Source organism: Arthrobacter sp. BG3, assembly GCF_056680185.1.
The window spans coordinates 1-229,935 of record NZ_CM155270.1; the positions used below are offsets into that span (position 1 = coordinate 1).

Below are 229,935 nucleotides of genomic sequence, written 5' to 3' on the forward strand. Positions count from 1 at the left end.
CCATGCGCGAAGTCCTCAACACCCTCCTCCGCCGGGAAGACCTAATCATCTCAAATACGATCGTTCTTTAGAAAGACGACCGCCGCAGTGATCTTGCCTGGGTTCCGTCATAAACGAACGCCTTGGGCTCCTGGCTTCTTGAGATGGTCGGCATTAATCGAGCTTATGAACCCTCGGGCTTCTTCAGAAGCACGGTGGTGAGGTGCATGTTGCCGGACTGGTTGACGATGTCGAGAGCGAGGGCGCGGCCTTCTTCCAGGAGTTCGTTGTCGCTGGCGCCCGCTCTAACTCCCCTCAACGTCTTAGAACTGCGAAATGGCGTTTGCTGATCCAGGCTGTTGTACGCCCTGAGTGCCTTTCTCAAAGGTACGAATGAACACTTCTCTGTGGGGCTCCGTGGGGCGTCGGAACCAAGGCAAGGTGCTCGTCTTCTGAGCCCTCCGGTCATCTCCGGGGTATCAGGTGACGGTGAGCTGTGTGTACATGCCTGCGGCGTAGTGGCCGGGGAAGTTGCAGACCAGTTCGTAGCGTCCCGGCGGAAGGTCCACACTGACCCAGCCGGCACTCCGGGACAGGATCCCCTGGCCGGCGCCTTCGGCGCAAGTGGACGAGGCCTCGCCCAGGCTGCCGGCCTCATCGATTTTTCCGTCCCCCCCGACGGGCCGGGTTCCGGCGATCTGGTTTCCGGGAAGCGGCAGGATCACCAGCTCATGGGCGTAGTGCCCTGCGTTGGCGAGGACCAAGCCCACTGTTCCGACCGGGACGGTGGCCCTATCGGCTGTAAGGCGCATGGCTCCCTGGCGTCCGGGCCCGCCCATCATGGGCCCTCCCATGTCCGTTGCGGCGACATTGACCACCGTTCCGGCCAGGGCCGGTGCCGCGCAACCCGCGCGGTAAGCCAGGGCGCCGTCCCGTTGCGGTCCCAGAAACGCGACTGCGGCCAGAGAGAGTGCCGTCAGGGCCAGTGCGGCGAGGATGCCGACCAGCAACTCGACCCGGGAACGGGAGCTCATTGCTTCCGCCTGAGTGCTGCCCGGCGCGCGGTGAGCTCACTTTCGTCGATTTCCCCTCGGGCGAACCGTTCGTTGAGGATCCGTTCGGCCTCGTCGTGGGGTGGGTAAGGTCCGTAAGGGCCCGGTGCTGCCGGACCCTGGCCGCGGCGGAGCAACAGGATCACCACGGAGACGACACCCCCCCAGAAGAGCAGCATCACCAGCGCCATCAGTATCCATGCCCCGGTTCCCCAACTGCCGTCCCATCCGTACATCATGTGCGTATCTCCTCCGTGGTGCAGTGTTGCAGGGTGCCGGACTCCCAGGGGCCGTAGTGGCCGCCGGCCACGGGCAGGGACTTTCTTAGGCTGCGGCCGCTTCGACGGCCGGCTGCCGAGGCGCCATTCAAGAGATCCACGGCTTCATAGGCCAGGACACTGTAGGCGCCGCGGGGAGCGGCACTATATTCTCCGTCCGTACGCACGTCGAGGACCGCCACGGTTCCGGCCCGGCGCAGGCCAGGCGCTCCTCTCGGGTGATGTCCTCCCCGGCCTCCCGGCTGGGATCCAGCCCAAAGGTAGGCCACGCGCTTGGTTTCGACACCAGCAACGTGCTCCTGGGCCACGTAACCTCTGCCGGCGCGCTTACCAATGCCGGTGGTGCTCACATTGGTGATGCCCTCCCATCCAGCCTGGCCCACGGCCGCGCCATCCGGCGTATCCGCCGCCGGGCCCCCACCCCCGACCCATCATGCCCCCCGGGTCCAGCCGCGATCTGCAGTGCTTGCAGACAGTCGCTCCTGGTTTAATGCTCTCTTTGCAGAACGGGCAAAGTCCCTGATGTTCCGGTGACTCCGAGCCGAGAAAGGAGCCGCAGTGTTTGCAGATGATAGCCCCCGCTTTGATCGTCTCCTTGCAGTAGGGACATTCGGCGGTCCCGCCGGGGGCCGGTGATTCGTTTGGGCCCGCACCTTGCGCTGATTGTTCACTCATTCGTTTCCTCCTGTGGAATTTCGTAACGACCCGGAGATGTGCTGTGAAAGCAGGAGCGTCCCGGATGGTTCCCCCGCTTCCAGACCCCGGGCACAGCGCCAGTTAATCCCCTCATGCGGGCACGCAACAGGGAACAAAGTCACCCGACGAGATGACTCTCTGCGATCCGGCTGGCGCGGCCGATACTTGAGCCAAGAACGACAGGACTTTTTTTGGGGGCCGATCATCCGGTATCGCTCAGAGTTTGGACCCACGCGCGCGGTACGGACGGCTCCGCGGGGGCCTCGACGCCCGTGCCGAGTCGTGTGGCCCGGGACGGTGAACTGTCCCGGGCCACACGAGTGCTGTCTTCAGGGCCGATGCCTCAGGAGTCTCAGGCGCGGCCCTTGAGGATCAGGTTCCAGTACATAAACGGCAGGCCGTAGCGCTTGAGCAGCCACATGTCGGTGCGTTCCTTGGTGGTGTTGATGAAGGGGATGCTGGGGGCGGGCTGGAGGGTGTAGTCGAACTCAGCCAGCAACATCTTTCCCCGCGCCGTGGTCAGCGGACATGAAGCGTACCCGCTGTACTGGGCCGATGGCAGTGATCCGTTCATGGCTGCCAGCAGGTTCTTCACCAGCACCGGGGCCTGTTTGCGGATCGCGGCTCCGGTCTTCGAATTCGGCGTGGACCCGGCGTCGCCCAGGGCAAAAATTTCCGGGTAGCGCTTGTGCCGCATGGTGTGTTTGTCAACGTCCACGTAGCCGGCTGGGTTGGCCGGATCGGCCAGCGGCGTGAGCTTGAGCCAGTCCGGGGCCGACTGCGGCGGCACGACATGGAGCAGGTCGTAGTCCAGGGACTCCTTGGACCCTGCCGCGTTGTCCGTGATCACTGCCGTGCCGGCGGCTGAGTCCACCGCGGTCATTTCGCTGTTGAAGCGGACTTCGATGCCGTATTTTTCCACCACGCGTTCGAGCTCATCGGCGAACACCTTGACCCCGAACATGCCCGGCGTGGGCAGAACCATGACCACCCGGATGTCCTCCAGCACCCCCTGCTTACGCCAGTAGTCGGCGGCCAGGTAGGCGATTTTCTGCGGGGCGCCCGCACACTTGATTGGACCAGAGGGCTGGGTGAACACAGCCGTCCCGGACTTCAGGTTCCGGATCATGTCCCAGGTCTTGGGCGCCAGGTCGTATCGGTAATTGCTGGACGCCGCCGGGGTTTCCATGGCTTCGGCCATTCCGGGAATCTTGTCCCAGTCCAGCTGGATTCCGGGACAGACCACCAGATAGTCATACGTGATGGAACCGCCGGAGGAGAGTGCGACGCTGCGGCGCTCAGGGTCAATGTCCGTCGCAGCGTCCTTGATCCAGGCAACGCCCTGGGGCATGACGGATGCCTGCGGACGGACCGTTTCCTCCTGGCTAGCGACGCCTCCGCCGACCAGGGTCCACAGCGGCTGGTAATAGTGCTGCTCGCTCGGCTCGATCAGACCGATATCGGTCCGCCCTGCATTGCGGAGTCGGGCGGCAACACTCAGCCCCGCGTTGCCGCCGCCGATGATCAGAATCTCGTGGTGCATAGACATTGGTAAGGCGCCTCTCTGGGAATCGAGCGTCGCTTCAGCACCGACGCCGGACATATCGGGTTGTGACCGGCCCGCGAAACCTGCATAGCCTGCAGTGGGTGCGTCTTCGCCTCCGCTGCCGAGCCCACGCCGCCTCCGTGTGGTCCGAACCTTGTGATACCTACCACAATATACCCCCCGGGGTATCTTGGCGACCCCGCCGCGGCTTCCTACACAACATCGGACGTCGCGAGCCTTGTCGGCCCGCTGGCCACGCCAGCCTTCACTGCCGGCTTCGACGCATTCGCTCAGGAACGCAAAACGGGTCCCGCTCCCTTCGTGCGCCGGCGCCTGCTTCCAGCGGCGCTAGTGGCTGGCGCGCTTTGGCCTGCCCCACAGATCGGCATGGAACAGCGGGGCCAGCAGACAAAAGTTGAACGCTCCAGCCGCGATCATGACTGCGCCGAGGACAGCCAGCAGAATGCCCCATAGGCCGCCGGCTCCCACGATTCCTACTGCAGCCAGCACCAGACCAGCTGCTATCCGCAAAGCCCTGCCGGACGTGCCGCGCATAAAGGCTACAAATTCCATGATCCTTCTCCGTTTCTCGGGTACATCTACCGTGTTGGACGCTGCCGGGGGAACTGGACATGCGTGGTGTTGGCCCCTGGGACTCATCTACGACAACCCGGGTACCGCGGCCATTACCTCTCACGGATCCCAGGCAACCGCTCTGCCATTCCGGTTCCGGCCTTGCCCGCGGCACGGCAGGGCTTCTGGAGGCCGGGACAGTCGGGTGCTTCAGTTCCCGGGGATTTCTGCGCCGCTGAGTGTGTGCAGGGCTGCCCGGAGCCGGGTGTCGGCGTCGTTGGCAACCTCGCGGACGGCCGGGCTGTCGCTGAACGTCACCATGGTCTGCGGATCGATGGCCTGGACGGTCGTCTCGGCCGCACCCTTGCCCCGGCGGACGACGACATTGCAGGGCAGCAGCGCACCCATATCCGGTTCAGCGGAGAGTGCCCGGCTGGCCAGGGCCGGGTTGCAGGCGCCGAGGATCATGTAGTCGCCGAGGTCATCGGCGGCGCCGGCGCCGAGTTTGGACGCAAACGTGGCCCGGACGTCGATCTCCGAGAGGATGCCGAACCCCTGTCCGGCGAGGGCCTCGCGGGTGCGCTGCACAGCCTCCTCCCAGGCCAGCGGGACGGTAACAGTATGCGTATAGCTCATGGCTGCTCCTGCAAGGGTGGTGGCGGTGTGCCTCAGGCGAGGGACAGAAAGAGTTTTTCCAGGTCTTTGGTGTCCATGCTCGAGTCCCCGCGGACAAGGCACTGCTCGAGGCCGCTGGCGATGATCGCGAAACCTGCCCGGTCCAAAGCCTTCGAGACAGCGGCAAGCTGGGTGACGATGTCCTTGCAGTCCCTGCCCTCCTCCAGCATGCGCGTGACGCCGGCGAGCTGTCCCTGGGCACGCTTGAGCCGGTTGATGACGGGGGCGAGTTCTGTCGAATCAAGTTCCATGGCGGACTCCAGAGGTGGTGGGTACTTTGCTAATTCTATACCCCGGAGGGTATAACGGCTAGCAGTGGGTCTCCGACATCCAGCCGCGCACGGACCATTTGCAAGATACCCCCGGGGGTATTACCGTTGTAGTTAGAGGAACGGAGAATCTCTTACGGAAACTCCCCCACCCCCCAACGAAGGAGAGCACATGCTTATCGAGCGCATCTACGACGAAGACCTCGCCCAGGCCAGCTATTTCATCGGCTGCCAGGCCAAGGGCGAAGCACTCGTCGTTGACCCCCGCCGCGACATCGACGTCTACCGCAACCTCGCCGCAGCGAACGGGATGAAGATCGTGGCGGTCACCGAGACCCACATCCACGCCGATTTCCTCTCCGGGACCCGTGAACTGGCGGCCGCTACCGGCGCCACGGCCTATGTCTCGGGCGAGGGTGGGGCGGACTGGCAGTACGGCTTTGAGGCCGAGCGCCTCAACGACAACGATGTGATCAACCTGGGCAACATCACGGTCAAGGCCCTGCACACCCCCGGCCACACCCCGGAGCACCTGTCCTTCCTGATTACTGACGGCGCGTTCGCCGACGCCCCCGGCTACCTGCTCTCGGGCGACTTTGTGTTCTCCGGGGACCTGGGCCGGCCGGACCTGCTGGACGAGGCTGCCGGCGGGGTGGACACCCGCTTCGGCGGCGCCAAGCAGCTCTTCGCCAGCCTGCGCGATAAGTTCCTGACCCTTCCGGACCACGTTCAGGTCCACCCGGGCCATGGCGCGGGCAGTGCCTGCGGCAAGGCCCTTGGTGCGATCCCGTCCTCCACGGTCGGCTACGAGCGGCTCTACGCCTGGTGGGGCCCGTACCTGGCCGCCAACGACGAGGAGGGCTTCGTCGCCGAACTCCTCGACGGCCAGCCCGACGCCCACGCCTACTTCGGCCGGATGAAGCGCGAAAACCGGGAAGGCCCGGCCGTGATGGGCGAACGCGCCCCGCTGGCCGAACTCGACCCCGCCACCGTCGCGGAAGACCTCGCCGCGGACAAGGTGACGTTCATCGACACCCGCCCCAACGACCAGGTCCACCAGGGCACCGTGACCGGATCGCTCAACGTTCCCGCCGGCAAGTCCACCGCGAGCTTCGGCGCCTGGGTGGTCAACCCCGAAACCGACAAGAACCCGCTGGTGCTCCTGGCCCCGAACCAGGCAGCCGCGCAGGAGATGTGGGACCACCTGGTCCGCGTCGGCATCGACAACGTCGCCGGCTACCTCACCGATCTTCAGGGCCTGCCCGTCAGCACCCCGAAGCTCATCGCCCCCGAGGACCTCGCCGGCTTCGACGCCGCCATGGTCCTGGACGTCCGCAACCGCACCGAGCACGCCGCCGGACACATCCCCGGCTCCCACCAGCTCAGCGGCGGACGCGTGATGTGGAACCTGAACGAGCTCCCGGCGACCGGCACCATCGTCAGCTACTGCCAGAGCGGTGTGCGGAACTCCGTCGCGGCCAGCGCGCTGCGCCGCGCCGGCTACGACGTCGTCGAACTCGACGGCAGCTACGCCGCCTGGGAAGCCCGGCAGCCGCTGGGGTCCCTCGCCAGCAACTGATCCAGGCACCATCTGAAGTGATTGACTGACATGCGTTGGCGGCGGTCCGGGACACCGGGCCGCCGCCAACGTCTGTCCCAAAATAAGTGGAGTAAACAGATGACGCCCGGTAACGCCCCTTCACCGCAGGACCTCCGAGCCCGGCGGGAAAACCGACGCACGCCGGAGGCCATCTCGCTGGGCCTGCGGCAGAACCTGGCCCAGTTCATGCTCCTCGTCGCCGTCAACGCCCTGGTCGGCGGCACCCTCGGCCAGGAACGCACAGTGCTCCCGCTGCTGGCCGGGCAGGTCTTCCACCTGGACCTCTACACCTCCGCCCTGACCTACATCCTGGCCTTCGGCCTCGCGAAGGCCGCCACCAACTACTTCGCCGGCACCCTCTCGGACCGCTACGGCCGCAAACCCGTCCTGATCGCCGGCTGGCTCATCGCACTTCCCGTTCCACTGCTGCTGATCTTCGGACCGTCCTGGGGCTGGATCGTCGCCGCCAACGTCGTCCTGGGCATCAGCCAGGGCCTCACCTGGTCCACCACCGTGATGATGAAAATGGACCTCGTCGGCCCCTCCCGCCGCGGCCTGGCCATGGGCCTGAACGAGGCCGCCGGCTACCTCGGCGTCGCCGCCACCGCCCTCGCCACCGGCTACATCGCCGCCAACTACGGGCTCCGGCCCGGACCCTTCCTGCTCGGCGCCGCCTACATCGCCGCAGGCCTGGGCCTGTCGGTCTTCGCGGTGAAGGAGACCCGGGGCCACGCCCGGCTGGAGGCCGTCAGCCACGTCTCCGCCCACTCCGGCGCCCACGGACAACTGGGCAACCGGGAAATCTTCACCCTCACCAGCTTCCGGGACAAATCCCTTTCCTCGGTCAGCCAGGCCGGCATGGTCAACAACCTCAACGACGGCCTCGCCTGGGGCCTCTTCCCCGTGCTCTTCGCCGCCGCCGGACTGACCATCGAAAAAATCGGCATCCTCGCCGCCGTCTACCCCGCCGTCTGGGGCGCCGGCCAACTCGTCACCGGGGCCCTGTCGGACAAACACGGCCGCAAACCGCTGATCGTCGGCGGCATGCTCGTCCAGGCCGCCGCCCTGGCAATGATCGCCGTCGGCCACGACTTCGGGATCTGGCTGACCGCCGCCATCTTCCTGGGTCTCGGAACGGCCATGGTCTACCCCACCCTGCTCGCGGCCATCGGCGACGTCGCCCACCCGGCCTGGCGGGCCCGCTCGGTCGGCATCTACCGCCTCTGGCGCGACGGCGGCTTCGCCGTCGGCGCACTGCTGTCCGGAATCCTCGCGGATGCCTACGGCATACCGGCCGCCGTGGGAGTGGTCGCAGGACTGACAGCGCTCTCGGGCCTCCTTGTGGCCGTCCGGATGCGCGGCACCGACCACAAACCGGCACGCTAGAAACCACAGCTACGTCAAGGTCAGGATCGCCGTCAAGGACTTCGCCGGGCGCACCGTGGACCACTCCCACATCCTGGACGATGAGGACAACGGGATGAGGGGCGTGATCGAAGTCCGCTAGGCAGCCGCGCCACGGAAGGCCCCTCCAGGCTGCGCTGCCTGGACAACCGGTGCAGCTTGGGCTCGCGGCATTGCCTCAAGTGCTCAACCGGTGTGGAGCATCAGCTTTCGGAAGGCCGGCACCTTCAGGAGGTCAGCGATGAAGCCTCCCGCGGCGGTCGTGGCGAGGATCAGCAGCAGCAGGGCGGCGGGAACCGGTGCCATCAGCAGCCCCCACAGTGCCAGCGCCGACGCGGCCGCGGCGTCCAGGACGGAAGCAGCCACCAGCAGTCGGGAGGGCCGACCCTTCCACGCCGGTAAGGCGGTGCGGACGACATAGGTCGTGATCTGGCTACTGAAGACCAGCGTCAGGAAAATAACCGTGCGGAGCTGGTTCATGCCCCCTCCGGGCCAGAGCTGCCCTGAAGCCCACAGCAGGGCCAGGGAAGAGCCGAGCATTGGTGTGGCGACGACGAGGGCCCCGGCGATGGTCCTGCGCACGTTCCAGGTGTTGGGTTTCTGCGAATATGCCGCGTTGTCGGTGGTGATCATCATGCTCACCACATCGTTCGCCAGCAGCAGCAACGCCATCAGCAGGGGCGTGAAGACAAGCTGTCCGAAGGCAAGCACACCGACCGTCAGCAGAAGCGGCACTTCGAGCTTCTTGACGCTGACGTTGAGGGCATAGGTCAGGGAGCGCTGGTGGATTCTCCTGCTTTCCTCGATGAGGCCGACAATGTCTGTCAGGCCGCCGCGGACGAGGACGACCCCGGCCGCGGACTTGGCCACATCGGTGGCCCCTTCCATGGCGATGCCGACTTCAGCCTGGCGCAGCGCCGGGGCATCATTGACGCCGTCTCCGGTCATTCCTACGACGTGGCCCGCCTGCTGAAGTGTTTGCACGATCCGGTGCTTGTCCTGGGGAAGGACCTCAGCAACAACGGAGGGTGACCCGCTGCTACTGGCCAGGGCCGCGAGACCGTTGACCCGGATCACGCTTCCCTCCAGACCTACTTGGGCAGCTACTGCTGCGGCGGTCGCGGCGCTGTCGCCGGTGACCATGATGACGCGGATCCCAAGACTTGTGAGCCGACTCAGGAGTTCTGCGGCTTCGGGCCGGATCCGGTCGGCCAGGGCAACCAGTCCGAGCTGGCGCCAGGTCCCGTTCCCGTCGTCGGTGGCGACGGCGAGCACCCGCGCGCCGCCGGAGGCGAGGCCACCCAGCTCCGGCGGGGGCTGTTCCCCTGCCATGGCCGCAATGACATGCGGGGCACCCTTGGCGACACGAATGTTCCTGCCGCCGCTGACCACGGTGGCCTGGGACCGCTTCGTCGAGGGATCAAACGGTGTGAAGCTGGACCGGCCCTGGGGTGCCGCACCGTCAGCGGCGAGGATCGCCAGATCGATGGGGTCCTGTGTGGAGGCGTCGGAGGCCGCCGAGGCCCACCGCAGGACCTCTTCCCGGTTCGTGGCCCCGATCGGGTAGACGGCATTCACCGCGAGCAGGTTTTCGGTCAGGGTGCCTGTCTTGTCGATGCAGAGCACGCTCATGGACGCAGCGTCCTGCAGGGCCGTCAGCCGGGTGGTCAGGATCCCCATCGTGGCCAGATGCTTCGCACCCAGTGCGCCGGCCAATGCGAAGGCGGCCGGCATGGCCACCGGCACCGAGGCGAGAAGCAGTATCACCGCGTATGAGATGACGTCCACGGGAGGGGCCCCGACTGCGGCCAGGTGAGTGGTCCCCACCACTGCGAGCCCCAGGTCCACGGCAATGAACACCCGGACGATCCGCAGCACTACGTGTTCGAGATGGGCTGTTGGCGCGGAGCTGCCCACCAGTTCGGCGGTCTTGCCGAAGTACGTGGCGACACCGGTGGCGCTCACGGTGCCGGTGGCTTCTCCGCGGACGACGGTGGCGCCGGAGTAAAGGGTTGTCTCCGGTTCCCGGGAAACCGGCAGCGATTCCCCGGTGAGAGCGGACTGATCCGCCATTACCGTCCCGCTCTGCAGGAGGAGGTCGGCGGGGACGAAGTCTCCGACCCGGATGTGGATGACGTCGCCGGGAACCACCCGGGAGGCCGGCATCAGCGTCCACGTCCCGTCACGCAGCACCCGGGCATTGACTTCCAGCCGGGTGCGCAACAGCTCCACTGCCGCCTCGGCCCGCCGCTCCTGGATAATTCCCAACACGGTGTTCAGGGTCAGGACCGCCAGGATGATGGTCGCGTCGAGCCATTTGGCGAGGGCAAACTCCAGGATAATCGTGGCTTCCAGCATCCAGGGAACGGGGGCCCAGAGTTTCCTGAGGATGCGTTCCGGGAGCCCAGTATGTTTCAGGGGAACCGCGTTGGGGCCGATGGTTTCCAGCAGCTCGGTTGCCTGCTCGGATGTGAGCCCCTGAGGCTCGGGCACCTGCGCTCAGCCTTGAACTGTATCCGCGCCGGTACGGACGACCAGCACCGGGCAATGGGCATGGTGCACAGCGTGGCTGGATACCGAGCCCAGGAGCATTCCGGCGAAGCCGCCATGGCCACGCGATCCGACCACCAGCAGATCCGCGCCCGCAGCAGCCTTCAGAAGCACGTCCGCGGGATGGCCCTCCGTCACTTCACCGCTGACCGGAACCCCGGCTTCGGATCCCCGCCGCAGCGCATCAGCGTGCACACTCCGGGCGTTATCTCCGAATGCCTCATGGTCCTCAGCCCTGCCGGCAGCGTCACCAATGACGGGGTAGTGCCATGCGGTGACAACGTAAACCTCCCCTGACCGCAGCCGCGCCTCTTCAAGGGCCCATTCAAGAGCTGCCCGAGACGAGTCCGACCCGTCGACCCCGGCAACAATCCGGAAAACCATTCCTGCCGCCATCGTGCCTCCCGCCATGGAAACCGCGTCTTCGCGGCACTAAGTCGTTCCGCACGGCCAACAATCCTCCCGATGCGCAAGAGAATCAAGAGGACCTTCCTGCGGGAGGCGGGCGTGGTGACGACGCCCCGCACCCACTGGCATATCAGAGAGCGGAGAGGCTATGCCTGGCGCAGCCCGCGGACTTGTGGCGAGGCGAGACCATCCAGCCATTCAATTGCCTCCGCGCGCGAGGTGAAGTAGGCGTGCGGACAGAAGCCGTGCCGCCCCAGGGCGGCCGCCACAACCTTGTCGACGACGGTGGATCCCACCATAGCCACGGCGGAGACTGCCTTGGCGCTTTCAAAGGCGCCCCTCGCTGCGGCACTCACAGTCACATCAGAGATTTCGACCAGGAGGGGCAGTGCCAGGCTGGCGCTCAGGCCCTGCATCTTTTCGATAGACTTCATGGCGTCTTCCAGGTCGACCTGTGAACCGGGCGTCCAGAACAGGTTTAGAAACCCTGCCCCGCTGACACCGAGCCGCCCTTTGCCGCCTGCAATCAGGATTTCTTCCACGACATCCCCCTAGGCATGACACGCTACTCGTTCGAAGGCTGCAGCCGCGGCGGCACGCCGGACGGGCCGCAGCCAGCACGTTTACGGGGTGACGCGCTGGGTTCCGTCCTCCCAGCGTAGCCGCGGGCACGAGCAGGATGAATCGGCCGGCAGGGGCTTCTTCGCGAAGCTGTTCGGACGGTAAGTCGACTCGCCCGCACTGGCGTTGAGGAACAGGGAAGCGCCGGAGGATATATCCCCCGGCGCTTCCCTGTTCCCTTGCAGGCACTCTTAGGACAGGAGTGCCTGGACGGCGACGTAGGCGGCGATGACGAGGACGAGGATGCCGAAGCCGCGTTTGAGTGCCTTGTCCGGGATGCTGGTGCCGATCCGGCCGGCTGCGAGGGAGGCGACCATCGCGGCCCCGGCGAAGGCTGCGGTGACGGCCCAGTCGATCTGCAGGTCGCCCAGGTGGGCGGCGAAGCCGGCGGCGGAGTTGATGACGATGATCACCAGGGAAGTCCCGACCGTCACGGCCATCGGGAGCCCGAGGACCAGGGTCAGTGCGGGGACGATCAGGAAGCCGCCGCCGACGCCGAGCAGGCCGGTGAGGAACCCGACGACGGCGCCGGTGGCGATCGCCTTGGGCAGGCAGCTGCGCCAGTTGACCCCGCCTCCGGGCAGGGCGCAGGAGCCGCCCGCGGAGGTGGAGGGCAGCAGCATCCGGATGCCGGCGAAGACCATGATCGCGGCGAAGGCCAGGAGCAGGATCTTCGGGTCCAGGAGCCGGTTGACCATCGCGCCGAGGTAGGCGGTGGCGGTTCCTGCGGCGCCGATGATCAGCGCGAGCCGCCAGTTCACCCCGGTCCGGAGCCGGGGCAGTACCGCGACGGCGGAGGACGCGCCGACGACGACCAGCGACGTCGGGATGGCCGCGGCAAGCGGCAGCCCGACCCCGTAGACCAGGGCGGGGACGGCGAGGATGGATCCGCCGCCTCCGACCAGGCCCAGCAGGGCGCCGACGATCAGCCCGAACGCCGCCGCGGTGAGGATCATGCCCGGGCGTCCAGGTTCTGCAGGGCCTGGTGCGCGGTGGGCTCGTTGGCGGAGCGGTTCCACGGCATCTTCGAGAGCATCTGGCCCATGGCGCAGCTGTTGGTCGCGGCGGAGAACGTCAGCCCGGCGCCAATGCCGCCGGCGAGCAGTCCCAGCTTCGGTGAGACAAATTTCGCCGCGACGATGCTGGCGAGGACCAGGGATCCCGCGGTCATCCGGACCTGGCGTTCCAGGGCCCAGGGCCCGCGGCCGCGGACCACGGTGCCGCCGGCGGCGGCGTAGGCCGGGACTCCCCCGGTCAGGACGCTGGCGCTGGCCAGGCCCACGGAGTCCAGGTGTTTGCGGGCCTGCTCGGCGCGGTTGCCGGACTGGCAGACCAGGACCACGCGGGTGCCCATTTTTGCCGCGAATTCTTCGGTGTGCTCACTGAGCATCGGAAGCGGCACATGGTAGGAGCCCTTGATGTGCAGGGAATCGAATTCTGCGCCGCCGCGCACGTCGATGATCATCAGGTCGTCGTGGTTGTCTTCCCAGGCCTTCAGGGTCGAGGCATCGATGGACTGCGGGGCTGATTCAACGGGGGTGCTCTTCAAGGAAGTCATAATCTCTTTCGGAATATCTTGGAACAATTTCGGTACATCTTCGAGCATTTCTGCTGGCGGCCCCGCGTTTGCGGGTAGCCGCCGTCCACCGCCCGGTTCCCAGGGTTAAAGGGACCGGGTCCGGGCAGGTGGAAGCCCGGGCGGCAACTGGGGGGCATGCCGCCCGGGCGGTCTGGTGGGTCAGCTGACGGGGAAGCCCGCAGCCGTCCAATCGAGCATTCCGCCAGGCACGGTGTAGGCCGTGAAGCCCGCGGCCGTGAGCTGGTCAGCGGCCGCTGCGCTGCGGCGTCCGCTGCGGCAGATGGCGATGACGGGCCGGGCCTTGTCCAGGTCGTCCAGGCGGCCGGCCAGTTCGCCCAGGGCGATGTGCCTGGCGCCGGCGATCATGCCCCCGGCAACTTCAGCGGTTTCCCGGACATCGACAATCTGGGCGTCGCTGCCGCTCTTGAGCTGCTCCGCGAGCTGATCTGGGGTGATTTCCATGTACTGGACCTTTCGGTAGGACGGGGCTTTTGTTCTGAATATTTTGGCTGGGCGCCGTTGTCCTGGCACTGGCCGAAGGCGGCCTAGGTCAGGCGCAGGAAGAGCGTGCGGATTTCCTTCAGGGTGGGCCTCTGGGCCGACACTACAGGCTGCACCCCGCCTTCCGGGAGGACGTCCGCTGGCTCGTTGAGGCAGTCGCGCATCGCCGCCGAGATCAGTTCGAATCCAGCCTTGTCCAGGGCACCGCGGACCGCCGACAGCTGGGTGACGACGTTGCGGCAATCTGCCCCGGATTCGACAGCGGCAATCAGCGCAGTGAGCTGCCCCTGAGCGCGCTTGAGGCGGTTGATGGTGCGGCGGCTGCCGGCGTCCGGGTCCGGCTCGAGCTGCGGGAGGCTGACGGTGGAGGACATGCTCACTTGCCGCCCGCCCGGTAGGTGACCGGGTGCCCGTTGCGGTACCACTCGGTGATACCACCCATGACATTCACCGCGTCGTAGCCTTGCCCGGCGAGATGCGCCGTGGCCCTGGAACTGCGGCCGCCGGACGCGCACATCACATAGACAGTCCGCCCGACCGGAACGTCACCGAGGGATTGCTGAAAACCTGAGAGCGGAATGTTCCTCGTTCCCGGGACGCAGGCCTCCGAGTACTCCTCTTCTTCCCTGACGTCGATGATGGAAACATCAGACCCCAGTGCTGCCAGATCGTCCACTGAAATGCTCTTCATGCTGGTGCCCTTTCACGTTGTCCGGCAGCCCGGGCGGGTAGTTACCCTTCCATCATGATACCCCAGGGGGTATTAATGCAAACCGGCGAGGGGCTGGCCTTCCTGTTGCCAGAATACCCCGGGGGGTATAATATTTTCCTATGGCAACCATCGACATTTCTGAAGCGACCTTCAACGACACCATCACCGGCAACGACATCGTCCTGGTGGACTTCTGGGCAGCCTGGTGCGGGCCCTGCCGGATGTTCGCCCCCACGTTCAGCAAAGCATCCGAGAACCACACGGACGTCGTCTTCGCGAAGGTGGACACCGAGGCCGAACCCGGCCTCTCCGCTGCCGCCCGCATCAGCTCCATCCCCACCCTGATGGCCTTCCGCGACGGGATCCTCGTTTTCTCCCAGCCGGGGGCGATGAACGCGGCCGGGCTGGAACAGCTCATCACGGGCATCAAGGCCCTGGACATGGAAGAGGTCCGGGCGAAAGTGGCAGCCGCACCGGCCTCCTCGAAATAAAACGAACCCCCGCCCCGGCCCCCCGGCCGGGGCTTCCCGGGCATGCCCCACCGACGGATCGAGAAACACCTTGAGCAGCGAACCAGTCATCCCAGCCGCCGGCAGCGCAACGGCCACCGGAGGCCCCGCGCCCGGGGGAAGCCAGCCGGTCCGGGTCGCGCACCTGGGCGGCGACCGCTTCGATATCAACATCCGCGGCCACGTCATCCGGACCGACCAGCCGGTCAGCGACGGCGGGGAGGACACCGGCCCCACCCCGACGGAGCTGTTCATCGCGAGCCTCGCCGGCTGCGTCGCATTCTATGCCCGCCGCTACCTGGAACGGCACGCCCTGCCCACCGAGGGCCTGGCCGTGGAGGCCGATTTCCGCATGGGCTCACGCCCCGCACGCGTTGCCCGCATCGAGGTGCGCCTCACCATCCCCGACGGCGTGCCCGCCGAACGGCGCGAGGCCCTGCTCGCCGTCGCCTCCCACTGCACCGTGCACAACTCACTGACATCAGTCCCTGAGATCTCGGTCGCCTTCGCCGGCGACTCCTGACGGCCAAACGCAAACCCCTAAGGTTCAGCGAGCCACGGCTTGGGATGCGGGCGTCGTGCGCGGCGGCAGCGCCACAAGCAGCAGCCCGCGGGGCGCTGACGGAATATTCGTCAGGTTCAAAGTCGAGCGGACCTGCACTGGCCGCGCCGTCAGGCCAGGGTCATTGCGGGAAGGTCATTGCGGGAAAGGACTCAGCGGCGATCCTCGCCACGGCTTGCCCGTTGGTATCCGCGGCTTCTGCCCGGCTGACAGCGCCCTGCAATACGTCCCCGTGCTGCGGGGAACGTATTGCAGGGTCGTATGTCAGGGCAAACTGACCCGGCGGGTCAGGAGCAGGTGCAGCGCCGTTCCACCGGAACGTCGGCCATCACCGAGTCGACATGCTCGCCGCAACCGGCCCAGGTGATTTTTCCACAGTTGTTGCAACAGACTGGACTGCACATTGTGACTCCTCAGGTGGATTGGTTACACAACAAATAATACCCCTGGGGTATTATTTACCAAGTCCTCTGGAGCCCTCTTGCATACCCCAAGGGGTATCTCGGAGACTGTCAGGATGCCACCAATTCCCGGGTCCACAGGACCACGACCCGCCGCGTCCCTGGCCGGCCCCGCCGGCGGCGCCCCGCCTCAACGCAAAGTGCTCTCCGTCCTGGTCGGCGGGCAGATCCTCGGCGGCATCGGCATGGGCGCCACATTGTCCCTCGGTTCCCTGCTCGCGGCACAGCTTTCAGGATCGCCGGCATGGTCCGGCATGGCCGCCACGATGAGCACCCTCGGGGCTGCAATCGCTGCCGTGCCCCTCGCCCGGCTCGCGATCGCCCGGGGACGGCGGATCTCACTCTCCACCGGGGCGCTCATCGCCGGAACCGGGGCCGTCATTGCCATCACGGCGGCGTCGGTGTCGGCCTTTCCCCTGCTGCTGCTTGGACTGGTGCTGCTCGGGGCGGGTTCCGCGGTCAACCTGCAGGCCAGGTTCGCCGCCACCGACCTGGCCCGGCCCGGCACCAGGGCGCGGGATCTCTCCATCGTTGTCTGGTCCACCACCATCGGTGCAGTGCTTGGCCCCAACCCCTTCGGTCCGGGCGAGGCCGTTGGTGCGGTGCTCGGCCTGCCGCCATGACGGGCGCCTTCGCTTTCTCTGTGGCCGCCAAGCTGGCCGCCGCCCTCGTGTACCTGACCGGGCTGCGCCCGGACCCGCTGCTTACTGCGATGTCGCTGCGCGACTCAAGCGTCGAGGCACCCCGGCCGCGGAGTGGAACGCTGATACTGCGCAGCAATGCGGGTGCGCGCTACGCGGTGGCCGCCGTCGCACTCAGCCACGCCACCATGGTGGCGCTGATGTCCATGACACCGGTCCACCTGCGCGAACACGGCGCAAGCCTGCCCGGGGAATCATGTCAAGATGCCCGCCTGGGTTGCTTCGTGGAATCATTTGGTTTTGCCCGGATAGCCGGCTGGGGTTTCGGGCTTTGTTTTGCGACGGTGAGGGTCAGCAGTTCGGCGCAGAGGGCCTGGATCTGACGTTGGATTGCGGCCGGATTCAAGACTTTGTTCTCCCGTCTTAGCCGGGTCTTCACTTCCCGGGCGACGGTGCCAGTGTCGGCCAGGACGCGCTGGAACGGGGTGGCGGGCGTGTCGTATTTCTTGCTGATCTTCGCGCCGGCGCGTACTTTCGCGACGAGTTTCTGCTGCGGCCCGAAGTGGTTGGTCAGCAGCCGCTGAAGCGCCCAGATCCGGTTCAGCAGCTCCAGTTCCCCGGCGGTGTCGTAACGGTGGTAGCCGACGGTTTGGCGGATGATGTGCCAGTTCTTCTGCTCCACATGGGCGCCGTCGTTCTTGTTCCCGGAGCGGGACCTGGTGAACGTGAGTTTCTCCTGCTCGCACCACCAGAGAAGCTCCCAGTTGATGAACTCCGAGCCGTTGTCCGAATCGATGCCGAGGACCGGAAACGGGAACGCGGCGGTGGCGTCCTTGATGGCGGCGAACACCCATTTCTGGGCTTTGTTTTTCACTGACCGGGTTTCCGTCCAGCCGGTCGCGATGTCAGTGATATCAAGGGTGAAACAGAATTCTCCCCTGCTGTTCCCGCCCTCGTGGCCGACGAGATCGATCTCGACGAACCCGGGCACCGCCTCGTCCCACTCGGCCCAGGTCCGCATCGGAATGGAGTCCTTCAGCAGTGTGCCGGGCTTGGTATGGGACCGGCCCCGCGGATCCAGTTTCGCCCGGTCAGCCTTGAGCCTGCGGTCAATCGTGGCCGGTGCGATGCGCAGCAGCAGCGCGGCGGTTCCGGCGTCGATCTGGAGCTCCTGGAACCGGCGAAGGCGCGGCACCAGGTCCGGCAGGGCCGCCGCGAGCAGCCGCCCGCACGGGGTTCCCTGAACCGCCCAGCAGAACCGCAGAGCCTCGATCACCGGCTCTCCGTACAGCGGCGGCCGGGGCGCCCTGGGCCGGGCAACCTTCAACACCAGCGCCCTCCGCAGCGCCTTGCGGGCATGGTCGCGGTGCCAGCCCGTCGTCGCGCACAGTTCATCCAGAACCTGCTTCTTCGCAGCCCGGTCCGACCGCGCATAGCGGGTTGCGACGGTCTTCGTGACAGCCCTGCGTTCACTCATCGAAAGCTCCATAGCCCACAATGCCGAAGCGGCGGACACCGGCCCGGCAGACACACCGCTACGCGGGCATTCTCAAATGATTCTTCGAATACAGCTACGCGGGCATCTTTGATGAGTCAACGCGGCCTGGTTACCGTGGGCTTCACCATTAGTCTGCACATTGCGGGCATGTACGCCCTCTCCCCCGTGTTCGGGTGGTTGGCGGATAAAGTCGGGAGGCTGCGCGTCATAGTCCTGGGCCAGGGCATGCTGCTGGCCTCCCTGATAATCGCCGGGTTCGCGGCGGACTCCCGTACCGGGGTTACGGTCAGCCTCGTTCTGCTCGGGCTCGGATGGTCAGCTTCGGTCGTGGCCGGCTCGGCCATGGTCGCGGAATCCGTCCACATCCAGGACCGGCCCGCCATCCAGGGCATCTCGGACCTCAGCATGAATGCCGCCGGCGCCCTCGGCGGGGCATCGGCGGGCCCGGTTCTTGCCACAATGGGCTATTCCGGACTGGCTTTCCTGGCCATGGCCCTGGTGGCTGTCGTCCTCATCTGGACCGCACGGCACGCCCGCCGCGCAGTGGCGCCCCCACAACCCGTGCTCGGCTAGGACCAGGCATGGATACGGACAAGCGGATCGAGGAAGCAGTGGCGAGCGACAGTGGCCGGCCAAAGGCCGGAGTAAGGCAACAGCTGAGCGGTGACTTCGGTCTGCTGCGACGCTGGAGGCCGGTCCGCAGGGCCGGTGCAGGCGTCGCCGCGGCCGCCGCCGCCGCTGTTGTCGTGTCGTGTCGATGAATGGCATGATGGGCCCAACCGGTGCCGTGTGGTGGAATGCCGTCATTGTCGCGGCCGGCTCGGTTCTGGCCGGCCTGATAATCGGCAGCTACCTTGATGCACCCACCGGTGCCGAAGCCACGGTTTGCGACACCCGATGGCCCTTGATCGGCCTGACCGGACTGGTGATCGCAACATCCACCGGCCAAGGGACGCTGGCAGCCCATCTGTTCACCGGCGGGGATTCAGGCGATGTGTGCACGACCCGCCGGCCGCTCTTTCCCACCAAAACCGGCACCTCGAGTGGTCCTTCCACCTGATGTCAGCGGGCATCACAGCCGGACGTAGGCCCACCCTTCCCACTGCCGCGCCGCCAGGTGCGCGATGGCCGCAGGGACCGAGCCGACACCGGAGGACAGCTCCCCCGGCGCCAGACCCACAGAACGAAGGCTGTTCCCGCACGCAAGGATCCGGATCCCCGGGCGAGGGCGTCGATGACCGGCTTCTCCAGGGTTGAGCCGGCGGCCAACAGAGCCACACCGGGGCCCTGCACCACGACCTCGACCGAAACACCCGGAGGCAGTGCGGCCACCGCGTTGGCCGCGCTGCGGAGATTCCGGCACTGTCGGCCGGCCCCGCGGAATGGACCAGGAGACCGCGTGCAGCTCCCGCGTCCGGGGCATTGTCTGAAGACCCGGTGTTCGGCATGGGAGCTCCTTTATCGACGGCGGGGCGTCAGCCCGGCCACAACATGCAGCAGTTATTCTCTTGCATGCTATGTGAAGGGCGGGAAAGCCCTGTGAATAAAACGAACCGGGTGACTTTGACAGCGGCGCTGTCCCAATCGCGGGCGCGCCGGTGGTTTGCTGCGGCAGCCGCCTCGGCCCTGACATATCTGGTCGTGGCGGTGCCCACCGATCTGAGCGACACACCCTTTTTCAGCCGTGAAATCCCTCCCACGTGGTGGGCGTACCCCGTACTGGGGATCACAGCGGTCCTTACCGGGCTGCTGGCAGCCACGTATCTGGCGCGCGCCCCGGGCGATGAGCTTCAGGGGGAGGGCACCGGAGGCCCGTCACGGTTCGGCGCTGCGGGTGCTGTTGTCTCGTTTTTCGCGGTGGGGTGCCCCGCCTGCAACAAGCTGGCACTGCTGGCATTGGGCACCTCGGGCGCCCTGCAGTACCTCGCACCAATTCAGCCGTTCCTCGCGGCCGCCTCCGTCATCATGCTGGGATGGGCCTTCCTCAAGCGGGCGGTTTCCGAGGACCGGTGCCCGGCGGCCGTTGACCCGGTCTGTTCACTCCGCCCCGGGGGCTGATGCCGGCCGAGGCCGGCGCGCAGCATGTGTCGGCCCTGGCGGCTTGCCGCATGGTGCTGCGGGGCAAGATCCTGCAGATGTCGTTTGTTGATAGCAGGAGGCTGGTGGGGGTCCCTCATCACCTGAGCATGGAAGCTGGCGGCCGGGCAAAGCGTGCGGTGGAGAACTGCGGTGCCGCGGCGTTCATCAGGCGTCCCCATTGGCCGCCGGCAATGTCGGCGCCGTCAACGGCGGCATAGTACTTTCCGTTGATGGTGACGTTCTGGTTGACCCAGCGGGGCCCGATGCCCTGGTAACTGCCGAACCACGATGCCGTGGAGATGCCCGAGGTGGCCCCGACGGTCCAGGTCATGGTGTTTCCGTCGGTGGTGCCGGTCTTGGCGAAGATGTCATAGCTCTTGTTGACCGGAATGTTGTAGCCGGAGCCCCGGGTCAGCACGTTTTTCAGGGCGTAGGTGACTCCGGCGGCGACATCAGGGTCAACGGCCTGCCGGCAGTCCGCCCCGGGCACTGGGTAGGTCCGGCCGTGCGGGCCGGTGACCGAGTCCAGAACAACCGGGTCGCAATGCACTCCGTTTGCCGCGAAGGTGGCGTAGGCGTTGGCCATGGACAGCGGAGCGACGTCCTGGGTGCCGATCAGATTCGCGATGCTGGACAGGTCGTAGGGCAGGTTGGTGTGTCCGTTCGCGACTCCTGCCGCCGTCGCCATTTTCTGGATGTTGCAGAAATCCAGCCGGGCAGCGGACTGGAACGTGATGGTGTTGATCGACTGGTACAAGCCCTGCAAGACACTCATCCGGTAGTAATGGTTGGGGTCATCGTTCGGCAGCGGAATCTGGCCGAGTGCCGGGTCGTAGGATCCGGTGGTAACACCGCAGGAGTTTTTCCAGGGATATCCGGCTCTATAGACGCGGACCGATCCGTCCAGTGGGGTGGCCATTGATTTTCCGGAATTGAGCCATTCCGCAAAAATGAACGGCTTCATGGTGGAGCCGATCTGGAATCCGCCGGCGCCGTCGAGCGGCTGGCCGTTAGCGTCTTTCTCGGGCAGGGCGAAGTTGCCCATATAGTCTCCCGGCGCCGTGGCGGGGTTGTAGACGGTGTTCTGCGCCATGGTCAGAACCTTGCCGGTGCCGGGCTGGACGCTGACCAGCGAGGAGCCGCGCTGCAGGGGATCCGCGGCGGGCATGGAGGCGTTGACCTGCTCCTGGGCTACCTTTTGGAGCGTCGGGTCAAGTGTTGTGTGGATGGTGAGCCCACCCAGATACAGAAGTTTCTTGCGGGCTGTTTCGTCGGCCCCTAAGCCCGGGTCGTTGAGGATCAGCCGCTGGACGTAGTCGCAGAAATACGGTGCCGTGACCGCCCCGAAGCAGCCCTGGCTGCTCGGATGGACGTTCAGTCCGATGGGCGCTTTTACGGCGGCGTCATGCTCGGGAGCGGTTATATGTCCTTGTTGGAGCATCTTGTCCAGGACTTCGTTCCTGCGGGCCACTACATGATCCGGTTCGGTGAGGGGATCGTAGTAGACGGGGCTGTTCACGACCCCGGCGAGGGCTGCGGCGTCAGGCAGGGTCAATGCGCTGGCAGGGACGTTGAAGTATTCTTCGGCGGCTGCGTCGATGCCGTAGGCGCCGTTGCCGAAATAGACGATGTTCAGGTAACCCTGGAGGATCTGGTCCTTGGAGTACTTCGTCTCCAGGGCAATGGCTAGCTTCATTTCCCGCAGCTTGTCGCCGATGGTTTTTGAGTAGCCGAGTTTGACCTGGTCGCTTTTGCCCTGGGTGACGAGGGATTCGATGATCATGTTGTTCACGTACTGCTGGGTGATGGTGGAGGCGCCCTGGCGTCCGCCCTGGGCGGTCGCCACGAGTGCCCTTAGAATCCCTGTGGTGTCGATTCCGCCGTGCTGGTAGAAGCGTGCGTCCTCGATGGAGACGATCCCGTCCCGGATGAACGGGGACATCTTCTCCAGTGCGACGGGTACGCGGTTTTCCGCGTAAAAGGAAGCGATCACCGTCCCGTCGCTGGCCAGCACGGTCGAGGATTGCGGTGGTGCATTCACGTCAAGGTCGTCAGGCAGCCGGTCAAACATGCCGATGGAATTGCTGAGGGCCGTTCCCGCCATGGCGGTCGCCGGGAGGAACAGTCCGGCCACCAGCACGCCGCAGAGCGCGCCCGCAACAACGAAGTAAAGTATCTTCCCCCATCGCGAGTCCTTACGTAGCATCCGTGTGTTCCTTCGATGCGCGCCCGGATTCCGGCCGCGAGCCGGACGTCGGGGGTTGCCGGACGGCGTCGATGTCAGCGTCTGCGGTGAAGTCGGAGGCGACCGCATCCGGGATTGCGACCGAGCGTCCGCGGCGGAACAACAGCACAAATCCGGCTGCGCCTGCCAGGAAGATCAGCGCCGCCACCCAGGTGTTCACCCGAAGCCCCAGGATCAGGTTGGCGTAGTCCGAGCGCATCAGTTCAAAAGCGAACCGCCCGGCCGTGTAGCCGGTGACATAGAGAGCGAAAACGCTTCCGGCTCCGAGGCTGAAACGCCGGTCGAGGTAGAGGATCAGGAAGCCGACCGCTACGCACCAGAGGGACTCATAGAGGAACGTGGGCTGGAAATAGCCGAGCACGACCGGAGCGCCGGAGGAATCGGTGAGCGCAGACCCGGTGGCGTAGTCCATCTGGTGGATCTGAAGTTTCCACGGCAGTGCGGTCGGATCCCCGTAGAGCTCGTTATTAAACCAGTTTCCCCACCGGCCCAGAGCCTGGGCAAAGAGCACGCCCGGTGCCACCACATCCAGGAAAGCAACGAGCGACACGTTCGCCCTGCGGCAGCCGATCCATGCACCCAAACATCCCAAGGCGATCGCACCCCAGATACCCAGCCCGCCATCCCAGATGGCGAACGCATTCCAGGGATTCGCGCCGGGAACGAAGTACAGCTCGGGATCGGTCACCACATGGTAAATCCGGCCGCCGACAATCCCTGCAGGGATGGCCCACAGGCAGATATCCATGACCTGCCCGGCGTGGCCGCCGCGGGCCGCCCAGCGGCGGGACCCCAGCCAGACAGACAACGCGATGCCGGCCATGATGCAGAGGGCGTAGAAGTGGACGGACAGCGGGCCCACATGAATGGCACTGACGGTGGGTGATGGAATGAAGGAATCACTGGCAGTCATAGCGGAGAGGCATCCTGTCTGGAAGGTGTCGTGACGCGGCCGCGCACTTGCAGCCCCTGGTCCCGGCCGGACGTCCTACCGGGCCGTGTTGGGCCCCATGAAGGGCCTTGTACGGGAGAGATTAGTTCTGCCACAGAACTATTCTATAGGTGGGTGTATCGGGATAGGCTGAGATCATGAAAACGGCCGAGGGACCTGCGCTGGAATCCGGGCCGGCCCAGGCCCGTGCCGACGCGTGGTCTTTGACCGGCGCGATCACCCGTCTGCGCCGGGTTCTGCGTTCGAGCGTGCGGCAAGAATTTCCGTGGGAATCACTGCCCATGGCCCAGGTCGAGGTCCTGCAACGTCTGGCTGATGAACCGGGTCTGGGCGTCAGCGGACTCGCGTCGCGTCAGCGCCTGGCCACCAACACGGTAAGCAACCTCGTCCAGCAAATGGCGACGTCGGGACTGGTGGAACGCCTGACCCGCCCGGGCGACCGGCGGTCTGTAAGCCTCAGCCTGACGGATAAGGGAACCGAGGTGCTCAGCGCGTGGCAGGCGGCGAACGACCAACGTCTCGGACAGGCCCTGCAACGGCTGCCGGAGGCCTATCAGAGGGCCATCGAAAGCGCGGTCCCCGCCCTGGCCGCCCTTGCCGCCCTGCTGGAATCAGATGATCAGATCCGGGACGACGGTCCAGGAACAGAACCGGCAGCATGACAGTCCAGACCAGGGAGACCCGGCTCAGGTCGCCGATTCCCCTTACGCTCCTGCGCTGACATTCGGCGGGGCCGGCAGGTCTGCAGCCGTTCCTGTTGACATACGGCGGCTTCCGCATCGGCCGGGACTCCACTACGATTGCGATTCGTCTATCCGCGTCCAAAGCGCGCTGGAGGCCCCGGGGGCACTGGCGATCTCCGATGTTTCCGCCACTGCGGGAGAGTGAATTCGTGGAGGCCCAGCACCACTCCCGCCGACATATCGCCAAATTCACCCGGGCTCGCCATCCTGATAGTGCCTAGGCATAGTTTCAGGGAATGCGTGGGCGTAGGCCGCGCCGTAGCGCGGCGGTGTGCCGAATAAACAGAGGCCCCTGGCCCGTCCGGGCCGATTCCTGGCGGCTAGGGCGTGTCTCCCAATTGGGTCTCGTCTGCTTTGGCATGCTTGAATCATGTCGCGTACTGCCGTCCTGACCGATGCCCAATGGGAGCGGATTGAATCCTTGATGCCCAGCTCCGACGGGAGCCGTGGGAGACCGTTTCAAAACCACCGGCTGATCGTTGAAGGCATCATCTACCGTTTCCGGGCGGGAATTCCCTGGCGCGACCTGCCGGAGACCTTCGGCCCGTGGCAGACAGTCTGGAAACGCCACCGCCGCTTCAGTGGCGACGGAACCTGGGACAAAATCCACTCCCGGATCCTGGCGGAGGCCGACGCGGCCGGGATGATCGACTGGGAAGTCTCCGTGGACTCCACGGTCAACCGGGCCCACCAGCACGCCACGAACCTCACCCGCCACACAGGGGGACCTGTCGAATTACATGAATCTGTTAGAGGAACCGCCTGACCACGGGATCGGCAGGTCCCGCGGCGGGCTGACAACGAAGATCCATCACCTCTGCGACGGCAAGATGCGCCCGCTGGTCATGCTGCTCGGTCCCGGGCAGGGCGGGGACTCCCCAATGTTCCCGCACCTGCTGGACTCCCTCAGCGTTCCCCGGCTGGGTCCGGGCCGGGCCCGTTCCCGCCCGGCCCGGGCCCTGGCGGATAAGGCGTACTCCTCAAAGGCCAACCGGGATCTTCTGCGCCGGCGCGGCATCCAGGCGGTGATCCCGGAACGCTCCGATCAGGAAGCGAACCGCAAACGCCGCGGCAGCAAAGGCGGCAGACCAGTAGGGCTGGACACGGAAGCCTACAAGCGACGAAACGTCGTCGAACGGTCCTTCAACATCTTCAAGCAATGGCGCGGACTCGCCACCCGGTACGACAAGCTCGCCCTGACCTACCGCGGCGGAGTCGTCCTCCGCGCCATCACCATCTGGCTCAAGGAATTAGGAGACATGCCCTAGTACTACAGTTGCGTTTAATTTTGGCTGTATCGGCGGTTTAACCGGACTTTCCGCTCGCGGCCTGTTAATCGTTGGTGGTGAGTGATGATATTTGTGTGGCGGACGTAGAAGAGTGGGCCGAAGGTCTGGAAGAAATCGGCGATCTGATTGGGCACCGGTTTGCCCGGTCCGAACCGCGGCGAAACGCTGTGGGGTATGTGCGAGGGCTGCTGTCGGACGAGGAACGCAAGAACTCCTGGACCCTGTCCGAACGCGCCGGGCACGGCACCCCGGATGGCATGCAACGCCTGCTCTCGACCACCGACTGGGACCCGGACGCCGTGCGGGATGACCTGTATGCCTACGTCAACCGCCACCTGGGCGATCCGGACGGGATCCTGATCATTGACGAGACCGGATTCCTCAAGAAGGGTGCCGCCTCAGCCGGGGTCGCACGCCAGTATTCGGGCACCGCCGGGCGCGTGGAGAACTGCCAGATCGGGGTGTTCCTGACGTACTCCGCCCCGGCTGGGCGCACCCTGCTGGACCGGGAACTCTACCTGCCTAAAGCCTGGGCCGATGACCGGGAAAGATGCGCCCGGGCCGGGATCCCCAAAACCCGGGAATTCGCCACGAAACCGGTACTGGCAGCGGACATGATCGACCGCGCCCTGGATGCCGGGATCCCTGCCCGCTGGGCCACCGGGGACGCGGTCTACGGGCAGCACACGGGGCTGCGCCGCCGTCTGGAAGCCAAGGGGTTGCACTACGTGCTGGCGATTCCCATGAACCAGAACGTCATCGCCCCCACCACCGGGATCGGCGAGCAATGGCGCGCCGATAGGCTCATCGCCTCGCTGCGCGCCAATGCCTGGCGGACCCGGACGGCCGGGGCCGGGACCAAGGGCGACCGCCGGTATTCCTGGGCACGCACCCGCATCAACGGACCCGCCGAAACAGGGGAACACTGGCTATTGGCCCGCCGCTCCCTGAAAGACCCCTCCGATCTGGCTTACTACATCTGCCATGGCCCGAACCGGGTCTCGCTGGCCGAGCTGGTGAGGATCGCCGGCGCCCGCTGGGCCATCGAGGAAACCTTCCAAACCTCCAAAGGGGAAACCGGACTGGACCACTACCAAGTGCGCCAATACACCGGCTGGTACCGCCACATCACCCTCTCCATGTTCGCCCAGGCCTTCCTGACTGTGGTCCGCTCCAAAAAAGGGGCCCTGCCGCCGGAGACATGGAACTGATCCGGCTCTCGCTGCCCGAAATCAGGCGGCTGCTCGTCCGGCTCGTCTGGCACCGCACCACCAGTCCAAAGCGCGTCCTGGAACACTCAACCTGGCGACGAAAACACCAACACCGCGCACGACATAGTCATTACAAAGCCCGCGGACATACCCCATAAACGCGACTGTAGTACTAGGGCGTGTCTCCCAATTGGGTCTCGTCTGCTTTGGCATGCTTGAATCATGTCGCGTACTGCCGTCCTGACCGATGCCCAATGGGAGCGGATTGAATCCTTGATGCCCAGCTCCGACGGGAGCCGTGGGAGACCGTTTCAAAACCACCGGCTGATCGTTGAAGGCATCATCTACCGTTTCCGGGCGGGAATTCCCTGGCGCGACCTGCCGGAGACCTTCGGCCCGTGGCAGACAGTCTGGAAACGCCACCGCCGCTTCAGTGGCGACGGAACCTGGGACAAAATCCACTCCCGGATCCTGGCGGAGGCCGACGCGGCCGGGATGATCGACTGGGAAGTCTCCGTGGACTCCACGGTCAACCGGGCCCACCAGCACGCCACGAACCTCACCCGCCACACAGGGGGACCTGTCGAATTACATGAATCTGTTAGAGGAACCGCCTGACCACGGGATCGGCAGGTCCCGCGGCGGGCTGACAACGAAGATCCATCACCTCTGCGACGGCAAGATGCGCCCGCTGGTCATGCTGCTCGGTCCCGGGCAGGGCGGGGACTCCCCAATGTTCCCGCACCTGCTGGACTCCCTCAGCGTTCCCCGGCTGGGTCCGGGCCGGGCCCGTTCCCGCCCGGCCCGGGCCCTGGCGGATAAGGCGTACTCCTCAAAGGCCAACCGGGATCTTCTGCGCCGGCGCGGCATCCAGGCGGTGATCCCGGAACGCTCCGATCAGGAAGCGAACCGCAAACGCCGCGGCAGCAAAGGCGGCAGACCAGTAGGGCTGGACACGGAAGCCTACAAGCGACGAAACGTCGTCGAACGGTCCTTCAACATCTTCAAGCAATGGCGCGGACTCGCCACCCGGTACGACAAGCTCGCCCTGACCTACCGCGGCGGAGTCGTCCTCCGCGCCATCACCATCTGGCTCAAGGAATTAGGAGACATGCCCTAGGGGCCTTTGTTGATTCCGTGCTGGAAAATGGCCACCCCCAAAAAATAGTTACCCCGGGCCACTTCCTAGAAGACACGCTAGCCCTGCCCCATGGCCACGGCAACTACCCGCGCTGAATTTGAGAAACCTCTGCATAACTGCGTGGTTTGCGGCGGTCCCCCGTGAAGCCCGTCCTCGCGGAAGCAACGGTGGCCCAACGAGGAGGGCGGTCACGGCGAAGAAAGCCATCGCCTATCCGGGCGCATCGTGGCCCCCGCGCGCATTCCGCCGGCCGTCGTCGGATGCCCTCTCGTGATCGCCCGCTGCCAGAACCCAGGACTCGAGGCCGCACACCACGCTGCCGCCAGCGCCGTACCTGCTCCTTATCCCTCCCTGGCCCTGCCCGCAGAAAGCGGATATCGCGTGGGTCTCGGCTGACGCCCCCCAATGCCGTTCCGGTGAAGTGTCCGAAGGTGGAGGCGCGGCGGACGGGCTCCGGCGCCAAGCAGCCGAGGCACCCTAAACCCGGGGCGCCCTCGCCGGGCGAACGGAGGCCGCGCCTCCCAGCCAGCGGACTAGAGACGTCAGGCCTGCATGAACGACCCCGAACCCGTCATGCGACAGCTCGTCCGCGCCTTCATCGACCCGGAGAACGGCTGTCGCGGCTGTGTGCAGACGAGGTTCCGGGGCCGGCCCGGCGGGCACGGCTTCGGACAGGACGGAGAACGCCGTGTGCAGCATCCAGTGTCCGGCGGCGAGAATCCCGGCCGGCGCCGTGGCCGTCATTTTCCACCTGGTTACTAGGACGAGCCGAGCAGAACCAGGACCGTACCGTCAGCCATTATGGGCGTTGGCGGGAGCTTCCCGCCGGCCAGCGTGTGGGCCTCGGTGGCAAGGGCGAGAATGACCGCCGCGACCGCGGCGCTGCGCGGCAGCCGGAACGGCGCAGGGTCTCCAATCATCGTGCTCCGCTCCTTTCCTTTGCGGCGGGTGCTTATCGAGGTTAGTGGATCCGGGGATGTGGAGCTGTGGGGCGGCCGGCCGCCCCGGGCCGGTCCGCCACGGGCTGGTCCGCCACGGCTGGAGCTAGTGGTCGGAAGTCTTCAGGGCGTCTATTTGGCGGCGTCGGTGAGTTTCTGCCGAGAGTCCGCCTCGGTACTGAGTGCCAGCTTTTGGCCGTTGAGGCAGAAGGTCGGGGTGCCGGTCACTCCGAGCGCGTTCCCGTCGGCGACGTCTTCGCGGATCCTGTCGATGGTTTCTTCGCCCGCTACTGCGGGGTCGTACTTGGCCAGGTCAAGTCCCAGTTCCTGCGCGTAAGTTCTGAACAGAGGTGCCGGGGAGTCCTGCTTTTCGCCCCATTGCGGCTGGGTGGCGAACATTTTGGCCTAAATCTGCTCGTACTGGCCCTGCTGAGCGGCGGCTTCCACGGCCAGGGCCGCGGTGCCGGAGTTCCGCTGTCCGGGAAGGGGGAAGTAGCGGTTGACGAAGGTGATCCGGTCACCGAAGTCTTTTTTCAGTTCCTCCACGAGCGGCTGCACTGCCCGGCAGGACTCACATTTGACGTCCAGGAACGCGACCAGCTGGGCCTTCTCCGTGGCCGGCGTGACGACACGGTGACTGTCCTCCCGGACCAGCTGCGCATCGAGGGCCGGCTGCGGTGCCGCCGGCGCGGGTTTGTTCGCGGTAAATACCGCGTACCAGATCACCCCGGCTACGACGATAACTCCCGGGACGATCCAGAGGACCAGACGAACCTTTTACGCGGGGTCCGGTGGTGCGGGGGGCGGTCCTGGTTTGTGTAATCAGTGGCGGATGCTTTCCTGGTCACGGTGGGCTGGTTCGATCTGGAAGGTGGAGTGTTCGACGCTGACGTCGAAATGTTCGGCCACGCAGTGCTGCAGGTCCACCAGGTGGCAGCGGCGTGGCCGTCGGTCATGCAGATGTCTTCGACGGTGCCGTGTGGGCAGAAAGGACGGCTGTGCCCGAGCCGACCAATGAGGCGTGGAAGTCATGGACGTCGATGACATGCGGCACCCCAAGGATGTGCCCGCGGACATCGGCCATGATGATGGCGGCCGCGATGACGGCCACGGTGCCGAGGGCGTCGTTGAGCACCTCCAGGAAGGCGGCCTTCATTAATTCGATAGCTAAATTCTTCACCGCGCCGTGTTGGAGTGAGCTGCGGTCCGTTCACTACGCGCCAACGAGGCGAACCAGGTGGATGGTTCAACGCATGGCTCGTTGTTTCCACACTGGTCGGCGGCGGAGAAGCTTTTTCGCGCAGGGTATTATAATAATATGATGTCGGATCGTAAGCTTCCTCTTTATGTTCAGGTTGAGGATGCTTTGGCTGCCCGTGTGGAAGGTGGTCTGCATCCCGGCGAACGGATTGGGACCGAAGACGACTTGATCCGTGAGTTCAGCGTGAGTCGGATCACGGTGCGGCGGGCTGTGCAGAACCTGGCTGCCCGCGGGTTGGTGGTCACCAAACCCGGCCGCGGGACGTATGTTGCAGCGCCCCAAATCCGCCAGCCCCTAACAGAACTCAGCGGCTTCGTGGAGGATATGGAAGCCCATGGGCTCGAGGCCACCGCCCGTGTGGTCACGGTCCGGGATATCTCCGCCCCGCAGGAGGTCCGGGCGGCGCTGGACCTGCCCTTGGGATCAGTGGTGACGTTCATCGAACGCGTACGCCTGGCGAACGGGTATCCGGTCTCTTTCGACCGCACTTACCTGATCCCCGAACTGGGCCACCTGGTGGCTCAGGACGATCTGGAGCATGAACCGATCTTCACTCTGCTGGAACAGCGTCACAGCACACCGTTAATTGAAGCGTCATATGCCCTGCAGGCCGTGGCAGCCGACGCTGACGTGGCAGAGGCGCTGGAAATGTCCATCGGTAGCCCCATCTTCCGTATCGAACGCACAACTTACACCCAAGGGCAACGGCCCGTCGACTACGAAGTGCTGCACTACCGGGGTGAAGCAATCACGTTCACCACCCGCCTGCTTCGCAATCCCCAATCAGCGGAGGCCGGTCAGTGAGCCCGGATCAATTCCTTTTCCTGCTTGGGACAGCCTTGGCAGCCGGTGCATTGGGCAGCGCGCTCGGGATGGCCGGTGGCATCTTCGTTGTTCCGGTTTTGACGCTGTTCGCCGGGACACCCTTCTCTGTTGCGGTCGCAGTGAGCCTCATCTCGGTGATCGCCAGCTCTTGTGCCAGTGCACCACAATTCCTCGCTGCCGGACTCACAAATCTGAGGCTCGCTGTAATATTGGAGGTCGCTACGACACTCGGTGCACTGGCCGGAGTTCTCATGATCGGCATAGTGCATGACCAAATCCTTTACGGCATCTTCGCGGTAGTACTACTGGTCTCGGCCGTACAAATGATGACTGGCCGACGCGGCCGCGCCCCTCTTGCCGAAGATCGCATCGGCAAGAGACTGCGCCTCGACTCCTCCTACATTGAACGCGATGGGTCTACGGTTACCTACGCAGTCTCCCGACTGCCGATAGGACTCTCACTTATGTTTGGGGCGGGGTTGCTCTCGGCGCTGTTGGGCATCGGCAGCGGCGTGCTGAAAATCCCTGCCATGGACGCCGCGATGCGCCTGCCCATCAAGGTTTCCTCGGCCACGGCAAACCTCACGATCGGCGTGACGGCCTGCGGAACAGCGGCCGCCTACCTGATAGCCGGGAACGTGGACCTTATTCTCACCATCCCCATCGTCCTGGGCTCGGTCGCAGGCTCCATCGTCGGAGCCCGCATTCTGGTCAGAATTGCCGGCCCCGGCCTACGCATTGTTTTCACACTCGTGCTCCTTGCCTTGGCCGTCCCTATGACAATGAACGCTCTCGGGGCGCAGTTGGGTGGCATGCCGTGACGGACTCTGTATCCACCGGCGCCCAAGACCGGCTTCTTTCGCACCGTATCGAGGTCCTGATGCGCTGGGGAACTCTGATGGCCTCGGTCCTTTTTATCGGCGGAGCACTCCTGGCATGGGGTGGCGTGGCCTCAGCCTCATCCGCGGTGGTCATCGCAGGCTGTGCTGCCCTCATCCTCCTGCCGTTCCTCCGCCTCATCCTCATGCTCATGGACTTTGCCCGACGCACCGATATTCCCTACGTGGGCGTCGTCATCCTGGTCATCATCGTCATCCTCGCCGCCGCAACGACCGGAATATCCCTCCAATAAGGAGCATCTAGACCCTGAGCCAGAACGGTTCAAGAACGACGGTTTGTGCAGGCGACTATGAAGCGGAATGCAGTTTCGTGCAGGGGACTTCGCCGTCAACTTTCTCCAAGGCGGGGTCAGTGTCTCGAAAAGCTGTTGTTTTCTGGGGCATCCAAGAGATCGGACATCGTAAGCAATTTAGGTTGCTGTTAGCGCGCCCCTCACAGCGCATTTCACCGTGCGCTTCTTACCTCTGTTGCCCGCTTCAGGCTCAGACCGGGCCGCGGTGGATGCAGGAGCGTGCGGGACCGGTCTACGGGCGCATACTAGCCGGACGCAGGCCAAGACTTACCGCAACGAGTTCCGCAGACGTAAATGCATCCCTGTTCTCGGCCAGTAGGTCGGCTGGCGTGCGACCCGTCTCGCCTCAAGCGCTGCGATTAGCGCGGCCCCGCGCCTCCACGCTGCGGGAGTAACATGCCAAGGACGGCACCAAAGACGGCTGCCGTCCCAAGGTTCCTATCCGAAGAACGGTGGGTTTCCGGAACATTGAAGGGGATGCCCTCGGTAACATTGCCTCCGGGATGGCGCTGCGCGGCGGCGAGTTCGTCTTCGGAGCCAAGGGCCTGCGGCTGACGCGGGACAACTCGGTTGAGAACATCACCGTGCGCACCTCAGAGCATGAGCTCGCCATCTACAACGACCCCACTGTGGAGGATCTCGGCACACCGCGGCTCAAGAACGTGACCAGCTACGGGCAGGTCTACCTCAGTGCCGAGGGCAACACCCGGGCCGGCCGCGTCGGGGCCGACGGTGCACGTCGCCGATGCGGACACCAGAGGCCGGTCGGACCGGCCCACCGGTTTCGGGGTGGATGCGATGCAGGGGGCGTTCGCTCTCTGGAACCGGCAGCCCGACGCTGACGTGGTCCTCACCGCACTGCTGGAAAACATCTCCGCGGGCTGTGCAGAGACCCCGGTGTGTGGCTGCGGCGTGTTCGTCGGCGGTCATGGCGACCAGACGGGCAAGGCCGCCGGTGGTACGGTCGCCGTCGAACTGCTCTCCACCGGGGACGTCTTCTCCGACGGCGGCATCGCCCCGGGCACCCCCTGACCTGATCAGCGGCGGTGTCTTCATCATCAGCGGCGCCCACGCCGCGAACGTGGTGAATCTGGGCACCACCACCACGTTCGGCCAAAACGACATGGTGCTGGACAACTGGGGCGCCGTGGAGAACTGGACGGCCAAGGTCACCTCGCACGCGCCCAGCGGCTTAGGCTTCGTCGACTTCGGCGACATCGGCGTGCTCACCGTGGAGGCCCCCATTGAGACCACGGGACTGGGTGCCCGCGGATTCAATGTTTACGACGGCTAGCTGCGCGAGGCCGTGTTCGACTCGATCACCACGCACGGGGACGGGTCCGTGGATGTGCAGGTGAGCCGCGACCTGCCCAAATTGACCATCAAGGGCAGCCTGTCCACCTCCGGAGGCACCGGCGAAAGCCTGGTCAAAGGCGTCCTACTGCCCCTCTCGGCATCGCCCTCAGCGTGGAGCCCACCGGGCGCATTGGCTCCGTTGACGTAGGGGTGGACATAGCAAAGCGCGGCTTTGGATCGGCTGTAATCAAAGGCCCGCTCCAGCGCGGGGAAGTATTCGAGCAGTTGGGCCTGAGCCAGTTGATCGCCCGGACCCGGTCGGCGGATTTGTCAGCCCGTCGGGCGGTGAGAATCCGCAGCCCGGTGCTTGTCTCGTCCCCCGCCCGCAGCGGTTGCAGGTCCTTGCGCATTCTGGCTTGGTCGGCGATGACGGCAGCGTCTTTGGCATCTGTTTTGCCATCGCCGCGATAAAGCCTGGAGGCGTTGTGCACTATACGGCCGGGGATGCAGTGGATGTTCTGACCGTGGCCGACGAGCAGCGCGATCAAGCAACGCCGGTCCGCCGCGATTGAGGTCGGTCGCCCAGACGACCTGATCCTCGTCTGCTAGCTCCAGAACAAAGCGATAACCGGCACTAAGCGGTTTGTTCCGGTACTCCGCCTAGCCGGGGTAGGGGCTTGCGGTCCTGCGCGGGCAGTTCCGCGGCCGCGTCGAGGAGGTTTGACCGGGCCGTCGGACCGGCCGGAGGCAACCGGCGCGCTATCAGGGTAAAGGGGAAGCCCCATCAGCAATGCTGGAGGGGCTTCGACTTTTGATTCCGTTATGACGAACATCATCTCCCGAACTTGCGGGAAACCGGCGCTTCCTGTCTCGTCATCGACAAGCCACCCTGGATCAGGTCCATGGTGCGTTCCGGGTTTCCCCTTGTGTTCGTTCCCGTCCTTCTTTCGAAGAACGTATAACCATTAATACGCTCAGTCTTCCGGTGCTGCAAGAGCCAAATTTCACAATCATGGCGGCCCTTCCGGCGTGGTCATCGTGCCTCACGCGGCGGCCGGGAGTCCTCTCGGGAAGCCGGACTGACGGCACCGCTACCGGCGTTTGACTGGCGAAAAACACAGTAATATCCTTGCCTGGGCGCCCCGATGTATCCCCCAATAACATCGGGGCGCTTCTACGCCCTCATGCCTCCAACTATCCAGGCAACTCTCCTCGTCACTCATCGAAGTGGACCCGGATCTCGGTGCCGGCAGCCATCGGGGCGATGACGGAAGCCGCAACCTCTCTGAGCTTGATGTGCCGGGCGTTCGATGCCTCCCGGAGGATCCGAACGCATCATCCTGGGAGCACCGGTTGTGCGCCATGATCACTCCCGCAGCCAGACCCTCAGCGGGGGCAACGCGGCCCAGGAACTGAGACCGTTCCACCGGACTGGACCAGGGACAACGAATGCAATCCCCGATGGCCCGCCGCCACTCTTCTTGCGTGCCCAACGTGGATCGCGACAAGATCAGCCGCTGGCCAGCCCCTTCGTTTCCCAAGGGCAGATAATCCGGCACGGGTCCTCCTCCTCCGAGCTGCGGACCTTCACGCTGCGCCGGGGTCCGCTCTCGACCCTGTGGCTGCGGGAAAGCATCAGCGATTAGGCCACAGTGACATCAAACTGCCGGTCGATCGGGGATCAAATGTGGGACGCGATCCGCTTGGAATTCACGCGGCCGACCCTCTCGCAGGTGCCACGCAGACTCTCCGAACTGATGGAAGACCCCGAACCCGTCATGCAGCAGCTCGGCCGCGTCTTCTTATCCGGACTAAATAGGTTGTGCTGGTCCTGTTCGGGAAAATGCTCGCAAAGCAGTTTCGGTCATCCTTGTTGATGGCACAGTCTGCTGGTCAAATGGACCCACGTTCACCTTCGGGTAAATGCCCCTGTCAGTGGGGCTCGTTCAAGGGAATCAGCCCCACTGACAAGTTTTCTCGAACTGCTCTCACTCGTCCTTCTCAGGCTCCGCATGACTTTTAAGTGAGGGGGTTGGCCCGCCCGTCTGCTCCGGCACGTCGCTTCGGGCTTGACCGTCCTGAACGAAAGTAATCCTAATTTGGCTCCCCCGCTCAAGGGCTGACCCAGCGGAAGGACTTTGGGAGGTCACCCAGAACAGCCCCGGCCAGGTACGCGAACGGAGCCCCGGCCCGTCAGGGTCCCCGGCTGCGAGACCAAACCCAATGTTCGCCGCCATCTCCTCCGCAATATGCACAGGCTGCCCAACAAGATCGGGAACAGTCAGCGTCTGACGTTCAACCATCTCTGCATCTCCTTTGAGCCTGACCAGCTAGAACGGTAAAAGCAACCCTTCTTCCCACCAGAATACCGCCGGCAGCGTCGGCGTTATGAGCTCGGGCGGGGGTGTGCAAGTGTTCCTGGCCGTGCCGACGGTGGCAACTTTTGGGATGGTGTTGGCTTTCTTGGTTGGAAGGAAAAGCCGGGATTCTGTGGTCGTCAGGCTGCATCCGAGGGATCACCGAGCTGGTGGGTGAGGGTGATGACCGGCACCCACTGAGTTCCTCATTTGTGGAGTTCCCAGGTCGACGATTTTTCCGCTTCGTTGGCTCTGTAGTTTGAACATCTGGGCAAGCTTCATTTCGGCGCTGTTGAGCGTGACCCGCAGTCCTTCGGCATCGCCGAGCCAGCCGTGTTGTTCGGCTTCGGTGATGCGTTCTTCGAGGTTGTCGATGATGTCTTGAAGCCTGTTGATCTGGCTGGGATCCGGACGGAGAAGGGCACAGCGGAGGCATGCGTGTTCGTGATGGCAGCCTGTGCCGTAGGCGCGTCCGCAGCTGCCCAGGCTGAGTTTGCGCTGGACAAAGTGGGCTTCGAATTCGTCCCATTCGGCGGCGGTTGGTTCGCGGTATTCTTCGGTGGGCCGAATGACCCGTCGCTTTTCGATGAAGGTGCGGTGGTGCCGAATGACGTCCCTGGGATAAATCGCTGCGTATCCCTGAGTCGTCGCCAGACTGGCGTGCCCCATCAGCACCTGCACGATGTGTGGAGGCAAGCCGCTGGCAAGTGCCTCGGTCGCGAAGATGCGACGGAAATCGTGCGGGGTGAATCTCACCTCGGCACCGCTGACCTTGATCTGCGCGCGTCGCGCCAAGTCATTGAGCAGCGTGGAGACGGTGGCCGTCGTCATCACGTTCGGCGGTCCGGCGCCACGGCGGCGGACGAACAGGTGCGGAAGAGGTGAGCTCAGCACTTTCTCAGCTGAGTCCCATCGCTGTGTCAGCGGTGCACCACCCGTGTCCTTGGTGACACGCGAAAGCACTCTGTAGAGCACGTGCACGAGCTCGGGGCCTGCCACCATCAGACGCTCGGTATCGGTCTTGCTCGGGGCGAAGTGCAGCAGCGGTATGGTCTCCCCGGTCCCTGGAACCTTATAGGGCTGGATGCTCATGTGCACCAACTCGAGGACTTCTTCGATCCGTGCACCGGTGTGTCGAAGTGTCTCAACAAGCGCCCAAGTCCAGAAGGCGTTGTCCTCTTCAAAGGACAGGTCCCGGTCCTTTCCATTGCGCCGAATCCGCACATGCGCATGTTCACTGCTCTGGAAGACTTCCCAAGCCTCGCCGTCCATGTCGATAGTTTGGCCGGCGCCGGCCATCCTGGCATCCGCCAGGGTTGCTTCTGCTGCGCGGAGGGCCTGTTCGGCAGCCTCCACCAGACGGGGCAACACGGGAGCCAGTTCACGGGTGCGCTGCTGCATCGTTGCGATGGTCGCGCGCCGGTGCTTCACGTAACCACGGGTTTCCGCGAAGGTTATAGGGCTTGGGGCGGCCCATTGCGCCCAGAAGGCATCTTCGAGTGCCCATTGGCTGATGTCGAGATAGAACGCCCGGACGGAGAAGAAGACGCTGTAAACTTCCCGGCGCGGCGAGCCGTCGGCTTTGACTTTGACCCTGGCTTTCCAGCCAGCAGCCTGCTTCGGAGTCAGTGCGAAGTCGCGTTGATCAGGGTAGTGCTTGACGATGTCGGCGAAGAAGAGGCCGGCCAGATACCTGCCCAAAGCACAGAGCGAGGAGTAGTCGAGGCCAGCCGACCGGACCTGAAGATAGCGGATGAGTGGTTCCCGGCAGGGGCCGGTGATGCCGTAGTAGTCGACCATCTCATCCACCGTTTTCGGTCCGACGCGGAGCCGTGTGGGCATGGTCCCTGAATCGTGTCTGATCCATCCCAGCCCGTGCAGCACGGGCCATACGGCGGTCAGCCCGCTGCGGCTGACGTCGATCAGCTTCCCGGGAAGCTGGGTAGTCAGGTCGAGGATGTCTTCGGCTGTGAGCTGGCGGATCGATTTGCCTGTATGGGCCTGAATGCGACCTAAGGTGAGGATCCCGCTAGTGGCCTGGGCCGGTGAAGCCTTCGCATGGAGGAGGGCGTTTTCGAGTTCAGCTGTGTGGGCGGGATCCCGGAACCGGCTGAGTGCTTTCCAGAAGGCAAAGCGCTGACCCGCGAGCCACCGGTGGGACGGGCGCATGACGTCCAGAGCCAGCAGCGGTCCCATCGCCGCATTGAGTCCTTCGACCTCGTTGCGATTCTTCGTGTTCTTGCTTGAACCGCCGGCTATTCTGAGCCGCCACGTCAGAGCGTCATGCCCGACCTGGCCCTCGAACAGCGCCCAGCGGTCCTGCCAGGTCTCACCCGGCAACTGCCTCAAATGACCGAGTAAGCGCCTAATGCGCGCCCTGTGCTCATGCACCTGTGGCCAGTACGGGCTGCAGTCCTCGAGACGGTTGATGATGTCCTCAATGCTGGCGCTGGTCAGCGGTCCAGGCGGGATGGGCGGCAGTGCAGGCGGTTGTTGTTCGTGTGGTGGCGGCGTGTGGTCATTCCAGCTTCGTCGTGCGGTCTGGATCTTATTGATGGGCGGACTTGTCACTGGTTCCCCCAAAGCACGCGCAACTCATCGGGGTTATAGGGCTGACCGGCCGGGGAACTGTCAGCGGCAGGGGAAGTCCTGCTGCTCAGATGGGCCCGGTAATGCTCGATGACTTCCTCCATATGCGGAACCGCATAGACCGTGGTCGTAGTCAGCGACTGGTGCCCCAGTAACTGCTGGACTTCGTGAAGGCCCATCCCGCCCTCGAGCGCTCGGATCGCGAACGTGTGCCGCAGATCGTGCAGCGTCCAGTTCGAACCGAGCAGGTCGTTGCAGCGTCTCAGGACGGCGCGCATGGCTTCGTAGGTCAGAGGACGGGGCTCGCCCCGCAGCGTGAGCCAAACCGGCTCATCCGGGCCGGCAACGCCTCCTTCGAGCTGATAGAGCCGAAGCCATACGAAAGCATCAGGCGCAGCGGGTAACCATTGCAGCTGGCCGCCTTTGCGGTAAACGCCGATCAGCTGGTCACCCACGTTGACCCGGTCGCCCGTGAGCCCGAGCAGCTCGCTCGCCCGCGCACCGCTGCTGACATAAAACGCCACCAACGCCCGGTCCCTGTTGGACCGCAAACGCCGGAACAGATCGTTGAACTTACCATCCGGGATTGATCTGGGCACCCGGTGCGCCTCGCGCTGACGCAAGGGCTGGCGCCGCACCGGGGAAAACTCCCGCTGAGGATCATGATGCGCATGGGATCGCCCGCGGCGCAGCTCGAAAGGATTCACGATAGGCCCGTCACCCATCCGAAGCTGGAAAGCGTAAAACTCCTTACACACCGTCGTCGTGTGGTTGATCGTCGAGGGCGAGTAACGCATTCCAAGATGCTTCTTTCCCGTGACAAGGTTCCGGCTCCCCCGCCGCTGAGGGACGTTACGATTCCCGACGAACTTCTCGGCCTGGCGCGCCCACAACACGAAGTCACGCGCTTCAAGGGACGTTGCCTGCTCCCAGCTGACCCCGACAGCCCACAAAAATCGAAGGAACCGAAGCAACGACAAGGCATAGCTTCGTACCGTCTGAGGCGAACGGTCCGACGCTGCCAGCTCAAGCAGATACTCCGTGGCAGGAGCGAACTCCTCGCCCACCGCGTCGAGGATAACGAACCCCGGAACGCCGGAGCGAGGAATCACCCGCCCGACGTTCGCGACAGTCAGCCCCTCCGCTCGATGCCCATCCCAACTGCAATCCGAGAGATCCATGACCAAAGCATGACGCTGACAGGGCTCGTCCCAGGCCGGCGACACGCGCGTTAACCATCGACTTAGTCCGGTAAACAGATCATCGACGCCGGCACCTTCTGGCGACCCCACTCCCCCTGCTGCGCGCGCTGGAATCCGACCGCTGGCGCTAGAACAGGTTCTTGACCGCGCTGGCGGGTGCGTAGCTTAGGCCCATGGCAGGCGGACACGGCGTCCAGGAAAGGGAACACGTCACCGCTGACAAACACCACCAACCCACTGGTTCATCCTCGAAAGCGCCTCCGTCGGGGGCTTTCCTATATGATTCGAGCCCCGCGGCCTGGGCGGCGTTCGCAGGCCGCCGAACGATGGGTCCCGGCGCACCCCTGGCGACCCTCAGGGAGCCAGCTGCCGTCTGCTGGCAGCAACGGCTGTGGACGTTTGGGAACCCCGTGTCCTGCGTGCCCGGTGTATGCCTCCAGACTTGAGTCTCATTCCATTCGGACGAAGGGCACGACTGTGACTGTTTGGGCCCACCGCCGTTGGGATCAGGCTGTCGCGAGCCGCGCCTCGGGAATTGTCGGCTCGAATAGTTCGATCGGATTGCCCGATGGGTCTTCGATCAGTACCTGATTTCCGCCCACCCCCGTGACGATGTTATTTCGGAACGGTACGCCTGCATCGCGGAGGGTCCGCACGGTTGCCGCGAGGTCTGACACCTCCAGCGCGAATCGATTCCATCCGCCCGGCGCCGGCTTGGTGCCGTCGGGCATGCTCTGACCTCCTCCGCCCTGGCCGTTCGGAGCGCTGAGCAGCAGCCGCAAATCACCGCGCTCGAGCATGGCAAAAAGCGGGGCAGGATGCATGACGAGCGTGAATGCCAGATGTTCGCGGTAAAAATTGATGGCGGCATCGACATCATCGACGATGTAGCGCACGCTTACGGTGGCCATCAGGAGACCTCCTTGCTCTGCACTCAGGAATACGCGCCACCTCAACAGGTGCGGTTGTTCGCCTGAGAGGCATTCAATGGTTTCGGCAGGATTTGGCCGCCGACTAGTGTGGGCCCCCGGCGCCACCGGGCATGCCGGCCTTGATCAGCTCCATGACAGAGGAGTCCGCAAGGGTGGTGACATCCCCGACAGGCCTGTCCTGCGCCACGTCCTTGAGGAGACGGCGCATGATCTTACCGGACCGGGTTTTAGGCAGCTCGGCTACCACCATGATCTGCCGGGGCCGGGCGATTTTGCCGATTTCCTTAGCGACATGGTCCCGCAACTGCTGCACGACATGCGGCCCGCCATCGCCCGCCTCGATGCGCAGGATGACGAAGGCGACAATAGCCTGCCCGGTTGTTTCGTCGATGGCTCCGACGACGGCGGCTTCCGCGACCTTTGGATGGGCGACGAGCGCCGATTCGATCTCTGTCGTCGAAAGCCGATGTCCTGCCACGTTCATCACGTCGTCCACCCGGCCAAGAAGCCAAATATCACCATCCTCGTCCTTCTTCGCCCCGTCCCCCGCAAAATAGAGCCCCGGGAACCTTGACCAGTACGTCTCCACGTACCGGTCGTTGTCTCCCCAGATGGTCCGCAACATGGATGGCCAAGGTTCCCTGAGGACCAGATACCCGCCGTAGCCGTTAGCAACCGGTGCGCCCGCGTCATTGACGACGTCGGCCACGATCCCGGGAATCGCCCTCATGGCGGCCCCCGGTTTCCCTGCCGTGACCCCCGGGAGGGGACTGATCATGATGGCTCCGGTCTCGGTCTGCCACCACGTGTCCACAACCGGCGTTCGGTTGTGCCCGATGTTCTCGCGATACCAGAGGTATGCCGCCGGGTTGATCGGTTCGCCCACGCTGCCGATCACACGCAGACTCCTGAGGCTGTACCTGGCCGGTATCTGGGCGCCCCACTTCATGAACGTCCGGATGGCGGTCGGGGCACAGTAGAGAATCGAGACCTTGTACTTGTCGATGATCTCCCACCAGCGGCCCTGGTGCGGGGTGTCCGGCGTGCCTTCATAAAGCACGGAGGTTGCACCGTTGGCCAACGGACCGTAAACGATGTAGCTGTGCCCGGTGACCCAGCCAATGTCCGCGGCTGTCCAGAAAACATCGGATTCAGCCTTGAGGTCGAATACCGCCCAGTGGGTGTAAGCGCATGCCGTGAGGTAGCCGCCGGTGGTGTGCAGGATGCCCTTAGGCTTGCCCGTGGTGCCCGAGGTGTACATCACGTACAGGGGATGTTCGGCGTCAAAGGCCTCGGGGTCGTGCTCAGCGGACGCCAACTCAACCGATTCGTGCCACCAAATATCGCGGCCCGGCGTCCAGCCGACCTTCTGGCCCGTGCGTCGTACAACCAGGACACTGCGAACGTCCGGGCAGTCCAGCAGGGCCTCGTCCACGGCGGACTTCAAGCCGCTGGCCTTGCCGCGGCGGTAGGCGCCGTCGGAGGTGACGACGATTCGCGCATCGCAGTCGTGGATCCGCGTCCGGAGCGCGTCCGCAGAGAATCCGCCGAACACCACCGTGTGCGGTGCTCCAATTCGTGCACAGGCCAGCATTGCCACGACCGTTTCCGGAATCATCGGCATGTAAATGGCCACCCGGTCTCCGGACACGACGCCCAGATCGGTCAGCGTGTTCGCTGCCTGGCAGACCATGCCGGTGAGCTGGGCATAGGTGATCGTGCGGGTGTCCCCAGCTTCGCCTTCAAAGTGGAAGGCGACCCGGTCTCCATGGCCGGCAGCTACATGTCGGTCAAGGCAGTTGTAGGCGGCATTGAGCCTGCCCCCGACGAACCATTTGGCGAAGGGCGGATTCGACCAGTCGAGGACCTGGGTCCATTTTTGGGACCAGTGCAGCCGCTCCGCCTGCCGCGCCCAAAACGCCAGCCTGTCGCCGTCGGCGTCGTCATAGTCCGCCGATGTCACGTTGGCCCGGGCGGAAAAACCGGTTTCCGGAGGAAAGCGCCGTTGTTCGTGCAACAGGTTTGCGAGGGTCTCATCCGATGCTGTTGGGTCCTCGGCCATGGCCAGTCACCGTCGTCCCACCGGAAGCACAGTCCGTTTGAAGGTGGAGTTGGCGACTACAGCGAGGGAGCAGTACCAGGCGACAAGTGCCGTCACGATGCCCAGCCAGCCGCCCAGCACCGTCAGCCCGTTTGTTCCGGAAAACGCGCCAAGAAGCAGGGCAACGAAGGTCAGGGTCAACAGTACGAAAACGGCAAAGACGCCTGTGCTGACGCGCCACGCGGAAATGGTCATGTAGGCGCTAAAGATTGCCCAGGCCAGGAGGTAGAGGCCGACGCCCTTACCGGCGTCGGCTGGAGGAAGGCTGCCGGCGCTGAACTGGCTCAGGAACCAGAAAGACAGCCAGAAGGCTCCGTATGAGCAGAAAGCTGTCGCACCGAAGACGTTGCGGTTGGCGAATTCCCAGAGTCCGGCGCCGAACTGCGCAATGCCGCCGTAAAACAGTGCCAGTCCCAGGACTACCGGTTCGTCCGCTTTGGGGATCAGGCCGGCATTGATGACACTGAGGACAAAGGTGGTCATTGCGAACGCGCCCAGACCCAGAGCTGCCGGATCGGCAAAGGGTTGGGTCACACCCGCTTGTGGAGACACGACGGCGCCCTGGGCTACTACGGGATTTTCAGCCCTGCGGCCACTTCCCGCCGGGACGGCCCCTGCTACGGAGCTTGATTTGACACTCATGGCACGACTCCTTGGTCAGCACCAGCACCATTGCTGGTGACTATTTTCAGGCTACGCCTGACGAGGCAAGCTCCACATGGCAAGCGGATGTGATTCAAGTCGCAGTACTTTGTGGCGTAAATCACATGGCCTGGCTGTTGTCCGTGAAGCTACGACGACCCTTTTTCACTGAGCCGCAGACTTGCCTAGCCGGACTCTCTCGAAGTCTTTCCGGGCCATGGGGCGCTCGCGTCGCTGAGGTATGTGAGGCCCCACTCGATCAGCGCCCTCCGGCCCAACTCGGCAGGCCGGGAGCCGATCCTCAGGGCCTCCTTGAACGATTAACGGGCGGCGTCCGGGAATCCTTGCTCCCGGAAGGCGATGGCGCGCTGGATCAGCAGGAATGTCGCCGCTTTGTCTTCATCCGTCAATCCCTCAGTAAGGTCCACAACTTGATCCCAGCGCTCCTGATCCGTGAACAGCTCGCCAGAGACACGACGGTGACCGTGCTCGGTTCCAGCCGTTCAACGTCATCCACAGCGGCCGCGAGGTTTCCGGTTTTTCTTGGTGCAGTTCGGCTAGCATCCACCTGATCTAGTCGCGGTGCAGCGGAAGTGCCACTTCTATTCCGACGACGGGAGAATAAAGCCGCGATGCACACGGGCCCGCGTAGCGGATGCCCCATCGATGCGGCGCTCGAGGTCCTCGGCGCCGCCTGGGCGCTGCTTGTGCTGCGTGACGTGATCTGCGGCAACCGGCGCCACTTCAGGGTACTGCTGGCCACGTCAGAGGAAAGCATCGCTCCCACATCCTCGCCAGCGCCTTGAAGCACCTCGTGGATCCACCGGGCCCCTTCTTGCATTCACCGCCCGGGGCCTTCAGCCCGTGGACTCATTCGGCGGTGCCCGTCTTCACGGCGTAGGCGGTGGCTTGGGCCCGCACCTGGCGAATGTAGGGACCGGACTGGTTGTAGGAGTAGATGGCGTCGGTCCACCCTTGCGCGGTTGAGAGGTCACGGCCGTCAGCGCACAGATAGGTCGCCGCACTGAGGGCGGCGTCGTCGATATTGAACGGGTCCGCTGTTCCGTCCCCGTTCCCGTCCCGCCCTACTAGCTGCCAGGTGGAGGGAATGAACTGCATGGGTCCGACGGCGTGGTCCCAGCGTGCATCGCCGTCCAGGACACCCGCATCCGTGTCGGCGATGGCGGCGAATCCGGCACCATTGAGGCTCGGGCCCACAATCGGGCCGCTCGCCTGCCCTGCGGTGTTAAGACTGCCGCCGCCGTAAGTTCCGTGCGCGGATTCGACGGAGCCGACAGCTGCCACGGTGTTCCAGCCGATCCCGCACAGCGGAGCGGAATCGTTGGCCGTGGCTGCCGCAGCAACGTAGGCCCGGAGCGCGCGGGCAGGGATCCCGGTCTGCGCGGCAGCCCGGATAAGCCACTGGGCATCCGGGCTCGGGGTCACATCCACGGCGGTTGTGATGCCGGTGGGCAACATGTCAAGTTCCGCCCCCGCCCGCGGAGGTGGAGAAAGGGCCCCGCGGGCGTCTGCGCCGGGCTGCCGGGCAGCCCAGAACGAGAACGCGGTGATGACGCAAACCGCGGACAGGCTGAAAACCACAAGGCGTTTTAGACGGAGCATGGACCAATCAAACCATCCAAGCTCCGTGACCGGTCGACGAAACGGTTCCCAGCGGATCAAGAAGTCCGCCCGGTCGATCCCGGGTGCTTTCGCCGGCCACGCTGACCTGACACCGAACGCTCCCCAGACACCACGGCATCCCACCGTTCCGTCATGTCGTCCTAGACCACGCAGGCCATGAGCGGACGTGAAGTACCAGCCAGATAGCAGGTACCTCCCTACGGCACATCACCTCCAAGTCCACAGCGTCATGCTGAATTTCCGCCGCCCCCCCGAAAACCTCCGCAATCCTGCCTAGTACGACACCTGTACGACCCGATCCGAAGCCCAGGGCGTGCACATTGTGCACACCCTCGTTTTTGCCCATTTTGTTGCCGGCCCAGACGCCTGCCATGAGAGGTCCGGCCACGGCAGTTTCAAGTCCTGCGTGACACGGCTCCGCCCGGCCCAGTATGCTCCGAAGCGCCGGTGCCGACCGCTATCAGGCACCGACCGAGGTGGCATTGCACAGTCGGAGAGTTGACATGGGTCATGGCTGTTCGTTCCTCCGAGCGGCATGACCCGACACCCACTGGCCGCTCTTGCAGAAGTGGGGCACCAAGGCTCTGCGCTGCTCATGCTTTGGATGACCGATCCGGTTGTCTCGGCCCGCGCCACTTGGCACCCCCAGTTGCGGTCCTGAATGCGTCGCCGCCTGCCTGCAGATCCCGGCAGCCGGGTTCCAGGCAGGACGTCAATGGATAGTATCCGAATGCCATAAGGGCGGACTTCACGCTGGGCGAATAAGTAAGTCTGGCAAGGCGCAATTCGTCTTTAGTCCATTCTGGTGCTTTGGAAGTAGCGGACCTCGAACAATTTGGCTCCGGTCTCGGATACCCACGGCCCGTGTTCCATGCCAGATGGTCAAATAACCCAGTCTCCGGCCCTGAACGTACGGTGTAGACGCTTGTCTGTCAGCGTCCCTCAATAAGAATGACCTCCTCCCAGAAATCATGGGTGAGCGTTCCGATGGTCGAGGTGTCGGTGCCGGGCTCGAACTTGAGGATGCGCGTAGCGGTGCCGTTTTCGTCATCGCGGGCCAGTATTGATCCCGCCGCCGGCTCACACACCTTGCCGGGCGCTGGTTTCGGTCAGCCAGCCGATTCCTGCCGACGCTACTTCTCCCTGGTCACCTCCGAGGTGTACCTGGACGGCGAGCTCATCGGCTCCGTGACCGGAGCACTCAAGACCAACAGCACCGTCCGCGAATGGATCCCGGACCATCTCGGTGCCGGCATCAAACTGCACGGCCCGGCACGGTTCCGGGCCATCGACGCGCTCGTGCGCATCCACCTGACGGACCTGCAGCAACACCCGATTGCCCACCTGACCCACGCTGCCTGATGAGCGGGAGCCGCGGCCTATGAGTTAAACACAAAATGCCACCCGGCGGTTAACCGGGTGGCATTTTGTGTTGATGTAGCCCTGACGGTCAGGGCAGGAAGCTAGGGCTTTAATTCCCGGCGCCCTTGCCGTCCTGATTGTCGGAATTGTCGTCTTTGCCCTTGACGATGGAATCGACGGCGCCGGTTTGTTCGTTGAGCAGGACCTTGTCGGTGCGCAACTTATCGAAGTTGAACATCCCGTTCACTGAGCCGGCGGTGGCGTCTGCGGAGGCGTCCCCGATCTGGCCGGTGAGCCAGTTGTCCTCGATAAACCGCAGGATCGATGCCTGGTCCGTCTGTGCGTGGTCCACGAAATTCTTCTTCGCGTAGGGGGAGATAACCACCAGCGGCTGGCGCGGACCGGGTCCGCAGCGGTCAGCGTAACCGCCGGTCATCGGCACTCCGCTGGCTGCAGCGTCCTGGCACCACGCGGCGTCGTCGGTGGTGTTGGAGGAATTCTTCACCTTGGCGGCGGCGTGGTCGTACCAGCCGTCGGAGTCATCGTAGGCGAGGACCACGGCGGTGTTTTCCCAGTTCCTGGACTTCTGGATCTCATTCACGGTGTTCGTGATGAACTTTTGCTCATCGACCGGATCGGAGTAGCCCGCGTGCCCGTCCTGGGACATGCCCGCCTTCAGGAAGGACACCGCCGGCATGTTGTCCGTGTTGACGACCTTGCTGAAGTCGGTGAGGTCGTACTGGTGGTTGGCCTGGCCGTTGTGGCCGATTTCCGCGTCGGAGGCCGGAGCCGTGTGATGCGGGTTGGCGGTGGAGGCGTAGTACTGGAACGGCTGGTGGTGCGGGGAGTAGTCCACGACGCTCGCGCCGGCCGCATTCGTGTGGCTGGACAGGCACGAAGCCGGGGTGGTCTCAGTCGCGGCGCTCGTGGGGGTGAAGCCGCCCTGGAACCAGCCCCAGGAGGTGCCTTTGGCGTTGAGCAGGTCGCCGATGTTCTTCCCGGCCATGCCGGCCAGGTTGTTTGTCTTGGCGTGGCTGTTGTTCGAGCAGTCGTCGTGGACCGGGTCCGGGTCGTTGATGACGGTCCCGACTCCGTTGGCGTCGGGCCGGCGGACCGTGGGGCTTCCTGCTGCCGGGGTGGCCACGGGCTGCCCGGTCGCGGTGTATTCGGTGGCGCCGTGGGTCTGGCCGGAGACGAGATTGAGGGCACCGGGGGTGGAGGGGCCGAAGACGGTGCTGAAGTGGTTATCGCTCATCGAGTAGTTCTGGGCGTAGTTCCAGATCCCGGTGACGGTGTTGCCGTCGTAGTAGTCCATGGTCAGGCCGGCGCGGCCGTACTGGTTGGTGCCGCAGGAGTCTCGGCTGGTGAACTGGACGAACTTGTCCATCGCCCCGCCGTTGTAGGCCTTCTGCTCGGCGGTGTAGCCGTGGTCCTGGTCGCAGGTGACGGCCTGCATCGGTGAGAGGCGGGCCGGCTGAGCAGTGTTGGGGTTGTTCGGTGCCAGCAGTCCCGCGGTGGCCAGGGTGTTGATATCTTTGGGCGTGTTTTTCGCCGCGGTAAAGGCGGCAGCCGGGCTGCCGGTGCCCTGCTGGGTTTCACCCGGGGCGTTGGCAGCCTTGGGGTAGGTGGCGAAGTAGTGGTCGAAGGAGACGTTTTCCTGAAAGATCACGACCACGTGTTGGATCGGGGTCGCGGTGCCACCGTGGTTTTCGACGGCGCCGGCTGGGCCTGCACCCACGCCAACCAGGCCAGCGGTGAGCGCCGAGGCCCCCAATGCTACTGCGCCGGTCGCGGCGGCGATCCGCTTCCGGGTGAATCGTTGTGCTGAGTGAATCATGGAATATCCAATCGTTCCTATTCAGGTGTGGCTGTTGCGGGCGGCCGGCGTCCCTGGGCTGCGCTTATGGCTCGTCAGCCACCGCAGTCCGAGCGCCGGCGCGGGTTACTTGGCGGGCGTGACGGTGGCTTCGTAGGTAAGGATTTCTGTGCCGTTGCCTTCGTCGCCGTTGTCCGGGGCGACCTTCATGGTCAGGTGGTTCCCGTCGGCGGTCATTTTGAACGGGTTGCGGGTGGCGACGTGGCCGGCGGTGGACCACTGCTGGAACGGAACGTCGCGGATGACGCCGTGGGATTTGAGGTCGATCATCGCCATGCCGCCGAGTTCGTAGGTGGCAGCGGTGCCTCCGGCCGCGGGGGTCTGCGGGAGGTTGGTGATCCCGTCGCAGAGCATTTTGGAACTGGGGACGTATTGGCAGTCCTGGTAGTCGATGAAGTAGTTCGGGTTCTCCCAGGTTGATAGCTGTTTGCCTTGCCGGTCCCATTCGGCGAAGCGGCGCGAACCCCAGGTGTTGCCGACCAGGTGGCCGGTCTGCTTGTCCATCACGATGCCGCCGAAGTGGTCTTCGACCTCAAACTGCTTGTGCACGTCCAGGGAGTTCGCATCGAGGCGGTAAATGATGGCGCTGCTGTTGGGCCGGTACTGGGCCACTGGCACCCAGACGTTGGTGCCGTCGAAGTCAATCCCGCCCGGGTGATACATGTCGCCTTCGCCCAGAATGATGTCTTTTTGCAGGTTCCCGGCCTTGTCCATGACGAAGAGGTGACCGACGCCCTTGCCCGGGGTGCGGTCGAAGCCACCCTGCGGGGTCGGGAACTTCAGGGTCGGTTCGGTGATCTGGACGGCCGAGAGGAAGATGTGGTCCTCGCTGTAGGCGATGCCCTCGGTGTGGTAAGTCGGGAAGTTCAGCTTCAGCTTGGATGTCTGCTGCCACTGTGTATTCCGGTCAACACTGTTGAAAGCGTCGGCCAGGGAAGTGTCAGTCCCGGCGTGGCCGCCGGATCCGGCGCCGCCCTGCTGGTCGCTGTTTCCGGCGGCCTGGGCGGCCACCGTGCCACCAACAGCGGACGCGGCCAGAATGATGGCTGCGGCGGCTGTGAGGAGGCCGCGTGTGCGGGTGTTGCTCATGGTGGAGCCTCTCAAAAGGGTCGGTTCGCATCAACAGGTCGCCACGGTAGTTCCCGGTCATGAACCTCCGGGGCAGCCTGGTGAACAACAGATTGCCGAGGGGCGGCCTTGGATGGTTTGGCGCCCTGCCATGACTGGGATATTTCGTCTGGCCCCTATGTTCAGCCTGTTCAGCTGAGCCACCGTCTGTAGGCCGTGCAGTTGGCGGGGAGTTCTTCCGTGCCGTCCGCACACATGAGGTCCATAGACCCCGGCCCTTCCCGGAGGATCTCATGAGCACGAAAATCCCCAACGGCTTCCGCCTTGCCGAAGGCACCGACCTGGCATCCTTCACGAGCCACGCCCGCAGCCTCATCGATCCGCTCAGGGACCAGGAACACCTCAGGCTGCTGGCGGCCATCGAAACGGCCAAATATGTGGACGGCCGCTGGCTGGCCGGAGACACGGTCCTGCCCGGCGCCGCTGGCATCGCCTATGCCCGGTGGACCGAGGCGCAATCCAAGATGAGCGTCTACGACTGTGACCACGACGAGACCGGTTCGGGCTCAGCCTCGGCACCGGCACCGGCCGGACCATGATCATCCCGGGATGAACGACCGCAATCCGCCATTCATGTCCTCGCCGGAGGCCCGGGGAAACCCGGCACCAGGTCCGCACACATGGGTGCCCATGACTACCCCGTTGCGTGAAGAAGCCCAGAACCCGGCCACCTCCCCCGAGCGGCTGCACGAGCTCATCAACAGGCCCTAACGCCGTTGCCCACCGCGCTCCTGCTACGGCGTCATCCCTTTGGTGGTGCCCAGCGGAACGATTCTGAAGGGTAAAGTACCAGCCATGAAATCGCTCGCGTTTATGCCCATGAGAGCTACCCGACGATCAAACGTCGACGGCTATGTTGGCTATGCGCAAAAATCAGCGATCCGGGCGTTCCGTGCGCACGAACGCGAGGCTGGCTTTCCTGTAACGCTTATAGTCAGGAAGGCTCGTTGGTAACGGACGAGTCGTGAATTCTCCGGGCTCCAGGAAGAAATGGATTGCACTGTAATCGCCTTTGACCAAGTCCTGGAGCATAAAGAAGTCTACGTATCCCCGGAGGGCTCCAAACAAATCGAAGAAGTCCGTACACAGCGCCAAGGTGTCGGTCAACAGGCTAGTCCGGCGGAGATAGTGCCGCCGGATGCACTCTAGAGTCAGATCGAACCGGCCCTCAATTTCGCGGTTGGTGCCTCGGCGCTGATTGATTTTTTGCTTTTTGTTGATCCTGTTGCCGGGGAAGATTATTATCCCGCCGATCGTGTAGCCCTGACGGCTGAAGGATTCCTGCTCTGCCTCCGAATCTGCGCCATGATCGAGACGGCACGCAAATGCCGGCAGAATGTCCGAATGATCGAGTCGCTCGATAGGTAGAACTCACCCCAGTTCGGATTCGTGATGCAGGAATCTGCGTGGGTTGCTCGCATCGAGGTCGAACATCGCACCGTTCGGCAGAGGCCTACCCCAGAGCAGTCGATGGTAACGGCGGAGGGGTAGGGCTGGCTTCATCAGGCTCTTTGCCTTCTGGCGTGTCCGACCGAAAGTCGAAGGTAACGTCGATGTCGATCGCCTCCCCCACGGTGTCAGGTCGAGGCCGATCACGTAGCTGTCGCCGGTCAGTCTCAGGCCGTCCAGTGAAATGGCGAGGCCGGGATTCCGGGTCGGTATCGAGGGAGGCCAGGAGAGTCGGCGTGTATGCGGCAAGGTTCATGCACTTGTGTGCGGCGGCCCGCAGCGGCTCCCCAGGCACACGAAGAGGGTCCCCCAAGGACCCTCTGCCATGCGGCCGGCTTCAACCGGCCATCCGTTCTCCATCAACACTAAGCATGCTTGGGACTATTTAGCACTCCTTGACCATTGAATTCCCGATTCGGTCATCTCCAGTTCACGTAATCCGCTGTCCCCATATCAAACTTTCCTGAGGCAGGTGTTAATCCGGGGCCCTTACTGTTGGGGCCGTGACAGAGGAAAGGCACCACCACACTTCATGACCGTCGAACAGGCCGGCGAACTCAACGTCTCGGAGCACCAGATCCGGGCGCTGCTGCACAGCGGCGAGCTCCGCGGCATCCAGAACTGCGGCCACCGCTTGTGGCGGATCGGGGCGTCTGACCACGAGGCGTACATCGAGAGCGCCTACGCGCGCTCCGCCGACAGGATTGCCTCCGGCGAGCTCGAGGAACCAGGCCAGGACCAGCTTTGACGGGTGGCAGCGGGGACCCGTCCGAGTGGATCCGGCTCTACCGGAGCGGCTTCACCGGGGCCGGCGTCGCGGTGGCCTGCGAGGTCGAGAACATCCTTGATGTGCTCACAGCCCTGGCAGCTGTCAGGTGCGATGACCCCTCAGTGGCTGCTGACCACACGGCCAACCGCGGCCGGGCGCTGGACGCAGAGGAGTCCGCCGCCAGGCAACTCACGCTCACCCCGGGCTGGCGCCGGCGCATCGCCGAACTCACCGCCTATGTTGCAGCCCACGGGCGGATGCCCCGCCAGAAAGGCGGCGACGACGAGGAGACCTCGCTGGGACGCTGGCTGCACGCGCAGCGGGCCAAATCATCCAAAGGGATCCTCGGACCCAGACAACGCGCAGCGCTGGATGCCATCGGCGCGTGGGACTCGCACCGGCGCGATCGTCAGGAGGAAGTCCGTCTCCCGGCCCGGCTGCAGGCCTTGGTCGACTTCAGGCGAAGCCACCGCCGGCTGCCCTCGTATCGGAACCGGGCTTCGGATCACGAAAGCGCCCTGGGAATGTGGCTTCACACTCTGCGCCAGGCCGACGTCGGCGGCCGGCTCCCCACCAAGGTCAGGGATCTCCTGGATTCGGCGGTTCCCGGCTGGAACAGCTGAACGGCAGGTGCCGGCCGCGTGTTCCTGCACCTCGCCCGGGCGTCCTGCCCCTATCGTGCTGATATGTGTTTGGGTGCGGACGGTGAGCTGGAGGGCCAGATTTCGATCAACGAGTTGCTCATCGCGATGGGCGAACCGCCGATCGAACCGCACGTCCAGGCGCCGGTGCCCGGCGACCTTCCACTCCCCGACGGTCCGCCCGCACTGCCCGGCCTGCAATACCGCTGAAGCCGGAGGACCGGCTGTCCGCACACATGACCGAAGTATCTGTTCCTGACCGAAAGCAGTCCTGTGTTGAAGAACCGCCTCGCCCTCGCCGCCACCCTGGCCGGTATCGCTCTGGCCGCCTCGGCCTGTGCCGCGCCGGCGGCCACCCCTGCAGCCGCGCCGCCAGCCACCGGTCCGGCCGCGTCGACCGCCCCGAAGGAAGCCAGCGGCTGGGAACTGAACCTTGCAGGCGGCGGAGACCGGATCAAGGCCGCCGGCCTGAGCGTGCTGAAAGCCGAAGGCGCCGCCGAACACTTCCATGCCCACCTGGATGTCTTCACGGACGGCAAGGCGATGACCGTCCCGGCCGACACCGGGCTTGAGCACAACGCCGCCGGCCAGGCCACGGGCATCTCTGCACTGCACAGCCACGATGATTCCGGCATCATCCACATCGAGGCGCCCACCGTCGGCGAGACCTACACGCTCGGGCAGTTCCTCACCGAGTGGGGTGTCCTGGACGGTGCCGACAAAACCCCTGGGACGGCACACTCAAGCACCGACGGCTGGTCCGTGGCCGTCAACGGCACCAGGACGGAAGGCAAGATCACCGACGTCGTCCTGAAGGCCCACGACGAGATCGTGCTGTTCCACGGCACCGCCCCGGAACCGCTCCCGGCCACCTTCACGTTCGCCAAGGGGCTCTGAACCTCGCACCGGCGGCCCTGCTTCCTGCCGCTATTGAAGGGCCGAGCACCGGACGGGCGTGCTTACCGGATCTGTCGGTGAGTTCTAGCCCGTTCCCGCAGCATCGGGCACATCCACCATCCACGCGCGGACTCTGGAGGCATGTTTGAAGCTCTTGCTTACCTCGGGCGGTGTGACGAACCCGAGCATCCACTCGGCGCTCGTGAAGCTTCTCGACAGGCCGACCCAGCGCCGCGCCCTGGTCGTCCCGACAGCGCAGTGGAGTCACCCGATGTGCGGACCGGCATCCGTGCGGGGCCTCCTGGCCGCCGAGCACGACTTCCGTCATTTGTCCGGCCTGGGCTGGGCGTCGCTTGGCGTTCTCGAGCTCACCGCGCTGCCCACCATCGGCGCGGCTAGGTGGGTCCCTTGGCTCCGGGAGGCCGACGTGCTCTTGGTCGAGGGCGGCGACGCGACGTACCTGTCCCATTGGATGCGGGAGTCCGGGCTGGCCAAGCTGCTGCCGTCACTTCCCGACACGGTGTGGGTGGGAGTGAGTGCCGGAAGCATGGTGATGACGCCCCGGATCGGGAAATACTTCGTCGAGTGGCCGTCCGCTCCGGATGATCGGACTCTGGGGGTGGTGGATTTTTCGATCTTTCCGCACCTGGACACTTTCCCGAGCAACACCCTGGCCCACGCAGAGCGGTGGGCCGCCGACCTAGGCGTCCCTTCCTACGCCATCGACGAACAGACAGTATCAAGGTTGCCGACGGCTCCGTCGAGGTGGTTTCCGAAGGACGATGGAAGAAGTTCGGGTGATAGGCACCCAGCCTTTGTGACGTCGCATGGCTTTTGTGCACAGCAGGGACAGGACGAACAGGGATCGTCTGCAGCGAAAAAGGGCAGGTTGGGACTGTCCCCGAACTTGTTGACTCCTTCACCTAAGGCCGCAGCGCCCGGTAACGGATCCGCTTACGGGCACCAGATGTGACATTTAGCGCCGCGAAAACGCCGCCACTTATCACTGCGAATCACAGCCGTAAGCGTGTGGATCGCAGAGCTATTTGGCGCGAAAAACGCACGGATTAGTGGCCGATGAGGAGTGTTTCCCTTGCCGCGTCGACGACTTCGGGTGTGAGCGCGTTGAGCCGGTTGAGTGTTTGTATCCTCCGTACTTGCGTGAGCAGCCTGTCAACGAGTCGGAAGTTTCCGCCCGTGATTCTGGCGATTGTAGCGACGGCGGTTGAGTACCCGAGGTTGTCCTCAGGGTTGTGGGGCCCAGGGGGCAGGCGCTGGGCGAGCACGGCTGCCAGCTCTTCAGCGGTGAGTGGTCGGAATTCGTGGGCGAAGCCTATGCGGCTGTATAGCTGCGGGTAACGCGCCAGGCGTTTCTCGATACCGGGCATACCGATGAGAATCACCCCCATGTGGTGACGGTCGTAGTAGTCCCGTACCCGTTCCAGGCCTGTCGCTTAGAGCCGGTCCGCCTCGTCAATGATCAGCAGCTCCGTACGGCCGCTGGAACGGGACTCGGTGTGCACGAAGGGGTCGATGACTCCATGCTCGGCGTAGTCCACCGCGTAAGAAATTTGCTGACACGCGTTGGGAAGGCCTTGGTCGATTTGCCGTACGGTTGCGGCGACATTGGCCGAGCGTCGAAGTCCCCGACTTCTCGCTCGGTCCGTCACAGTCCTGACTGGGACGTAGGGTTGATGCGGGAGTTTCCAATGAAGGGGCCTTGATGCACGACCGTATCCGTAATGCCGACATGTTCAACCGGCTGATGTCCGCTGAGCAGGCTGCCGATCTGATCAAACCCGGCATGACGGTGGCCATGAGTGGCTTCACCGGAGCCGGCTACCCGAAGGCGGTACCCCAGGCCCTGGCGGCCCGGATGGAGGCCGCCGCCGCGGCGGGCGAGCCGTTCCGGATTAAGGTCCTCACCGGTGCGTCCACCGCCCCCGAGCTCGACGGCGCCCTGGCCAAAGTCAACGGCATGGAACTGCGCCTCCCGTACCAGTCCGATCCTGCACTCCGCGAACGCATCAACAACGGTGAGATCGACTACATCGACATGCACCTCAGTCACGTCGCCCAGCACACCTGGGCCGGGTTTTTCGGCAATATCGACGTCGCCGTGATCGAGGTAGCCGGTGTTCTTGAGGATGGCCGGCTCATACCGTCCTCCTCGGTCGGCAACAACAAGACGTGGCTTGAACAGGCGGATAAGATAATCCTCGAAGTCAACAGGTTCCAGCCTGCAGGGCTGGAAGGAATGCACGACATCTATTACGGTACGGCTCTGCCCCCTGACAGAAAACCTATACCGCTGATCAGACCTGATGATCGCATTGGTGAACCATATCTCCACGTGGATCCCGCCAAAATCGTCGCCGTCGTCGCCACCGACGCCCCGGACCGGAACTCCCCGTTCAGCGCCCCCGGTCAAGCCTCACAGCGAATCGCAGGGCACCTGCTGGACTTCTTCACGCAAGAAATCAAACAGGGCCGGCTGACCAACAAACTGCTCCCGCTGCAATCCGGTGTTGGCAACATCGCCAACGCCGTCCTTTCCGCCCTGTCTAAGAGCGGCTACGAAGGGCTGACCGCGTACACCGAGGTCATTCAGGACGGCATGCTCCAACTGATCCGCGACGGCGTGCTGGAGATGGCCTCCGCCACCTCGTTCTCGCTCAGCGCCGCCGGGTTGCAGGAATTTAACGACAACGTCGATTTCTACCGCACGCGGATCCTGCTGCGCCCCCAGGAAATCTCCAACCACCCCGAATTGATCCGCCGGCTGGGGTGTATCGCGATGAACGGGATGATCGAAGCCGACATCTACGGCAACGTCAACTCCACCCACATCGCCGGCAGCAAAGTAATGAACGGAATCGGCGGGTCCGGCGACTTCGCCCGAAACGGCTCCCTCTCAGTCTTCATGTCCCCCAGCACCGCCAAAGCCGGCAGCATCTCCGGCATCGTGCCCATGGCCAGCCACGTCGACCACACCGAACACGACACCATGGTCATCGTCACCGAACAGGGCCTGGCCGACCTTCGCGGGCTCGCTCCCAAACAGCGCGCACAACTGATCATTGACCGCTGCGCGCACCCGGACTACCGCCCCATGCTCCAGGACTACTACGACCGCGCCAAGCGCGAGAGCTACGGCAAACACACCCCCCACCTCCTCACCGAAGCCCTCTCCTGGCACGAGAGGTTCGTTGAATCCGGCACCATGCAACAGCAACCGGACCGCCTCCCAACTGACGCGACACGATAACCCGTGGCTGCAGATCACCTGCGGTGTCTCCGTGTGACGGTGGATCCGCGGTTGGTATTTAGTTGAATCGTCCTTCGAAAGTCATGGCGAAGGCATTCAATGCCGGCTTCCACCGGTTCCGGTGCCCTTGCGGCGAGGTAGAGACATGTCAGGGCCGCCTGATCGGTCGCGAATTGACCCCGGCCTGAGCGGATGGACTCGAAGGCGTTTGTCCTGCAGATGACCCGTGGGACTTGCCCTCCTGGTCCGGGAAGGCACGGACTCGCTCCCGGCGTACTCCCAAACCCGGATGATCGCCGCGTACTCCGGGCCCCACTTGCCGGAGAGGTCGACGGAGAAAGTCCCGGGCGCCGAAACCTTCGGATCCATTCCAAAAGATGGTTCGATAAGTCATGCCGCCGAATCCGTCACCCGCATCGGAGAATTGCTGAGGCCGTTGTCGAGGCCGAGCCGCTGGCCTGGAGTCCGAGCGGGGCCAGACATGACCCGGCAGGCCCCTGAACACCCGGGGTTCCGGGGCCCGGTGTCGGTGGCATGGGCCGATGGGACATCTCCTACTGGTTCAAGGTGCCCGATCCGGTGCCTGCAGAGGTTGCCTTGGGCGTTACGTAGCCGGATGCCGGGATCCAGCCCACGGTTCTTAGAATCGCCCGAGACGATACTCTCAGGGCGACTCCCGAAGAGCTCCGCTTCCCCCGCTAGCCACGTCTGGAAGATAGAAAGGCCGGAATCTCTCAACTGGCTGTCGGCCCCAGCCGCGCCACCCCGACGCAGGCGAAGAATCAGGCTGTCCGGCAGCATCCGACGTGGCGGGGGTCTTCCTGCCGATCTTGCGTACCCTGACCCGGTCCAGGTTCCGGCCGAAGATCGACAGCAGTGCCGGCAGCAAGGTGACGGAGGCCAGCATCGTGGCGCTGACGACAATTGCACTGGCCAGTCCCAGTGAGGAGACGAACGGGATGCCGATGGCGTAGAGGCTGAGAATGGCGATAATTACTGTGCCGCCGGCAACGAGGACTGAGCGGCCGGCGGTGGTCATGGCCGCTTCGACGGACTCGTTGGGAGCCAGCCCCCGGGAGATGCCCTCCCGGTGTCTGGTCACGATCAGCAGGGCGTAATCGATGCCCGCGCCCAGTCCGATCATGGCGGCAGCGATGGGACCGGACGTGCCAATGGTCCGAAGCGAGCATTGAGATTGACGCGAGCCCGACGCCGAGGGCCACGAGGGCGGTAGACAGCGTGACCAGCATGGCGAACAACGAACCGAATACGAGCAGCAGCACCAGGGCTGCCGCGAGCAGCCCGAAGGCCTCGCCGCCGGATGGTCCGGACTCGGTCTGCGCGGCCGGACCTCCGAATTCAACCTGGGCCCCGGCATCCTGCACGCCCTGGAAGGCCGCCTGCGCCCCGGTCACCGTCTCAACCGGAATGTCTTTGGCACGGTCGGTGAACTGGATCGTCACCATCGCCGTCATGCCATCCCCGGAAACCATCGGCAGGGGCGGCCCGCAGGGCGACCGGGCAGCAGCTACGCCGTCCAGCGAGGCAACCGTAGCGACGGCGCTCTCCACCGCGGCACGCATTGACGGCGCCGTGACAGGCTCCCCGGCTTCCGTGCTGTGAACGATGACCTGCATGCCGTCACCGGCAAGCTCAGGGAACTGCTCACGGAGGCTGTCGTATGCGGCCTGGGAGTCGGTGCCGGCGAGGGTCAGGTCATCTGATCCGGGACTAGATGAAATGAGACAGTGGTCTCTAGTTTTTGGGACCGCCTGCGCCGCCGCGTACCGCGATCCCGCCGGCGAGGGTGCGGAAGATGAGGTCGGACAGCTCCGCATCCGAGTGCTTTGATTTCGGCGATGCCCGCACCGCCGAAATCAGCAGGGAAGCCATGGCCGTGACGATCCATTCCGGCGACAGGTCGGGGCGTATGTCGCCCTCTCCCTGCCCCCGCCGGATGACCGCGACCAGAGGGGCGAGGACCTCGTCGCGCTGGGCGAGGAACCACGCGTTCTGGTCAGGCGCCCTCAGCAGAATTATGCGAAAACGCATCCCGTGCTTGCCCAGGGAGTCAATCACGCGCTCAAGGACCTCCAGAGCGCTCCCCTCGTCGAGGCGGCACGCAATCAGCGTTTCCGATGCGCGCGCGAGGGCCTCCGCCTGGATGGCCTTGAGCAGGGACTGCCGGCTGCTGAAGTGGCGGTACAGGGTGGCCCGGGTCAGATTTGCCGCCTGCGCCACATCCGCCATGGAGGAGTCGGGGTTGCGGGAGAGTTCGTCGGCCGCGGCCGCAAGGAGTGCCCGACGATGGCGTTCGACATCAATGCGCGGGACCGCTGGCTGTTTAGGGCTGGGCATGGTGCCTTTCCGGGGAGTGCTTTGATCTCGACCATACGCGACGAAGCCATCAGGAATTGGCCGTCGCCGCCAATCCCTGGCCCGGAGGGACAGCGCACCCCAATGGCCAAAACGAGACATGGATGTCTCGTTTTGTTGCTAGACTTATCGCATGAATCCTCAATCCCCCCAGGATCCGCCCACCCGACCCGCTTCCTTCGAATCGGCTGATGTCGATGTTCTTGTTGTGGGCGCCGGCCCGACCGGGCTGACTGCGGCTTGCGAAGCCCTTCGCCATGGCTTGAGCGTGCGCGTCATCGACCGCAAGCAGGAGCGCTCAACACATTCCAAAGCCCTGGTCACTCATGCACGCACACTCGAAGTTTTCCAGACCATGGGGGTGGCTGACGCGATGATCGCCCGGGGGGTCCCGTTCGCGGCCCTCACCGCGCAGTCCGGCTCCCGGCACCGGGCCACACGCATAGACCTCGTTGGGCTTCCCTGGGGGGACACGGCATATCCGTTCTGGCTGTCCATCCCCCAGGATGCGACGGAACTTGTGCTGGAGGAGCACCTCAACAGCCTCGGCGGTGTTGTGGAATGGGGAACGTCACTCGAGGAGATCCAGGACGGGGACGATCGCGTGCAGGCGCTGGTCACGCGGGACGGCGGAAGCGAAAGTGTCAGCGCGCGCTGGCTCGTCGGCTGCGACGGGGGCCGCAGCAGGGTGCGGGACCGGGTCGGACTGCGGCTCACCCGCCGTGAAGCCGGCGCCACTTTCATCCTGGCGGACATCAAGAGCCCCCTGCCGATCACCCAGAACGAGGGCTATGCCTACCTGGATCCGGACGGACTGCTGCTGGTCGTCCCCATGCCGGAACCGGACCGTTGGCGGATCATCGCACACGTTCCCACGCCGGCGAAGGAGTCCACGCTGACCGTCGATGCAGCCTTCCTCGAGGAGCTGATCCGGCAGCGGTCCGGGCTGGAGTTCGGCTGCCACGATTTGAAGTGGACATCCCAGTTCACCCTGAGCCATGGCTTGGCCAACCACTTCCGCGCGGGCAGGGTCTTCCTCGCCGGCGACGCCGCCCACATCCACAGCCCCGTTGGAGGGCAAGGCCTCAACACCGGGGTTCAGGACGCCCACAACCTCATCTGGAAACTGGCAGCGATCGACCGCCTGGATTCCCCCGAGGCTGCGGAGGGACTGCTCGACAGTTACGAGGCAGAGCGGCGGGACACGGCCCGAAGCATGGTCACCGGTGTGGCCCGGGTAACCGCCATACTCACCTCCCGCCGAAGCTCCATCCGTCGAGTGCTCGGACGACTCGCACCCTGGATCCTGGCCCGCCCCGGCGTGCAGGCGAAGCTTGCCCGCACCGCAGGAATGCTCGATCTCTCCTATTCCACCGGATCATTGACAACCGCACCCGGCGCCGGCCACCGCCTGCCGAACCCGGAGCTGCCCGACGGCGGACGACTCTACGACGAACTGAGCTCGGCCGGCTGGTCCTGGGTGGTGTGGGGGCGCCCCGGAGAAGCCCGACCTGACCCTGCATCTCCACGATGGCACGGAATACCAGTTGCTTTCCTTGCCGAAGAACTTCTCGCACCGGCCACGGCCCGCACGCCAGACGAGAAACGCGTCGCGCTCGTTCGCCCGGACCGATATATTGCGGCTCGCGGTACCTCCCCCGAATCCATCGGACAGCCCGAATATGCCGGGAAGGCCGCATTTGCGAACCCAAACGCTTAGGCATCAGCCCACCAGGCTCCGGGTGCGCCACGGCTATAGCTCGGCCTGACCCATAAGGCGGTCGTCCCGTCGAGCGGGAGCACGTGACCTGGCAGGAGGAGTCCCAACGCCGGCCGAAAAACGCTACGTAGAACCGGTCCGATAAACCGCACCGTGGCGGAACTTTCTCCGTCACTGTATTTGGCAGTCCTCGTGGGCGTGGTCATGCCGGCACTGGGCAATCGAGCGATATGGCTGCCTTCAAATCGAGCGTGTTGCGACGATCGTTGGAAACAGCCCCTTGAAAGAAGGTGTTGCTTCGATCAACAGAATCCGGCGGGGGCTAAACGGTACATTCAACACCACGACCGGAATCCTCATCTGATACGCCTTCGTATCCACGAACGACCGCCGCGATCGCCGCAGGCTCTCGGTCGTCGCCGCGCTGCGCTGCTCGCCCAGCATGCGTTGACGCCGGGGAGACAGAGATCGTCGGGATCTTTTTGAGGGCAACGTGGCCAACTCCCACCGCCAAAACAGCGAGGACAGCAACGCCGGAAACCCAGAAACCGGATGCGGCGATGACGGGGAAAGTGATGGCTGCGGCGCCGGGCTAGCTTAATTTCGTAATAGCTTTTCAGGGCCGCTGCCGCGTCCCTCCGGGGAGGGGGAAATAGGCGCGCTGCCGCGGCTGGTGGGAGGGCAGAGGCAGCAAGGCCCGCCGTTGCCTGCAACTCGCCCTCGAGGCCGACCCCGGCTACCACCTGGCCGGGCTCAGCGAACTCATTAAGCTGCCCCGGATCAGTGGCCACGTTATGCCGTTCCCCCGCATTCCTGCATGAACTGGTGTTAGAGCGGAATTTCGGACCGGCCGAAACCCTCGGTTGATCCAAAGAATAATCAACAAATCATGTTGTACGCGGCCCTGCCACCATGAAGTGGTGAACGCGAAAAACCGACGGAAGGACGAACGAGGATGAACACCCATAAGGGACCCTGCAGGGGCGGTACCCGGTCCGCCGTAGGGAGCCGCTCCCCACACAACCGAATAGGCCGCAGGCAAAGACCTCCCCTTACCAGCCGCACTCCGCATTACAGGGGCTTCTTTGTCGTGCTAGAGATGACCCGTCCGTAGAACGCCACGAGCACTCGCTCGCTAGGTCAAGGAGTCAATAAAACCGGGGGCAGTCCCGACCGCATCCATGCCAGGCATGGAGAAGGCGGTCTGATGGGCGCCGTCATTCCGCCCTGTGTCACCCAAATGCCCGAGCCGTGGCCGGGGCTCGGCCTCGACCGAGCACCAACATCCGGGCAGGCGGAAGACTGGGAATCAACGAGCGCCATGGTGTTGCACCTCCTTCGTACATCTCATGGCGGAAAGAATTGAACCCCGCATGCCCAGAACCCTCTGCCCGGGAGCACAGCCGAACCCATCGAGTCCCCAGAACGACGCAAGGGCCATTATCGGCATTTAAACTAAGGCAAGGAGGCGGCAACAGGCAGTAGCAAAAATGGGCCCGGCGGGCCCATAGTTGAACGGTTGGTGAATACTCAGAGGCTCTCAAGCCCCTGAATAGGGAAATCGTGAGCCCGAGGTGGGACTCGGACCGAGCTCGAGCCCATGCTTACCCGCCGCACCCCTGAAATATTCGCTATCCGGCCCGGTCCGAACCAGGACGCTCCGGCCCGAAGCCCAGGTTGGCACACTGGGCACACCCTTTTCAGCCAGCGGCAGGCAACGCTGGATCGGATCAGTACACCCGGGCCGCTCCAGCCATCCCTTGTGCCCAGCGCACGTCCGCTCACCAGGATGGCAGCACCGGCACCGGGCCGTCCACGTCAATATGTTCGGCGTCCCCGCGGGCCAGCCACTGGAGCAGGCCCTCGCGGTCCGACACAACGCGGAGACCGCCGCCGCCGATCACCCACTCGTCACGCTCCTCGGTCACTAACGTCATTCCCGGTGCCCCTTTGGCCCGGAGCGAACGCACCACGGCTTCGAGGGCGTTCAGCAGTGAATCCGGATCGGCCTCCTCGATGGTCCAGGCAGTGTCGAGGTCATGGTGATGCACCACCACCTCAGCAATCCGGAGCGCAACGATGGAGGTGGCAGGGAGCGCCTTGCCGTTAAGCTGCACCTCAGGGGCCGCGAGCTCCCCGCCCAGCCGCTGTGCCTGCTCGGCAAAGTTCCGGGCCGACTCTCGCAGTTCCCCGAGGAGCTCTTGCCGCGGCAGAGCGGCCAAAGCGGCGATCTCCTGGGAGCGGGCGTCCCGTGAGGCGTACAAGGGCCCTTCCTCGCCGGAGGTGGCCCAGTCGATAAGCTTGACCAAGGCGCGGCCGCTGGAGGCGACGTGGGCAATGACATCGGCGCGCGTCCACCCCTGGCACAGCGAGGCAGCGGTCATCTCGTCGTCGACTAGGGACTCAACGGTGGCCAGGAACATGTCCGACTCCCTGCCGAGGCGGGACAGGTCTGAGTGAAGGCGTGCGGGCTTGATCATTTTGCCAGCCTATCCATGCGTCCGTATTAGGACCAGCGTTCCTGCCCCGCTTTCCCATATCCAGATCGTATGGATTGAGACGGGCCGGACTGCATAGGGCCAACATACATAAAATGACTTTTTGATATTTGCAGCATATAAATATCCCCCGGGCGAAAAGCCGGGTATTTCCCTCATATGATGTGCATCACCGCTCTGTCAGGCTGAAAGCAATCGGAAGACGGCCCGGAGGATCCTTCGCTGCGCCGCTCCGCCTTCACTTCGCGCAGAGAGGTCTTGGCACCATGACACAACCGCATGCCGCTATAGCCGAAAATCCAAAAAAGGAGGCGCGCACGGCAAACTGGGTCGCCTTCATCATCTGCACGACCCTCTTGTTTGACGGATACGACCTCGTCATTTACGGCACCGTCCTTCCGGGGCTGCTTGCGGACCCGAGCCAGATCGGCGCATTTGATGCAGTCACCGCCGGCCTCCTGGGATCATGGGCGCTCATCGGAGTACTAGTGGGCTCACTAGTCTGCGGCGCCATCGGTGACTTTTTCGGCCGACGCCGGCTGATGCTCCTGGGCATCGCCTGGTTCTCCGTCGGCATGTTCGTCACGGCGTTTGCCACCACCGTTCCTGCCTTCGGCGCCTTGCGCTTTATTACCGGTCTCGGCCTGGGAGTGGTTATCGCAACCGCAGGCGCCACCATGGCTGAATTCGCACCCGCGGGGAGGCGGCAGTTCTACAACGCAATTGTGTACTCGGGGGTCCCGGCAGGCGGTGTCCTGGCATCAATCATGGGCATCCTCTTCCTCGACAGCATCGGCTGGCGCGGGCTGTTCATCATCGGTTCCCTGCCATTGGTCATCCTCCTGCCACTTGCCTGGCGCAAACTCCCGGAATCGCCGCGCTGGCTGTTGTCCCGGGGCCGTGAAGAGGAGGCCATGGCGGCCGCCGAACGCACCGGCGTCCCGCTCATCGAAGAGCGGGTGATCCTGGAGGCCGGTGCCGCGCCCCAGAAGTCCGGCTTTGCAGCTGTCTTTTCCCGCCAGTTCGCCGTAGCCTCCATTCTGCTTGGCCTGATGTCCTTCTCAGGCCTTCTGCTGACCTACGGACTTAACACGTGGTTGCCCAAAATCATGGAGGGCTATGGCTACGGTCGGACTTACTCCCTGTTTTTCCCGCTCGCACTGAACCTCGGCGCGGTGGCGGGCGGGCTGCTCGCGTCCCGTCTGGCGGATAGGAATGGACCCCAGCGTGTCATCGCCGCGACCTTCGTACTGGCGACCATTTCCTTGGGGCTCATGACCTTTAGCTTTCCGTTGCCGCTGCTTTTTGCCTTCATCGCCCTTGCGGGCGTGGGAACACTGGGCACCCAGGTACTGGTTTATGGGTTCCAGTCCAACTACTTCACCACCAATGCCCGGGCGGCGGGCGTGGCATGGTGCGCCAGCGTGGGCCGGCTGGGCGGGGTTCTGGGCCCGATCATTGGCGGCTGGCTGGCCGCCGCTGGCATCGGCGGGTCCACCGCATTTTACATTTACGGCGCCGTGGCACTGTTCGGCGCCGCCGTTACAGTCCTGGTCCCCCGCCAACGCAAGCTGGAGGAAGCCGAACACAAAGTCGAAGAGATGGCCGAAGGGCGGGCAAAGGACAGCGTTCCTACTGAGCAACTCACTTAGGCCGCCCGGCCACTGCCCTGACATTATTACGCCTGCTGAATATACTAGTAGGGCTCTTTATGGTTATTCTTTGAATCAATAGCGCGTCCAGGGCAGCACCGGCTGGGCCGGTCGGGCGGAAGGACGGCACCACGTTGGACATTCGGCAGTTGAACTATTTCATCGCGGTTGCCGAGGAGCGGCACTTCGGCCGCGCGGCCAAGCGCCTGCACATGGCTCAGCCACCTCTATCGCAGCAGATCCGCCAGTTGGAAGAGCAGCTGGGAGTCCGCTTGCTCAACCGCACTACGCGGAGGGTGGACCTCACAGCGGCGGGCCAGCTCCTGCTGGATCGCGGTCGGCAGATCGTCAACGAGTTAGCCACACTTCAGGCCGATGTCTCTCAAGTGGGCAAGGGCGCCACCGGCGTCCTGAGGGTGGGCTTCTCAGGGTCGGCAACCTACGGCGTCATGCCGCAGATCGCCCGCCTTGCCAAGCAGGACCTGCCCGGCTTGTCCCTTGCGCTGCACGGCGAAATGCTCACACCTTCCATGGAAGCAGGGCTGCGGGAGGGTACTTTGGACGCCGCGTTACTGCGCCCCCCCGTTGCTTCCCCCGACATCGACTACCGGATTGTGGCCAGGGAGCCGCTCGTCGTCGCGCTTCCCTCGTTCAGCGCCCTCGCGGTAGACCGGACCGTGGCGATGCACGAACTGCAGGACCAGGACTTCATCGCCTATGCACCCGAGTCTGTGCTCTACCGCACCACGTCAGACCTGTGCCGCCAGGCCGGTTTCCGGCCACGCATCGCCCAGGTGGTAGGAGAGACCTCCACGATGCTGGCTTTCGTGGCCGCAGGGGGCGGCGTGGCCGTAATGCCGTCCAGCGTGCGGGCCATCCAACTCGAAGGCGTCGTTTACCGGGAGATTGAAAACGTCCCCGCGGTAGAACTCGCAGTTGCCTGGATGCGCGGGCACCCCTCCGCCCTGCTGCAGAATTTCCTTGAAGTCGTTGATACCGCGACTGCAGAGCCCGGGCGATTGCCCCCGCACTCCGGCCCCGTGCCGTTTCCCACTGATGAAAGGCTGATCCACTGATGAAGATCGCAGCCATTGAGGCGATCCCCTACTCGATCCCTTATCTCCACCCCCTGCACTTCGCCTCCGGATCCGTGCACGAGGCAGACCATGTGCTCATCAGGCTTCGCTCAGACGACGGGGTGGTGGGCACCGCCGACACACCGCCGCGCCCCTACACCTATGGTGAGACGCAGAAATCCATCGTCGCGGTGGTAGAGGACATTTTTGCCCCGCAGCTGATCGGGGTCGACATCTTTGACCGAGAGAAAGTCCAGGAAATCCTGAACCGAACCGTCCACAACCAGACGGCCAAGGGGGCCGTGGATATCGCCCTGTGGGACGTCATTGGCAAGACTCTGGGGCAGCCGGTGACAAAGCTGCTGGGCGGGTACTCCGACTCGCTCCGGGTTTCCCATATGCTCGGCTTCAAACCTGCCCAGGAGTTGCTGGCACTGGCGCTGGAGTTCCGCGAGACCTACGGCATCAATACGTTCAAGCTCAAGACCGGGCGCCGTCCCCTTCACCTTGATATCGAGGCCGCCCGGGTTTTGCGGAATGGCCTTGGCGAGGACGCTGAGCTTTACATGGACGCCAACCGCGGGTGGTCCGCCAACGAGGCCGCCGACGTTTTGCGACGCACGGCGGAGTTGGGTCTGCAGTTCCTGGAGGAGCCCGACGACGCCCGCGAAGTCCTCGGGCGCCGTCGCCTCGTGGCGAACTCCCCCATCCCCATCGCCGCGGACGAGTCTGCCGCCAATCTAGGTGAGGCCGCACGGGAAATCCTCACCGGCGGCGCGAACCTCCTGGCTGTCAAGACGGCACGGTCCGGTTTCACCGAGGCGGCCAAAATCGTTGGCATGGCCGAGGGTATGGGCATCGACGTCTATATAGGCAACCAGATCGACACTCAGGTCGGCACGGCCGCCTCGGTGGTCTTCGGCGCTGCCTTCGCCCATACCGCCAAGCGTGCGGCGGAGCTCTCCAATTACCTGGACATGGCCGATGACCTCCTGGCCGAGCCCCTGGCCATCACCGGCGGTCGCATCCGTGTTCCCGAGGGACCGGGCGTCGGCACAGCTGTTGATGAAGACAAGCTATCCCTGTACCGCTCAGACCGATAACATCCCACCTTCCGAAAGTACATCCGTGAAATATCTTGTCCACATGGACGTCAAACTGCCCGCCGATCTCCCCGCCGCTGAAGCCGCGGAGATCAAGGCCAAGGAGAAGGCCTACTCGCAGGCGTTACAGCACTCGGGAAAGTGGCCGGAAATCTGGCGGGTGGTTGGGGAATACGCCAACTACTCAATCTTCGACGTCGATTCGAACGACGAACTCCATGAGATCCTGCAGAACCTTCCGCTGTTCCCTTTTATGGACATCTCGGTGGTGCCGCTAGCCAAGCACCCGTCCGACGTCAAGTAAACGCCGGGTCAAGTTACGCCGTCCTACATCAGGACAAGCTGTGTTCCGGGTCAGTCCGTGGCCCGGAACGCAGCCGCAAGTTCGCTGCGGGAGCGGACTCCCATCTTTCGGTAGACCCGCGTCAGGTGATACTGCACCGTCTTCTCCGCCAGGAAGAGAGCCCTGGCCGCTTCCTTGTTGGTCGCCCCGGCCGCCACCAGCTCGGCCACCGCCCGTTCCTGCGCTGTTAACTGAATGTGGTGGTCGCTGGCCGCCATGAGCACGGGGTCTGCCAGATCGGGCAGGTGACCGACGTCGAGACCTGTTGCTTTGAGCTCACGGTCGCACCGTTCCACGTAGGCGGCCGCCCCAAGGGAGTCGTACAGGTCGCGGGCCACGCGCAGGACCGAGGACGCCAAGCGCCGTTTGCCCGCCCGGCGCATGCTCTGGCCGAAGGCAAAGCTAACCCGGGCCCGCAAATACGGCCGGTTAAGCCCGCGGAGGTGGCCCAGGGACGCCTCGAAGTGTTCCCTGGCAGTGTCAGGATCCCCCTGCGCGGCCACGAGCCGGCCCCTCGCCCACGCCATCCGCGCCAGATCCGAGGCCACTTCCCGCTCTCGCGGGACACGTTCAAACGCGGTGAGGAATGAGTCAGCAGCGTCGAGCTGGTCAGTCATGACAAGGGCGTTGACGTAGGTGTCCTGCCAGGGCCAGAAGGACACCCGGTTCTCAGTCCAGGGGTCCAGCTCCGTCAGTGGCTGCAGCACAGCCAAAGCACTTTCGTAGTCGGCCCGCGCCTCGTGGAAACGGGCACGGGCAAGGCTTGCCGGCACTTGCATGGCCCGGTAGGTCCCCGGCTGCACCGCCGCCTGCGAAACGTAGTAGCGGGCCCGGTCCCAGTCCCCGCGCATGGACCAAAGCTCCGCGGCAGTCCAGTACAGCAGGGGCCGGATCAGCGGCATTCGCGAGGTTTCGAGGCGTACGGATGCGCGCGCCACGGTGTCGGCAGCCGCATCCCAGTTGCCCAGCACCAGGTGGGTACGCGCCAGCCACGCCTCGGCCCACAGGGAAATCCGCATCGAGCCGCCACGGTACTCAGTGGGAGCGGCCGCCTCGAAGTTCACCAACGCTGACTCAACGTTGTCAAGGCGTAATGCCAGCCAGCCGGCACCCATCTGGACCCGCTGCTTCTGGGCGTTCTCGGCAGCATGTTCGAAGGCCCGGTGATAGGAGGCCTCCGCCTCCGAAAGCCGGCCCTGTGCATACAGGCCCAAGCCGTAGATTGCCTCTGACTCAACGTGGGCGGGGGTTCCCGGCTGCGTAAGTTCCATGGCCCGTTCGGCCCAGCCGGTAATCAGCGGGCCGTCCCAGGACGCTACGCCGTGCAGGACGAAGCGCTGCGCCACCTGTGCGGCGGCCGCGGGATCACGCTCTGGGTTGCAGGTGCGCCAGGCCATCTCCAGCTGCGTCCGCGCGCTGTCATTTTGTCCCGACACAGTAGAGAGGTATCCCAGGACGGAGGAGCGGAGCGTTGAGGATGGCAGGGCGTCCACTGCCGCGCTCCACATCTGCGCCTGGGCTATGTTGCCGGAACCCACCAGGGCATCCACGGCCCTCAACAGCCTGTCGTTCCGGGATCGGATGTCCTGGGAAAGCCGGGACGCGGAGAACAGCGCCGTCGCGGCCTCCTGCCACACTCCCAGCAGGGCCTGGCCCCGGGCGTACTCCTCCAGCTCCTCGGCAAGGGCCTCGTCTGCGCCGGGGGTTGCTGAGACGCGGTGGCCCAGACGTTCACCCTCAGGCTGCACGGCCTCAGCTGCCAGCCGGTGCAGCGCGATGCGCCGGCTGGGGGCGATCTGTTCGTAGATGGCCTCGGCTGTGCCTGGTTCAAAGAACACAACGGAAGAACGGGCCTGATCAACAGTCAGCCCCAACAACCCTGCCCGGTGCCCCTCGTCGAGTACCTCCATGACCGATTCCAGCCCGCTGACCTGGGAAACCTCTGGCAGCCCTGCGCTGCGTCCGAGCACGGACGCAGCCTCTGCCACGGAGACCAGCCCGGGAGACGCGGCCGCCAGGACGCTGCGCACCCGGGCGCGCACCCGGGAGGTCGGCGGCAGGGAGGGAAACCACGCCTGCCACGTCTCTGCTGGTAACTCGTGGAGCAGCTCTACGACCGGTTGCGCGATTCCGCCGGTGTGCTGGACCAGCCCGTGGGCCGCCGTGGCACTAAGGTCGATGCCGAGCGTCGTCCGGGCAAGATGCTGGACCTGCTGCGGTGTGAGCGGATCCAGCGGGATACGGGTGACCTGATGACCTGAAAGGAAGTCCAGGGCACCTGCGGGGACACGTGTGGCGTCATCGGGGTTGATCGTGAGCAGGAACAGAATCCGTTTTCCGTGCAGCCGGCGCATGACGAAGGTGAGGATGCGCAGGCTCTCGGTGTCGAGTTTGTGAACGTCGTCGACGGCGACAACTGCGGTGCCGTGCGACTGCAGTCCTTCGAGGTGGGTGCTGAGAGTCAAAGCGTAATTGACCACCTGGCCCGGCGTAAGCGACGCTACGGGGACAGGGGGAACGGGCGGGCCGCCGTCGTAGTCCTTTGCCGAGCGGAGCGGCGTGGTGAGCATAAGCTGGGAGTAGCCGGCGAGCGCAAACTGAGCCTCCCAGTCGTCGCCCATGGCGGACAGCACGCGGACACCACGGACCCCGGTGCGGCAGTGTTCAAGGAATAAATCGAGCACTGCGGTCTTCCCGGAGCCCGCCGGCCCGGAGATCACGACCGCGCCCACATTTCCCTTGCGGACAGTGCGGAGAATCTCCAGCAGCTCCTCGAAGACCCCCCGCCGGCCAACGAGCGGAAGGTCCTCCGCCATTTCACTGCTGAGGGAGCCCGTCGTCATGACCGCAATCCTACTGGAGCGGGCCGCACGGCTTTGGCGGCGGGAATCCATCACCTGCGGCCTTAGCCCAGGTCCCCGCCAGCAACTGGAAGGATGGTTCCGGTGAGGTACGACGCTTCGTCTGATCCAAGGAATACGATCGGCGCGGCCTGTTCGTCCAGGGTCCCGTAGCGCTTGAAGAAGGAAGAATCCACGGTTTGGTCGACGATCACCTGGTACCAGGCCTTTTCCATGGAGGATTCGGCTTCCGGACCCCGCTTGACCTTGCGGGGCGGCGCCTCGGTACCCCCCGGGGCGGTTGCGACCACGCGGATGCCGCGTCCGCCCACCTCCATTGCCAACGACTGCGTTAAGGCGTTGACTCCGCCTTTCGCCGCTGCATAGGGCACCCGGTGCAGCCCGCGGGTAGCCACCGAGGAAACGTTGACGATGGTGCCGGAGCCCTGTTCCAGCATGGCCGGCAGCACAGCCCGGCAGGTCCAGAGGGTGGGAAAGAGTGAGCGGCGGATCTCTTTCTCGATCTTCTCCTCGTCGTACTCTTCGTACGGACGGGCCCAAATCGTGCCGCCGACGTTGTTGACCAGCACGTCCACCCGGCCGTGGGCGGCCAGCGCAGCCTCCACGGCCTGCTTCGCTCCTGCGAAGGTCTCAAGGTCTGCGGTCACCGAGGTAGCGGAACCTCCTGAACCTGAACCCTGGGCGGCTTCCTCGATCCCGTGCGCCACCTCGTGGACCAGGTCGGACTGGTCCACCAGGACAACGGCGCCGCCCTCGGCCCCGATCCGCTCCGCTACCTTCTGGCCAATGCCCTGGGCGGAGCCGGTCACAAGAGCTACCTTGCCGGCATAGCGGCCCGGCGTAATGAACTGTCCAGCGTATGGCTGCGTCATCAGTGGCCGACCTTGGCATCGATCGCCTGGGCCATAGTGTCCTTGGCGTCGTGTGCATGGGCCATGATGACCTCCCGCGCCCGTGCCTTGTCCTGACGCTCGAAGGCGTCAATGATATCAAGATGGTCCTGCGTGACCCGCATGAAGATGCTGGTTCCCGCTTCGAAGGCGGCCGCCATCTGCGCGTGGACGTCGAGACGGCGGTAGGACTCGAGCAGCATGGGGTTGTCGCAGACCATAAAGAGGTATTCATGGAACTCCTCGTTGGTCCGCGCGAACTCATCCGGGTCCTGGATGGTGCCCCCGGTTACAGAGCGCATGGTGGCCTCGGCAAGCCGGCGGAACTGGTGCAGCTGCTCCTGGCTGAGCCGGCCCAGCATCAGCTCGCTCACTGCGAGCTCCAGGCCCATGCGTGCGTCAAGCTGGGCGAAGCTGTCTTCCTTGCGGAAATCCAGCCGGCCGGTCTCGAGGGACGAGACGGCCTCGCTGCGGCTCATGGTGTCGCCTTCTGCCTCGATCTTCTCCACGGGTGCCGGTGCACCTGTCTCCGCGTCGCCGCCGGTGGACTCCTTCGGGGCAAAACGCTCGAAGTAGAAGTTGGCGGGCTTGATGCCCTCGGAGTCCAGCCACTTCGACACGGCATTGACCATGGGAGGCGGCCCGCAAAGATAGATGTCAACATCGCCGTCGAACAGGTGTGAGGGCGCAATGATCTGCGTGACATAGCCCGTGTTGGGAGCAGACGTGCCTGGTTCGGACGCAATGTAGTCCCACGTGAAGCCGGGCAACTTCGCCTCATATTCGCGGAGCCAGTCCAAGCCAACGATGTCCGCCTCGCGGGTCAAACCGTAGATCAGGTGGACGGGTACCGACGACGGACTCTCGGAAAGCTTCTCAAGGATGGACAAGAGCGGGGCCAGGCCGGTACCGCCTGCCAGGAGCAGCAGGGGGCGCTTGGGCTCACGAAGAAAGAACGAGCCGTAGGGACCCGTGAATTCTATGGTGTCGCCCACCGCCGCCCTGTCGCGCAGGTATTCGGACATCGCACCTTGGGGCGTCACCCGCACCATGAACGACGCATCGTGAACCTCGGGGCCGCTGCTGAACGAATAGGAACGCTCCGCGTCGGTTCCGGGGACCTTGAGGTTGACATACTGGCCCGGAAGGAAGGCCAGGCCGTCCCGGCTGTCCACGTCCAAGGTGAAGGAGACCGTTGTTTCAGTGTGCCTGCTCAACTCCTTCACGGTGGAAGTGAAAGTGGTGGCCCCGGTTTTCGCCGATGCCGACGTGGCAGGGATCTGAATGGCCATATCGGACTCAGGCACTGCCTGGCAGGTGAGCATGTAGCCCTTTTCGAGCTCCTCCTCCGTCATGGCGTCGTCAATGTAGTCGCCCGGATCGAAGGAACCGGAATCGCAAAAGGCCTTGCAGGTGCCGCAGGCACCGTCACGACAGTCCGACGGAATGTTGATGCGTGCCTTGTACGCGGCGTCCATCACGGTCTCGTAGTCGCCGACCTTGATGACTTTGGTGACGCCGTCCTCGAAGCTGAGGGCTACTTTGTGGCCCATGATTTCCTCCTGGCTGAGGATCGCGCCGTCGCGACCCGGGAAAGTGTGGATGTGCCCGACGGGCACGGTTTGTGGAACGGTCAAGGCCGGTGCCGGGAAATGCCCGCACCGGCACAGGGCCGTCAGATCATGTAGACGTCCACCACGTGGTGGATGTAGTCGTTCTTGAGGACGACCTTCTTTTTCATGATTACCGGCTCCCCGGCGGCAAAATCGATCGTGTAGAAGCTGGTGCCGAAGTACGTGTCCGTGGTGTTGTAGCGGAAGTACAGGGTGAACCAGTTGAAGCGCACCTTCACCTGATCGCCGTCCTGCTCCACGATCTCGATGTCGGTGATGTTGTGCCCGGTGCGGGGCTCCGGGAGGGAGGTGGCCGAGGACCGGTCCGTTTTGATCCGGAAGACCCGGTCCTCAATGCCGCCGCGGTTGTCGTAGTAAATGAGCGAGATCTCGTTTTGCGGGTCCTCGGTCAGCCGGTCGTCGACGTCCCATGCGGGCATCCAGAACTCGGAGTCCGGGTGGTAGCACCGGAGCCAGTCATCAAATTGGCGCTCATCCAGCAGCCGGGCTTCCCGATACAGGAAGGCGCGGACGGTTTCGAGGGTGGCGATCTCCTCGGCGGTCTTGAGCGCCGCGGCAGGTTTTGTCAGGTTGGTCATGGGTTATGCACTTTCTCTGGTTCGACGTGGACGCGGTCAGGCAGTGACGGGAACGGTATCCACGGCGGAGAGCTCCGCCTCCGTCAGGGCCCGGTCCATGACTTCCTTCCAGTACCCGTGCTGGATGGGGTAGAGCCCCTCGTCCTCGGTGCGCATCCCGGACGCGATCACCTTGGTCATGCCCAGGGCCCGGGCCTGTTCATCGGGGCCCGCGATCTCATGGGTGGACCCGCGCGTCATGTCGTTCCAAGGCGCCGAGGTGGCCCAGTATGTCTTGTTGCAGGATCGGAACTCTTCGAGGTCGTCGGGGGTGGCCATGCCCGTGGCGTTGAAGAAGTCCTCGTACTGGCGGATGCGCTTGGTGCGGTTCTCCTGGGATTCGCCCTTGGGTGCGATGCAGTAAATGGTGACTTCGGTCTGGTCCGCGGAGATGGGGCGGAAGTGGCGGATCTGGGAGGAGAACTGGTCCATGATGTAGACATTCGGGTACAGGCACAGGTTCCGCGAGATGTTGATCATGAAGTTGGCCATCTCCTCGCCGTATTTCGACACAAGCTCCTCGCGGCGGTCCCACAGCGGACGGTCCTCGGGGTTGGTCCACTCCTGCCACAGCAGCAGGTGGCCGTGGTCGTAGGAATAGAAGCCCCCCTTGACCTTGCCCCACTTGCCGGCGTCCATGGCCTTGGTTTTGTTGGCGGAGTCGCCTGCGCCGCGGCGGGCGGTGGTGGCGGCGTAGTTCCAGTGCACAGCGGTGACGTGGTAGCCGTCGGCGCCGTTCTCCGCCTGCACCTTCCAGTTGCCGTCGTAGGTGTAGGTGGATGAGCCGCGCAGCACTTCGAGTCCTTCCGGGGACTGGTCCACGATGGAGTCGATCACCTTGGTGGCGTCACCCAGGTGCTCTTCGAGCGGGAGCACGTCCGCCTTCAGGGAACCAAAGAGGAAACCGCGGTAGGAGGCGAAGCGGGCAACCTTGGTGAGGTCGTGGGAGCCCTCTTTGTTGAAAGTCTCCGGGTAGCCGGCGTTGCGGGAGTCCTTGACCTTCAGCAGCTCACCGGAGTTCTTGAAGGTCCAGCCATGGAACGGGCAGGTGAAAGTGGTGCGGTTGTCCGTCTTGCGGCGGCACAGCATCGCGCCGCGGTGGGAGCAGGCGTTGACGATGCAGTTCAGGTTCTCGTCCTTGTCGCGGGTGATCACTACAGGGGTGCGGCCGATGTTCGTGGTGAAGTAGTCCCCCACATTGGGGATCTGGGACTCATGAGCGAGATAGACCCAGTTGCCCTCGAAGATGTGCTTCATCTCCAGTTCGAAAATATCCTCATCGGTGAAAATTTCGCGCTTGGCCCGGATGACGCCGTTCTCACGGTCATCGATCACGGCGTCGGAAAGGACCTCACGGACATGGGTCAGGTTCTCGGTCATGGCTGCTCCTTCATTGGAGAGTGCTGTACAAATCTGGCGGGAGATCCGGGCTGGCCGGGGGCGCCGCTGGGGGACGTTGTCAGGCAATCTTGTCCCATCGTGACCGCACTCACATCAGGCAAATACCTAGGTTCTACCAAGGGTGTCATTATGTAGGTTTCCTGACAGAAAAGCCGCTATATCGATATTTGTGGCGTCCTTATCGCGAGGCCTACCATGAGACGGACATCACGCGCAGCCCCGTCACCTCGGTTCAACCCTGGCGCACGAAGGCTCGCAACGGGTGCAGGAACCTTTCCTCCCCAGTTCAATGAAGAGTATGGAGAAGACCATGACAGAGACCCAAACGGACGCCCGTAAAGAGGACCAGGGCACTGCCGTCGAAGCAGGTTCAAAGGCCACCGAGCGCTTCACCGCCTCAGGAAAGCTCGCTCAGCTGGATGTGCCGAAGGAAAGGGTGAGCCTGCTGGCGGGGGCACTCATCAAGGCCGCTAACGACATCGTCGTCGAACACGAGGTCACCTACGAGGAATACAACGCGTTCAAGGCCTGGCTGATCAAGGTGGGAACAGACGGGGAATGGCCGCTGTTCCTGGACGTGTGGCTGGAACACACTGTCGAGGACGTCAACTCCCAGGACCGTCCAGGCACCGTGGGTACCATCGAGGGACCCTACTACGTGCCCGGCTCCCCTGTGCTCCAGAGCCCTGGCACTGTAGAGATGCGCGAGGGCGAGGAGGGCACCCCGCTGCACTTCACGGGCCGCTTCACTGATACCGAAGGCAGTGCAATCCAGGGTGCTCAGGTGGAAATTTGGCATGCGGACAGCGCCGGATTTTACTCCCAGTACGCCCCGGGCCTCCCCGAATGGCTCTTCCGCGCCACGGTCAAGGCGAACGACGACGGCCGCTTCGAAATCAACACCATGCGCCCGGCGCCTTACCAGATTCCCACAGACGGGGCTTGCGGGCAGCTGATCAACGCGGCCGGGTGGCACGCCTGGCGTCCGGCGCACATCCACATCAAGGTCTCCGCGCCCGGCTTCCAGCCTGTAACCCAGCAGCTGTACTTCCCCGGCGATCCTCACAACGCCGATGACATTGCCTCGGCGGTCAAGCCCGAGCTGATGCTGGACCCGCGGCCGCGCACGGACGGCCAGGCCGGCGAAGAAGTGGTTTATAACTATGTGCTCGCCAAGGAAGGCCAGCACAAGTAAAAACCACCGCCACAACCGGTGCCGGCGCCTCGGCTCTTGCACGAACTGCGCCCCGGAGTGCCAACTCCGGGGCGCAGGTTTTTTTCCGCCGTCCCCAGGAGCCAGAATGCCGCGATCCCGCCAGATCCTGCCCGCCATGCCGCACGCGGAAGCCGCTGCGGCCCCGGACTCTCAACCGCTGCTGGGACGTCCGGGGGTTCGCCCCGCCGGGGCGCGCCAATTCCTCCGTGACCTGGGCATGCCCTATGCATCGAACGGGGTGATCGGCCTCATCTTCGCCGGCTCCGGCCCTATAGCGGTCACGCTGGCCGTTGGAACGGCGGGCGGACTTACTCAGGGCCAACTCGCTTCCTGGGTGTTTGCCATCCTTTTCTCGGGCGGGGCGGCGACGGTTTTCATGTCGCTCCTTTACCGCCAGCCACTGGGCTTCGCATGGTCCATTCCCGGCACGGTGCTCCTCGGACCGTCACTGCAGCACCTGTCCTTTCCGGAGGTGGTCGGCGCGTTCTTCACGTCCGCTATTCTCATCCTCGCCCTGGGTGCCAGCGGACTGGTTCGCCGCATCATGGCGGCGGTCCCGATGCCCCTTGTCATGGCCATGGTGGCGGCTGTGTTCCTGAAATTCGGCACAGACATCGTCGCCTCAACCCAAGCGAACCCTGTGGTGGCTGCCCCGATGGTGGCCGTGTTCCTGGTCCTCACAGCCGTCCCCGCCCTGGGCAGGTTCCTTCCTCCGGTACTCGGCACCCTTGTGATTGGTTGCCTTGCTGTGGCAGCAAGTGGCCAATTTTCCCTCCGGGAAGGCGGACCGATTCTGGCCACCCCGGTCTTCACCATTCCTGAGTTCACCTGGGCTGCCCAGCTCGAGCTGGTTGTTCCTCTGGCCCTTACCGTGCTGTTCGTTCAGAACGGCCAGGGCGTCGCCGTCCTCCGCGCCGCCGGCCACAATCCGCCGATCAACGTCTTCGCTATCGTTTCGGGGGCTTTTTCCTTGCTCAATGCCGGATGCGGCGCCGTTTCAGCCTGCGTGACCGGCCCCACGAACGCCCTCATGACCTCCTCTGGAAGCCGGCAGCGCCAGTACACAACTGCCGTGGTATATGGCGTCCTGGCCATGGCGTGTGCTCTCCTCGCGCCAGCCCTTACCCGGCTCATGCTCGCAACACCGAAGGAATTCATCCTGGCCTTGGGCGGCATTGCGATGCTGCGCGCTCTCCAGCAGGCCTTTGTGACCGCGTTCGCCACAGCCTTCACCCTGGGGTCCCTGGTGACACTCGTCGTGACAATGTCCGGCATGAGCCTCTTCAACATCCACCCGGCGTTCTGGGGTCTCGTCATCGGCTACATGGTGTCCCGACTGCTTGAACGCGCGGACCACGCCAAGTCCTGACGCCAAAATCACCCGCGGCACGCCTGCCGCCTGCAGCACCTGTTCCCCGCTCTTGGCTCCTCAATCCGGCTGGGCATCTTCATGCAATCACAGCTCAGCTGTTGAGCGCTTGCGGAGATCCAAAAACTTGCCAGCCAGCGCCAGGTCATGCAGTGAGCGGCCCTCCCCGCCATGAACAGGGAACGCGCGACACCGCCACCCAAACACGAAAGGAGGCAACCGCCCGCCAACAAAAATGGACCCCCGCAGGGCCCAAAAGTGACTGTCCACCCCCCAATTCTCCCAGCCAAAGGCCTCCCCCAAAGTGCCGCACCCCGCATCGAGATGGGTGCGGCGCTTCTTTGTCCTCAGAAAACTAATTTTGCCAGAGGAGTCCCTGCGCGGTGTGTGATGACTATCTGTAGGCCGTTTCAGCCAAGAAATCCGGCCGAGTTGGTTACTGGTCAAAGGGGCGCTAAGAATCAGGCCATGCATTTCCCCTCCAAATCCTGGATTCGGGGGAGAACATGGGCCCGGCCGCAGTTCATTGATGCCGACGAAGTTTGCCAGCCTCGGAGGCCTTTTTCTTGGCTCCGGCCGCAGCTCGCTGCAACTTCGTCTAGTTCGTAGGTCGAGAATCAGGAACGTTACTGATGTCCATCTCCACGCCCATGGCGGTGTCTTCGATCCAGGCGTCCGGGCCGCCATCAATGGCGTGTGCGCGGTGCTCTACGAACCCCCGCAAAGCCGAAGTTGCATGGAAAGACTGATGATTACGAAGCGCCTCACGCGGCCGAGCCCTAAACATGGATTAAACATCCCCAACTGACGCCATTTTATGGACAAAACCTACATGTTGTGACCGGCGTCTCTTCGTTACCGTTGACTCGGAGCTAATTCTGCTAGTAAGAGGTCGGACGGTAACGGAATTGCAGATGATCAGGACAGCAACAATTTCAAACGATTTGTCGAAGGATTTGGCTCTGCTGGTGCAAAAGGGAATGGTCCTCACAGACGACCATTCCCTTCAGACGTACAGCCATGACGACGCTGAATGGGCGCCGTTTGAGACTCCTCTCGCCGTAGTGCTGGCGAGCACGACATCGGAAGTTGCCAGCGTCGTCCGCTACGCCGATGACCGCGGAATCCACATAGTCCCCCGAGGAGCGGGAACTGGGCTTTCCGGTGGTGCGAATAGCGTCGAAAATTGCATCATCCTCTCCCTGGAGCTCATGAATGATGTCATTGAGATCAACGCCGATGAGCGCTTTGCCATCGCTCAGGCCGGGGTCATCAACGATGCCCTCCGGGAGGCTGCGGCCAGCGTCGGTCTCTGGTACCCCCCGGACCCGGCAAGCTCCGGCGTCTCGACGATCGGCGGCAACGCAGCCACGAACGCGGGCGGCATATGCTGCGTCAAGTACGGCGTCACACGCGACTACGTGCTCGGCATGACCGTGGTCCTCGCCGACGGACAGATTGTCCACCTCGGCCACCGCACCGCAAAGGGCGTCACGGGCTATGACCTGACCGGCCTAATGGTCGGCTCGGAGGGAACGCTGGGCATCATCACAGAGGTGATCGTCAAGCTCCTGCCGCTGGCAGGGCGTGAGGAACAGGGAATTGTCGGGTATTTCCCGTCCTTGCGGGCAGCGGGGGTCGCTGTAGCAGCGATCTCGTCTGAAGGAATTGTTCCTGCCGCCCTCGAGCTCATCGACCGTACGTGCCTGCGAGCTGTAGACGAGTGGCTGGATCTCGGTCTTCCGGAGGACGTTGAGGTTCTCCTGCTTGCCAAGATCGATGATCGAGGAACGGCTGGCCGCGAGCTCGCCGACCGCGTCGCAGCAATCTTCACGGACTCAGGCGGATCGAACGTTGAGCAAGCTGTCGATCCCGCAGACATTGGCAGGCTGTTTCTGGCCCGACGCATGGCCTACCCGGCGCTCGAACGCCTCGGTCCGGTCCTGACGGAGGACGTTTGTGTCCCGCGCTCAGCCGTTCCTGAGATGCTCTCCCGGATTCAGGCGACTGCCGCTAAGCACGACGTCGTCATTGCCAATATTGCCCACGCCGGCGATGGAAACCTGCACCCACTCATCATTGCCCCCGTGGGCGACCTGCCGGCGAAAGCCCGGGCCAAGGCCGCGTTCGACGAAATCGTTAATGATTGCCGCGCCCTGGGCGGAACCATCACCGGAGAACACGGCGTGGGTCTGCTAAAGCTGCCCGGCGCCGCTGACGAACTGGAACCGAGGGTCATCAGCATGCACCAGTCTGTCAAGAACGCCCTCGACCCCCGTGCCACGCTCAACCCCGGCAAGGCGTTTCCACACCAGGCGACGCCGTAGGCCAACGGGCCCATGCTGGATAACCCAGCGATGTCTGCAAACACAGCGGCCTTGGCAACGGTGCCAATGCGCCGCCTCGCACTCATTCAACTCAACGAGGAGCCCCATGAAGACGATCGACCAGCAACGCGCAGCGGACCCGGATATGCGCAAACGCGTGTTGCGCAAGGTGGCCTTGCGACTGTCCCCCTTTCTCGGCTTGCTGTACTTCATCAATTATCTGGACCGGACCAATCTTGCCTTCTCCGCCCCCCACGGCATGAACGCAGCACTGGGTCTGACGGCCACTACCTTCGGCCTGGCCTCGGGGCTGTTCTTCATCGGCTACCTCGTCCTTGAAGTTCCCAGCAACCTCGCTCTCCACAGGTTTGGCGCCCGCCGCTGGATGGCCCGGATCATGGTCAGCTGGGGAATCATTGCAACCATTATGGCTTTCGTCCCGAACGCGGAGACCCTATATGTCTTGCGATTTCTACTTGGTATCGCCGAGGCCGGATTCTTCCCGGGCATCATCTATTACCTCACTTTCTGGTTCCCCAAGCGTGAGCGTGCCAAGGCCCTAGCCCTGTTCATACTTGCGGTGCCCCTGTCCTCCGCGATCGGCTCCCCGTTGTCATCCTGGCTGATAACTGCCGGCAACCAGATCCTGTTTAATCTGGACGGCTGGCGGTTCATGTTCCTGATCGAAGGCCTGCCCGCCGTCGTTCTGGGCGTGGTCTGCTGGTTCTACCTGACTGAGCGGCCCGCCGACGCCAAGTGGCTCGCCGACGACGAACGTGACTGGCTGCAACGTGAAATGGACACAGATTCCGCACAAACCGCCGCTCAAGCCCACGTATCCATCAAGCAAGCCCTGACTCAAGGGCGTATTTGGGCGCTGGCCTTCGTCTATTTCGGCATCGTCTATGGCCTATATGCCATCAGCTTCTTCCTGCCAACGATTGTCGCGGAGTTTAAAAAGGAATTCAACACCGACTTTTCTGTCCTGCAGCAAGGCTTTATTGTCTCGATCCCGTTTGTTTTTGGCTGTTTCTCCATGTATTTCTGGGCCAGGCACGGAGACAAGACCGGTGAACGAATCTGGCATGTTGCAGTCCCGACCATCATCGGCGGCATTGCGATCCCGATCGCGCTCTACCTCGATTCACCGTTTGCGGCCATGTCCGCAATCACCGTTTGCACCATGGGTATCTGTGCAGCCCTGCCCACCTTCTGGCCGCTGCCTTCCCTTTACCTCTCCGGCGCGGCCGCAGCAGCCGGAATTGCACTGATCAACTCCGTTGGCAACCTCTCCGGCTTCATCGGCCCCTACATCACCGGCAAGCTGGCGGAGATTACAGGTTCGCAGCAGGCGGGCATGTGGGTGGTCGGCGTTGTCATGGTCCTGGCCGGCGTGGTGGTCATCGCAATGAAATCCACGCTGAAGCAGGACGCCGAGGCGTTGGAGCAGGGCCCGGGCGAGTAAACGCATCGTGCAATACTGAAACGTGCCTCCAATCGATGCGAACGACGCTTCCGCTGGACTGAGGAGGTCGAGCCAGCCCCCGAACCTGGGGGGCTGGCTCGACCTCCTTGCCAGTGACGGACAAATTTCCGAGGCAGAGAGCTACCGTAAGCGGCTCTTGGACGGAGCACCGGAGTCCACGCAGGAGGAGATTGAGCGCCAAACCGGGAAGGTATTGGCCATCATTAACCGGCTCTCGGAGCGCCGGCAGCACGCCGATGAACTCACTGTGCTCAATGACCTTGCCCGCAAGCTCGCCTCCCTGCGCGAACCACGCGAAGTGCTGCAGGAGGTCGCCATGCAAGCCCGGCGCTTCCTCGCCACCGACGTTGCCTACCTCATGCTTCGTCATGAAGGGGACAGCCTGCGCATCGAAGTCTCGGACGGCTCCATGGGTTCAGTGTTGGGGGGAATTAAAATCGGCCCCGGCCAAGGCCTTGGCGGCGAAGTTTTGCGCGCCGGGAAGCCGCTGTGGACCGAGAATTACTTGAAGGACAGCATGATCGAGCACCTTCGACATGTAGACGATGCCGCATCCAGTGAACATCTCGGCGGAATCCTTGGCGTGCCCCTAATTGTGGGCAACGAGACCCTCGGGGTTTTGTTAGCCGCCAGCCGCAGCCCCCGTAAGTTCACGGAACGTGAGATCGAACTCCTGGCTTCTCTCGCCGCGCACGCATCTGTGGCAATCCGCAATGCCACACTGTTCGAGCACCAACAACGCACCGCCGAAGCCCTGCGCAGCGCCATTGCAGCCCTGAAGAAGACAAATGACACGCGCCAGCGTGCATTCGATCTGCGGGAGAGACTCACCGGGATCGTGATCAGCGGCGGTCGTCTCACGGACATACTCCACGAGCTTGAACACGCCGTCGGGGTGCCAGTGAGGTTCGAAAATGCCGAAAATCCCGAGTTCTCATCTCTCTTCGCCAATTCAACATCCGCCGTTCCGCTCAGAGCCAGCTCACAATCAACCCCCGGTGTCGCCATCCCTGTCCTGCTGTCGGCCGGGTATGGCGGCTGCGTTGTCGCTGAAAGCCACGCACCGCTCGACGAGGTGTCCGTGCAGCTGCTCCTGATCGGCTCGACCTCCGTCGCCCTCATGGTCGCCTCCGAGCGTTCGCTTGCGGAAGTCGGGATTCGCACTCGCAGCGAGTTCATCAACACCTTGCTCTGGAGCCAGGCGGACGAAGAAAGCGTGGCCCGACACGCGGCATCCGTGGGCATCGATATCGACAAAGTGTCAGCGGTCGTTGTCTTGTCGTCGGACCCCAGAACCGATGACGCAGAGGAGGCACGCCGCCTGGCCTTCCGCTTGAGTCAGGAATTCCACGGCTGGTCTGGACAGCACGCCGAGCAGATCGTTGTACTCTTGCCCGGGACACCGGTGGAGGGGGTCAAGCAGTGCATTGAACGCCTCGCGGACGGCAACTATCCCGGGGCAATAGGCATCGCACCGAGCATGAGTGGCGTTAGGGCCGTGAGAACGGCCCACGAGGCAGCGCAGCAGACCACGACAATGCTCAACGCACTTGGACGTTCGCACGACATCGCGGTCGCGTCGGAGCTCGGCATCTATCGCTCGGTGTTCAGCCACGCAGGTCGCAATCAGCTTGCCGTCTTCGTCAGACAGTCAGTCGGTCCCCTGCTCAGCCACGACCACGAGTATGGGCGAAACCTTGCGGCGACGCTAACGACTTATCTGGACCTGTCGCAACACCACGCCCGTACGTGTGCCGCATTGCACATCCACACGAATACGCTTTACCAGCGACTGGAACGAATCACCGCGCTCATCGGCCCCGGGTGGAAGGAACCGGCCCGCAGCCTCGACGTTCAACTAGCGTTACGTTTGAACGGTTTAATGAGTTCGGTAACCCAGGTAGGCCCTGCAAGCAGGCTCAAGGCGGAAGAGAAGGGAAATCCCGGATGAGGCTTTCCCTGTTAGTGGCAGAGGCCTGAAGAGAAGGATCGAGCGGCCTTGCCGGTGGCGAAGGCTCAAGGAATTGCAGGCGGGAGCACCGGATACGGAAATGTAAGTCGCGGTACAGCAGAATCGCTTCGCTTTTGGCCGCCGCGCCGCAAAACGCGAGGGCCGGGCGGGCAGAGACCCTGGTTTCAGTTCGTGAGCCTCGTGAGGTGTGACGCGCAATTGGAGCGCCTGATTCTCCGAGAGGTGCCCCGTGCCGACGGCGGCGTCTTGTTTCAATAACTCATGCCGCCGAACGAATCGAGGGCCGTTTGCACTCGATCGCTTGTGAAGGGCGGTCCTCCAGCGGCCGACCCATTCAAACCGTCTTGACCAAAGGCCTTCGGTTTGAGAGCCTTTGGGCCTTTACCGCTCAATTTTGATTGTGTCAAGTATTTTTGGCCCCAGAGGGGCGATTGAAAGTGGCCCCAGGTTCACGGAACGTTGTTGTGGGTCTCGGGCTCGCGGGACGGTTTTCGCACCGGTTGGCTAAGGGTTCCTGTATCGCCCGGGGAACGGCAGATGCCGGTCGGGGGTATGGAGTCGGGGCGCCGTCGTTGCTAGCATGTCAGATCTCTTGAGTGGGAGAAATCCATTCTGGAATGGAAAAGGTCCGACCTGGCGTGCGCCGGGCCGGACCTTTTCAGTGAGACGCGCTAACAGTCCAGACCCACTACCCGACCTTGCCGGAGAGTGCGACCAGTACACCTGCCGTAGCGAAGTATTTATTGCTTCCCAGATCGCGGATGGTTTTGATTCCCATACCGGCAAGCAGTTCGTCGTGCTTTTCGGTCAGGCCGGCAAGAGCCGAGGGCGGGGCCGACAGGACCTCGTCCAGAGTCGAGTTCTCGTAGGCGTTGTCCAATGCCTTGCCCAATTCAATCGAAACAGCCACTTTTCATGTCCTTTCATCGATGACGGAAAACAAGCACAGCCAGCCTGCGGCTGCACGAACGCCGGGATTTATCCCTGCGCCGCTGGGAGACACGCTATCGGAGCATCGCTCTGCGGAACGTAAGCGTGCCGAAGCGATTGGGCGGCGGTTTAGCCCTGAAAGCGGATTTTGGTGGATTTGGGTCCGCCGACTTGATTAGGCCCTGCGGTCTTGCCGTAGGGAATCCCGGATTTCCGTGAGCAGGGCAATCTGGGGGTCTTCGGCCGCTTCTTCCTTGACGTCCGGGTTGATGCCGAGGCGCCGGTTGCGGCGCTCGATCATGTGGTTCATGGGCACGACGATGACGAAGTAAATGGCTGCCGCCACGAGCACGAAGTTAACAATTGCTGTGAGCAGGACACCGAATTTAATGTCGTTTCCGTTGAGGGTCACGACGGCGAAGCTATCGAAGTTCGGAGATCCGACCAAGGCCGCGATGAACGGCATGAGAACGCTTTGGACTAGGGCCGTGACTACGGCACCAAAGGCGGCACCAATCACGACGGCGACGGCAAGGTCTACGACGTTGCCCTTCATGATGAAATTCTTGAATCCGGTCAACATAGCGATCAAACTACCCCACGCGGACGCCGTATCGGATACTTTTGGGGAAAGTTTCGTGGTGAGTTATCCAGTGCCTGCAGGCGCCCGTGGCATGAGGTCGGATTCACCTCTGCGGGGACCTTGGGTTCCTGCAGCGGGGTTGTTCGCCTGTTCCGAACTTTTACGCGCGATGCCATGGGCCAGGCGATAGGAGTCGGTGCCGGTTTCGATGATGGTGCCCTTGAAGGTGAGGCGGTCCACGATGGCTGCACAGAGGCGCGGGTCGGTGAAGGTTTTGGTCCAGCCGGAGAATGACTCGTTCGAGGCGATCGCGATGGAATTCTTTTCCTCGCGTTCGGTGAGGACCTGGAACAGTAGTTCGGCGCCCCGCCGGTCCAGTTCCATGTAACCAAGCTCGTCGATGCAGAGCAGGTCCACCCGGCCGTACCGGGCGATGGTCTTGGCCAGGACCTTCTCGTCGGCGGCTTCGACAAGTTCGTTTACGAGCCGGGTGGCGAGGGTGTATTTTACTCGGTAGCCCTTCTCTGCGGCGGCGGTGCCGAGTCCGATGAGCAGGTGGGATTTGCCGGTCCCGGAGTCCCCAATCAGGCAGAGGGGTTGTCCTTTGCGGACCCAATCCCCGATGGCCAGGGTGTGGATGGTCGCGGGGTTGATGTTCGGGTTCGCATCGAAGTCAAAGTCCCCGAGCCACTTGTCCCGGGGAAAGCTCGCGGCTTTCACACGGCGGATCGAGGAGCGGCGGTCCCTGTCGTCGCACTCGGCCAGCAGCAGCTCGGCCAAGAAGCCCTGGTAGGAGAGTTGTTCCTTCCCCGCGACGGATAGGGCTTCATCGAGGACCCCGCGGATCGTGGGCAGGCGCAGCCGGCGGCAGGCCTGGTCCACAGCAGCGACCGCGGCCTGCTCAGTCAGGCCGCGCCGCCGGCGCAGGGTTGGGGTGATGGTGGTCGCCGGTGCGGTCGGGCTCATGACATATTCTCCTTTGACGCGGTTCCTTCGAGGTGTTGAGAGCGTTTGGCCAGCAGCTCGTCATAGGCGCGGACTGAGGGTAGGGGCCGGCCATCAGGGGGCAGCCCGGCAATGACGGCGGCGGGGTCCATAAAGCGGCGTTGGGTGAGACTGACAACCCGTTGCACTTTCTCTTCAGCATGAGCACCGGGATGACGATCGGAACTGGCTCCACCCCGGCAAGATGCCGTGGCATGTCTGCGGGCTTCGACCGCGACGACGTCTGCGCTGACCGCGCCCACTCCCAGCGCCGCACTGATTCCAGCGTGAATGTCTCGGGCATCCATGGACCGGTGGAGGAGCAGGACGTCGATGAGTTCGCGGGTCCCGTTGGCGTCGCCGTTAACCCGGCGGGAGGCGGCCCAGAAAGCCTCATGAGCGCTGGTGAACGTCCCGGACTCCCGTGCCCTGGCCAAGGCAGTGGAGCCGGGGAGAGCACCGGGTTTGGTTTTGAGGACCTCGAGATAGTGGTCCAGTTGGACTGACTGGCCGGAGCGGGCGGCGAGCCGCTGATGCCTCGCCACCACGGTGCGGCCGTCGAACACCACAACCTCGGATGCCCTCAACGAGACACGGACCCTCCGGCCGATGAGCCGGGCCGGGACGGAATACTTCACCATCCTGACCGTAACCATGGAGGACCTATCAACCCTCGGGCTCAGCGCCAGACCCGGATCGAATTCCTCAGGCGGCAAGGGGGCCAGGAACGGCCGTTCGATCTCGAAGTCCTGGCCTATCGTGCGGATCCTGTCATTGATCCGCCGGTCCTCGTCCTGGGCCTCCCACGCCCGTATCCGGTCGTTGAGCTCGTCCAGGGAGTCAGCAACCGGCATCGGTGAAAGCCGGTTGCGGCGGAACCAGCCCACCTCACCCTCAACCCCGCCCTTTTCGTGGGCCCCGGCGATACCAGGCTGGCAATAGAAGGGATCGAAGCCGTAGAACGAACGGAACAACACCCATCTGTCGTTCTCCCGGCGCTGCCGGCCCTGACCGAACACCACAGCGGTGACAGCACTGCTGAGATTGTCATAGCGGATGTGTTTAGTCGGGATGCCGCCCAGAACCTTGAAGGCCTCGATGTGCCCTTCAAGGAAGGCCTCCTGGGCCTGGGTCGGGTAGATCCGATGGATGGCCCTGCCCGAATGCGATAACCGGAAAATGAACAGGTGACACTTCGTCTTCACCCCGTTCAGCACGACATAGACCTCGCCGAAGTCCACCTCAGCCTCAGCACCCGGAGCGTGTTCCTGAGGAACGAACACCTCAACCCGGCGGCCAGCCTCCACATCAATCTGGGCCCGACGGACCCTTACGTAATCACGCACCGTCGAATACGACAGCTCCTGCGCACCGTGCTCTTCAATGAGCCGGGCCAAAATCCTGCGTGCAGTATGGCGCTGCTTCCGCGGCGCCGTCGTGTCCTCGATCAGCATCGCATCGATCGCGCCCTTAAAAGGCTCCAGCCTCCAGGACACGCCTTGCCTCTGTTTACGCTCCGGAGGGGCAGCCGAATCCAGCGCCTGCCTTACCGTTCGCCTGTGAACCCCGTACCGGACCGCCAACGCACGAACCGACAGGCCCTCAACCCGGGCGTCCCTTCGAATCCGCGCGAACAACTCCACTCTCGACTCCATCCAGACCAGCCTTCCGCCGCATCCATCCAGTGATGAATCCAACGTTGAAGGTGGGGCCACAAATAACCGCCACAGGTGCCCGGCGAGTCATGAAGTGGGGCCAGAAATAACCGTCCTGCCGGGGCCATATAAACCTGTCACAGCCACAATTTAGTGCGTTACGGGAGGATCAGTCATGGAACCGATTGTCAGTAAAAGGGATGCCGGTCAGATCGTGCGGGCAGCACAGTTCCGGTCGGGAGTGTCCTGGGCCGCGATTGCAGAGGCGATCGGCAAAGATCCGGTCTGGGTCGTTGCCGCGTTGCTCGGCCAGCACGCGTTGACGGCGGGGGAAGCAGAAATCGTCGCGGGGTTGCTGGCTTTGGATCCGGAGGTCCGGGAGGCCCTGCAGATGCAGCCCTACCGCGGTTCCTTCGATTCGCCGGTGCCATCGGACCCGACGCTATACCGGCTGTATGAAGCGATCAACGTGTATGGGCCCGCGATCAAGGAGCTAATTCATGAAGAATTCGGGGACGGCATCATGAGCGCGATCAATTTCAAAGTCGACATCCAGCGCCGTGAGGACCCGGCGGGAGACCGGGTCGTCATCACTCTGGACGGCAAATTCCTGGACTACAACTGGTAGATTCCCTCCGGCCACCCGGATCGCTTCAGGGGCCGGGAGCTGCGGGGCAGGCTAGGGGCGGTACTTGACGATTGGCAGGGCCGTGCCGAACCGCTTCTCGGGCAGCCTGGAGTGGTCGTCGTCGGCGACCAGTGTCGCGAGGGTAGAAGTAGCCGACCCGGTTCTGGGTCTGTGACGCCCTAACCGGAGCCGCCCCGAACACGCCGATAGGCGTGGGCCTAGACGAGAACAGCCTTCTCGTCCCCCGCAAAACCAGGTCCAGTTCGACATCGCCACCCGCCTGGTGCAGGCCGCCAAAAACCCCCGGCGCCCGCATACTCGCCGGCGGGAACCCGGCATCGAGAACTGCTGCTGAACCACGTTAGGTATGAATCCGAGAATGTTGATCAATGCCACTGCGGCTATGCCATATCCAATGACCAGGGCAGCCATGGCTAGCCCACCGCATCGTTACCCTCCCAGAGTGGCCTGATTGAGGGCACCGCTCCCACGGCCAAAACAGCGAGGACAGCTGTGCCGTTCACCACGAGGCCGGATGCGGCGGTGACGGGAAAAGTGATGGCTGCGGCGGCGGGTTAACTGGTCGGAAGGCCACGGCAGCAAGGCCCACCAGTTCCCGCAAATCGCCCTCGAAGCCGCCCCGCCTACCGACTGGCCAGGCTCAGCGAGCTCATGATCAGCTCCGGATCGGTTGCCATGTCATGCCGTTCCCTCCGCATTCCTGCATGAACAGGTACCAGAGGGAAAAACCGTGACCGGCCGCAGCCCTAGCCCGATCTAAAGAATAATCAGCAAATCATGTTGTACGCGGTTCTAGCCACCATGAAGTGGTGAACGCGAGAAACCCGACGGAAGGGCGAACGAGGATGAACACCCAGAAGAGACCCCACGGGGCGGTACCCGGTCCGCCGTAGGCAGGCGCTCCCCCACACAACCGAATAGGCCGTTTCCGGGACCCCACACACCCGGAACATCAGATCAGAGGCGAGAGTCTGCACAATGTGCAAACGAAAAAACACCGAAAAGCCCCTGAACAGGGAAAACACGTGCCCGAGGTGGGACTCGAACCGGGTTCCAGCCCTTGCAAAACCGCAACTCCCCCGAAAAAATCTGCAATCCGGCACCAGTACGACCCGATCCGAAGCCCAGGGTGTGCACATTGTGCACACCCTTTTTTGACCACTGTGATGCAACAAACAGCAAAAGGGCCGCAACCCTGCCGGCATGGAGGAAGCCGGTCTGATCCGCGCCGTCATTCCGCCCTGTGTCACCCACATGCCCGAGCCCTGGCCGGGGCTCGGCCTCGACTGAGGCCGAGCCCTGGCCGGGGCTCGGCCTCGACTGAGCACCAACATCAGGGACAGCGGAAGACTGTGAATCAACGTCCGCCATGGTGTTGCACCTCCTTCGTACATCTCGTGGCGGAAAGAATAGAACCGCGTATGACCAGAACCCTCTGCCCGGGAGCACGGCCGAACCCATCGAGTTCCCAGAACGACGAAAGGAGGGTTATCAGCGCTCCAATACACCGCCGTTTAATGAGAGAACCGCGCATCTGGTCCCCTTTTTTTCGGTCCGCGTCCGGTGCCGCAGGTGGCAGCGGCGATGACAACGACCAGGCCAGGCACAACGGCGCAGCTGGCCAGGTCAGCGGCTGCCGGTGATTTCTGCGCCCGCCTCAGGGCTGGCCGACCGTCGGGTGGCTGGCATGTTCGTCAGTACAGAGCCATCTGTCGGTCGGGTCAGGCGACTTGCAGGCCTTGCCCGAGAACGGCGGCAGCTCCCACCTCGCTGTCCAGCAGGGGCGGACCACAGTTTTGTATTTTAGGCGCGGGACCTGCCGCGAACGAAGTGGAGGATCAAGACGACCACGGCGATAACCAAAAGTATGTGAATTAACCCGCCACCGATGTTGCCGAGCAGGCCGAGAAGCCAGAGAACTGCGATAATGATGGCTATCCAGAGCAGCATGAGAGTCTCCTTTAATTCCCGCACGGTAATCGTGTGGTGCATATCACCATAAGCCAGAACTGGTGTAGGTAGAAATAGCAGAAAGATAAGACGTAGGGCAGAGCCGGTCGGCCGCCTGGAACGATGACGCGTCGGGCATGCTGCCTCGCCCTTCGTGGAAGTTCAACTGGTCAGACTGTCCCGTAAGACGGTCCTCCACGGGCGGTCGCTCCCATGTCGGTCTACCGGGCGGTGCGGCGAGTGAAAATCAGGTGGAGAACTCCGGATGGAGAAGGGGTCGCTTCGATGTCGAAGCGTTGTTCGAGTCCTTCGAGTCCATCCCAGAGCCGTTCGCCCCGGCCCAGGATGATCGGCACGAGGACGATGCATGTGGTCGATCAGATCGGCCTCGAGGAACTGTCGAACCGTGCTGACCCCCACCGATCCGGACGTCGAGGTCACCGGCCAGGGCGCGGGCCTGCTTGAGCGCGGAGACGGGGTCGGCGTCCACGAAATGGAAGGTTGTTCCGCCTTCCGTCTCGAGTACCGGCCGAGGGTGGTGTGTCAGAACAACGACAGGGGAACTACTGAGCCGGCAAGCTGGCCCCTGCCAAAGAAGCCCAATTGGACACCGTGATCCAAAGGTGGCGACAGGGCCAGCCACTCAAAGGCGCCAACAGCAGACGAACTGGCACTTGCTGGTTACATCTACTGGTTCTTTATCTCCTCGACAAACTGCTGCGCGATCGGAATTTTTCAAGCTGAACGGTACCAACGGGAGTTAGGCGGCTGACTGTTCAGTGTTTTCCTTGGGCTGATTGATCCATGCGGGCCCGGGCAGGGCCAGGATTTTGGGGTCGGTGGTTTTGGTGAAGCGGTTGGGGTGTCTCGCCCTCGCTGCGGCGAGGATTGCGGAGCGTTCCTTGGCGATGCCGGCGGCGAGCCTGTAATGGACGTTCGCGGGCGTGTGGAAGCCGATCCCGGAATGCTGGTGGTGATGGTTGTACCAGTCCACAAACTCGCTGATAAAGGCCCTGGCATCGCCAAGTGAAGCGAAGCGTTCGGGAAACATGGGCCCGTATTTCATGGTCTTGAAGAGGCTTTCTGAGTACGGATTATCGTTGCTCACCCGGGGCCGGGAATGTGACCGGGTGACCTCCAAGTCCGAGAGCAGCGCGGCCACAGTCTTGGACGTCATCGAGGTCCCCCGATCCGCATGCACCACTTGCGGGATGCCGTGGATACCGAAGATTTCCTTCATCATCTCCACCGCTAGAACCGCAGATTCGCTGGCGTGCACGTGCGCGCCGACAATGAAGCGGGAGTGGATGTCGACCATCATGTAGCAGTCGTAGTATCTGCCCTTCACGGGCCCGGCCAGCTTCGTAATGTCCCACGTCAGCACCTGGCCCGGGGCGGTGGCCACGAGTTCGGGAACGGCCCGGGGAGGGTGCTTGGCCAGGCGGCGGCGTTCCTTGACCTGTTTGTTCTCCTCCAACACCCGGTAGAACGTTGACAATGAACCCAGATAGACGCCCGCATCCAGGAGCTTCGCATAGACCTGCATCGGGGCCAGGTCCACGAACTCGGGGGCGTTCAACACCGCCAACACCGCAGCCCGCTCGGCAGGGCTGAGCTTGTTCGGTGGCGTCACCGCCGCCGCCTCCCGGGGCGGTGAGATCTTGCGGTAAACCGTGGTGCGTGAGACGCCGGTCAGGGAGGCCGCCCGCCGGGTGGGGACCTGTTGTTGGCGCAGGCCGTGGTAGGCGGCCATCAGTTCTTCTTGGACTTCGGCTCGTCCGGTGATTCCTGAATGGCGTTCTCTAAGAACGCCGAGAGTTTTTCCATGATTCCCAGGGCTGCCTCGGATCGTTTCAACCGGCTCTCACTCACCCCCAGCTGGCGGCGCAACCGCGCGATCTCAGCCTGCTCCGCCGACAGCTTCCCGATTGTCTCCCCGGGCTTCTTGCCCGCCAAAACGCCTGCATCACGGAGCCGGCGCCATTCAGTCATCTGCGAGGAATACAGGCCCTCGCGGCGCAGGAACGCACCCCCTTCGTTGCCTTGGCATGCCGCCTCGTACGAGGCCAAATATTCAAGCTTCTGCACTGGGGTGAACGACCGTCGCTGGGTCGGTCCACCAGAACGCGGTCCGGGACTGTTCATAGGACCATCTTGGCCTACGGCACTCAAAACTGGACTGGACATGATTACTGGATTCCTCGTTCTCGCCCCACGCGATTAAGCGGACTTGCTATGAGCCCTTGGTACCGTTCCAGCCTGACACGTAGGGGATCTGCGACATCAGGTTGAGGCCCTCTTCCTCGCTTATCGGCCCCGTGTTGAATCCCATGTCGAGAGAAACCGTTCCGACAAGGACCCGCAGCCCCATCCCAACGCTGTTCTCGTTGAAGGATTCCTTGGTCACGTAGGCCTTCTCACCGATGTCCGGACCAGGGAGAAGCTGGATGGTGACCTCTGGGGCCCAGTAGCTGAGGAAAGTGTCTGGTCGAACGTGGCGCAGCGAACCATTAGCTCCTGGCTGTATTCAAAGTCGGCTCTGGCGAGAGTCTCCCGGGGAGCGCTTCGCACATCAAAGAGGATCATCCCGACTCCGTGATCGCCAAGGTTGAAGATCTCGGCCAGCGCGAAACCCATGGCTGGATCCAATTGCGCCTCGTGCTGCCACGACCTATGGAATACGTTGCATTCGCTTGGCTCGGTCGGACCCAACACGGACGACTCAGAAGCAGACGCCGGCGGCGAGGGCATCAAGGCGTAGGACTTGCGCGCCTGCGCCGTGTCTTCCACTCTTCCGCCGTGTTGCTCCAGCACTCTCCTGCTGATTGTCATGAGTTCCTGGTCGGTAAAGGTTTTCGGCGGCCTAGCGGTGGTCTCCGCCGAGGGGGTAATACTGCTGGGCGGTGCGGTGGTGGTGCTGGGCGACGGGGTATCGGCGGGCTTACCGGATCCGCATGCCGTCAGGATCAACAGTCCTGCGACCAACACGGCGGCCGCGCATAACCGGCCCGAACAGGGGCGCCTCCGCCCGGACCTCCTGAATTTTCGTTGCATCTGGATCCTCCTCCATTAAGCGCGTCCCAGAGCGCGAAGCACGGACCGGATCAGAAGTCGATCCCCCTGACGAGAGTGATGAGCTTGTCCTTGGTCTGCTCGGCTGAGGGACCGGTCGGGGTGATGAGGATCTGTGCAGTGAAGATGGTCATGTCCTGGCCCCGGGCCACCATGAGGGATATGTACGTGACCGGTACGTCGCTCGGGGGTCGGAGGGATTTCGATCCGCCCGGATCCGACCGCACGATGAGGATCGCCCTGTCTCCGACGCCCTCGATGTTTTGGCCGTCCGGCACCGGCCGGGACAGCAAGGAAGCGCCGCCTTGATGGAATTCGATGGAGAACATGAGCGAGTCCGGCCCGGGCCCTCCACGAAGTGAGCACGCACCACCAACAACGCAGCGGAGCAGACCGCAACGTCCGCCTTCCCTAGCAAAGGGGTGCTCGAATGGCGGGCGGCCGGCAACTGAAAGTGGACCCTATGCCAAGTAGAAGTGATCCAATTGCAGCATATGCAGATTAGGACCCGATGATCCGCAAGGCCCGGCATTTCGTTAATTCGAGGGCCAGCACCTCCATCCCGGCCATCTCATGAAGAAGCTGTGCGAAACCGGCGTTGACGTCGCGGTGGTTCGTCTCAACGATGGCTTCGTCGTTGCGGTGCAGGGAGGTTTCCTTGCAGTTGTGGCTGCCGTTGTCTCGAAGCCGCCCGCTGCGGTACCCGCCGTGCCGTCGAAGGATCGCAGTAGCCCCTTATAGTGTTTGAGCGGCAGTTCCCGTCCCGGCTTGCCGTTCGATCCTGGCCGTGCGGCGCCGTCGTGCGCCGGCCACCCCGGCCGCCGCCACGGCGGCTCCGGCTAGTAGCGCCGCCGCACCTGGCACCGGATGCTGAGGAAGGATCCGCACGGCGACCCCTGCCAGCCCCCAGGTCACGGCAGTGGCATAGGCCAAGGAGCCCGGCCGCAGCCACGCCACCGCGGCGCCGACTCCGCCCGCAGCCAACAGCGCCGCCGCGCTCCAGGCTTCGGCGCCCGGGGCGCTGATACCGGCGGCAAGGAGGGCCTCACCGCCGCCTGCCACCGTCGCTACCGTGATCCAGCCACTGAACAGGCCCAGCGGGGCTCGCACCAGCCATCGGTCGCGCGCCGATGCGACCTCGGTTTTCTGGACGGGTGCCGCCCGGATGTAGCCTGTCACGGCAGCTGCAACGGTCACGGCGATCAAGGACAGCTCCAAGCCCGGGATGTCCTGGGCCCACACCCAGAACCCGGACAGGCCGACCGCGCACGCCGTGGCCCACCCGGTACGGCGCAGCACCGGATCCCGGCGCCGGGCCGGCAGCGCCTGGTAAACGGCGTGGCTGAAGAGACCGGCATAGATGGGTGCCCAGATGCCGAAGGCGTAGTTGGCCGGCACCACCAGACTGGGGCCGGCCGCGGCGTCCCCGTAGTCCCCGGAAACCCCTACGAGGAAGCCTCCGCCCACCGCCACGGCCACGGTGATCTGACGCAGCACATCCCGATCAACCATCACTGACCTACTCTCCTCCGGATCCTTTCCATCATGACTCCCGGCACGGCGACAGGGTAGACCCTGCTTTTCGGATATTCCCTGGGACGATGTCCTACGGCTTCCTGTGCGCAACTTCGCGCGTTTGTCACGAACTGTCCCCGGCGGTAATGCCGGGGCTAGTGATCGTGGTCCTAGTCAACGCCCGCGATGCCAGGAACGTTCCGGGACGCAGAACCGATGTCTCCGACGCGGCCTGGCTGGCCGATCTGGGTGCCCACGAGCTGGTGCGGGCCTCCTTCGTGCCACCGCCCCCGATCCGGGAACTGCGGGACCTGACCCGGGCCAGGACCATCATCACCCGGGAACGGACCCGGGAGATCCAACGCCTGGAGGCAGGCACTGATAAAAGGCCAGGACGATCCGGCGGCCCTGGCAGAGCTGGCCCAGAGAAGGATGCGATCAAAGAACCCCGAGCTTACCGATGCGCTGACCGGCCGGTTCACCAGCCACCACCGCAACAGGGCGGAACTGTATCTCCACCGGATTTACGCCCACACCGCCGACATCGAGGACCTGAGCGCCAGGATTGAGGAGGCGATCGCGCCCTTTCGTCCCGCCCTGGAACTCCTAATCAGCATCCCGGGATTCAGCACCACCATCGCCGAGGTCTTCATCGCCGAAACCGAAGCCGACATGACGGTGTTCCCCAGCGCGGGGCACCTTTCATCCTGGGCCGGCACCTCCCCGGGGTCCAACGAATCCGCCGGACGCCATTGAAGCCATCGCGAATCACACCGCTCCCGGTATCAACACCAACGGCCCGCCCCCACCTGCGACCTCGCCTGCGGTGTCGCCATCTTTGGTGTCGGTTTCAGAAGTGGTCTGCACCATCAGCGCCAGAAGTCCGCTGCACTCAGGTTGATTCTCGTGACGCGAGGCGGGCCTTTGTCCCTAGGTCGGACCGAATGAGGCATGCCTACCCTTGAGAGTAAGGGCTCGCAAGCGATGAGAACGAGCGGGAAGCCCTACCTCCGCACATCTCGGTGCGGCAATACTGGCCCCAGCGGTCTCCGCACTTGTTCCGACCCTAAGATTCTTCGTCTCGCGGTTAGAGTCCCACGACCCTTTTGGAGCCTTCGATGGCAGTTCCGCTTAAGTCCCCCGTTACCGCCAGGCACGCCGTGGCGGTTCTCTGGCTCACCCGAACGGCCGTGGTGTTGTTCATCGCGGCCCTCACCGTTGCATTACTCCCCACCGGGCCTCCTCCCGCCGGCCTTGCGGTCTGGGCAGCCGTCGTTGTCACCGGATTCATTCTCAGTGCCGCCGCTGCGGTCGCCTCCCAGACGCGAACACAGCGGGTAGTCCGCACCGTACTCGGCTACTGGGCCCTCGCATTTCTCGCTATATCGGCCGCGCTGATGGCTGTGGCCTCGATAGGCATATCGGTGGCCATGCAGGCACCCGTCACCCCCGACGTGTTCTTGTCCGCCGGGACCATTGCCCTCGTCGCGGCGGCCGTGCTCGGCATACTCGCGGCGTTCCGTGCCGCCGGAGCGCCGACACACTTCCTGCCCACAACCTCTGCAGGCTGGTGGGCTGCCGGGTTCCTGGCAGCCTTCCTGGCCCTCGGGTTCAGCCCCTGGGCGGTCCTGACGCCGGCGACGGTGATGGCCGGACCTGCCCTGGCGTTGGCGGCAATCGTCAGTTATCGAGACCGGTCTGTGCTTTCGGCGGTCGCCCTGGTCGCCGCCCCGGCGCAACTTGCCTTCTTTGACCTCGCCGTTCTGATCAGCACCTTCACACCACGCCCCTAGGCAGAAAACATGTCCCTCGCAATCACCCCCCGATCGGCCTCCGGGCGCTGGAGCCTGCTCTTCGCTGCCATCACCGTGCTGGCGACCCTCGCCGCCTGGATCACACTCCTGCCCATGACAGGGAATCCGTCCAGCACATGGGTCTGGATCTCCCTCGGCCAGGCATGCATAGCGCCCGCAGCGGCGGCAACGGCACTCGGACTGGTGGGCCTCATCCACTACGGGGAACGCTCGGTAATTACCTGGGCAATCACCCTCGCCACCCTCGCCCTAACAGTGTCGACGGCCGTGTTCATGCTCTCGACGTATACGCAGCTCTCGTAGGCCTGCAAACGGCCACGGCACCAAGGCACACGCAAACGGAGCGGCCGGATACGAAGGCCGGTCGATTCCTTGGCACGGACTGCGGTGGAGCCCTCCGCGCAACTCAAAACCGTCCCCCTTGGGCATAACCCGTTCCTGTCGGTGCCCTGGCGATTGTGCGCAGCCAGTCAGGTGGGTTCGGCCGTCCATTCCCTTGGGATCTAATCCGTGTCTTCCGTGAAGTACTGAAGAGACGGATTTGCTCCTTTTAGCTGCCGGTGTCCCCCAATTAGATTTCCATCGACTGTAGGCCCCTCCGGAATAGTCCGGAGGGATGGGGGCACTCGATTGGCAGCCTGGGGCTGGCGTTAGTTCGTCGAGCCATCGCCGGCATTCGGCGATGAGGCTGTCATTTCTCGTCTTTCCACGCTCCAATCGCGGTGACCCCGTGCCGTGGGCGGGGCCGGCATACCGGCTCATCCGCGCGGCCGTCGCCGCGAACCCTCGGACCGTCGTCGTGCTGATCGGCGGCAGCGCGATCCCCACGGAGGCGTGGCGGGACCGCGTGCCAGCGCTTCTCCTCGCCTGGTACGGCGGGATGGAGGGCGGCCGCGGGCTCGCGAGCGTGCTGACCGGCGGTGCGGAGCCCGGCGGACGGCTGCCGTTTATGCTGCCAACGGACGCCGCGCATCTGCCACCGTGGGGTCAACGCCGGCTCGACGGCCAGGGACACGCGACGGCGTTCCCGTTCCGGTTCGGGTTTGGCTACACGACGATCAAACACCGGCTTCTGGACCACAGGTTCGACCACGCGGGCGGCAGCGCGGACGTGCTCGTAGAACACCGGCGACCGCCAGGGCTCCACCGTCGTTCAGGTCTACGCCGCGGACGTATCAATCCACAGGCCCATGGCTCAGCTCCAGGGCTTCCGGAAGGTTACGCTGCGGGCCGGTGCGGCGACAACAGTGCGGATCACACTGGATGCGGGGCCCACGCTGCAGCGCGATCCGGCCTCACGGCGCTGGTCCCCCGCACGGGCGACTGGGCCCTGCTCGAGGGAGGCGTCTCGGACGGCCGGCCCGCCTGAGGTCGTTAGGGGTCGTCTCCCGCCGGTCCCGTTGGAAGGATGCGAGGGGGTGGCGAGGGCCCCTCGACGCGGATGGGCAGCTCGTCGTCCCCCCGAAGAATGGCGCGGAGCAGCCGCCGCTCCTCCCACCTGAGCGGCATGAGCGCGTGGCCGCGCCGCAGTACCAGACCCCCGTTCGGGGTGGCATACCGCTTCTGCAGATCTCCCAGCTCCTCGGCTCGCAGCAGCGCGACCGTGCTACCCGCAGCCGAGTCGACCACGCGGACCAGCGAGGAGGGTCCCGTCAGATCGGTCGCAACGACGCGCCGCTCGCTCTCGGCGAGGATTGTCTTCTGCGCTGCGCGTGTCACGACCAGGGGACGAGACGGCCCGTCCAGCAGTCCGGTCAGCACGTCCGCCGCAGCGTCAGGGCGGCCTGTTCTGCGCGCCGCCGCCTGCATCCGCTGCAGGCGACCCGGCTCCCGCAGCACCTCGTCGATCTTCCAGCCGATCGTCGCGGGAGTGTTGCAGCGGACCGCCGCCCCCTGCTCCATCAGGTAATCGCCGTTGCGAACCTCCTGCCCCGGGATGGGGTTCACAAGCACCATGGGCAGCCCTACAGCCATGCACTCCGACGCCGACAGCCCGCCCGGCTTGCCCACAAACAGGTCGGCGCGGCGCAGCAGCTGCGGCATCTCCGCCGTGAAGCCGAGCACGCGGTAGCGGTCGCCAGCGGGCGCCACCAGCTGCTCGATACGCTGCCGCAGCGCATTGTTGCGTCCGCACACGACCGTGGCCGTGAAGGACGAGCGCATGTGCAGCGTCTGCCGCACGACCGAGACGACATAGTCGCCGCCAGTCGCGCCCGCCGAGATCAGCAGCATCGGGGGCTCGTTTGCATCGCGCCCAGGCACGACGTTCAGCTGGGTGGCGATCGGGATGCCCGTGGCCGCGACGCGGTCGGGGGGCAAACCCAGCGCCATCAGTTCTACCCGCCCCTCCTCCCTGGCCAGGAAGATCGCGTGGAACGCGCCCGTAAGCCATAGGCCCTGGAAGTCGTAGTCCGTCGTGACGACGGCGGTCCTCGCGTCAATCACGCCGCGAAGGAGCAGTGACGCCAGCAGTTGGGCTGGCAGGAAATGCGTGCACACGATCGCCGTCGGCCGGAATCGCTCGATCGCACCGATCACCGGAAGAGCGTTCACCCGTGTCCAGGGGTCTACTGGGCCCCTGCGCCGGAACGGACGGTCGTTGATGTCGTAGCCCCACTCGACCAGCCAGGGCAAGTCCTCGACCAGGACGAAGTAACCCTTGCCCAGCAGTGTGCGGTAGAGAACGCTGCTCACCTGCAGCACGTCCAGCACCTGCACCTCGTCGATGTCGGCGCGCGCGGCACACGCCTGCTGCACCGCAGCCGCGGCGCTGTTGTGCCCCGCTCCTACCCCTGCTGACAGGATAAGTACGCGCTCCCTCCCAGCGGCGTCGGGGCCTCGTGCCCACGTTCTGCGCATGAAGAGAGTCTAGCGGGCCGTATCTCACCACCGCTTGACCGCAACTTGTACTCGATCAGCATGGGACTGGTTCTCCTATTGACGGCCCTGCAATGCTGAGCCGTTCTCAGGCTTCTGGGAAGCTAACGCTGGGTCAGGATCGTCTTGTCTGCCGTGGCTGTCTTGTCCCTTGCGGGTGCCATCGGCGCCCTGACCACAGTTCTGGAATTTTTCAAGCCGGACGGTACCAACGGGAGTTAGGCGGCTGACTGTTGGTGGGTCTCATTAGGCTGGTTGATCCACGCCGGTCCGGGGAGCGCGAGGATTTTGGGGTCAGTGGCTGTGGTGAAGCGTTCGGGGTGCTTCGCGCGGGCGGCAACGAGGGTTGCCGAGCGTTCTTTGGCCACGGCGGCGGCGTGGCCGTAGTGGACGTTCGCCGGGGTGTGGAAACCTATTCCGGAGTGCTGGTGGTGATGGTTGTACCAATCCACGAAACCGCTGATAAATGCTCCGGCGTCGTGAACTGAGGCGAATCGTTCAGGGAATTCCGGCCCGTATTTCAGGGTCTTGAACAGCGACTCACTGTACGGATTATCGTTGCTCACCCGGGGCCTGGAGTGGGACCGGGTGACCTCCAGATCCGAGAGCAGCGCCGCCACGGTTTTGGATGTCATGGACGTTCCCCGGTCCGCGTGCACGACCTGGGGGATGCCGTGGATGCCAAAGATTTCCTTCATCATGTCCACGGCCAGCATTCCGGATTCGGTGGCGTGGACGTGCGCGCCGACGATGAACCTGGAATGGATGTCGACCATCATGTAGCAGTCGAAATACTTGCCCTTGACCGGGCCCGCGAGCTTTGTAATATCCCAGGTGAACACCTATCCCGGGGCGGTGGCGACCAGTTCAGGAACCGCCCGGGGCGGGTGCTTGGCCAGCCGGCGGCGTTCCTTGACCTGCTTGTTCTCCTCCAGCACCCGGTAAAACGTCGAGAGCGAACCCAAATAGATTCCCTGATCCAGCAGCTTCGTATGGACCTGCATGGGCGCCAGGTCCACGAACTCCGGTGAGTTCAGCGCCGCCAGGATCCCGGCGCGCTCGGCGGCGCTGAGCTTGTTCTGCGGCACCACCGGAACATGGTCCCGCGGCGGGGCCGGTTTCCGGTTCGCGGTCGTCCGGGAAACACCCGTCAAGAATGCTGCCCTCCGGGAGGGGATCTTCAGTTCCAGCATCGACCGGTACGTGGCCATCAGCGTTTCCTGGACCGGGGCCCGTCCGGCATATCCTCTGAGGCGCTCTCTAAGAACGCATGTAGTTTTCCCATCAGTTCCAAGGCTGCCTCGGTCGTCTGCAGCCGGCTCTCGCTCACCTCTAACTGGCGGCGCAAACGCGCGTTCTCGGCCTGGTCCGCGGAAAGCTTCCCGATCAATTCCCCGGCCTTCTTCCCGGCCAGGACCCCGGCGTCCCGCAACCGCCGCCATTCAGACATCTGCGAGGAATACAGACCCTCCCGGCGAAGGAAAGCACCACCCTCACCGTTCTGACACGCGCTCTCGTACGCGGCCAGGAACTCAAGCTTCTGGACCGGGGTAAACGACCGGCGAGGCCGCGGACCACCGGCCCGCGGACCGGAACCACTGCCGTTACTACTGCTGCTACTCACAGCACTATCTTCGCGTACTGCACTCAAAACTGGACTGGACATGATTACTGGATTCCTGGATCTCGCCCCACGCGATTAAACGGACTTGCTCTGAGCCCCTGGTACCGTTCCAGCCTGACACGTAGGGACCCTGCTATCGATGTTGCTCCCCTCATCGGGTTTTACGGCGCGTCCAAAGTAGGGGAAATTGTGGACGCAGACGTGCTGGCGCGAGCGAAGGTGTACCGCGCATCTCTACCCCTGCAGGTAGCGGCGGCCGCAGCACTTGGCGCAGACCGCAAGCTCCAAAGCCACGCACTGTCGAACTTCGCGCGTCGGCTTGAGGCAGGATCACTTCACGATCCAGCAGCTACCTAGACATGCACGATCAGGGATCCCTCACCGATCTGGTAGACCAAAGAGGGGTTTACTCGTCCAGTGGAGGGGAAAGTGACATGGATTGGGTCGCTTGCATGCCGTTACCCACGGATATCATCCTCGAGCGGAATATTGACCATCACATCGTCAAAGTAGCCAGAGTGTCTTACCGGTGATCCCGGATCAAGGGGGAGGTGATTGCGCCCATTTCGCGGGGGTCGACCTCGGGATGGGTAGTTGCCCAAGCACGAAGCGCGTCAACATAGTTGGAAATCGGTCCGCCCGGGTCAGGCACACGGTCCGCTTCAGCCTGCAACGCACGGATAGTGGCCCACAACTCCTGACCTCGATCGGAGCCGACCGCCGCCAAAAATCGCTCCTTCGCTGACAGCACAGCCTCACCGCGCCGGAGCATCGCGTCGTGATGGTACTGATAACAAGCCTCGGAGTAGGCCCTCAACGCTCCACTGAGTTCTTCGTCGACCACGTCCCATAGTTACATGCGCCTCCGGACTCCGTGAAGCGATGGCTGCTCGACCCGTCGGTGTCGCAGAGTCCCGAGCAGGTTAACGCTCCAAGATGATCCTGCAAAACTTATCCAATCTGCAGACGCCGCGGCGTCCCCGGCAGGTCCGTCCCGTAAGCCGGTCCCCCACCGGCGCAAGCGCCACCCAAAATTTCCAGACTATGATCGCCGTGTTTCCCGGGTTGGCCGATTCCCGTATGAACGTCCCGGGGCTAAAACGGTACATTCAACACCACGACACCGGACTTGACCCGGACTCCTGATCTGATGCGCCCGAGTATCCACGAACGACCGCTGCGATCGCACAGGTGATCGGTAGAGGTCCGGTCTGGGTCGTCGCCGCGCTGCTCGCCCAGCATGCGTTGACGCCGGCGGAGGCAGAGATCGTTCGGATCTGATTGAGGGCAACGTAGCCAGCTCCCACCGCCAAAACTGCGAGGACAGCGACGCCGGATACCAGAAGCCGGCTGCGGCGGCGGGTTAACTGGTGGGAAGGCAGAGGCAGCAAGGCCCACCAGTTCCTCCAACCAGCCCTGGAAGCCAGCCCGCCAACCGACTGGCCAAGCTCACCGACCTCATGATCAGCTCCGGATCAGTTGCCAGGTCATGCCGTTCCCCCCGCGTTCCTGGATGAACGGGTATCAGAGCGAAAATTCCAGACAGACCGCAACACTGGGTCGATCAACAGAATAATCATCACGTCATGTTGTAAGCGGTCCTAGCCACCATGATGTGTTGAACGCGAAAACCCAACGGAAGGACGAAGGAGGATGAACTCCCAGCAGAGACCCCGCGGGGCGGTACCCGGCCCGCCGTAGCCAGCCGCTCCCCCACACAACCAAATAGGCCGTTTCCGGGGCCCCACACACCCCGGAACATCAGATCAGAGGCGGGAGTGTGCACAATGTGCACACGAAAAAACACCAAAAAGCCGCTGAACTGCGGAAACACTGTGCCCGAGGTGGGACTCGAACCGGGTTCCAGCCCTTGATTTTCCGCCACTCCCCCGAAAACCTCCGCAATCCGGCCCAGTCCGGCACCAGTACGACCCGATCCGAGGCCCAGGGTGTGCACATTGTGCACACCCTCATTTCTACCCATTTTGTTGCCGGGTCCAGAAATCGGCGGTGAAGGCCGGAGACGGTTCCGTCCGAGACCGAATGGGACCGTTCCAGCGCTGTGGCGGCAAACGTGCTAGAGCTGGCTGTGCGCGGCAACGGCGGGATCAGCGCCGGCGCGGGCCCCGGACTCCAGGGCTGTTATCTCCGCTATCTCGGCCGGGGTGAGCGTGTGCGCCGCGGCGTTCAGGTTTTCCCGCATGCGCGCGCTATCGGAAGACTTCGGGATGACGATCGTGCCTTGGGCGAGATGCCAGGCCAGCACGATCTGGGCGGGAGTAGCACTTTGCCGGGCTGCCAGTGATTGCACGGTGGCTGCGCCTAGGTCGCCGCCCTGCCCCAAAGGACTGTAGGCCTCAACGGCGATGCCCAACGACCGGCTCTTGGCCGCCAGATCCCGCTGCTGGAAGCTCGGGTGGATTTCGATCTGGTTGACCGCCGGGACGACATCCGAGGCTTGGAGAAGCGTGTCCAGGTGGGTATCGAGGAAGTTCGACACCCCGATTGCGCGGATCTCGCTGCCGGCATAGAGCTTTTCCATAGACTTCCAGGCCTCCGTGAACAGTCCTTGGGACGGTACAGGCCAGTGGATCAGATATAGGTCCACATAGTCGAGACCGAGGGCCGTGCGGCTGTTCTGGAACGCATCATGGGCTGTGCCCTGCTCGCCGTTGCGTAGCTTGGTGGTGATGAAAATGTCCTTGCGCGGGATACCGGACGCGGCGATGGCGGCCCCGACACCGGCCTCGTTACGGTACGCGGCAGCGGTGTCAATGTGCCGGTAACCAGCTTCCAGGGCATCCTCCACAATGCGCTGAGTCTCTTCCGGCGGGACCTGAAAAACACCGAAGCCGAGCTGGGGGATCTTCACGCCATTGTTGAGGGTCAAGGTAGGGATATCGGCTGCAATAATCTCGGGCATCATAAATTCTTCCTCGTGGGTGGGGTTTACTGTTTGGGACAACATACGAAGCGGATCTTGGGCGGGTTTCTTGTCAGGCTGCTCCGGAGTGATTTCAAAAGGTGGTGCGGCTCACTGTGGCTCCGGCGATCCACGGCGGGTCTGGCTTTGTTGCCAAGGCCTGCCTCGGAGACACTTACCGTGACCTAGTCGCGCGCCAAGTCCTCGCCCTCACACGGCGAAGATGCGCCAGAAAGCTTCGTGGGTGGCGCCGGGTTCGAGCTGCACCAGGTTCTGGCCGCTGTTGAACGCGTTCGGGGGGCAGGTCATGGGTTCGACGGCGAGTCCGAGCCGGTTGGGCATGGGCGGATGCTTGTCGGCGGTGTGTATTTGGAGCCACGGGCTGCGCCGGTCCCAGGCCATGCCAACGCCGGTTCCGCCGGGGTCCCGGACGGCGACGCGCGCCTGCCCGCCGCCGTCGAACACGATGTCGGTGAAGGCATGGTCGATCGCGGTGCAACCGATGACGCCGGCGGTGCGGAAGTCGTATTCGTGTCCTGCGACGGGCCGGGTGGCAAGTGGCAGCAGCCGGTCCGGTGTCACCTCAAGGAACGTCGCGGCGGGGACTTCCAGGGTCCATGAGTCCAGCGGTGCGGGACCTGCCAGCAGGTAGGGGTGGGGGCACACACCGTAGGGTGCCCGCTGGTCCCCCGTATTGGCCGCCGTGACTGTCGTGTGCAGGCCGTCGCCGTCCAGCCGGTAGCGGGCGGTGATCGATAACGCGAAGGGGTAGCCCGGCGCCGGCAAGATGGCGCACGAGAGTTCCACGGCGGAATCCGTACGGGACTCCAGCCTCCAGTCCAGCTCCGGGGTGAAGCCGTGCAAGGCGCATTGCCGGCCGGGTTCGTTGACCGGTACCTGGTAGTCCTCGCCCTCAAAGGTGTACTTGCCGTCGGGAATCCGGTTCGGCCAGGGCGCTACGAGAACGCCACGGAAGTCCGGGTTGGGTCCTCCGGCCGGGAACGGGACGATCAGGTCCCGTCCCCGGTGCCGGAGCTGTCGGACGGCGGCGCCCCGGGCGATGATGACGGCACTGTAGTCCCCCGCCCGGATCCCGTACTCGGTCACAGCCCGCCGGCCAGCTTGTAGTAGGCGGCATTCCAGGCCAGTTCCTTCTTGAAGCCCTTGAGGGTGGTGCCGTCGTCGATGGTCAGCAGTTCCGTGCGGGCGATCTCGGCGAAGTCCTCGAAGACGTCCATCCCGACGGCGGTGGTCAGGACGGTGTGGTGGGCGGCCCCGGCGGTCAGCCAGGCGGCCGCGGAGGTGGTGAAGTCCGGCTTGGGCGACCAGAGCGCGCGGGCTACCGGTAGGTTGGGCAGCGGTTCGTCCAGGTCCACGACGTCGACGGCGTTCGCCACGAGGCGGAAGCGGTCGCGCATGTCGGACAGGGCCACCACGACGCCAGGTCCGGCGTCGGTGTCGAAAACCATGCGTACGGGGTCTTCCCTGCCGCCGATGCCCAGCGGGTGGATTTCCACCCGGGGCTTTTCGGCGGTCAGGGAGGGGCAGACCTCGAGCATATGGGCGCCCAGGATTTTCTCCTGGCCCGGGACGAGGTGGTACGTGTAGTCCTCCATAAGGGACGCGCCGCCGGGGAGCCCGGCACCCATGACCTTCGCCGCCCGGACCAGGATGGCGGTCTTCCAGTCGCCCTCGGCGCCGAAGCCGTATCCGTCGGCCATGAGCCGCTGCACGGCCATGCCCGGCAGCTGGCGGAGGGTGCCGAGGTCTTCGAAGGAGGTCGTGAACGCGGCGGACCCATTGGCTTCTAGGAAGGACCGCAGGCCCAGTTCGATCCGGGCGCTGTAGCGCAGCGATTCGTGGCGCGCGCCGCCGGCCTGCAGTTCGGGGGCTACGTCGTAGAGCCGCTCGTACTCGGCGACGAGGGTGTCGACGTCGGCCTCCGGGGCGCCGTGGACGGCGTCGGCGAGTTCGTTGACGGACCAGGTGTTCACCGAGACGCCGAAGCGCAGCTCGGCCTCCGTCTTGTCCCCCTCGGTGACGGCGACGTTGCGCATGTTGTCGCCGAAGCGGGTCAGCTTCAGGGTCCGGACGGCCGCCCAGCCCGCGGAGGCGCGCTGCCACGATCCGACCTGGCGGGAGACCTCGGGGTTGGACACGTGGCCGACGACCGTCTTGCGCGGAATACCCAGCCGGGTCTGGATGTAGCCGAACTCGCGGTCGCCGTGCGCGGCCTGGTTCAGGTTCATGAAGTCGAAGTCGATGTCCGCCCATGGCAGCTCGACGTTCGCCTGGGTGTGCAGGTGCAACAGCGGTTTCCGCAGCAGGTCCAGGCCCTGGATCCACATCTTGGCCGGGGAAAAGGTGTGCATCCAGGCAGTCACGCCGATCACGGCGTCGTCGGAGTTCGCTTCCAGGGCGGTGCGGCGGATGGCGTCCGAGTCCGTGAGCACGGGCTTCCAGACGATTTTCACGGGGACGTCAGCAGAACCGTTCAGCGCGTCGGCGATCTCCCGCGACTGCGCGGCGACCTGCTTGAGGACATCCTCGCCGTAGAGGTGCTGGCTGCCGGTGAGAAACCAGACCTCGTAGTGCTCAAGGGACGTGTTGTTGGCATTGCTCATGTTTTCTCCTGCGGAAGGTTGAGGGACGGCGGTTTCGCGGCCTAGCGGCCTGGTCTTTGGGCCTAGCGGCCGTAGACGTTCTGGTAGCGGGAGTAGAGCGAGTCGATCTGGGCCTGGTCGATCGGCAGCGGCTCGCCGAGCTGGCGGGAAACGTGGACCGTCTTGGCCACTTCCTCGCACATCACAGCGGCTTTGACCGCCAAGCGGGCGTCCTTGCCCACGGTGAACGGTCCGTGGTTCTGCATCAGCACAGCCGGCGAGGTGGACCGGGCCAGGGTGTCCACGATGCCGCGGCCGATCGAGTCGTCACCGATCAGCGCGAACGGGCCCACCGGGATGGGGCCGCCGAACTCGTCCCCCATCATGGTCAGCACGCACGGGATGGGCTCGCCCCGCGCGGCCCAAGCGGTGGCGTAGGTGGAGTGGGTGTGGACCACTCCGCCGACCTCAGGCATGTGCCGGTACACGTAGGCGTGCGCCGCGGTGTCCGAGGACGGCGACAGGGCCGGGTTGCACCATTCGGCCGGGCCGCCGCCGCCGGCGGGAAGTGAGCTGACCGGGGTGCCGTACAGGTCCGTGACCACCATCAGCTCGGGGGTCAGCTCGGCGTAGGAGACGCCGGACGGTTTGATGACCATCAGGTCGTGGCCGGGGACGCGCGCGGAGACGTTTCCCGCGGTCCAGACCACCAGCTGGTAGCGGGTCAGCTCCGAGTGCAGTGCGCACACTTCATGTCGGATCCGGGCGATGGATTCCAGCAGTACGCTCATGCCGGCACTCCTTCGGACAGCAGGACCTTGTCATGGAGGGGCCGGACGGCTTTGCGTTGGATCGCTTTGAGCCGGTGCATGACGCCGTTGCTTCCCCTGCCGAAGTAGTCGTGCAGGGTCCGGTACTCCTTGAAGAGTTCGTCGTAGGCCGCGACGTTTTCCGGGATCGGCGTGTAGACCGCGCCCGGCGCCGAGCCCATCGCGGCCGAGGCCACCCTGATGTTCGGGTACTTTCCGGCCGCGACTGCGGCGTGGATGGCCGAACCCAGTGCGGGGCCTTGGGGGGAGCCGATGGTGGAGAGCTGCAGTCCCGTGACATCGGCGTAGATCTGCATCAGAAGCTTGTTCTTTAGCAGCCCGCCGGCGACGATGAATTCCTTCACCGGAACCCCCGAGTCGCGGAAAGCGTCCACAATGGTGCGGGTACCGAAGGCCGTGGCCTCCAGCAGCGCCCGGTAGGTATCCTCGGGTTTCGTGGCCAGGGTCTGGCCAACCACCAGGCCGGAGAGTTCGTGGTCCACCAGCACGGAGCGGTTTCCCGAGTGCCAGTCGAGTGCGATCAGCCCGTGTTCACCGATTTCCTGGCCGGAGGCGAGGTCGGTGAGGTATTCGTGGATGCCCAGTCCGGCGGCCTCGGCGGCCTCATGGTAGTTCGGTGGGACACCGTTCTTGGTGAACCAGCCGAAGATGTCTCCCACCCCGGACTGCCCGGCTTCGTAGCCCCAGAGACCGTCCACGATTCCGCCGTCGACGACGCCGCACATCCCGGGAACTTCCCGCAGTTCGTCGCCGTTCATGACGTGGCAAGTGGAGGTTCCCATGATGGCCACAAGCTGGCCCGGTTCTACCGCTTTGGCGGCCGGCGCGGTGACGTGGGCGTCCACGTTGCCGACCGCGACCGCGATACCCTCCGGGAGCCCGGTCCAGGCAGCGGCCTCGGTGGTGAGGTAACCGGCTGCATCGCCGAGCCGGCCGATGGTGTGTTCCAGCTTGGCGGACACGAAGTCCCTGAACTGCGGGTTCAGGGCGGCCAGGAAGTCCTCGGACGGGTAGCGGCCCTCCTGGTAGATCCCCTTGTAGCCGGCCGTGCAGGCGTTGCGCACGTAGTTGCCACACAGCTCCCAGACGATCCAATCGGCCGCTTCCACCCAGCGGTCCATCGCGGCGTAGCTCTCCGGGTCTTCCTCGAGCAGCTGCAGGCCCTTGGCGAACTCCCATTCGGAGGAGATCAGCCCTCCGTAGAGGGGCAGCCATCTCTCGCCCCGTTCGGCTGCGAGGGCGTTAATCCGGTCCGCTTGCGCCTGCGCCGCGTGATGGCGCCACAGCTTCACATAGGCGTGCGGCCTGTCCGCGAAGCCCGGCCATTCGTTGAGCGGGGTGCCGTCGGCCTTGACGGGCACCATCGTGCACGCGGTGAAGTCCGTCGCGATCCCCACGACGGCGGCCGGATCGATTCCAGCGTCGGCGATCGCCGCGGGCACCGCGTGGCGCAGGACCTCCCGGTAGTCGTCGGGGACCTGGAGCGCCCATTCGCCCGGAAGCCGGATGCCACCGACACCCGCCGTGTCCTCCGGAAGCTCACTGGTAACCACCGCGTGCGGGTAGTCGAAGACGCCGCTGCCGAGTTCCTTGCCGTCCCGGACCCGGACCACGACGGCCCGTCCGGACAACGTGCCGTAGTCCACGCCAATGACATAATTTTCGTCGTATGCTGTGTCGTCCATCAATCCTCCAATACCGAGCTTTCCTTTTGGATGAGCTGCTTTTTCCAGTCAAGCGTGAGCGCTAACAGGGTTGTCGCCCCTATGGCTTCGTTACACTGGCTCACGATTCAGCCGAGGAAGTACCTCGATCAGAGAGGCGAGGTACTCTCTCTGACCACCAGTTCGGGCTCCACCACCGTGGTACTTACGCTTTCACCGTCCTCGATGGCCGTCAGCATGATCCCCAAGCAACGCCGACCAAGTTCCTCGAAGTCCTGGCGGACGGTGGTGAGCGGAGGGATGAAGTAGGCCGATTCCGGCTGGTCATCGAACCCGACGACGGAGACGTCGTCGGGGACACGGATACCTGCCTCGTTGAACGCCCGTAGCAGGCCCAGCGCCATCTGGTCGTTTCCCACGAAAACGGCCGTAGCGGAGCGTTCGGCAGCCAGCTGCTTCCCGATCTCGTATCCGCTGTTGGCGCTCCAGTCCCCCGTCATCAGGAGATTGTCCTCAAGACCGGCCGAGCGCAGGGTGGCGCGCCAGGCCTCGGCCCTCGCCGAACCGTCGATCCAGTCCTGAGGCCCGGCGATGTGCCCAATTCGCCGATGGCCCAGTTCAATTAGGTGCCCGACGGCGAGTTCGGCTCCGCGCGTCTGGTCCACCATGGCGCCGCTCACCGCGTCATTTCCGAGCGAGCCGACAGCCACCACCGGTATGCCGGGCTTAAGTTCCGCCAGGGCAAGCAACGTGTCAGAATGCGGCACAATCACCACGATGCCGTCCACGGACTGGTCCATGAAGTGCCCGACGGCGTCGAATATCGCCTCACGGCTGACAGACTTCAGTGCCGCGATACTGACGAAGTAGCCGGCATTCCGGGCGGCCTGTTCCACTCCCAGCAGCGTATTGGCTGGACCGTACTGGGAGAGCTCGCTGGCCAGGACACCGATGGTCTGGGAACGGCGGGTGACCAGGCTCCGCGCTGCGGTGTTGCGCCGGTAACCCAGCTCGACAATAGCCGCCTCCACTCGGTCGCGTGTGGCCTTGCTGACGTTGGGATGGTCGTTGATTACCCTCGACACGGTCTGGTGCGAGACTCCGGCGAGTTCTGCCACATCCTGAAGCCGGGGTAGCTTTCGGGGGGCACCCTTGTAGACAGCACTTTCAATTGCATTTGCAAGCTTCATGGCCGGCATCCTAATTCTCGAAAGGTCCAGCCGCCGCGCCGACAGCAAGACTGTACCTGCACTGTTTTTGTTGTAGTCATTAGTAGGGCTACAGCTCCCGAGTTGCAGGTGAGCTGGTCAGATTGGGATCCCTTTCGGCCAGAGAACCCACAGCGTCGTCGATCATCGCCAAGATGTCGCCGTCAAGCTTCATTCCTGCGGCCTTGGCGTTGGAGTTCACCTGCTCCGGCCGCGAGGCGCCGATGATTGCCGAGGCGACGTTAGGGTTCTGGAGTACCCAGGCAACGGCAAGCTGCGGCAGGGTTAGAGCGCACTGCTCCGCGATCGGCTTGAGCTGCTGCACGGCGCTCAGGATGTCGTCGCGCATCCATCGTTTGATTGTGGTCGCGCCGCCGTGCGCGTCGGTGGCGCGGCTGCCTTCCGGCAGTGGCTGGCCGGGCAGGTACTTTCCGCTGAGGACTCCCTGGGCCATCGGGGACCAGACGATCTGGGAGATGCCGAGTTCCTCCGAGGCCGGAACTACTTCTTCCTCGACGACGCGCCAGAGCATGGAGTACTGGGGCTGGTTGGAGATCAGCTGGAAGCCCAGTTCTTTCGCGAGGGCGTGTCCATCCCGGAGCTGTTCGGCGGTCCATTCGCTGACCCCGATGTACAGGGCCTTTCCCTGCCGCACAATGTCCGCGAACGCCTGCATGGTTTCCTCGAGGGGAGTTTCGAAGTCGTAGCGGTGCGCCTGGTACAGGTCTACGTATTCCGTCTGCAGCCGGCTGAGCGAGCCGTCGATGGATTCCATGATGTGCTTGCGGGAAAGGCCGAGGTCGTTCTTTCCCTTGGGGCCGGTGGGCCAGAACACCTTGGTTAGGATCTCCAACGACTGCCGGCGTTCGCCCTTTAGCGCTTCACCGAGGACCGTCTCGGCGGCAGTGTTGGCGTAGGCATCGGCGGTGTCGAAGGTGCTGATGCCGGCGTCGAGGGCCGCCCGCACGCACTGGGCGGCGACGTCGTTGTCTACCTGTGAGCCGTGGGTCAGCCAGTTGCCGAACGTGATCTCGGAGACCTTGAAACCGCTATTACCCAAGTATCGGAATTCCATTGTGGCGCCGTTCTTCCCCTATGGGATGTCTTGTCGGTTGACTATTGCAATTTGGTGGTGGAGAGCATCGTGGTCGGGCTGGTGCGCTAGCCTAAAAGGCGTTGCCGCCGCGCATACTGGGCTGGCCGCGCAGCAGTTCAGTTCCCGACAGCATCGGCGCCCTAGGTCAAAGCGGCCCTGACAGTTTGGGGCAGAGGGTCCCGCGCGGCGTAGTATCTGGCGTTCAAATATGTCGGACTGAAGACCTGAAACTGCCGAGACTGCGATGCAGCCCCGCCAGCAATGGACGGCATCCAAATCCTGCTGCTCCGGAGACGGGGGCCCGTGAAAAAGCCGTGCGTCACGAACGGCGCGGGGTCGAGCGGTTGTCCAACGGCCATGGGTTCGCGTCCTCTCCAGAGTGGCGTCCAGAGTCGCGCTTCTGTGCTGGCTCATAATCCTGCCGCCAGCACAGAGGCACACTCAGCTAGTTCTTAGTGGACGGAAGCGGGTACCCAGACGCGCATGGTCGAGGGGCCACGGTTCGCCCATAGGAAGTAGGGACTGAATATCAGCTCAACTGCTCTCACTTTCACCGGGCCCGTGGGCTGACTGCTGTAGGGCAAGCCGTCGGATTGGCCCTCGGTTACAAAACCCGAGGCCCGAATTGACGCCGAGCCAGGGGCAAGGTCCCGATCCTCGGATGGGATCAGGGGGCTGTTAACGTCGAGCTCCACTAGATCCAGGTCCAAGTCGGGTTGGTCCGGGGACTCAAGGCAGTAGACCAGAGGGCCACACTCCACTGCAGCAGTCCGCCGAAGGGCGTCGATCCGACGATCCGGATACGTAAAGCGTGGGGCCACCTCAAGGTCAATTGATACGGTATCCCCCTTCTGCCATGGGCGGGTCACGACGGTGACGCCTTGAGCGATCTCGAAGGGCACGCCGTTGACGCTGATTTTCGGGCTGGTGGACCAGTCCGGGATACGCAGGGAGAGAGCCCAGGGGGCTCCGTCTGTTTCGGTGATCCGCAGAGCGATGCGACCGTCGGCCGGGTAGGCAGTTTCCGTCGATACGGAGATGTTCCGGTTTCCACCGATGGCATGGGAGATGGTCCCCTCAATGTACTGGTGGACCTGGATCCCCGCGTCGTCGGCGGTGGCGGCATAGCCGCCCAGGCTGGCCAGCGTCCGAGCGATATTCGTGGGGCAACAGGAGGTCGTGAACCAGGAAGCTCGGGTTCCATCCGTGCGGCGCAAACTGGGGACCCCAGGCTCGGGTTCGATCCCAGGAGACCGGCGATGCAGGGTGTTGACGTAAAAGAAGGACTTCCCATCAAAAGAGGGGGATGAGATTACGCTGTTGAACAGGGTGCGTTCAATGATGTCCGCGTAGGAGGACTGGCCTGTCGCGAGCAACAGCCGCCACGCAACGTGCACGGAGGCAATGGATGCGCAGGTTTCGGCGTAGGCGCGCTCGCTGGGCAACTCGAAGTCTTCGCCGAAGGTTTCGCCGTGGTGATTGGATCCCATTCCTCCAGTGAGGTATGTGCGGCGTTCGAGCGTCCTGTCGTATTGATCCTTTACCTTTTGCAAGAGTTCACCATCGCCGGTTTCGACGGCGACGTCGATCGCTCCGGCCGCGAGGTAGAGTGCGCGGACAGCATGGCCGACGAGCACATCTGCCTCCCGAATTGGGACGTTGTCCTGGTAGTAGTCGCGCCCGCCGTACATGGTGTCGCCCAGAATCTGGTGACCACGGCGGTCGATGAAGATCTTTGCCTGATCAAGGTATCGGTGGTCGCCCGTTTCGCGGTAGAGCTCCACAAGTGCTGTCTCTATCTCGGGGTGCCCGCAGAGGGTCTGGAGGCCGTTAGGACCGAAGGTGTCGCAGATGTGGTCGGCAACGCGGACAGCAACGGACTGCAGGGTTTCGGGGCCTCCGGCCCGCATTCCTGCGACAGCGGCTTGGAGCAGGTGGCCGTAGCAGTAAAGCTCGTGGCCCAAATCCATGTCGCTGTAGCGTTCCGGGCCGCCCGGGTAGCCGTAGAAGGTGTTCAGGTAGCCGTCTTCCTGCTGGGTCTTTTCCAGGAGGCCGGCCAGTTCCTCCAGCCGCGCCCGGAAGTGCAGTGAATCTTCGCGGGCGTTTTCCCAGGCCATGGCTTCCATGGTTTTGTAAATTTCCGAGTCGGTGAAAAGGCGACCGACACGCTCTGTCTCGAGCGTTCCGCGCACGGCTGCCCGGAAGTTCTCCACCCAGCCAACGCGTTCAAGGGAGTGGTCGCAATGCGGAATGATCGCATCGCGATTTAGAGCCTGTTTTTCTGCCCAGAAGCCTCCCGTAATGGCCACAGTGGTCATGGGAAGGGGCATCAAGACGGAGCGGGATCGGGGCAGGACGGGGGCGGCAGTCGAGGGAGTGGCGGTCATTACCGAGTGGTTCCTTTGATTGTGTTGGACAGAAAACTAGGTGGGTCTGGGATGTGGAGCCGCGGGGAGCTGGATCGCTTAGCGGACGGCACCGGCAGTGAAGCCTCGAACGTAGTGCCGCTGAAGGAGGGTGAAGACGAGGATGCAGGGAATGGCCGTGACAACGATTCCAGCTTGTAGTGCGCCGAGGTCGATGGCCCCCATTTCGCCGCTGCGCAGGCTGACTAGGGCTACCGGAAGGGTGAAATTTTGCCCTTGTGTGAGGAAGATCAGCGGCGTCAGGAATTCATTCCACGAGGCGAGGAAGGCAAACATGCCGACGGTGACCATGGCCGGTACGACTGCCCGCAAGAGTACCCGGCGCAGCGCTCCAAAGGAGTTGCAGCCATCCAGCAGAGCGGCTTCCTCGAGTTCGCTGGGCAGAGCTTCGAAGGCATTGCGCATCATGAACAGACCGAAGGGCAGCTGGAACATGATCATGACCAGGGCGACGCCTACGAGAGAGTTCTGCAGTCCGGCGTACCCAAGCAGCGTGTAAAGGGGGATGAGGATGGTTGGATGCGGAATCATCAGGATCGCCAGGGCGCCGACGAAGAGCAGGTTCTTTCCGGGGAAATTGAACCGGGCAAGGGCGTAGCCTCCGAGAACGGTTACTGTCAGGGTCCCGGCGACGGAGATGAGGGAGACGATGACGCTGTTGGTGGCGTAGGTTCCCAGGCCGGCTCCGTATCGGATGAGTCTCTGGTAGTTGTCAGTGCCGAATCCCGTAACTCCGCCGCCGGCGTCTGGCCCGAATATTGAACTGAAACCGGACCAGGCGAGTGGTGCGAGGAACAGAATGGCAAGGGCACCTGCGACAGTATAGAAGCCCGCATTTCCGACTTTTTTCCGGTTGCCGGCCGAGGCGAGGAAGGTTGTCACTTTGGGTCCTTATTCCGGAAGAAGTAGAGTTGGCTGGCGTTGATTGCAACCAGTACGACGAGCAGCACCATTGCAATGGCTGCCGCCTTTCCGAGACTGAAAAGCGAGAATGCCTCGCGGAACATGGTGATGACCATGGTGACGGTGCTATTGCTGGGTCCACCACCGGTGAGGACATAGAACGGCTCGAAAGCCAGCAGCGATCCGGTGATGCTCAAGATCAGAATCAGCAGGATGGTCGGTTTAAGCAGTGGCAAGGTGATATGCCGCAGCTGCTGGAACCAGCTGGCTCCGTCGATGCGAGCGGCTTCGTACACGTCGAGGGGAATTGCCTGGAGCCCTGTGAGCAGGATGATCATGTTGAAGCCGGCGAAACGCCAGGTGACCATGGCAACCGTGGAGGCAAAGGCGTTGTCGGGTGTCCCGAGGAAGTCGGGGTCGCCCTCGGCGAGGCCGAGCGTTCGGAAGAGGGCTCCGAGCGGTCCGAAGTCATTGTTGTACATCGCGTAAAAGAGCAGGGAAGCTGAGGCAAGTCCCACTGCGGAGGGCAGCAGGAAGGCCGTGCGGAAGAAGCCCACACCGGGGCGTGAGTTTTGAACCAGCAGCGCCATCCCCAAAGACACCGTCAGGAAGATAGCAGTGACTACTAGGGTGTATTTGATGGTGAACCAGATCGACTTCAGGAAAAGTTCGTTCTGGCCAATGGCTTCGTAGTTGGCCGGGGCATTGAATCGTGGCTGGCCTATGAGCGGCCAGTTATTCAGCGACATCCAAAAGGCCAGGAGAAGAGGAAGAACGAAAAACACAACGACGAAGGCCCCCGCCGGGAGCGCATACAAAGCTCCGATGAGTCCTTCGTGCCGTAACCTCAAGGATTTTCGGGCGGCAACGGGTTGTTGCTTCACCGGTTCGGTTGTTGTTTGCACCGCGGTCATGCGGGTTGCTCCTTGTTAATTCGAGGCTTTCGCGTGGGCGGGACACCGGACACTGATGTCCCGCCCACGCTGATTGCGGCGGAGACTATTGGGACAGGGAAGAGTTGATCGCGCCTTCGGCCGACTTCAGTGCCTTGGTTGCATCCTCGCCGAACAGAGCGTCACGGAATGCGCTCAGCGCCGGACCGTTTGGGTCGTTGAACGTCTGGCCGAAGTTCAGCGAGTACGGCGTCTTGCCCTTAGCGACAAGTTCGTTCTCCTTGATGATCCTGGGGTCATTTTCTGTGTACTTGTTCTTCGCCAGATCCGTCCGGACCGTGAGCTGGTTGCTCTTGGCATAAACTTCCACCTGCGCCTCAGGGGTGAGGGTCCAGGACAGGAAGTCCCAGGCAGCATCGGGGTTCGCGCACGTGCTGGAAATCCCCAAGACGTCGCCGCCGAGGAACGTGCTCTGGCCTCCTTCGATGCCCGGGATGCCCTGCACACCGATTTTCAAGTCAGGGGTTTCCTTCACCGTCTGCAGCACCGAATTGCTACCCAGCAGATAGCCGACCTTGCCGGTGCCGAAGACCTGGTTTCGGGTCGCACCCGTTTCGCTCATGACGCTCTTGGGGGTTGACCCGGCCTTGAACATCTCGTTGTAGATCGTAAATACCTCGGTCGACTTCTGCTCGCCTAGCAGCGACTTCTTCCCGTCGTCCGAGAGCGCTCCGCCACCCGAGGCCCAGATCGACGGGAAGTGTGTGAATGCGATGGTGCCGGCCGCGTTGCCTGTGTAGTACAAGCCACTGATGTCGCTACCCAGTGCTGCCACCTTGGCGGCATTCGTCTGCAGCTGCTTCAGGGACGTAATCTCGGCCTTGGGGTCAATGCCCGCCTTTTCGAGCAGCACCTCATTCTGGAAGAGTGCGGACATGCCGATTGTGTGGGGAACGGAATAGGTCTTGCCCTCGTTTGTGCCCAGCTCCATCAACCCCTTCACAAGGGAGTCCTTGTACGGGAGAGCGTTGACCTTCTCTGTAATGTCCAAGAAGAGGTTCTTGGACAGAAAGTTCGGCATGTAGACGACATCAGAGGACATCAGGCAGGGAAGCTGCTTCGCCCCCGCGGCGACGCCTACTTTCTGGATGTAACTGTCGGTCGGCACAACAGTCAGCTGGATTTTGGTGTCGTGTGTTGCGTTGTACGCGTCGACCAGCGGCTGGCTCTGGCTGGCAGTCGCCGCTCGGGCCCACATTTCCACCGGGGCCGAGGACTGCCCGGCGGGCGATTGGTTACTGGGTCCACCACAAGCGGCCAGCGGTACCACAGCCGCCACGATGGCAGTCAGGGCAAGGGGCAGGTAGCGGCCTCGAACGAATTTAGGCATGTGACTTCCGTTCTCCGGCGTGGCTTCAGCGCCACGCCGATTCTCAACTACAGGGAGTAAGTGATCACTGGCGAAGCGCCCAGAAATGAAATGTGAGCGCTAACAGTTATCTGATGTGATTCACGATACATCGGCATAAGTGCGATGTGAAGTCCTGCGCTAAAGCTTTTTCAAACGCGTCCATGATGCTTACTTATCTGATGTCTTTCCAGGCTGTCAGGGTTCTGTAATAGTGGTGGCATGGTGATGAAGAACGAGCCGCCCCCTAGGCGGGCCGGGTCGCGTACCACGCGTCGGCAAGGATCAGCGACAGAAATTGCCGTCCAGTACCTGGAGACTCTCATCTTCGACGGGGTCCTTCAGCCCGGGGACCAACTGCCATCCGAAGCCGATTTGGCCGAAGAGCTGGGCATCAGCCGGCTCACCGTTCGCGAGGGCATCCGCACGTTCCAAGCCCGCGGTCTCGTGAACATCAACCATGGCCGCCGGGCGACGTTGGCACATCCTAACGCTGCCCCTTTGAGGGATTTCTTTTCGGCGTCGGTCCGCAGGGACGCCTCCGGGTTGTTGGAATTGTTGGAGGTCAGGATGGCAGTGGAGGTGCACGCGGCCTCGCTTGCTGCGCTGCATGCAACCCAGTCCGATCTCGCAGCCTTGGAGCTGGCCCTGACCTACATGAAGAATTCGGCCACAGATATTCAGTCCTTCAACGACGCCGACGTCCGATTTCACGCTGCTCTCGCGACAGCGAGTGGCAACAAGACCTTAGGCCTCATAGTTGAGGGCATGGAGGAACCGCTCCGGGCAGGGCGAATGGCCAGTATCTCCGGACACTGCGCCACGCATCAAGACCTTCAGGATCTAATTTCTCAGCACGCCAAGATTTACGCCAAAGTTGCCGCCCGGGACAGTAAAGCGGCAGCGGAAGCCATGGCCCGGCACCTGGGTGAGACCCGCAAGGACTTGAGGGCCGCTTTCAAAACACCTCCCGGCGCCCACGGTCCAGGCGGGTCCCCCGCCAGTGGGACGACACAAGTGCACGCGCCAGATCCGCATGAGAGGAAGGGGCCCTGATGCCTTACGGGAAGAGCGTTCTGTTCATTGGCGGGACCGGTATCATCAGCAGTGCCTGCGTGACCCGTGCCGTGGAACAGGGCCTGGATGTGACAATCCTCAACCGGGGCAAGTTGGAGGGTGCCATCCCGGAAGAAGTCCGGAGAATCAAAGGCGACATACGCGACGTCGACGCTGCGCGCCAAGCTCTCAACGGTCAAGAGTTCGACTCCGTGGTTGACTTCGTGGCATTCGACGCCCCTCACGCCAGGACTGCCATTGAACTCTTCCGCGGCCTGACGGGCCAGTACATATTCATCAGCTCCGCCTCTGCGTACCAGACACCGCCAGCCCGGCTTCCGATCACGGAGTCAACGCCGCTTCGGAACCCCTTCCTGAGATACTCCCGAGGGAAGATTGAGGCCGAGAGCACTTTGCTCGAGGCATACCGGGACGAGAGTTTCCCTGTTACGGTCGTGCGTCCTTCGCACACGTATGGCCCGACGCGGATGCCTCTGGACGGCCGTTGGACCGCCGTCGAGCGGATGCGCCAAGGCAAGGAGGTGGTCGTTCATGGCGACGGAACGTCCCTGTGGACGCTGACCCACCATTCCGATTTCGCGCGGTTCTTCACACCGCTGATCGGGAATCCAGCGACATTGGGAGAGGCATACCACATCACCTCAGATGAGGTTCTGACGTGGAACCGGATATACGAAATAGTGGCTGAGGCTGCAGGAGCGACCGCTCGCATCGTTCACGTACCCTCGGACTCGATCAACGGTGTCGATGCGGATTGGGGCGGTGCCCTGCTGGGGGACAAGGCACATTCCCTGATATTCGACAACAGCAAGATCCGGGCCGTGGCCGGGGCGGCGGCTGACTTCATACCTTTCGAACGGGGAGCGCGCGAAATAGTCGAATGGCATGACGAGCTTGAAAGTCGTCGCGTGGTGGACAACCGAATTGACTTGATCATGGATCAGCTCATTGCTGCCCACCGGCCCCAATGAATTTGGGGAACTGATCAAATTGCCCGTGGCATAGTGAATAAGGCCCGGAACCGCGGCTGACAGCGCCGACCGGGTTTGAGGATAAGCACGGCGGTCCGCGATGTCCCGGGAACCAGCCTCGATCGCCTTTATGCACCTCGAGGAGGTAGAACACCGCCTTCCAGTAGTCGCCGGTCGCCTCCATCACCACCCGCTCGATGCGCGGATCCACGGGATTAGTGGCCGGATGCACCACGCACCGGCTCATCGTCGACTGAACAGCCCCGCGGTCATTCATCGAAGACGTCCGACGCTGGGAATCCCGACGACGGCGACTCCACACGAAAAGAGACCAAGAACCCCCTGAACAGGGAAAACACGTGCCCGAGGTGGGGCTCGAACCGGGTTCCAGCCCGCGAAAACACTGGGCTCCCGCCGAAACATACGGAATCCGGGCCAGTCCGGCACCGGTTCGGCCCGGTCCGGGACGCAAAGTGTGGACACTGTCCACACCCCCATTTCTCCCCACCAGAGGCCTCCCCCAAACTGCCGCACCCCGCAGTGACAGGGTGCGGCGCTTCTTTGCCCTGAAAAACTTGACCCTGCCGGGGAAGATCGACCGCAGCTGCACACTGGTCCTGGCCGCGCCCGTTACGGACTCCAGGGCACGCCCGCACGGCGCACTGAGTCTTCATGCTCCGCATAACGATTCCACCTCCCTTCATCCCCTTCATGGTCCGCTCGGCCGAGAGCCCCATGACCCGCCGGGAAAGCCGGCTATGCCCGGGTCAGGTGTGCAGCCCCGGCTATTGCCGAGCTTCCGAGATCGCTCTTTTTCAGAGCCTGCCGGGCTTCAAGGGCATCGGCCCAGGCATCGGTCGTGCTGACGGCGGCCCAGTTTGAGTTCAACAGCGTGAGCTGCGTGGTGTGCACTGTTTTTGCGTCGGCGAACCCTGCGTCGTTCGCGAGGTTGATGGCCCCGGTGGCATCTGAGAGAACTTCGGTGTTGAAGCCGAGGAACTCCGCTTCAACGGCCGAGGCGAGGATGCAGCTGTTCGTCATGTAGCCCACGAGGGTGACGGTGTCGATGTCATGCCGGCGCAGCCAACCGGCGAGATCCGTGTCAGCGTAAACAGAGCCGTAGTGCTTGATGACGCCCTTCCATGTATCGGTCCTGCGGCGTTCGATGTCGGGGTGAAGTTCAAATTCCGGTGTGCCCGGTGCGAAGACCGGTGCGCCTTCGCCTGCACTGTGTTGTACGGCCGCGATGGGGATCCCTGCAGCGGCAGCAGCGTCGACAGCCCGCACGATCATCGCTAAAGACTCCTCGTGCGGCGGGTACTGGATCTCGAGTGGTCCGTTGAAGTACTGCTGCTGGACGTCGACGAGGATGAGGGCGCGACGAGGGGTGCTCATGATGTTCTCCCGGATAGCGGTTAGTTAGCTGACCGCCTAACGGCGACCCTTCCATCTTCCGCAATCCACGCCGGGGGCCACCAGCGGCACGAGGGCCCGTATACGATTAATTCAGGCCAAAGGCGCTCCAAACCCCTTAACGCGATCAATATTTGGCTGCAGCGCGCGTCCCTCGTCGCAGCTCATGCCATGGGGTACGTCGCTGCGGCCCCAGGAATTTGTCGGCGCCTGTCACCACGGAACGAGTACCCGCGGAGCGACCCGCGCTGTCCCGGCCGCTCACGGCCGACGGGAGGCGAATCCGCCACAGCCATCCGATACAGGAAGACAGCGCACACGGGCCCTGTGCGTCGTATTCTGGGGCCATGACAAGTCCTTCCGATGAATCCGCCGTCTCAGATCTCCAAGAGCTCATCACGGAATCAGGCACCGTCAGCGAGTTCCTGAACCAGCTAACGCTCTTCGCGACCCGGACCATCAGCCCGGCCATCGGACATCCGGTCGAGTGCGCCGTGGCGTTGCGGCGGCGCCGGCGCACCATCACGATCGCCGGAAGCAGCGAGCAAGCACGCACCCTGGACCAGATCGAGCAGGCCCTCGGCGGCGGCCCCTGCACGCTGGCACTGAAAACCAACACCACGGTCCTGCTCAACGACGTCAACCGCGACCCGCGCTGGCCCGACTTCCAACGCGAACTCACAACCCGCGGCTACCACGCCGTCCTCGGAATCCCGCTCAAGCTCGGCAAAGATTCCTGGGCCGCACTTGACCTGTTCGCGCCCGCCGCCGGGGCCTTCACCCCGGCAGCCATCGCCATCGCCGAAAACTTCGCCAGGATCGCCGGCGACGCATTGCGCCTGGCCGTCCGGATAGGAACCGAACAGCTCCTGGCCGAAGACCTCAAAGCCGCCATGACAAGCCGGTCAACGATCGACCTCGCCTGTGGAGCCATCATGGCCCAAAACCGCTGCAGCCAGGAAGCAGCCTTCGCCATCCTGACCCGGGCCTCAAACCACCGGAACCAAAAACTACACCAAGTCGCCGAAGAACTGCTGCTCGGGCTCTCCGGCAACGTGCCGCCAAGTGCCCGGTTCGATGCCTGAACAACAACCCTGACTTCCCCGCACTTCCAAACAACACGCACCGCGTATCCCACGAGTCACCCTGCACCTGCACGCCGGCCCGCGGACGACCTCAGCCTGAGATGGTGATTGCGTTTCCGGTTTAGGAGCTGACGTTCGGCGGCGTTTCTCCGGCCCGTAGCTCCTCGCCGTGGGCGATGACTGCGTAGATAATCAGCACGTCGATGACGATCACGATGACGGACCACCACGCCTGCACCGGAATGAGCATCAGCTGAACGACCACGCTGAGACCGGCAACGACGACAGCGACGATTCGAGCCCACGTTGCACCGGAGATGAGCGCGAGGGAGGTGAGGGTCAAGAACACTCCGAGAGCCACATTCCACCAGCCCCACCCCTGCGCATCGGAAAGGAACAGGGCGCCCGGGGTCGACAAATAGTAAGCATCGGGACCGGTGAGCGAAACGAGACCCAGACAGCCGCTGAAAAAGCCGTTGATGATAAGAATGACTCCGGCGAAATGGACCCAACCGGTCCAGCCAGTTGAAGCAACAGTGTGACGGCCAGCAGTACGCATTTTGCTCATTTTGTCGACCGCTTTCCGCTAAATGCCCTGCCGTCGGCCTCGTGGCCGGCGCAGACCTGTCGCGAAGCCAGTACCGGTTCCGCTGATGTTCCCGTGATGGCAACAACCGGATCCGGCAGCCGGATTTGGGAAGGGATTGAAAGTTAGTCATGACTTTCATGACACGGTTCAACCCAAGCCCGGCATCCACCCCTTTCGAGGGGCGCGACGCACTGCTCCACCCCAAGGCGGCCCGGCTGGTGCGGCGGTCCGGGCGAAGACCCAGACCCTGCCCGGACCACCTACCCCGGCTTCAACCGCATCCATAGAAACGCACCGCCGCGGTATTTCCATGCTTATCCCGGGTCAATGGACCTCAGTTAGGGTCAAACGGCCTTCCCACCCTCTCCTGGAGCTCCTGGAGCGAGATGCTGCGCCGGGGCCCTCATGAAGGAGGGCCTTCCGGGGGGCGCAGCGAGGCACCTTTCGCTCTTGTTGCAGAGCCCTGATCAGACCAGCAGCACCAACCGCGTGACCTGCGGCACAAAGACAGATTGCCTGCAGCAATCCCGGTACTCTGGGAGAGGTCAAGAGAGCGGCCGTCAGTGCTTCGTAGAGGACGCTTTCCCTATGACCGCAAAACTCGCCGTCACCGTTGCCGTCGACATGGACGCAACGACCGTTACGCTCAGATCCGCCGGAAGATTCACCCCCAACAACGTCCGGGCCGTCCTCGCTTTAGTGGGCCGCGCCGGCCGCGTCCTGCCCGGCTTTGCCATTCACCTTGACCTGGACCTGCTGCACACCGGGCACCCTGAGGCTGTTCGGACGCTCACGAACTCCGGAGTGCGAATTCTTTCCCCACATCCGTTGGACGCCAGTCCCGGGCACCGCCGTCCGGACCTCACAGCGAAGCTGGCAGCGTGATCGACAGGGCCGCGCCAGGACGCCGGGACAGGGTATTCCATACCTTCAGACGGTGGCCCATGATGCCGACAGACGACCTGGTGAAATTGCGCCAATCGCTGCGGCATGTTCAGGACCTCGGAGGACCCACGGCAGCCGGGGAGCTCCTCGTGCTCGTCGAATTCGAACTCCAGCGGCGCGCCCACGCCCCGCAAGAGGAGCACGCCTCCGGGCCAAGCCCGGGACCGCAATAGCCCCGGCGCGGATATGGCCCAACAAACCCGTTGGGGGTGGGCCATACGGCAATGCCGGGTCGACACAATGCTATCTGTGGTGTTTGCTTAGCCCATGGGAGCCTCCACCTCGGGCGCCGACAGTGGCGATCCTAACGATCAATCCGAGCTGTGCCATTTGACTAAAGACGAATCCGACGATCTCGACCGAGTACGACGCGGGGAGAAGACCCAGAAGATTCTCGAGGACGCGAGCGGCCGGGATGATGAAGCAACGGCACGAGACGCCGTCGCCGATGAACGGGAGCGGGTCGCCGATTTGGAGGCTTTCACAGACCCGAACAGTACCTACGCCGGGCAGGGTGAGCGTCGGGCTGCGGCCCATGACCGGGCCGATTCGAAAGCGGACCGTGAATCCTCAGCCGAGGATCGTATTCACCTCAGTGAGGACGACCACTGAAACAGCCCGCCCACTCGCGGCCTGTTGACCTTTGATTTCATTGAACCGTTCCCTGTGCCCGGCGCCGGGGGGCACGGCGAAGTGCAACGAATCCCGGACATCCATGCGCTCGACGAACACGGATACATGACCTTGATCTGCAGGTGGGGTGACCTGAAGGGTGCGGGACGTGCCAAATATTTGAAGACATGACGAGCGGCACCAAGGCCGGCCGGTCGGGCCTCGCCAAGGCGTTGGAAACGCTCCGGGAGGGTGACACGCTCATCGTGGAAGCTGGAACGTCTTGGCCGCAAGGTGACGGACCTGCCGGATGTCGCCGGCGGCCTGAACGAACGCGGCAGCGGTTTTGCCAGCCTCACGGACTCGATCGAAACCACGACCGCCTCCGGGCGGTTTCGTCCTCAACGTAGTGGCTTCCCTGACGCAGATGGAAAGCGAGCTCATGGTCGAGTGCACGAGGGGCTTTCCCGTTTTTACGCGAAACCGCAGCCCCTGCACCGTGGTGCCTCATGGGGCGTCTGGCCGAGAGGCTGTTCTTAGGGTCCCAATCAGATCCACACACTCGGTCTGTGTGAGGGACTAGTACTACAGTTGCGTTTAATTTTGGCTGTATCGGCGGTTTAACCGGACTTTCCGCTCGCGGCCTGTTAATCGTTGGTGGTGAGTGATGATATTTGTGTGGCGGACGTAGAAGAGTGGGCCGAAGGTCTGGAAGAAATCGGCGATCTGATTGGGCACCGGTTTGCCCGGTCCGAACCGCGGCGAAACGCTGTGGGGTATGTGCGAGGGCTGCTGTCGGACGAGGAACGCAAGAACTCCTGGACCCTGTCCGAACGCGCCGGGCACGGCACCCCGGATGGCATGCAACGCCTGCTCTCGACCACCGACTGGGACCCGGACGCCGTGCGGGATGACCTGTATGCCTACGTCAACCGCCACCTGGGCGATCCGGACGGGATCCTGATCATTGACGAGACCGGATTCCTCAAGAAGGGTGCCGCCTCAGCCGGGGTCGCACGCCAGTATTCGGGCACCGCCGGGCGCGTGGAGAACTGCCAGATCGGGGTGTTCCTGACGTACTCCGCCCCGGCTGGGCGCACCCTGCTGGACCGGGAACTCTACCTGCCTAAAGCCTGGGCCGATGACCGGGAAAGATGCGCCCGGGCCGGGATCCCCAAAACCCGGGAATTCGCCACGAAACCGGTACTGGCAGCGGACATGATCGACCGCGCCCTGGATGCCGGGATCCCTGCCCGCTGGGCCACCGGGGACGCGGTCTACGGGCAGCACACGGGGCTGCGCCGCCGTCTGGAAGCCAAGGGGTTGCACTACGTGCTGGCGATTCCCATGAACCAGAACGTCATCGCCCCCACCACCGGGATCGGCGAGCAATGGCGCGCCGATAGGCTCATCGCCTCGCTGCGCGCCAATGCCTGGCGGACCCGGACGGCCGGGGCCGGGACCAAGGGCGACCGCCGGTATTCCTGGGCACGCACCCGCATCAACGGACCCGCCGAAACAGGGGAACACTGGCTATTGGCCCGCCGCTCCCTGAAAGACCCCTCCGATCTGGCTTACTACATCTGCCATGGCCCGAACCGGGTCTCGCTGGCCGAGCTGGTGAGGATCGCCGGCGCCCGCTGGGCCATCGAGGAAACCTTCCAAACCTCCAAAGGGGAAACCGGACTGGACCACTACCAAGTGCGCCAATACACCGGCTGGTACCGCCACATCACCCTCTCCATGTTCGCCCAGGCCTTCCTGACTGTGGTCCGCTCCAAAAAAGGGGCCCTGCCGCCGGAGACATGGAACTGATCCGGCTCTCGCTGCCCGAAATCAGGCGGCTGCTCGTCCGGCTCGTCTGGCACCGCACCACCAGTCCAAAGCGCGTCCTGGAACACTCAACCTGGCGACGAAAACACCAACACCGCGCACGACATAGTCATTACAAAGCCCGCGGACATACCCCATAAACGCGACTGTAGTACTAGGGCATGTCTCCTAATTCCTTGAGCCAGATGGTGATGGCGCGGAGGACGACTCCGCCGCGGTAGGTCAGGGCGAGCTTGTCGTACCGGGTGGCGAGTCCGCGCCATTGCTTGAAGATGTTGAAGGACCGTTCGACGACGTTTCGTCGCTTGTAGGCTTCCGTGTCCAGCCCTACTGGTCTGCCGCCTTTGCTGCCGCGGCGTTTGCGGTTCGCTTCCTGATCGGAGCGTTCCGGGATCACCGCCTGGATGCCGCGCCGGCGCAGAAGATCCCGGTTGGCCTTTGAGGAGTACGCCTTATCCGCCAGGGCCCGGGCCGGGCGGGAACGGGCCCGGCCCGGACCCAGCCGGGGAACGCTGAGGGAGTCCAGCAGGTGCGGGAACATTGGGGAGTCCCCGCCCTGCCCGGGACCGAGCAGCATGACCAGCGGGCGCATCTTGCCGTCGCAGAGGTGATGGATCTTCGTTGTCAGCCCGCCGCGGGACCTGCCGATCCCGTGGTCAGGCGGTTCCTCTAACAGATTCATGTAATTCGACAGGTCCCCCTGTGTGGCGGGTGAGGTTCGTGGCGTGCTGGTGGGCCCGGTTGACCGTGGAGTCCACGGAGACTTCCCAGTCGATCATCCCGGCCGCGTCGGCCTCCGCCAGGATCCGGGAGTGGATTTTGTCCCAGGTTCCGTCGCCACTGAAGCGGCGGTGGCGTTTCCAGACTGTCTGCCACGGGCCGAAGGTCTCCGGCAGGTCGCGCCAGGGAATTCCCGCCCGGAAACGGTAGATGATGCCTTCAACGATCAGCCGGTGGTTTTGAAACGGTCTCCCACGGCTCCCGTCGGAGCTGGGCATCAAGGATTCAATCCGCTCCCATTGGGCATCGGTCAGGACGGCAGTACGCGACATGATTCAAGCATGCCAAAGCAGACGAGACCCAATTGGGAGACACGCCCTAAGCCCCTGTTGACCCGCTGTTTGTGCCTCTAGCGTGGCGACATAGCTCCTAACTGGCAATTATCGCTGGGTTGGGATAGCAGCTGTGTGGATCGCATGGAGAAAGGACGGCAAGTGACAGATGTTATGAGGCGTGAGCGCTTGACCGCCCTGTGTGGCAAGTGCGGTGAGACGTGCAAAGAGTATTCCGCGGCCGTGAGGGGAAATGGCTGGAATTGCCTCTGGTGTGGCTACCTGTCTCAGGATGAGATGGAGGGCATCGCTCAACGGGAAAACCCAAAGTACAGTGACGGGTCGCCAGTCCTCTGGTTGCCAGAGACGCCGCTCCAGCGCCCCATGAGGGCCAGGGACTGGGCGCTGAACGGCCTGACAAGCGGAGGTTGACCAGAGGCGGCCAAGCCGCTGGCGCGTTCGCGGTTCGTGACTCTGCGACGGTACTGCTGCTCTGAGCCGTGTCCCTGGGATTGAGGGGTTTTCGGCGGGAGCCGGGAACAGCAGAGTCTGATTTCTTCCGGCAGCAGGCAGCATGGGTTGGATCCGACGCATAGGACGGGCCCAGTAATTATGCCCGCCCGCGGTGTGGAGGCACCGCGGTATGCCTTAAGGGCGTCGGTGGTCTTCGTGTCCTACCTACCGTTTCGGGGCAGGAGGCCGCGAAGAACGAGGTCTTTAAGGAGTGCGGTGGCTCGGTCCGGTTCCCAACCGTGGACGGTCCGCATGCGGAGATAGGTGCCCGGCACGATGCTGAACAGCAACACGGCCGCAGCTGCCGGGTCCGGCTGCTCGGCAAGGGTGGTGTCGGCGGCGCCGTCACGCAGTAGCCGTTCGAACGGAGCAATGTAGACCTCCGTGGTTGCGGCCGACATCTGGCCCCCGATGGGGGTCAGGTCTCCCAGACCCGGATGTGTACCCGGGCCGACACCGGGCTGCGGGGATGACTCGAGCGCGGCGACCAGCGGAAGGTGCAGCTCAAGGGCGGCGCAGCAGGCGTGCAGCGCCGCGCAGAGCCGCTCCGCCCCACTGCCTGGCCCGGTGAGTGCTGGCCACATCGCGGACTGCCACCCCTGCGTAGCCCGGTCAGCCAGGGCCGCGACAAGATTCTCCTTGGTCACGCCGCGTCGGTATAAAGTCACCCGTGACAATCCCGCCGTGTGGGCGACGCGCTCCAGGGTGAGTTCCTGCCACCCGTGCTCGGCCAGAACCTCGGCGGCAGCGCGGAGGATGTCCTCGTTCAAGGCCGGTTCGCTCATAAGCGTTGCCTTTCTGAATCATAGACGTTACATTAAAGTATCATTACGGTTCACTCTTTGCCCCACTGTCCGAAGGAGCCGCGTGCGCATCGTCGTCGTAGCCAATGACACCCGAGGCGGCGTGCAACCCTACATCGCGTTGGGCGCCGGGCTCCAGGAGGCCGGACACAACGTGCGCGTGGTGGCACCGGCGGACTTCGCGTCGATGGCCACCAGCCGGGGTCTGGCCTTCTCAGGGCTCTCGGGCAACGCCCAGGCCGATGCCCGGCGTGTGGGGTCGATGTCCAAGCGCGGCCCGATCGCGAGCATGCGTGCGGTGGCGGGCGAAATGACCACCCGCATGGAGGCCTGGACCAGGGAAACGCTCGAGGCGGGCGAGGGGGCCGATCTGCTAACCGGCGGAGTGGGCGGCATGGTCGTCGGGCTCTCGGTCGCCGACAAGCTCGGTGTTCCCTTCATCCCCACGCACCTGCAGCCGGTTGATGCCCCAACTGGCGACTACCCTGGCGTCCTGTTCGCGGGAATGCCGACTTGGCTCGGGCGCCCGGGGCGACGCCTTGGCCACACCCTGTCGGATCTGGCTCTCTGGACGCCGTTTAAGCGCCCCATGATGTCGGCACGATCCTCCGTGCTCAAGCTGAGCGGACCGCCTACCGCAGCGAACGGCCAGCCCGTCCTCTACGGCTTCAGCCCGCGGCTGTTACAGGTGCCAAACCGGCCCGGGACCGAGCGCCATGTCACCGGCTACTGGTTCGCCGACTCATCCAATTGGACTCCGCCTCCGGCGCTCGAGGAGTTCCTCGCCCGGGAGGGCCCGGTGGTGAGCATCGGGTTCGGCAGTATGACCGGCGAGGACCCGGCCCGGTTCACGGCGAGCGTGCTCTCCGCCGTGCGTGCCGCCGGCGTGCGGGCGGTGTTGTTGTCCGGCTGGGGCGGGCTGGCATCGATACCGGAAGCCGACGACATGTTCGTGGCGGATGCCGTCCCGCATGACTGGTTGTTCCCCCGCGTTGCGGCCGCGGTGCACCACGGCGGCGCGGGCACCACGGGGGCTGCCCTGCGGGCGGGCATACCGGCGATCGTGATCCCGTTCGGCGCGGACCAGCCGTTCTGGGGAGCCCGGGTCTCGGCACTGGGTGCCGGACCGACACCCATTCCGCGACGCCAACTCACGAGCGAACGGCTGGCCGCAGCGCTCAGCGACACGCTGGCGGACACGGCCATGCGGTCCAGGGCCGCGGCCTTCGGAGCCGAGATTCGGGCTGAGGACGGTGTCGCTGCAGCGGTCGTGCAATTCGACCGGATTGAGCGTCAAGACACAGTCTCCCCTATCTGACACCGCACCGGCTGACCGGCAGCTGTCCATGGAGGAAATAGGCCTACCGGACATGAACCGGCCGTCTCGCTCAAGAGTGATGTCGCGGTTTTCGTTAGAGCTCCTTGACGTTTGTGGCCCTATGAGTTCTGGCTCAGCGACTCAGTCCTCTGGAGCCAGAGGAAAAAACGCCCTAGTTTCGGACACGTCCCGGAGGGACTATGCAGAAATAAGCGAGAACGCACAGCACCCTTAGGGCGCTTCTCCCCCGGCGGCGAGGCCGAATACGTGCCGACTCCGACTGGAGATCATCCCGGCAACCCGCACCCGCAGCGTATGAGCACCGCGGGCCAGCATCGCCGGGATTCAGAGGAAGAGCTTGACCACAAAGATCGCGAAGCCAGGGTAAGGCCGTTGGCTGAGCCTGCTTCGCCATCGTTTGTGCTCGCGGTACCGGAAAAAGACGTCCCGCACCGGAGGAAATCGATGGACGTCAACGTTCTGCGCCGGGCGGCCACGGACGGTCTGGACGACCGACATTTCACCCTGCTGGATCTCTCGCTCGGCTTCTGGGCACACGGAGGCTGCGCAGAGGCGTGGGACCTTAACGCTACGGCCTGACGACCCTGTCAGGCGCGGACATCCTCGGTCTGGCCTAAACGCTACGAATATCCGAAAGGCTTCTATCTTCGCGTCGCACACGGTCAAGCGTGGCTGCGCGGCTACCGACGCGACGACGAGAACACGTGGTCCCCCGATGATCGGTTCATCTTCCAGCTTCCGCCGCCGCCCGCTTGAACCCAGCCGGGTGCCGGCCCGGTGGCGCTGGCTTACGGGCGCGCTCGAATCGACGGAGCAGTGCTGTCCTACCAGCGCACCATCCGAAACTCGACCACGTGGGACGTCGGCATCCGGTGGAGGATCCCCCACCGTGCCGCTCGTGGACGGTAGCGTTGGACTATGTCTCTGCTCGTCCGTCCTTCGGTTGCCTGCATCCGGCGTGGCTAGGATTCCGCGTGTTCGTCGATCGGCTCTTCCCCAAGGAAGCGTCGCCTGGCGATGAAGGCTGCACCTTTCGGTGGATCGTCGAGGACGGCGAAGTCCTCGGGGGAATCGCTCTGCGTCACGAATCCGCACAGGACGTGGACGTGCTGGGAAACTTGGGCTACGGGCTCCGCCCGTCCGCCAGAGGCCGCGGCCTCGGTGAACCCGAGCTTCGCCGCGACGCGCGCTGATTGGTCATTGGCGGTCTGAGAACAGAGAACCCCCGGCTCGCCGGGGAGCGCGTATCAATGAACGACCGCCGCGATCGCCGCAGGCGCTCGGTACTGATCCGGTCTGGGTCGTCGCCGCGCTGCGCGCCCAGCATGCGTTGAGGCCGGCGGCCGAGATCGTCGGGACTGATTAAGGGCAACGTGGCCAGCTCCCACTGCCAAAACAGCGAGGACAGCGACGCCGGATACCCAGAAGCAGGATGCGCCGATGACAGGGATAATAATGGCTGCAGCGCCGAGTTAGCTGGTGAGAAGGCAGAGGCAGCAAAGCGCACCAGTTTCTGCAACTCGCCCTCTAGGCCGGCCCGCCCTGCCTACTGGCCAGGCTCAGCGAGCTCATGATCAGCTCCGGATCCGTTGCCATGTCATGCCGTCCCCTCCGGATTCCTTCATGAACTGGTATCAGAGCGGAAATTCCGGACCGGCCGCAACCCTTGGTCGAACTAAGGAATATTCAGCAAGTCATGTTGTAGACGGCCCTAGCCACCATGAAGTAGTGAAAGCGAAAACCCGACGGAAGGACGAACGAGGATGAACACCCAAAAGAGACCCCCCAGGGCGGTACCCGCTCCGCCGTAGTGAGCCGCTCCCCCACACAACCAAATAGGCCGTACCCGGGACCCCACACACCCGGAACATCAGATCAGAGGCGAGAGTGTGCACAATGTGCACACGAAAAAAGCACTAAAAAGCCTCTGACCTGCGGAAACACTGTGCCCGAGGTGGGACTCGAACCGGGTTCCAGCCCTTGATTTTCCGCCACTCCCCCGAAAACCTCCGCAATCCGGCCCAGTCCGGCACCAGTACGACCCGATCCGAGGCCCAGGGTGTGCACATTGTGCACACCCTTTTTTGACCACTGTGATGCACCAAACAGCAAAAGGGCCGCAGCCCTGTCGGCATGGAGGAAGCCGGTCTGATCCGCGCCGTGATTCCACCCGGTGTCACCCAAATGCCCGAGCCTTGGCCGGGGCTCGGCCTCGACTGAGCACCAACATCAGGGACAGCGGATGACTGGGAATCAACGAGCGCCACCCTACGTGTCAGGCTGGAACGGTACCAAGGGCTCATAGCAAGTCCGCTTAATCGCGTGGGGCGAGAACGAGGAATCCAGTAATCATGTCCAGTCCAGTTTTGAGTGCCGTAGGCCAAGATGGTCCTATGAACAGTCCCGGACCGCGTTCTGGTGGACCGACCCAGCGACGGTCGTTCACCCCAGTGCAGAAGCTTGAATATTTGGCCTCGTACGAGGCGGCATGCCAAGGCAACGAAGGGGGTGCGTTCCTGCGCCGCGAGGGCCTGTATTCCTCGCAGATGACTGAATGGCGCCGGCTCCGTGATGCAGGCGTTTTGGCGGGCAAGAAGCCCGGGGAGACAATCGGGAAGCTGTCGGCGGAGCAGGCTGAGATCGCGCGGTTGCGCCGCCAGCTGGGGGTGAGTGAGAGCCGGTTGAAACGATCCGAGGCAGCCCTGGGAATCATGGAAAAACTCTCGGCGTTCTTAGAGAACGCCATTCAGGAATCACCGGACGAGCCGAAGTCCAAGATGAACTGATGGCCGCCTACCACGGCCTGCGCCAACAACAGGTCCCCACCCGGCGGGCGGCCTCCCTGACCGGCGTCTCACGCACCACGGTTTACCGCAAGATCTCACCGCCCCGGGAGGCGGCGGCGGTGACGCCACCGAACAAGCTCAGCCCTGCCGAGCGGGCTGCGGTGTTGGCGGTGTTGAACGCCCCCGAGTTCGTGGACCTGGCCCCGATGCAGGTCTATGCGAAGCTCCTGGATGCGGGCGTCTATCTGGGTTCATTGTCAACGTTCTACCGGGTGTTGGAGGAGAACAAACAGGTCAAGGAACGCCGCCGCCTGGCCAAGCACCCTCCCCGGGCCGTTCCCGAACTCGTGGCCACCGCCCCGGGCCAGGTGCTGACGTGGGACATTACGAAGCTGGCCGGGCCCGTGAAGGGCAGATACTACGACTGCTACATGATGGTCGACATCCACTCCCGCTTCATTGTCGGCGCGCACGTGCACGCCAGCGAATCTGCGGTTCTAGCGGTGGAGATGATGAAGGAAATCTTCGGTATCCACGGCATCCCGCAAGTGGTGCATGCGGATCGGGGGACCTCGATGACGTCCAAGACTGTGGCCGCGCTGCTCTCGGACTTGGAGGTCACCCGGTCACATTCCCGGCCCCGGGTGAGCAACGATAATCCGTACTCAGAAAGCCTCTTCAAGACCATGAAATACGGGCCCATGTTTCCCGAACGCTTCGCTTCACTTGGCGATGCCAGGGCCTTTATCAGCGAGTTTGTGGACTGGTACAACCATCACCACCAGCATTCCGGGATCGGCTTCCACACGCCCGCGAACGTCCATTACAGGCTCGCCGCCGGCATCGCCAAGGAACGCTCCGCAATCCTCGCCGCAGCGAGGGCGAGACACCCCAACCGCTTCACCAAAACCACCGACCCCAAAATCCTGGCCCTGCCCGGGCCCGCATGGATCAATCAGCCCAAGGAAAACACTGAACAGTCAGCCGCCTAACTCCCGTTGGTACCGTTCAGCTTGAAAAATTCCGCCATGGTGTTGCACCTCCTTCGTACATCTCGTGGCGGAGTGAATAGAACCCCTCATGACCAGAACCCTCTGCCCGGGAGCACGGCGGAACCCATCGAGTCCCCAGAACGACGGAAGATCCATTATCGGCACCCGAACCACGGGAGTTGCGGTGGCCGCGAAGACTCCCGTTCTACCGCTGCGGCAGAATCTGCCAGAAAAACCATCAGAGAAGGCTAGGCGCTTCGCCCGTAGGGCCCTGTCACTACAAGGACCACGTCACCGGCCACGCCGGAGCGCAACTTGCGTTTGCACTGGGAATTCCATAGATGAACCCCCTCAGCAAGTTTCGGTGAAATACCCGGATCGACGGGCTTGTCTTGGTTGTCCATAACGGTCCCCCGCAGTTCCGCCAGAACTCCGGTCGTATCTTGATTCGAGTATCTCCCGATAACGAATCGAGGCAGCTAATTGGAAATGCGGAAGCCAAGCTTTTCCGGCGCGCGACTCCCGGCTCATTGGGGCCCGCGCCTGCTAGTTGACCCGGATGAATTGCGTTTAATGCAAGAAGTCCTATTGCGGTATGCAGATCCGTGCTGACATCGATTGGGCGTCGCGCACAACTCCCTCGGCTGTAACGCACGGCGCCCCTTACGGATCAATATTTCCCGCAGGTTTCCGGCCGTCGCCCTTTGTTTCGAATGCAGGTCGGACATTACGGCATGAAGAAACCCAGTGTTTACGAAATTGGATCTACAGCCGAAACATCGAACCGAAAGGGTTGTAAAACAAGTTCCCCGAACGATTGCGCGTGGACGATGTCCACGCCGGCCGGCCCCGGGGTTCCTGTAATGACCATTGGCCCCATTGCCTCCAGAACTGATTGACGTTCCTTCTTGTGCTGGCATGCGTGGTCTCCCGGTCCTCCGCTGTTCCCAGCCAAAGGCGTCAGTATCTACAAGAAAGTGACGCCTTATATGAGCTTTTCTACGCGCTTGGGTAAACGATCAGCCCGCTACAGTGCACTTGGCCTGGTTGCTGCCCTTGCCTTGACGGCGTGCGGCGGCGGCAGCGGAAGTAACACTGCCGCCAACAACACTCTGGTCATTGGCATCGAATCCGAACCTGACATCCTTGACCCCCAGGGCGGCGGCGGTTGGGTGACCTACCGCATCAGCCATCAAATGTTTGATGGGCTGGTCGCGGAGGATCTGTCCAAGCCGTCCTCCGAAGCCGCGGTCCCCGCATTGGCCCCCGGGCTGGCTACCAGCTGGGATATTTCACCTGATGGGCTCAGCTACACCTTCCACCTGCGCCAAGGCGTGAAGTTCCACGACGGGACCGAATTCAATGCTGACGCGGTGGCCTACAACATCCGCCGCATGTGGGACAAGTCAGCCCCGCAGTACAACGCGCGGGCCGCGGGCAACACGACCTTCGTCTGGCAACATCTCAGCGCCGTCGACGTCGTCGACAACGCCACCATCAAACTCACCCTCGACCAGCCCTTCTCGCCCCTCCTGCGGCTCATGGCCCAAGGCGGTTCCGGATCCACGGGCATCATTAGTCCCGCCGCGTTGAAGCAGTACGGCGACGCAATTGCGGACCACCCGGTGGGCACCGGCCCGTTCAAGTTCGAGGAGCGGATCCGCGGCGAACGCGTCAGCATGGTCCGCAACGACGACTACTGGGGCGGTGCGCCGAAGTTGGACCGGGTGGTGTTCAAACCGATTCCTGACGCCTCGGCCCGCGTCGCCTCGATCCGCAGTGGCGAAACCGACGTCATCGCCGTCCCGACCCCTGACAGCGTCTCAGGCCTGCAGTCCGACGGCTTCGAAATGGTCGACGCCACACCGCCGCACGTGTGGTTCTTTAGCGCCAACATGAACGAAGAACCGATGAAGAACCTGAAGGTGCGCCAGGCCATCAGCTATGCAATCGACCGGAAATCCCTCGCCACCGATATCCTCAAAGACACGGCGCTGCCCGCTTACCAGGTCCAGGCACCGGCCAACACCGGCTACCTCCAGTCCTCAGCGCCGGAGTACCCCTACGACCCGGCGAAGGCCAAGCAACTGCTGGCGGAAGCGGGTTACCCGAACGGCTTCACCACCACTATCGAAACCTCCGTGGACGGGTCCGGCCAGATGATTCCGGTCCCCATGGCCGAATTCATCAAGCAGAACCTCGAAAAGGTCGGCATCACGGTCAACATCAAGACCTATGAGTGGATCTCCTACATCTCGCACTTCAACGCCGGCCTGGAACCGGGTGTGGGGATGGCGCAGATGTCGTGGGGCATGAGCACTCCGTACTGGCTGAGCATCGAAACCAACAGCTCCCTCATTGCCCCCAACGGGCCCAATGCCGGGTACTACCAGAACGCTGACCTGGAGGGTGTTATCGCCCAAGCGGTCGCCGCAACAGATGAGGACACGGCGAACAAGTACTGGGAGCAGGCCAACCAGATGTCGACGGCGGACCTGCCGATGATCCCGATCGTCAATGACAAATCCCCGTACATCCTGTCCAAGCGGGTCAAGAACTTCGTCCTTCCCAGCGAGGAGTGGTACGACCTGACCAAAGTGGAGCTGGGCTCATGATCAAACTCTTGGCCAAGCGATCCTCGTCCGCCATCCTGGTCCTGCTTGGCGTCACCATCATCGTGTTCCTGCTGGTCCAGCTGGTCCCCGGTGACCCTGCCCGCGCCATTCTCGGAAACGGTGCAACCGACCAAGCTGTGCAGAGCCTGCGCCAGCAACTGGGACTGAATGACCCGCCGGCAGCGCAGTACATGAACTACCTAGGTGGCCTGCTGACCGGGGACTTGGGCAACAGCGTCAACCTTGGCAAGCCCGTGGCGGACGTCATCCTTCCCCGGTTGGGCAACACCCTTATCCTGACAGTGGCCGCGCTGGTCATTTCGGTCGGCCTCGGTGTACCGCTGGGACTCATCGCCGCCCGCTACCAGTACAGCATTTTTGACCGGCTGGCCATGGCGCTGTCCCTGGCCGGGGCCAGCCTGCCGGTTTACTGGGCAGCCCTGGCCGCCATCGCGATCTTCAGCCTGGCGCTGGACTGGTTCCCCACCGGCGGCATGTACAACGCCCGCATGCCGGGCGGAACACCCGACTTGGTCAACCACCTGATCCTGCCAGCAACAATCGCCGCACTGGTGCCCCTGGCGGTCATCGCCCGACTGACACGCAGCGTCGTCATCGACGCCCTCAACCAGGACTACATCCGGGTGCTGCGCGCCTCAGGAGTCAGCGAGAAAAGCATCCTCTGGAAGCACGCCGGACGGAACGTGCTTCCGCCCGTGGTCGGCATCGTGGGCCTGCAAGTTGGCTACCTACTCGGGGGAGTGATCTTCGTGGAGGTCGTCTTCCACTGGCCGGGACTCGGACAGCAGCTCTACACCTCCATCACAGCCCACGACCTGCCTATCATCCAGGCAGGAATCCTCTTCATCGCCCTGATGTTCGTCGTGATCAACCTCCTGACGGACCTCGCCGTTGCATTCCTCGACCCCAGAGGGGTGGCGTCCTGATGTCAGCTGAGATCATCACCAACGAAACCCGGCAAGAAACCCAGGTTCCACCCACACCCGAACCACCCGCAGAACGACAGCCTGTCACGGACAGCATTCCGGCCCGCCGCCAGTCCTCACGGAAAAGGCTCGCTCTACGCGCCTTCGCCCGGGACAAGGCAGCGGTCGTCGCCCTGGTCGTCCTGCTCCTGGCCGTGGGCGGCGCGATTCTCGCCCCGCTGCTGACCTCCTACGACCCGTACGCAGGGGACAGCTCCCGCCGGCTGGCGCCAATGTTCACTCCGGGCCACTGGCTGGGACTGGACGGCCAGGGCCGGGATATCTGGAGCAGGCTGCTGTACGGAGGCCGATACTCGCTCACCGTGGCGTTTGTGCCAGTGCTCTGCGTGTTCCCGATCGCGTTGGCCCTGGGCCTGTTCGCCGGTGCCACCAAGAGCCGGTTGGGTGGCATAGCGATGCGGGTGCTGGACGCTGTGTTCGCCTTCCCGATCGTCCTGCTGGCCCTGGCTCTCGCCGCCGTGTTTGGCGGGGGCCTGGGTAACGTGATGATGGCCATCGGCATCACCCTGCTGCCGTACATGACCCGGGTCGCCTACAACGCCACCGTGCAGGAAATCGGCAAGGAATACATCGAGGCGGCCCGGGCGGCTGGCGCCACCGGCGCCCAGATCCTGTTCAGGCAGCTGCTGCCCAACGTCATCTCCCCGTTGGTGGTCTACGCGACCTCCACCATGGGCCTGATGATCGTCACCGCTTCCGGACTGAGCTTCCTGGGCGTGGGCATTACCCCACCCACGCCCGACTGGGGTGTCATGACCTCCGACGGCAGTCAGGTATTGCTCGAAGGTTACGCGCACGTGGCCACTATTCCGGGCTTCGCCGTCCTCGTCGTCGCCCTTGCCTTCAACCTGCTCGGTGACGGCATCCGCGACGCCCTCGACCCGCACAAACAGACCAGCTAGGAGACGCAATGACCGACATGCTGCTGGAAATCAAGAACCTCAAGACCCACTTCCACACCGACGGCGGCATCGTGAAAGCGGTCGACGGCGTGGACCTGGAGATCCCCCGCGGCGGCATCCTGGGCGTCGTGGGCGAATCCGGGTCCGGTAAGAGCGTCACAGGCCTGTCAGTGATGGGCCTGCTGGGCTCCCGCCGGGCCCGCAATGCCGGCGGCCAAGTCCTCTTCAAGGGCCAAGACCTGCTGACCTTCAGCGAAAGGCAACTGCAGAAACTCCGCGGCTCCGAGATTGGCATGGTGTTCCAGGGTGCCCTCAGTGGTCTGGACCCGTCCTTCTCGGTTGGCTCGCAGTTGATGGAGGTGATCCGCCGGCACCAGAAGGTGAACGCCACCCAGGCTCGGAAGATCGCGATGGAAGCGCTCGAACTGGTGGCTATGCCTGATCCGGAGGGGAAGATCCGGAGCCTGCCGCACGAACTCAGCGGCGGGCAGCGGCAACGCGTCCTAATCGCCATGGCGCTGTCCTGCAATCCCGAGCTCCTGATCGCTGACGAACCCACGACGGCGCTGGACGCCACCGTTCAAAAGCAGATCGTCGATCTGCTAGTGGACATCAACCGTGCCCGCGGCACGGCCATCCTGATGGTCACGCACGACGTCGGAGTGGTGGCCCGGATGTGCCGGACCGTCGCCGTCATGCGCTACGGGAAAGTCGTGGAAAAGGGCACCGTGCAGGAGGTGCTGGAGAACCCGCAGCATGCCTACACCCAGGCGCTGATGAGCGCCGTGCCGCGGCTGCACCTCACACCTGCCGAACGCGCCGTGCCGCGTCTGGACCGCCGGTTGTTCGAGCTCACCAAGAACCTCCCGGCTTCGCCGGTCCAGCGAGAGGAAGCATATGCATCCCTATGACGCCCTGATTCGAGTGGAGAATCTGCGCAAGGAATATTCCGCAAAATCGATGTTCGGCACCTCGGCCCGAAGTTTCGTCGCCGTGGAGGACACCTCCTTCCACATCTCGCGCGGCGAAACCTGGGGACTGATCGGAGAGTCCGGTTCCGGCAAAACCACCATCGGCCGTATGCTGCTCTCCCTGGTGGAACCGACGTCGGGGACCATCCTGTTCGACGGCAACGACATCTCCAAGTTGGACCGCAACTACCAACGGCAGATGCGCCGCCGCACCCAGATGGTGTTCCAGGACTCGGGCTCTGCGTTCAACCCGCGCCGTCCGGTCGGGGAACAGATCGCCTTCGGCCTGCTGCAGTACGACCTGTGCACCCGTAGGGAAGCCCGCAGCAAGGTGTTGGCCCTACTGGACCGGGTGGGGCTGAGCGAACTGCACTACGACCGGTACGCCCACGAGTTTTCCGGCGGCCAAAAGCAGCGGCTCGGTATCGCCCGGGCGTTGGCCTCCCGTCCCGATTTCATCGTGTTGGATGAACCGACAGCGGCCCTGGACGTCTCGGTGCAGGCGCAGATCCTCAACCTCCTTAAGGACCTGCAGCAGGAGCGGCACCTGACCATGATGCTCATCACCCACAACCTGGCACTGGTCGAATTCATGTGCGACAGGGCTGCCGTGCTCAATCACGGCGTCCTGGTTGAAGCGGGCTCCGTCGACGACATGTTCCAGGCACCACAGTCCGACCTGACCCGCAAACTTCTCGACGCGGTCCTGGAACCCGAAATTTCCGCAGCCGCTTGAACAGAACCCTGTGTTCCCCGAAAGGAAAACATCATGACCCGCACCATCGAAAGCGCCCTGCAGGACCTCCAGAGCGGAACCGTCACCAGCGTTGAACTCGTCACGGAAGCCATCGATCGCGCCGACGTCCTGGATGGCACGCTCGGCGTCTTTATGGCCCGCTACAACGAAAGTGCCCTAGCGGCAGCGCAGGCCAGTGACGATGCCCGCGCCCGGGGAGCGAAACTCGGTCAGCTGGCAGGCATCCCCATTGGCATCAAGGACATCATTACCACAGAGGAGGGGCCCACCACCTGCCAAAGCCTGGTCTTCGACTCATCGTCATTCTCCGGTGACGCCACCGTGGTGGCCCGCCTGCGTGCGGCCGGAGCGATCATCGTCGGCAAGTCAACCACCATGGAGTTCGCCATCGGCACCCCCGACTTCAGCAAGCCTTTCCCGATTCCGCGTAACCCGTGGAACACGGACAGGTGGACAGGCGGTTCGAGCTCCGGGACAGGCGGCGGTGTCGCATCCGAAATGTTCCTGGGCGGCCTGGGTACCGACACCGGCGGCAGCATCCGCATCCCGGCCGCCAATTGCGGCATCACCGGGCTGAAGGCAACATTCGGGCGGGTGCCTAAAGATGGCTGCGCACCGCTGGGCTTCTCCCTGGACCACATTGGCCCGATGGCCCGGAGCGCATATGACTGCGCGGTGATGCTCAACGTCATGGCCGGCCACGGACCGGACGATCACGCTGTTGCGGATGAGCCGGTGACCGACTACACCGCGGGACTGACCGGTGACCTGACCGGCATGCGCATCGGGATCGACCGGTTGAAGCGCAAATACACAGGCCTGTCCGCTAAGGCCGAACTGGCGGCATCCTTCGATGCCTTGGAGGAAGTCCTGAGAGCCCGCGGCGCGACAGTGGTGCCCGTGACCCTACCGTTCCACGATGAAGTCTCCACAGCGTCGCTGATCCTGATGATCACCGAGGCGTTCGCCTATCACCGCAATGACCTACGCGACCAGTGGGACAACTACTCCCGCGGCCTGCGTGACTGCATCGCCATGGCACCGTTCTACTCAGCCGCCGACGTGATCCAAGCGCAGCGCATACGCCGGGTCGGCGTCAAGGCCATCGCCGCGCTGCTGCAGGAAGTTGACGTAATCGTCAGTCCGACGACGACGGCGGGAGCGCTGGATTTCGACCAGGTCTACAACATGTGGGACGGACCGGCCACCGTCAACCTCACCGGTTACTGGAACGGCACTGGCAACCCCTCCATGTCCGTACCCTTCGGCTACACCGACGCCGGACTGCCGCTCGGCGTCGAAATCACCGGCGCCGCGTTCGACGAGGCCACTGTGCTCAAGGTCGGCCACGCCTTCCAGCGAAGTACCGACTACCACCTGCGCCAGGCACCGGTGCTCACCGGGGAACTGCAACCGGCCAAGTGATCCGACATGCTTCCGTGCCCGCACGTATGAGCCGTACCCGCAACCACGCCTGAATTCCCAAACCGAAGCTGAACCCGAACCTCAACTCGAAGGAAAAGTACCCGTGGAAACCATGACGAAGCTTGAAGCCGCATACGTCGCGGCCGGCGTGACCCCGAGCACCGAGGAACTGGAGCGCTGGTCTCGCCGCTACGGCCAGGCTCGCGCCGCAGCCGACACTCTGTTCGACCTGCCCGAAGTGAAGTACGAGGACCTGGCGGTCGTTTTCCAGGCCCGTTGACGTCCGCTCCGCCGATCATCAGCCCAACCAGGAGGAAACGATTTAATGACGAACACCACCACCCCCGACACCGCCTTCGTGAAGGCAGCCACCGACCAGGCACTCCTGAACCTGCCCGCTGAGCGCCTGCCCGCACTGGCTGCCGCCGCCGCCCCGGTGCATGAGCTCCTGAAAAGCCTGGCAGCCGTCGACCTGGGCGAAACAGCCCCGGCGACCTCCTTCAACGCTTCCTGGGAATGAGGAGTATCCGTGGAACCCTATGAGCTCTCCCTCTCCGAAGCTTCCGCCAGCATCGCGTCCGGGGAATTGACACCCCTTGAACTGACGGAGTCGGCGCTAGCCCGCATCGAAGCCGTGGAAGAACGCGTCAACGCGTTCGCCACCGTCACGGCGGACCTGGCCCTAGCGCAGGCGAAGCTGGCCACAGCCGAAATCGAACAGGGCAACTACCGCGGCCCGCTGCACGGCATCCCCGTCGGCATCAAGGACCTGATCAACACGGCGGGCGTCCCCACCACATCCAGCTCAAAAGTACGGGAACACTTCATTCCGGACGCGAACGCAGCCGTAGTCGACGCGCTCACCGCCGCCGGCATGGTCATGGTGGGCAAAACGCACACCCACGAGTTCGCCTTTGGTGGTGTCACGCCCACCACCCGCAACCCGTGGAACCTGGCCAAGATCCCCGGCGGTTCCAGCGGCGGTTCCGGGGCCGCTGTCGCATACGGCGGCGTGCTGGCCGCACTGGGCTCGGACACCGGCGGCTCAATCCGCATCCCCGCCTCCCTCTGCGGAACCGTCGGCCTGAAACCGACCTACGGGCGAGTGTCCCGCTACGGGGTCGCCTCGCTGTCTTGGTCCCTGGACCATGTCGGCCCGCTGACCCGCAACGTCACCGACGCCGCATTGGTGCTCAACGCCATCGCGGGCTACGACCCCCGAGATCCCGGATCGGCAAACGTGGCTGTTCCCGATTTCACCAGCGGCATGGACGCAGGGGTGAGGGGCGTGCGAATCGGCATCCCAGTCAACTACTTCACGGAGAAACTGGACTACGAAACGGAGCAGGCGGTCAAGACCGCCGTGCAGGTCCTGGAGGGCTTGGGCGCAGTCGTCGTGCCGGTGGAAATCCCGCAAGCCGGATACCTGAAGGCAGCCGGGTGGGGCATCATGATGCCCGAGGCCAGCGCCTACCACCGGCGTGCCCTGCGTGAAACGCCTCAACTGTTCACCGAAGAGGTCCGCGGACTGCTGGAGGTGGGTGAAACGGTGCTGGCCACCGACTACATCGACGCGCTGAGGTTCCGGCAGTTGATGAAGGCGGCTTGGAAGGACATGATGCAGGCAGTGGATGTCATCATCGCCCCGACAGTGTTCGCCCCGGCGCTGCCGGCCGAAGACCCGGTCCATTACTGGCCGGATGGCAGCCCGGAGGATGCAACCGACGGTTACGTGCGGCTGTCCATCCCCGCCAACCTGTTCGGGTTGCCGTCATTGCAGGTTCCCTGCGGGTTCTCCGCCAGCGGCTTGCCCTTGGGCATGCAGATCATGGGCAAGCCTTTCGCCGAGGCAGCCATCCTGGCCGTCGGTCGCGCCTACGAAGAAGCCACCGACACAGTCGGCAGACTCGCGAAGATCTGATCGGCTGGCGCACCCCAGTGGCTTCCACTGCCGGACCCTAAACGGGCGACCCGTGCGACGGCGGACCGGCTTCCGGTCCGCCGTCGTTGCTGGGGAATCACCTGAACGTTCCTCAGCGACGAACTCTCCACCGGGAGTCATCGCGTCATCCAGCGCGTCGGCGTCGTCCAGGTCCCGGACGACGATTCTGGCATCCGGGGCGTTGGCGGACTGCAGCGCCTCGAGGGAGCGGTCTTGGGATTCCTTGACGTCGGAACGTACTTCGTCGTAATCGGTTGCCAACTTAACTGAGACAGGACAGGACCCGCCGAAGCGCCCTCTCCGCATATGGCCCCCTTGGCCGTGTAAAACAACGCCGTTACAGGGGTCTTCGCCCATCCAGTGAGGGCGTCGATCCGATGCCGGCCCAAGCTTGCGGCCATGACCGCCACTACGAGCGATCCCACCCGATCCGCGGCGAGCAGCCCAACGTCACCTGACGCCCGTCCCGGCCGGGAGATGGTGTCCTTTGAGACCCTGGCCAGGCCATTTCTACAACGTGCACTTGCGCCGCGGTATCCATCGGCTCAGCCGGGCAGGAGTTCTCTTGGTGTTAACACGGAGACCTGCGCTTCGTTGCTACGAGGTCACTCGGCGCCGCTTTGCTCGAGCTGATACTTCCTACCAGCTTGGAGCTCACCATGCCGACCCAGTCCCCTATGTCATGGACCACCTACGCCCACAGCCGCCGCGCCTTCCTGGGCCTGGGCGCAGGGGTCGCGGCCACCGTCGCAATGTCAGGTGCCGCATCGGCAGCCTCTGCGGGTTCCGAGCCGCCGCTGCGGTTCGGGGTTATCGCCGACTGCCAGTACGCCGATAAGCCCGACGGTCCTGTCCGCCTTTACAGGCTCTCCATCGACAAGCTGAAGGAGGCCGTAGGCACGCTCAACGAGGCGGACCTCCGATTCGCCTTCCACCTGGGCGACTTTGTGGACGAATTCCCGGAGAGTTTCGACGCGGTGATGCCGATCTGGGAGCAGCTGCGCATGTCGAAGTACCACGTGCTCGGCAACCACGACTTCCAGATGCCCCGCGCGGAACTGCTCACCACGATGAACATGCCGGCCTCGTACCATCACTTCCGCCGCAACGGATGGCGGTTCATCGTTGTGGACACCAACGACATCAGCACCTATGGCAACCCGAAGGACTCTGCCAACTACGCCCTGGCGGAGAAGATGCGTGCCGAGCTGAGCGCGGCGGGCAAGCCAAACGGCCAGACTTGGAACGGCGGCGTCGGCGCGGAACAGCTCGCTTGGATCGAGCAGACCCTCGAGCACGCCCGCAGCCACGGCGAGAAGGTGGTGCTTAGCGCGCATCATCCGATCTTTCCGCTCAACGAGCACAACGCCTATAACGACACAGAGCTGGTCGACCTCGTCACTTCCTACGACAACGTCGTCGCGTGGTTCAACGGCCACAACCATGCCGGGAACTACGGATTCACCGGCGGCACTCACTTCGTCAACTTCAAGGGCATGCTCGACACGACAGTCACTTCGTACGCGACGGTGCAGGCGCACGACGACCACCTCGTAATCGAGGGTTTTGGCCGCGAACCCAGTCGGATCGTTCCCATCGGCGCCCCGGCCTACGAGGTCTGAGACGCGCCGCCGCACAGTTCCATGAGCGGTGGTGCCGGACGGGGAGGAGCGGCTTCTGCAAGCAAAAGGGACACGCTGGTCGTCACTGCGGCCGTATGGTTTTGTGAGACAGCTTGATAGGAGCCCTTCTTCGCATGACCGACCGTAAGAGGTATAGCCAGAAGTACAAGGACGACGCCGTGGAGCTCGTGATTTCCTCGGGCCGTCCGATCGCCCAAGTAGCACCGGAGATCGGTGTGAACGAGGGCACTCTCGGGACCTGGGTGCGTAGATACCGTGAGGATCATCCTGATCGGTTCCTCACCGAAGAGAAGGCAGCCGTGCCTTGGGAAGAGCACCAGAGAGCGTTGGCGGAGAACGCGAAGCTGAAGCAGGAAATTGAGTTCCTGGGAAAAGTCAGCGCCTTCTTTGCAGCGAAGCAACGGTAGAGGATTTCTACGAGTTCATCGAAGCGGAGAAGGCGAACCATCCCGTCGCCTGGCTTTGCCGGACCATGAAGGTCTCCCGGGCCTCGTTCTACCGGTGGCGCAACGCCGCGGGCCCGTCCCCGCGGGCCGTGCGGCACCAGGCGCTGGTGGAAGCTGTGGCCGGGAAGTTTAAGGCCGCTGCCAGCAGGGACCAGCTGACCCGGATGCTCAACGAGGACGGGATCAGCGTTTCCCAACCCACCGTCGGGGCCATCATGCGCGAGCAGGGCCTGCGCGCCGTACGGACCCGGGCGTGGAAGAAGACCACCGAACAGGATCCGCAGGCGAAGACCGCCCATATCGAGAACCACATGCTCGACGAGAACGGCAAGCGGGACTTTTCCTCCGAGGTGCCAGGCACCCGGCTGTGCGGGGACATCACCTACCTCAAGACCGGCGAGGGTTGGCTGTATTTGGCCACCGTGATCGACCTGTGCACCGGCATGGTGATCGGCTGGAACATGGACCGGCACATGCGCACCGAGCTCTGCACCGGGGCGCTGGCCATGGCCCGCGACCACGGATACCTGCACGTGGACGGGGCGGTCTTCCATTCGGACCGCGGCACCCAGTACACCTCTGCCGAATTCCAGGGCTGGTGCGCCGGGAACAACGTAACCCAATCCATGGGCAAGGTCGGCGTGTGCTGGGATAACGCAGTCGCCGAGAATTTCTTCTCGCATCTGAAGACCGAGTTCTACCATCACCACAGCTTCACCAGCCGGCTCGCCGCCCGCACCTCGGTCATGGACTATATCGAGTCCTGGTACAACCGCAAAAGGCCCAACGCCCGAGCGGGCCACCGAACCCCGGCGGCAGCCCTCACCGCCCACCAGATCCGCGATCAGGAATCCCTGGCCGCGTAACCGAAATACAACGATGAAACTGTCTCAGAAACTTGACGTGCGCATCACCATTGACGAGATCCACGCGCTTGATCGGGCTGAAAATTTCCCAGCCGGCCCGCGCCGTCTTCGCCATCTGTTCACGGTCGATCCCACACTTGTTTCGGTGTTGTCGGCGTAGCCGTCCGCCCGTCTCCCGAACTGTAGTTATGAATCGGAAGCTTCAGCAGTTACGTCGGGTTCGGCCCATTCCAGCGCTGCGACGATGTGTCCTTCGTTGGGGAGCGCTTGTTGTTCGGCCGGGGGAGGTTCTCGTAGGTGTAGGCGGCGACGGCCATGGGTGAGGTGGAGCGTCCCAGGCTGTACCGGACGCTGCGGTCATTTTTGGTGCCGCAGATGAGGATTCCGATGGTTTCGTTATGGTGTTGGCGCCGCAGCACGTCATCGACGAGTGCGACGTAGAAGTTGAGCTTGCCGGCGTATTCGGGTTGGAACTTGCCGGTCTTGAGCTCGATGACGACGTAGCGTGTTGACCGCACTAACAGGCGGCCACGTTCCTGCCCTCTCGCACTCACAGCCCAGGAGGCCGGGGTCTCTAAAGCCGCAGCATCACGGGTTAGACGATGCAATGCAAGGATATATATCGAGGGGCGACGGACTCTCGGGACGCACAACCGCGGTCTCTGTCCGTCGACCCATTAGAAGCCCGGTGCGCCGTAGGCAGCTTATGGGTTAATTTCATGCGCGTGACCGCTTCTAGCCTGTAGGTTTGCTGGGAATGTTGCGCCAGGGTCTAGCCGCGGTTACAGTTCCGGTTACACTTCTAGTTACCTACTAGGAGGGAATCATGACCTACGCAAACCGAGAGGTTTTCGTCCGCGCTCCCTTGGCTATCGTCACCGCCGAGGTCCAGCTCAACTACGAGCCCCGCATCAACGACGAAGCGACTAGGGCAAAGTTCGCCGAAGAAATCCGCTCACAATTGCCCGTATTAGAGCGACAGGTAGTAAATGCCTTCACACTCCAACCCAACGAGGTTGTACAACAAGATTCAATTCAACAGCTCCGAGCAACGTCGCTCGACAAACGAGTGACGGCAATTCTGCACCAGACTTCTTTGAGTGTATCGATGGACGGACGTTCCTACTCGGGCTTCAGTTCCTTCACACCCTTCCTCGACGCCGCGTTGGCCGCCCTAGCAAAGACCATAGATTCTGTCGTAGTCAAAAGGGTTGGCCTTCGCTACATCGACGAAATCCGCGTAGACACTCCACCGGAACACACAGGTGGATGGTCACCATGGATTAACGACGCCCTGTTGGCTCCTGTTAAGGCCTATGGGGACTCGCAAGCAGAAGTGCTAAGAGGCAACGTGATTTACAACCCTGGCGAGGACCGTAAGGTGATCTTCAACTGGGGGGAATTCATAGGTTCCAGCGTTGTTGGTCCCGACGTTCCCTTCCATGACGCAACACTTGCTCCCTCAAAGCTCTTCCTTCTGGATGTAGACAGCGCATGGGAACCGAGTGACTTTATACTCCTTGACCGGCAGCAGATCAGCAAGATTATCGATAGACTTCATGACCCCATTGGTGAGATTTTCCAGTGGTCTATAACGGAGCAGGCAAGAGAACTTTTCAGGGGGAACAGTGGCCGCAACAGCGCATGAAACAGCTTCAAGGAAGATATTTCTAAGTCATTCTTCCACCTCCAGCGACTCTCTTGCAGACCTGCTGATCACTTTTACCCAAGGTACGTCCGATGCCCTCCTCGACGCCCAATGGCGCCAAAAACGTCAACTGAACCGCACTCAGGGATCCACGCTCCGGGCTGATCACCGAAAGTCCTTTGCCGAATCAATTGAGGCACACGCTCGCGACCTTCTGAAACGGCCGCTATCGACTGTTCTTGAAGAACTGGCGGAAACTTGGGGTGTCGCCTGGGCTGATGTTGCTCGAATGGTGGGCGTGAGTGTCCCTGCTCTGCGCAAGTGGAGAACGAGTGGCGGCGCGGCGGCGGATAACATGCGGCGGCTGGCTGAACTTACCGCCTTCTTCCGGCTCCTCAAAGAAGTGGGGGTGGAAGAGCCGGCGAGTTGGATATCCATCCCATCCGTTAGTGGATACACCGTTACTCCCAGGCATCTCTACAAGCCCGGGAGTGCTGCTGCACTGATTGACCTCGCCACCGCGTCTATCTCGCCGGAGGAAGTCCTGAACGAGTTGCATCCATCGTGGAAAACCGATTTCGCCACTGATTTTGAAGTGGTAATCGCAGAGGACGGAGCGCCTGCCATCGTGGCGAAGAATCGAAGCAATGGCTGACCGCCTCGAACCACTACTGCCGCCTGAAGAACTTTTCGACTACAGGCAGCGCACAGAAGACGGAGTGCCGTTTTGGCTACCCCATTCGCAGGGGGACGTTTTTGATCAGGTTGTCATGCCCGGGATTGAGAACAACGAGCCGGGGTTAGCCATGCTGTTTATGCATCCCTGCACCATGCGTGAAGGCGCAAGACTTCGAGAAGCCGTTACAGCTGTGCGCGTTACATTTCATGATGCACGGGTTCTCCCGAAGCCTGGAACTTGGGCTAACCGCAACAAATTGATGCCGCTGCCTGATTTGTTCGGTTCAGGGGACTCTACCCATGTTGCTGACTTCATGCTTATAGGCACCGTCCCGTCCGCTGCTCTGGAACGCAGCCGCCGTGTGTCCCAGTTATCCGCCGAGGGGAGGCTAATCCTTCAGCAACGCCTAATTTTTCACCTCACCAGGCATGCCCCGTCAGTAGATGTGCTTGAAGAGGCCAGTCACGGCTTAGAGCTTGAATTGCAGGCTCAGACAGATTGGATGGAGGAAGCATTCAAGCGGGGTTTGCTTCCTTCGGCCGAAGACGTAGAGCAACAGGAGGTGGCGTTCGACGAGTACATGAGCCAACCTATGGATTCGACCGAGCCTCACGCCGGAGCAAGGCCGGAGTCTCGCCGCTCCCTTCTGGCGCTCGCCAGAGAAGCTCCGATGGTGGTTCGAGACGTGCAAAGGAAGATAAAGACGCTGTAGCGGCTGCTGGGCGGCCTCAGCGTCTGAGGAAACGAGTTGTTGCACAGACTGGAGTGTCGCCCGGGCTAAGTCATACCCTCAATCCGAGCCGCTGCGACGGCTCGCAACCCATCCAGCGCCTGGGCCGGAGTCCAAAGGGGGAAGCAGAAGTGATCCTGATGCAGAATTTGCACATGAGGATCCCTGCCAATACTTTGCTGCCTCATCTAAAGTGACGCAATCTCAAGATAGATAGAGCGTCGGCATCGTTTGCCTCAAGTTGGTTGAATCCACGTCTGGCGGGATTTGCGAGGTGCTACACCGTGCCTCCAGGGCGACGTAAGGACCAGTTTAAAAGGTTGCAACTATGTCGAAGTCCAGGCCGGATGCCTTTGCTAAATGAATCGGCTGTAGTGCTTTGCCTTCGTTGAAATTCACGGTCCCGCGAGGTCCTGCATAGGAGGCCCGCGCAGTGTTCGCGAGGATGCGTTCGGCCTTCGTGCTACGCGTGCGGGCCACGGCGTCTGCCAGGAAACGAATGCCCTCATAGCAGGATTCGGCCATGTTGTTCAGGGGTGGCGCAGAGGGTCCGTGCAGCCGGGTGTAGGCGGAGACAAGGTCCATTGCCTCGGTCGTCCGAAGTGACCTGAAGTATGAGGCTGATACGTAGAGGTTTTCTGTTGCTCCGGCACCGCTGGCGAGCAGCATGGTTTCTTCCATGAGAGGGCTGTACCGTGCAATGCGGGTAGAGAGGCCTCGCCGGGCAAATTCGCGGTTGAAGTCAACGGCGTGTTGACCGACCAGGAGCATCAGGACTCCGTCACAGTTGCTGCGCTCCGCAAGGTCGACCAAGTGGCGGATGCGGCCTCCGCTGTAAGGTACGAAATGCTCCCCTACGATCGTAACGCCAAGATCTTGACTCTGGCTGCGGATTGCCGCGGAGGAAAGGCGTGGCCACACGTAATCGTCTCCGACGACAAGCCAGCGCCGTAGCCCGGCGTGATCGCGAAGCCATTTCAATGCCGGCGCAATCTGAGTAGAAGGCGTTTCGCCAAGACAGACCACACCCGCCCTGTTTTCTCCGCCTTCGTAGAGGGATGTGTAGACGTAGGGAAGTTTTCCTGCTGTCTCGTGAGCGATGGCTAGACGGACAGAGGAAATGTGCCACCCGGTTACGGCATCAATGCGTTGCTCGCGGACGAGGTCCCGGATCCTGGCTCCGACAGCCGCCGGGCTGGCACCGCCGTCCACAAGCTCAACGGTGACGGGCCGTCCACCGACTCCCGAGGTTGCATTCAGTTCGGCTACGGCCAGTTCCGTTACCGCTTCACAGGATGGCCCGAACATTCCGGCGGGGCCTTGGAAAGGGACGACCATGGCCAGACGCCAACTCTCGTCGTACGCTTGAGCCATTGTCATCTGTGTCTTCCGGGAAGAACTCCGTGTGGGGGTCTGGCTGGAGCGGATAAACTAACTGCCATATATTATCATGGTCTTTAACGGCGAAATAAGGAGCAGTCAATGATGATCGACCTCGAAACGTCGACTGCTCCGGGCTCCTTCATTCGGGAAAATCAGCGGATTATGCACATGCTGCGGAAAGAGGCCGGCGTGGCCCTGTCTGCTGAGGGCCTGAGCCTGGACCAATGGCTGGTACTTGATGCTCTGATCGGCTCACCCCAGACCATGACTGACCTCGCGGATTACCTCTGTATCACCGGACCGACGCTGACCCGGGTCATTGACCGTCTGGTGTCCAAGGCCCTCGTATACCGCGAGGTCGAGTCCGGGGACCGTCGGAAGGTTCGCGTACATATCGCCTCCAGGGGCAAAGCCGCCCACGCCAAGACGGCGGAAGAACTGGCCCTCATCGAGGATGCGGTCAGAACCACACGCAGGCACGGCTAACGCTCGCTCCCATCCGTGTGGACCGGATGAGCCCACTCGCTCGGCCCGTCCCTTTCTGGCAGAACTGGGGCTCTTGCCCCTAACTCCAACCAGGCACCAAGACTTCCTTCCTTGGCGTGCCTAGCCTAAGCCTTGATCCACCGATGTTGGTCGGGGCGCCGACGGCGGTTTAAACCGAGAATGCCCGTCTTTTCACGGAAAATGGAGCTTGTCTAGAACCCATCGACCACCGAAAAGAGAGGCATCTCGTAGATGCAAGTTTCGCATAAGCCGTCCGCTGTGTCAGTTTCCTTTGATGAGCCGAACCTCGTGTCGGCTGCCGGGCTGCTGCCGGTGATGACGTTGGCCCGTGACGCCGGGCTGCAGGAGCTCGCCGATGTCTGGCTGACGGTGCCGACGGATAAGGGTGCGAACGCCGGGCTGAAGATCGCGTCTCTGGTGGCCGGGATGGTCGCCTGGGCGGACTCGATCGATGACATGGCCCTGCTGCGCCACGGCGGGATGGGCCGGCTCTTCACCGCCTGTTACGCGCCCTCGACCCTGGGTTCGTTCCTGCGGCCCTTCACCCTCGGGCACGTCCGGCAACTGGACGCGGCTGCGTCCGGCTTCCTGGCCAGCCTGGGCGGTCGTGCACCCCTGCTGGGAGCACCCGCCGCCGGTGACTTCGTGTTCGTGGATGTCGACGACACGATCATCGAGGTCCACGGCTACGCCAAGCAGGGCTCCGGCTAGGGATACTCCGGGGTCCGGGGCCTGAACGCCCTGCTGGCGACGGTTTCCACCAAGGACACGGCGCCGGTGATCGCCGCCCAGCGGCTGCGCAAGGGCGCGGCGAACTCGGCCCGCGGCGCCAAACGCCTGATCACCGACGCCCCGTCCACCCTCAAGCGCGTCTACGCCGGCGGGCGGGTGCTCTGCCGTTTTGATTCGGCCTTCTACGGCCATGCCGCAGTTTCCGCTGCCCTGGCCGGCGGGGCGGCCGTCTCGGTGACCGTCCGGATGGACCCGGCCGTGAAACGCGCCATCGCCGGGATCCCGGACACGGCGTGGAAAACGATCGAGTACACGGACGCGGTCTTCGACGAGACGACCAGCACCTGGGTCTCGAAGGCAGAGGTCGCCGAAGGGTTCACCGTGTTCTCCTCCCGCAAAAAGGACGAGCAGGTCACCGGCCGCCTGGTGGTGCGCCGCATCCCGGAGCTGAACCCCAAAGCCAACGACGGGCAGGAAACCCTCTTCCAAACCCACCGGCACCACGGGTTCTTCACCACCGTGGACGCCGATGTCCTGGGCAGGGTCGCGGCTGACAAGATCCACCGCAAACACGCCATTATCGAGCAGGTCAATGCCGACCTGAAGGACAGCGCACTGGCACATATGCCCTCAAAAGTTTTTGCCGCGAACTCGGCCTGGCTCGTTGCCGCAGTCATGACCTACAACCTCACCCGCGCCGCCGGGATCCTCGCCGCCGGGCCCTTCGGCAAAGCCAGGACCGGCACGATCCGCCGCAAACTCGTCCACGTCCCCGCCCGCATCGCCACCAGCGCCCGACGCATCCGTCTTCACCTGCCCGAGGCCTGGCCCGGCAAACACCATGGCAGGCATTATTCGAGGGCCTCTGCCCACCGCCCCAACCAGCCTGAACCCCGTCAACCCAGCCACACGGCGCAACCAGGACCACCAGCGGAACATCCAAGGGCAGCGAGGCCCGGCGGCCCGCCATGCCCGAAACCAGAATCCGCCGCCAGCCCGAAAATTAATCAGGACCAACAGCGGATCGGTGGATCAAGGCTTAGAGTGCCAGCGGGCATGAAGAGTGCCGTGCCCCAGCGGGCATGAAGAAAGAAATCACTTGACGTGATCCAGATCACCAAGTACTTTCAATTGAAAGTATTTCGAATGAATGCATTCGGATGCCGGCTGAGAGCGAAGCGACCCTTCGCCGCTGGACGGCACCCGGTCAGTCAGCTCTGGTGAGCCTCACGACTCAGGTGTTACGAATCCGAGCTGACTAACACCATCTTGCTGCTTTCCCTAGCACCAACAGTTCACCCGCGGCAACCCCCGATATGGCAATCCGGATTCGTTTGCCGTCGGCGGACCTCCTTCAGAGCTTTCAGGGTCCCGCAGGATTACCCCGTCTTCAGTAACCAAGGAAAGGCACTTCCCTATGTCCATAGACGTTACCGACGCCGAACATCCGGCCGCCGCTCCCGGCCAGGGTGCCGCAATAAGTGCGAACAAGGAGTCCCTCGAGGACTACACACTGCGGTTCGCCCCGCGCTCCTACCGCAAGTGGACCGCCGGTGTAGTTGCGACCGGGGCCCTGGGCGGTATTGCCTACCTGGCGGACTTCTCGATTGGTGCCTCCATTGGCATGGCACATGGCACCACGAACGCGCTCCTTGGCATCATGGTCGCTGCAGTGATTATTTTCATTACCGGGATTCCGCTTGGTTATTATGCGGCGAGGTACAACATTGACCTGGATCTGATCACCCGCGGGTCGGGGTTCGGGTACTACGGATCCATCATCACCAACATCATTTTTGCCACTTATACCTTCATCTTCTTCGCGCTTGAAGGTTCCATCATGGCTCAGGGACTCTTTCTGGGCCTCGGTGTGCCGAAACCCATCGGATACGCTGTTTCGACCCTCATCGTCATTCCTCTGGTCATGTACGGCATGAAAACGCTGACCAAGCTTCAGGCCTGGACCACGCCCGTGTGGCTGTTGCTGATGGTGGTACCTATGGGCTATCTGATCATTACCCACCCCGGTTCGGTAGACAGTTTCCTTAGCTATAAGGGCGCGGACGGGACTGGAGAACCCAGCTTCGCTGCGGTCATGCTGGCTGCAGGCGTCTGCCTGTCCCTCATCGCCCAGATCGCCGAACAGATCGACTACCTGCGTTTCATGCCCCCCAAAACGGCGGCCAACAGCAACGCGTGGTGGCGTGCCGTCATCCTTGCGGGTCCCGGCTGGGTAATCTTCGGTGCCATCAAACAGGCAATCGGGCTCTTCATCGCCGTCTACATCATCGCCAAGCTCGACCCGGCCGCCGCCAGCATGGCAACAGAACCGGTCCACCAGTTCCTGGGCGTCTATTCAGAGATGATGCCTGGATGGCTGGCTATGACCTTGGCGGTTGTATTGGTCGTCATTTCCCAGATCAAGATCAATGTCACCAACGCGTACTCCGGTTCGCTGGCCTGGACAAACTCCTACACCCGAATCACCCGCCACTACCCCGGTCGGCTGGTGTTCGTTATCGTCAACGTCGCCATTGCCCTGCTACTGATGGAACTGAACATGTTCGAGTTCCTCAACACCATTCTTGGTTTCTACGCCAATATCGGTATCGCCTGGATCGTTACTGTCGCCACTGACATCGCCATCAATAAATACGTCCTCAAACTCTCCCCCAAATACCCTGAGTTCCGCAGGGGAATGCTCCACGCGGTGAACCCGGTCGGCTTTGTATCACTGATTCTCTCCGCAGGGATCTCCATCGCCATGTTCTTCGGAGCCTTTGGCAGTGCCGTGCAGCCGTTCTCCCCGATCTTTGCCGTGCTCATAGCTTTTATCGCCACGCCCCTCATGGCCGTCATCACCAAGGGCCGGTTCTACCTTCGCCGCAACCATGACGGAATCGATCTGCCTATGTTCGATGACGAGGGAAATCCCTCGGATGTTTTGATCCGGTGCCACGTCAGCGGCATGGAATTTGAACGCCCCGACATGATCGCCTCCGCACTCCCGGCAGCGGACGGATCCCCTCAATTCATCAGTTCTCTGATGTTGGCAACTGATAAAAACTCGGACCACGTCCTGCCGGCACAAAAATAAACTACAGCCAGCCCCCCCATTTCCCTGGGCCGAAAACATCGGTTCACTCTTAACTGACAAAGGACTCAACAATGCGCCATGGTGACATTTCATCCAGCCCCGACACCGTTGGTGTGGCGGTCGTCAACTACAAAATGCCCCGTCTGCATACCAAGGGGGAAGTACTCGAAACCGCCCGAAACATCGCCGAAATGATCCGCGGCATGAAGAGGGGACTTCCCGGAATGGACCTGGTCATCTTCCCCGAGTACTCGACCATGGGCATCATGTACGACAACGACGAGATGTACGCGACTGCGGCTACCGTTCCCGGCGAAGAAACCGACATTTTCGCGGCAGCGTGCCGGGAAAGCAACACCTGGGGGGTCTTCTCCATCACTGGCGAGCAACATGAGGAACACCCCAAAAAACCGCCGTACAACACCCTTATCCTGATCAATGACAAGGGAGAGATCGTCCAGAAATACCGCAAGATCCTGCCCTGGAACCCCATCGAGGGCTGGTATCCGGGAGAATCGACCTACGTCACCGAAGGTCCCAAGGGGATGAAGATGTCGCTGATCATCTGCGACGACGGGAACTACCCCGAGATCTGGCGCGACTGCGCCATGAAAGGTGCCGAACTAATCATCCGCTGCCAGGGCTACATGTACCCGGCCAAAGAACAACAGGTCCTCATGTCCAAAGCCATGGCGTGGAGCAACAACTGCTACGTCGCCGTCGCCAACGCCGCTGGCTTCGACGGCGTCTACTCCTACTTCGGCCACTCCGCGATCATCGGCTTCGACGGCCGCACCCTGGGAGAAACCGGCGAGGAGGAATACGGGATCCAGTACGCCCAGCTCTCCGTATCCGCGATCCGCGACGCCCGGGAAAACGATCAGTCCCAGAACCACCTCTTCAAATTGCTGCACCGCGGCTACACCGGAATCCACGCCGCCGGAGACGGGGACAAAGGCGTGGCCGACTGCCCGTTTGACTTCTACAAAACCTGGGTCACAGACGCCCAACAAGCCCAGAAAAACGTGGAATCGATCACCCGGACGACAGTCGGGGTTGCAGATTGCCGGGTCGGGGACCTCCCCGTCGAAGAGGTAATGGAACTCTGACCCCGCCGCACTGAAAGGAAGAACGACATGCCGTACCTCAACGATATGTTGAACGCACAAAACGCCAAGCGTCTCAAAGAGGAAGACATCGTTGAGGACCAGACAGCACGGGAGGCGGCGGACCCTGTAAAAAAGGATCCGCCGCGCCCCGGTGTCTTTGATACAAACGGCTTCTCCGGCCGCCTCGGCGGCCGCATCCTCGGCCAGAACAACGCAATCGAAGCTGTCACACGCGCCGTCAGCCTGGCATCCGTCGGCATTACTGACCCGCACCGACCGTTGGCAAACATCCTCCTCGTCGGTCCAACCGGCGTCGGAAAAACCGAATTGGTCCGTCAGATTGCCTCCGAACTCCGTTCCGGGCCGGACGACCTGTGCCGCATCGATATGAACGCCCTCGCCCAGGAACACTACGCCGCCTCCCTTTCCGGAGCGCCCCCCGGTTACGCCGGAAGCAAGGAAAACTTCTCGCTGTTCGACCGAAGCAAGATCGAGGGCGACCCTTACACACCAGGAATCGTGCTCTTCGACGAAGTCGAAAAAGCCCACCCGACCGTCATACGAACACTGCTCCAGATCATGGACAACGGGACCCTCCGCCTGGCCAGCGGTCAGGAAACAATCTCCTTCCGGAACTGCTACGTTTTCATGACCTCCAACCTCGGTTCCACGAAAGTTGCCCGGCGACGATCGAGCCGGCGGCATGCAGTAAACCGATACCTCCAATCCTTGAACCCTGGCATGGCGGCCGTGTTTGGCGGTATGACAGAGGAAGAAGTCTTCCGCGCTTCCGTCAAAGAATTCTTCGACATCGAACTGCTGAACAGGATCGACGAAACCATCGTCTTCTCTCATCTGGATGAAAAAACAGCCCATCACATCGCCCGCAATGAACTCGACATCCTTCGCAGACGCCTGCACCGGAAATCCATCGAACTCATTGTCGAAGACGATGTTGTTGCGAACTTGGTAGATCAGGGGTTCGACCCAATATTCGGCGCCCGGAGCCTGCGCAGAGTAATCCGCTCTCAGATCGCCGCGAAGGTGGCGGACTGCATCCTCGGAGCCGAATCATCCTCCCGGAAGCAACCGACCCAGGTCCTCGTCCACACCTTCGATAAGCAAATCGGGGCCCGCTTTCACGACCCGGGAAACAGTTAGGTTCATCCACACCAAAGCCCAATGCCGAGAAGTTCGGACTGGACGCGGCTGAATCAGGGGCCCCTACGCCGCCACAAGAGAAAATGAGGTGGGGCCGTCGCTTCCATAGGGGTTAAAAGCTGGGCGGGCCGTCTTGACCACCGCGCCTCCGGTATCCACCGATCCAGAGCCCATGCTACCGAAACTCAAGAGCTAGAGCACCAGGCCGACCGCGACGTCGGTTTTCGTGGGGGTCTGCGTAGCCCCTCGCACAACCACCCATAGAACAGGACTTTCCCCATGGCAAGAGAGTACGAAACGTTCGACCTCGGCAACTTCACGCTTCAGGGCGGTGCAACCCTTCGCGACGCGAAGCTCGCGTACGCCACGTACGGAACACTCAACGACGACAGATCAAACGCCATTGTCTATCCCACGTGGTACTCAGGACGCCATTGGGAAAACGAGTGGCTCATCGGTGATGACATGGCGTTGGACCCCACCAAGTACTTCATCATTGTGCCGAACATGCTGGGAAACGGACTGTCTTCGTCGCCCTCCACGATGCCCGCGCCTTATAACGCCGCTCATTTTCCGAACGTCACAGTTTTCGATCAGGTCGCGGCCCAGCACAAGCTGGTGACAGAGGAATTCGGAATTCAGAAGCTTGTCGCCGTGCTCGGGTGGTCAATGGGCGCGGGCCAGACGTTCCAGTGGGCGGTGAGCTACCCGGAGATGGTACCTCGTATCCTCCCCTTCTGCGGATCAGCGCGAACCAGTGAACATAACCAAGTCTTCCTCGATTCCGTCAAGGCTGCAATCGAGGCGGATGCTGCTTTTGCGTCTGGCGACTATGCCAAACAGCCAGATAAAGGGCTGCGTGCGGCCGCCCGGGTGTATTCCGGCTGGGGTTTCAGCCAGGCGTTCTACTGGGAGCAGACCTACAAGTCCATGGGATTTTCCAGTCTGGACGATTTTCTCGTGGGATTTTGGGAAGGTTTCTTCCTGGACGGACGAGACGCCAACAACCTGATCACGATGCTGTGGACCTGGCGCAACGGGAATGTGGGCAACACTCCTGGCTTCGGCGGTGACCATGAAGCGGCGCTTGCATCCATTACGGCGAAAGCAATCGTAATGCCAGCGCAGAAAGACCTGTACTTTCCGCCGGAGGACGAGGCCTACGAGGTCTCCTTCATGCCCAATGCGGAACTCCGGGTGATACCCGGAACATGGGGACACTTTGCCGGCGGTGGAAGCAACCCGGTCGACACCGCTTTCATCGACGCCGCACTTCGCGAACTACTGGACTCCTGAAAGCGGCAGATTGACCATCCGAAGTGACCCCTTGTGCAAAAGGCGAACGTCATGCAAGAGTGCACCATCCGTTGGCGGCGGCTAAACCGAAACCCCGCCCGGACGCTCAGGGGGAAGCATTGAAAACTCGAAGACTCGGCGCGATCGGCATCTGCGCGGCACTGGCATTGGCAGCGGCACCGGCGATGCCCGCGCAGGCAGCAACCACGAGCGTCAACGGAACGCTCAGCTGCCCCGTGGGTCAGGTCGTGTGGGTATCCGTGACGATTCGGAACAGCGCACAGGCCCTCCTCTACTCCGGCACCGCCTTGCGCTCCAAGGACTTGGGCGGCTATACCCATTCCTTCAACGGAACCAGGACAGTCAACTGGAGGGTGGACAGCAGTGGAGACATCGACACGGCGGGCAACTGAAGCGGAGGGAACATGAACCGCCCCAGTGAATGAATCCGTCCAGGTCGAGGTCGCGCGCACACTCAGCGCAATTTCAGCTCGTGCGTCTCGCCAAATGACCGCCACCGAGTATCAGTTTCGCGTGAGAGGTGGGTGACTGCCACAGTCCTGCCGGTCGACGCCGGAGCATCGTCACACTCGGCAGCCATTCAGGCCTCGATAACTGACAGCGGCGCTACTGTAATTAAACACCGAATGTATTAAAAACCTAAAAAGTATCAGTATCTTAACTAATATATCTAGGAGATAATATGTCGATTCCCCCTCCCGATTCTGCCCGTCTGGCAGCCTTGGATCGGCACTATTCGTTCGGCTTGTCAGACGTTGAGATCAAGGAATTCGTGCCGGCGGTCGCGAATACCCTCGGCGCCGTTGAGCGCGTTGAGGAACTGTATAGGGCTGGCGCTCCAAAGGCACCGGAGCGGGTGTGGTCCGAGCCTTCCGAAAACCCCTTTGGCGGTTGGTATGTGACGACGTCAATCGCAGGTGCCCCCGGAGGCGTTCTCGCGGGCAAGACGGTGGCCGTCAAGGACAATGTGTCTGTGGCGGGAGTGCCAATGACCAACGGTTCCCGCACTTTGGAGGGATTCATTCCTCTCCGCGATGCCACTGTTGTCACTCGCTTACTCGCTGCCGGTGCGACCATCACAGGAAAAGCGATGTGTGAAGACCTTTGCTTTTCCGGTGCCAGTTTTACGTCCCAGCCCTGGCCGGTACTTAATCCCTGGGATCCTAAACGCAACGCCGGCGGATCGTCGTCCGGTAGCGCGGCCTTGGTTGTCTCTGGTGCAGTCGATCTCGCAGTCGGCGGTGATCAGGGCGGCTCTGTGAGGATACCGAGCGCTTTCAGCGGTGGTGTGGGTCACAAGCCGACCCACGGTCTGGTGCCGTACACCGGAGCGTTTCCGATAGAACAGACGATCGACCATCTCGGTCCTTTAACCCGCACGGTCCCGGATGCAGCGCTGATGTTGGGTGTCATGGCTGGCAGCGACGGATTCGATCCTCGCCAGCGTGCTACTACTGAAAAAGTGGATTACCTGAAGGCCCTTGGCCAGCCCACCGAAGGACTGCGCATCGGTGTCGTCAGCCAAGGCTTCGGCACATCGGTCAGTGATCCCGGCGTGGACGAAGCGGTGCGCGCCGCCATCAAGGTCCTCCAAGGGGCGGGACTGACCGCCGACGAGATTTCGATCCCTTGGCACAGCGATGGGTTGGCCCTCTGGAACGTTATCGCCACCGAGGGCGCCGCTTTCCAGATGATCGACGGCAACGGCTATGGCATGAACTCCGAGGGCTTTTACGACCCCGAAATGATTGCTTACTTCGCGGCGAACCGGATCACTAGGGGCGCCGAACTGTCAAAGACAGTAAAGCTCGTCGGCTTGTCAGGCCGATATACGTTTGAGCTGGGCGGCGGTAAATACTACGCGATGGCCCGCAACCTCGCGTTCGCTCTGCGCTCGGCATATGACAAGGCACTTTCGGCGTACGACGTCCTTGTAATGCCGACTGTGCCCTACACTGCACAGGAACTCTTGCCTCTTGATGCGCCGTTGGAAACATACCTGAGCACGGCACTGGGCATGGTTGGCAATTGTGCCCCCTTTGACGTAAGCGGACATCCGGCTTGCACCGTCCCGACTGAATTGGTGAATGGATTGCCTGCCGGCCTCATGATTGTGGGCAGGCAATTCGACGACGCGACAGTTCTGCGTGTTGCGCACACCTATGAACAGGCCGTCGGTGGGTTCCCAGCACCACCGGTGATTGCGATGACCCGGGGACGGGCATAAGCGGCATCTTCGATAGCCACTACAGCAGGAGTCCAACGCCTATAAGCGCTGCACTCCTGCTGTGGGGGCGGCCATGAGCGGCATCTTCGACAGCCACTACAGCAGAAGACCATCGCCTACCGGCGCTGGGCAAGTTGTACTGCACGCCCGCTACTCAGCCTGACGGAATTTTTCAAGGTGGATGGTGCCAACGGGAGTTAGGATGCTGACGGTTCGTTCGTTTACCTGGGTAGGTTGCTCCATGCGGTCCTGGGAGCGCGAGGACTTTGGGGTCCGTGGTGGTGGTGAAGCTTTCGGGGTGTTTCGTGCCGGGGGCAGCAAACGTTGCCGAGCGTTCTTTGCCACGTCAGCGACGTGGCAAAAAGTAGTCATTTTGCGGGCGGTGAAAGCCGATTCCGCATTTATGTGAGTTGTCCCGTTCTTGAAGATGCGCGCCACTCCGTCTTTCGCATTGAAGTAAACGGGCCCTTCGCAGATGAGCGTGGTTAGGGCGGTCTGAGACTTGCGCTGCGGGGTGGGGCCGTTTCCCGTGAAGCGTGGTGCAGCGGGAAAGAGGTCAGGGCCTCTTTGAATTGGTAGCGACCAAGCAAACCAATACCAAAAGAGACCCTGACGCGAAAATTTCGTGACCGCGGCGGTGACTCAGGGTGGCGGTTGGCTGCATGCGATTTAGCCGGCGTTCTGGAGAGGTTGGAGGGTGACCTGGTAGCTGAGACTTTCGAGTTGTTGAAGGGCTCTCTTTGCTGCGCAGTGGCTGGCTTCGGGTGTAGTAGTCCGGGCCCGGGTCGACGTAGCATTCGCCGGTGGTGAGCATGTGCCAGATGGAGATGAGGACGGAATGCTCGACGGCGACGAGGGCTTTCATTGGCCCGCGCCGGGACTTGATCCGCCTGTACTTCGCCCCGAGGTACGTGGTTTGTGATCTGGCCGCCGCCATGGCGGCTGTGCCGAGCGCTCTTTTCAAGTACCGGTTCCCGGGCCTGGTTTTCGTCGACTTGACCAGCCCTGCGGACTCGTTGGCCCCGGGTGCGGTGCCTGCCCACGATGCCAGATGGCCGGCGGTACGGAACACGGACATGTCAGCACCGGTCTCAGCAATGATGACCTCGGCAGTCCGGTCACTGATGCCCGGGATTGTCGCCAGCAGTTCCCGGGCACCGCTAAAAGGCCGCATGAGCTCTTCGATCCGCGCGTCGAGGATAGCGATGTCCTTGCTGTGGGCGTCGATCCGGCTCAGAAACAACCCTGTCATGAACGCGTGGTGGGCGTTGAAGCGACCCGTCAGTGCCTCGGTCAGCGCCGGGATCTTCCGGCGCATGGCCTTCCTCGCCAAGTCCGCCAGCACGGCCGGGTCGTGTTGGCCGTCGATCAGGGCCTGCAGCATTGAGCTGCTGCGGTGATTTCGGACAGCGGAATTAGTGGATTGTTCTACGCTGCCAAGGCTGGCTGTTGATAACCATAGTGGACTTCGTTGGGCCGCCGGTAACCGAGTGCGGAGTGACGGCGCCGGCTGTTGTAAAACCCCTCGATGTAGCGAATGACGTCGCTCCGGGCCTGTGATTTGGTCGCGTATACGGTTCGGTAGACACGCTCGTTTTTCAGGGCTGAGAAGAACGATTCGGCCATGCTGTTGTCCCAGCATTATCCGGCTAATGTGCCAGGATGTCGGCGATTAGCCGGTTAAGGATTTAGTCTTCTCGGGAGGCCAGCTTCCGGAGCTGCTCTTCGTGGCGCCGGACGCTTTCGGCCAGTGTCTCGAGCGCGGCGCGGAGCGTGGCGATCTCGTCGGTGAGGACGGCGAGGGTGCCGCTGGTCGCTGCGCGGTGGCGATTGTTCTCGATGGTGGCCCGGATTATGGGGTCCCGGTAGAGAGTGGTGCGGCCCAGGCCGGTGTGGGCGGCCACGGCGGTGAATGTCACTGCCTGTCCATTCCGGAGGAGATCGGCGCAGGCGCGCTCGACGCTGTTGAGGGTGCTCGTGTTGGTCATCCTGCGGTGGCCTCGTTGATCAGGGTATCGAGTCGTGTGATGAGCTGTTTGTGTCGGTCGGCTTCGGCGGTCCAGCCTCGTTGTTCGGCGTCGCCGGCGAGTGCGTCGGCATCAACACGTTGCGCGGCCAGGATCGGCAGTGAGCTGGGCTCGGCGTGGAAGCTTGGGCAGTGCTCACAGATATTTGCGTAGGGGCAGGCGCCCTGGGCCGGTGCCCGCAGGCAGAATCCACCGGCCATGCGCGACGTCAGCAGCGGGGTGTCTTTCCAATCCTTTCCGCCGGTGATGTCTCTGAGCGCCAGACTGGTCCGGCCGCTGAGGGGTGTGAGGGCCTGTTGTTTGGCCAGATCAAGGGCCCGTTCGTACTCGGTGCGCACGGTGGCATCGAACAGCCGTCCGTAGCGCAGGCTCATCTCGGCTGACATGTGCCCGACGAGCGCCATCAGCGCCTGCAGGGAGACGCCGGCGTTGACCAGGGCGGTGGCGTAGGTATGGCGAAGCTGGTGCGGGGTGATGTGTTCGAGCCCGGCGGCGCCGGCGGCGCGGCCGAGTTCGGCGCGGACCGCGCTTTGCGCGAGCCGCCGTCCGTGGTGGGTGAACAGGAACTGGGGCGGGCGGCGGTAGCGGGGGTGCGGCAGCGGCCGCCCCGGTGATCTGATGTCGGCTACGTCGTCGATCAGGTCCAGGATCTCCTCATCGAGGGGGACCATCCGCTCGGTGTCCAGCTTGCCGAGGGGGACCTAAGCCAACTGCCGTGGCCGGGGACTTCGTGGACGCAGTCCAGTTCAAGGTCGAGCAGTTCCCCGATCCGCAGCCCGAAGGAACGTTGCAGCCGCAGGGCGGCCGCGGCCAACTCGTTGCCCGGGGACTCGGTTAGGGCCTGGGTGAGGCGCCGGTCGACGTCAACGGGCAGGTAACGAGGCAGCGTTTGCGGGAGCCTGGGGATGTCCTCGCGGAAGAGAAGCTTGCGCCGTGGCGCTTCGGGCCAGTCCCACTCGGTGATGTCGGTCAGGAAGCCCATCAGCGCGAGCACCCGCCGGGACCGGTCGGCCGCGGTGATGGTCTCGCCGTTCTTGGAGTTCACGGCGTCGACCATGCTGGTGAGGTAGGGCTCGATGTGTTTGGTTCGTTCGAGGGCGGCAACCGATTCCAGATCAGGGTCGAGGACGGCCAGGAACACGCCGAAGTGCTTGAGCCGGGTCGCGATCGTTGAGACGGTCTTCGGCCGGCAGGTCGCACGTTTGCGGTCCAGGTAGGAGATCATCGTCGCCCTGATCGGCGGCTGAACCTGGGCAAGCCGCTCGGCGAAAGGGGCCGGGCCGCCACCGCGGGGCAGCTCATCGAGGACTCCAAGGTGGAACAGCACCCGCTGGGCGTTGCTGACCGCCGACAGGTAGTGGCCGTGGCCCTTGCCGGTGCGTTCCTGCCTGTCCTGGCAGGCTGCGGTGAATTCGGCCAGATCAGCCAGGGTGAGCTGTTCCAGGCGCCGGCCGGTTTGGATTAGCAGCCGGACCGGCACCTGGGAGCCGGTAGCGAACCGGACCCGGTCGGTGAATCCCAAGTCAGCGGCCGCAGTCATGAACCGGTCGAGGTCGACCGTCAGGGGTGAGTCTTTGACCTCGCGCCAGATACTGGAGAGCTTGCGTTCCAGCAAGTAGTCATAGCCTGGCCGCAGACCTTGGTGCAGCATCAGGAAAGTGATGATCGGCCGGGTAGCAGCCCCGGCAGACAGGCGCACCTGCAGCGGCTCGGCCGCCCACTCCTGCGGGTCCGGCCACCGCTGGAAGAATGTCCTGGCAGCCGATGAGTAGGCGGTGTTACCCCGCCCGGTCCGCCGCAAGTACTCCAGATACGCGGCGTGCGGGTCACTGCTGGGAACGGATGCGATCGCGAGCGGCATCGAACTCTGCTTTCACGTGGGCCGGAGCGAGATGGATATAGCGGGCAGTGGTGTCGACGTGGGCGTGGCCGAGCAAGGCCTGCATCACCGCCAGATCGACGCCCGCCTCGGCCAGTGCGGTCCCGAAGGTGTGCCGTAATGCCTGCTGGTGGCCGCCAACGATTCCCGTCACGCCGCGGTGATACCGGAAGACCGCCACGAGCGGTTTCCAAGAAAGTTCTCTTTCCGCCGTCGTGAGACTCATTCGTTCCTAATCCTCGCTAGATGGCCCTGAGTGGGCGTATCGTTCCCTCATGGCAGCAGCCCCGACTCAGCCAGCGCAACCAACGTCGATTCGCGCACGCGTGCAGGCACTCCTTCGCAGGGTCCGAGTGCCCAGAAACCCTGCGGCTTGGGCGGTTATCGGGGCCGCAGCCGGTGTCATTATGACGGGCACTATCTCTATAATCACTGCCGACATCGCGGCCAATACGTCAGTGAAGACGGCTGACGTGGCCCGACAAGTAGCCGCAGACGGTGTCAGGGCAGCTGCGGCCCAATCTGAGTCGGACTTCATGAGAGGCCAGCGACTAACTGAATATACTAATTATCTCGTCACTGCGACGAAATTGGAAACCGCCCTCTACGCCTATGAAAACGCCTTGCAAAAAGATTCGGCCCAGATAACCCCGGACGAGCAGTCAGCTACCTACAATGACTTTAAGAAGGCTTACTATGACTATATAGAGTCATCGTGGCGAGTGTACGAAATAGCCACTGATCCGGTCGCATCAGTCTGCGGCAGCTTGGACACTCTTGTAGTCGATACTGCGGACAAGATATTACTCACACCTGGAAATAACAGTGTAAATGGTCAAGACATGGCGAAGATAGTGGACCCGTTTTACCAGGAATTTGACAAAAGGAAGAATGAGGCGGGAGATGCTATGCGGGCTGCTTTCGTCCGAGGGCAATAGCTTCGCGCGTCGCGTCTCCTTCGTGCTTTCGACCCAGCCAATCCAAGATTGACACAAGCCGGGGTACGTCCTGGATACATTGCTTCGTCTAAAAACAGCACCATGCGGCGTGCCGGGGAGGCGGCGCCGGGCTGCAGCAGTCCCGATCCGCCGCCGACAATTGCGGCTGCCGTGGCTGGGCGGTAACGGTTTTACGCACTTCTGTCATGCTGCGCTTGAGCATCGCCATGGTCGTGATCCTGCTGGTAGGCCAGACCGGCAATCCGCCGCGATAGAGTTCCTCGCGTTCGGCATTGTTCAACTGCGCCAGCATTGCTTTCCCGCCCGCGGAAACGAAGGCGGGCATCTGATCCCCAGTCAGCATGCCCAGGCGCAGCATGAACTCGGATTCCACGCCGTCGACGAACTGAATATTTCCGCCGCGCAGGACCATCAACTGAACCGTCTCGCCCAACCGGTTGTTCACATCCAACAGCGGACCACGGGCCAATTCCCGGAGTTTTTTGATCGACAGGGGCTCCGCTCCGCGGTCCGTGAACGCTGGCCCCGGCCCGTAAACCAAAGGCCAGTGCGGACAGGAGCCGGTGGGCCGTGGACGGCGCCATGTCCAGGTGCACTGCCGCTGTCTTAACGGAGACCGGTCCACGCTCATGCATTAGAAGCAGCAAGACCAAGGTGCGGTCCACCGACTCCACAGGCGAAGTCTCAGCATTGGGCATGTACGAATTATGCCTGTCCAAATGCGCGGGCAACGCCGCTGGACCAGGGTAGTGCCCATAGTCGGGGTGGTGTCGAGCCCTCTCAAGCGTTGTCAGCAAACGGCACGGCTCATTCTCGATCGCCAGGATGGCACGCCGTACGCGCCGGTCGATCCCGATCTCACCGAGTGCGATTACGGCCAGTGGCAGGGCCGCACGCTCAGTGATCTCGCGACCGAGGATTTGTGGCCGGTTGTGCAGTCGCAACCGTCCGCCGTCGTCTTTCCCGGCGGTGAATCCATGGCCGCGATGCAGACTCGGTCGGTGGCAGCTATTCGACACCACGATGCAGCCTTCGAATCCCGAAATGCCCGGGAAGGGGCGGGGGCTAAACGGCCTGAACGACCGCCGCGATCGCACAGACGATCGGTGAAGATCCGGTCTGTGTCGTCGGCGCGCTGCTCACCCATCATGCGTTGACGCCGGGGAGGCAGCGATCGTCCGGATCTGATTGAGGGCAACGTGGCCAGCTTCCACCGCCAAAACAGCGAGGACGGCGATGCCGGACACCCAGAAGCCGGATGCCGCGATAACGGGCAGAATGATAGCTGCGGCGGCGGGGGTTAACTGGTGGGAAGTCCATGGCAGCAAAGCCCACCAATTCCCTTGACTCGCCGTCGAAGTAGCCGGCACCGCCTACCGACTGGCCAGGCTCAGCGAGCTCGTGGTCTGCTCCGAAGCAGTTGCCATGTCATGCCGTTCACCCAACGTTCCTGCATGAATAGGTATCAGAGCGAAAATTCCGGATCGACTCGAACCCTAGGTCAATCCAGAGAATATTCAGCAAATCATGTTGTGAGCGGCACTGGCCACCATGAAGTAGTGAACGCGAAAACCGGATGGAAGGACGAACGAGATGAACACCCAGAAGAGACTCCGCAAGGCGGTACCCGGTCCGCCGTAGTCCGCCACTCCCCCCACACAACCGAATAGGCCGTTTCCGGGACCCCACACACCCCGGAACATCAGTTCAGAGGCGGGAGTGTGCACAATGTGCACACGAAAAAGCACCAAAATAGCCCCTGACCTGCGGAAACACTGTGCCCGAGGTGGGACTCGAACCGGGCTCCAGCACTTGCAAACACTGGACTCCCGCCGAAACATCCCGAATCCGGGCCAGTCCGGCACCAGTAAGAACCGCTCCGAAGCCCAAGGTGTGCACATTGTGCACACCCTCTTTCTTGCCCACTTCGGCGCCCCCAACCACGCTTCTTAAACGGCCGTCCGGGCGGGTCCGTTGTGTATTACCCGCGATTTCGCTCCGGTAGAAAGAGTAGGCCTCCGGAACCAGAACGGCCCCGAACAAGCACCGCACCAGGGGGCGGCCCTCCTGTTGAAAACCGCTGACCATCATGGCTGCGGATTCCTCCTCTCCGAACGTCTCATCGAGAAGAAAACAGCAACCTGCATGACCGACCGACTGCCCGGCCGGCGTCCAGGAAGTGAGCACGGACCACCAACGGCGCAGCCGAGCCCGCCGCCTCCAGGACCACAAATCGCCCTCGGAGGAGGACCACCCATCAGCAGATGTAACCAACCTGCTGGCTGGGTACAGCTAGCGCGCCTGTTGTACTAGGGCGTGTCTCCCAATTGGGTCTCGTCTGCTTTGGCATGCTTGAATCATGTCGCGTACTGCCGTCCTGACCGATGCCCAATGGGAGCGGATTGAATCCTTGATGCCCAGCTCCGACGGGAGCCGTGGGAGACCGTTTCAAAACCACCGGCTGATCGTTGAAGGCATCATCTACCGTTTCCGGGCGGGAATTCCCTGGCGCGACCTGCCGGAGACCTTCGGCCCGTGGCAGACAGTCTGGAAACGCCACCGCCGCTTCAGTGGCGACGGAACCTGGGACAAAATCCACTCCCGGATCCTGGCGGAGGCCGACGCGGCCGGGATGATCGACTGGGAAGTCTCCGTGGACTCCACGGTCAACCGGGCCCACCAGCACGCCACGAACCTCACCCGCCACACAGGGGGACCTGTCGAATTACATGAATCTGTTAGAGGAACCGCCTGACCACGGGATCGGCAGGTCCCGCGGCGGGCTGACAACGAAGATCCATCACCTCTGCGACGGCAAGATGCGCCCGCTGGTCATGCTGCTCGGTCCCGGGCAGGGCGGGGACTCCCCAATGTTCCCGCACCTGCTGGACTCCCTCAGCGTTCCCCGGCTGGGTCCGGGCCGGGCCCGTTCCCGCCCGGCCCGGGCCCTGGCGGATAAGGCGTACTCCTCAAAGGCCAACCGGGATCTTCTGCGCCGGCGCGGCATCCAGGCGGTGATCCCGGAACGCTCCGATCAGGAAGCGAACCGCAAACGCCGCGGCAGCAAAGGCGGCAGACCAGTAGGGCTGGACACGGAAGCCTACAAGCGACGAAACGTCGTCGAACGGTCCTTCAACATCTTCAAGCAATGGCGCGGACTCGCCACCCGGTACGACAAGCTCGCCCTGACCTACCGCGGCGGAGTCGTCCTCCGCGCCATCACCATCTGGCTCAAGGAATTAGGAGACATGCCCTAGGACTCCTTGCGGCGCCCGCCAAAGATCATCGAGGCCAGCGCCATGACCCCGGTGACCGTGAATACTGCCGGCCACGCGCCGATCTTCTTCGCCAGGGGGTGGGACGCGCCAAAGGCCGCAATATACGCGCCCGTGAGGGCTGCAGCCCGGGCCGAGCCGGCGTCGTTTTTCCAAACCGCGAAGGCGGCCAAGCCGCAGGCTGCCAAAATAGCGCCGCCGGCCTGCCTGTTGCCTGTATCGCGGGCGACCTTATAGCCGAGCAGGAGACCGGTCTTGGCCAAGCCGGTCGAAATGATGCGAGACATTCGATTTCTCCTTCGGCGGAACGGATAAGCGTTAACCTAAAGCATAGGTCCGGCACTGGGAAACGTAGTCGAGCCGACTGCTGCTGCCAGCTGACGGCAGTCGGCTCGATGAGGGTCGCCGGGGGGCGCGCCGGGACCCATGATCAGGCGGTGTGAACGCCGCCCCGCCGCGGGACTCGCGGCACATAGGAAAGCCCCTCAGCGGAGGGGCTTTCGTGGATGAAACAGTGGGTTGGTGGTGTTGGTCAGCGGTCATGTGCGCCCCCTTCCCGGACGTCGTGTCTGTCTGCCTGCATTCGATACCGCAAGTCTGTAATAGCTGATCCGCGGATCGTCCAACCGCAGTGCAGCGCATCTTTCCCCACCCGGGTAAGCGCCTTGAGTATTTGATGCCTTGAGAGCCACCCAATCTTGCGCTTCAGAGCCACCGATCGTGCGGAAGAGAGCCAGTGGTGGTGTGCTTGGGAGCCACTGGCCCTCGACCTGATCGTTAGGCGCCGGCCAGGGCGGTCTGCTCCCTCATGTTGTAGGTGCCGGTGTCGACCCAGGTGGTGTTGTGGATGATGCGGTCCATGATGGCGTCGGCGTGGACGCCGGCACCAAGGCGGTGATGCCAGTCTTTCTGCTGATACTGGGTGCAGAACACCGTCGACGTCTCGCCGTAACGGCGCTCCATCAACTCCAGCAACATCGTCCGCATCGATTCCGTCGGCCGATCAAGTAACCACTCGTCGATGACGAGCAGGGTGAAGGCAGCGTATTTCCGGAGGAACTTGCCGGCGCCGCCGGGGGTGTCTTGAGCTGCGACCCAGGCCTCTTCGAGGTCGGGCATCCGAACATAATGGGCGCGGATCCGATGTTCGCAGGCGCGTTTCGCGATCGCGCAGCCCAGATACGACTTCCCCGACCCGGTGAACCCCTGGAAGACGACGTTCTGCTGCCGAGTGACGAACAAGCAGGTCCCGAGTTGGGTCAGGAGCTGCCGGTTGAGGCCGCGCTCGTCGAGCAGGTCGATGCGCCGCAGGTCCGCGTTGGGGTAACGAAGCCCCGCCCGTCGGATCAGCCCGTCCACTTTCGAGTGCATGAAGGTGGAGTAGGCGTCATCGACGACCAGGCGGACCCGTTCCTCGAACGACAAGCTGATGCTGAGGGTGTCGTCTTGGAGGTCGATGGCCTCCACCAGCTCGCCGGCGTTCATCTCCCGGAGCTTGCGTTTGGTCTCCCCATCCAGGACGCTCAACGGGTCCCTCCGGCGTAGTAGGCGCCGCCGCGAACATAACCGCCATCATCCGGCTCGGGCTCGGGGGTGTGTCCGGTTTTGTCCTGTCCGGTGTTGAGGATCGGCCGCAGGTGCGCATAGCGGGGTGAGCGGATCGGGCCCCGCAGCGCCAGCGCGCAGGCCGCTTCGAGGCGTGCCGGGGAGAATCGGCGCGACAGTTTCAGCACCGCCAGCGCCGCGTCGAAGCCGGCCTCATCGATGAACACGGTCTCGAAGATCTTGGCTGTCACTGCCGCCGTCGCAGGTCCGACCCGCGCCGCCCACTCCTCGATCCGGGCCCGGTCCCAGGCCTGGAAGCTGCGCCCCTCGGGCAGGTCCGCCTCGTTCGTCCGATACTGGTTGCTGGCCGTGGCCGGCAGCAGCAAATGGCTGGTCAGGCGCTCGTCACGCCGGTAAACCTCCAGCATCGTCTCCGTCACGCGCAAGTCAACGAGGGCGCCGATATGGCTAAAAGGGACGGAATAGAAGTTCTTCGCCCAAACCACGTGAGCGTTGGCGTTCACCTTGCGTTTATAGACCCACGTGCTGATCTCGAAAGGGGCCGCCGGCAGCGCCTGCAACAACGGCTTCTCCTCGGCGGTGAACACACTGAGGCGTGACCCGTCACGTTTCTGGAACGGCTCCCGGTTATAGGCATCGATCTGTTCCCGGATCCGCAGGCGCAGCTGCGCCAGCGACGTAAACTGCTCGTGCCGGAGGCCGGCGATGACCCAGGTCGCGACATGGGAGACCGTGTTCTCGGCACCACTCTTGTCTCGAGGGTGGCGAACTCTGCCCGGGAGGACCGCTGCCGAGTAGTGCGCCGCCATCTCCCGGTAAGCGTCGTTGAGCACGACCTCGCCCTCCTTCGGGTGGGAAATAACCCCGGTCTTCAAATTGTCCGGGACCAGGCGCGGGACGCTGCCACCGAAGAACGCGAACATCGCCGTGTGGGCGCGCAGCCACGACTCCTGCTTCATGTCCAGGCTCGCTTCCACGAACGCATACCGGCTGAACGGCAGGCACGCGACGAACAAGTACACCCTCGACAGCTCACCCGTCGTCGGATCCAACAGCTGCATCGTGGGTCCGGACCAGTCGACCTCGATACTGCGGCCGGCCTTGTGCCCGACCCTTGACGTCGCCCCCGAGACGGCGGCGTGTTCGCCATAGAGGCGGCAGAACCGGTCATAGCTCATCGTTGCCTGCGCCATGGACGCTGCGTCGACATACTTCTGGTGCAACAGCTTCAACGTCACCCCGACCCGGGCCAACTCAGTGTGAACCCGGGGCCAGTCCGGCTGCGCGAAGACGCTCTCATGAACGCCGCGGCCGGGGAACACGGCCGCATACACCTCGGCTTCCGACTGTTCCGCGACGTCATCCCAGACGACGCCGAGCCGGTCCGCTGCATCGAGCACCGCCTGGACGCTATTGCGCGCGATGCCCTGCGCCGAGGCGATCGACCTGCCTGATAAACCCTGATTTCGTAACTGCAAGACAAGTTTCGCCTTGATCTTCCGTACCATTACCGGTACTCCTCCCACCACGTGGCCATCACGTGGTGGGAGGAGCTTTCAGGTGGCTCTCAACCACGCCAATCGTGGCTCTGAACGACACGATCCGTGATCTGGGCAGGTGGCTCTGAAGCGCACGACAGGTGGCTCCCTTGGAAGCCAGTATTCACGCCTGTAGGAGGACACCGTGGATCGCCGGATATTGCTTGCCCTCTGGGGTCTGGTTCCGTCCCTGCCCAAGGACATCAAATCGGCGAAAGGCTGATCAACGCCCGCAGTTACCCGCTGGTTATGCCCGGTCTGCTCAGTCCGACAGCGTGAGGGCTCTTGCGCGGTATTCTGCCGGCGTCTGGCCTGTCGCCTCCTTGAAGAGCTGACTGAAGTACGACTGGTTTTTGAAGCCGTTGCGGTGGCTCAGGACACTGACCGAAACATCAGCCAGGCGGGGGTCCCGCAGGTCCCGGGCGCAACGGTCCAGCCTTCGGGTGCGAATCCAGGACCCTGCTGTCTCGCCGGATTCGGAAAAGATGGCGTGCAGGTATCTGACCGAGATGTAGTTGGCGGCGGCAATGCTCCGGGGAGAGAGGTCCGGGTCGTGGAGGTGCGCATCGATGTAGGCGGCGATGCCTTCGAATCGGACGCGCTTCTGCCCTGCGGGCTCGGGGCTGGCGGTCAGGGCCAATTCATGGCGCATCATCGTTGATGTCAGGTCCACGGCGTTGTGGAGGGTGAGCATCTGCAGTTCGGGAGACAGGTTGTCCACTACTGAATTCAGGCCACCCAGGAGCCCGGCCAGCGCGGGAGCCAGCCCGGAGCGGCTGTCCAGCCGCTCCGCCACCAGGTCCGCAATCTGGAGGCTCGAGAGCGTGACCAAGGACTGGGGAAACTTCAGGAACAGGATATTAAAGCCCGTGGGAACAACGATTTCGACCGGCCGACCGGTCTGGTAGAAGCCGAAGTCTCCGGGACCTAACTGCGCCTGCCGCCCGTCCTGGACAATGAAGCCTTCACCGCTGAGCACGTGGCAGAGGACCAGCGAGCCGCCGTCCGCGGCCACCCGCTCCGCCCCGCGCCGCGCGGCATGTCCGGAGGCTTCGATTTCCGCCAGATGGATTCCACCTTGGACGCGATTCCGCATCCTGGCCGTAAACGATTCAGGATGATCGGTTTGCATGTCCAGGGTCAAAAGAGTGGACGAGACCATGGCGCCCCACGACCCTGGATCCTTTGCCTGCTCGGACACAACCAAGGCAGCCGCCGTTGGGTCTTTCAGGGGGTTACTCATTCGACATCGCCTCCTGTGGCCCCGCACTGGGACAGCAATGTGTTCACTGTCACAACATTCGTGTGCACTCCATCGTATCCAACGTGAGACGGATCACGCATAAATTGCAACTACAGCACCGCACCAAGCTAGGAGCAAGAAATGTCCCAGACACTTTTGGAATCAACTGACCGCCTGCACGTCAGCGACGACGTCCCGGCCCTTCTCGCCCACATCGATGAAATTACCCCGCTGCTCAAGTCGCAGGCGGATGAGAATGAAGAACTCGGGCGCCTCACAGACAAAGCTGTCCATGCCCTTCACGACTCGGGGGTCTTCCGATTGGGTATCCCCCGCGAACTCGGCGGCTACGAAGCCTCCCCCCGCCAGGTTATCGAAGTCATCGAGAAGCTCTCCTACGCCGACGCTTCAACCGGCTGGGCCGTCATGGCCCTGCAGATGATCACTGGAACCACGGCCGCCTACCAGGGCAAACACGCCACGGACGAACTGTTCGCCAACGGCTCCTACCACCTGATGGCCGGCCAGGGCACCCGGATGGGAACCGCAAGAAAGGTCGACGGCGGATACCTCCTGAGCGGGTCCTGGAGCTTCGCGTCAGGGCTGCCCCACGCCAGCCACATCCACACTGCCGCCGTGGTCCTGGAGACCGGCCAGCCCTTGGTCTTCACGCTGCCCAAGGAACAGGCCCGCATCGTTGACAACTGGGACGTCATGGGTTTGAAGGCCTCCGGCAGCATCGACTACAGCTGCGAAGATCTGTTCGTGCCGGAGTCGTACACCTACGACGTCACCACCAAGGAGAGCGTATATGGTGGCGCCCTCTACCGGATGGGCCTGGCCAACATGTCCGGCATCAACCACGCCGGGTGGGCCCTCGGTGTGGGGCGCCGGATGCTCGATGAAATGCGGGCCCTCGCCCAGAAGAAGTCAGGTGCCCCAGGCGCCAGCGTGGACACTGACCAGTTCGCTGCCGAGTACGCCACCGCCGAAGCCAAACTGCGTTCGGCCCGGGCTTTTGTGTTCGAGGTCTGGCGGGACAACGAGGCAACGCTGGACGGAGGCGAACTGCTGTCCGCCGAGCAGGAAACCCTGACCCGCCTCGCGCTGAATAACGCCACATGGTCCGCCCACGAGGTCTGCATGATCGTCTACAAGTGGGCGGCGACGGCGGCGCTCCGGCACGGAGACCTGCAGCGCTTCTTCCGGGACATGCATGCCGGAACACAGCACATGACCTCTGGTCCTGTGGTGTTGCAGTCCTGCGGCAGGATGCTTGCCGGCCTGGCCAAGGACGCCGAATGGGTCTTCTTCTCCCTCGCCGAAAAGGCCCCGTCGGAAACCCCGGCTCAGGCGGCAAAGCGATGAGCAAGACCACCACTGCAAGCGCGGTGAACGCTGCACACTTCACCACGAGGGTTGGCAGTGTCGGCTCCGAAGACATGCTCTCTGCCGATGAGTTCAAGGCCGCGTTCCGAAACCACCCGGCCGGCGTCGCGGTGATCACAGCGGACGCCGGTGACGGCCCCGTCGGACTGACCGCCACGTCCGTCATCTCCGTTTCGGCCAGCCCGGCACTGCTGGTGTTCTCCCTCTCGGCCTTCTCCTCGACGGCCCCAGCACTGGCCAAGGCGGAAACGCTGGTGGTCCATCTCCTGGGCGCGGACCAGATGGGACTGGCCAAGACCTTCGCCACGAGCGGGATCGACCGCTTCGCCGACACCGCCACATGGTCGCGGCTGGTCACCGGAGAACCCGTTCTGCACAACGCCCCGACCTGGCTGCGCGGCCGGATCGTGGACCGTATGCAGGCCGGTGACTCCACCGTGGTGGCGGTGCAGGTCCTCCAGGCTTCGGTCACAGAACCCGCGCCGGACGCCGACACCAGTCCGCTGGTGTACCACAACCGTGCCTGGCACCGGCTCAGCGAGTTGTCGGCAATCAGCTGACCGGGCGCTGTCATCCGTTCTGATCCAAACTCACCACGCCACATCTCAACGAGGAGAAACCCATGGCACTTGACGAAGCAACTACTGCGTTCCTGACAGGCATGGCACAGGCCGCCGGACCCGACGCCAAACCCATGTGGGAGCTGACCGCGACCGAAGCCCGCGCCGCCAGCAGCGGCCTGAAGAACTTCTACGGCCCCGGTCCCGACGTCCACGACACTGAAGACCAAACGCTTACCGGCTATGACGGCGGAACCTTCCAGGTCAGGGTCCTGGTACCCAACGAGAAGCCAAACGCCGTGCTCGTGTACCTGCACGGCGGCGGCTGGGTCCTCGAGGACATCGAGGGCTACGAAACCCTGGGCCGCCAGCTCGCCACGAAATCCGGCGCCGCCGTCGTCCTCGTGAACTATCGCAAGGCCCCCGAGCACCCGTTCCCGACGCCGGTCGAAGACGCCTGGACAGCACTGCAGTGGGCTGCCGAGAACGTTGATCGGATCGCCGGAGACCGCGTCCCGCTTTTCGTCGGCGGCGACAGCGCCGGTGGAAACCTCGCAGCCGTCACCACCATCCGCGCCCGGGACAACGGGGCTCCGGAGCTCGCCGGCCAGATTCTGCTTTACCCGGCCACGGACGCGGATTTCTCACGGGCTTCGTACCTTGAGCCGGAGAACCAGTCCTTCCTGACCACTGCTTTCATGAAGTGGTTCTGGAACCACTATGTGCCCGAACCGGCCCTCCGGACGCACCCCGAGGCATCCCCGCTAAAGACGGATTCGCTCGCCGACCTGGCACCTGCACTGGTGATCACCGCTGAGCACGACATTCTTCGCGACGAAGGCGAGGCCTACGCGGCACGTCTCGAAGGGTCCGGAGTCGACGTCGAACATCACCGTTGGCCGGGCCAGATGCACGCCTTCTTCTCCATGGTCAATGTCCTGCCGGCCAGCGCCGACGTGATGGACCTGGTGGCCGGTTCGATCAGGACCAGGGCCGCCGCCGCTGAAAGCGTTGCGGGCTGATCATGTTTGGCAGCGTCAGGATCAGGACATGTTCAACAGCACGGGACGGTCATTGGGGCTGGACGCCCTCGAAGTCCGCGCCGGTAACCATCACGGCACAGTTCAGCACGTGGCCGTCCGAACCGGCGGCGATCTCGTGTTCCCCCTGGGAAGGCCTTTACGACAACAGTGCCCACGACAGCCCGGCGCACGCCTAAGGCCCCCAACTCCATCAGCATCAACTTCCGGCCCTCAGGCCGCACCAAAGGAAAACAATGGTTATTTTCGATGACGGGGTTACCGAAACGGCTCTACCCGACGCGAACGTCGTCCACACGGACGTCCTGATCGTCGGGTCCGGCCCGGCCGGCTCCTCAGCCGCACTGTTCCTGTCCGAATTGGGCATACCGAACATCATGATCACCAAATACCGCTGGACGGCGAACACGCCCCGGGCGCACATCACCAACCAGCGCACCATGGAAATCTTCCGGGACATGGGAATCGAGGACCAGGTCCTGGCCGACGCCACACCCCACGAGATGATCGGCGACACCGTGTTCTGCACGTCGATTGCCGGCGAAGAAATCGGGCGGATCCTCAGCTGGGGAACGCATCCGGCACGACATGCCGACTACGAACTGGCATCCCCGTCACTAAACTGCGACATCCCCCAGACGTACCTCGAACCGATCCTGCTGAAGAACGCAACGGTGCGGGGCACACAGACACAGCTCTCCACCGAGTACGTCTCGCACACCCAGGACGCCGACGGCGTCAGCGTACGGGTGCTGAACCGGCTCACCGGGACCGAATACACCATCCGGGCCAAGTACCTGATCGGCGCCGACGGCGCCCGCTCCAAAGTTGCCGCGGACATTGGACTGCCCTACGAGGGCCAAATGGACATCGCCGGCTCAATGAACATCACCTTCAAAGCGGACATCGCCGCGCTGGTGGGCCACCGGCCCTCGGTGCTGTACTGGGTGGTCCAGCCCGGATCCAACATCGGCGGAATCGGCGCCGGCCTGGTGCGCATGGTCCGGCCATGGAACGAATGGCTGATCGTCTGGGGCTTCGACATCAACGAGGAGCCGCCGGCCGTGACCGACGACTCCGCGACCCAGATCGTCCGGAACCTGATCGGCGTCCCGGACCTCGACGTCGAGATCACCGGAACCTCCCTGTGGGGAAACAACGAGCAGTACGCCACCCGGCTGCAATCCGGACGCGTCTTCTGCGCCGGGGACGCCGTGCACAAGCACCCGCCGAGCAACGGTCTCGGCTCCAACACCTCCATCCAGGACTCCTATAATCTGGCCTGGAAGATTGCCGCGGTCCTCAAGGGCCAGGCCGGCGAGACACTCCTTGACACGTACACTGTCGAGCGGGCCCCTGTGGCGAAACAGATCGTCACCCGCGCCAACCAGTCCGGGCGGGAATTCGGCCAGCTCTTCGAAGCCCTCGGGATCGACAAGGCAGAGAGCACCGAAGAGATGCACGCCCTGATCGAGGCCCGCAAAGACAACACCGCCGAAGGCGCCGCCAAACGCCAGGCCATTCAGGCCGCGATGGAGATCAAGAACTACGAGTTCAACGCCCACGGCGTGGAACTCGGCCAGCACTACGACTCCTCCGCGATCGTCGGCGACGGAACCACCAAGCCCGAGCCCACCCGGGATCCGGAGCTGTACTACGAAGCATCGACCCATCCGGGCGGCCGACTCCCCCACGCCTGGGTGGGCGACAGCAGCCGCAAGCTATCCACCCACGATCTCGCCCGCTACGGCCAGTTCACACTCTTCACCGGGAACACGGGTGAGGACTGGAGCACTGCTGCGCAGAAGGTCAGCGACCGGCTCGGCGTCACCGTCGGCTCCGTTGTCATCGGCCCGGGCCAGGAAGTCACCGACCTGTACTTCGACTGGGCGAAACTGCGTGGAGTGGCCGAAGATGGTGCCGTGCTGGTCCGTCCGGACAAGCACGTCGGCTGGCGCGCAGACCGCCTGCCGGACGATCCGGAAGGCGCCCTCTACGGGGCCGTCGCCGCAATCCTGAACCGGGAGAACTGACCATGAGCCTGACTTTTGACCACGTGACATTGGGCCAGCGGGTGCTGTTCGGCACCGGGAAGGCCGCGGCGAACCTCGCCGCGGAAGCGGCCCGACTGGGCGCGCAGCGCGTCATGGTGATCGCCTCGGACCGCGAGACGGAAATGGCCCGCACCGTCGCGGCCGACATCGAGGTGGCACTCTGGCACCACGACGTGATCATGCACGTCCCGATAGAGGTCGCCGCGAAAGCCCGCGCCACCGCGGCGGCGGCCGACATCGACCTGCTGGTGTGTATCGGCGGCGGTTCGACGACGGGACTGGCCAAGGCGATAGCGATGACTTCCCGCTTGCCCATCGTCGCCGTGCCCACCACCTACGCCGGCTCAGAAGCGACCAACGTGTGGGGCCTGACCGAAGCATCCCGGAAAACCACCGGCGTGGACGACGCCGTCCTGCCCGTCACGGTCATCTACGACGCAGCACTGACACTGTCCCTGCCCGTGGACATGTCCGTGGCCTCCGGCCTGAACGGTGTGGCCCACTGCATCGACTCGATGTGGGGCCCCCGTATGGACCCAATCAACGCCGCCCTCGGCGCCGAAGGCATCCGCGCCCTCAGTTCCGGCCTGCCGCTCATCACCGCCGACCCCTCCGGAACCGAGGGCCGCGAACAGGCTCTCTACGGCGCCTACCTCGCCGCGGTCGCGTTCGCCTCCGCCGGATCCGGGCTGCACCACAAGATCTGCCACGTCCTGGGAGGCACCTTCAACCTCCCCCACGCACAGACCCACGCCACGGTGCTCCCCTACGTCCTGGCGTTCAACGCCCCCGCAGCGCCCGACGCCGAAGCCCGCATCGCCGCAGCCTTCGGCACCATCGACGCACTGACCGGGCTCCAGGAACTCCGCAAACGTCTCGACGCCCCCACGGCACTGGCCGACTACGGCTTCACCGCCGACGGGATCGCCGAAGCCGTCGCCATCATCCTCCCCGCCGTCCCGGCGTCCAACCCGCGCCCCGCCATCCCCGAAAACCTCACCCGTCTCCTCCAGGCAGCCCTCACCGGCGAAGACCCCCGGGCCCTTCTGGAACTCTGACCCGGCCACTGCCCGTCCAACAACGCACGCTTTTCCACAAGACGCAGGAGTACAGCGCATGTCTGAAACCACCACTGCCGGGGCCACCATCAGCCCGGAACAGGCCCTCGTAGAACAAAAACTCGTGGACACCGTCGTCGCGTCCTTCGACAAAACCGAAGACCCCCGCCTGAAGCAGCTCGTGCAGGCCCTGACCCGGCACCTGCACAACTTCGTCCGCGAAGTCCGCCTCACCGAGGACGAATGGAACACCGGGATCGAGTTCCTCACCGCGGCCGGCCACATCACCGACGACAAACGACAGGAATTCATCCTCCTCTCCGACGTCCTTGGCCTGTCCATGCAGACCATCGCCATCAACAACCAGGCCTACAAAGGCGCCACCGAAGCCACCGTCTTCGGGCCGTTCTTCGTCGACGATGCCCCCGAAATCCCCCGCGGCGGCGACATCGCCGGCGGCGCTGCCGGCCAGCCCTGCTGGGTCGAAGGCACCATCACCGACACCAGCGGAAACCCCGTCCCGGGCGCCCGGATCGAAGTCTGGGAAGCCGACGAGGACGGCTTCTACGATGTCCAATACACCGATGCCCGCGTCGCCGGACGTGCCCGCCTGTTCGCCGACGACAACGGTAGATACTCTTTCTGGGGACTCACGCCGACCCCGTACCCGATCCCACACGACGGGCCGGTAGGCAAGTTGCTCGAGGCCGCCGGCCGCTCACCCGTCCGGGCCTCCCATCTGCACTTCATGGTCGACGCCCCCGGCCTGCGGACCCTGGTAACACACATCTTTGTCGAAGGAGACCCGCAGATCGAGATCGGTGACTCCGTGTTCGGGGTCAAGGACTCGCTGATCAAACGCTTTGAAACCCTGGCCGCCGGCACACCCACCCCCGACGGCCGCGACCTTGGCAACCAGGCCTGGGCCCGCACCCGCTTCGACGTCATCCTCGCCCCCGCCGAGGCCTGAGGAGCAACAAGTGACCCCACGGCCTGCCCTCACCCTGTTCTGCGCCATGGCCCTCAGGGGCGCGGTCAACGACTCCATCCTGCCCGCGTTCACCCGGGACACCGGCATATTCGTGGACGCCCATTTCGCCCCGACCAGGACGCTGATCCAGAAGATCACCGCCGACGCACACTTCGACGTGATCATCGGCATCGACGCCTCACTGAAAGCGCTCAGCGACGCCAGGACCGTCGATGCCAGGACGCTGACGCCACTGGCCGAGGCCGGGATTGGCATCGCTGTCGCCCCCGGCGCCAAGATTCCGGACGTTTCCACGGTCGAAGCACTCACCAGTGCGCTGACGGCAGCCCGTTCCGTGGCCTATTCACGCAACAGTCCCAGCGGCATCTACTTTGCACAGCTGCTGCAGGACCTGAGCATCGCCGAACAGGTCCACGAATACGCCACCGTCGTCGATCAGGGCTTCACCGCCGAAGCGCTGCTGGACGGCCGCGCCGACCTTGCACTGCAGCAGATGAGCGAACTCATCTGCTTCCCGGAGGCCGAAATTGCTGGCCCCCTTCCAGCCGACGTCCAGCACTACACGGCGTTCTCCGCCGGGGTCGCTCTCCAGACTAAGAACAGTCCCGGTTCCGGCTCACTGATCAGGCTCTTGAGTACAAAGGTTGCGCATGCCGCCTACAGCGGTGCCGGCCTCGAACCAAGCTAATTCCGCGGCCATTGGTGCCGCCAAACGGCAGGTGTCTAAAACCAGGCTGGCGATCTTGCCTGGATCCATATCGTTCCAGTCGTCAGCCGCATGAACCTCTCATTTCCTTCACCGAATTCAGCAGCGTCGTCACCTTGCACGGGACCAACTGATAGACATTGCGACGCACTTGGGCGGCGCCGTCACGGGCGCTTGGCGCACGGCCGCTCGATCGTTACAGTCGGCAGGCGAACTCCAGGTGGCCCGGAAGCTCCTGACATACGGTCCAAGTGACATTTTGACGTGGCATGATCCGGACCTTCAGCTGCGTTTCGACGTACACTACCAGCTCTCAGATCCTGCCCAAGTGATCCCCGGGGTCGAACTGCTTCGCAGGCGCCTGAAGAAGCGAGATTTCGACAGTTACAACAAGCTTCTTCAAAGAATCTGTACGGCGTTCGCCGCCAGAGGAGTCCTGCCCACCCAGGGACAGCGAGACCATCTCCTCAAGGAGGTGATTATCGCCCCTCGAAGGCATCATGAACTCATCGACGTGAGAACGTCTGATTTGCTGGCCGACCTTGCCCGGGCTTTGGGCTTTGGGCTTTGGAAGTGAAGAAAAGGCTTGGAAGGACCAATCTGCTTATAGGACGAGGTCCCGTAACCCCTGACACCCGGTTGTAGCTCCAATTTCAACGTCGTGGCCGATATGCCCGGGGCGATCGGCCATATGACCCCGGTCTTTCCATGTTGGCTTCTGCTTTGCTGACCGGGAAGACTACAGGAGCCTATCCAAATACGCCTAATTGACCCGCTATTACCTCTGAGAATTGTCCTCAGTGGCGGAAATGATGGGCTGGGGGTGGATCTCGACGTAGGCCAGGCTTGAATGATCATCCATGGCAACGTAGACGGAGCCGTTACCGACGCCGCCGCATCTGACGGCTTCCCTGAGGCCGTGGACTCTCCAGCACAGCACGAAGGGGCTGCCCTCATGCTGGAAATCGGCGACCACCTTGGCGGAGCTATCTCCTTTTCGAGCAGATTATGGAGAAGAGAGCAGCCACCGGCATGACCGACAGTCCGGCCTTCCACGAAGTAAACGCGGCGAAGCCCCGTTACCGCACCTCACATTGTGGAACTCCGCCCCTTAAGCCGGCGGCATGGTCGACATCATTCCACGAGCCTTCGGTATGCCAAGGAGTCAACCAAACCGAGGGCAGTTCCGGATTCAGGGGCTGGCCGTTGGTGGTCACATCTGTCTGGCGTTGCTCGACGTAGTCGTGCTTGCTCAACATGAGCTTTGAGATCACCGAGCTGTATTTGCCCATGAGGCTCCTGCCGACGAGCCTGTACTCCTGCTCCGTCATGACCGCTTCAAAGATGTCCGAAAATTCCCGGCCTAAAGGAGTGCCGAGACCATTCCACCACTCCCCCGCCCATCAGACTCGCCAGGCAGGGGCGCCACGAAGTCGATGCTGGTGTTGCCGTGGGTCTTGAGTCCCTGTGCGCCCTTGCCGAAATGTCTGCTGAAGCCTACGAGGGCTTGCAGCCTGAGTTCCGTACTGTGCCGCATGGACAACCTGGTCGGAGATCCACACCATCGTCACGCGCCAGAAAACCGCGTTGCCGGTCCTGCCCTCCAGCATCGCTGCATCCCTCCGCCGGATCGCGGACGGCGTGGCCCAAACCATCAAACGGCACTCCGGGGGGCCTCGGTATCGAACCTGTCGAGGCTGTGTAGGCGGACCTAGTTGTGGGAATTACACCTAGTGTCACAGTATGGCCCTAGGTCTTCGGCAGCCGCGCTACGACCCTAGCCAACGTCCGCCGGCAACGTGGACACGACGTACGGGCGCTCAGCTCTTCGCGCCGGCGGTGACGTTTTCGAGGACGATGGCGAGGCCCTGGCCGACGCCGATGCAGATCGCGGCGACGCCCCAGCGCTGCCCGGTGGCCTGCAGGGACCGGGCCAGGGTGCCGAGGATGCGGGCGCCGGAGGCGCCGAGGGGGTGGCCCATCGCGATGGCGCCGCCGTGCCGGTTCACGATGGAGGGGTCGATGCCCCAGGCGGTGATGCAGGCCAGGGACTGCGCGGCGAAGGCCTCGTTGAGTTCGACGGCGCCGACCTGGTCCCAGCCGATCCCGGCCTTGGCCAGGGCCTTGTTCGCCGCTTCCACGGGGGCGTAGCCGAAGTACTGCGGGTCGTTGGCGTGCGCGCCGCGCCCGGCGATGCGGGCCAGCGGGTCCGTGCCCAGCAGGGCTGCGGCGTTTTCGGAGCCGAGCCAGGCCGCGGAGGCGCCGTCCGAGAGCGGGGAGGCGTTCCCTGCGGTGACGGTGCCGTTGTCGGTCCGGAACACCGTCTTCAGGCCGGCGAGTTTGGCGGCGGAGGACCCGGGGCGGATGCCTTCGTCCCGGACCAGGTCCGTGCCGGGGACGACGGTGACGAGCCGGTCGTAGAAGCCCTCGTCCCAGGCTGCCTCGGCGAGGTTGTGGGAGGCCGCGGAGAACTCGTCCTGCGCCTGGCGGGTGATGGCGTATTTGTCGGCGAGCCGTTCGGTGGCTTCGCCCAGGGACACGGTCCAGTCCGGGTCCATGGCCGGGTTCACCAGGCGCCAGCCCAGGGTGGTGGAGACCAGGGTCATGTCCCCGGCCGGGTAGGGCTTCTCGGTTTTGGGCAGCACCCAGGGGGCCCGGGACATCGATTCGGCCCCGCCGATGAGCATCAGGTCCGCGTCTCCGGTGTTGATCTGCCGGGACGCGATGATCGCCGCGTCCAGCGAGGACCCGCACAGCCGGTTGACCGTGGTGCCGGGGATTGAGACCGGCAGGCCCGCGAGGAGGGTGCCCATCCGGGCGATGTTGCGGTTCTCCTCGCCCGCGCCGTTGGCGTTGCCGAACACCACCTCATCGATCCGCTCAACATCCAGGCCCGGGGCGCGCCTCACGGCCTCGCCGATCACATGCGCGGCAAGGTCATCCGGGCGGACCCCGGCGAGCCCACCGCCGAACTTCCCGAACGGGGTCCGGACGGCATCGTAAATAAAAGCGTGGTTCATTACTTCCTCTAAAGTCTGTCGGGCACAACCAAGCAGCAGCCGGGCCGTTTGAGAACTCAAAACGGCCCTTGCTGCCAGCTATGCGGGGCCGCTGGCGGCTTCTACCAGCGGCAGCGATCCGGGCGGGTCTAGGCTGACGGGATCCGGATGAGCTTCTTGTTGGCGAATTCGTTGATTCCGTATTGCGCCAGTTCACGTCCAACGCCGGAACGCTTCACCCCGCCGAACGGCAGGTCCGGGGCGCTTCGGCTGATGCTGTTGATCCAGACCGCCCCGGTTTCGAGCTGTTCGGCAAGCTCCTGTGCGACCTTGACGTCGGCGGTGTAGATGGAGCTTGAGAGGCCGAAGGGTGAGTCGTTGGCCAGGTCAATGGCAGCTTGGGCAGAGTCCACCCGGTAAACCACAGCCGCCGGGCCGAAGATCTCTTCCGAGTATGCCCGCATTTCGGGCGTCACACCGGTCAGGACCGTTGCGGGGTAATAGGCGCCTGATTCGTTAGGTGCGCCCCCGCCCGTGACAGCTGTCGCTCCCTTGGAGACGGCGTCCTGGACCAGTTCCGTAATGTCGTCCACGGAGGCCCGGGAAGACAGCGGCCCGAAGGTCGTCTTCTCATCGGTCGGATCGCCCGGCGCGATCTTGGCCATGGCGTCGGTGTAGCGGCGAAGGAATTCGTCGTAGATGTCCCCGACGATGATGAAGCGCTTGGAGGCTGTACAGGCCTGGCCGCCGTTGTACATCCGGCCCGCCACGGCGCCGGCAACGGCCTTGTCCAGATCAGCATCCGGCAGCACGATGAACGGGTCGGAGCCGCCCAGCTCCAGCACATACTTCTTCATATGGCGTCCGGCGACCTCCGCTACGGCGGATCCGGCCTTTTCGGAGCCGGTCAGGGAGACGCCCTGTACCCGCGGGTCTGCGATCATGGTTGCGATCTGACCGCTGGTGACGAACGCATTGATGTAGACGTCCGCGGGCAGCCCGGCATCCCGGAATACCGATTCGATGGCCAGCGCCGACTGCGGGCAGTTGCGTGAGTGCTTAAGGATCACGGAGTTGCCCAGCGCGATGTTGGGGGCGGCGAAACGGGCGACCTGGTAGTAGGGGAAGTTCCAGGGCATGATGCCGACAAGTGGCCCGATGGGTTCGGTGCGGACGACGGCTGAACCTGGGCCGCTGATGTCCAGGGGTTCATCCCTGAGGAAGCGCTCGGCGTTATCCGCGTAGTAGGCGTAGATCGAGGCCACAAGGGCAACTTCGCCACGGGCCTCGGCGATGGGCTTGCCCACCTCAAGGGTCAGCAGAGCTGCGAGTTCCTCGGACCGTTCGCGGGTAAGTTCGGCGACGCGGGTCAGGACCGCCGCGCGTTCGGCCAGCGGAGTGGAGCGCCAGGAACGGTATTCAGTGAAGGAGCGCTTGAGCACATCCTGGACTTCCTCGTTGGTGAGGGTCGGGAACTCGGCAACGCGTTCTCCGGTTGCCGGGTTGATGGTTGCGTAGTTGCTCATGGCCGAATCTCTTTCTGGTGGTGCGTCCTTGGTCTTAGCAATCACGATCCCAGCTTCCGCCTATGCAGTCCAATACTTATTCTCAGCTTGATCAATGTTGGTTCTGAATCAATGGCGGCTTGCCCGGCCGCAGTCTCAGTTATTATGATTTTGCAATAATATGGCTCCCATTAGGTATTGGACTCTGGGTAATTGGCGATGCGAAGGTGGGCTGGTGAAGACCATCAAGATCCACGATGCGGGCGCGACCGTCCATGTCGAGCTCAATAGACCTGAAGTCCGCAACGCCATCGACCAGCACATGGTCGATGAGTTGCATTCCGTCTGCGCGGATTTGGAGCGGAAGCCCAGAATCCTCATCCTTTCCGGGACGCAGCTTCCCTCCGGCGGTATCTTTGCCTCCGGGGCTGACATCGCCCAGCTCCGCGAACGGCGCCGTGACGACGCACTGGCCGGCATCAATTCCGGCCTCTTCCAGAGAATTTCCAGGCTGCCGATGCCTGTGATCGCCGCGGTTGACGGGTTTGCTCTCGGCGGCGGCGCCGAACTGGCCTACGCAGCGGACTTCCGGATTGCCACGCCACGGGCAAGAATCGGCAATCCCGAAACAGGCCTGGGTATTCTCGCTGCCGCCGGCGCAGGCTGGCGCCTCGTGGAACTCGTGGGCGAGCCCCTGGCGAAGGAAATACTGCTCAGCGGGAAGGTGCTCGACGGCGCAGCGGCGCTGGCTGTTCGGCTCGTCACCGAACTACATGACCCAGACCAGCTCATCCCGGCAGCTTTTGCCCTTGCAGCGCGGATCCAAACCCAGGATCCGCTTGCTGTCCGTCTCACCAAGAGTGTCCTGCAGGCACCACGATCCGCACACCCGGCCATCGACGAACTCGCCCAAGGCATCCTCTTTGAATCGGAAGCAAAGTTTGAGCGGATGCAGGCGTTTCTGGACCGGAAAAACCACAAAGGAACCAGCAAATGACCATCTCCACTTCCCTGACCGAAGCCCCCGGCATCCCCGAGAGGGTAGGTGTTCTCGGCGGAGGCCGGATGGGCGCCGGCATCGCCCACGCCTTCCTTGTTTCCGGAGCGGAGGTGACCGTCGTCGAACGTGACGCGGCAGCCGCCGCCGCCGCCCTCGACCGCGTCACTGGAACACTCGCCAGGGCCATTGAGAAATCTTCTGTAACGGAGGATCTGGGCTCGCTGCTCGGCCGCTTCGCAGTCTCGACGGACGCCATCGACTTCGGCAGCGCCGGTCTGGTCGTCGAAGCCGTCCCGGAGGACTTCAATCTGAAGCAGTCCGCATTGCTCAATGTTGAGCGCCACCTCGGCGCGGATGCCTGGATCGCCACCAACACCTCCTCACTGTCGGTCACCAAGCTGGCTGCCACTCTCGGCAGGCCGGAGCGGCTCTGCGGGCTGCACTTCTTCAACCCGGTGCCGGCGTCAACGCTCGTGGAAGTCGTCCTTGGCCCCCAGTCGGCCCCCGAACTAGCCAACGCCGCCACCGGCTGGGTCCGCGGACTCGGCAAGACGCCCATCGTGGTGAACGACGCTCCTGGCTTCGCGAGTTCGCGGCTGGGCGTTGCACTGGCACTGGAGGCCATGCGGATGCTCGAAGAGGGCGTCGCCAGCGCGCAGGATATCGACACCGCCATGGAACTTGGCTACCGGCACGCCTCTGGACCCCTGCGGACCACGGACATCGTCGGACTGGACGTCCGCCTTGGAATCTCCGAATACCTGCACGAAACGCTCGGCGAACGCTTCGCCCCGCCGCAGATCCTCCGCGACATGGTGGCCCGCGGCGAACTGGGACGCAAGTCCGGCAAAGGCTTCTTCGACTACTCCTAATTAGGCGGCCCGAGTGTGGGAGGCAAGCGTTCGTTGGCTTGCCTCCCTTTCTTGACGCACGGGACGCTGCAAGGGCGCCCCAATACGGTTTGCGGCCAACGCGCAACGACGGCTGCCACATCCCGAAGGAGTGGCAGCCGCCGTTTTGGCGTTTGACGCTCGCTACTTCGCCGGAGCGAGCACCTTCAGCTCGAAGCCTTCGTAGCCGGCTTCGCGGACTTCGGCGAGCTTGTTCCGGTAGTTGCCGAGGCCTCCGAGGTAGAACATGACGGTCTTCGTCTTTCCCGGGATGTTGGCGCCGAAGATCCAGGAGTCGGCCTTCGGGAAGAGCGTCATGTCAGCGATTTCTTGGCAGGTCAGGGTCCAAGCTGCTTCGGCTTCAGCGGTGGGCTCCACGGAGGCAACCTGTCCGGTTTCGGCGTCGTTGATCAGCTGGGAGATCCACTCGACCTGGGCCTCGATGCTCGGCGGCAGGTTGGTGAAGGGGCCATTGGGGCCGAGGATCATGAACATGTTCGGGAATCCTGCTGTGGTGACGCCGAGGTAGCTGGTGGGCCCATGCTCCCAGTGCTGCTGGATGGTCTCGCCGCCGCGGCCCCGGAGGTCGATCCGGGTGTAGTTTCCGTCCACGGCGTCGAAGCCTGTGGCGAAGATCAGGACATCGAGCTCGTGCTCCTCGCCGTCCGAGGTCCTGATGCCCGTGGGCGTCAGTTCGACGATCGGTGTCTCCTTGACTGACACCAGCTCGACGTTGTCCCGGTTGAATGTGGCGTAGTAGCCGCTGTCGCACAGGGGGCGCTTGGCGTAAAGGTCGGTCGGAGTGAGCTTGCGGGCCGTCTCCGGGTCCGTGACGATCTCGGCGATCTTGCCGCGGACGAATGCTGCGGCGGCCTCGTTGGCGTCCCGGTCCGTGGCAATGTCGCCGAAGGTGTTGAACATAAAGCGGAATCCTCCGCCGGTTTCCCACGCCTTCTGGAAGACAGCCTGCCGCTCCGTTGCGGAGACGCTCATAGCGGGAACGGTGCTTTCCTCGAACCCGAAGGCGACGCCGGAACCCCGGACCTGTTCCCAAATCTTGCTGTAATCCTTCTTAACGGATGCCACGTATTCCGGCGTGACAGTGGTGTTGCCGACCGGGACGCTGTACTGCGGTGAACGCTGGAAGACGGTGAGGTGTCCGACTTTGGGTGCAATGGCGGTGATGATCTGCAGGCCGGTGGAGCCGGTGCCGATCACGCCGACGCGCTTGCCGGTCAGGTCCACGCCCTCAGGCCAGGCGCCGGAGTGGTAGATCTCGCCTTCGAAGGTGTCGATACCCGGAATGTTGGGAATATTGGTGGCCGAGAGCAGGCCGAGGCCGTTGACAATGTACTTCGCCGTGATGGTTTCGCCGGTGTCAGTGCCGATGGTCCAGCGGTTGGCCGAGTCGTCGTAGTGCGCGGAGGTGATACCGGTGTTGAGCTGAATATCCTTGCGCAGGTCATAGCGGTCCACAACGTGTTCGAGGTACTGGAGGATTTCCGGCTGGGTCACGTACTTGTGGGTCCAGTCCCACTCATTCAGCAGTTCGTCGTCGAATGAGTAGCGGTAGACATAGCTCTCGGTGTCCGACAGGGCGCCCGGGTACCGGTTCCAGTACCAGGTGCCGCCGACGCCGCCGGCGCGGTCAAAGGCGCGGACGTTGAGTCCGAGTTCATTGCGCAGCTTGTGCAGCATGTAGATGCCGCCAAATCCGGCGCCGACGACGACGGCGTCGAGTTCGGCGGGAGAGGTGGCGGGGGCAGTTTGCCCGTGGTTTTCAGCCATGATGGATACTCCTTTGTATTTCAGGTCTTGTGTTGTGGGTTGGCCGGGGCTCAGTACTTGTACCAGCCGGCGATGCGGGCGAGTTCGGCGTCGGCGACCTCGGAGTTGCCGGCGAGGAACGGGAAGACGTGCTGCTGGTCCTCGGCGATGGAGAGGGTCACGTCGACGCCGGCGGCCTCGGCCAGTGCGGCCAGGCGGGTGGCGTTGTCCAGGAGGGATTCGACCGAGCCTGCGGTGATGTATAGGCGCGGGAACCCGGTGAAGTCGGCGTAGAGGGGGTTGGCCAGCGGGTTCTGCGGGCTGACGGAATCGCCCAGTACGCCTGCGATCATGCCCTCGAGCAGCGGCACGGAGATGAGCGCGTCCGTGGCGTCGTTGGAGATCAGGGTTTCGCCCTTGTTTTCCATGTCCAGCCACGGCGAGAACGCGATGACCTGGCCGGGGAGCGGCTCGCTCTGCTCCTTGAGCGCCAGGGAGATGGCGACCGCAAGGTTGCCGCCGGCGGAGTCGCCGATGGTCGTGATGTCGTGCGGGTGGATGCCGCTCTCGACGAGGGCCTTGAAGGCAGCCACGCCGTCTTCGACCTGGGCGGGGTGCGGGTGCTCGGGGGCGCGGCGGTAGTCCAGGACAAAGGTGACCACGCCGACTGCCTTGGCCACGTGGCCGGCAAGCTTCCGGTGGCTTGCTGCTGAGCCGACCGCGAAGCCGCCGCCGTGGGTGTAGAGCAGCACTTTCGTCCGGTCGGCACCTTCCGGGAAAGCCCAGATGCCGGGGACTCCGCCGACGACGTCCTCCTTGTAGGTGACTGCTTCGGGTTCCCGGGTGGGCTGGTGCCACTCGTCGAAGATGCTGCGGAACAGGCGCATCGTCAGATCCGGAGTGGTGGCGATGATGTTGGACCAGTCCGCGTAGAGGTCGCGGAGGGCATCGGTCGCCTGGGAGGTTTCAGTCGCTGCTGCTTCGGTCGAGATTGTCATCTCATACTCCTTCGTATGGAGGGCCTCCCGAGCCTCGCCCGGGGTGCTGATGGATCGGAATCTTGGTGCGTTTTGCCGCTAGATATAGCGTGGATCACATTTGTGCCGGCCCAGTGTTCCACTTTGAAACACCGGGCCGGCACCGGACCCGCCCGGGAGCTACTGCGTGGTGTAGCCGCCGTCAACGACGAGTTCCGCACCCGTGACGAACGACGATTCGTCCGAGGCGAGGAAGAGGACGGCCTGGGAGACTTCTTCCGGCCGTCCCGGCCGCCCGAGGATGGTCGTTCCCAACAGTGCCTTCGCGCCTTCCGGTGTAGCCATCAGTTCCTTGGTCATCTCGGTGTCAATCACGCCCGGGTGCACGGAGTTGACCCGAATGCCGAACTTGGCAAGATCGACCGCCGCAGCCTTGGAGAGCAGACGCACTGCGCCCTTGGAAGCCTGGTAGGCCGCGGCACTGGGTGCCCCGATGAGCCCGTAGATTGAGGAAATGTTCACAATGGAGCCCCCACCGGCTGCCTGAAGCGCAGGCGCCGCCAGCTTGCAACCCAGGAAGGTTCCCTTGGCGTTGATATCCAGGGTGCGGTCCCATTCCTCCTCATCTGTCTCGTCGAGGGGCTTGAGGATGAGGATGCCGGCATTGTTGACGAGGACGTCCAGCTTGCCGAATTCATTCACGGCTTCGTCCAGCACACGCTGCCAGTCGTCCGACCGGGTGACATCGTGCGTGATGAAGCGCGCGGAACCCCCGGCGTCGTTGATCTCCTCTGCCACGGCCTTTCCGCCGGCTTCCCGGACGTCCGTGACGACGACCTTGGCCCCTTCTGCGGCGAGGAGTAGGGCGTGCGACCTGCCCATACCCTGGGCGGCTCCCGTGATGAGTGCAACTTTTCCTGACATGCGTCCTGCCATGGTCATTCTCCTTTGAATGCGACAACGTGGGCCCGGTTCCTCCGGGCCGAGGACCCTTCAAGCGGGGTAGTCAATTCTTATGTGACGTGGATCTCACGATGGTGTGCCGATTTGGAACAGCGCATCGCCGCCAGCGTTCGGCGGAGGCTTCGATTGTTGCCCCCTGCGCATAAACGACGCCGTGATTTGGTATTGGATTCCTATCAGCGAGGGTGCCATCCTTGAATGAATACAGTCAGCGCAACGATGCGAGGTCACCATGCACGCTTTTGCCGTTTTCCAAGACAGCCCCGAGATCCAGGACATCGAACTGCCGGACCCGGTGCCGACAGGAACCGAAGTCCTCTTGAGGGTGATCCGCTCGGGCGTGTGCCACACGGACACCCACCTTCGTGAGGGTTCGTACGACCTGGGCAGCCGGGGAGCGTTGAAGCTCGTGGACCGGGGCGTCACTTACCCGCTGGTCATGGGGCACGAAGTCGTCGGTGTCGTCGAGAAAGTCGGGGACCTTGTGCACGGGACCAAACCCGGGGACGTCAGGCTGGTCTATCCCTGGATTGGCTGCGGCACGTGCCGGGATTGCCTGGCCGGCCGCGACAACGTCTGCGCCAACGGACGCAACCTTGGAGTCACGGAGCACGGCGGCTACGCCGAGCAGATCCTGGTCCGCGACGAAAAGTACCTCGTGGACATCGAGGGCCTGGACCTCAGCTGGGCGGCGACGCTGGCGTGCTCGGGGCTGACGGCCTTCAGCGCAGTGAACAAAGTCCTCCCGCTGGGGCCGGACGAACCCGTTGTGGTGATTGGCGCCGGCGGAGTCGGGCTCACCGCCATCGCTACCCTCAGCGCGCTGGGGCACCAGGCCATCTGCGCCGTCGACATTTCGGAGCGGAATCTCCAGTTGGCCCGTGAGGTCGGCGCCAGCACAACTGTCCAGTCCACGGATCAAGGCCTCAGCGCCAAGATCATCGCGGCAAACGGAGGCCCGGTGGCAGCCGTCATCGACTTCGTGAACAACAGCCAGACGGCTCCCGTAGCCTTCGACTCCCTGCGCAAGGGCGGCCAGCTGGTCCAGGTGGGGCTCTTCGGCGGGGAACTAACGGTACCCACCGCACTCATGGCCCTCAAGATGCTCACCATCCGGGGCAGTTTTGTGGGCAACCCTGAGGAGCTGAACCAGCTCGTTTCCTTGGCCAAGCAGGATGCCATTCCCCATATTCCCATCATCGATGCCGAGCTCTCCGCCGAGTCTGTCGGCGAGAACCTGGATAAGTTGACGCACGGCGGCGTCCCCGGACGTGTGGTGCTGCGCGCGGCAGACGGTGCCCAGGGCTGACCAGCCATGCAAAACCCGCGCAACGTTCCCGACGATGCCCTTCGCGCTGCCCGGGAACACCTCATCCGCCGGGGCCTCCGGGATGGGACACAGCTGGCGGAAATCGTCTCCCCGGACATCGAACACAGCTGGCGCCGCTCGATCGGCGTGGAGGCTTCGGCGCGGCCCGAGGCGTTTCTGTTCGTCAATGATTTCGATCCGGACGGGATCCTGATCCGTGCGGCCAAGAGTGTGATGGACCACTGGCTGCAAAGCCTCAGCGGTATGGGCATCTCTTTGTTCCTCAGTGACCAGTCCGGCCAGATTATTGCCCGCAGGCTCGGCGACAAGGCGCACGGCAACCGTTTCGACGAGGCCTATGCCGCGGAAGGGTTCAATTTTTCGGAGCGCTCTGTCGGGACCAACGGGCTCGGCACGCCCATCGAAGGACGCCAGGCCGTGTTTGTCCGGGGAGCGGAGCATTTCAACGAGGCACTGTCCCCGCTGGCCTGTGCAGGGGCGCCGATCATGCACCCCGTTACGCGCCGCGTGATAGGTTCCATTTCCTTCGCCTGCGACACCGGTTTGGACAACCCGCTCATGCTGGCCATGTCCCGGGAAGCGAGCAGCCAGATCGAACGGCGCCTGCTCGACCTCGGCAGCGCAACGGGACTCGCCTTGGGAATGTCCCAGCTGCGGCTGAGCTCCTCCAGAGCCCCGGTCATCATGCTCGATGCCCAGGCTGTGATGACCAACATTTCCGGTCTGGCGGTCATGAGCAGTGAACTGCACACCACACTGTGGGAGCAGCTGCGCGGTCTCGAATGGACCGGCGCCAAACAAACCATCGAGATACCGTCCCTGAATGTGGACGCCACCGTCCAGCGGATCGACGATTCCGGCGGGAGTTCGGCCTTCGCGTTGGAGCTCTCACGCATACCTGATGCCGCGAGCATTCCGCGGAAGGTCGATGCCGATTTGCCCGGCACCGACTCTTCGGGTGTAGGGGCTGCGTTTCCGCACGTTATACGCAGCGCCTTTGACCGGGCAGGCCAGGGACCCGGGGCGATCGCCGTGTGCGGGCAGGGCGGCTCCGGCAAGCTTCATCACACGCTCGCCTGGCTCAACGGACAGGACTCCGGTCCGGGTCCGTTGATCCTCGATGCCTGCCTCCTACCGGAAGAAAAGGATGCCAGCTGGTTCCAGGTCGCCCGTGAAGCCATCGCAGACGGTCGAAGCGTTATCCTGCGGCATCTTGAGGATCTGCCCCGGAGCGAGTTGAACAGGCTCAAGGCCCTGGACGCGGCGGTGCGCCAGCAGCCGGCGCACCCTCCGGCAGGCCAAGACCCGGCAGCTCCTTCTCCGGCCCGGCTGGTTCTGACCATGAATCCCGAGGCGTGCCCGGACTTCGTCTCCGACGTCGTCTCACAAATCGCTGCGCGTGTGACTGTGCCAACGCTGTCCGAAACCAAGGAACGTATCCCCGTGCTGGCTGCGCATTTCCTGGATGCGGCCGCGCCAGCCGACAGATCCACGCTCTCCGCGGTCGCGCTGCAGGGGCTCATGCGCTGGCGGTGGCCGGGGAACGTCGCAGAACTGCGCGCAACCCTCGAGTCGCTGGGGCGTGCCCATCCCGGTCGCGTGCTGCAGGCCAATGACCTCCCGGAACATCTCAGGAACACAGGCAGGCGCACCCTGTCCAAACTCGAATCCCTGGAGCGCGACGCGATCGTTGCCGCCCTGGAACAGAGCGGGGGGAACCGCTCTGTCGCTGCGGACGCCCTGGGAATGGGCCGAACCACCCTTTACCGGAAACTCCGTGCCCTGGGCATCGAGACGCCGGAGTTCATGGCCCCCTGACCGGGTCAAAGACAACCGTCATGACGCCGCCTTAGTTCGGCGCCCGTCATCCGGGTTCGTGTCAGCCGGCGCCGGGCAGGATCCGCTCGGCCAGCTCCAGTACTGCCCGCAGGGCAGGGCTGGAATGGTCCCGGCGCCAGGCCATCCGCAGCTCCACCGGAATCGTTTTGTCCATAACCTTCACGAAACGCACGTGGGGGTCCGTGACCGCCTCGGCCACCGAGGACAGCGTGAGCGTGCAGCCTACCTCCGCCCCGACCAAGGAGAGAGCAGTCCAGGAATCCGGGACGACCTGAACGATGTCCAGCTCGAACCCGGCGGCGTGCGTTAGTCGCCGGAGCCTGTCGTTCAGCACCGCCCCGGCATGGGGCGGCAGTGAAACGAAGGTGTCGCCGCGGAAGTCAGCCATCCGGGCTTCACCGGCGCCGGCCAGGCGGTGGCTCGCGGGGACGGCGACCACGAGGTCCTCCGCTGCAAGCAGGCGCGTTTCAATTCCGGCAGCAATGTAGTCCCAACGACCGAGGGCGATGTCCACGTCGCCACTGACCACACGGTCCATGGCAGGTTGGGCAAAGTTCTGACTGAAGAGCTCGATCTGGATGCCCGGGTGGTCGCGCCGGACCTCTCTGGCGAGCCGGCCCACCAGGGTATGGGTGGAGGCGCCGGCATAGGCGACCCGGACGCGTCCGACTTCTCCTTTGTCTGCCGCGTGGACCGCGATGCTCGCCCGGCGGGTGGCATCGATGATGTCCGTTGCCGGCCCGATGAACGCCTCTCCGGCGCCGGTCAGCTTGACGCTGCGGGTACTTCGGTCGAACAGACGGGTTCCCAGCTCCCGTTCCAGCTGCTGGATGCTGCGGCTGACCGGAGGCTGTGCCATGTGCAGCTTCTCCGCTGCGCGGCCAAAGTGCAGCTCTTCTGCAACCGCCAGGAAAGCGCGGATCTGTTGGATCTCCATGCAAGTGATTATTGCACCTCGCGCAACAAAAAGGCCATCAATAAGTATTGGACGGATAGCAATGCGGTCGGTCATGGTTGAGGGAGAGAACCCTATGCAAGGAGCCTTTTGATGGACAGCCAACACTCCGCCACCTCTGAGACGTCGGCATTCGGCCGCGGTGCAGGCGGCCCGCTCAGCGGCATCGTGATCGCCGATTTCGGCAGGGTGCTGGCCGGACCGTACTGCACTATGCTCTTGGCAGATCTCGGGGCAACTGTGATCAAGATTGAGAGCCCCGCCGGGGACGAGACCCGGGCATGGAAACCGCCCACCCGCGGCGATGATTCAACGTATTTCCTGTCGATCAACCGCAATAAGACCTCCATCAAGCTCGATCTTCGCGATCCGGACGACCGCCGGACGGCGCAGCGCATCGCGGAACGGGCCGACGTCGTCGTCGAGAACTTCAAGCCGGGAGACTTGGTGCGCTACGGCCTGGACTACGACACCGTTTCGGCTACCAACAAGGAAGTTGTCTACGCCTCGATCACGGGCTTCGGGACGGCCGGGGGTGCCCAGCTCCCAGGCTACGATCTACTCATCCAGGCGCTGTCCGGACTGATGGACCTCACCGGGGCGCCGGACACCGGGCCCTTCCGTTCCGGAGTTGCGGTGTTCGACGTAATCACCGGCCTTCACGCCTGCATCGGTATCCTCGCCGCACTCCGGCACCGGGATCGCATCGGAGAAGGCCAGCTGGTGGAAATGAACCTGATGTCTTCTGCCCTCTCCGGCATGGTGAACCAGACGGCCGCCGTGGTGCTGGGCGGGACCGTTCCCGTCCGGCTGGGAAACGAACATCCGAGCATCTACCCTTACGAGCCTTTCGACACCGGCGACGGGAAGCTGGTGATCGCGATCGGCAACGACTCCCAGTTCCGCACCTTCTGCGCCGCGATCGGCCGGCCGGCGCTTGCCACAGATCCGCGTTTCGAAAAGGCTCCGCTGCGCAGCGCCAACCGCACCGAACTGCGGCCGCTCCTGGTGGAGTGCCTCTCGGCCCGGACCGCTTCGGAGTGGTTCGACATATTCACCGAAGCGAAGCTCCCCTGCGCACCGATCCAGGATCTGCGGGCCGGGATCGAATTCGCCGAACGAATCGGGCTGGAGCCTGTCGTGACCGTGGGGCACGGAAAGAGTGCCCAGCCTGGGGTGCGCAACCCCATCCGGCTGTCCAAGACCCCGGTGAGCTACGACCTCACGCCGCCCGATCTCGACAGCGGCGCGGAGCTGGTGCGCGCCTGGCTCGGCGACGACGACAACCAATTGGCCGGCGTCTTTGCCGGCACTCCCACCCGATCCCACGAGGAGCACTGATGACCACCGCAACGGACGTTTCCGTCAATTCCGACTTCTACGCACTGGACGACTACCTCAATGACACCGACCGTGCGCTGATCGCCAGCGTCCGGTCCTTTGTCGAAAAGGACGTCAAGCCCATCATCAACGAATACTGGGAGAAGGCGGACTTCCCGTATCAGTTGGTGCCAAAGTTCGCAGGGCTGGGAATCATCGGCACAGCCATCCAGGGCTATGGCTGCCCCGGGCTGACCCGGCTGCAGACCGGCCTCGTCGCGATGGAACTCTCGCGAGGTGACGGCAGCATCAACACCTTTAACGCGGTCCACTCCGGGCTGGCGATGGGCACCATCAACCTCCTCGGCAGCGACGAGCAGAAGCAGCGCTGGCTGCCGCCGATGGCGAAACTGGAAAAGCTCGGCGCGTTCGCGCTGACCGAACCGGACCACGGCTCCGACTCCGTGGCCCTGGAAACCTCCGCCCGGCTCGACGGCGAGCACTACGTCATCAACGGATCCAAACGCTGGATCGGGCTGGGCCACGTGGCGGACCTCGTTATCATCTGGGCCCGCGACACAACCGACCAAAAGGTGAAGGCCTTCGTCCTAGAAAAGAACGACGACGGCAGCTACCCCGCCGGATACAGTGCCGAGGCCATCACAGGAAAGATGGCCAAACGGGCGATCCAGCAGGCACAGATCGAGATCGACGGTCTGCGGATCCCCTCCGGAAACCTGCTGGCCAAGTCGAAGTCCTTCCGCGACGTCGGAGCGGTGCTCAACACCACCCGTAGCACTGTGGCTTGGGAATCGCTGGGCCACGCCACCGCCGCCTATGAGATGGCGGTCCAGTACGCCCGGGAACGCGTGCAGTTCGGCAAGCCGATTGCCAGCTACCAGCTGGTGCAGAACAAGCTTGCCAACATGCTTGCGGACCTCACGGCCATGCAGCTGATCTGCTTCCGTACCGCGGCACTTCAGGACGAGGGCCGGCTCAGCAACGAACAGGCTTCCCTGGCAAAGATGTTCACCGGGGACAAGGCGCGGACGCTGTGCCGGGATGCGCGTGACATGTTTGGCGGGAACGGGATCCTGCTGGAACACCACGTGGCTCGCCACCTGACCGACATGGAAGTGGTCCATACCTATGAAGGGACGGATTCCATCCAATCCCTGATCCTGGGCCGTGAGATCACCGGCATCTCAGCCTTCTCCTGACGAAACCGACGCCGGCAGGGTTCGGTACCAGTTCCGGCACCCCCTCCATAGGGAACTGCTGCACTAAGAAGCACGGCCATCCGACAGGGTGGCCGTGCTTTCTTATGGGGACCGGGCTGCGGAAATCGGGCACATTTCTGACACGGAGTTAGGCGCGGGCTGCCGGCCGGCGATCAGCGCGCGCAGCTGGCGGCCGGACCTTACAGTCCGTACCGACGGATTCTCTCGTAGAGCGTCCCGCGTGCGATGCGCAGTTGCTCTGCAGCGTCGGATTTGTTTCCGCGGCACTCCCTTAGCACCGATGCGATGATCTCCCGCTCGGCCAGCTCCAGCTGGCTCAGCTCGGGCAGAACTACCATCCGAGGCCCGGCGCCGGAACCTTTCACGTGCGATCCAGCAAGGCTTGCGACACTCAGACGGCTGAGCACCAATGAACAGCCCTCCGCAGTCCTGGGAGGCATCACGGGCACGATCTGCGCACGAACGCCGGTGGGCAGGACAAACTCCCTGGTGAAGGGCCCTGCCTCTTCGACGTAGTGCCACAGCTGTTCTCGATCAAAAGACAGGCCGCCGAGACCATCCTCGGCGATCATGGTGTAACGGTCCAGTGTAATGACGGCCGCGCCCGTTCCAGCTTTCACGCGCAAATGGGCATCAAGAAGCCGCTGGTGGCGGGCGCGGGACAGGCGGGTCAGCGAATCCTGAATGCCGGTCAGCAGCATGTTGAGCGCAATCTTCAGGTGCGGGTTCGGCTCGCCGGCAAGGCACGTAACGTTAACGGCGCCGAGAAGTTTTCGCGTAATTGGGTGCAGGACCGGGCTCGCTGCGCAGACGAGGTTGTGCATGCGCTCATCCAGGTGGTCGGTGCCTTGAACAATGGTGGAGGCGCGGGTCGCAAGCGCGACACCCACTCCATTCGTGCCCGCAGAACCCTGGGCGAGGTCGGCGCCCTCCGTTACATCTGCGCGCGCAAGATGCCGACGCAGGCTCGGAGCAGCCGCCCATTCGTAGGTCACCCTTCCATCGGCGTCAGTAAGGGCCAGCCAGGTCGTAGTCCCTTCAAGTGCCTCCTGCGTCGAGGAGATGGCTCGTCGCGCTACTTTCAAGAGAGACAACTGCTCCTCGGCCGAATTCGACATCTTGTTGTTCCTCCGCGTCATTGCGTTTGTTGGAATGGTCCAGCCGGGCGCGAGAAACTCCGCTTCACAGGCTGAACTGGTGCCGGTCAAATTGACTGTCCCCTGTCGACGTCGTGAGCGGCATCCTTCAAGTGTGACATAACCCACAATCGGGTTCGGCTCCACGGGCAAATTGTTCAAACATTGGACACTTTGACCCACCAACACTTTGCTGAAGCCCCACCCCGGCGGGTGGTTCGCGGAGTTGAAGGGCACGGACACCAGGGTCGGCAGCCCTCCTTGGCGCCCGAACGAAGGAACGGGCCGAAGGACTGATGGAATCGGCGAGTCTGACCCGCGGACCAATGTTCAAGTTCTGTACAGGGCACGGATTCAGGTGCTAATCCGCGCAAGAATCCTAGAACTCGGGTTTGTCCTGCGACTAGGTCAGGAACGGGTCCGGCTCGGCCGCACCTGATTCCGTGGAGCATATCCACGAACCGCCGATGAGGAAAATCCTGACGCTCTGCGTTATTCCTGGCGTTCAAGCCCGCTTACGCACTCTATTCAAAGGAGCATAGATACATGCATTTTTCGTATGCCCGCGCATGGCGAAAGATCGCCGTTGCGGTCCTCGCTACCGGCCTTCTCACCTCTACCGCTGCATGCAGCACCAGCAGCGGTGCCGCCCCGGGCGCCCCGGCCGCGTCCCAAGGCAAAGGCACCGGCACAACGGATGGCGGCGGCGCTCTCCTCAAGGTCTTCATGCCGTCGACCTCGAACGTCTACCTGGCGGCTGCCTCGCAGTCCATCAAGGACGAGGCGAAAGCCCTGAACTACACGGTCAACATTGTCGAGAACAACTGGGACCAGACCGAGCAGGACCAGCAGGTCCAGGAATGGCTTGCCACCGGTGAGCGGGCAGCCGCGGTGCTGATGTGGCCGGCTGGCGCCGCCGCTGCAACGAACTCGATTCGGCTGCTTTCCGCGCAGGCACCTGTGATCCAGTTCAACAACCTGGTCACGCCGGAAGCGACCAAGTACGTGACCGCCTACGCGGGGGTCTCGGACACAGGCATCGGCAAGGAAGCCGGAGCCAACGCGCTCGCCGCCGTCGAGAAGCTCAAGGCCGAAGGGGTCAAGTTCCACGGCCCCGGCGGCAAGCCCAACGTCGTGGAGATCCGGTTCACCGCCGGGTACGCAGCCGGTGATGACCGCGAGAAAGCTTTCGCGGAAGCCACTCCGGGCGCGTTCAACATGCTCGCCGTCGAACCTACTCCGACCGTTGACGCGCAGGGCGGCTTCAAGGCAGCCAGCCAGGTCATCCCCCGCTTCCTCGGACAGGGCATCGACATCGTCTACGCACACAGTAACGACGTGGCAAACGGTGTGGTGCAGGCGCTGGAGCAGAACGGGCTGAAGCCGGGTAAGGACGTCATCCTGATCACCGGAACCTCCTCTGGCGACATGACCAACCTGCGCAGCGGCAAGATCTGGTCCGCCACCCTGCAGTCCCCGGTGATCGAGGGAGCACTCGTGGTCCGGACCGCCGCGCAGTACATCGCCACCGGCCAGGTGCAGCCCGGCGACGTCACTGTCGAATCGTCGGCGACCAAGCCGGAACTCAAGGTCGAGGCCCCGCACACGGCCACGTACATGATGAATCCCCAGGTGACGGCCGAGAACAATGCCTCCTTCGACATCTGGGGCCTCTCGTTCGACAAGCTGATGGGCAAATAGGACCCCTCAACTGGAGTCCGCCCCCAACCGCGGAGCCTTGGATACCTCCCACCACCGGAGCTGTCCGAGGCTCCGCACCCATCTGATGCGCGCCCTGTGCGCCACACATTGCAAACCTAGGAGAAACGAATGACTGGAAGCACTCCCCTTCGCCTTGAGGCGAACGGCATCTTCAAGTCTTACGGGGCAGTGAACGCCCTCTCGGACGTGCGTTTCGAACTCCGGGCCGGCGAGGTCATGGCCCTCTTGGGTGAGAACGGCGCCGGCAAAAGCACCATCGTCAAGGTCATCTCAGGCCTCGTCTCACCCGACAGGGGTTCCATCGAAATCGATGGAATCCCGACAAATATCTCCAGCGTCTCGCTGTCACAGGCGGCCGGGATCGCCGTCGTCCAGCAGGAGTTCAGCACGGTCGGAACCATGACTGTGGCCCAGAACCTCGTGCTCGGCCAGCAGGGCACGCCCTGGTGGTGGAGCCCCCGCAGACTGAACGACAACGCCGTCGCGATCCTTGAGCGCGTCGGGCTTGCCGGGCTGGACCCTTCCACGCCGGTCGAGGAACTCTCCGTTGCGGAGATGCAACTTCTTGAGATCGCGCGCGTGCTGGCCAGGGACGCCAAGGTCATCATCTTCGACGAACCGACCGCAGCCCTCTCGGACGCTGAGATCGTCCGCGTACTCGATGCCGTCAAGCGTCTCGCGTCGGAGGGGCGGAGCGTCGTCTATGTCACCCACAGGCTGGGTGAGGTTTTCGAGATCGCTGACCGCGTCACCGTTTTCCGCAACGGTAAGAGCGAGGCCCCTCTCGAGGTCAAAGAGCTCGACGTTGAGACGATCGTCGCAAAGATGATCGGCCGGGAGCTGGGCCACCTCTATCCGGGCAAATCCGCGGCGGTCGGTGAAATCGTGCTGGAGACACGCGGGCTCCGCATTCCCGAGCTCCGTTCCGAGATCAACCTGACCCTCCGGCGCGGTGAGATCCTGGGCCTGACCGGGCAGCTCGGCTCGGGAACGGCGGAACTGATGGAGGCACTTGCCGGCGTCGGAGAGATCGTCTCCGGGGAGGTTCTCCTGGACAGCCAGCCGCTTAACACCCGCGGCAGGCAGAACGGAATCTCGGCCGGCGTTGCCTACTGCTCCGCGGACCGGAAGAAGGACGGTATCTTCGCGAGAGTACCGATCCGCCGGAACCTGTCGTCGCCCTGGCTGCACCGGCTGTCCGCCGTAGGGTTCGTCAGCGCCCGGCAGGAAGCCGACGAGACAAACCGCTACGCCTCGCACTTCGCCATCGACGTCAAACGCATGAACTCGAACGTGGGGACGCTTTCGGGCGGGAACCAGCAAAAGGTGGCCCTGGGCAAATGGCTCGGAATCAACCCGCGCGTCCTGCTGGTTGAGGAGCCCACCCGCGGCGTGGATATCGGCGCGCGTGCCGATATCTACGCCCAGCTTCGGCGACTCAGCGACTCGGGGGTAGGCGTGATCGTCAGCTCCTCGGACACCAACGAAATCCTGGGCCTCTCCGACACGATCGCCACTTACTTCCGCGGCGAACAAACATCTATCCGACCCGCAGGCGAGTGGACCGAATCCGCCCTCGTCCGCGAAGTAATGCACCGTGAGGATGCGAATCATGACTAGTACAGCAAGCATTGCCGCCGACTTCACCGCCCGGCCAACCAGAGGCAGCGTCGTCCGCTTCGTCAACAGCTACACGCTCCCGCTGCTCCTGGCGGCGGTGTTCATCGCGTCCGCCATCAGCACGCCCGATTTCGCCACCTTTGCGAATATTCGCGCGATCCTGATCAATACCTCCATCGTCGGAATCATCGCTGTCTCGATGACTGCGATCACGATCTCCGGCAATTTCTTCTCACTCGGCATCGCGTCCTCCACCGTGCTCGCCGGAATTGTGTTTCTTGCGGTGTCAGGCCTGACCGGATCGGCGCTGGCTGGGCTCGGCGCCGCCGTCGCGGTCTCGGTGACGTTGGGGATCATGCAGGGCCTCATCGTCGGCGCCGGACTCAACCCCGTCATCACCACCCTCGCCGTGGGCTCGGTCATCTATGGCCTGGTGGCGATCGCTACCAAGGGCGCCGTGGTAACCGCGGGCAGTGTGGACGTGGCGTGGCTGGCAACGTGGAACTTCCTGGAAATCCCGCTGCCTGTCTACATCTTCGTGCTCTTCACGGCCGTTGCGTGGTTCCTCACCGAACACACCCTGATCGGACGCAACATCCACCTCCTGGGCGCCAACCGCGCCACCGCCAGGAACAGCGGCATCTCTCCCCAGGCCACCACTATCTGGGCCTTCATCGCGTTTGGGGTTGGCCTCGGAGTCGCCGGCGCTCTGAACGCCTCACAGCTGCATCAGATGCAGGCCAACGACCTGGCCGGACTCACCATGGACGTCATCGCGGCGGTTCTGGTCGGCGGAACCGCCGTATCAGGCGGCGAAGGATCCCCCACCCGGTCCGCGCTCGGTGCGCTGCTTATCGTGGCCCTGGGAAATATCATGCTCCTGCACGGCCTCGACAACGGCTGGCGTGTCTTCCTCGTTGGAGGCATCGTCGTGGTGCTCGTGGTAGCTCTTCACGTTCTCAGAAAGGTCAGTACCCGATGAACGCAGCCAAGGAATTCTTCCTTAAGTACTCGCTCCAAATAGTCGTCCTCCTGCTGGTCACCGGCATCATGGTGATGGTCTCACCCGGCTTTCGCGGGGAAGCTGCCCTGTTCTCGTCGCTCGAACGACTCATCCCGCTCGGTGTCATCGCGGCCGGACTGGCGGTGACGATGATCGCCGGCGAGTTCGATCTTTCCGTCGCCTCCATGGCCGCATTTGCAGGGGCGATCGCCGTGCAACTCGGAGGCCTCGGCCTGATAGCGAGCATCCTCATCGCCACAGTCGTGGGAGTGCTGCTCGGCTCGCTCCAAGGCTGGGTGATTGCACGGCTGGGTATCAGCTCGCTCGTGTTCACGGTTGGAACGCTGATCCTGCTCCGCGGCGCCACCTGGTTGGCTACCGACGGCGTCCCGGTCACCCTCACCGACTACAAGCTGAGCGATGCGCTCATGGTCCGGATCTGGGTCTTCACGCCTCTGTCGCTCACAACGATCGCCGTGCTCGCCGTTCTGGGCATCTTCCTGTCGCGGACACGGTGGGGCCGCGAGATCTCATCGATCGGCGGAGCCCGGCAGGAAGCCGTCGCCTCAGGAGTCAAGCTCAGGTCGCGTCTGGTGCTCGCCTTTGCCATTTCCGGTGGATGCGGCGCCCTGGCCGGGGCGCTGTCGTCCTTCCGGGGCGGGTCTGCAACGCCGGATGGTCTGGCAAACATGCTCCTTCTGGCGCTGGCGGCAGTTCTCATCGGCGGAGTCAGCCTCACTGGAGGGCGCGGCGGCATGATCAACGTCGCGTTCGGCATCGCCATCACCGCGGTCCTTGCTGCGGGAATGTCTTCCATCGGGGTCAAGGCCTTCGTGACCGAACTGTTCACGGGCGTCCTCCTTCTGGTCGTGATCCTCTTGGAATTCGCCATCTCGAAGGCGGTCGCCTATAGGGCATCCTTGCAGAGGCGCCGTCCGCACCTGGCTGTCGCCTGAGAACGTCACTGACCTCGGGCAGTTGATTCCGGCGGCGCCTCCGATTCTGCAGGGGGCGTCGCCGGGTCATTGCAATGACCCGGCGACAGACCTTTGGATGGAAGTCCGGTTGTGTGTCCGTTACGTCGGGGAAGGCGCCCTGGGATCTGTCGCCCTGGGATCTGCACTGTCGCCGCTCAAACCTTCGGTATGGCCCGTCGAGGCCGGCGCTCAAGATTTTGAGACCGCCCCGGTGACACTGTCGTCGGTCCGGGGCCCCAATCTGGGGGCGAGGGCTTCGAGCCTGAACCAGGCGAGCCGCATCCGGCCTCACGACCTGCTGTCTGAGGGCTTCGAGTAGAGCGACATTCCCTAGCCGAAGCGCGCGCAGATGCAGTGGTTTCCCGCCGCGTGACACGTCCCCAGGATCCCGCCATTCACGTTTACCGCGGTTGTCGCGGGCATCTAGGGATCCGCGGAGACGAATGCGCCGGCGGGGCTGGTCGGTGACGTCCGCCGGTCGTCAAGACTGGGTTGCCCATCCCGGCCGGCGCTGCGTTGCACTGGGCAAGGAAAGCCTCGCCATAGTCTGTATCCGGGGAAGTTCTCAATGCCCAGGGCAGGGGCTGGTGCCGGCCGTGGCCCGGTCGCGGCGGGCAAACGCGACCGGGCCACAGGCACAGTTATGGACAATGATGTGCCCCCCGCTGTGCCCTGGTCTAAGGGGCTCACGAACCCGGGCCCATCGGGTGGCAGCGCGCTCAGTTGGTTACACGAGGACCATGCCGCCGTCGATCATGATGGTCTGGCCTGTCATGTAATCGGAGTCCGAGGAAGCGAGGAAGAGCGCCGTGCCCACCACGTCCTCTGGGACACCTTTGCGACCGATCAGGTTCGCTCCGGAAAACGATTCGAAGGCCTCGCCAGGACGGGACGAATCGCCCATGTCCATGAGGTCCAAGTCCAGCTTCTTCCACAGCGGGGTGTCCACGACACCGGGGGCAAAGGCATTGGATGTGATCTTGTGCTTCGCGAGTGCGTGGGCGGCTGACTGGTTCAGAGCGGTCACCGCGAACTTGCTCGCGCAGTAGGACGCGAAGTTCGGGTAGCCCTGACGGCCTGCGATCGAGGACGTGACGATGAGCTTGCCGCCGTCGCCCTGCTTGATCATCTGCTTGGCAGCCTCCTGCTGGCAGATAAGGGTTCCCAAGGCGTTCACGTCGAGCGTGCTGCGGAAGTTCTCTTCAGTGGTCTCGAGGAAGTGCGTCGGCTTGATAATGCCCGCGATGGCGAACATGCAGTCCAGCCGGCCGAACGACTCCACGCTGGTTTTGACGGCCATCGCGACGTCGGCTCGATTGACGACGTTACCGGAAACGGCGACAGCTCTACCGCCTGCGGCGGTGATCTCGTCCTTGACACTTTTAGCTGCGTCGAGATTTAGATCGAGTAGCGTGACGCTCGCTCCCTCGCCGGCCAGCGCGAGGGCGATAACGCGGCCCATACCGCTGCCGGCACCTGTAACTAGGATGCTGCGATCCTCTACACGACGTGACATGTTGTCTCCTATAGCTCTAGTGGGAGTACTTAGAGCAGAGGTGCGGAGACCGACCGGGCCGCGTTGGGGCTGCCCTGCGCTGGCAAGGCGAAGGCTGGAGCCTTGCCCCTTTCACAGCGCCACTAGTCAGCCGCGCACCGTCTGCCTCCCGGCGTTCTTCTGTAATCACCCATAGCTCGTCGGTGAGCCGAGGGATGTCCCGCGATTGCGGCACTTCCTCATCCTGCAAGACGCTTCCTCGCTGATGACCGAAGTGTTCAAACCTTGCACACACCTTTTGGTTGCCCGCTCGGCCCGTCTCCCCAAACTTGCACTGAAAGCCTGCCCTACGTCGAGCAGCAACAATTGTTGCAGTTCCGGCGCTTCAATAGGATTCCAGTGATACCTTTTACTCAATAATGAAAAGGGTGGGAAAACGAGAAGAGCGAGCAGAACATGGACGTTGGGCAGCTGAGGGCTTTCCTTGCAGTGGCACAGGAACTCCATTTCGGGCGGGCGGCCGAACGCCTAAATATGACCCAGCCGCCCCTAAGCCGGACCATCAAACAGCTCGAAACTGAGCTCGGAACGCGCCTGCTGGACCGCAACACCCGTTCCGTGAAGCTCACGTCCAGTGGGCAGGCGCTGGTCGCCCCTGCCACCGAGGTTTTTGAGGCCCTTCGCCGAGCCGAGGAGGCCGTGCGGTCCGCCGACAACGGCGAGGCCGGATTGGTGCGAATTGCTTTTGCTGGCGTTTCTACCCACCAGCTGGTGGCCCGACTCGCCAGGCAGGTGAAGTCCAACAGGCCAAGGATTCAGCTGGAGCTGTCCAGCCAGAATTTCGCCCAGCCTGCGATGAAGAAACTGGTGCAAGGGGAGACGGACATCGCCCTGGGACGGTGGGATGTCATCCCGGCAGAGGTGTCCTCCCGTGTGGTCATGCGGGACTCACTCGTGGTGGCAATGCCTGACACCCACCCGCTTGCCGGCTCACGCCGGATCGCAATGGGGCGGCTTGCCACTGAGGCCTTCATATCGCTGACGCCTTTCGAGGGCGCGGTCCTGCCAGATCGGCTTCGGCGACTGGCCCATGCCAACGGTTTTGTCGCCGACATCGTTCAGGTGGCCCCTGACACGCAGACCGCGCTGGCGCTGGTAAGCGCCGAAGTCGGGTGCCATCTGACATTGGCGTCTGTCGCGCGGAATGCGACAGATCCGCATGTTGTGTTCATTCCCCTCGAGGACTCCACCGCCGATGTCGACCTCAGGGCAGCATGGCGCCGCAACGATGCAAGTCCGGCTCTACAGGCTGTGCTGGAAGAAGTCATCAGCCTCGACGGCGACACCGGGGCCTGATGCGGGCCGCGGCCACCAGAATCAGATCGACCCTTCGCCGGTATCGAGGCCAAGCTGGCGCAGCCGCCGATACAGTGTGGACCGCCCCATACCCAGCAGGGCTGCGGCCTCCGATTTGTTGCCCCCGGCCGCGTCGAGTGCCCTGATGATGGCCCCACGCTCCGCCGTCTCCATCATGCTCATGTGGCGTCGCGGGGGCGCCTGCTGCAGATGTTTCGGCAGATGCCGGCGTTCGATGACCGAGCCTTTCGCATCTCCAATCAGGGCGGCTACAGTGTCGGCAAGTTCGGCGATATTGCCGGGCCAGTTCCACTGAACCATGGACTGCAGGGCAGCCGGCGAGATGGTGTGCCGCGACTCCGGGTCAACCACGTTGAGGATGGCCTTGACCAGTCCGGGAATCCTCTCCGGTGTCCGGGCCAGGGCATCGGTACGCTCCACGGTTCCGGTGGTGTCAATAAAGACCCGAACAGCTGGCGCAGCATCATCTCGCGAGGACGTCAGTAGAAGGCTGCTTGCGCGCTGCCCATCGGACCTGGCTTGCCGGTGCCGCTCGACGACAGCGGCCAAATCCGCAACCTCGTTCTCCGCAAGGTCCTCGATCCGCCGGATCAGCACGTCGGTACCGCCTGCCAGGAGCTCCTCGATGGCCCTCCACGGAGTAGCGGCCCCGGCGGACAGGACAAATACTTCACAACGCGCCGTACTTCCCCACTCCGTACGCCGCCTCCCGGCGACTGTCGCGCGTCCGGAACCACTCGGTCCATCTACCAAGACAACGGCCGGGGCAGTCTTGCTCGGGGCCGGCGCGCCTTTGCCCTCGAGCCGTGCCCCAGAAGGCAAGGCCAGCCCCGACGGGTTGTCGGACGCGTTACTCAGATCGGAGAAGTGCACCACGTAGTGCTCACGCGGCCCATCCACCACCCTCCGGGCCGTGACCTCAATGGAGGTGGCCTCCAATTCACGACGCAGTGTATTGCTGGATGACCAGTCGTGGGATTTGAGCACTTCCCAGAGCATGACATGCGACGCGACACTGACGAAGGGCAGGCCCGGCGTGTTAGCCAGGATGGACTCTCGATCCATCACCACCGTAGGACGCTGTGAGCTGCTGAAACGCATAAAGGACATCGCAAGTGCGAGATCCTGGGGCCGGGAGGACGCCCGGAATCTCTCCTCAATCTGCTGGCTGATCTCCCGCGTCAGCGACAGCATGATCGGGCTGGCAGCCTCGAGTGGGCCGCCCAGCGAGACTGAGCCAACGACCAGACCGGCCGGTGTATAGACGGGCGCAGCCGCACACGCCAGGGCGGTCAAGGCGTCATTGTAGTGCTGGCTCCCCTTGACGAAAACCGGGCGCTTCTCGACCATGGACGTGCCCAAGCCGTTCGTGCCAATGGATTCCTCGGAGTAGTCGAAGCCCTCCGCCGCGTGCATGCTGTCGAGGCGCCGTCGCTCACTGTTGTCACTCGTTCGCCGGGCAACGATGCTGCCGCCCCGGTCGCTGAGGAAGAGTGTGGTCCCAGTGTCAGCGAGCTGGTGTTGCCAACGATCGAGCACAGGAACTGCAGCCCGGCACAGCAGAGAGTCCGTATCCACGTCTTGAAAACGTTGAGACGGGACCGAGCTTTCGACGGCGCTGCTGAGCGACCGTCGCCAACTGCGCACGATCAGGTCCGGCACTGCATCGTTGGCCCCATAGGGTCCTGTGAGGCCAACGCGAATCAGCTGCTCCCGCGCTTCCCGCACCGGATCGGACATATCTGCCCCTTTGCAATGTCGTCCGCCAGCCCGGATGTCGGCCAATCAACACTCGTCAGCACTCGCGATTGGTGCTGAGAGGGTATCAATCCCGGATTCTCGGGTCGAACGGAAGTGTCCCAAATCGAGACACCGCGTCCTTGTTGTGCCACCACAGACTGGTAACTACAAAGTGAATTATCTCACAGAGCCCACTTAGTCGGAGGAAATGACATCATGGACAACGCCGTCCCCGAGAAGATCTACCAGCTCGACGCACTCGTCGTCGGAGCAGGCTTCGGTGGCATCTACATGCTGCACAAGCTGCGCAACGAACTCGGTCTCAACGCCGTCGCCATTGACCGCGCAGGGGGCGTGGGCGGGACCTGGTACTGGAACAAGTATCCCGGCGCCCTCTCGGACTCGGAGAGCTTCGTCTACCAGTACTCGTTCGATCGGGAGCTCTACCAGCAGACCCCGTGGACCACCAAATATGTGCCCCAGCGCCAGATTCTGGCGTACTTGAACGGCGTCGTGGACCGGTACAGCCTCCGTGAACACATTCAACTCGAAACCGGCATGACTGACGCTGAATTCGACGAGACCACCGGGATCTGGACGGTGCGGACCGACCGGGGTGTCACGTTCCAGTCCCGGTTCCTCGTCACGGGTCTCGGCCTGCTCTCCGCGACAAACCTGCCCAAATTCCCCGGGATGGAATCGTTCCAGGGCCGCCTGGTGCACACCGGCGCCTGGCCCGAGGACCTGGATCTGGCTGGCAAGCGTGTAGGTGTGATCGGCAATGGTTCCACCGGCAACCAGGTGATCACGGCCACCGCACCCGTCGCTGCTCACTTGACCTCGTTCCAGCGCACCCCGCAGTACAGCGTGCCTGCCGGCAACCGCGAACTTACGTTGCAGGAACAGCAGGGGCACCGGGACAACTTTGAGGCCAACTGGGATCAGGTCCGGAACTCGTCCGTCGCCATGGGCTTCGTGGAGAGCGCCGTTCCGACGTTCAGCGTCAGCCCGGAAGAGCGCGAACGCATCTACCAGCGGACCTGGGAGGAAGGCGGAGGGTTCCGCTTCATGTTCGAGACCTTCTCTGATATTGCCACTGACCCGGAAGCCAACGAAGAGGCGGCCAAGTTCATCCGCCGGAAGATCGCCGATATCGTGAAGGACCCTGAGACCCGCCGAAAACTGACGCCGACGGACCTCTACGCCCGCAGGCCGCTTTGCGATTCGGGTTTCTACGAAACGTTCAACCGCCCAAACGTCTCCCTCGTGAATGTCAAAGAGAACCCGATCGAGCAGGTGACGGAGCAAGGCATCGTCACGGCTGACGGAACCCTGCACGAACTTGACGTACTCATCTGCGCTACCGGCTTCGACGCTGTGGACGGCAACTACGTCCGCGTCAATATTCGTGGCCGGGACGGCGAAACGCTGAAGGAACACTGGGCCGGCGGCCCGACGAGCTATCTCGGCATGGCAACCAGTGGCTTCCCGAACATGTTCATGATCCTCGGCCCCAACGGCCCCTTCACCAACCTTCCGCCCTCGATCGAGGCCCAGGTCGAGTGGATCAGCGAAACTATCGGCCATGTGTCGAGCTCCGGTACCGGCTGGATCGAAGCCAAGGCCGACACTGAGGCTGACTGGACGGAGACCTGCTCGGATATCGCCCATCAGACCCTCTTCCCCCAGGCCGCTTCGTGGATCTTCGGGGCGAACATCCCGGGCAAGAAGCGGACTGTGATGTTCTACCTCGGCGGCATCCAGCAGTACCGTTCCATCCTCGCCGAGGAGGCCTCGAACAACTACCCGAATTTCATGACCGACAGCAAGGCACTGACGCCGGCCTGATCGGCACCGCAGGGACAGCCCGGGACGGACAGCGGCCGCGCCGCCCGTCCCGGGCTGTCCCGCGAGTTCGTAAACGAGATTCTCATCCGCATCATCTGATGCCCACATACAACTAGGAGGCGCCATGCGCGCAGCGGTCTACTACGGCAAGAACAAACTTGAGATCCGGGACGTTCAGGAACCTTCCCCGGCGGAAGGCCAGGTGAAGATCAAGGTCAGCCGGAACGGAATCTGCGGTACCGACCTTCATGAGTACTACGATGGCCCGATCTTCATTCCTCCGACCGACCCGCACCCCCTCACGGGCCAATGCCTGCCCCTGACCCTGGGCCATGAATTCTCCGGAGTGGTGACGGAAGTCGGTAAGAACGTCACCGATGTCCGCGAGGGTGACCGGGTCACGGTCGAGCCCATTTACCGCTGCGGTGTGTGCCGCCCGTGCAAGAGCGGGCATTACAACCTGTGTAACGTGATCGGGTTCCATGGGCTGATGGCCGACGGCGGAATGGCAGAGTACACAGTCGTGCCAAGCAATCAGGTGCACAAGCTCCCCGACAATGTCTCGCTCGAAATGGGTGCACTGGTGGAGCCAATGTCCGTGGCTTATCACGCCGCGACCATGGGCGAAGTCAACGACCAGAGCCGCGCGCTGATTTACGGCGCCGGGCCTATCGGCATCGGCATCTGGTTTGCCCTCCGCGGGATGGGACTGACCGAAATCGACGTCGTTGAACCGTCGGAGACCCGCCGAAAGTCCATTGAGACACTTGGCGCACGCACGCTGGATCCCAGCAGCCAGGACGTGACCGCGCTCATTGCCGACCTGACCAACGGAGACGGTGTTGACGCGGCCTTCGACGCCGCCGGGGTTGCACCTGCCGTCCAATCAGCCCTGGAATGCCTCGGTGAACGCCGGCCGCTGGTCAGCGTGGCGATTTATGAAAAGCCTCTCCCGACGCCGCTCATCAACCTCGTGCTGCGGGAGCGGCGCATCCAAGGGACCATCTGCTACACCGGAGCCGACTATTCAGCGGTGATCGACCTCATGGCCAAAGGTCACTACAACACGACAGGGTGGGTTGAGGACATCCCCCTCAGTGGAGTGGTCCAGGAAGGCTTCGAGAAGCTCCGGGCCGGCCAGAAAATGAAGTTGCTGGTCGATCCTGCTCTCTGATCCCCTCGGCAAAAGTAGAAAACAAGGAATTATCTTCCGTGGAATGTATCTGCTAGCCTCGTTCCATGGACACCAGAGACGACCCCGCTGCCTTCTATCCGCTATTCAGTGTGCTGACACGGCTCGAAACGGAGCTGTGGGACGCGGTTGATGCCCGCCTGCGCGATGAATGCGGTCTGCCCCTCGGAAGGTACGAGGCGATGGTTGTTGTTGCTACCGTCGGCGCGTGCAGGGTGTTCGATATTGCGTCGGCGCTGTCCATTACGGTGGGCGGCGCCAGCAAGCTCATTGACCGTGTTGAGGCGGCGGGGTTCTGCTCGCGGAAGATGAACCCGGGCGACCGGCGTTCCTCCCTGCTGGAACTCACGCCGGCCGGGGCCGCGGTGGTTGCTCAGGGCCGCCAAGTGGTCGAGGCAGAACTTGCCCGCTGGTTCACCCCGGCCCTGACCACGCAGGAGGCCAGCATCCTGCTCGGACTCCTGGCACGTGTGCGCAGTGCACATCGGCCTGTGCTGGACTCCAAGGTGGCCGGGCAGTGAGCGGCGGCACCATGCGGGCCGTTGTGCTGGACGGCCCCGGGCCGGCGGAGGCTCTGGTCATTCGGGAAAGGGCTATTCCTGCGCCCGGGCCCGGCCAGGTGCTCATCCGGGTCCGGGCCTTCGGGCTCAACCGCTCAGAACTGCATACCCGCCTGGGGCTGGCCGACGGCGTCACCTTTCCGCGTGTGCCCGGGATCGAAGCAGCCGGGGAGGTGGTGCACTCCCCCGGCGGCGAATTCAGCGTCGGGCAAAAGGTCGTCACGCTGATGGGCGGCATGGGCCGCGTCTTCGACGGCGGCTATGCCGAGTACACGTGCGTGCCGGCACGCCAGGTCATTCCGTTCGAATCAGACCTGCCCTGGCCCATCATCGGCGCCGTCCCGGAGATGCTCCAGACCGCACATGGCTCCCTCACCATCGGCCTGGACATCCAGCCCGGCCAGAGCCTGCTCATCCGCGGCGGAACCTCGTCCGTCGGCATGGCCGCCGCCATCCTTGCCAAACGCGCCGGGCTCACCGTTCTCGCGTCAACCCGCAACGGGGCCAAGCAGGAGGCTCTGGCCTCGATCGGCGTCGACCATGTCCTGATTGACGATGGCGACCTCGCGGCCGCCGTGCGCCGCATTGTTCCCGGCGGAGTCGACGCTGCCCTCGAACTCGTCGGCACTCCGACATTGCGCGACACATTACACGCCACCCGGGTCCACGGCGTCGTCTGCTTCACCGGCATGCTCTCAAACCAGTGGACCATCCCCGATTTCTACCCCATCGACTACATCCCCCGAGGCGTCCGACTCACCTCCTACACCGGCGGAGCCGCCGACCTTCCCCGCAATGTGCTCCAGGAATTCCTGCAGGCCGTCAGCGACGGCACCGCAACCGTCCCCATCGGCAAGGTCTACACCCTCAATGACATCGTCCAGGCCCACACCGACATGGAGGAAAGCCGCACCAGCGGCAAACTCGTCGTCACCACCTAGTACTACAGTCGCGTTTATGGGGTATGTCCGCGGGCTTTGTAATGACTATGTCGTGCGCGGTGTTGGTGTTTTCGTCGCCAGGTTGAGTGTTCCAGGACGCGCTTTGGACTGGTGGTGCGGTGCCAGACGAGCCGGACGAGCAGCCGCCTGATTTCGGGCAGCGAGAGCCGGATCAGTTCCATGTCTCCGGCGGCAGGGCCCCTTTTTTGGAGCGGACCACAGTCAGGAAGGCCTGGGCGAACATGGAGAGGGTGATGTGGCGGTACCAGCCGGTGTATTGGCGCACTTGGTAGTGGTCCAGTCCGGTTTCCCCTTTGGAGGTTTGGAAGGTTTCCTCGATGGCCCAGCGGGCGCCGGCGATCCTCACCAGCTCGGCCAGCGAGACCCGGTTCGGGCCATGGCAGATGTAGTAAGCCAGATCGGAGGGGTCTTTCAGGGAGCGGCGGGCCAATAGCCAGTGTTCCCCTGTTTCGGCGGGTCCGTTGATGCGGGTGCGTGCCCAGGAATACCGGCGGTCGCCCTTGGTCCCGGCCCCGGCCGTCCGGGTCCGCCAGGCATTGGCGCGCAGCGAGGCGATGAGCCTATCGGCGCGCCATTGCTCGCCGATCCCGGTGGTGGGGGCGATGACGTTCTGGTTCATGGGAATCGCCAGCACGTAGTGCAACCCCTTGGCTTCCAGACGGCGGCGCAGCCCCGTGTGCTGCCCGTAGACCGCGTCCCCGGTGGCCCAGCGGGCAGGGATCCCGGCATCCAGGGCGCGGTCGATCATGTCCGCTGCCAGTACCGGTTTCGTGGCGAATTCCCGGGTTTTGGGGATCCCGGCCCGGGCGCATCTTTCCCGGTCATCGGCCCAGGCTTTAGGCAGGTAGAGTTCCCGGTCCAGCAGGGTGCGCCCAGCCGGGGCGGAGTACGTCAGGAACACCCCGATCTGGCAGTTCTCCACGCGCCCGGCGGTGCCCGAATACTGGCGTGCGACCCCGGCTGAGGCGGCACCCTTCTTGAGGAATCCGGTCTCGTCAATGATCAGGATCCCGTCCGGATCGCCCAGGTGGCGGTTGACGTAGGCATACAGGTCATCCCGCACGGCGTCCGGGTCCCAGTCGGTGGTCGAGAGCAGGCGTTGCATGCCATCCGGGGTGCCGTGCCCGGCGCGTTCGGACAGGGTCCAGGAGTTCTTGCGTTCCTCGTCCGACAGCAGCCCTCGCACATACCCCACAGCGTTTCGCCGCGGTTCGGACCGGGCAAACCGGTGCCCAATCAGATCGCCGATTTCTTCCAGACCTTCGGCCCACTCTTCTACGTCCGCCACACAAATATCATCACTCACCACCAACGATTAACAGGCCGCGAGCGGAAAGTCCGGTTAAACCGCCGATACAGCCAAAATTAAACGCAACTGTAGTACTAGGGCATGTCTCCTAATTCCTTGAGCCAGATGGTGATGGCGCGGAGGACGACTCCGCCGCGGTAGGTCAGGGCGAGCTTGTCGTACCGGGTGGCGAGTCCGCGCCATTGCTTGAAGATGTTGAAGGACCGTTCGACGACGTTTCGTCGCTTGTAGGCTTCCGTGTCCAGCCCTACTGGTCTGCCGCCTTTGCTGCCGCGGCGTTTGCGGTTCGCTTCCTGATCGGAGCGTTCCGGGATCACCGCCTGGATGCCGCGCCGGCGCAGAAGATCCCGGTTGGCCTTTGAGGAGTACGCCTTATCCGCCAGGGCCCGGGCCGGGCGGGAACGGGCCCGGCCCGGACCCAGCCGGGGAACGCTGAGGGAGTCCAGCAGGTGCGGGAACATTGGGGAGTCCCCGCCCTGCCCGGGACCGAGCAGCATGACCAGCGGGCGCATCTTGCCGTCGCAGAGGTGATGGATCTTCGTTGTCAGCCCGCCGCGGGACCTGCCGATCCCGTGGTCAGGCGGTTCCTCTAACAGATTCATGTAATTCGACAGGTCCCCCTGTGTGGCGGGTGAGGTTCGTGGCGTGCTGGTGGGCCCGGTTGACCGTGGAGTCCACGGAGACTTCCCAGTCGATCATCCCGGCCGCGTCGGCCTCCGCCAGGATCCGGGAGTGGATTTTGTCCCAGGTTCCGTCGCCACTGAAGCGGCGGTGGCGTTTCCAGACTGTCTGCCACGGGCCGAAGGTCTCCGGCAGGTCGCGCCAGGGAATTCCCGCCCGGAAACGGTAGATGATGCCTTCAACGATCAGCCGGTGGTTTTGAAACGGTCTCCCACGGCTCCCGTCGGAGCTGGGCATCAAGGATTCAATCCGCTCCCATTGGGCATCGGTCAGGACGGCAGTACGCGACATGATTCAAGCATGCCAAAGCAGACGAGACCCAATTGGGAGACGCGCCCTAGGCGTCACCGCCTAAAGACCCCGATCCGGCACGGCTCAACCTCATGGGGCTGGCCTCTGCCTTGCCTCTAAACCAGGAGTTGAACCCATGCCCCTTTTCGCTGCCCTCCCGCGCCCACCGCGCCAGGAAGAACGCCCGGCAGGTGGCACCGCCGCCGGCGATTCCCTGCCGCGGACCTCGATCGCTGTCGCAGCCCTTTCCACCATCGTGGAATGGTACGACTTCACCCTGTACCTCTTCATGGCTACCATCCTGTCCCGCGTCATTTTCGGCGGCGGCTCGGAATCCTTGTTGGCCACGCTCGCGGTGTTCGCCGCGTCCTACCTCTTGCGGCCTGTCGGCGCACTGGTGTTCGGACGCTTCGGGGACCGCTTCGGCCGACGGCCCGTGTTGCTGGCGAGCATGGCCGTCATGGCTGCGGCCATGTTCGCCACCACCCTTCTCCCCACGCACGCACAGGCGGGCGCCACGGCCGGGGCTGCCTTCCTCGCCCTGCGGTGCCTGATGGCCTTCTCCGTCGGCGGGGAATACTCCGCCATCAGCACCTACCTCTACGAAGGTGCCCGGCCCGGACGCCGCGGCTTGGTCACGGCTCTGGCGTCCATGGCGAGCGAGATTGGGGTCCTGCTGGCTGTCGCGGTATCTGCGATCACGACGACGATGCTGGACCGGGCGGCGCTGGATGACTGGGGCTGGCGTATTCCTTTTGGACTCGGTGCGCTGCTGGCCGTGGCAACGCTGGCCGCTCGAACAAGGCTGGGCGAGACCCCCGTATTTGCCAGACAGCAGCCAACGGGCGCGGGACGCGACCCCCTGAGGTTCATCCTTCACACCCAGCGGGCCGGCCTCTATCGGACATTCGCTATTTCCGCGTTGGCGTCGATCACCTACTACGTAGGCATCATCTACGTGCCAACTTACCTGACGTCGGTGTCCGGCTTTCCGGAGGGCAGCTCCTTGTGGCTGTCCACCACGGCCTCCGTGACGGTGATCGTGGTGGCGCCGTACGCGGGCGCGATCTCAGACAGGATCGGACGGCGGACGACGCTGCTGTGGTTGTGCGTCCTGGCCATCGCCCTGCCGATACCCATGTTCGCCCTGATGTCCTTCAATTCAGTGGGGGCCGCACTTTGCGCGGCCGTCGTCTTGGCCTGCACGGCCGGCGGCATTACCGCTGTAGGAGCATCGGCGGCCGCCGAACAGTTCCACCCTGCCGGCAGGCTCACGGGGCTGGCGTTGGGTGCAACGGCCGCGACAGCAGTTTTTGGCGGGCTGGCACCGTACCTGGCGACCCTGCTGACACAGGCAACCGGGTGGACGCTCCTCCCCGGCGCACTGGTGGCCGCAGTGGCGCTGTCGGTACTCCCCGTCCTCGCCCGGATGCCGGAAACGTCCGGGCAGGCGTGACTCTCGCAACCACAGCAGTTCTACCAGGTGTGGGGCCTTTCTGCTCCCAAGAGTTGGTCGGGGAATATTCGACCGTCAACGATAGTTGAAGCTTCAACAAGCCTCAATTACACCGACCCGAGCAGGAGCCATCATGCGAGTCCCCGATCAGCCAGCGGCCGCCGAAGCGCCGTCCTCGAGCCCCTCACATGTAGTGGCAACCGCCGGCTCATCCGATCCGGCGGCGCCACTGGTGGTGCTGTTGCATGGCCGCGGCTCAAGCGAGCGTGAGATCATCGCCCTTGCCGACCAACTGCCGTCCGGCCCCGCCTACGCCGCAGTACGGGCGCCCATCGCCGAGGGCGGCGGCTATGCATGGTTTGCCAACCGTGGCATCGGCCGCCCGATTGCCGAGTCCCTGACTGCTTCCATGGCGTGGTTCCGAAACTGGCTCGATACCGTTGCCCCGGATGGACGGCCTGTGGTGCTCGTCGGGTTCAGCGGCGGAGCAGCATTCGCGGGCGGGCTCATCCTTGCGGACCCGCAACGCTTTGCCGGAGCGGCCATCCTGTATGGCACGTTGCCGTTCGACGCCGGGGTCCCCGTCACGCCGGCCCGGCTGACCGGCCTTCCGGTTTTCGTCGCACAGGGCGACCAAGACAAAGTAATCCCCCGGGAACTCCTGGAGCACACGTGGCAGTACCTGCTGACTGATTCGGCAGCCCCGGCCTATGCCCGGCGCGACCCCGGCGGGCACCAAATCAGCGCTCAGACGCTCGGTGAACTCGGGGGCTGGATTCACGAGCGTTTTTCGTTCCTTACCCGGCCAGACGCAAATGACCGGAGTGCTGACAGTGTTCATTGGGCGGCGCTGCCGGCGGGAAGCCTGCCCGTGCGGGCCGGTCAGCGTCCCGCGGTGTCGTGGACCATCCCGCAGGAACAGCTCAGTGACAACGCGCCACGGGACCTGCAGGAAAGACTATTCGCCCGGATCCGTTTGCTCGCCGGCGTCTCAACCTCCCAGTCCGCGATCTCCGTCCCGGGCGCGCGGGGCCTTATGGTGAAGCCGGCGCCCGATGCCCCCATCGACTCATTCCTGGTTCCCTCAGTCGGCGAGTTTGCCCACCAGCACCCGGCCCATGACGGCTCGCTCCACCTGGCTCTGCCGCCGGAACTGGTCGGGGACGCAGTCGCCAAGGGCTGGGCCGTGGCCCACCCCTTGGCGGGCATCCGATTGGCCCGAGGCATGGTTATGGTCTACGGGCCCCGCGACGAGAATGAGCTGCACCTGGTGGCTGGAATGGTCGAGACCAGCCACGCCTACGCCGCAGAGACCAACGCCGTCAGATAGTACCCCCAGCAAGGCAACGGTGCGCGCTCCACCGCGACATCGGCCGCACCTCCGACCAAAACGCCCGGCTGGGACTCTCCCAGCCGGGCGTTTTTGGATAGCCTTCTCATCGTCCTGATGAGCGGACATCCCAAGAACCCTGGAAACCGCCGGCTCCGAGGTCCTGCCGACTCATCAGAAGATGATGACCGGCTTGATCGTCTTGCCGCTCCTGGAGTCTTCGAAGCCCTGATTGATGTCATCAAGGGTGTAGTCACTGACGAGCTTTTCGAACGGGAATCGCCCGTCTTTCCAAAGCTGGATCAGCCGGGGAATGAAGACCTGCGGCACAGAACTGCCCTGGACCACGGTCTTGAAGGTCCAGCCCTTCACGAGGGACGCACCAATCTCGAAGCTGACCTCGGTGCCGGGTTTGGCGGCGCCGACGAGGGCGAGTGTTCCGCGCACCCCCAGGGCGTCGGCCGCCTGGCGGAGGAGTGCCGGCAGGCCCGTGGTGTCCACGACGTAGTCAACGCCCGCGTCCTCCGTGATTTCACGAAGCCGCGCGGCGACGTCGTCGGTCTTTGAATTGATGACGTGTGTCGCGCCAAGTTCCCGGGCGAGTTCCAATCGGGAATCATGGATGTCGACGGCGACAATGATGGCACAGTCCGCGATCCGCGCCGCCATCACAGCGGCGCAGCCGACGGCGCCGGCGCCCAAAACAACAAGTGAAGACCCGATCTCCGGCTTGAGTTCATTGAGCACAGTTCCCGCCCCGGTGTTGATGCCACAGCCCAGCGGGCCGAGGTGTTCAAGCGGCACGTCCTTGTCCACCCGGACCACCGACTCCTCGACAACGTTTGCGTATGTCGCGAAGGACGACTGGCCGAAGAAGTGGGAGGAAATGGCTTCATCGCCCTTGCTCAGCGACGTTTGGCCATCGAGACGACGCCCGGCGAAGTCTGCCGCCATGAGGTTCTCGCAGTACGCCATCTGCCCGTTGCGGCAACGCTTGCAATGCCCGCAGTATGCGGCAGCCAGTACGACGTGATCGCCAGGAATAACGGAGACCACCGAATCGCCGACTGCTTCGACGATACCGGCTCCCTCGTGACCGAGGACGGCGGGCAGCGGCGTCGGATAGACCCCGTCTCGAACGAGTACGTCCGTGTGGCAGATTCCGGTTGCCACCATGCGCACCCTGACTTCATTGGGCCTCAGGGCGTCCAGCTCAAGCTGTTCGACTGTGAAAGGTGAGCCGTGCTCGCGCGCGACTGCTGCAGTTATCTGCATGGGAAACTCCTCATCATTGTTGCCGGGATGAGAATCACCCCGGCGAGGTTATCGAATCCGCGAAGTGCGGTTCGCGCTCCGACGCGCCTGAGTGCGCGCCGCAGCCTGGCTCAGCCGCGCCTGGATCGAGAGCAGGCGGGGCACAGCGAAGTAGACGGCTGCAGGGACGACTACCAGGGTGAGCGTGAGAGCGCGGAGGACGGTAGGCCACCCCGGCGCCCACGCCGCCAGTCCGCTCATGCCCACTGCGGCCATCGGGCAAATCGCCAGCCAGGTAATAACGGCCCTGACATGGACGGATGCAATACCGGCGGTCCGGTGATGATGCGCGTCTGTCTCATCGGCTGCAAGAGCTTTGCCCTCGTGTTCCACACAATCTCCAAACGTACGGTTGGAATTGATGCTACTGAGGGATAACTCGCAAAAGCAAACGAACGGTTGGAGATAAGATGGCGTGCATGGCTTGGGACACTGACGCAACACGGGAGAAACTTCTTGATGCCGCCATCAACGAGTTTTCAGAACGCGGCTTCTCCGGGGCACGCATTCACCAGATTTCGCAGAACTCAGGGTGCAACCGCGAACGGATCTACTTCTACTTCGGCGGCAAAGCCCAACTCTTTGAGGCGGCACTCACCCGCCAGCTCGTCACTGCTCTGGACGACGTTCCGGTCGTCGGCCAGGGACCTGTTGCGATCGCCGATTTCGCGGGGCGGTACTTTGATCTGTCCAGGAGCCGCCCGAGTCTAGCCCGGCTCACCTTCTGGGAGGGGCTTGAACGGGGACATCCGGTCGGAGCAGAGATGCGCGCCCTCCGCTCAGCCAACAAGGTGGCCGAAATTCGCACCGCACTCCCGGCAGCGACCGAGGCGGCAGCAGAAGACCTGCTCCTGACGATCGTGACGCTTTGCCATGCCTGGGTATCGAGCCCTAACGTCCACCTCGTGATAACAGGCACGCCGGATGGGCAACGCCGGCGCGTGGCCATCATGCGCACCAGCGAGCTGCTCGCCCGGGACGCCGAAGGCACGGCCGACACGGCCTCTTAGTTGATGGCCCGGGCCTGGCGGACCTCCGCAGGCCCGGGAGACCACCCGGGCAATAGGCCGACCCGCGATTCCTCAGTCAGTGCTCGGAACTCTCTGTGGCGGCGAAAGAAGCCTCCACGGCATCTGTGTCAACAATCTCGGCGATGTTGGTGAGCGCGAATCCCAGCGCGGCCTCCTGCCACTCTGCGTTGATGCTGGACGTCGCATCCGTCACGACGACGACGCGGTAACCGTGGTCCGCGGCATCCCTAGCAGTGTGCTCCACCGCCATGTTGGTCCACACGCCCACCACGACCACGGTCTTCGTGCCAAGGTTCCGCAGCATGATGTCCAAGGGAGTGCCGTTAAATGCACTCATCCGGATCCGATCGATCACGATCTCGTCACCGACCGGCCCGGTCCCCTCGACGGCGGACGCTCCCCACGAGCCCACTTTCAAAGACTCGGGGCCGAGCATCCGGAAGATGGGAGCATTGTCACCGCCGACGCCGCGGCCGGGGTAGACCACGATGCGGTTGTGGAATACCGCGGCGCCGGCACCACGCGCGGCGTCCAAGACTCGCATCACATTGGGGACGACACCCTGCTGGACCGCGTGCGCCGCCGCCCCCGTGCCCGCAAATGCCCCGTCCTCATGGAGATTGTCGTTCTGCATGTCGACCACCAGGACCGCTGTCGAGCGGCTATCGAGTGTGAACATCACTTACCTCAGGCTTCCGATCGGCCCACGCCGATCCATTATTTGTTGCCAGGACTAGAGCCGGGTTCCGGGGAATGCCGGGGCCGGAGCGACCCGCAAACCCCCTACGCTGCGAAGACAAGGGCCCGCGAGTCCGCGAAGCGCCATACATTCCGCAGAACTAGATTCCATGGAAGCATGAATCTGCCCCGTCTCCAAATACTTGACGCTTCAATCTAATGGCTGTACATTTAGTTGAAGCTTCAAGTAAAGCTGCAAAGAGAAACAGGACCTGATGAAAACCCTGCTGGCCCGCATCCTAGGAAAGAAGAACCCAATGACGAACCTCACCATCATCGGCAACGGCAACATGGCCCGCGGCATCGCAACCCGTGCCCTCGCTGGCGGCCTGACCGTCGAGATCCTCGGCCAGGTTGCCGCCAAGGCGCAGGAGCTGGCCGCCGAGCTCGGCACCGGCGCCACCTTCGGCACCACTGCGGACGCCCCGCAAGGTGACATCGTGGTCCTGGCTGTCCCCTTCGACGCCGCCAAGTCCGTCGTAACCGCTTACGCCGGCGCTTTGGCGGGCAAGACCATCGTGGACATCACCAACCCGGCAACTTCGAAACCTTCGATTCCCTGGTTGTTGAGCCCGGCAACTCCGCTGCCGAAGACATCGCACAGCTTGCCCCTGCCGGCGCCAACGTGGTCAAGGCATTCAACACGACCTTCGCCGGCACCCTGGTGGCCGGGGAGTCAGGTGGACAGCCGCTCGACGTCTTCATCGCCGGGGACGACGTGGAAGCCAACGCCGCCGTCAGCAGCCTTGTGAGCGCCGGCGGCATGCGCCCGCTGGTCGTTGGTCCGCTCAAGCGTGCCCGGGAACTCGAGGGCTTCCAGTTCGTCCTCATGACGATGCAGGCCAACCCGGAGTTCGCCGACTTCAACTGGGACACCGGACTCCAGGTCACCAAGTAGTAGCGGTACGGCACTAGCCGACACCCGACTAGCCAAGAGGACGACGGCGGGAACTCTCCCGCCGTCGTCCTCTTTTCGTCCCCAGTGATAGGGCAAGTGGCACCGACTGCCGGCTAGAACACGACAACCGGCTTGATAACGGCGCCTCCCGCAGAGTCTTCGAACCCCTGGTTGATATCACTGAGGCTGTAGTTGCGCATCAGCTTCTCCATGGGGAACCGGCCGTCCTTCCACAACTGGATGAGTTTGGGAATGAACACCTGCGGTACGGAGCTTCCCTGGATCACCGTTTTGAACGTCCATCCTTTGACCAGCGACAGGCCGATCTCGAACGAGACCTCAGTTCCGGGTGCGGCAGCGCCGACCAACGCCAGCGTGCCCCGGAGGGCCAAGGCGTCGGCTGCTTTGCGGAGCAGCTCCGGCCGGGCGGTCGTGTCCACCACGTAGTCAGCCCCGCGACCGTTCGTCAGGCGCAGGATCTCCTCCGTCAGGTCCACTTCCTTCGTGTTGATCACATCCGTCGCTCCCAGCTCTTTCGCGAGGTCCAGCCGGGAAGCGTGGATATCGACGGCGATGATCCGGGCGCACCCCGCGATCCCGCCGGCCATGATCGCACCCGAGCCGACAGCGCCGGTACCGATGACCACGAGCGTACTGTTCAGCACGGGCTTGAGTTCGTTGAGAACGGCACCGGCTCCGGTCTGGATGCCACACCCGAGCGGGGCCACGATCTCCAGTGGAACGTCGGAGTCGATCCGGACAACGCTTTCCTCGACGACGTTGGCGTAGGTTGCGAACGACGATTGGCCGAAGAAGTGGGAGGAGATCACTTCCCCGTCCTTGCTCAGTGCCGTGGTCCCGTCGGGCCTCCGGCCCCCGAAGTCAGCGGCGAAGAGGTTCTCGCAGTACGCCATCTGGCCGGACCGGCAGCGGTCGCACTTACCGCAATAGGCGGCCGCGAGCAGGACGTGGTCGCCCGGCTGCACCGTGGTGACCGAAGCCCCGATCCGCTCCACTATCCCGGCTCCCTCGTGCCCCAGGACGGCCGGCAGCGGTGTGGGATAAACCTGGTCACGCACAATGGCGTCGGTGTGGCATACACCGGAGGCCACCATCTTTACGAGGACCTCGTTCGGGCGGAGGTCGTCCAGCTCAAGTTCTTCAATGGTGAGGGGTTGCCGTGGCTCCCGGGCCACTGCGGCGGTTATCTGCATAGTCGTGTCATTCCTTTTCGGATTGGTCGGGCCTGTGGGGTCAGAACGGGTACTGCTGGTCGGACTGCTCCACGGTGATCCACTTCAGCTCGGTGAACTCGTTGATGACGGCCCTGCCGTCAAACCTCCCGTAGCCACTGTTTTTCATGCCGCCGTAGGGAGCCTGGGCTTCGTTCTGAACGGTTGCCCCGTTGACGTGCACATGTCCTGCTTGAATTCGCATCGCAACCTGCAGTGCCCGGGTGCTGTCGGCACCGAACACGGCCGCGGCGAGACCGTACTCCGTGTCGTTTGCCACCTGAACGGCTTCCTCGACACCGGAAACGCGGACCACCGTGGTGATGGGCCCGAAGGTTTCCTGATCGTAGATGGACATCCCGGGCCGCACTTTATCGATGATGGTGGCCGGCATCGAGGCACCGTCGGCGCGGGCCCCGACGACGAGTTCCGCTCCCTTGGCGAGGGCATCATCGATGAGGCCGTTGATTCTGGGGCCCGACTCTTCGCGGATCATGGGGCCGACGATGCAGGCTTCGTCGGTCAGCGGGTCTCCGGTGGCCAGCTGCGCTGCCCGTGCTGCGAACTTGGAGACGAACTGGTCGGCCACGCTCTCGTCAACGACGAATCGTTCGGTCGACATGCAGATCTGGCCCTGGTAGAGGAACGACCCGAAGACTGCAGCATTGACGGCCCCGTCGATGTCAGCATCGTCGAGGACAACAAAGGGTGCCTTGCCGCCGAGCTCGAGCAGCACGGGCTTGAGGTAGCGGGCGGCCTTTTCGGCGATGATGCGTCCGACTGCCGTTGAGCCGGTGAAGTTGATCCGGCGGACCGCCGGGTGGGCGATGATGGATTCCACGACACGGTCGGAGTCCTCCGGTGTGCTGGTCAGGAAGTTAAGCACACCGGCCGGAAGTCCTGCCTCATGCAGGACCTCTGCGATGATCGCGTGGGTCTTCGGGCTGGTTTCCGAGGCCCGGAAGACCACCGTGTTGCCGCAAACAATAGGGTAGGCGATCGCCCGGGCCGCCAGCACGCCCGCGCCATTCCAAGGGGCCATGCTGAGAACTACTCCGGCGGGCTGCCGGACAGTCATGGAGAGCGTGCCCGGTTTGTCCGTCGGAAGGGTCTCCCCCTGGATCTGAGTGGCCAGCCCGGCAGCTTCGCGGAAGAGCTGTGCCGTGAGGAACACGTTGAATCCGGCCCAGAGTTGGGCCGCACCCACTTCTGACATCATCGTTTCGATGAACTCCGCGCCACGCCGCTCCATGATGTCTGCGGCCTTGAGCATGACGGCCCGCCGTTCCGTGGGGCCGGTCGTTGACCAGGTGCTGAAAGCCTGTGACGCCGACTCAACAGCGTCGAGCGCATCGTCGACGCCGGCAGCCGCGCTTTCGGTCACGAGCGCGCCCGTCACAGGGTTTCGACGCTCGAACGTCTTGCCTTCGCGGGCGCTTCGGGCTTGGTTGTCAATGATGAGTTGCGTTTCCAAAATGGACTCCTTAGTTGGGGTGCTGCAATTAGGGTGCTGCCGGGAACGACGGTGCTCGGGCGGCCATGCGGTACTAAGCGGGCGGTGCCGTTGTTAGTGGTTGACGGTGCTGTCGGAAATGTGAGGCTGAGAGGTTGCCGAAGCTGCCCCCGTCGATTCGTTGGCGGGGAAACGCGGCACGGCCAGGACGGCGACTACGCCGATTGCTGCTGCGATGGCCCAGACGGAGAAGTTGATGAAGTTGCCCAGCGAGGCGGCCACCAGCACGCCGCCGCCCGAGATGGCCAGGACAGCGCCGATCCGCCCGACGCCGAGCGTGATACCCAGGGCGGTAGCGCGGGTTGCGCCGGAGAAGTAGGTTGCCACAAATCCGTTGACCAGGATCTGGGCGCCCACTGACCCGAAACCGACCACCGCGACCAGCAGGTACATAACCGGAAGGGGCATGACCCCGGTTCCCATGAGAACCAGCGCCAGGCCAGAACTCGCGAAAGCCGTTGCGGTCACCGGCCGGGGCCCGAAGCGGTCGGCGAGCCTGGAGGAAACGAGCACGCCGACGACTGCGCCGATGTTGACTGTCAGGAGAAATGTCAGGGAGGAGGCCAGCGAGTATTTGGCGATGACCATGAGTTGCGGCAGCCAGGTGTTGAGCCCGTACACGAGGGTCTGGCCACAGATGCCGGCCAGGCTGAAGAGGATCATTGCAGTAAGCAGGCGCCCGGTCAGCAGGGTGCGGAAACGGCCGTGTACGGGTGCGTCCCCTTGTGCCGGCGCTTCGGGCAGCGGTTCCAGCCCGTATTCGGAGATGATGCGTTCCGCCTGTACCCGGTCCCCCTTGGCAGCGAGGAATGCCGGGGATTCCGGAAGGAACTTGAACAGCAGAGGCACAACGGCGATGAGTGGAACGCCACCGAGGGCCAGCATGCCGCGGAACCCGAGCGCGGGCAGGAAGGCGAGGGCGAGAAGCGCGGCGAGGATCCCGCCGACCGCGTATCCGGAGAACATCAGGGCGTTATTGAAGTTGCGGCGGTTCGACTTGGAGAACTCCACGGTCAGGGCGATCGCCGTCGGGATTACACCGCCCAGGCCGAGGCCGGCGAGAAAACGGAACAAACCAAAGAGCTCGGGAGTCGGCGCCCAGGCGGTCAGCAGCATCAGCACTGAGAAGGATGCGATGGAAACCATCATGACTTTCCGGCGCCCGACGATGTCAGTGAGGTATCCGATCAGGATGGCGCCGATAAACATTCCGGCCAGTGCATAGCTGCCGATGGCGCCGGTCTGCACCGGGGTCAGGCCCCAGGGTTCGTAGGCCAGGAGTTTGGGGACGATTGCTCCGTAGACGACCAGATCGTATCCGTCGAAGACGATGGCGAGGAAGCAGAGGAAGATGACAGCGGCTGCCGATTTGCGAGGGCGAACCGGAGGTGAGGCAGGCGATTGAAAAGCCATTGGGGACTCCAGGTGATATACACGACGTTGTGGCTGTGCCAGAGATGAGGGGCCGTTCGGCTGTGATCTGACCCACAACTGAATGTAACATAAATGTGTTGTGCGTCAACAGGCGTGTTGCATGTTTCCTGATTGACGCCTGCCCCGGGCAAGCAAGTATTGGAGAAGCCTTATGCAGTGGAAACCCAGAGCCCTGATCCTGGACCTTTTCGGGGACTACCTCCGGTATGCCGGGAGCGAGGTCAGGCTGGCTGATATCACGGAACTCCTCGCCGTCTTTGAGATTGAGCCGGCCACGGTCCGGGTCAACCTCTCACGCCTGCGCAAGGAGGGCTGGTTCACCACCCGGCGCGTCGGGCGGGAAACGGTCTACGCACTCACGCCCCACATGCTGGAGATCCTCAACGAGGGGCGCGAACGGATCTTCCGGCAGCGGGACGAAAGCTGGGAGGGGCGCTGGACCATGGCCATTTACCAGGTTCCGGAATCCGAACGCGCCGTCCGTGAACAACTCCGCAAGCAGCTCGCATGGCATGGTTTCGGCCAGCTGTCACCATCGACCTGGCTGAGCCCGCATGACCTCATCTCGGAGGTCCGCGAAATTGCCGCCGACTATCCGCAGGCCAAAGTTGATGCACTCTGGTGCGGGACCGGCGACCTCGAGGAGGACAGGGACCTTGCCGCACGATGCTGGGATCTGGAGCAGCTCGGCGCGGACTATCAGGCATTCATCCGCACCTACGCCGCCCTCGATGACGATAAAGTCAACGCCGCCAAGGACGGGCGAACGGCGCTCATCGAACGGATGCGCCTTATCGGTGATTTTCGCCGCTTCCCCTTCAGGGACCCGCACCTGCCCCTCGAGCTGCAGCCTAAGGGCTGGCCCAGCAGTGAGGCGTACAGCCTTTTTGGTGCAATACACCGCCAGCTCGGGCCTTCCGCCAACGAATTCGTCTCCGGCATTATTGGTCAGCCCATCGGGGAGGGCCAGGAGATCGTGGCGTGACCCGGTCGAGGCGCGAAGCTGCTCGTGGTTCGCTGAGGAAGTCACGGCAAGGTCCGCACGGTGGCTCCCGAGAACGATATGTAACAAATAGTTGACGATCAGCGGGGAAGCGTTACATAATGAGGAGGAGACGTAGCACACGTCCTCCCCCAAATCTCTAAAAGGTGGCATCGATGGCACTTCGCGTAGCCTGCATTGGCGGCGGTCCTGGCGGACTGTTTTTCTCAACCCTGTTCAAGCAGACCGTTCCCGACGCCGACGTCGTGCTCTTTGAGCGGAACCAGGCAACTGACGCCTTCGGCTTCGGCGTGGTCTTCTCCGACGCAACGCTGAACCGGATTAACGACGCCGATCCTGTTGTCCGCAACGGCCTCCGGGACTACGGCACCCACTGGGAGGACATCGAGGTCTGGCTCAAAGGTGAACAGAAGTCTTTCGCCGGCAACGGCATGGCCGCCATTTACCGCAAGACCCTCCTGAAGCTCATGCAGGACCGGGCGGCAGAAGTCGGCGTCGATACGCGCTTTGGCCAGTACGTCCCGGACCTGTCGCAGCTCGATGACTTCGATGTGATTGTCGGCGCTGACGGCGCCAACTCATCCACCCGCGAACAGCTCGGCGACAGCCTGGGTCACACCGCCGAGACCGCGACTGCCAAGTTCATCTGGTTCGGCACCACCTACAAGTTCAATGGGCTCACCTTTGTTCACCGGCAAAGTGAATTCGGCAACTTCGCGGTCCACGGTTACCCGATCAGCGATGAGCTCAGCACCTTCATCGTTGAAACCGACGAAGACACCTGGCGGAAGGCCGGCCTCGATGAATTTGATGCCAGCCAGCCCCCTGGACCCTCCGACCTCAAGACCCAGCGTTTCCTCGAGAAATTGTTCGCCGAAGACATCTCCGGTGAACCGCTGGTGGCAAACAACTCCCGGTGGGCGAATTTCCGCACCCGCCGCACCCGCTCCTGGCACAAGGGCAACGTCGTCCTGCTCGGCGACGCTGTACACACCGCCCACTTCTCCGTCGGTTCCGGCACCAAGATGGCCATGGAAGACGCCATCAGTCTGGTCCGTGAAATCGCGGAACACCAGGACGACCTCGAACTCGCCTTCACAAATTACGAAGCTGAACGCCAGCCACAGGTTGCCAAGATCCAGAACCAGGCCCGCGGCGGCCTGAGCTGGTGGGAACACTTCGCCCGGTACTACAACTCCTTCGATCCGACCCAGTTCACCTTCCATTTCTTCTCCCGCAGCATCGACATCGACAAGATCCGCCAGCGCGACCCGGAGCTGGTGGCGTCTGCGGAACACGACTGGCTGGCCAGACACGGCAACTCCCCGCTGGAAACGCCGCTGATCGCCGGTTCCGTCGAGTTCGCGGGGCGCCAGCTCTCCGTGGCAGAGCACAATGGCCAGGTGGCCTTGACCGGCCCCGGCGGCAGCATTGCCCTGAGCACCAACCCCGCCGACGCCGACGCCAACACCGGACTGCTGCTTACCGCGCCTGACACCGAAGCGGGGCTGCCGGCCGCCTTCGAGCACCTGCCTGCCCGGGCTGCTGCCATTGTCATCCAGGGCGGCAATCCGTTCACGCGGATCCTCCTCTCAGAGGAAGCCCGTCTGGGCCGTGGCCTGACCAGCGTCATCGTCGATGACCGGGGCCCGGTATCGGCTCTGACCCTGGTGCTCTCCGGCCGGGCAGACGCCATTGCAACGGAAGGCACGGAGGCAACCAATGCATAGCCTCACTCCACTATTCGCACCCCGCGGCATCATCGTCGTGGGCGCCTCGTCCAGTCCGGAAAAGCTCGGCGCGGTTATGGCACAGTCGCTGGCCAACTACCCGGCTCCTGTTGAACTCGTCAACAGGAGCGGCGAAAACGGCATGCACACCAGCATCGCCGACGCCGCAGCAGCAATTCCGGGAGGCCCCGACCTGGCAGTGCTCTGCGTACCCGCCGCAGCCACCGCCCAGGCACTGCGGGACAGTGCAGCAAACGGCGCCAAGGCTGCCCTTGTCTGCGCCGGGGGGTTCGCCGAGGCCGGCGGTCCCGGCATCGAATTCGCCCGCCAGGTGGAGGCAGCTGTCCGGGACACCGGCATTCGGCTGCTCGGCCCGAACACGTCCGGCTTTTTCGTCCCCCGCCGCAACCTGCGCGCCAGCTTCGTGCCCGGCGTCGCTGAACTGGAACCAGGTTCGGTGGCCGTCGTGGCGGCCAGCGGCGGAGTCAACCACGTCCTTGCTTTCCACTTGCAGCGCGCGGGAGCGGGCGTCAGCCTCGCCGTCGGCATCGGTGCCGGCACCGACATCAGCGCACCCGACGTCCTGGACTTCCTGATCTCCGACGAACACACCAAGGCAGTCGCCCTGCACCTGGAAACCGTCGCCGACGGACCAGCCCTGATAGACGCCGTCTCACGGCTCAGCGCGGTCAAACCGGTCGTGGCTTTGGTCGTCGGGCGAAATGACGTCTCCGAGTTCGCCCAGTCCCACACGGGCGCCCTGGCCACATCCTGGCGCACCACACGGGCGGTCCTGAAACAGGCCGGTGCCGTGATCGTCGACGACGAGAACCAGCTGGTTGCCGCTGTCACCGCCTTGGCCGGGCGGCGGCTTGCCCCGGCGGCCAACCCCGGAGTCGGACTCATCACAGGGCAGGCGGGCCCCGGACTGTTGATCGCCGATGCCCTCCACAGCGCCGGCGTGACGCTGCCGCGCCTGGCCCAGACCAGCCAGGACACCATCGGATCTCTGCTGCCGCCGCTGACCTTCCAGGCCAACCCCGTGGACACCGGCCGCCCCGGTCCCGGCTACGAAAAGGTCGTGGCCGCAGTGGCCTCCGACCCGGCCATCGATGTCGTCGCGGTGTACGGGCTGACCGAACCCGTCGCCGACCTTCCTCTCGCCGTCGCCAATTCCGGTGTAGCTGACACAATGCCGTTCCTGATCGGCGTCGACGGACCCGACGGCGACCTGGAACGTGCCCGGAAGTCAGCCCACCAGCACAATCTGCCACTGATCAGCGGGCCGACCTCGTTGGCCTACGGCATTACAGCGCTGGTCAACGACGCCCGCGGGCAATTCCAGCGCGCCGAAGCACCCGCTGGAGCCTTCACCTGGCCGGCACTGGAGGGGCCGTGGGACGAGAACCGCGCCAAGGAACTCCTCGGCGCACTCGGCATCGCCACCCCTGCCCGGCGAAGCTGCAGCACCCGGGCCGCGGCTCATGACGCTCTCTCCGAGCTGGGCGGTCCGGTTGCGGTCAAGCTGCTCGACGCCGCGGTTCTGCACAAAACCGAGATCGGCGGTGTGCACCTGGGGGTGAACTCCCCCGAGGCCATGGACCGGGCGCTGGACGGCCTTGAAGCCGCCGGTGCCCGCGAATTCCTGGTCGAAGCAATGGCGCCATCCGGCATCGACCTCGTGGTCGGCGTCCGCCGTGATCCCGTCTTCGGACCGATCGCCGTTCTGGGCCTGGGTGGCACCACCGCGGAAGTCTTCGCCGATATTTCCATCCGCTCCGCTCCCCTTTCCGTCCGTGTGGCGGAG

The 229,935-nt window shown here is 63.5% G+C and carries 191 protein-coding genes and 25 pseudogenes (1 of these 216 only partly in view); 111 read left to right on the forward strand and 105 right to left on the reverse strand.

All coding sequences use genetic code 11. The features are described 5' to 3' along the window. Window positions 1-163: 163 nt before the first annotated feature. From AC1MFL_RS00005 to AC1MFL_RS00040, 8 genes are all read right to left on the reverse strand, one after another. A complete protein-coding gene (locus AC1MFL_RS00005) occupies window positions 164-298 on the reverse strand; it encodes a hypothetical protein (RefSeq protein WP_479812416.1) in 135 nt (44 codons plus the stop codon). A 160-nt stretch (window positions 299-458) separates the two neighbouring features. Continuing rightward, window positions 459-1,013, reverse strand: a complete 555-nt coding sequence (locus AC1MFL_RS00010; RefSeq protein WP_479812418.1) for a sulfocyanin-like copper-binding protein — start codon at window positions 1,011-1,013, stop codon at window positions 459-461. Continuing rightward, complete coding sequence (locus AC1MFL_RS00015; RefSeq protein WP_479812420.1) at window positions 1,010-1,270, reverse strand: SHOCT domain-containing protein; 261 nt, start codon at window positions 1,268-1,270, stop codon at window positions 1,010-1,012. The genes AC1MFL_RS00010 and AC1MFL_RS00015 overlap by 4 nt, the downstream gene beginning before the upstream one ends. A gap of 366 nt (window positions 1,271-1,636) precedes the next feature. Beyond that, window positions 1,637-1,984 (reverse strand): zinc ribbon domain-containing protein, encoded by a 348-nt coding sequence (locus AC1MFL_RS00020; RefSeq protein WP_479812422.1) that lies wholly within the window; start codon window positions 1,982-1,984, stop codon window positions 1,637-1,639. A 373-nt stretch (window positions 1,985-2,357) separates the two neighbouring features. Then, window positions 2,358-3,554: an NAD(P)/FAD-dependent oxidoreductase gene (locus AC1MFL_RS00025; RefSeq protein WP_479812424.1), complete on the reverse strand. Its 1,197-nt coding sequence runs from the start codon at window positions 3,552-3,554 to the stop codon at window positions 2,358-2,360. Between the two features lie 345 nt (window positions 3,555-3,899). Further along, entirely contained in the window at window positions 3,900-4,124 is a 225-nt protein-coding gene (locus tag AC1MFL_RS00030) for a YgaP family membrane protein (protein WP_479812425.1), read from the reverse strand. Window positions 4,125-4,334: 210 nt separating this feature from the next. After that, window positions 4,335-4,760, reverse strand: coding sequence for a DUF302 domain-containing protein (locus AC1MFL_RS00035; RefSeq protein WP_479812427.1), 426 nt, complete (start codon window positions 4,758-4,760; stop codon window positions 4,335-4,337). Window positions 4,761-4,792: 32 nt separating this feature from the next. Next, window positions 4,793-5,050 carry a metal-sensitive transcriptional regulator gene (locus AC1MFL_RS00040; RefSeq protein WP_479812429.1) on the reverse strand — a complete coding sequence of 86 codons (258 nt, stop codon included), beginning with the start codon at window positions 5,048-5,050 and terminating at the stop codon, window positions 4,793-4,795. A gap of 190 nt (window positions 5,051-5,240) precedes the next feature. Here AC1MFL_RS00040 and AC1MFL_RS00045 point away from each other — a divergent pair, with 190 nt between their 5' ends. Together AC1MFL_RS00045 and AC1MFL_RS00050 are read left to right on the forward strand one after the other, a co-directional pair. Continuing rightward, a complete protein-coding gene (locus AC1MFL_RS00045) occupies window positions 5,241-6,647 on the forward strand; it encodes an MBL fold metallo-hydrolase (protein ID WP_479812279.1) in 1,407 nt (468 codons plus the stop codon). Window positions 6,648-6,854: 207 nt separating this feature from the next. Continuing rightward, the gene (locus AC1MFL_RS00050; RefSeq protein ID WP_479815602.1) at window positions 6,855-8,054 is read left to right on the forward strand and encodes an MFS transporter; all 1,200 of its coding nucleotides are present in this window, start codon (window positions 6,855-6,857) and stop codon (window positions 8,052-8,054) included. Window positions 8,055-8,258: 204 nt separating this feature from the next. On the opposite strand, the gene AC1MFL_RS00055 is transcribed toward AC1MFL_RS00050, so the two are convergent. The 8 genes from AC1MFL_RS00055 to AC1MFL_RS00090 all read right to left on the reverse strand — a co-directional run bounded on the left by AC1MFL_RS00055 (window position 8,259) and on the right by AC1MFL_RS00090 (window position 14,422). Beyond that, a complete protein-coding gene (locus AC1MFL_RS00055) occupies window positions 8,259-10,565 on the reverse strand; it encodes an HAD-IC family P-type ATPase (protein ID WP_479812431.1) in 2,307 nt (768 codons plus the stop codon). Between the two features lie 6 nt (window positions 10,566-10,571). Beyond that, entirely contained in the window at window positions 10,572-11,006 is a 435-nt protein-coding gene (locus tag AC1MFL_RS00060; protein ID WP_479812433.1) for a universal stress protein, read from the reverse strand. Window positions 11,007-11,176: 170 nt separating this feature from the next. Next, the gene (locus tag AC1MFL_RS00065; RefSeq protein ID WP_479812435.1) at window positions 11,177-11,572 is read right to left on the reverse strand and encodes a DUF7793 family protein; all 396 of its coding nucleotides are present in this window, start codon (window positions 11,570-11,572) and stop codon (window positions 11,177-11,179) included. Window positions 11,573-11,842: 270 nt separating this feature from the next. Beyond that, complete coding sequence (locus AC1MFL_RS00070) at window positions 11,843-12,607, reverse strand: sulfite exporter TauE/SafE family protein (protein ID WP_479811890.1); 765 nt, start codon at window positions 12,605-12,607, stop codon at window positions 11,843-11,845. Then, window positions 12,604-13,209: a rhodanese-like domain-containing protein gene (locus AC1MFL_RS00075; protein WP_479811888.1), complete on the reverse strand. Its 606-nt coding sequence runs from the start codon at window positions 13,207-13,209 to the stop codon at window positions 12,604-12,606. The genes AC1MFL_RS00070 and AC1MFL_RS00075 overlap by 4 nt, the downstream gene beginning before the upstream one ends. Before the next feature lie 180 nt (window positions 13,210-13,389). After that, entirely contained in the window at window positions 13,390-13,692 is a 303-nt protein-coding gene (locus tag AC1MFL_RS00080; RefSeq protein WP_479811886.1) for a rhodanese-like domain-containing protein, read from the reverse strand. 83 nt (window positions 13,693-13,775) lie between these two features. Beyond that, entirely contained in the window at window positions 13,776-14,105 is a 330-nt protein-coding gene (locus tag AC1MFL_RS00085) for a metal-sensitive transcriptional regulator (protein ID WP_479815604.1), read from the reverse strand. 2 nt (window positions 14,106-14,107) lie between these two features. After that, on the reverse strand, window positions 14,108-14,422 hold the full coding sequence (locus AC1MFL_RS00090; RefSeq protein ID WP_479812437.1) for a rhodanese-like domain-containing protein: 315 nt from the start codon (window positions 14,420-14,422) through the stop codon (window positions 14,108-14,110). Window positions 14,423-14,562: 140 nt separating this feature from the next. On the opposite strand from AC1MFL_RS00090, the gene trxA reads away from it, so the two are divergent. From trxA to AC1MFL_RS00105, 3 genes are all read left to right on the forward strand, one after another. Next, the gene (gene trxA, locus AC1MFL_RS00095) at window positions 14,563-14,934 is read left to right on the forward strand and encodes a thioredoxin (RefSeq protein WP_479812439.1); all 372 of its coding nucleotides are present in this window, start codon (window positions 14,563-14,565) and stop codon (window positions 14,932-14,934) included. 70 nt (window positions 14,935-15,004) lie between these two features. Then, a complete protein-coding gene (locus tag AC1MFL_RS00100; RefSeq protein WP_479812441.1) occupies window positions 15,005-15,475 on the forward strand; it encodes an OsmC family protein in 471 nt (156 codons plus the stop codon). A 556-nt stretch (window positions 15,476-16,031) separates the two neighbouring features. Further along, window positions 16,032-16,598, forward strand: coding sequence for an MFS transporter (locus AC1MFL_RS00105; protein ID WP_479812443.1), 567 nt, complete (start codon window positions 16,032-16,034; stop codon window positions 16,596-16,598). A 277-nt stretch (window positions 16,599-16,875) separates the two neighbouring features. Here the strand turns inward: AC1MFL_RS00105 and AC1MFL_RS00110 are convergent, their stop codons facing one another. Then, entirely contained in the window at window positions 16,876-18,093 is a 1,218-nt protein-coding gene (locus AC1MFL_RS00110) for a DDE-type integrase/transposase/recombinase (protein ID WP_479812445.1), read from the reverse strand. 111 nt (window positions 18,094-18,204) lie between these two features. Here AC1MFL_RS00110 and AC1MFL_RS00115 point away from each other — a divergent pair, with 111 nt between their 5' ends. From AC1MFL_RS00115 to AC1MFL_RS00130, 4 genes are all read left to right on the forward strand, one after another. Beyond that, window positions 18,205-18,687 (forward strand): MFS transporter, encoded by a 483-nt coding sequence (locus AC1MFL_RS00115; RefSeq protein WP_479812446.1) that lies wholly within the window; start codon window positions 18,205-18,207, stop codon window positions 18,685-18,687. 8 nt (window positions 18,688-18,695) lie between these two features. After that, window positions 18,696-18,875 carry a hypothetical protein gene (locus AC1MFL_RS00120; RefSeq protein ID WP_479812448.1) on the forward strand — a complete coding sequence of 60 codons (180 nt, stop codon included), beginning with the start codon at window positions 18,696-18,698 and terminating at the stop codon, window positions 18,873-18,875. A gap of 5 nt (window positions 18,876-18,880) precedes the next feature. After that, window positions 18,881-19,174, forward strand: coding sequence for a hypothetical protein (locus AC1MFL_RS00125; protein ID WP_479812450.1), 294 nt, complete (start codon window positions 18,881-18,883; stop codon window positions 19,172-19,174). Between the two features lie 497 nt (window positions 19,175-19,671). Then, the gene (locus AC1MFL_RS00130; protein WP_479812452.1) at window positions 19,672-20,172 is read left to right on the forward strand and encodes a hypothetical protein; all 501 of its coding nucleotides are present in this window, start codon (window positions 19,672-19,674) and stop codon (window positions 20,170-20,172) included. Window positions 20,173-20,290: 118 nt separating this feature from the next. On the opposite strand, the gene AC1MFL_RS00135 is transcribed toward AC1MFL_RS00130, so the two are convergent. Continuing rightward, complete coding sequence (locus AC1MFL_RS00135; protein WP_479812453.1) at window positions 20,291-22,399, reverse strand: transglycosylase domain-containing protein; 2,109 nt, start codon at window positions 22,397-22,399, stop codon at window positions 20,291-20,293. Continuing rightward, window positions 22,389-23,351, reverse strand: a complete 963-nt coding sequence (gene lgt, locus AC1MFL_RS00140; RefSeq protein ID WP_479812455.1) for a prolipoprotein diacylglyceryl transferase — start codon at window positions 23,349-23,351, stop codon at window positions 22,389-22,391. The genes AC1MFL_RS00135 and lgt overlap by 11 nt, the downstream gene beginning before the upstream one ends. Before the next feature lie 176 nt (window positions 23,352-23,527). On the opposite strand from lgt, the gene AC1MFL_RS00145 reads away from it, so the two are divergent. From AC1MFL_RS00145 to AC1MFL_RS00160, 4 genes and pseudogenes are all read left to right on the forward strand, one after another. Continuing rightward, window positions 23,528-24,052 (forward strand): MarR family winged helix-turn-helix transcriptional regulator, encoded by a 525-nt coding sequence (locus tag AC1MFL_RS00145; protein ID WP_479812457.1) that lies wholly within the window; start codon window positions 23,528-23,530, stop codon window positions 24,050-24,052. A 451-nt stretch (window positions 24,053-24,503) separates the two neighbouring features. Continuing rightward, a pseudogene (locus AC1MFL_RS00150) lies at window positions 24,504-25,401 on the forward strand (IS5 family transposase). 95 nt (window positions 25,402-25,496) lie between these two features. Next, on the forward strand, window positions 25,497-26,633 hold the full coding sequence (locus tag AC1MFL_RS00155) for an IS701 family transposase (protein WP_479811773.1): 1,137 nt from the start codon (window positions 25,497-25,499) through the stop codon (window positions 26,631-26,633). 222 nt (window positions 26,634-26,855) lie between these two features. Continuing rightward, window positions 26,856-27,753 (forward strand): annotated as a pseudogene (locus AC1MFL_RS00160) (IS5 family transposase). Window positions 27,754-28,532: 779 nt separating this feature from the next. Here AC1MFL_RS00160 and AC1MFL_RS00165 read toward each other — a convergent pair. From AC1MFL_RS00165 to AC1MFL_RS00175, 3 genes and pseudogenes are all read right to left on the reverse strand, one after another. Next, window positions 28,533-28,694 (reverse strand): hypothetical protein, encoded by a 162-nt coding sequence (locus AC1MFL_RS00165; protein WP_479812459.1) that lies wholly within the window; start codon window positions 28,692-28,694, stop codon window positions 28,533-28,535. Window positions 28,695-28,844: 150 nt separating this feature from the next. Continuing rightward, window positions 28,845-29,480: pseudogene (locus AC1MFL_RS00170) on the reverse strand (DsbA family protein). A 54-nt stretch (window positions 29,481-29,534) separates the two neighbouring features. Continuing rightward, window positions 29,535-29,868, reverse strand: a pseudogene (locus AC1MFL_RS00175) (cation transporter dimerization domain-containing protein); the annotation flags it as partial. A gap of 165 nt (window positions 29,869-30,033) precedes the next feature. Here AC1MFL_RS00175 and AC1MFL_RS00180 point away from each other — a divergent pair. The 6 genes from AC1MFL_RS00180 (at window position 30,034) to AC1MFL_RS00205 (ending at window position 33,284) form a co-directional block, all read left to right on the forward strand. Continuing rightward, window positions 30,034-30,777, forward strand: a complete 744-nt coding sequence (locus AC1MFL_RS00180; RefSeq protein ID WP_479812461.1) for a GntR family transcriptional regulator — start codon at window positions 30,034-30,036, stop codon at window positions 30,775-30,777. Continuing rightward, window positions 30,774-31,619: a sulfite exporter TauE/SafE family protein gene (locus tag AC1MFL_RS00185; RefSeq protein ID WP_479812463.1), complete on the forward strand. Its 846-nt coding sequence runs from the start codon at window positions 30,774-30,776 to the stop codon at window positions 31,617-31,619. Before AC1MFL_RS00180 ends, AC1MFL_RS00185 begins: the two co-directional genes overlap by 4 nt. After that, window positions 31,616-31,930, forward strand: a complete 315-nt coding sequence (locus AC1MFL_RS00190; RefSeq protein ID WP_479812465.1) for a DUF1634 domain-containing protein — start codon at window positions 31,616-31,618, stop codon at window positions 31,928-31,930. The genes AC1MFL_RS00185 and AC1MFL_RS00190 overlap by 4 nt, the downstream gene beginning before the upstream one ends. A 512-nt stretch (window positions 31,931-32,442) precedes the next feature. Beyond that, entirely contained in the window at window positions 32,443-32,832 is a 390-nt protein-coding gene (locus tag AC1MFL_RS00195; protein ID WP_479812467.1) for a hypothetical protein, read from the forward strand. Between the two features lies 1 nt (window position 32,833). After that, the gene (locus tag AC1MFL_RS00200) at window positions 32,834-33,022 is read left to right on the forward strand and encodes a hypothetical protein (RefSeq protein WP_479812469.1); all 189 of its coding nucleotides are present in this window, start codon (window positions 32,834-32,836) and stop codon (window positions 33,020-33,022) included. A 49-nt stretch (window positions 33,023-33,071) separates the two neighbouring features. After that, window positions 33,072-33,284: a hypothetical protein gene (locus AC1MFL_RS00205; RefSeq protein ID WP_479812471.1), complete on the forward strand. Its 213-nt coding sequence runs from the start codon at window positions 33,072-33,074 to the stop codon at window positions 33,282-33,284. Between the two features lie 158 nt (window positions 33,285-33,442). On the opposite strand, the pseudogene AC1MFL_RS00210 reads toward AC1MFL_RS00205, so the two are convergent. The 8 genes and pseudogenes from AC1MFL_RS00210 to AC1MFL_RS00245 all read right to left on the reverse strand — a co-directional run. Continuing rightward, window positions 33,443-33,904, reverse strand: a pseudogene (locus AC1MFL_RS00210) (IS110 family transposase); the annotation flags it as partial. A 1,370-nt stretch (window positions 33,905-35,274) separates the two neighbouring features. Continuing rightward, window positions 35,275-35,589 carry a PASTA domain-containing protein gene (locus AC1MFL_RS00215; protein ID WP_479812473.1) on the reverse strand — a complete coding sequence of 105 codons (315 nt, stop codon included), beginning with the start codon at window positions 35,587-35,589 and terminating at the stop codon, window positions 35,275-35,277. A 213-nt stretch (window positions 35,590-35,802) separates the two neighbouring features. Further along, on the reverse strand, window positions 35,803-38,214 hold the full coding sequence (locus AC1MFL_RS00220) for a tyrosine-type recombinase/integrase (protein ID WP_479812475.1): 2,412 nt from the start codon (window positions 38,212-38,214) through the stop codon (window positions 35,803-35,805). Beyond that, window positions 38,211-39,413 carry a tyrosine-type recombinase/integrase gene (locus tag AC1MFL_RS00225; protein WP_479812477.1) on the reverse strand — a complete coding sequence of 401 codons (1,203 nt, stop codon included), beginning with the start codon at window positions 39,411-39,413 and terminating at the stop codon, window positions 38,211-38,213. Before AC1MFL_RS00225 ends, AC1MFL_RS00220 begins: the two co-directional genes overlap by 4 nt. A gap of 527 nt (window positions 39,414-39,940) precedes the next feature. Beyond that, the gene (locus AC1MFL_RS00230; protein ID WP_479812479.1) at window positions 39,941-40,345 is read right to left on the reverse strand and encodes a VOC family protein; all 405 of its coding nucleotides are present in this window, start codon (window positions 40,343-40,345) and stop codon (window positions 39,941-39,943) included. A gap of 103 nt (window positions 40,346-40,448) precedes the next feature. Further along, entirely contained in the window at window positions 40,449-42,428 is a 1,980-nt protein-coding gene (acs, locus tag AC1MFL_RS00235; protein ID WP_479812481.1) for an acetate--CoA ligase, read from the reverse strand. Window positions 42,429-42,434: 6 nt separating this feature from the next. Beyond that, the gene (locus tag AC1MFL_RS00240) at window positions 42,435-43,109 is read right to left on the reverse strand and encodes an acetate uptake transporter (protein ID WP_479812483.1); all 675 of its coding nucleotides are present in this window, start codon (window positions 43,107-43,109) and stop codon (window positions 42,435-42,437) included. A gap of 870 nt (window positions 43,110-43,979) precedes the next feature. Continuing rightward, window positions 43,980-44,588, reverse strand: a complete 609-nt coding sequence (locus tag AC1MFL_RS00245; RefSeq protein WP_479812485.1) for a lytic transglycosylase domain-containing protein — start codon at window positions 44,586-44,588, stop codon at window positions 43,980-43,982. Between the two features lie 1,140 nt (window positions 44,589-45,728). Here AC1MFL_RS00245 and AC1MFL_RS00250 point away from each other — a divergent pair. Further along, window positions 45,729-46,115, forward strand: coding sequence for a hypothetical protein (locus AC1MFL_RS00250; RefSeq protein WP_479812487.1), 387 nt, complete (start codon window positions 45,729-45,731; stop codon window positions 46,113-46,115). Between the two features lie 109 nt (window positions 46,116-46,224). Here AC1MFL_RS00250 and AC1MFL_RS00255 read toward each other — a convergent pair whose 3' ends face one another. Together AC1MFL_RS00255 and AC1MFL_RS00260 are read right to left on the reverse strand one after the other, a co-directional pair. Beyond that, window positions 46,225-47,952 carry a phospholipase C gene (locus tag AC1MFL_RS00255; protein WP_479812489.1) on the reverse strand — a complete coding sequence of 576 codons (1,728 nt, stop codon included), beginning with the start codon at window positions 47,950-47,952 and terminating at the stop codon, window positions 46,225-46,227. A 105-nt stretch (window positions 47,953-48,057) separates the two neighbouring features. Continuing rightward, window positions 48,058-49,080: a DUF6454 family protein gene (locus tag AC1MFL_RS00260; RefSeq protein WP_479812491.1), complete on the reverse strand. Its 1,023-nt coding sequence runs from the start codon at window positions 49,078-49,080 to the stop codon at window positions 48,058-48,060. Window positions 49,081-49,352: 272 nt separating this feature from the next. Between AC1MFL_RS00260 and AC1MFL_RS00265 the strand changes: the two genes are divergently transcribed. Then, on the forward strand, window positions 49,353-49,658 hold the full coding sequence (locus AC1MFL_RS00265) for a hypothetical protein (protein WP_479812493.1): 306 nt from the start codon (window positions 49,353-49,355) through the stop codon (window positions 49,656-49,658). A 334-nt stretch (window positions 49,659-49,992) separates the two neighbouring features. Here the strand turns inward: AC1MFL_RS00265 and AC1MFL_RS00270 are convergent. Continuing rightward, window positions 49,993-50,622: pseudogene (locus tag AC1MFL_RS00270) on the reverse strand (DUF6994 family protein). A 478-nt stretch (window positions 50,623-51,100) separates the two neighbouring features. Here AC1MFL_RS00270 and AC1MFL_RS00275 point away from each other — a divergent pair. From AC1MFL_RS00275 to AC1MFL_RS00295, 5 genes and pseudogenes are all read left to right on the forward strand, one after another. Next, window positions 51,101-51,316 (forward strand): MerR family transcriptional regulator, encoded by a 216-nt coding sequence (locus AC1MFL_RS00275; RefSeq protein WP_479812495.1) that lies wholly within the window; start codon window positions 51,101-51,103, stop codon window positions 51,314-51,316. Continuing rightward, on the forward strand, window positions 51,313-51,960 hold the full coding sequence (locus tag AC1MFL_RS00280) for a helicase associated domain-containing protein (RefSeq protein ID WP_479812497.1): 648 nt from the start codon (window positions 51,313-51,315) through the stop codon (window positions 51,958-51,960). Before AC1MFL_RS00275 ends, AC1MFL_RS00280 begins: the two co-directional genes overlap by 4 nt. A gap of 63 nt (window positions 51,961-52,023) precedes the next feature. After that, window positions 52,024-52,188: a hypothetical protein gene (locus tag AC1MFL_RS00285; RefSeq protein ID WP_479812499.1), complete on the forward strand. Its 165-nt coding sequence runs from the start codon at window positions 52,024-52,026 to the stop codon at window positions 52,186-52,188. A gap of 63 nt (window positions 52,189-52,251) precedes the next feature. After that, entirely contained in the window at window positions 52,252-52,875 is a 624-nt protein-coding gene (locus AC1MFL_RS00290; protein ID WP_479812500.1) for a hypothetical protein, read from the forward strand. Between the two features lie 145 nt (window positions 52,876-53,020). Next, window positions 53,021-53,676, forward strand: a pseudogene (locus AC1MFL_RS00295) (Type 1 glutamine amidotransferase-like domain-containing protein). Between the two features lie 266 nt (window positions 53,677-53,942). Here AC1MFL_RS00295 and AC1MFL_RS00300 read toward each other — a convergent pair. Beyond that, on the reverse strand, window positions 53,943-54,284 hold the full coding sequence (locus AC1MFL_RS00300; protein WP_479812502.1) for a TniB family NTP-binding protein: 342 nt from the start codon (window positions 54,282-54,284) through the stop codon (window positions 53,943-53,945). Between the two features lie 314 nt (window positions 54,285-54,598). On the opposite strand from AC1MFL_RS00300, the gene AC1MFL_RS00305 reads away from it, so the two are divergent. Next, window positions 54,599-56,143, forward strand: a complete 1,545-nt coding sequence (locus AC1MFL_RS00305) for an acetyl-CoA hydrolase/transferase family protein (RefSeq protein WP_479812504.1) — start codon at window positions 54,599-54,601, stop codon at window positions 56,141-56,143. A gap of 664 nt (window positions 56,144-56,807) precedes the next feature. Here the strand turns inward: AC1MFL_RS00305 and AC1MFL_RS00310 are convergent. The 3 genes and pseudogenes from AC1MFL_RS00310 to AC1MFL_RS00320 all read right to left on the reverse strand — a co-directional run bounded on the left by AC1MFL_RS00310 (window position 56,808) and on the right by AC1MFL_RS00320 (window position 58,501). Next, window positions 56,808-57,287, reverse strand: a complete 480-nt coding sequence (locus AC1MFL_RS00310; protein WP_479812506.1) for an MMPL family transporter — start codon at window positions 57,285-57,287, stop codon at window positions 56,808-56,810. A gap of 94 nt (window positions 57,288-57,381) precedes the next feature. Beyond that, a pseudogene (locus AC1MFL_RS00315) lies at window positions 57,382-57,981 on the reverse strand (MMPL family transporter); the annotation flags it as partial. Beyond that, window positions 57,899-58,501 carry a TetR/AcrR family transcriptional regulator gene (locus AC1MFL_RS00320; RefSeq protein ID WP_479812508.1) on the reverse strand — a complete coding sequence of 201 codons (603 nt, stop codon included), beginning with the start codon at window positions 58,499-58,501 and terminating at the stop codon, window positions 57,899-57,901. The gene AC1MFL_RS00320 and the pseudogene AC1MFL_RS00315, both read right to left, overlap by 83 nt. Before the next feature lie 151 nt (window positions 58,502-58,652). On the opposite strand from AC1MFL_RS00320, the gene AC1MFL_RS00325 reads away from it, so the two are divergent. After that, entirely contained in the window at window positions 58,653-60,239 is a 1,587-nt protein-coding gene (locus AC1MFL_RS00325; RefSeq protein ID WP_479812510.1) for an FAD-dependent monooxygenase, read from the forward strand. Window positions 60,240-60,479: 240 nt separating this feature from the next. Here AC1MFL_RS00325 and AC1MFL_RS00330 read toward each other — a convergent pair whose 3' ends face one another. After that, a complete protein-coding gene (locus AC1MFL_RS00330) occupies window positions 60,480-60,683 on the reverse strand; it encodes a hypothetical protein (RefSeq protein ID WP_479812512.1) in 204 nt (67 codons plus the stop codon). Window positions 60,684-62,020: 1,337 nt separating this feature from the next. Further along, window positions 62,021-62,719 (reverse strand): maleylpyruvate isomerase family mycothiol-dependent enzyme, encoded by a 699-nt coding sequence (locus tag AC1MFL_RS00335; protein WP_479812514.1) that lies wholly within the window; start codon window positions 62,717-62,719, stop codon window positions 62,021-62,023. A gap of 284 nt (window positions 62,720-63,003) precedes the next feature. Here AC1MFL_RS00335 and AC1MFL_RS00340 point away from each other — a divergent pair, with 284 nt between their 5' ends. From AC1MFL_RS00340 to catC, 4 genes are all read left to right on the forward strand, one after another. Beyond that, window positions 63,004-64,389, forward strand: coding sequence for an MFS transporter (locus AC1MFL_RS00340; RefSeq protein WP_479812516.1), 1,386 nt, complete (start codon window positions 63,004-63,006; stop codon window positions 64,387-64,389). Between the two features lie 134 nt (window positions 64,390-64,523). Further along, window positions 64,524-65,465 carry a LysR substrate-binding domain-containing protein gene (locus tag AC1MFL_RS00345; RefSeq protein ID WP_479812519.1) on the forward strand — a complete coding sequence of 314 codons (942 nt, stop codon included), beginning with the start codon at window positions 64,524-64,526 and terminating at the stop codon, window positions 65,463-65,465. Continuing rightward, window positions 65,465-66,568: a mandelate racemase/muconate lactonizing enzyme family protein gene (locus tag AC1MFL_RS00350; RefSeq protein ID WP_479812521.1), complete on the forward strand. Its 1,104-nt coding sequence runs from the start codon at window positions 65,465-65,467 to the stop codon at window positions 66,566-66,568. Before AC1MFL_RS00345 ends, AC1MFL_RS00350 begins: the two co-directional genes overlap by 1 nt. Window positions 66,569-66,593: 25 nt before the next feature. Beyond that, window positions 66,594-66,872 (forward strand): muconolactone Delta-isomerase, encoded by a 279-nt coding sequence (catC, locus tag AC1MFL_RS00355; protein ID WP_479812523.1) that lies wholly within the window; start codon window positions 66,594-66,596, stop codon window positions 66,870-66,872. A 50-nt stretch (window positions 66,873-66,922) separates the two neighbouring features. Here catC and AC1MFL_RS00360 read toward each other — a convergent pair whose 3' ends face one another. The 5 genes from AC1MFL_RS00360 to benA all read right to left on the reverse strand — a co-directional run bounded on the left by AC1MFL_RS00360 (window position 66,923) and on the right by benA (window position 74,293). After that, window positions 66,923-69,754 (reverse strand): LuxR C-terminal-related transcriptional regulator, encoded by a 2,832-nt coding sequence (locus tag AC1MFL_RS00360; protein ID WP_479812525.1) that lies wholly within the window; start codon window positions 69,752-69,754, stop codon window positions 66,923-66,925. 62 nt (window positions 69,755-69,816) lie between these two features. Further along, complete coding sequence (locus tag AC1MFL_RS00365) at window positions 69,817-70,644, reverse strand: 1,6-dihydroxycyclohexa-2,4-diene-1-carboxylate dehydrogenase (protein ID WP_479812526.1); 828 nt, start codon at window positions 70,642-70,644, stop codon at window positions 69,817-69,819. Continuing rightward, a complete protein-coding gene (gene benC / locus AC1MFL_RS00370) occupies window positions 70,644-72,215 on the reverse strand; it encodes a benzoate 1,2-dioxygenase electron transfer component BenC (RefSeq protein ID WP_479812527.1) in 1,572 nt (523 codons plus the stop codon). The genes AC1MFL_RS00365 and benC overlap by 1 nt, the downstream gene beginning before the upstream one ends. A 122-nt stretch (window positions 72,216-72,337) precedes the next feature. Beyond that, window positions 72,338-72,874 (reverse strand): benzoate 1,2-dioxygenase small subunit, encoded by a 537-nt coding sequence (gene benB / locus AC1MFL_RS00375; protein WP_479812529.1) that lies wholly within the window; start codon window positions 72,872-72,874, stop codon window positions 72,338-72,340. 36 nt (window positions 72,875-72,910) lie between these two features. After that, window positions 72,911-74,293, reverse strand: a complete 1,383-nt coding sequence (gene benA, locus AC1MFL_RS00380; RefSeq protein WP_479812531.1) for a benzoate 1,2-dioxygenase large subunit — start codon at window positions 74,291-74,293, stop codon at window positions 72,911-72,913. A gap of 319 nt (window positions 74,294-74,612) precedes the next feature. Between benA and catA the strand changes: the two genes are divergently transcribed. From catA to AC1MFL_RS00405, 5 genes are all read left to right on the forward strand, one after another. Further along, on the forward strand, window positions 74,613-75,509 hold the full coding sequence (gene catA / locus AC1MFL_RS00385) for a catechol 1,2-dioxygenase (RefSeq protein WP_479812533.1): 897 nt from the start codon (window positions 74,613-74,615) through the stop codon (window positions 75,507-75,509). Window positions 75,510-75,615: 106 nt separating this feature from the next. Next, window positions 75,616-76,899 (forward strand): benzoate/H(+) symporter BenE family transporter, encoded by a 1,284-nt coding sequence (locus AC1MFL_RS00390; protein ID WP_479812535.1) that lies wholly within the window; start codon window positions 75,616-75,618, stop codon window positions 76,897-76,899. A gap of 980 nt (window positions 76,900-77,879) precedes the next feature. Further along, on the forward strand, window positions 77,880-79,226 hold the full coding sequence (locus AC1MFL_RS00395; RefSeq protein ID WP_479815607.1) for an FAD-binding oxidoreductase: 1,347 nt from the start codon (window positions 77,880-77,882) through the stop codon (window positions 79,224-79,226). A 106-nt stretch (window positions 79,227-79,332) separates the two neighbouring features. After that, the gene (locus AC1MFL_RS00400) at window positions 79,333-80,691 is read left to right on the forward strand and encodes an MFS transporter (protein WP_479812537.1); all 1,359 of its coding nucleotides are present in this window, start codon (window positions 79,333-79,335) and stop codon (window positions 80,689-80,691) included. A gap of 22 nt (window positions 80,692-80,713) precedes the next feature. Further along, window positions 80,714-82,663: a helix-turn-helix domain-containing protein gene (locus AC1MFL_RS00405; RefSeq protein WP_479812539.1), complete on the forward strand. Its 1,950-nt coding sequence runs from the start codon at window positions 80,714-80,716 to the stop codon at window positions 82,661-82,663. 709 nt (window positions 82,664-83,372) lie between these two features. Here the strand turns inward: AC1MFL_RS00405 and AC1MFL_RS00410 are convergent. The 4 genes and pseudogenes from AC1MFL_RS00410 to istA (AC1MFL_RS00425) form a co-directional block, all read right to left on the reverse strand. Continuing rightward, window positions 83,373-83,594, reverse strand: coding sequence for a hypothetical protein (locus tag AC1MFL_RS00410; RefSeq protein WP_330193862.1), 222 nt, complete (start codon window positions 83,592-83,594; stop codon window positions 83,373-83,375). Between the two features lie 195 nt (window positions 83,595-83,789). Further along, window positions 83,790-84,197, reverse strand: coding sequence for a large conductance mechanosensitive channel protein MscL (mscL, locus tag AC1MFL_RS00415; protein WP_090584173.1), 408 nt, complete (start codon window positions 84,195-84,197; stop codon window positions 83,790-83,792). A gap of 174 nt (window positions 84,198-84,371) precedes the next feature. Continuing rightward, window positions 84,372-85,163: pseudogene (istB, locus tag AC1MFL_RS00420) on the reverse strand (IS21-like element helper ATPase IstB); the annotation flags it as partial. Further along, window positions 85,160-86,836 carry an IS21 family transposase gene (gene istA, locus AC1MFL_RS00425; protein ID WP_330193817.1) on the reverse strand — a complete coding sequence of 559 codons (1,677 nt, stop codon included), beginning with the start codon at window positions 86,834-86,836 and terminating at the stop codon, window positions 85,160-85,162. The pseudogene istB and the gene istA (AC1MFL_RS00425), both read right to left, overlap by 4 nt. Window positions 86,837-87,011: 175 nt before the next feature. Between istA (AC1MFL_RS00425) and cynS the strand changes: the two genes are divergently transcribed. Next, window positions 87,012-87,464, forward strand: a complete 453-nt coding sequence (gene cynS / locus AC1MFL_RS00430; protein ID WP_479812543.1) for a cyanase — start codon at window positions 87,012-87,014, stop codon at window positions 87,462-87,464. A gap of 1,824 nt (window positions 87,465-89,288) precedes the next feature. Here the strand turns inward: cynS and AC1MFL_RS00435 are convergent. The 6 genes and pseudogenes from AC1MFL_RS00435 to AC1MFL_RS00460 form a co-directional block, all read right to left on the reverse strand. After that, on the reverse strand, window positions 89,289-89,435 hold the full coding sequence (locus AC1MFL_RS00435) for a lmo0937 family membrane protein (RefSeq protein ID WP_479812545.1): 147 nt from the start codon (window positions 89,433-89,435) through the stop codon (window positions 89,289-89,291). 221 nt (window positions 89,436-89,656) lie between these two features. After that, a pseudogene (locus AC1MFL_RS00440) lies at window positions 89,657-89,997 on the reverse strand (dihydrofolate reductase family protein); the annotation flags it as partial. 198 nt (window positions 89,998-90,195) lie between these two features. After that, window positions 90,196-91,580 (reverse strand): IS3 family transposase gene (locus AC1MFL_RS00445; protein WP_479812547.1). Its coding sequence is split into 2 segments (ribosomal slippage): window positions 90,196-91,262 and window positions 91,262-91,580, totalling 1,386 coding nucleotides; the frame shifts between segments, so codons are not numbered across the junction. An 88-nt stretch (window positions 91,581-91,668) separates the two neighbouring features. Then, window positions 91,669-91,842, reverse strand: coding sequence for a hypothetical protein (locus tag AC1MFL_RS00450; protein WP_479812549.1), 174 nt, complete (start codon window positions 91,840-91,842; stop codon window positions 91,669-91,671). A gap of 697 nt (window positions 91,843-92,539) precedes the next feature. Next, entirely contained in the window at window positions 92,540-92,836 is a 297-nt protein-coding gene (locus tag AC1MFL_RS00455) for a hypothetical protein (RefSeq protein ID WP_479812551.1), read from the reverse strand. Window positions 92,837-93,242: 406 nt separating this feature from the next. Beyond that, window positions 93,243-94,019, reverse strand: coding sequence for a hypothetical protein (locus AC1MFL_RS00460; protein WP_479812553.1), 777 nt, complete (start codon window positions 94,017-94,019; stop codon window positions 93,243-93,245). A 167-nt stretch (window positions 94,020-94,186) separates the two neighbouring features. Here AC1MFL_RS00460 and AC1MFL_RS00465 point away from each other — a divergent pair. The 5 genes and pseudogenes from AC1MFL_RS00465 to AC1MFL_RS00485 form a co-directional block, all read left to right on the forward strand. Then, a pseudogene (locus AC1MFL_RS00465) lies at window positions 94,187-94,772 on the forward strand (transposase); the annotation flags it as partial. 368 nt (window positions 94,773-95,140) lie between these two features. Next, the gene (locus tag AC1MFL_RS00470) at window positions 95,141-95,815 is read left to right on the forward strand and encodes a hypothetical protein (protein WP_479812555.1); all 675 of its coding nucleotides are present in this window, start codon (window positions 95,141-95,143) and stop codon (window positions 95,813-95,815) included. Window positions 95,816-95,824: 9 nt separating this feature from the next. Next, on the forward strand, window positions 95,825-96,139 hold the full coding sequence (locus tag AC1MFL_RS00475; RefSeq protein ID WP_479812557.1) for a hypothetical protein: 315 nt from the start codon (window positions 95,825-95,827) through the stop codon (window positions 96,137-96,139). A gap of 379 nt (window positions 96,140-96,518) precedes the next feature. Further along, window positions 96,519-96,875: pseudogene (locus AC1MFL_RS00480) on the forward strand (glycoside hydrolase family 3 protein); the annotation flags it as partial. A gap of 151 nt (window positions 96,876-97,026) precedes the next feature. Further along, a pseudogene (locus AC1MFL_RS00485) lies at window positions 97,027-97,083 on the forward strand (hypothetical protein); the annotation flags it as partial. A gap of 127 nt (window positions 97,084-97,210) precedes the next feature. Here AC1MFL_RS00485 and AC1MFL_RS00490 read toward each other — a convergent pair. The 14 genes and pseudogenes from AC1MFL_RS00490 to AC1MFL_RS00555 form a co-directional block, all read right to left on the reverse strand. Beyond that, entirely contained in the window at window positions 97,211-98,695 is a 1,485-nt protein-coding gene (locus AC1MFL_RS00490) for an MGDG synthase family glycosyltransferase (protein WP_479812559.1), read from the reverse strand. 236 nt (window positions 98,696-98,931) lie between these two features. After that, window positions 98,932-100,337 (reverse strand): annotated as a pseudogene (locus AC1MFL_RS00495) (IS3 family transposase). A 523-nt stretch (window positions 100,338-100,860) separates the two neighbouring features. Continuing rightward, window positions 100,861-101,181 (reverse strand): hypothetical protein, encoded by a 321-nt coding sequence (locus AC1MFL_RS00500; protein ID WP_479812561.1) that lies wholly within the window; start codon window positions 101,179-101,181, stop codon window positions 100,861-100,863. Between the two features lie 1,233 nt (window positions 101,182-102,414). Further along, complete coding sequence (locus AC1MFL_RS00505; protein ID WP_479812563.1) at window positions 102,415-103,263, reverse strand: aldo/keto reductase; 849 nt, start codon at window positions 103,261-103,263, stop codon at window positions 102,415-102,417. 207 nt (window positions 103,264-103,470) lie between these two features. Next, the gene (locus AC1MFL_RS00510) at window positions 103,471-104,367 is read right to left on the reverse strand and encodes an aldose 1-epimerase family protein (RefSeq protein ID WP_479812565.1); all 897 of its coding nucleotides are present in this window, start codon (window positions 104,365-104,367) and stop codon (window positions 103,471-103,473) included. Next, entirely contained in the window at window positions 104,364-105,884 is a 1,521-nt protein-coding gene (gene araA / locus AC1MFL_RS00515; RefSeq protein WP_479812567.1) for an L-arabinose isomerase, read from the reverse strand. The genes AC1MFL_RS00510 and araA overlap by 4 nt, the downstream gene beginning before the upstream one ends. Window positions 105,885-105,946: 62 nt before the next feature. Continuing rightward, window positions 105,947-106,654, reverse strand: coding sequence for an L-ribulose-5-phosphate 4-epimerase (locus AC1MFL_RS00520; RefSeq protein WP_479812569.1), 708 nt, complete (start codon window positions 106,652-106,654; stop codon window positions 105,947-105,949). Continuing rightward, complete coding sequence (gene araB, locus AC1MFL_RS00525; protein WP_479812571.1) at window positions 106,651-108,378, reverse strand: ribulokinase; 1,728 nt, start codon at window positions 108,376-108,378, stop codon at window positions 106,651-106,653. Before araB ends, AC1MFL_RS00520 begins: the two co-directional genes overlap by 4 nt. Window positions 108,379-108,506: 128 nt before the next feature. Then, window positions 108,507-109,547 carry a LacI family DNA-binding transcriptional regulator gene (locus AC1MFL_RS00530; protein ID WP_479812573.1) on the reverse strand — a complete coding sequence of 347 codons (1,041 nt, stop codon included), beginning with the start codon at window positions 109,545-109,547 and terminating at the stop codon, window positions 108,507-108,509. A gap of 88 nt (window positions 109,548-109,635) precedes the next feature. Continuing rightward, on the reverse strand, window positions 109,636-110,640 hold the full coding sequence (locus tag AC1MFL_RS00535; protein ID WP_479812575.1) for an aldo/keto reductase family protein: 1,005 nt from the start codon (window positions 110,638-110,640) through the stop codon (window positions 109,636-109,638). Window positions 110,641-111,113: 473 nt separating this feature from the next. Further along, entirely contained in the window at window positions 111,114-112,979 is a 1,866-nt protein-coding gene (locus AC1MFL_RS00540) for a glycoside hydrolase family 127 protein (protein ID WP_479812577.1), read from the reverse strand. Window positions 112,980-113,126: 147 nt separating this feature from the next. After that, the gene (locus AC1MFL_RS00545; protein ID WP_479812579.1) at window positions 113,127-113,969 is read right to left on the reverse strand and encodes a carbohydrate ABC transporter permease; all 843 of its coding nucleotides are present in this window, start codon (window positions 113,967-113,969) and stop codon (window positions 113,127-113,129) included. Continuing rightward, window positions 113,966-114,904 (reverse strand): carbohydrate ABC transporter permease, encoded by a 939-nt coding sequence (locus tag AC1MFL_RS00550; RefSeq protein ID WP_479812581.1) that lies wholly within the window; start codon window positions 114,902-114,904, stop codon window positions 113,966-113,968. The genes AC1MFL_RS00545 and AC1MFL_RS00550 overlap by 4 nt, the downstream gene beginning before the upstream one ends. Before the next feature lie 85 nt (window positions 114,905-114,989). Continuing rightward, entirely contained in the window at window positions 114,990-116,273 is a 1,284-nt protein-coding gene (locus tag AC1MFL_RS00555; RefSeq protein ID WP_479812583.1) for an ABC transporter substrate-binding protein, read from the reverse strand. A 240-nt stretch (window positions 116,274-116,513) separates the two neighbouring features. Here AC1MFL_RS00555 and AC1MFL_RS00560 point away from each other — a divergent pair, with 240 nt between their 5' ends. Both AC1MFL_RS00560 and AC1MFL_RS00565 read left to right on the forward strand, forming a co-directional pair. Continuing rightward, complete coding sequence (locus tag AC1MFL_RS00560) at window positions 116,514-117,347, forward strand: FadR/GntR family transcriptional regulator (RefSeq protein ID WP_479812585.1); 834 nt, start codon at window positions 116,514-116,516, stop codon at window positions 117,345-117,347. After that, complete coding sequence (locus AC1MFL_RS00565; RefSeq protein ID WP_479812587.1) at window positions 117,347-118,339, forward strand: SDR family oxidoreductase; 993 nt, start codon at window positions 117,347-117,349, stop codon at window positions 118,337-118,339. The genes AC1MFL_RS00560 and AC1MFL_RS00565 overlap by 1 nt, the downstream gene beginning before the upstream one ends. A 756-nt stretch (window positions 118,340-119,095) precedes the next feature. On the opposite strand, the gene AC1MFL_RS00570 is transcribed toward AC1MFL_RS00565, so the two are convergent. Continuing rightward, window positions 119,096-119,734, reverse strand: coding sequence for an isochorismatase family protein (locus AC1MFL_RS00570; RefSeq protein WP_479812589.1), 639 nt, complete (start codon window positions 119,732-119,734; stop codon window positions 119,096-119,098). A 365-nt stretch (window positions 119,735-120,099) separates the two neighbouring features. Between AC1MFL_RS00570 and AC1MFL_RS00575 the strand changes: the two genes are divergently transcribed. Then, entirely contained in the window at window positions 120,100-120,837 is a 738-nt protein-coding gene (locus AC1MFL_RS00575; protein ID WP_479812591.1) for a GAF and ANTAR domain-containing protein, read from the forward strand. Between the two features lie 121 nt (window positions 120,838-120,958). Here AC1MFL_RS00575 and AC1MFL_RS00580 read toward each other — a convergent pair whose 3' ends face one another. Then, window positions 120,959-121,405, reverse strand: a complete 447-nt coding sequence (locus AC1MFL_RS00580; protein ID WP_479812593.1) for a DUF7144 family membrane protein — start codon at window positions 121,403-121,405, stop codon at window positions 120,959-120,961. A 609-nt stretch (window positions 121,406-122,014) separates the two neighbouring features. Here AC1MFL_RS00580 and AC1MFL_RS00585 point away from each other — a divergent pair. The 4 genes from AC1MFL_RS00585 (at window position 122,015) to AC1MFL_RS00600 (ending at window position 124,798) form a co-directional block, all read left to right on the forward strand. Beyond that, window positions 122,015-122,311, forward strand: a complete 297-nt coding sequence (locus AC1MFL_RS00585) for a hypothetical protein (protein WP_479812595.1) — start codon at window positions 122,015-122,017, stop codon at window positions 122,309-122,311. A 59-nt stretch (window positions 122,312-122,370) separates the two neighbouring features. After that, window positions 122,371-122,544, forward strand: coding sequence for a hypothetical protein (locus AC1MFL_RS00590; RefSeq protein ID WP_479812597.1), 174 nt, complete (start codon window positions 122,371-122,373; stop codon window positions 122,542-122,544). 94 nt (window positions 122,545-122,638) lie between these two features. Next, complete coding sequence (locus AC1MFL_RS00595) at window positions 122,639-122,983, forward strand: hypothetical protein (RefSeq protein WP_479812599.1); 345 nt, start codon at window positions 122,639-122,641, stop codon at window positions 122,981-122,983. A 678-nt stretch (window positions 122,984-123,661) separates the two neighbouring features. After that, window positions 123,662-124,798 carry an IS701 family transposase gene (locus AC1MFL_RS00600; RefSeq protein ID WP_479811773.1) on the forward strand — a complete coding sequence of 379 codons (1,137 nt, stop codon included), beginning with the start codon at window positions 123,662-123,664 and terminating at the stop codon, window positions 124,796-124,798. A gap of 172 nt (window positions 124,799-124,970) precedes the next feature. Here AC1MFL_RS00600 and AC1MFL_RS00605 read toward each other — a convergent pair. Further along, window positions 124,971-125,868: pseudogene (locus tag AC1MFL_RS00605) on the reverse strand (IS5 family transposase). 674 nt (window positions 125,869-126,542) lie between these two features. Further along, window positions 126,543-127,166: a TetR/AcrR family transcriptional regulator gene (locus AC1MFL_RS00610; protein WP_479812601.1), complete on the reverse strand. Its 624-nt coding sequence runs from the start codon at window positions 127,164-127,166 to the stop codon at window positions 126,543-126,545. A gap of 82 nt (window positions 127,167-127,248) precedes the next feature. On the opposite strand from AC1MFL_RS00610, the gene AC1MFL_RS00615 reads away from it, so the two are divergent. The 13 genes from AC1MFL_RS00615 to AC1MFL_RS00675 all read left to right on the forward strand — a co-directional run bounded on the left by AC1MFL_RS00615 (window position 127,249) and on the right by AC1MFL_RS00675 (window position 141,899). After that, window positions 127,249-128,502, forward strand: a complete 1,254-nt coding sequence (locus AC1MFL_RS00615; protein ID WP_479812603.1) for a glycosyltransferase — start codon at window positions 127,249-127,251, stop codon at window positions 128,500-128,502. 465 nt (window positions 128,503-128,967) lie between these two features. Beyond that, on the forward strand, window positions 128,968-129,102 hold the full coding sequence (locus AC1MFL_RS00620) for a hypothetical protein (protein ID WP_479812605.1): 135 nt from the start codon (window positions 128,968-128,970) through the stop codon (window positions 129,100-129,102). Window positions 129,103-129,497: 395 nt separating this feature from the next. Continuing rightward, window positions 129,498-129,716 (forward strand): hypothetical protein, encoded by a 219-nt coding sequence (locus AC1MFL_RS00625; protein ID WP_479812607.1) that lies wholly within the window; start codon window positions 129,498-129,500, stop codon window positions 129,714-129,716. Window positions 129,717-130,916: 1,200 nt separating this feature from the next. Beyond that, window positions 130,917-132,301, forward strand: a protein-coding gene (locus tag AC1MFL_RS00630) for an IS3 family transposase (RefSeq protein ID WP_479812609.1) whose coding sequence is annotated in 2 segments (ribosomal slippage) — window positions 130,917-131,235 and window positions 131,235-132,301 — 1,386 coding nt in all. Because the reading frame shifts where the segments join, the coding sequence is not laid out codon by codon here. A gap of 1,007 nt (window positions 132,302-133,308) precedes the next feature. Then, window positions 133,309-134,916 (forward strand): ABC transporter substrate-binding protein, encoded by a 1,608-nt coding sequence (locus AC1MFL_RS00635; RefSeq protein WP_479812611.1) that lies wholly within the window; start codon window positions 133,309-133,311, stop codon window positions 134,914-134,916. After that, a complete protein-coding gene (locus AC1MFL_RS00640) occupies window positions 134,913-135,863 on the forward strand; it encodes an ABC transporter permease (protein ID WP_479812613.1) in 951 nt (316 codons plus the stop codon). The genes AC1MFL_RS00635 and AC1MFL_RS00640 overlap by 4 nt, the downstream gene beginning before the upstream one ends. Further along, on the forward strand, window positions 135,863-136,825 hold the full coding sequence (locus AC1MFL_RS00645) for an ABC transporter permease (RefSeq protein WP_479812615.1): 963 nt from the start codon (window positions 135,863-135,865) through the stop codon (window positions 136,823-136,825). Before AC1MFL_RS00640 ends, AC1MFL_RS00645 begins: the two co-directional genes overlap by 1 nt. Before the next feature lie 8 nt (window positions 136,826-136,833). Next, window positions 136,834-137,736: an ABC transporter ATP-binding protein gene (locus AC1MFL_RS00650; protein WP_479812617.1), complete on the forward strand. Its 903-nt coding sequence runs from the start codon at window positions 136,834-136,836 to the stop codon at window positions 137,734-137,736. Further along, on the forward strand, window positions 137,723-138,532 hold the full coding sequence (locus AC1MFL_RS00655; protein ID WP_479812619.1) for an ABC transporter ATP-binding protein: 810 nt from the start codon (window positions 137,723-137,725) through the stop codon (window positions 138,530-138,532). The genes AC1MFL_RS00650 and AC1MFL_RS00655 overlap by 14 nt, the downstream gene beginning before the upstream one ends. Window positions 138,533-138,565: 33 nt before the next feature. Continuing rightward, window positions 138,566-139,978: an amidase gene (locus AC1MFL_RS00660; protein WP_479812621.1), complete on the forward strand. Its 1,413-nt coding sequence runs from the start codon at window positions 138,566-138,568 to the stop codon at window positions 139,976-139,978. 103 nt (window positions 139,979-140,081) lie between these two features. Next, a complete protein-coding gene (locus AC1MFL_RS00665; protein WP_479812623.1) occupies window positions 140,082-140,258 on the forward strand; it encodes a hypothetical protein in 177 nt (58 codons plus the stop codon). Between the two features lie 45 nt (window positions 140,259-140,303). Beyond that, a complete protein-coding gene (locus tag AC1MFL_RS00670) occupies window positions 140,304-140,498 on the forward strand; it encodes a hypothetical protein (RefSeq protein WP_479812625.1) in 195 nt (64 codons plus the stop codon). Between the two features lie 9 nt (window positions 140,499-140,507). Next, window positions 140,508-141,899, forward strand: a complete 1,392-nt coding sequence (locus AC1MFL_RS00675; protein ID WP_479812627.1) for an amidase — start codon at window positions 140,508-140,510, stop codon at window positions 141,897-141,899. Window positions 141,900-142,007: 108 nt separating this feature from the next. On the opposite strand, the pseudogene AC1MFL_RS00680 reads toward AC1MFL_RS00675, so the two are convergent. Next, a pseudogene (locus AC1MFL_RS00680) lies at window positions 142,008-142,181 on the reverse strand (DUF4193 family protein); the annotation flags it as partial. Window positions 142,182-142,579: 398 nt separating this feature from the next. On the opposite strand from AC1MFL_RS00680, the gene AC1MFL_RS00685 reads away from it, so the two are divergent. The 4 genes from AC1MFL_RS00685 to AC1MFL_RS00700 all read left to right on the forward strand — a co-directional run bounded on the left by AC1MFL_RS00685 (window position 142,580) and on the right by AC1MFL_RS00700 (window position 145,035). Next, window positions 142,580-143,542, forward strand: coding sequence for a metallophosphoesterase (locus AC1MFL_RS00685; protein ID WP_479812629.1), 963 nt, complete (start codon window positions 142,580-142,582; stop codon window positions 143,540-143,542). Window positions 143,543-143,676: 134 nt separating this feature from the next. Continuing rightward, window positions 143,677-143,970 (forward strand): transposase, encoded by a 294-nt coding sequence (locus AC1MFL_RS00690; RefSeq protein WP_479812631.1) that lies wholly within the window; start codon window positions 143,677-143,679, stop codon window positions 143,968-143,970. Window positions 143,971-143,987: 17 nt separating this feature from the next. Beyond that, the gene (locus AC1MFL_RS00695) at window positions 143,988-144,875 is read left to right on the forward strand and encodes an IS3 family transposase (protein WP_479815609.1); all 888 of its coding nucleotides are present in this window, start codon (window positions 143,988-143,990) and stop codon (window positions 144,873-144,875) included. Between the two features lie 37 nt (window positions 144,876-144,912). Then, window positions 144,913-145,035 (forward strand): hypothetical protein, encoded by a 123-nt coding sequence (locus AC1MFL_RS00700; RefSeq protein ID WP_479812633.1) that lies wholly within the window; start codon window positions 144,913-144,915, stop codon window positions 145,033-145,035. 49 nt (window positions 145,036-145,084) lie between these two features. On the opposite strand, the gene AC1MFL_RS00705 is transcribed toward AC1MFL_RS00700, so the two are convergent. Next, window positions 145,085-145,393, reverse strand: coding sequence for a PDDEXK nuclease domain-containing protein (locus AC1MFL_RS00705; protein ID WP_479812635.1), 309 nt, complete (start codon window positions 145,391-145,393; stop codon window positions 145,085-145,087). Window positions 145,394-145,701: 308 nt separating this feature from the next. Here AC1MFL_RS00705 and AC1MFL_RS00710 point away from each other — a divergent pair, with 308 nt between their 5' ends. Genes AC1MFL_RS00710 through AC1MFL_RS00720 form a run of 3 tightly spaced genes read left to right on the forward strand, consistent with a single transcriptional unit; the run spans window position 145,702 to window position 147,914 of the window. Then, window positions 145,702-146,523, forward strand: a complete 822-nt coding sequence (locus AC1MFL_RS00710; protein ID WP_479812637.1) for a TIGR04255 family protein — start codon at window positions 145,702-145,704, stop codon at window positions 146,521-146,523. Further along, a complete protein-coding gene (locus tag AC1MFL_RS00715) occupies window positions 146,504-147,178 on the forward strand; it encodes a hypothetical protein (RefSeq protein WP_479812639.1) in 675 nt (224 codons plus the stop codon). Before AC1MFL_RS00710 ends, AC1MFL_RS00715 begins: the two co-directional genes overlap by 20 nt. Then, window positions 147,171-147,914 (forward strand): hypothetical protein, encoded by a 744-nt coding sequence (locus AC1MFL_RS00720; protein ID WP_479812641.1) that lies wholly within the window; start codon window positions 147,171-147,173, stop codon window positions 147,912-147,914. Before AC1MFL_RS00715 ends, AC1MFL_RS00720 begins: the two co-directional genes overlap by 8 nt. Window positions 147,915-148,244: 330 nt before the next feature. On the opposite strand, the gene AC1MFL_RS00725 is transcribed toward AC1MFL_RS00720, so the two are convergent. Continuing rightward, window positions 148,245-149,306 (reverse strand): substrate-binding domain-containing protein, encoded by a 1,062-nt coding sequence (locus AC1MFL_RS00725; RefSeq protein WP_479812643.1) that lies wholly within the window; start codon window positions 149,304-149,306, stop codon window positions 148,245-148,247. A gap of 108 nt (window positions 149,307-149,414) precedes the next feature. Here AC1MFL_RS00725 and AC1MFL_RS00730 point away from each other — a divergent pair, with 108 nt between their 5' ends. From AC1MFL_RS00730 to AC1MFL_RS00765, 8 genes and pseudogenes are all read left to right on the forward strand, one after another. After that, window positions 149,415-149,801, forward strand: a complete 387-nt coding sequence (locus AC1MFL_RS00730; RefSeq protein WP_479812644.1) for a MarR family transcriptional regulator — start codon at window positions 149,415-149,417, stop codon at window positions 149,799-149,801. Window positions 149,802-150,053: 252 nt separating this feature from the next. Next, window positions 150,054-151,444 (forward strand): annotated as a pseudogene (locus AC1MFL_RS00735) (IS1380 family transposase). A 527-nt stretch (window positions 151,445-151,971) separates the two neighbouring features. Then, window positions 151,972-153,651, forward strand: a complete 1,680-nt coding sequence (locus AC1MFL_RS00740; RefSeq protein WP_479812646.1) for a purine-cytosine permease family protein — start codon at window positions 151,972-151,974, stop codon at window positions 153,649-153,651. 71 nt (window positions 153,652-153,722) lie between these two features. Then, window positions 153,723-154,760, forward strand: a complete 1,038-nt coding sequence (locus AC1MFL_RS00745; RefSeq protein ID WP_479812648.1) for an aliphatic amidase — start codon at window positions 153,723-153,725, stop codon at window positions 154,758-154,760. A 27-nt stretch (window positions 154,761-154,787) separates the two neighbouring features. Further along, window positions 154,788-155,921 carry an AAA family ATPase gene (locus AC1MFL_RS00750; RefSeq protein ID WP_479812650.1) on the forward strand — a complete coding sequence of 378 codons (1,134 nt, stop codon included), beginning with the start codon at window positions 154,788-154,790 and terminating at the stop codon, window positions 155,919-155,921. 279 nt (window positions 155,922-156,200) lie between these two features. Then, a complete protein-coding gene (locus AC1MFL_RS00755) occupies window positions 156,201-157,217 on the forward strand; it encodes an alpha/beta fold hydrolase (protein WP_479812652.1) in 1,017 nt (338 codons plus the stop codon). A 119-nt stretch (window positions 157,218-157,336) separates the two neighbouring features. Further along, the gene (locus tag AC1MFL_RS00760; protein ID WP_479812654.1) at window positions 157,337-157,630 is read left to right on the forward strand and encodes a hypothetical protein; all 294 of its coding nucleotides are present in this window, start codon (window positions 157,337-157,339) and stop codon (window positions 157,628-157,630) included. Window positions 157,631-157,920: 290 nt separating this feature from the next. Beyond that, window positions 157,921-159,465 (forward strand): amidase, encoded by a 1,545-nt coding sequence (locus AC1MFL_RS00765; RefSeq protein WP_479812656.1) that lies wholly within the window; start codon window positions 157,921-157,923, stop codon window positions 159,463-159,465. A gap of 669 nt (window positions 159,466-160,134) precedes the next feature. Here the strand turns inward: AC1MFL_RS00765 and AC1MFL_RS00770 are convergent. The 6 genes and pseudogenes from AC1MFL_RS00770 to AC1MFL_RS00795 all read right to left on the reverse strand — a co-directional run. Beyond that, a pseudogene (locus AC1MFL_RS00770) lies at window positions 160,135-160,849 on the reverse strand (transposase); the annotation flags it as partial. 44 nt (window positions 160,850-160,893) lie between these two features. Then, a pseudogene (locus tag AC1MFL_RS00775) lies at window positions 160,894-161,106 on the reverse strand (integrase core domain-containing protein); the annotation flags it as partial. A gap of 47 nt (window positions 161,107-161,153) precedes the next feature. Next, entirely contained in the window at window positions 161,154-161,453 is a 300-nt protein-coding gene (locus AC1MFL_RS00780; protein WP_479812658.1) for a DUF6262 family protein, read from the reverse strand. Continuing rightward, the gene (locus tag AC1MFL_RS00785) at window positions 161,450-162,163 is read right to left on the reverse strand and encodes a tyrosine-type recombinase/integrase (protein WP_479812660.1); all 714 of its coding nucleotides are present in this window, start codon (window positions 162,161-162,163) and stop codon (window positions 161,450-161,452) included. The genes AC1MFL_RS00780 and AC1MFL_RS00785 overlap by 4 nt, the downstream gene beginning before the upstream one ends. Continuing rightward, complete coding sequence (locus AC1MFL_RS00790) at window positions 162,130-163,353, reverse strand: hypothetical protein (protein WP_479812662.1); 1,224 nt, start codon at window positions 163,351-163,353, stop codon at window positions 162,130-162,132. The genes AC1MFL_RS00785 and AC1MFL_RS00790 overlap by 34 nt, the downstream gene beginning before the upstream one ends. Next, window positions 163,319-163,597 carry a tyrosine-type recombinase/integrase gene (locus AC1MFL_RS00795; RefSeq protein ID WP_479812664.1) on the reverse strand — a complete coding sequence of 93 codons (279 nt, stop codon included), beginning with the start codon at window positions 163,595-163,597 and terminating at the stop codon, window positions 163,319-163,321. The genes AC1MFL_RS00790 and AC1MFL_RS00795 overlap by 35 nt, the downstream gene beginning before the upstream one ends. A gap of 181 nt (window positions 163,598-163,778) precedes the next feature. On the opposite strand from AC1MFL_RS00795, the gene AC1MFL_RS00800 reads away from it, so the two are divergent. Further along, window positions 163,779-164,309, forward strand: coding sequence for a hypothetical protein (locus AC1MFL_RS00800; protein WP_479812665.1), 531 nt, complete (start codon window positions 163,779-163,781; stop codon window positions 164,307-164,309). A gap of 80 nt (window positions 164,310-164,389) precedes the next feature. Here AC1MFL_RS00800 and AC1MFL_RS00805 read toward each other — a convergent pair. From AC1MFL_RS00805 to AC1MFL_RS00815, 3 pseudogenes are all read right to left on the reverse strand, one after another. Next, a pseudogene (locus AC1MFL_RS00805) lies at window positions 164,390-164,500 on the reverse strand (ATP-binding protein); the annotation flags it as partial. A 47-nt stretch (window positions 164,501-164,547) separates the two neighbouring features. Further along, a pseudogene (locus AC1MFL_RS00810) lies at window positions 164,548-164,955 on the reverse strand (IclR family transcriptional regulator domain-containing protein); the annotation flags it as partial. Beyond that, window positions 164,888-165,028, reverse strand: a pseudogene (locus AC1MFL_RS00815) (helix-turn-helix domain-containing protein); the annotation flags it as partial. The pseudogenes AC1MFL_RS00810 and AC1MFL_RS00815, both read right to left, overlap by 68 nt. 9 nt (window positions 165,029-165,037) lie before the next feature. Between AC1MFL_RS00815 and AC1MFL_RS00820 the strand changes: the two are divergent. Together AC1MFL_RS00820 and AC1MFL_RS00825 are read left to right on the forward strand one after the other, a co-directional pair. After that, window positions 165,038-165,397: pseudogene (locus tag AC1MFL_RS00820) on the forward strand (histidine phosphatase family protein); the annotation flags it as partial. A 1,292-nt stretch (window positions 165,398-166,689) separates the two neighbouring features. Further along, window positions 166,690-167,587, forward strand: a pseudogene (locus AC1MFL_RS00825) (IS5 family transposase). Here AC1MFL_RS00825 and AC1MFL_RS00830 read toward each other — a convergent pair. The 4 genes from AC1MFL_RS00830 to AC1MFL_RS00845 all read right to left on the reverse strand — a co-directional run bounded on the left by AC1MFL_RS00830 (window position 167,584) and on the right by AC1MFL_RS00845 (window position 171,952). Then, the gene (locus AC1MFL_RS00830) at window positions 167,584-167,892 is read right to left on the reverse strand and encodes a hypothetical protein (protein WP_479812667.1); all 309 of its coding nucleotides are present in this window, start codon (window positions 167,890-167,892) and stop codon (window positions 167,584-167,586) included. The pseudogene AC1MFL_RS00825 and the gene AC1MFL_RS00830 overlap by 4 nt on opposite strands. A gap of 490 nt (window positions 167,893-168,382) precedes the next feature. After that, complete coding sequence (locus AC1MFL_RS00835; RefSeq protein ID WP_479812669.1) at window positions 168,383-169,132, reverse strand: ATP-binding protein; 750 nt, start codon at window positions 169,130-169,132, stop codon at window positions 168,383-168,385. After that, window positions 169,129-170,679, reverse strand: a complete 1,551-nt coding sequence (gene istA / locus AC1MFL_RS00840) for an IS21 family transposase (RefSeq protein WP_479812671.1) — start codon at window positions 170,677-170,679, stop codon at window positions 169,129-169,131. Before istA (AC1MFL_RS00840) ends, AC1MFL_RS00835 begins: the two co-directional genes overlap by 4 nt. 292 nt (window positions 170,680-170,971) lie before the next feature. Beyond that, complete coding sequence (locus AC1MFL_RS00845; RefSeq protein WP_479812673.1) at window positions 170,972-171,952, reverse strand: AraC-like ligand-binding domain-containing protein; 981 nt, start codon at window positions 171,950-171,952, stop codon at window positions 170,972-170,974. A gap of 141 nt (window positions 171,953-172,093) precedes the next feature. Here AC1MFL_RS00845 and AC1MFL_RS00850 point away from each other — a divergent pair, with 141 nt between their 5' ends. From AC1MFL_RS00850 to AC1MFL_RS00880, 7 genes are all read left to right on the forward strand, one after another. Then, window positions 172,094-173,320, forward strand: a complete 1,227-nt coding sequence (locus AC1MFL_RS00850) for an acyl-CoA dehydrogenase family protein (RefSeq protein ID WP_479812675.1) — start codon at window positions 172,094-172,096, stop codon at window positions 173,318-173,320. After that, window positions 173,317-173,901 carry a flavin reductase family protein gene (locus AC1MFL_RS00855; RefSeq protein WP_479812677.1) on the forward strand — a complete coding sequence of 195 codons (585 nt, stop codon included), beginning with the start codon at window positions 173,317-173,319 and terminating at the stop codon, window positions 173,899-173,901. The genes AC1MFL_RS00850 and AC1MFL_RS00855 overlap by 4 nt, the downstream gene beginning before the upstream one ends. A 62-nt stretch (window positions 173,902-173,963) precedes the next feature. Then, window positions 173,964-174,923 carry an alpha/beta hydrolase gene (locus AC1MFL_RS00860; RefSeq protein WP_479812679.1) on the forward strand — a complete coding sequence of 320 codons (960 nt, stop codon included), beginning with the start codon at window positions 173,964-173,966 and terminating at the stop codon, window positions 174,921-174,923. Window positions 174,924-175,177: 254 nt separating this feature from the next. Continuing rightward, window positions 175,178-176,974, forward strand: a complete 1,797-nt coding sequence (locus AC1MFL_RS00865; protein ID WP_479812681.1) for an FAD-dependent oxidoreductase — start codon at window positions 175,178-175,180, stop codon at window positions 176,972-176,974. 2 nt (window positions 176,975-176,976) lie between these two features. Then, window positions 176,977-178,053 carry a maleylacetate reductase gene (locus AC1MFL_RS00870; protein WP_479812683.1) on the forward strand — a complete coding sequence of 359 codons (1,077 nt, stop codon included), beginning with the start codon at window positions 176,977-176,979 and terminating at the stop codon, window positions 178,051-178,053. Window positions 178,054-178,111: 58 nt separating this feature from the next. Beyond that, window positions 178,112-179,023 carry a dioxygenase family protein gene (locus AC1MFL_RS00875; protein WP_479812685.1) on the forward strand — a complete coding sequence of 304 codons (912 nt, stop codon included), beginning with the start codon at window positions 178,112-178,114 and terminating at the stop codon, window positions 179,021-179,023. Between the two features lie 10 nt (window positions 179,024-179,033). Then, window positions 179,034-179,732: a molybdate ABC transporter substrate-binding protein gene (locus tag AC1MFL_RS00880; protein ID WP_479812687.1), complete on the forward strand. Its 699-nt coding sequence runs from the start codon at window positions 179,034-179,036 to the stop codon at window positions 179,730-179,732. Between the two features lie 1,097 nt (window positions 179,733-180,829). On the opposite strand, the gene AC1MFL_RS00885 is transcribed toward AC1MFL_RS00880, so the two are convergent. From AC1MFL_RS00885 to AC1MFL_RS00895, 3 genes are all read right to left on the reverse strand, one after another. After that, window positions 180,830-181,042, reverse strand: coding sequence for a hypothetical protein (locus AC1MFL_RS00885; protein WP_479812688.1), 213 nt, complete (start codon window positions 181,040-181,042; stop codon window positions 180,830-180,832). 528 nt (window positions 181,043-181,570) lie between these two features. Beyond that, window positions 181,571-182,770: a thiolase family protein gene (locus tag AC1MFL_RS00890; RefSeq protein ID WP_479812690.1), complete on the reverse strand. Its 1,200-nt coding sequence runs from the start codon at window positions 182,768-182,770 to the stop codon at window positions 181,571-181,573. 128 nt (window positions 182,771-182,898) lie between these two features. After that, window positions 182,899-184,275: an NAD-dependent succinate-semialdehyde dehydrogenase gene (locus AC1MFL_RS00895; RefSeq protein ID WP_479812692.1), complete on the reverse strand. Its 1,377-nt coding sequence runs from the start codon at window positions 184,273-184,275 to the stop codon at window positions 182,899-182,901. Window positions 184,276-184,489: 214 nt separating this feature from the next. Here AC1MFL_RS00895 and AC1MFL_RS00900 point away from each other — a divergent pair, with 214 nt between their 5' ends. Both AC1MFL_RS00900 and AC1MFL_RS00905 read left to right on the forward strand, forming a co-directional pair. Continuing rightward, window positions 184,490-185,251, forward strand: coding sequence for an enoyl-CoA hydratase/isomerase family protein (locus AC1MFL_RS00900; protein ID WP_479812693.1), 762 nt, complete (start codon window positions 184,490-184,492; stop codon window positions 185,249-185,251). Continuing rightward, complete coding sequence (locus tag AC1MFL_RS00905; protein WP_479812695.1) at window positions 185,248-186,126, forward strand: 3-hydroxyacyl-CoA dehydrogenase family protein; 879 nt, start codon at window positions 185,248-185,250, stop codon at window positions 186,124-186,126. Before AC1MFL_RS00900 ends, AC1MFL_RS00905 begins: the two co-directional genes overlap by 4 nt. Window positions 186,127-186,288: 162 nt before the next feature. Here the strand turns inward: AC1MFL_RS00905 and AC1MFL_RS00910 are convergent, their stop codons facing one another. From AC1MFL_RS00910 to AC1MFL_RS00920, 3 genes are all read right to left on the reverse strand, one after another. After that, window positions 186,289-187,932, reverse strand: coding sequence for a flavin-containing monooxygenase (locus AC1MFL_RS00910; protein ID WP_479812697.1), 1,644 nt, complete (start codon window positions 187,930-187,932; stop codon window positions 186,289-186,291). Between the two features lie 50 nt (window positions 187,933-187,982). Next, on the reverse strand, window positions 187,983-188,909 hold the full coding sequence (locus tag AC1MFL_RS00915) for an alpha/beta hydrolase (protein WP_479812699.1): 927 nt from the start codon (window positions 188,907-188,909) through the stop codon (window positions 187,983-187,985). Window positions 188,910-189,068: 159 nt separating this feature from the next. After that, window positions 189,069-189,824 carry an SDR family NAD(P)-dependent oxidoreductase gene (locus AC1MFL_RS00920; RefSeq protein WP_479812701.1) on the reverse strand — a complete coding sequence of 252 codons (756 nt, stop codon included), beginning with the start codon at window positions 189,822-189,824 and terminating at the stop codon, window positions 189,069-189,071. Between the two features lie 259 nt (window positions 189,825-190,083). Between AC1MFL_RS00920 and AC1MFL_RS00925 the strand changes: the two genes are divergently transcribed. Beyond that, window positions 190,084-191,160 (forward strand): alcohol dehydrogenase, encoded by a 1,077-nt coding sequence (locus AC1MFL_RS00925; protein WP_479812703.1) that lies wholly within the window; start codon window positions 190,084-190,086, stop codon window positions 191,158-191,160. Window positions 191,161-191,166: 6 nt separating this feature from the next. Continuing rightward, window positions 191,167-192,999, forward strand: coding sequence for a sigma-54-dependent Fis family transcriptional regulator (locus AC1MFL_RS00930; protein ID WP_479812705.1), 1,833 nt, complete (start codon window positions 191,167-191,169; stop codon window positions 192,997-192,999). Window positions 193,000-193,060: 61 nt separating this feature from the next. Here AC1MFL_RS00930 and AC1MFL_RS00935 read toward each other — a convergent pair whose 3' ends face one another. After that, complete coding sequence (locus AC1MFL_RS00935; protein ID WP_354351842.1) at window positions 193,061-193,957, reverse strand: LysR family transcriptional regulator; 897 nt, start codon at window positions 193,955-193,957, stop codon at window positions 193,061-193,063. Between the two features lie 111 nt (window positions 193,958-194,068). On the opposite strand from AC1MFL_RS00935, the gene AC1MFL_RS00940 reads away from it, so the two are divergent. Both AC1MFL_RS00940 and AC1MFL_RS00945 read left to right on the forward strand, forming a co-directional pair. Then, window positions 194,069-195,316, forward strand: coding sequence for a CaiB/BaiF CoA transferase family protein (locus tag AC1MFL_RS00940; RefSeq protein WP_479812707.1), 1,248 nt, complete (start codon window positions 194,069-194,071; stop codon window positions 195,314-195,316). Continuing rightward, entirely contained in the window at window positions 195,316-196,515 is a 1,200-nt protein-coding gene (locus AC1MFL_RS00945; protein ID WP_479812709.1) for an acyl-CoA dehydrogenase family protein, read from the forward strand. Before AC1MFL_RS00940 ends, AC1MFL_RS00945 begins: the two co-directional genes overlap by 1 nt. Before the next feature lie 200 nt (window positions 196,516-196,715). Here AC1MFL_RS00945 and AC1MFL_RS00950 read toward each other — a convergent pair whose 3' ends face one another. After that, window positions 196,716-197,819, reverse strand: coding sequence for a helix-turn-helix domain-containing protein (locus AC1MFL_RS00950; protein ID WP_479812711.1), 1,104 nt, complete (start codon window positions 197,817-197,819; stop codon window positions 196,716-196,718). A 399-nt stretch (window positions 197,820-198,218) separates the two neighbouring features. On the opposite strand from AC1MFL_RS00950, the gene AC1MFL_RS00955 reads away from it, so the two are divergent. From AC1MFL_RS00955 to AC1MFL_RS00970, 4 genes are all read left to right on the forward strand, one after another. Continuing rightward, window positions 198,219-199,373, forward strand: coding sequence for a sugar ABC transporter substrate-binding protein (locus AC1MFL_RS00955; RefSeq protein WP_479812713.1), 1,155 nt, complete (start codon window positions 198,219-198,221; stop codon window positions 199,371-199,373). Window positions 199,374-199,502: 129 nt separating this feature from the next. Next, a complete protein-coding gene (locus AC1MFL_RS00960; protein ID WP_479812715.1) occupies window positions 199,503-201,014 on the forward strand; it encodes a sugar ABC transporter ATP-binding protein in 1,512 nt (503 codons plus the stop codon). Further along, window positions 201,007-201,996, forward strand: coding sequence for an ABC transporter permease (locus tag AC1MFL_RS00965; RefSeq protein WP_479812717.1), 990 nt, complete (start codon window positions 201,007-201,009; stop codon window positions 201,994-201,996). The genes AC1MFL_RS00960 and AC1MFL_RS00965 overlap by 8 nt, the downstream gene beginning before the upstream one ends. Then, complete coding sequence (locus AC1MFL_RS00970) at window positions 201,993-202,973, forward strand: ABC transporter permease (protein WP_479812719.1); 981 nt, start codon at window positions 201,993-201,995, stop codon at window positions 202,971-202,973. Before AC1MFL_RS00965 ends, AC1MFL_RS00970 begins: the two co-directional genes overlap by 4 nt. Window positions 202,974-203,721: 748 nt before the next feature. Here the strand turns inward: AC1MFL_RS00970 and AC1MFL_RS00975 are convergent. Then, a complete protein-coding gene (locus AC1MFL_RS00975; protein ID WP_024366079.1) occupies window positions 203,722-204,510 on the reverse strand; it encodes an SDR family oxidoreductase in 789 nt (262 codons plus the stop codon). A gap of 435 nt (window positions 204,511-204,945) precedes the next feature. On the opposite strand from AC1MFL_RS00975, the gene AC1MFL_RS00980 reads away from it, so the two are divergent. Beyond that, window positions 204,946-205,845, forward strand: coding sequence for a LysR substrate-binding domain-containing protein (locus AC1MFL_RS00980; protein WP_479812721.1), 900 nt, complete (start codon window positions 204,946-204,948; stop codon window positions 205,843-205,845). A gap of 21 nt (window positions 205,846-205,866) precedes the next feature. Here AC1MFL_RS00980 and AC1MFL_RS00985 read toward each other — a convergent pair whose 3' ends face one another. Beyond that, window positions 205,867-207,606 carry a helix-turn-helix domain-containing protein gene (locus AC1MFL_RS00985; protein WP_479812723.1) on the reverse strand — a complete coding sequence of 580 codons (1,740 nt, stop codon included), beginning with the start codon at window positions 207,604-207,606 and terminating at the stop codon, window positions 205,867-205,869. Window positions 207,607-207,822: 216 nt separating this feature from the next. Between AC1MFL_RS00985 and AC1MFL_RS00990 the strand changes: the two genes are divergently transcribed. The 4 genes from AC1MFL_RS00990 to AC1MFL_RS01005 all read left to right on the forward strand — a co-directional run bounded on the left by AC1MFL_RS00990 (window position 207,823) and on the right by AC1MFL_RS01005 (window position 212,147). Further along, window positions 207,823-209,454, forward strand: coding sequence for a flavin-containing monooxygenase (locus AC1MFL_RS00990; protein WP_479812725.1), 1,632 nt, complete (start codon window positions 207,823-207,825; stop codon window positions 209,452-209,454). Window positions 209,455-209,578: 124 nt separating this feature from the next. Further along, window positions 209,579-210,628, forward strand: coding sequence for a 2,3-butanediol dehydrogenase (locus AC1MFL_RS00995; protein ID WP_479812727.1), 1,050 nt, complete (start codon window positions 209,579-209,581; stop codon window positions 210,626-210,628). 65 nt (window positions 210,629-210,693) lie between these two features. After that, complete coding sequence (locus AC1MFL_RS01000; protein WP_479812729.1) at window positions 210,694-211,167, forward strand: MarR family winged helix-turn-helix transcriptional regulator; 474 nt, start codon at window positions 210,694-210,696, stop codon at window positions 211,165-211,167. Then, the gene (locus tag AC1MFL_RS01005; protein WP_479812731.1) at window positions 211,164-212,147 is read left to right on the forward strand and encodes a zinc-binding alcohol dehydrogenase family protein; all 984 of its coding nucleotides are present in this window, start codon (window positions 211,164-211,166) and stop codon (window positions 212,145-212,147) included. The genes AC1MFL_RS01000 and AC1MFL_RS01005 overlap by 4 nt, the downstream gene beginning before the upstream one ends. A 172-nt stretch (window positions 212,148-212,319) precedes the next feature. Here the strand turns inward: AC1MFL_RS01005 and AC1MFL_RS01010 are convergent, their stop codons facing one another. After that, a complete protein-coding gene (locus AC1MFL_RS01010) occupies window positions 212,320-213,456 on the reverse strand; it encodes an IS701 family transposase (RefSeq protein ID WP_479811773.1) in 1,137 nt (378 codons plus the stop codon). Window positions 213,457-213,551: 95 nt separating this feature from the next. Next, a pseudogene (locus AC1MFL_RS01015) lies at window positions 213,552-214,449 on the reverse strand (IS5 family transposase). Window positions 214,450-214,585: 136 nt separating this feature from the next. On the opposite strand from AC1MFL_RS01015, the gene AC1MFL_RS01020 reads away from it, so the two are divergent. Together AC1MFL_RS01020 and AC1MFL_RS01025 are read left to right on the forward strand one after the other, a co-directional pair. Further along, the gene (locus tag AC1MFL_RS01020; RefSeq protein WP_479812733.1) at window positions 214,586-215,905 is read left to right on the forward strand and encodes an MFS transporter; all 1,320 of its coding nucleotides are present in this window, start codon (window positions 214,586-214,588) and stop codon (window positions 215,903-215,905) included. 133 nt (window positions 215,906-216,038) lie between these two features. Continuing rightward, on the forward strand, window positions 216,039-217,235 hold the full coding sequence (locus AC1MFL_RS01025; protein ID WP_479812735.1) for a luciferase domain-containing protein: 1,197 nt from the start codon (window positions 216,039-216,041) through the stop codon (window positions 217,233-217,235). A 174-nt stretch (window positions 217,236-217,409) separates the two neighbouring features. Here AC1MFL_RS01025 and AC1MFL_RS01030 read toward each other — a convergent pair whose 3' ends face one another. Continuing rightward, window positions 217,410-218,510, reverse strand: a complete 1,101-nt coding sequence (locus AC1MFL_RS01030; RefSeq protein WP_479812737.1) for an NAD(P)-dependent alcohol dehydrogenase — start codon at window positions 218,508-218,510, stop codon at window positions 217,410-217,412. A 458-nt stretch (window positions 218,511-218,968) separates the two neighbouring features. On the opposite strand from AC1MFL_RS01030, the gene AC1MFL_RS01035 reads away from it, so the two are divergent. Further along, window positions 218,969-219,559 (forward strand): TetR/AcrR family transcriptional regulator, encoded by a 591-nt coding sequence (locus tag AC1MFL_RS01035; protein ID WP_479812739.1) that lies wholly within the window; start codon window positions 218,969-218,971, stop codon window positions 219,557-219,559. Between the two features lie 76 nt (window positions 219,560-219,635). Here the strand turns inward: AC1MFL_RS01035 and AC1MFL_RS01040 are convergent, their stop codons facing one another. Continuing rightward, the gene (locus AC1MFL_RS01040) at window positions 219,636-220,259 is read right to left on the reverse strand and encodes a cysteine hydrolase family protein (RefSeq protein WP_479812741.1); all 624 of its coding nucleotides are present in this window, start codon (window positions 220,257-220,259) and stop codon (window positions 219,636-219,638) included. Window positions 220,260-220,575: 316 nt separating this feature from the next. Here AC1MFL_RS01040 and AC1MFL_RS01045 point away from each other — a divergent pair, with 316 nt between their 5' ends. Next, window positions 220,576-221,070: an NADPH-dependent F420 reductase gene (locus AC1MFL_RS01045; protein WP_479812743.1), complete on the forward strand. Its 495-nt coding sequence runs from the start codon at window positions 220,576-220,578 to the stop codon at window positions 221,068-221,070. Then, window positions 221,037-221,216 carry a hypothetical protein gene (locus AC1MFL_RS01050; protein ID WP_479812745.1) on the forward strand — a complete coding sequence of 60 codons (180 nt, stop codon included), beginning with the start codon at window positions 221,037-221,039 and terminating at the stop codon, window positions 221,214-221,216. Before AC1MFL_RS01045 ends, AC1MFL_RS01050 begins: the two co-directional genes overlap by 34 nt. Window positions 221,217-221,329: 113 nt before the next feature. On the opposite strand, the gene AC1MFL_RS01055 is transcribed toward AC1MFL_RS01050, so the two are convergent. The 3 genes from AC1MFL_RS01055 to AC1MFL_RS01065 form a co-directional block, all read right to left on the reverse strand. Then, window positions 221,330-222,430, reverse strand: coding sequence for an NAD(P)-dependent alcohol dehydrogenase (locus AC1MFL_RS01055; protein ID WP_479812747.1), 1,101 nt, complete (start codon window positions 222,428-222,430; stop codon window positions 221,330-221,332). Between the two features lie 40 nt (window positions 222,431-222,470). Further along, window positions 222,471-223,922, reverse strand: coding sequence for an aldehyde dehydrogenase (locus tag AC1MFL_RS01060; RefSeq protein ID WP_479812749.1), 1,452 nt, complete (start codon window positions 223,920-223,922; stop codon window positions 222,471-222,473). Window positions 223,923-224,015: 93 nt separating this feature from the next. Continuing rightward, the gene (locus tag AC1MFL_RS01065; RefSeq protein WP_479812751.1) at window positions 224,016-225,374 is read right to left on the reverse strand and encodes an MFS transporter; all 1,359 of its coding nucleotides are present in this window, start codon (window positions 225,372-225,374) and stop codon (window positions 224,016-224,018) included. 172 nt (window positions 225,375-225,546) lie between these two features. Between AC1MFL_RS01065 and AC1MFL_RS01070 the strand changes: the two genes are divergently transcribed. The 3 genes from AC1MFL_RS01070 to AC1MFL_RS01080 all read left to right on the forward strand — a co-directional run. Beyond that, on the forward strand, window positions 225,547-226,380 hold the full coding sequence (locus AC1MFL_RS01070; protein WP_479812753.1) for a PaaX family transcriptional regulator: 834 nt from the start codon (window positions 225,547-225,549) through the stop codon (window positions 226,378-226,380). 173 nt (window positions 226,381-226,553) lie between these two features. Continuing rightward, complete coding sequence (locus tag AC1MFL_RS01075) at window positions 226,554-228,128, forward strand: FAD-dependent monooxygenase (RefSeq protein ID WP_479812755.1); 1,575 nt, start codon at window positions 226,554-226,556, stop codon at window positions 228,126-228,128. Next, window positions 228,121-229,935: the 5' portion of an acetate--CoA ligase family protein gene (locus tag AC1MFL_RS01080; protein ID WP_479812757.1), read on the forward strand. 222 nt of this gene lie beyond the right edge of the window; 1,815 of the gene's 2,037 nt are visible here — the first part of the coding sequence; its start codon is at window positions 228,121-228,123; its stop codon lies off the right edge, out of view. Before AC1MFL_RS01075 ends, AC1MFL_RS01080 begins: the two co-directional genes overlap by 8 nt.

What these genes read in the sequence shown, in the direction of transcription:
- AC1MFL_RS00010 (WP_479812418.1), bottom strand. Translation starts at nt 1,013, where the DNA reads ATGAGCTCCCGTTCCCGGGTCGAGTTGCTGGTCGGCATCCTCGCCGCA.
- AC1MFL_RS00015 (WP_479812420.1), bottom strand. Translation starts at nt 1,270, where the DNA reads ATGATGTACGGATGGGACGGCAGTTGGGGAACCGGGGCATGGATACTG.
- AC1MFL_RS00020 (WP_479812422.1), bottom strand. Translation starts at nt 1,984, where the DNA reads ATGAGTGAACAATCAGCGCAAGGTGCGGGCCCAAACGAATCACCGGCC.
- AC1MFL_RS00025 (WP_479812424.1), bottom strand. Translation starts at nt 3,554, where the DNA reads ATGTCTATGCACCACGAGATTCTGATCATCGGCGGCGGCAACGCGGGG.
- AC1MFL_RS00030 (WP_479812425.1), bottom strand. Translation starts at nt 4,124, where the DNA reads ATGGAATTTGTAGCCTTTATGCGCGGCACGTCCGGCAGGGCTTTGCGG.
- AC1MFL_RS00035 (WP_479812427.1), bottom strand. Translation starts at nt 4,760, where the DNA reads ATGAGCTATACGCATACTGTTACCGTCCCGCTGGCCTGGGAGGAGGCT.
- AC1MFL_RS00040 (WP_479812429.1), bottom strand. Translation starts at nt 5,050, where the DNA reads ATGGAACTTGATTCGACAGAACTCGCCCCCGTCATCAACCGGCTCAAG.
- AC1MFL_RS00045 (WP_479812279.1), top strand. Translation starts at nt 5,241, where the DNA reads ATGCTTATCGAGCGCATCTACGACGAAGACCTCGCCCAGGCCAGCTAT.
- AC1MFL_RS00050 (WP_479815602.1), top strand. Translation starts at nt 6,855, where the DNA reads ATGCTCCTCGTCGCCGTCAACGCCCTGGTCGGCGGCACCCTCGGCCAG.
- AC1MFL_RS00060 (WP_479812433.1), bottom strand. Translation starts at nt 11,006, where the DNA reads ATGGTTTTCCGGATTGTTGCCGGGGTCGACGGGTCGGACTCGTCTCGG.
- AC1MFL_RS00070 (WP_479811890.1), bottom strand. Translation starts at nt 12,607, where the DNA reads ATGATCCTCACCGCGGCGGCGTTCGGGCTGATCGTCGGCGCCCTGCTG.
- AC1MFL_RS00075 (WP_479811888.1), bottom strand. Translation starts at nt 13,209, where the DNA reads ATGACTTCCTTGAAGAGCACCCCCGTTGAATCAGCCCCGCAGTCCATC.
- AC1MFL_RS00080 (WP_479811886.1), bottom strand. Translation starts at nt 13,692, where the DNA reads ATGGAAATCACCCCAGATCAGCTCGCGGAGCAGCTCAAGAGCGGCAGC.
- AC1MFL_RS00085 (WP_479815604.1), bottom strand. Translation starts at nt 14,105, where the DNA reads ATGTCCTCCACCGTCAGCCTCCCGCAGCTCGAGCCGGACCCGGACGCC.
- AC1MFL_RS00090 (WP_479812437.1), bottom strand. Translation starts at nt 14,422, where the DNA reads ATGAAGAGCATTTCAGTGGACGATCTGGCAGCACTGGGGTCTGATGTT.
- trxA (WP_479812439.1), top strand. Translation starts at nt 14,563, where the DNA reads ATGGCAACCATCGACATTTCTGAAGCGACCTTCAACGACACCATCACC.
- AC1MFL_RS00105 (WP_479812443.1), top strand. Translation starts at nt 16,032, where the DNA reads ATGCCACCAATTCCCGGGTCCACAGGACCACGACCCGCCGCGTCCCTG.
- AC1MFL_RS00110 (WP_479812445.1), bottom strand. Translation starts at nt 18,093, where the DNA reads ATGAGTGAACGCAGGGCTGTCACGAAGACCGTCGCAACCCGCTATGCG.
- AC1MFL_RS00115 (WP_479812446.1), top strand. Translation starts at nt 18,205, where the DNA reads ATGAGTCAACGCGGCCTGGTTACCGTGGGCTTCACCATTAGTCTGCAC.
- AC1MFL_RS00120 (WP_479812448.1), top strand. Translation starts at nt 18,696, where the DNA reads ATGGATACGGACAAGCGGATCGAGGAAGCAGTGGCGAGCGACAGTGGC.
- AC1MFL_RS00125 (WP_479812450.1), top strand. Translation starts at nt 18,881, where the DNA reads ATGATGGGCCCAACCGGTGCCGTGTGGTGGAATGCCGTCATTGTCGCG.
- AC1MFL_RS00135 (WP_479812453.1), bottom strand. Translation starts at nt 22,399, where the DNA reads ATGCTACGTAAGGACTCGCGATGGGGGAAGATACTTTACTTCGTTGTT.
- lgt (WP_479812455.1), bottom strand. Translation starts at nt 23,351, where the DNA reads ATGACTGCCAGTGATTCCTTCATTCCATCACCCACCGTCAGTGCCATT.
- AC1MFL_RS00145 (WP_479812457.1), top strand. Translation starts at nt 23,528, where the DNA reads ATGAAAACGGCCGAGGGACCTGCGCTGGAATCCGGGCCGGCCCAGGCC.
- AC1MFL_RS00165 (WP_479812459.1), bottom strand. Translation starts at nt 28,694, where the DNA reads ATGATTGGAGACCCTGCGCCGTTCCGGCTGCCGCGCAGCGCCGCGGTC.
- AC1MFL_RS00180 (WP_479812461.1), top strand. Translation starts at nt 30,034, where the DNA reads ATGTCGGATCGTAAGCTTCCTCTTTATGTTCAGGTTGAGGATGCTTTG.
- AC1MFL_RS00215 (WP_479812473.1), bottom strand. Translation starts at nt 35,589, where the DNA reads ATGGTTGAACGTCAGACGCTGACTGTTCCCGATCTTGTTGGGCAGCCT.
- AC1MFL_RS00225 (WP_479812477.1), bottom strand. Translation starts at nt 39,413, where the DNA reads ATGGATCTCTCGGATTGCAGTTGGGATGGGCATCGAGCGGAGGGGCTG.
- AC1MFL_RS00230 (WP_479812479.1), bottom strand. Translation starts at nt 40,345, where the DNA reads ATGGCCACCGTAAGCGTGCGCTACATCGTCGATGATGTCGATGCCGCC.
- acs (WP_479812481.1), bottom strand. Translation starts at nt 42,428, where the DNA reads ATGGCCGAGGACCCAACAGCATCGGATGAGACCCTCGCAAACCTGTTG.
- AC1MFL_RS00240 (WP_479812483.1), bottom strand. Translation starts at nt 43,109, where the DNA reads ATGAGTGTCAAATCAAGCTCCGTAGCAGGGGCCGTCCCGGCGGGAAGT.
- AC1MFL_RS00245 (WP_479812485.1), bottom strand. Translation starts at nt 44,588, where the DNA reads ATGTTGCCCACCGGCATCACAACCGCCGTGGATGTGACCCCGAGCCCG.
- AC1MFL_RS00255 (WP_479812489.1), bottom strand. Translation starts at nt 47,952, where the DNA reads ATGATTCACTCAGCACAACGATTCACCCGGAAGCGGATCGCCGCCGCG.
- AC1MFL_RS00260 (WP_479812491.1), bottom strand. Translation starts at nt 49,080, where the DNA reads ATGAGCAACACCCGCACACGCGGCCTCCTCACAGCCGCCGCAGCCATC.
- AC1MFL_RS00265 (WP_479812493.1), top strand. Translation starts at nt 49,353, where the DNA reads ATGAGCACGAAAATCCCCAACGGCTTCCGCCTTGCCGAAGGCACCGAC.
- AC1MFL_RS00275 (WP_479812495.1), top strand. Translation starts at nt 51,101, where the DNA reads ATGACCGTCGAACAGGCCGGCGAACTCAACGTCTCGGAGCACCAGATC.
- AC1MFL_RS00285 (WP_479812499.1), top strand. Translation starts at nt 52,024, where the DNA reads ATGTGTTTGGGTGCGGACGGTGAGCTGGAGGGCCAGATTTCGATCAAC.
- AC1MFL_RS00300 (WP_479812502.1), bottom strand. Translation starts at nt 54,284, where the DNA reads ATGGGGGTGATTCTCATCGGTATGCCCGGTATCGAGAAACGCCTGGCG.
- AC1MFL_RS00305 (WP_479812504.1), top strand. Translation starts at nt 54,599, where the DNA reads ATGCACGACCGTATCCGTAATGCCGACATGTTCAACCGGCTGATGTCC.
- AC1MFL_RS00310 (WP_479812506.1), bottom strand. Translation starts at nt 57,287, where the DNA reads ATGATCGGACTGGGCGCGGGCATCGATTACGCCCTGCTGATCGTGACC.
- AC1MFL_RS00320 (WP_479812508.1), bottom strand. Translation starts at nt 58,501, where the DNA reads ATGCCCAGCCCTAAACAGCCAGCGGTCCCGCGCATTGATGTCGAACGC.
- AC1MFL_RS00325 (WP_479812510.1), top strand. Translation starts at nt 58,653, where the DNA reads ATGAATCCTCAATCCCCCCAGGATCCGCCCACCCGACCCGCTTCCTTC.
- AC1MFL_RS00330 (WP_479812512.1), bottom strand. Translation starts at nt 60,683, where the DNA reads ATGCTGGGCGAGCAGCGCAGCGCGGCGACGACCGAGAGCCTGCGGCGA.
- AC1MFL_RS00335 (WP_479812514.1), bottom strand. Translation starts at nt 62,719, where the DNA reads ATGATCAAGCCCGCACGCCTTCACTCAGACCTGTCCCGCCTCGGCAGG.
- AC1MFL_RS00340 (WP_479812516.1), top strand. Translation starts at nt 63,004, where the DNA reads ATGACACAACCGCATGCCGCTATAGCCGAAAATCCAAAAAAGGAGGCG.
- AC1MFL_RS00350 (WP_479812521.1), top strand. Translation starts at nt 65,465, where the DNA reads ATGAAGATCGCAGCCATTGAGGCGATCCCCTACTCGATCCCTTATCTC.
- AC1MFL_RS00360 (WP_479812525.1), bottom strand. Translation starts at nt 69,754, where the DNA reads ATGACGACGGGCTCCCTCAGCAGTGAAATGGCGGAGGACCTTCCGCTC.
- AC1MFL_RS00365 (WP_479812526.1), bottom strand. Translation starts at nt 70,644, where the DNA reads ATGACGCAGCCATACGCTGGACAGTTCATTACGCCGGGCCGCTATGCC.
- benC (WP_479812527.1), bottom strand. Translation starts at nt 72,215, where the DNA reads ATGGGCCACAAAGTAGCCCTCAGCTTCGAGGACGGCGTCACCAAAGTC.
- benB (WP_479812529.1), bottom strand. Translation starts at nt 72,874, where the DNA reads ATGACCAACCTGACAAAACCTGCCGCGGCGCTCAAGACCGCCGAGGAG.
- benA (WP_479812531.1), bottom strand. Translation starts at nt 74,293, where the DNA reads ATGACCGAGAACCTGACCCATGTCCGTGAGGTCCTTTCCGACGCCGTG.
- catA (WP_479812533.1), top strand. Translation starts at nt 74,613, where the DNA reads ATGGAGAAGACCATGACAGAGACCCAAACGGACGCCCGTAAAGAGGAC.
- AC1MFL_RS00390 (WP_479812535.1), top strand. Translation starts at nt 75,616, where the DNA reads ATGCCGCGATCCCGCCAGATCCTGCCCGCCATGCCGCACGCGGAAGCC.
- AC1MFL_RS00395 (WP_479815607.1), top strand. Translation starts at nt 77,880, where the DNA reads ATGGTCCTCACAGACGACCATTCCCTTCAGACGTACAGCCATGACGAC.
- AC1MFL_RS00400 (WP_479812537.1), top strand. Translation starts at nt 79,333, where the DNA reads ATGAAGACGATCGACCAGCAACGCGCAGCGGACCCGGATATGCGCAAA.
- mscL (WP_090584173.1), bottom strand. Translation starts at nt 84,197, where the DNA reads ATGTTGACCGGATTCAAGAATTTCATCATGAAGGGCAACGTCGTAGAC.
- istA (WP_330193817.1), bottom strand. Translation starts at nt 86,836, where the DNA reads ATGGAGTCGAGAGTGGAGTTGTTCGCGCGGATTCGAAGGGACGCCCGG.
- cynS (WP_479812543.1), top strand. Translation starts at nt 87,012, where the DNA reads ATGGAACCGATTGTCAGTAAAAGGGATGCCGGTCAGATCGTGCGGGCA.
- AC1MFL_RS00435 (WP_479812545.1), bottom strand. Translation starts at nt 89,435, where the DNA reads ATGCTGCTCTGGATAGCCATCATTATCGCAGTTCTCTGGCTTCTCGGC.
- AC1MFL_RS00455 (WP_479812551.1), bottom strand. Translation starts at nt 92,836, where the DNA reads ATGTTCTCCATCGAATTCCATCAAGGCGGCGCTTCCTTGCTGTCCCGG.
- AC1MFL_RS00460 (WP_479812553.1), bottom strand. Translation starts at nt 94,019, where the DNA reads ATGGTTGATCGGGATGTGCTGCGTCAGATCACCGTGGCCGTGGCGGTG.
- AC1MFL_RS00470 (WP_479812555.1), top strand. Translation starts at nt 95,141, where the DNA reads ATGGCAGTTCCGCTTAAGTCCCCCGTTACCGCCAGGCACGCCGTGGCG.
- AC1MFL_RS00475 (WP_479812557.1), top strand. Translation starts at nt 95,825, where the DNA reads ATGTCCCTCGCAATCACCCCCCGATCGGCCTCCGGGCGCTGGAGCCTG.
- AC1MFL_RS00490 (WP_479812559.1), bottom strand. Translation starts at nt 98,695, where the DNA reads ATGCGCAGAACGTGGGCACGAGGCCCCGACGCCGCTGGGAGGGAGCGC.
- AC1MFL_RS00505 (WP_479812563.1), bottom strand. Translation starts at nt 103,263, where the DNA reads ATGATGCCCGAGATTATTGCAGCCGATATCCCTACCTTGACCCTCAAC.
- araA (WP_479812567.1), bottom strand. Translation starts at nt 105,884, where the DNA reads ATGAGCAATGCCAACAACACGTCCCTTGAGCACTACGAGGTCTGGTTT.
- AC1MFL_RS00520 (WP_479812569.1), bottom strand. Translation starts at nt 106,654, where the DNA reads ATGAGCGTACTGCTGGAATCCATCGCCCGGATCCGACATGAAGTGTGC.
- araB (WP_479812571.1), bottom strand. Translation starts at nt 108,378, where the DNA reads ATGGACGACACAGCATACGACGAAAATTATGTCATTGGCGTGGACTAC.
- AC1MFL_RS00530 (WP_479812573.1), bottom strand. Translation starts at nt 109,547, where the DNA reads ATGAAGCTTGCAAATGCAATTGAAAGTGCTGTCTACAAGGGTGCCCCC.
- AC1MFL_RS00535 (WP_479812575.1), bottom strand. Translation starts at nt 110,640, where the DNA reads ATGGAATTCCGATACTTGGGTAATAGCGGTTTCAAGGTCTCCGAGATC.
- AC1MFL_RS00540 (WP_479812577.1), bottom strand. Translation starts at nt 112,979, where the DNA reads ATGACCACTGTGGCCATTACGGGAGGCTTCTGGGCAGAAAAACAGGCT.
- AC1MFL_RS00550 (WP_479812581.1), bottom strand. Translation starts at nt 114,904, where the DNA reads ATGACCGCGGTGCAAACAACAACCGAACCGGTGAAGCAACAACCCGTT.
- AC1MFL_RS00555 (WP_479812583.1), bottom strand. Translation starts at nt 116,273, where the DNA reads ATGCCTAAATTCGTTCGAGGCCGCTACCTGCCCCTTGCCCTGACTGCC.
- AC1MFL_RS00560 (WP_479812585.1), top strand. Translation starts at nt 116,514, where the DNA reads ATGGTGATGAAGAACGAGCCGCCCCCTAGGCGGGCCGGGTCGCGTACC.
- AC1MFL_RS00565 (WP_479812587.1), top strand. Translation starts at nt 117,347, where the DNA reads ATGCCTTACGGGAAGAGCGTTCTGTTCATTGGCGGGACCGGTATCATC.
- AC1MFL_RS00570 (WP_479812589.1), bottom strand. Translation starts at nt 119,734, where the DNA reads ATGAGCACCCCTCGTCGCGCCCTCATCCTCGTCGACGTCCAGCAGCAG.
- AC1MFL_RS00575 (WP_479812591.1), top strand. Translation starts at nt 120,100, where the DNA reads ATGACAAGTCCTTCCGATGAATCCGCCGTCTCAGATCTCCAAGAGCTC.
- AC1MFL_RS00580 (WP_479812593.1), bottom strand. Translation starts at nt 121,405, where the DNA reads ATGAGCAAAATGCGTACTGCTGGCCGTCACACTGTTGCTTCAACTGGC.
- AC1MFL_RS00585 (WP_479812595.1), top strand. Translation starts at nt 122,015, where the DNA reads ATGACCGCAAAACTCGCCGTCACCGTTGCCGTCGACATGGACGCAACG.
- AC1MFL_RS00590 (WP_479812597.1), top strand. Translation starts at nt 122,371, where the DNA reads ATGATGCCGACAGACGACCTGGTGAAATTGCGCCAATCGCTGCGGCAT.
- AC1MFL_RS00595 (WP_479812599.1), top strand. Translation starts at nt 122,639, where the DNA reads ATGGGAGCCTCCACCTCGGGCGCCGACAGTGGCGATCCTAACGATCAA.
- AC1MFL_RS00610 (WP_479812601.1), bottom strand. Translation starts at nt 127,166, where the DNA reads ATGAGCGAACCGGCCTTGAACGAGGACATCCTCCGCGCTGCCGCCGAG.
- AC1MFL_RS00620 (WP_479812605.1), top strand. Translation starts at nt 128,968, where the DNA reads ATGGACGTCAACGTTCTGCGCCGGGCGGCCACGGACGGTCTGGACGAC.
- AC1MFL_RS00640 (WP_479812613.1), top strand. Translation starts at nt 134,913, where the DNA reads ATGATCAAACTCTTGGCCAAGCGATCCTCGTCCGCCATCCTGGTCCTG.
- AC1MFL_RS00645 (WP_479812615.1), top strand. Translation starts at nt 135,863, where the DNA reads ATGTCAGCTGAGATCATCACCAACGAAACCCGGCAAGAAACCCAGGTT.
- AC1MFL_RS00650 (WP_479812617.1), top strand. Translation starts at nt 136,834, where the DNA reads ATGACCGACATGCTGCTGGAAATCAAGAACCTCAAGACCCACTTCCAC.
- AC1MFL_RS00655 (WP_479812619.1), top strand. Translation starts at nt 137,723, where the DNA reads ATGCATCCCTATGACGCCCTGATTCGAGTGGAGAATCTGCGCAAGGAA.
- AC1MFL_RS00660 (WP_479812621.1), top strand. Translation starts at nt 138,566, where the DNA reads ATGACCCGCACCATCGAAAGCGCCCTGCAGGACCTCCAGAGCGGAACC.
- AC1MFL_RS00670 (WP_479812625.1), top strand. Translation starts at nt 140,304, where the DNA reads ATGACGAACACCACCACCCCCGACACCGCCTTCGTGAAGGCAGCCACC.
- AC1MFL_RS00685 (WP_479812629.1), top strand. Translation starts at nt 142,580, where the DNA reads ATGCCGACCCAGTCCCCTATGTCATGGACCACCTACGCCCACAGCCGC.
- AC1MFL_RS00690 (WP_479812631.1), top strand. Translation starts at nt 143,677, where the DNA reads ATGACCGACCGTAAGAGGTATAGCCAGAAGTACAAGGACGACGCCGTG.
- AC1MFL_RS00710 (WP_479812637.1), top strand. Translation starts at nt 145,702, where the DNA reads ATGACCTACGCAAACCGAGAGGTTTTCGTCCGCGCTCCCTTGGCTATC.
- AC1MFL_RS00720 (WP_479812641.1), top strand. Translation starts at nt 147,171, where the DNA reads ATGGCTGACCGCCTCGAACCACTACTGCCGCCTGAAGAACTTTTCGAC.
- AC1MFL_RS00725 (WP_479812643.1), bottom strand. Translation starts at nt 149,306, where the DNA reads ATGGCTCAAGCGTACGACGAGAGTTGGCGTCTGGCCATGGTCGTCCCT.
- AC1MFL_RS00730 (WP_479812644.1), top strand. Translation starts at nt 149,415, where the DNA reads ATGATGATCGACCTCGAAACGTCGACTGCTCCGGGCTCCTTCATTCGG.
- AC1MFL_RS00740 (WP_479812646.1), top strand. Translation starts at nt 151,972, where the DNA reads ATGTCCATAGACGTTACCGACGCCGAACATCCGGCCGCCGCTCCCGGC.
- AC1MFL_RS00745 (WP_479812648.1), top strand. Translation starts at nt 153,723, where the DNA reads ATGCGCCATGGTGACATTTCATCCAGCCCCGACACCGTTGGTGTGGCG.
- AC1MFL_RS00750 (WP_479812650.1), top strand. Translation starts at nt 154,788, where the DNA reads ATGCCGTACCTCAACGATATGTTGAACGCACAAAACGCCAAGCGTCTC.
- AC1MFL_RS00755 (WP_479812652.1), top strand. Translation starts at nt 156,201, where the DNA reads ATGGCAAGAGAGTACGAAACGTTCGACCTCGGCAACTTCACGCTTCAG.
- AC1MFL_RS00765 (WP_479812656.1), top strand. Translation starts at nt 157,921, where the DNA reads ATGTCGATTCCCCCTCCCGATTCTGCCCGTCTGGCAGCCTTGGATCGG.
- AC1MFL_RS00780 (WP_479812658.1), bottom strand. Translation starts at nt 161,453, where the DNA reads ATGACCAACACGAGCACCCTCAACAGCGTCGAGCGCGCCTGCGCCGAT.
- AC1MFL_RS00785 (WP_479812660.1), bottom strand. Translation starts at nt 162,163, where the DNA reads ATGGTCCCCCTCGATGAGGAGATCCTGGACCTGATCGACGACGTAGCC.
- AC1MFL_RS00790 (WP_479812662.1), bottom strand. Translation starts at nt 163,353, where the DNA reads ATGCCGCTCGCGATCGCATCCGTTCCCAGCAGTGACCCGCACGCCGCG.
- AC1MFL_RS00795 (WP_479812664.1), bottom strand. Translation starts at nt 163,597, where the DNA reads ATGAGTCTCACGACGGCGGAAAGAGAACTTTCTTGGAAACCGCTCGTG.
- AC1MFL_RS00800 (WP_479812665.1), top strand. Translation starts at nt 163,779, where the DNA reads ATGACGGGCACTATCTCTATAATCACTGCCGACATCGCGGCCAATACG.
- AC1MFL_RS00830 (WP_479812667.1), bottom strand. Translation starts at nt 167,892, where the DNA reads ATGTCTCGCATCATTTCGACCGGCTTGGCCAAGACCGGTCTCCTGCTC.
- istA (WP_479812671.1), bottom strand. Translation starts at nt 170,679, where the DNA reads ATGGTACGGAAGATCAAGGCGAAACTTGTCTTGCAGTTACGAAATCAG.
- AC1MFL_RS00845 (WP_479812673.1), bottom strand. Translation starts at nt 171,952, where the DNA reads ATGAGTAACCCCCTGAAAGACCCAACGGCGGCTGCCTTGGTTGTGTCC.
- AC1MFL_RS00850 (WP_479812675.1), top strand. Translation starts at nt 172,094, where the DNA reads ATGTCCCAGACACTTTTGGAATCAACTGACCGCCTGCACGTCAGCGAC.
- AC1MFL_RS00855 (WP_479812677.1), top strand. Translation starts at nt 173,317, where the DNA reads ATGAGCAAGACCACCACTGCAAGCGCGGTGAACGCTGCACACTTCACC.
- AC1MFL_RS00860 (WP_479812679.1), top strand. Translation starts at nt 173,964, where the DNA reads ATGGCACTTGACGAAGCAACTACTGCGTTCCTGACAGGCATGGCACAG.
- AC1MFL_RS00865 (WP_479812681.1), top strand. Translation starts at nt 175,178, where the DNA reads ATGGTTATTTTCGATGACGGGGTTACCGAAACGGCTCTACCCGACGCG.
- AC1MFL_RS00870 (WP_479812683.1), top strand. Translation starts at nt 176,977, where the DNA reads ATGAGCCTGACTTTTGACCACGTGACATTGGGCCAGCGGGTGCTGTTC.
- AC1MFL_RS00875 (WP_479812685.1), top strand. Translation starts at nt 178,112, where the DNA reads ATGTCTGAAACCACCACTGCCGGGGCCACCATCAGCCCGGAACAGGCC.
- AC1MFL_RS00885 (WP_479812688.1), bottom strand. Translation starts at nt 181,042, where the DNA reads ATGGGCAAATACAGCTCGGTGATCTCAAAGCTCATGTTGAGCAAGCAC.
- AC1MFL_RS00890 (WP_479812690.1), bottom strand. Translation starts at nt 182,770, where the DNA reads ATGAACCACGCTTTTATTTACGATGCCGTCCGGACCCCGTTCGGGAAG.
- AC1MFL_RS00895 (WP_479812692.1), bottom strand. Translation starts at nt 184,275, where the DNA reads ATGAGCAACTACGCAACCATCAACCCGGCAACCGGAGAACGCGTTGCC.
- AC1MFL_RS00905 (WP_479812695.1), top strand. Translation starts at nt 185,248, where the DNA reads ATGACCATCTCCACTTCCCTGACCGAAGCCCCCGGCATCCCCGAGAGG.
- AC1MFL_RS00910 (WP_479812697.1), bottom strand. Translation starts at nt 187,932, where the DNA reads ATGGCTGAAAACCACGGGCAAACTGCCCCCGCCACCTCTCCCGCCGAA.
- AC1MFL_RS00915 (WP_479812699.1), bottom strand. Translation starts at nt 188,909, where the DNA reads ATGACAATCTCGACCGAAGCAGCAGCGACTGAAACCTCCCAGGCGACC.
- AC1MFL_RS00920 (WP_479812701.1), bottom strand. Translation starts at nt 189,824, where the DNA reads ATGGCAGGACGCATGTCAGGAAAAGTTGCACTCATCACGGGAGCCGCC.
- AC1MFL_RS00925 (WP_479812703.1), top strand. Translation starts at nt 190,084, where the DNA reads ATGCACGCTTTTGCCGTTTTCCAAGACAGCCCCGAGATCCAGGACATC.
- AC1MFL_RS00930 (WP_479812705.1), top strand. Translation starts at nt 191,167, where the DNA reads ATGCAAAACCCGCGCAACGTTCCCGACGATGCCCTTCGCGCTGCCCGG.
- AC1MFL_RS00935 (WP_354351842.1), bottom strand. Translation starts at nt 193,957, where the DNA reads ATGGAGATCCAACAGATCCGCGCTTTCCTGGCGGTTGCAGAAGAGCTG.
- AC1MFL_RS00940 (WP_479812707.1), top strand. Translation starts at nt 194,069, where the DNA reads ATGGACAGCCAACACTCCGCCACCTCTGAGACGTCGGCATTCGGCCGC.
- AC1MFL_RS00945 (WP_479812709.1), top strand. Translation starts at nt 195,316, where the DNA reads ATGACCACCGCAACGGACGTTTCCGTCAATTCCGACTTCTACGCACTG.
- AC1MFL_RS00955 (WP_479812713.1), top strand. Translation starts at nt 198,219, where the DNA reads ATGCATTTTTCGTATGCCCGCGCATGGCGAAAGATCGCCGTTGCGGTC.
- AC1MFL_RS00960 (WP_479812715.1), top strand. Translation starts at nt 199,503, where the DNA reads ATGACTGGAAGCACTCCCCTTCGCCTTGAGGCGAACGGCATCTTCAAG.
- AC1MFL_RS00965 (WP_479812717.1), top strand. Translation starts at nt 201,007, where the DNA reads ATGACTAGTACAGCAAGCATTGCCGCCGACTTCACCGCCCGGCCAACC.
- AC1MFL_RS00970 (WP_479812719.1), top strand. Translation starts at nt 201,993, where the DNA reads ATGAACGCAGCCAAGGAATTCTTCCTTAAGTACTCGCTCCAAATAGTC.
- AC1MFL_RS00975 (WP_024366079.1), bottom strand. Translation starts at nt 204,510, where the DNA reads ATGTCACGTCGTGTAGAGGATCGCAGCATCCTAGTTACAGGTGCCGGC.
- AC1MFL_RS00980 (WP_479812721.1), top strand. Translation starts at nt 204,946, where the DNA reads ATGGACGTTGGGCAGCTGAGGGCTTTCCTTGCAGTGGCACAGGAACTC.
- AC1MFL_RS00985 (WP_479812723.1), bottom strand. Translation starts at nt 207,606, where the DNA reads ATGTCCGATCCGGTGCGGGAAGCGCGGGAGCAGCTGATTCGCGTTGGC.
- AC1MFL_RS00990 (WP_479812725.1), top strand. Translation starts at nt 207,823, where the DNA reads ATGGACAACGCCGTCCCCGAGAAGATCTACCAGCTCGACGCACTCGTC.
- AC1MFL_RS00995 (WP_479812727.1), top strand. Translation starts at nt 209,579, where the DNA reads ATGCGCGCAGCGGTCTACTACGGCAAGAACAAACTTGAGATCCGGGAC.
- AC1MFL_RS01000 (WP_479812729.1), top strand. Translation starts at nt 210,694, where the DNA reads ATGGACACCAGAGACGACCCCGCTGCCTTCTATCCGCTATTCAGTGTG.
- AC1MFL_RS01020 (WP_479812733.1), top strand. Translation starts at nt 214,586, where the DNA reads ATGCCCCTTTTCGCTGCCCTCCCGCGCCCACCGCGCCAGGAAGAACGC.
- AC1MFL_RS01025 (WP_479812735.1), top strand. Translation starts at nt 216,039, where the DNA reads ATGCGAGTCCCCGATCAGCCAGCGGCCGCCGAAGCGCCGTCCTCGAGC.
- AC1MFL_RS01030 (WP_479812737.1), bottom strand. Translation starts at nt 218,510, where the DNA reads ATGCAGATAACTGCAGCAGTCGCGCGCGAGCACGGCTCACCTTTCACA.
- AC1MFL_RS01035 (WP_479812739.1), top strand. Translation starts at nt 218,969, where the DNA reads ATGGCTTGGGACACTGACGCAACACGGGAGAAACTTCTTGATGCCGCC.
- AC1MFL_RS01040 (WP_479812741.1), bottom strand. Translation starts at nt 220,259, where the DNA reads ATGTTCACACTCGATAGCCGCTCGACAGCGGTCCTGGTGGTCGACATG.
- AC1MFL_RS01045 (WP_479812743.1), top strand. Translation starts at nt 220,576, where the DNA reads ATGACGAACCTCACCATCATCGGCAACGGCAACATGGCCCGCGGCATC.
- AC1MFL_RS01055 (WP_479812747.1), bottom strand. Translation starts at nt 222,430, where the DNA reads ATGCAGATAACCGCCGCAGTGGCCCGGGAGCCACGGCAACCCCTCACC.
- AC1MFL_RS01065 (WP_479812751.1), bottom strand. Translation starts at nt 225,374, where the DNA reads ATGGCTTTTCAATCGCCTGCCTCACCTCCGGTTCGCCCTCGCAAATCG.
- AC1MFL_RS01070 (WP_479812753.1), top strand. Translation starts at nt 225,547, where the DNA reads ATGCAGTGGAAACCCAGAGCCCTGATCCTGGACCTTTTCGGGGACTAC.
- AC1MFL_RS01075 (WP_479812755.1), top strand. Translation starts at nt 226,554, where the DNA reads ATGGCACTTCGCGTAGCCTGCATTGGCGGCGGTCCTGGCGGACTGTTT.